We start from the raw sequence: 204,141 nt of genomic DNA, 5'->3' as shown, positions 1-204,141 counted from the left end.
CTTGGTTATAAGTTAAAGGAGATTGAACAAAAGCCTCATAGCTGGAAAAATTTAGTTCATCCAGAAGATATAGATAGTGCTTTAGAAAAGATGAAAAAACATTTAAAAGGGGATAAGGATATTTATATTAGCGAGCATCGTTTAAAAACTAAATCTGGGGACTATATTTGGATTAGAGATATTGGTAAAGTTGTTGAAACAGATGAAAATGGAAATATATTGAGGGCAACAGGTATCCACCTTAATATAGACCAATATAAAAAACGACAGCAGCAGATTGAATTTTTGTCTTTTCATGATGAATTAACTGGATTATATAACCGCCGTTATCTGCAGAATGAAATTAAACGCCTAAATGGTTCAAGAAGGTATCCAATTAGCATTATTGTAGGTGATTTGGATAATTTAAAAGAAGTAAATGATAGTTTTGGCCATGGTATTGGTGATCAATACCTTAAAAAAACTGCTGAATTATTAAAGGAAGTTCTGCGCAGTGAAGATATAATTGCACGAACTGGGGGAGATGAATTTGTAATTTTACTACTTGAAACAAATAAGTTTACTGTAAAAAAGATTTGCAATAGAATCAAAGAAAAATTTAAAAAGTATAATCAGCAAAAATGTTTCTTAAAAAATCTTTCAATTTCTTTAGGGAGCTGCACCACTGAAAGTTGTACAGATAATTTAAACAGAGCCTATGAAAAGGCAGATAAAAAAATGTATATCAATAAAAGAAGCAAATAGAGATTAAATAGTCGGTTATTCCGGCTATTTTTGGTTTTATACGACTAAATGATAAATTGTATGACTAAATCAAGTTTTAATTTTACAAATTTAGTTTAAAGTGATAAAATTACATCAATTTATAACTGATTGTGTTATATTAATAAAAAGTAGTGAACAGCTAGTAGTATTAACGATTAGTAGTAATCAGATTAAAATTAAAACCAATGAGAAGTAGAGAAAGGGAGGAATTTATGAATTTTATATTTTTATCACCTTATTTTCCAAATAATTTTTATAATTTTTGTGTGGGATTGAAAGAGGCAGGTATTAATGTTTTAGCAATTGGAGATTTAGCCTATGATGAATTGCGGGCTGAGCTTAAAGATTCTCTGACAGAATATTACCGAGTAGATAATATGGAGGATTATTCTCAAATGCAAAAAGCCTGCGGATATTTTACTTATAAATATGGTAAAATAGATCGTATTGAATCTAATAACGAATACTGGCTTGAAACAGACGCTAGATTAAGAAAAGATTTTAATGTTAAAGGCTTAAAAATTGATGATATAGAAGCTATGAAATATAAGTCTAAAATGAAAGAAGTTTTTAATCAAGCAGGTTTAAATACAGCTCGCGGTAAGGTTGTTGATCAGTTAGAAGAAGCAGAGAACTTTATTGAGGAGGTTGGTTATCCAGTAGTTGTTAAACCGGATAATGGAGTAGGCGCTGCTGATACTTATAAAATAAATAATTACGAAGAATTAGTTAATTTTTTTGAAAACAAATTAGATCTTGATTATATAATGGAAGAATATATTGATGGTAGAATTTACACTTTTGATGGTCTGACAGATCAAAATGGAAAGATAGTTTTTTCTTCTTCTATGGTATTTAATGACGGAATTATGGAAACTGTAAATAATGGACTGGATATGTTTTATTATATCCCAAGAGAGCTGCCTGCCGATATAGTCGAAGCTGGACGGAAAACAGTAGAAGCTTTTGGGCTAAAAGAAAGATTTTTTCATTTTGAATACTTTAAAATGGATGATGGCAGAATTGTTGCTTTAGAAGTTAATGTTCGACCTCCAGGTGGGCTAACTCTTGATATGTTTAATTATGCCAATGATATTGATGTTTATAGAGAATATGCTAGAGTAGTTCAGCATAATGTTTTTGAGGCTGATATCAGCAGAAAATACAATTGTTTCTATATTGGTAGAAAAAACTTTATAAACTATAAACACTCCGTAAATGACGTAATTAATAATTATGGAGAATATGTAATTAGACATGAAGAAATTTCGCCTATTTTAGCACCTGCAATTGGAGATTATGGTATTATTTTAAGAACAGAGAACCTTGAAAAAGGTAAAGAAATAGTCGAATATGCAATGAAGCATGTTTAGGAGGGAGTAGAGCTTAGATGAAAATTGAATATAGAAGTTTTTATAGTTCTATTTTAAATAGAGAAATGCCATTTAAGATTTATGGACATGCAGGTAAACCAATGCTTGTCTTTCCATCATCGGGAGGCAGTTTTCATGAATATGAAGATTTTGGTATGATTGATTCAATTTGGCCATATATAGAAAATGGCCAGATAACAGTTTATACTGTTAGCAGTGTTGATAATGAATCATGGTTAAACCATGAGATGCATCCACATGATAAAGCAGTAGTCCATAATAACTATGATAAATATATAATTGATGAGCTGCTGCCATTGATTAAATATCACTCCAACTGGCAGGGGGGTATAATTAGTTCGGGATGCAGTATGGGTGCCTATCATGCAGTTAACTTTTATTTCCGTCATCCAGACGCTATTGATACAGCTATAGCTTTAAGTGGTATTTATGATGGCCGATTTTTTACTGGAGGCTATATGGACCAAGAAATTTATTTGAATTCTCCAGTAGATTATTTAAAAGAACTGGAAGATGAATGGTATATTAATCATTATCGAAGTAATGACTTAATAATCTGTGCCGGTCAGGGAAGATGGGAAGAAGATACTTTAAGAGATACCAGACTTTTAGATACTATTCTTGCCGAAAAAAACATACCGGCCTGGTTTGATTACTGGGGTTATAATGTGGATCATGACTGGCCCTGGTGGAGAGAACAGATGCCCTATTTTTTAGAGCTTTTAAAAGAAAGAAATATTATCTGATAAATAATCAAAAAAATAAAGCCGGGAATCCCCCGGCTTTTCTTAATTGAAGATTAACAGATAGAAATTAATTAGACAAAATTATTTAGATAAAATTATTTAGATAAAATTATTTAGATTAACATTAATTATAATTACATAAGAATTACAATTACAGATGTTAAGCTAACTTTTTTATTATTTTTTCCAGATATCTAGATTTTAGCTGTTTGCTGGCCATTAATTGTTTGATAGGAGGTAATTTTAAAATAGCTGAAAATACAGCTGCCATTGCCCTGTGACTGCCAAAAGCCTGATTCTCAAAAATAAGATTTGCTAATTTACCTCTTTCAATTGCCATTAGAACTGTTCTGTGGACTGAATTAACTGGAGTTATAATTTCTTCTTCTCGTCTTTTAAGACTGAGCGAATGATTTGGACAGGACCTAACACAAACACCACAGCCAAGACAGATATCCTCATTGATTACTATTTTTTCATCATCTCTGGAGATTGCATCGATCGGACAGGCTTCAATACAATTACCGCAGTCAATACAGCTTTCATAATTAAGTTGTGGCAGATAATTAGTTGTCTGGACCGGATGTAAATTACCGAATTTTTTTGCTGCCAAAAGTGCTTCACAGCAGCAGCCACAGCAGTTGCAGATAAAGGTTGGACTTTCACGTACATTTTCCCCACACTGTACGAGACCGTGTTCATAAGCCTGATGAAGCAGTTCTAAACATTCTGAGCTATCAACTCTACGTGCATGATCATGTCTGATTAGAGAATCAGCTGTATTATTAAAGGTCATACAAATATCAAGTGGGGCATCACAGGCCTGATCAAGGTGATGCATTTTATGTCTGCAGTAACAGGTACTGATTCCTATATGTTCAGAACTTTCTATGATATGGCTTGCCTTTTCAAAATCTAAAATATGAACCATATTGTCTTTTGAAAGTACTTCTTCATTTACATAGACTCGTCCTAGTTTGGTTTCACTGGCTAAAAATAGATCTTTAATAAAATCTTCTTCAACATTTAAATATTGATAATATAATTCTGCCAGGAGTTTTTGATTAATATCACTACGGGTTCTCATCATCGAGAATTCGAAAAAACCCGCCATTGGTGGTGGTAATATATACTTTTTAACCCCCTGATCCCTAGAATCAAGTAGTATTGCTCTTTCTGCAAGTTCATCCAGAATGTTTTCTGTTTTAACTGGATCCATTTTTAAAATTTTAGCTGCTTTTTTTACTGTAAATGGTTTTATCGGCAGTTTAGCTACTATTTTTGCTTCTTTTTCACTAAAAAGTGTAGATAAAATTTTATAAAGGGTTTCAGAAGGTGGTGCACCCTGTGGAAATTGATTTAGTCTTTCTTCTAGATTTTTATATGCTGATTTAGCTGTTTTGTGTGACAAAATATACACCTGCTTTCATATATATAATTAGTTAATAATTAGCTATCTCCTTTATTTTTTCTAGTTTTAAATATTAATTTGATATAATACAATTTATTAACGAGGAGCTTTTTTAATGTTAAAAGATAAGATTAATATAAAAATTATTAAAAACTTTGAATCTAAAATTATGAACAACAAAAGAAATATTCGGATTTATCTGCCTCCTTCTTATTCGGCTCAACCTGATAAATATTATCCAGTTTTATATGTGCATGACGGACAAAATGTTTTTGATGCTTTAGAATCTTATTCGGGACAATCCTGGAATTTACATCATACAGCAGATTCTTTAATTAAAGAAAAAATGATAGAAGAAATAATAATAGTTGCTGTAGATAATATGGGTGAGGAAAGACTAAGTGAATATGCTCATCAGGATGGTTTTTTTCAGGGAAAAGAGATTAAGAGTAGAGGTATCAAATACGAAAGATTTTTCATTAAAGAATTGATGCCATTTATAGAAAGAAAGTATAGAGTGAAAAAAGGTTCTAAAAATACTGCTTTAATGGGGTCTTCGATGGGTGGTTTAGTTACTTTCAATATGGGTTTAAGAAGGCCAGATCTTTTCGGTAAATTGGGAGTAGTTTCTCCCTCTCTCTGGTGGGGAGATAATGATGCTGCGGCTAAATTAAAGTCATATGATTATCCGGGCTTGAAATCTAAAATTTGGCTTGATACAGGTGATGCTGAGGGAAGATTTATGTCTTTTACAGAAGATGTTATTGCCGAGATTAAAAATATAAAAAATAATTATGACTTAGACCTAGTTTATTATCAGGCTCCCGATGCTGTTCATAGTGAATCAGCCTGGGCTAAACGTGTTCATTCTCCCTTATTATACTTTTTTGGAGAAATTGGAGAAATTGAAACTGTTGAGCTTATTGGAAGAGAAGAAATATCACTTAATGGCCCTCAAATTAGACTTAATCCCGTCTTAACTTTCGACAGTTCTTTTAAGATTACTGCCTTAGAGGGTGAATATAAATCTCTAAAGCCAGAACTATTAAAAATAAATAATTATGGGACTTTAATTCCTAAACAAACTGGCATCGCCAAAATCGAATTTAATGTTTGGGGATACTCAGCTTTTAAAAATATAAAGATTGTTGAAAAATTAAGCAGCTGAAGATAAAACTTTAGATTTTGAAGTTAAAAAATTTGGCAATTTAATGTTTTTGACTAAAAAGTCGTATGCAGAAAAATAAGCTAAAGGATTTTTTTAAAAAATATTGAAATATAATAATAGGAACATTTGTTATAAGCTGGCGTATATACAGTCTTCAATTAATTCTATATTATTTTCAGCTGCAAAGTCTCTAATTTCCTGACTTCGTGTTCCCGGCTGCAGCCAGACATATTTAATTCCTAGCTTACTTATTTCTTCCATTACTTTAATTCCACTTTTTGGGTTGACAACCATATCAACAACATCAATATCGTTTTCGATAGAACTTAGGTCAGGATAGCATTTAAGATCAGCAACCTCTTCAAATTTAGGGTTAACTGGAAAGACATTATAGTCGTTTTGTTTTAGTTTTTTAACAATTTTATAGCCAAATCTATTTTTTTTAGTAGTGGCACCAACAACAGCCCAGTTTTTAAGTTTCATTGTTTCATTTTTTAAACTCATAATAACAACTCCTTATATGATATACTTAGTGAAAATTAAAAGTTAGTTAAAATTGAAAGATTTTATTATTGATTTTATTATTGATTATTTTAAATTGATTATCTTAGATAGATAAATAGTATTTATTGATTAATTTAATTTTATCAAAATTTGATTAAAAAGCAAAAAAAGAGGAGAGCTAGCTATGACAAAAAAATTAAAGGTCTCAATTGTCAGTGGTGCACTACTGGGAGTCATCTGTATTATTGGTGGTGGAATTAGAATGGGTTATGTTGGCAATGAACTTTATTTGTTTGCTCTATGGTATAACAGATTAATTATGGGTATTCTAATAGGCTTAACTAAAATGGATGCTGGAATTACAGCTTTATTTAAAGGTGGATTTTTAGGTTTAATTGTTTCTTTAGCTTTTTATCTTTCAACAGGGATGAATGATCATATCTCATTTTTAGCTGGTATTGCCTATGGTGTTATCATAGTTGCAGTAGCCAGAAAATACGAATAGTAAAAAAATAAACCGCAGTAGAAGTATATTCTAAATCTGCGGTTTGCTTATTTAACATTAAATTTTATTTAATTTAAGGAACTAATACTGTATCAATAACATGAATTACTCCATTGCTGGCTTCAATATCAGTAACTGTAACCTGTGCATCATTAATATAAACCATACCGTTTTTTATATTTATTACAATTTTTTCACCAAGGAGTGTATCAACCATGGCACCATCCATTCCTACAACATCTTTGGCCATTACTTTGCCAGATACTACATGATATAATAGTACATTTGCTAACTGATCTTTATTATTTAAGAGACTTTCTAAAACACCATCAGGTAATGCTGCAAAAGCCGCATCTGTAGGTGCAAAAACTGTAAATGGGCCATCGCCTTTTAGAGCCGCAACTAAATCAGCTTCAATAACTGCTGTAACTAATGTGTTAAAATCATCTGCTTCAAGAGCAACATCTAAAACATCTGGACCACCTTTGAGGTGTCCATCAGCTAGAATAACTGGAGATAAGGAAATAAGGAAAGCTAAAACCAATATCACTGAGATAACAATAGAAACTTTTGATTTGAAAATGCTTTTTTTCATTAAAATTTCCTCCTTCTTAATATTCATAATTAACTGTTAAATTAATTTTACCACATAATTCTTTATTATACAATAACAATGATAACTATTTTCAATATTGTATTTTTGGTTACATTATTAAATAAATTACATATTTATCTAAAAATTAATGATTCTGATTATCACTGCTGATGCTTAGAATCTTAAAAAACGCGGTATTTTTCTTTAACAGAAAATTTATGATATAATAATTTATGTGTATTAAAAAATCAGATAATTTAAATAAACTGGTTGAACAAACACTATTATCTTAATTTAGGGTGATGAAAATTCAAAAAATAGATTTTGAAAAATATTTAAAAGAATATGATCAGACAACTGGACTTTTTCCAGAAGAATTAATGAAAATAGGTGAGAAATATCACAGTAAAGGTTATTTAACTAAGGCTGAATTATATCAGCTGGCTCATTTAAACTCGACCCGCAGTTCTTATCATGTGAAAAGAAATCCTGAAGGCAGGATAGAAAAAGTAACTGAAGTAGCTTATAATATTGAAAATGATTTCTGTCGTTTAGCATTATATACAAGTTTAATGGGAATTGGAATTCCAACAGCCTCTGCTATTTTAACTTCTTTAGATTCTCAAAAACATTGTGTTATTGATACTAGAGTCTGGGCCACCCTCTACAACCTGAATTATTTCGAAAAAGAAAAAGAAAGTTTTAAAGCAGATGATTATCTAAAAATAGCAAAAATAGTTAGAAAAATGGCTGCTGAAACTGATTACAGTACTGCAGAAATTGCTTATGCACTATTTGCTTATGATGTAGTTCATCGGGATGGTAATTTACACTAGTTTTTAATTTAGCTTGTCTTTAATTTAACTTGTCTTAAATTTAGTTAATCTTTAATTTAGTTAATCTTTAATTTATATCAAAAATTAATAAGAATATTACAAATCTAATATGATTTAAAAAAATTAATTATTAAATAACTGAAATTTATAATAGGGGGATTTTATGAATAAAGCAATGCTCTGTACCTTAAATAAAGATAATGCAGAAACAAATATATTAATTATAAAAAACAAGATTGATCCAGCAGATTATAATTTAAATGTTGATTATCAATTAGAAGATACTGATCCTGATGTACAGCATCTTATAAATGCTCAGGTTGGTCAGGAAATAAAAGTTGATTTTCTAGAAGGAGAAAACAGCTGGAAATTAAGCAGCAAAAAGATGTTTATTTCTCATTTTGATTATGCTTATGACTTATCCAGTTTAAAAGATTTCACTGATTCATTAGTCACTTTTAAAGCTAATGATAGAGAAATTGATACTGAAATTATACAAATGTTAAAAAATGATATCTTTCCGGCAGCTGCTTTTTGGGAAAATGAAAATATAGATCAAGATTTAACTGCAGAGCTGATCTTAAAGTACTGGGATTTAGAGAGTGTTGACACTTACCCTGAAAATGATTTTTATAAAATACTGCTTAAGTTTGCAGATGACAAAATAAATATTATTAATCAAAAAATAGCTGATTATTGGTTTGAAATTCCTTTACAAATTAGAAAAAAAATTAACAACTTAATAGCTGCAGATGAAATAAAATTTGAAAATTATTTGGTTTATCTGCAGACAAGAGACAATATAATTTTAAATACCATCTTGCTTAACTTTTTAAAAGAAGCAGAAGGAGAGTCTCAGGAAAGTATAAATAATTTATTTGAAAAATTTCACTATCAGTTAATTGATGAGTTAACAAAATATTCTTTAGAAAAAGATAAAAAAAATAATTTAAATCCAATCATACCACATGGTGATTCTAAGCGAAAAGAATTAGAGCTGCAGCCTAAATTAAATATGATGGATTATTCTCTACTAGAAATATTTGATAATTATTCAATTGAAATAGATTTTGAGGCTTTAAACTTATTTTCAGAAAATGAGTTAAAAAGTTTATCTGATTACTTAAAAAGTTTAACTTCACATGTCGAATACTTAAATCAAATGAGAGAAAAACTTAAATGTGATAGCTGTGGCCAGATGATGGAATATGAACTTGACTATTCTCAAGAAATAGCCGCCTATAAAGTGGGTAATGCCCACTGTAATAATCTAGAATGTGATAATTTTGATCAAAAAATAAAATTTAATTAAACTGATAGGAGTGAATTATATGTTATTAGACTTATTTAAAAATTTGTTAGGAATTGGAGTCGAAAAGATTACTGTTGATGAACTTAAAAGAAAAAAGATTCCTAAAATTGATATCAGGGATGAAGAAAGATATCAAAAGGGCCATATATCAGGAGCAATTAATATTCCTTTTAAAAAATTTGATATTAATAATCCAAAATTAAAGGAAATAGATAAAAACAGAGAAATAGCAGTTTATTGTATTGGTGGTATCTCAAGTATAAAAATTACAAGAATTTTAAATGAAAATGGTTATGAAAAAGCAAAAAGTTTAAAAGGTGGCTATGCAGCCTGGAAATCATAATCTAAACTAATTGTCTAAAAGAGCAGTGACAATGGAGCAGTTAAATAAGAAGAATTATCTTAGATAAGAGGTGCTATAATTATCAATAAAAATAAAGCTAAAATAAAAATAATTAAAAATGGTCCTTATTGTGTTTTTGGTTCTATACCTTTATCAGAAAGGATAATCACACCAGTTGATAAGCATTATGAATATCAAGAAGGCAGAAAACTGGCTCAAAAAAATACTTATTCACTCTGCCGCTGTGGTCAGACTAAAACCCCTCCTTTTTGTGATGGCTATCATAGTGAAATAGATTTTGATGGAACTGAAACAGCAGCAAGAGAAGATTATAAAACCAGAGCAGAACTTTTGGAAGGAAAAGAAATTAATTTGCTGGATGATAATCGTTGTGCTTATCTCCGCTTTTGTCATACAGAAAAAGGTACTACCTGGGATTTAATAGATAAATCAGATAAAAATGAGGAAAAAAGCTTAGCTATAAAATCAGCTGAAGAATGCCTGGCTGGAAGATTAACTGCTGTTTCCAAAACTGGAGAAATATTAGAAAAAGAGTTTGAGCCAGCAGTAGAAATTTTGCAGGATTCAGAAAAGGATGTTAGTTCAGCTATTATTGTTAAAGGTAAGATAGAAATTGAAGCTGCTGATGGAGAAATTTATGAACCCAGAAATTCAGTAGCTCTTTGTAGATGTGGAGAATCAGAAAATAAACCATTTTGTGACTGTACTCATTATCATATTGGTTTTAAAGAAAATGAATAAAATATTATTATTTTAATTCTAATCAATGATTTTTTGGATATAATAATGTTAATTAGATATAATAATATTAATTAGAGATAATAATTTTAAGCAGATATTAAAGGAGGGAAAGGGATAATTAAAAATATAAAGATGACCAAGCAAATAAACAAAATTAATTTTTATCGCATAATTTTATTTGCAGGTGCTGCCAGTTATATAATCTTTGCTTTTGTCTATAGGATAAACAGTAATGTTTATGATCCTATGTCATTAGGAGAGAGAATTATATCAGCTTTAATGTTTTCCACAGCATTTTTTATGTCTTATAAAAATGAATTTGTTAAAAATAATATAGAAATAATTAGCTACTTTCTTTCTCTATCTGCGATCCTGCAGCTTTTTTATTATAATCATCTGTTTAATTTCAATTTAGGGTTATCTATACCCCTGATTATAATAATTGCAGTATTTAATCTAATTTTTGATCTTAATAAGCTTAAATTTTATACTAATCTTATTCTGATAATTTTAATTTCACTATCTTTATATATATGTAATTCACCGAATGTAGTAACTTCTTTTTATTTAACTTCATATATTATAATAGCTTCTTTGAGTTTTTACATCAGCTATTTTATTGAAAAATCCCAAAAACAACGCCAAATTAATTTAGAAAAATTAAAATCTCAATATGAATTTCAAAAAACTTTTGCAAAAATATCTTCAGAATTGGTAGATTTGGGACTTGAAAACATAAACTATAGAATTAATAGTTCTTTAAAAGAAATAGGAGAATATTTTAATATCGATCGCAGCTATATTTTTATGTTAAATGAAGCTGGAAAATTAATGTCCAATCAGTACGAATGGACTGCTCCAGGAATCAGTTCTCAAAAAGAAAAATTACAAAATCTAAAAACTAAAAATTATCAATGGTGGTTTAAAAATTTAAGAAATAAAGATGTAATAATTATAGAAGATGTAGATAGATTAGAAGCAGAAGCTGCAGCAGAAAAAGAATTATTAAAATCTCAAAATATAAAATCTTTAATTGTATTCCCAATCTACATTGAAGAGGAAATAACTGGATTTTTTGGTTTTGATTTAGTTGAAAATAAGATTGACATTAATGAAATAAAGATTGAACAGCTAAAAATTTTCACCGATGTTATTACAAATGCGATTTCAAAACATCAGGATAATTTAAAAATTAAAAAACTAAGTTATTATGACAGTTTAACCGATATCTACAACCGAAGATTTTTTGAAGAAGAATTAAAAAGACTCGATACAGCTCGTCAGCTTCCTATTTCTATTATCATGGCAGATTTAAATGGTTTAAAAATAATTAATGATAGTTATGGTCATAAAATGGGAGACTATGTACTTAAAAGGGCTGCTGAACTATTAAAAAAATCAATTAGAAAAGAAGATATTTTAGCTCGCCAGGGTGGAGATGAATTTGTGATTTTACTACCGCAAACCACCCCAGAAGAAGCAGCCAAAATTATAAAACGAATTAAAAATAAAACGGGAATGATCGAAGGAACTTCTATCCCGATTTCAATTGCACTTGGACAGGCTACAAAAACTGATAAAAATGAAGAAATAGAAGAAACATTAAAAGATGCTGATAATCAAATGTATAAAAATAAGCTTTCAGAAGGCAGAAGCAGTAAAAGCAATATTGTTGCAGGTTTAATTAATGCTTTAGAAGCTAAAAGTAATGAAACTAAAGAGCATGCTCTTAGAATGAAAAATATAGCTTTAAAGTTTGCTGAAAAACTTAAACTATCAGAATCTGAAAAAAATAGACTTTCACTTATAGCAGAACTTCATGATATAGGAAAAATTAATATTAGTGAGGAAATACTAAATAAACCTGATAGACTTAATCAGAAAGAATGGGAGATAATAAAAAAACATACAGAACAGGGTTATAAAATTGCCTCCTCATCAGAAGAATTTGCTGCTGTTGCTGATGACATTTATGCTCATCACGAAAGATGGGATGGAACAGGTTACCCCCGACAATTAGAGGGAGAAGAAATACCTTATTTAGCAAGAATAATTACTCTTGTCGATGCTTATGATGTAATGACAAATGACCGAGCATATAGTGATGCAGTCTCAAAAAGAGAAGCACTTGTTGAAATTGAAAGATGTTCAGGAACTCAATTTGATCCTGAATTAGCAGATAAATTTATTGATTTGCTGGAGGGAGAATAAATATGACTTTAAGAATTATGCATACAGGAGATGTACATTTGGGAATGAAGTTTAATCAATATCCACAGATTAGTACAAAACTTGAAAATGCAAGATATCAAGCTTTAGAAAATGTAATTAAAGAGGCTAACAAAAGGAATGCAAATTTATTAGCTGTAGCAGGAGATCTTTTTGATAAAGTAAATATTAAGCAGGTTAATATAAAAAGAACAGTTGAAATTCTGGATAAGTTTTCAGGTGATGCGGTTGTCATTTTACCTGGAAATCATGATTATAGTGATGGAATCAGCAAACTTTGGGATCAATTTAAAAAGGAAATCAAAGGTAGAATGCTGATTTTAGAGGCTGAAAAAATTTATAACCTTGCTGATTTTGCTGTACCTGCTGTTGTTTATTCTGCCCCATGTGACAGTAAACTTTCTGCTCAAAATAAAATTGGATGGATTAAAAATTTAAAAGATAGACCAGAAGCTAAATACCATATAGCTCTTGCTCATGGAGCACTTCAGGGGTTTTCTCCAGATTTAAATGATAATTATTTTCAGATGAATAAAGATGAGTTATTAGATATTAAAATGGATCTCTGGCTTTTAGGTCATTCTCATCTGCCTTATCCTGAACAAAAGCAGGTAACTAATCAAAAAATATTTAATAACGGTACTCCTGAACCAGATGGTATGGACTGCAGTCATCCTGGTTATGCCTGGTATATAGAATTAAGTGAAAATAAAGCTGGCGCTAAAGAAATAAAGGCAGAGAGAGTTAAAACAGGAAACTATCATTTTTCAGATTTAGAAAAAGAAATTTTAAGTGAATCTGATTTAGAAAAATTAGTTAATAAGATCCTTGAAAATAAGCCTGAAAATAAAATTTTGCGCTTAAAAATAACAGGAGAATTAACTAGAACAGAGTTTAATAATAAGGATGACTACCTAAGAGAATTAAGGGATAACTGTTTTTATGCTAAAATAGATCAAAGTAATTTAAATATGAAAATAGATAGAGAAATAATAGCAGAAGAATTTGCTGAAAGTTCTTTTCCTTATCAACTTTTAACTGAGTTAGAAGATAATAATCAGGCTCTGCATTTAGCCTATAAAATGCTGAAGGAGGTCCAGGAGTGAAAATAAAGAGTTTTGAAACTGAAATTTTTGCTGGAATCAATAATAGAAGTTATCAATTTGAAGATGGTTTAAATATTTTATTAGGAGCCAACGAAGCTGGCAAAAGTACTATAATCAATGCAATTTATGCCTCATTATTTATTAAGCCACAGATTAAATTAAATACAACAGAAGGTCGGGAATTTAAAGAAAAATTTTTACCCTATCCCGATGGAGATTTTGCAGAAGCAGAATTAAAAATTGAAGTTGATAATTTAGATTATAAATTTTATAAAAAATGGAGCAACAATAATTATGCAGGGTATCTAGAATTAGCTGATGGCAGAAGAATAGAAAACCCAAAAAAAATATTAGAATATAAAAAAGATATTTTACCTTATGCTAAAAGCACATATAATAATATTGTTTTCAGCAGTCAACAGGATATAAAATCTACTTTAGAAAGAATAAATTCTGAGCAAAACCCTGAATTGATTGACACCATTAATTCTTTTTTAAGAAAAGCAGTTATGGAGTTAGATGGTATTTCTATTGATAAATTTCGCAGCAAATTAGAAGCTGAAATTGAGCAGCTAAGTAAAAAGTGGGATTTGGATTCAGATTCTGTTACTAACAGTGATCGCGGAGTTAATAATCCTTATAAAGTTGGAACCGGTAAAATTTATGATAGCTATATTGCTAAAGAAAAACTAAGACAAAAACTTAAAGAAAGCAAAGTAAATGAAAAAAAGTTTGAAGAATTGGGAGCTGAAATTAAGAAATTAAAAACAGAAGAAAAAGCGTTAATTGAAAAAATTGAAGAACTTTCTAAAATAGAATCTGAAATTAATCAGCGGGCAGCTCTTGAACTGCAAATAAAAAATATCAAAGAAGAAAGCAGGCGCTTAACTGAAATTTCTAAAAAATGGCCTCAACTAAAAAATGACCTTTCAAATTTAGAAAGGGAAATGGAAAAATTAAATAAAAAGATCACTAATTTAGAATCAGAAAAAGTTAGAGCAGAAAAATTAGAAGAAAAAAAGAAACTAGAAAAAAGACTAAATAAAATTAAATTATTAAATAGTGAATTAAACGAATTAAATAAAAAGATTTCTAAAATAATTATAGATAAAGCTAAAGTTGAAAAATTGGAAAAATATAAAAATAAGATAACAGAAAGTAAAGCAAGTCTTAAGGCTTCAAAATTAAAAGCAAAAATTAATTTTTCTGCGGCAGAAGAAATAAATATTATAAGTGGAGTTGAATCCGAGAAAAGTGTTTCTGAAGGAGAAATAATTGAAGCAGAAGGATATATCAGAATTAAAACAGATCAAATTGATATTGAAATTGAATCTGCTGAAATAGATTTTCCAAATTTGAAGCAAGAATTTGAAGAAAATCAACAGGAATTTATAGATTTGAAGAATAAATTAGGGGTTAATAGTTTAACTGAGGCTAGAGAAAAGTTAACTGAATTAAATGATCTTAAGCGAAAGGTTAAAGAAAAAGGAAATAAAATTGAGGAAATTTTAGGAGCAGATAAGATTGAAGATTTAGAAGCTAAATTAATTAAATTAAAAAATCTGGACACTGCAAGAAAATTAGAAACTATTACTTATGAATTAAAAAAATTAAATGATGAAGCTGCAGAATTAAAAACAAAAATTAAAATTATGGAAAGCAAACTAGATGAATGGATAGAAGAATATCAAAGTTTAGATCAGCTTAACTTATCATTAACGCAGAAAAAGAAAAAACTAGTAACTCTAAAAAACAAATTAGACGAATTAGCATCTCTACCTGAAGTTTATGATAGTTCTCAAGCTTTTATAGCTGATTTAAAACAAAAAAGAGCAAAAAGAGAAAGTATAAATCAAGTGTTGAGAGAAAAAATAGAGCAGCATAAAGATTTAGAAAACATTTTGCCGGAAGCCAGCAGTAAAGAAATGGAAAGTGAGTTAAGAGAATTAAAAAATGAATTTAAAAACTTAAAGCAAAAAGCACATAGTTTAAATAAGATAAAAAAAGTTTTTGAAAAGAAACTTAAAGAGATGGATCAAGACTCTTTTGCGCCTTTAGTCAAAAGTTTTAGTAAAAATTTGCAGCAGTTAACAGTTGGTAAATATAAAAGAGCAATAATTGAAGATGATTTTTCTGTCAAGCTGCAGTCTGAGCAGAAGAGAGAACTGCCTGGTAATTTAGATTTGTTATCTTATGGAACTTATGATGCGGCAGCATTGGCATTAAGATTTGCTATTTTTGATAATTTATTCAGTGATTATGGAGGTTTTATAATTTTAGATGATTGTCTGGTCAATCTAGATCCTCAGCGCCGAAAAAATGCAGTTGATTTAATCAATCAATATCAGCAAAAATATCAAATAATATACACTACCTGTGATCCCGAGAGAGCAGATGAATTTGAGGCAAATATAATAAATATATAAGATAATTAATATCTAAAAAAAGCAAAAAAAAAATACCAATATAGCCCATAAAAAATAATTAGGCAAAAAAAAATCAAGGTTCTGACGAATCTTCCTCGATCTCCTGTTTACAGTTTGTCTTTTTACTTTTCTTATTTTTTCGTTTTATTTTAGATTTAGTCCTCCATTACTATCTTTGATTTGCTCAAAGTTATCATTAAAGAAAGCGATCCCTTAACAATTTCTTTTTACTTACCATTAATAGTAACTTCTTTGGAATTGATCATCATCAAACTTAATTAACACCTGATCAATTTTGATGTTCCTTTGAACTTCTTTCTAAATCTTAAATAAACTTACTTAAATAAGAATTTCAAAATACTACTTGTAAACATTTAATCTTAGGACTTCCTCAGAACCTTGTATATATATTATAGCTTTCTTATATATAAAACGCAAGGTCGAAAAATGTCGATTAGATAATAATAGATATAATTATCTTCTATTTTTAAACAAATACTATTTAATGCGCTAATTTTCAGAATATAAAAAGTATTTAAATTTAAATTTCTAAGTTAGATTGTTTACAGTAAATTTATTTAATGCTAAACTTAATATTAAGAGGGAGGAAAGCAAATGAAAACAATCGGTTTAATTGGTGGCATGAGTTGGGAATCTACAGCTGATTATTATAAAATATTAAATAGGGAAGTTAAAGCAAGATTGGGAGAACCACATTCTGCAAAAATAATTATGCATTCAGTTGATTTTGCAGAAATTGAAAAATTACAGTCAGCAGGTGACTGGGATAAATTAACTAAAAAAATGATAAATATTGCTCAAAAAATAGAATCAGCAAAAGCAGATATAATTTTGATCTGTGCAAATACAATGCATCAGATGGCAGCTGAAGTTCAGGCAAATATTAAGATTCCTCTGCTGCATATTGCAGATACTGCTGCCGAAAAAATAGAAGCTGAATCTTTGAAAAAAGTTGGACTGCTGGGGACTAAATATGTGATGGAAGGTTCTTTTTATAAAAATAAAATTGAAGATAATTATGATATTGAGGTAATCATTCCTGATTCAAAAAACAGAGAGGATGTTCATCGAATTATATATCAGGAACTTGTTTCTGGAATTTTTAAAAATGAATCTAGACTCAGATTTATAGAGATAATTGAATCTTTAAAAGAAAAAGGGGCTGAGGGAATTATTTTAGGTTGTACAGAAATTCCTTTATTAATTAAAGCTAAAGACAGCAGCTTACCTATCTTCAATACAACTGAATTACATGCTAAAAAAGCAGTTCAATTTGCCTTAGATTAATTTTTGCCATAAAATAATTTTTATTTTAAGTTAATAATAGTTAAATTTTATTGAATTCATTGGTTATATAATAGATTTTAAACTTTTAGAAAGAGGTGAGATATATGTTTTCTAATAGATTAATAGCTAAAGCAATGGAATATTCTGCTCTAAAACATCAAGGAGGAACCCGTAAAGGTGGTGATATACCTTATATTGTTCATCCATTTGAAGTGGCTATGATTTTAAAAGAAAATTCATTTGATGATAAAGTGGTAGCAGCTGGTCTACTGCATGATCTTTTAGAAGATACTAATGTTTCTAAAGCAGATTTAAAAGAAGAATTTGGAGCAGAAATACTTGATCTTGTTTTATCTGCTTCAGAAAAACTTAAGGGTAGAGAAGATAGAAGCTGGGAAATACGAAAAGAACAAACAATTAATTATCTCAAACAGGAAGCAAGTTTTATCAACAAAGTAATTGCTTGTGCAGATAAGCTTAGTAATGCGCGCAGTATTTTAAGAGATTTAGAGAAAGAACCAACTGATTTCTGGCAAAGATTTAGTGCTCCTAAAGAAAAGCAGAAGTGGTATTATCAGTCTTTAGTAGAGAGCTTAAAAGAACTTGAAGGCTTAAAAATGTATGGAGAATTTAAAAAAGTAGTAGCAGAGATTTTTGATTAAATTTTATAATAAATTCTAAAACTAAATTTTCAATTAAAAACCCGCTTCAGATGACTCTAAAAAAGAGTGATACTAAAGCGGGTTTATTATTAATATTTTTTACATATAAACAATATAGACCAATAAACCGTGCATGACAGCAAGAACAATTGTAATATAGGCAAATATTTTGTGGAGTTTCATGTTTAATCTGGGATTTAAATTAAATACTTTTCTGAAAAATTTAGTCCCCAGTAAAAAAGTTATTAAAAGTGAGCTAAGAGCACTTATGCCTAAAGGAATAATCCACTGCCCCATAGTGACCCCCTTTATTTAAATTAGAATCTCAATTTATTTAATAACTTAATCTAGAGTTATTTCAGTTTCTCTGCTGCCAAATTTATTGCATTCGGCATTTAAACTAATAGTATCTCCAGATTTTGCTCCAGGAATCATATAATGCAAATATTGAACATCATTATTAGTCTGCATAATAAAGTCCTGTTCAATATGACGATTACCATTTAAATATACCTTTACATTGTTTATAAAGTGATCACTATTATCACCTGAATTGTGTGGGACAGTTACTTCAAGCATCTTATTTTCCATATTAAAATTCATTTCGATATTTCCCGGAGGATGAGCATAAATACTGAGAGTTAAAACAAAGACCAGAATCATAGTAATAAATAATACTTTTTTCATAATTAATAACCCCTTTCTAAATTTTAGTGATAATTAATTGTCTAAAAAATTCTCCATACCAGTCAACAAGTCATCTCATATTTTGCTTATAAAATCTGTAACTATATTATTATAATTAAACATTATAATAGTAATTCCTGCATTACAAAATTTAATTTTTAAAAAGTATCTTATTTTACTTGACTGTAATTAAAAAAGGTATATAATGTGAATATGGTTAAAAACAACCTATAATATTATAAGTAAATAAGAAAGGATGATAATCATGAAAAATGTTATGAAAAAATCTGCAGGTGCAGGTGCAGCTGTGGGTGCTATTTCAGCCTATGGTGCTTTTTTAGTTCAAATGTGGACATAATTTATACAACTCTATAATTAAATAATTTATATCTTTAAGACCCAACATTAATTTGTTGGGTCTAATTTATTTTTAAGCACGGATTCCTTACTCTAAGCCTGATTTTTCTGTTTTTAAAAAGGAATTTTATAGAAGACGTTGAATTATTAATAAAGTACAAGTTTTAAAGGGGGATAAATAGATGTGGAATCGTAAAGAGCTCAAAGAAAAGGGTAAAATAAATTTAAAAGGGTTTTATTGGAACTCTTTTTTGGTAAGTCTTATTTTAATTATATCAGGGGGAAGCCATAATAAACTTGATTTAGGTGGCTCCAGCGGTAGTACTGGAACTACTAATGGTACTGATGATTTCACGTTAAAAATTGCTTTTTTTGCTTTGCTTGTCTTTTTGATTTTTTGGATTTTAAGAATATTTTTAGGTTATATCTTAGAAGTAGGAGGCAGAAAATATTTTATTGAGTTAAGTAGGGGTAATTCTAATCTTTCATATCTTTTAAAATATTTTAATAAAAAAAATTACCAAAACATAGTTACTACTCTATTATTTAGAGGCATTTATATTTTCTTATGGACTCTGTTATTAATTATTCCCGGGATTATTAAGATGTATGAATACCGATTTGTTCCCTATATTTTGGCTGAAAATCCGGAACTAAATCATAATAGAGTTCTTGACCTCAGCAGAGAAATGACTGCTGGAGAAAAAATGAATATATTTATACTCGATTTATCATTTTTAGGCTGGTTTATCTTAGGTGCACTGTTTTTTGGAATAGGGATATTATTTGTACAGCCTTATTACGACTCAGTTAATGCTGAACTTTATTATAAATTGAAAAAAAATGACTATTAAAATAATGTCTAAAAATCTATAATTAATCTTTAATATTAAATCAATACTGCATTTATTTGGGGGGAATTAATATGGCAAATAGAAAAAAAGTAAATGAAGCAGTTAAATGGTATGAAAAAGAGAGACATAAATATTTGAATTTAAAAGCAGAAGTAGAGGTTATTTTAAGAGAAGCTTTAAAAGAAAATGATATAACTTTTCACAGTATAGAAAGCAGAGTTAAATCTGTTAATAGCTTTAGAAATAAAGCCCTGCGTGAAAAATATGAAAATCCAGTTAAGGAGATAACTGATTTAGTTGGGATAAGAATTATTACATTATTTGAAAAGGAAATTCATCAAATAAGTGATATTATTAAAGATTTATTTAAAATTGATTATGAAAGAAGTGAAGATAAATCTGATTTACTTGATGCTGATAAGATGGGTTATAAATCAATTCACTACATAGCAGAATTAAGTAGTGATAAAATAGCTGCTACAGAACTTGAGGGCTTTGCAGGAGTAAAATTTGAAATACAAATTAGAAGCATTTTACAGCATGCCTGGGCAGAAATCGAACATGATCGCAATTATAAATTTAAGGGTAAACTTCCCAAATACCTACAGAGGCGATTTTATGCACTGGCCGGTATGCTGGAAATAGCAGATCGAGAATTCAACACACTTTCAGAAGAAGTAGAAAATTTTAGAAAGAATGAAGAAAAATAATAAGAAAGAAGAATAGTAAAGATAGTTTTTTTGCAAAGAAATTAATTTAGGAGGTCAATTGTGACTCAAAAAATAGTTTTAATAACTGGTGCTTCTAGTGGTATTGGTCGCTCTACTGCAAAAAAATTTTTAGAAAAAGATTATATAGTTTATGGTGCCGCCAGAACTGAAGCAAAACTACAATATTTAAATAATTATGAGAATGGTCATTATATTTTAATGGATATTACCGAAGCTGAGATGAGAGAAAATTGTATAAATGAAATTATAAGTCGAGAAGGAAGAATTGATATTCTAATAAATAATGCTGGTTATGGAGCCTATGGCGCTGTTGAAGAAGTCCCTTTAGAAGAAGTGAAAAGACAATTTGAAGTAAATTTATTTGGTTTATCAGAATTGACAAAATTAGTAATTCCAAAAATGAGAGAAAATAAGATGGGAAAAATTATCAATATATCTTCTATTGCGGGTAAAATATGGACTCCTCTTGGAGGTTGGTATCATGCCAGCAAATTTGCTCTTGAAGGTTTGAGTGATTGTCTTAGAAATGAATTAAAAGAATTTGGGATTGATGTTATTTTAATTGAACCAGGAGCAATTGAGACTAACTGGGCTAAAACAGCTGGTGAAAATTTAATGAAAACTTCAGGAAACGGTATTTATCAAAAACATGCTCAAAGAAAAGCTTCAAAATATAAAGAAATGTATGGTGATCATGGGATGGCAGCAGAACCAGCTGTTGTTGCTTCAGCAATTATAAGAGCAGCTGAAAGTTCTCATCCTAAAGCGAGATACGCAGTTCCAACTCATGCAAAACTTATTATATTTTTTCGCTGGCTGCTTCCTGATCGAGTCTATGATTTTTTTACCAATAAGTTTTTTTGATAATTCTTTCATTAATGATATAATAAGTAAGTGAGAGAATTTTAAGAAGGAGCTGTTTTTATGGACGAAGATAATATTCAAAGACTTGAGTATGCTGGTAAAGAGATAATTTTAATTCCAACTGCTCATATTTCCAAAAAGAGTGCGGAACAGGTTAAAGAAGTTATAGAAACGGAACAACCTGACAGTGTTTGTGTTGAACTAGATGCAGAAAGATACAGTTCGATTAACGATGAAGATAAATGGAGTGAAATGAATATTTTTCAGGTGATAAAACAAAAAAAATCTTTGTTATTACTTGTTAATTTAATTATTAGTTCTTTTCAGAGTCGAATGGCTGAAAAATTAGGTATTAGTGCTGGTGAAGAAATGAGACAGGGTATTGAATCTGCCAAGGAAATTGGGGCAGAATTGGTACTTGCTGATAGAAATATTCAAATTACTTTTAAAAGGGTCTGGCGAGGTTTAGGGCTTTGGGAAAAGTTAAAATTGATTGTTCAAATAATTTCTATGCTATTTGTAGACGAAGAAATAACTGAAGAAGAACTTGATGAATTAAAAAATGGTGATGCTTTAAATATGATGTTGGAAGAAATGGGAAAATCATTTCCTGGTATTAAAAAACATTTACTTGATGAAAGAGATCAATTTTTAGCAAATAAGATAAAAAATGCCTCGGGCGATAAAATTGTTGCAGTTTTAGGTGCAGCACATGTACCAGGAGTTAAAAAGGAAATTTACAAAGAACAAAATTTGTCAAAAATAACGGAATTACCGAAAAAACCTAAATGGGGGAAAATATTTTCCTGGGGAATCCCAGCAGTAATTTTAGTTATAATAATTTCAAGTTTTATTAATAATATTAGTACAGGAATTGAAGTTACTAAGGCCTGGATTATCTGGAATGGATCTTTATCAGCTTTAGGTGTACTTTTGGGTAGGGGCCATATTTTAACTATATTAACTGCTTTTGTAGTGGCACCTTTAAGTTCTTTAAATCCAGCGCTGGCAGCTGGTTGGTTTGCTGGATTAGCAGAAGCTTATCTGAAAAAACCGCAGGTTAAAGATTTTCAGAAACTTTCTCAAGGTATAAGTATTAAAGAAATTTATACGAATAAGGTAACACATATACTCTTAATTGTTATTTTAGCTAATTTAGGAAGTGTGATTGGGACAGCTGTTGGTGGAGCCAGTGTAATTCGAACCTTTCTGGAATTTTTCAACTTTTAATTTGATAGTAAAAAATAAAAATTATCATAAAAAAACTCTTCTCAATTACGAGAAGAGTTTTATGATTTAATAGCTTAAATAATTTATCTGAAATTGTTTAAGGTACTAAAACAGTATCGATAACATGAATAACACCATTGCTTGCTTCAATATCTGTTGTTGTAACCTGAGCATCATTTATATAAACCATACCATCTTTAATTGAAATTTCAATGTCTTCTCCAAGTACTGTTTCTACCATTGCTCCATCCATTTCTAAAACATCTTCTGCCATTACTTTGCCGGATACTACATGGTATAAAAGAACATCTGTTAGCTGTTCTTTATCAGCTAATAAGCCATCTAAAACTCCTTCTGGTAGTGCTGCAAAAGCTGCATCTGTTGGTGCAAAAACTGTAAATGGTCCGTCCCCTTTAAGAGTTGATATTAATTCAGCTTCAGTAAGTGCAGTTGCTAAAGTATTAAAATCATCTGCTTCTAAAGCTACATCTATTACATCAGGTCCCCCACCATGTCCATCAGCTAAAACCATTAGATTAAGAGAAAAAATTAATGCCAAAACCATCACTAAAGAAACCATCATCTTGGAATTAAATAAAACTTTTTTCATTTGAATTTCCTCCTTATTATTTGTCAATTATATTGTGCTAAACTTAATATAGCACAACTTAATATTTTTGTCAACAGTAATGATTATTATTTTCGATAATTGTATCTTTGACTACATTATATCAATTTTAACTATAATTTTTCTCGAAAGGTCGACAATTTAATAACTCCTTGATATAATGTTTAATAATAGAGAATATAGTAGAAAGAGATATAAGATCATAGGAGGGTATAAAATTGCTTAAATTAGGTATTTTAGGATTAGGAACAGTTGGTAGTGGAGTAGTGAAGATTTTAGAAAAAAATGCTGAAAATATTAAAAATAAGGTTGGAACTGAGGTTAAAATTATAAAAATATTGGTTAACAACCTTGATAAAGAAAGAGATATTGAAATTGATAAAAATTTATTAACTGACAATGCTGAAGACATTATTAATAATCCAGAGATTGATATTGTTGTAGAATTAATTGGTGGTGAACAGCCAGCATATGATTATATTATGCGGTCAATAGAAAATGGTAAAAGCATTGTAACAGCTAATAAACTTGTAATTGCAAAATATGGGAAAAGAATATTTAGAAAAGCTGATGAAAATGATGCACAGGTTTGTTACGAAGGAAGTGTGGCGGGAGGACTTCCAATTATAAGACCGCTTCAGAATTCCCTCGCTGCTAATAGAATAGAAAAAATTTATGGTATTTTAAATGGAACCACAAATTATATTTTAACAGATATGAGTAAAAACAAAAAAGACTTTGATGAATCATTAAAAAATGCTCAAGATCTTGGTTTTGCAGAAGCAGATCCCAGTTCAGATATAGATGGTCATGATGCAGCTTATAAAATAACTATTTTATCTTCGCTTGCTTTTGAAAGATTTGTAGATGTGAGAGATGTTTATGTTGAGGGTATTAGAGAGATTAAAAGTACTGATTTAGAGCTGGCACACGAAATGGGATATGTAATTAAACTTTTAGCAATTGCTAAAAATGGAAATGATGGTGTAGATATCAGGGTTCATCCAGCTTTTATCCCTGAAGATCATCCGATTGCTATGATTAATGGTACATATAACTGTGTTTATCTCCATGGTGATGCAGTTGGTCAGGTAATGTCTACAGCTAGAGGCGCAGGCCAGATGCCTACAGGAAGTGCTGTAACTGCTGATATTATTCAGGTTGCAAAAGATATTAATTATAATCAGCGCGAAGTTCAGAGAATGGATTCATTTTTAGAAAGTAATGTAACGAAGATTGATGAAATAGAAAATAGTTTTTATCTGCGTCTTGAAGTTGAGGATAAACCTGGAGTTATGGCTCATATTGCTAAAATTTTTGGTGACAATAATGTTAGTTTGGCTTCAGTTCTTCAGAAACAAAAAGATAATCCGGTTGTACCTTTAGTTTTTATTACTCATCATGTTAAGGAAAAAGATTTGGAAAAATCATTAAATGAAATTAAAGAGCTGGATGATGTAATTGAAATAAAAAGTGTTATCAGAGTAGAAAATGATATTTAACTTTTAGCTGAATTCTGGAGGCTCCTTTTATGAAAAAGATAGTTTTGGTATTTCTAATGATTTTAATAATTTGCAGCAGTTTAGTATCTGCAGTAGAATTTACAAAAGAAGAATGGCTGCAGGATCTCAATTATTTAGAAAAAGAGCTGCCTGCCCGTCATAAAAATTTATTTTTCAAGCTTAAAAAAGAAGAATTTAAAAGTGAATTAGAAAAAATCAAAGCTGATTTACCAAAACTTTCTAATCTTGACATTAGTTTAAGATTGGCAGAACTGTTTACTAAAATTGGAGATAGTCATACTGCTGTTGATAATACTCGGTTTTTTAAAAAATATTATCCAGTTTATTTTAAAAAGTTTGCTGATGGCTATCGAGTTAGAGCAGTAGATAAAAAATATAAGGAGATTTTAGGGGCAAAATTAATTTCAATTAACGGTTATAGTCCATCAGATTTAAAAAATAAATTTTCTTCACTAATCACAGCTGATAATCAATATGCGTTAGAATATAAACTCACTTCATTTCTAAATTTAAAAGAAGTTTTAAGTTATTTAGAGATTATTGATCAAAAAAATGAGTTTATTTTTAATGAAGGTGATAGTCAGCTTAAAATTTCATTTGCAGCAAAAAATATTGAAAATATTTATAAAAATGCTGATGATTTAATTTATCTAGATTATCAAAATAATATTGCCCTTTCAAATTCAAATAAATTATTTTGGTCTAAGTATCTAGAAACAGAAAAAATATTATATTTCCAATATAATAGCTGCTGGAGCAGAGAGTTGGCAAAAAAACATAAGCGGCCTAAGCCAGAATTACCATCTTTTTCTGAGCAAAAAAATAAAATCTTTCATTCTATTGAAAATAAAGAAATTGAAAAATTTGTAATTGACTTAAGACATAATTCTGGAGGAGACTCAAGGCAGGGGACTCAATTTGCAGCTGAATTAAATAAATACAAAGATCAATTTGATACTTATGTTATTATTGGCCCTAATACATTTTCATCAGCAATAATCAATGCTCTTGATTTTAAGAATCAACTTGATGCTTATTTAATTGGTACAGCTACTATGGGAAAACCTAATCATTTTGGAGAAGTAAGGGCTTTTAATCTTCCTAATACTGATCTAAAAGTTAGTTATTCCACTAAATATTTTAAATTACTCGAAAATATTGACCCCGATGCTCTTTATCCAGATATTACTGTAGAAACAGGATTTGAAGATTTTTTAAATGGTAGAGATACAGTTTTAAAACTAATTACTACTATAGATTAAATTGAGGAGTGAGAAAGTGGATACTAAAGATTGGTTAATCAGAGATTTAAAAGAAGATTGGCTTGAGGAGAGAGCAGTTAGAGTAGAAGAGGTTAACAAAATTGGTAAAAAATATTATAAACAATATGATATTAAGCAGGGGCTTAGAAATTCAGATGGGACTGGAGTAGTTGTTGGCTTTACTAAAATTGGTTCAGTTCACGGCTATACTTATTGTGATGGGGTTAAGACTTCCATTGAGGGGAAACTATTCTACAGAGATATAGAAATCGAGGAGTTAGTAAAAAATACAGGAGAGTTTGGTTTTGAGAGTATAGTTTATCTATTATTATTTGGGGAAATGCCTGATGAGGAAGAATTGAAGAAATTTAATGCGATTTTAGATGGTTTTAGAAAATTACCGACACATTTTACTGAAAATACAATTTTGAAAAGTCCTAGTAGAGACGTAATGAACAAACTTCAGCGAGCAATACTTGTTCTTTATTCTTATGATGAAAAGCCTGATTGTCTTGATATTGATAGAATTTTAATTCAAAGTTTAAAGTTAATTGCCAGATTTCCAACAATTATATCTTATGGTTTTCAGGCTAAAGCACATTACTTTGATGATCAGAGTTTATATCTACATAATCCGAAAAACGAACTGGGGACAGCTGCTAATATCTTACATATGATTAGAGCTAATAATGAATATACTCAGCTTGAAAAAGATACACTGGATTTATTGTTAATTTTACATGCTGAACATGGTGGAGGTAATAACTCTGCTTTTACAACCCATGTTGTTTCTTCAAGTGGTACTGATACATATTCTGCTGTTGGCGCAGCTGTGGGGAGTCTTAAAGGACCCAAACATGGTGGTGCTAATCTAAGAGTGAAAGCCATGGTAGATAACATTAAAGATAATCTTGATAATTATTCAGATAAAAAAGAGTTAAAAAAATATTTGAAAAAAATCTTAAAAGGCGAAGTTTTTGATCAAAAAGGTCTGATTTATGGGATGGGTCATGCTGTTTATACAAAAAGTGATCCCAGAGCTGTGATTTTGAAAAGAAAATCAAAAGAATTAGCTGCAGCCAAAGGCAGACTGCAGGAATTTGAACTCTATGATAATATTGAAAGTTTAACCAAAGAAATATTTAAAGAAGAACGGGGAGAAGATTGTGAAATATGTGCAAATGTAGATCTTTATTCTGGTTTTGTCTACCAATTATTAAATATTCCAGAAGAATTATTTACTCCTTTATTTGCTACAGCTAGAGTTGCCAGTTGGTGTGCTCATCGAATTGAGCAGTTAGTTAGTGACCATAAGATAATTCGTCCGGCATATAAGTCATTGAAAAATGAAGAAAAATGTACAATTAGATAAAAAGTATATTTCAGAGGTGAATTTGATGAATAAATACATAACAATCAAAGGGGATATTATTAAGTCCAAGAAGGTTGATAATTTTAGAGAAGTCTTTGCAGAAAAAGTTGATAGAATAAATTATCCTGAGGCTGTAATAAGTAAATTTGAAATAGTTAAGGGAGATGAAATTCAGGGAATATTTAATGAAAATTTAAATCTCATTGATTTTTTAAGAGAGTTAAGAGCAGTTTTATTACCATTGAAAATAAGGTTGGCAATTACTATTACTGAAGTTGAGCCTGGTAAATATCCTGAAAATAAAAAAGACCTATTTAATGAAACTGAAAAGATATTAGATTTCATTGGTCAAAATAGAAAATTCAAAAGTTATATTTCAACAGATAACGAATTAATAAATAAAAGTTTAAATAGTGCACTACTTTTAATAGATAAAATTAAATTCTCCTGGCATCAAAAAGAATGCTTAATATATAATAACTATGCTCAAAATAAAAATCTCGAATTTTTAGAAGAAAAATTTGATTGTGAGATACATAAATTAGAAAAATTGGCAGACAACTTAGCTTTTGACGAATTATATATAACCGAGCATAATTTAATGGAAATTTTAAGTGTTTTTATTAATAATTAAATATATGGAGGCATTAAAATGAATAGACAGAGAATTGATCAGAAAAATTTAGAAGATTTTTCGACTTATTTTAACAAGAGAGAAAACAGTGAAATTATTGCCAATGCTGTAATTAAAAATGGGATTAACGACACTGCTCTTAATAATGAATCTGTTAAAAAAATGCATTATGATTTTTCGGAAGAAATTGATGTTGGTAAGGTAACTAATCAGGAAAAAAGTGGTCGCTGCTGGATGTTTGCGGCTTTAAACAATATCCGTTATAGTATTTCCAAGGATTTAAATATCAAGGACCATGATTTTGAATTATCAGAAGCCTACACAATGTTTTGGGATAAACTTGAAAAAGCAAATTATTTTCTAGAAAATATTATTTCAACAGTAGATCTTGAACTTGACAGCCGCCGAGTAATGTGGCTTTTAAATGAACCAACAAATGATGGTGGTCAGTGGGATATGTTTACAGCATTAATCGAAAAATATGGAATCATACCTAAATATACAATGCCAGAAAGTTATCACAGCAGTAATTCTCGGTACATGAATAAAATTTTAAGTTTGAAATTAAGAGATCTGGCCAAAAGTTTAAGAAAAGATTTTAAACTAGGGGCAGATAAGGAAAGTTTAAGAGAAGAAAAAGAATCTATGCTGGCTGAAATATATTCTATACTTGCTTACTTTTTAGGTGAGCCTCCACAGGAGTTTGATTTTGAGTATAAAGATAAAGATGGGAAATTTTATCGTGATAGTGGATTAAGTCCGTTAGAGTTTTATAATAAGTATTCTAAAGTTAAGATGACTGACTATGTGAGTATTATTAACGCTCCCACAAATGATAAGCCCTTTGATCAAACTTATACAGTAGAATTTTTGGGTAACGTAAAAGAGGGACAGCAGATTCATTATTTAAACCTGCCGATTGAAAAACTAATTGATTACAGTACAGCCCAATTAAAAGATGGTGAACCAGTCTGGTTTGGCTGTGATGTTGGTCAGTGGTCTGATAGAGATTTAGGAATAATGGATACAGAGTTATTTAATTATCAAGATCTTTTAGACACTAAATTTTCATTAGATAAGGGTCAGCGACTGCAGTATGGAGAAAGTATTTTAACTCATGCGATGGTCTTTACAGGTGTAAATATTAATGATCAGAATCAGGCTGAACGCTGGAAAGTTCAAAACAGCTGGGGAGAAAAAGTTGGTGAAGATGGATTTTTCATTATGAGTAATGACTGGTTTAAAGAATTCAACTATGAAGTAGTTATTAATAAAAAATATTTATCTGAAGCTGATCTAAAATCATATCAAAAAGATCCTGTTGTCTTAAAACCATGGGATCCAATGGGATCATTAGCTAAAAAATAAATCAACTTTATATTTTCAATGACAATTTAAGCTGCTGTAATAATCTACAGCAGCTTAATTAATTTTCTGGAGTTATTATATTTCCGAATTATTATTCTGACTGAGCTATAATTTAATATTTTATAAAAGGGATGAGTTTAAATGAAAATTAAAGAATTTTCAAATAACTTTGATTTAAGTTATGATACTATTCGCTATTATATGAAATTAAACTTGATTAATCCTCAGAAAGTAGGTGGCCATTATGAATTCGATCTGGAAGATCAAAATGATATGGCTGAAATACTAAAATTAAAGGAGATGGAGTTTTCTTTAGATGAGATTAAAGAAATTTTAAGTTTTAAGCGAATAGGTAGGTTGAGCAACTATCAAAAAAACAGCTATTATCAAAATCTCTATCAGGAAAAAATTAAAAAGATAGAAAATAGAATTATTAATTTAAAAGATGCAAAAAAAGCACTAAATACTCATCTAAAAAGATTAAAAAAAGAAAATAATGAGAAACAAAATGATCTCAGTTTAAATTTAAATTCCCTCAATCTCTTTGCCTGTCCAGTTTGCGGTTCTGATTTAACTTTATCAGCAAAAGAAATTGAAAATAACAGAATTCACCAGGGGAGCCTTAACTGCAGCTGTGGAGAAAAGATTCTAATACGTGATGGAATATTATATACAAAAGAAATCTATGATTCGGAAAATAAGGAAGAAATATTTGAAGCAGATTCAATTCATCATATAACTGATTATATCAATGAAACTGATTCTGAATTTATGGATCAATCATATCAGAGTCTAGAGTGGTTGAAAAATAGAATTGATTATTCTAATTTAGAAAGCAAAACCATTTTAGAACCCGGTTCTGGTTATGGACTTTTAATCAGAAATATCTATGATCAGCTTCCTGAAAATGCTATTTATATTTGTGTTGAACATAAGCCAGAATTGAATAGATATCTTAAGTCATTATTAGAATTATCAGCTGCTGGACCGGAAATAATTTTCTTAACAGCAGAACTGCCTAACTTACCACTTAAAGAAAATTCACTTGATTATTTAATTGATTATTCAGGGATTTCGAATTATTCTTTTCATAATCAAGGATTTTTGCCGGAATTATTACTGAAATATTTTAAGGACCATTTTATGATGACAGCAATTTTTATAATTTATCATAAATTTGGAGAAAAAAATATTGTTGCCAGAAATTACAGGGATTATTTTATCTATTCAAATATTAGATCAAAATTAAAAGAAATGAAATTTGAATTTTTAGATGAATATAAATCGGAAATTAAAAAAATAGATACTTCAATAGGGAAATACGAAGAGTTTGCTCAAATTGGAGATCAAATTTATTCCTATCAACTGCACGCTAAAAAGTAGAGTTAACTCCAGTTTTAAATAAATTATTTCTAAAAAAAATTTTGTAAGCTATTGCACTTGTGTTACCTCCAGATTTTATAATTAACTTAGAAAAAAGAGGAGGTAAACAAAATGCTAAAATATCAAGCTAATAGTGACGAAAATAATCTAGAAATTAAAAGTGATAAGAGAGAAGATTTAAATTTAATACTCTTTTTATCTGGTAAAACAATTTCTTTATTTGGGTCTGCCATTTATGCTTTTGTAGTTGGTCTTTATTTATTAAGAACCACTTCTTCTGCTTTTTCATTTGCTCTCAACTTAGCTTTATATACCATTCCTGTTGTTTTATTTAATCCAATTGCTGGTGTAATAGCAGACAGATTTAATAAAAAGATTCTAGTTGTTGGCTCCGATTTGATTAATGGCATATTTCTTTCTCTAATCTATCTGGCTCTAACTAATTTTTCTTTTAATCTATATATTCTTTATTTCAGCACCTTTGTGATGACAAGTTTAACAGTATTTTTTGATATTGCTTTAGAATCAGCCAAGCCCAGTCTGGTTAGAGAATCTGCTCTGGTGAAAATTAATTCTCAAGCTCGGGTTATAGAATCTTTATCTCATATTTTAGGACCACTGCTGGGGGGAGTAATTTATAGTTTTATTAATTTGGAAGGTTTTATCTTAATTAATGCCCTATCTTTTTTGATTTCTGCTCTGATAGAATATTTTATCGACTATCATTATAATCGGCAGTCAGAGAAGGGGAGAGAAGATAATAAAAACTTAGGCACTTTTATTTTTAGATTAAAAGAAGGATTTTATTACATTTTTAGATCAAAAAAATTAAAATCCTTAGTTTATATCTTTGTCGCCTTAAATTTCTTTTTTAACTTTACTCTAATTGTCCCGCTGCCTTATTTAATGAATACAATCTGGAAAATTAATCCTGATAAATATGGTTTAATTCAGGCAGCATTTCCAGTTGGGATGATAACCGGGGCTTTATTAACTGAAAAAATAATGGACCAAATAGGCTACAATATTTTAATCAGAAATATTGCTCTGATTTCAGCAGTTGGAGTAACAGCATTTGCAGTGCCCATCATTCTTTTTCAAAATACTCCCGGTGAAAATTTAATTTTGATCTATTATAGTTTTTTGATGTTTCTTAGCGGTATTTCAGTGGCCTGGATAGATGTGCCGGCAAATGTAATTATTCAAAAAATAGTACCTCATAATATACTGGGCCGAGTTTTAAGTGTTAAAATGAGTATAATTAAGATAATTGTTCCAGCTGCACTACTGATTTCTTCCTTTATGATTAAAGTGCTTGAAGTTGAATATCTGATCATCACTGGTGCGGCAGTCTTTTTAAGCTTTAATCTTATATTTTTTAATTCTAAACTTGGAAAAGAATTCATTAAAAATAAATAAAAATCTTGACTTTATGAACATAATTCATTATAATTTATTTTAGTGAACATAATTCATAAAGTTTTTTTATAATATTATGAACGATATTCATATAATATCTTAGATTAATATAATTTATATAACATAGTTGGAGGTAATAAAATGTACAAAGATGAAAAAACAAGAAAACTTGCTGAAACACCGATACCTAAATTATTGACAGAAATGTCTATTCCTGCGATAATAGGAATGTTAGTCACAGCAGTTTACAATATTGTTGATACAATTTTTGTGGGAAGAATAGGAACTGAAGCGATTGGAGCTGTAACAATTGCTTTCCCCTTATTTATGGTAATATCAGCTATTGGTTTAAGCTTTGGTATTGGTTCAGCCTCATTTATTTCTCGATTATTAGGAGAAGATAATAAAGCAATGGCTAATCGAGTTTCTACAACTTCGATTATTACAACCTTTATTTTAGGTATTATAATGGCAGCAGGTGGTTTATATTATTTAAAACCACTGCTCAGACTCTTTGGTGCAACTGATGTAATTATGCCATATGCAGTAAACTACACTGCTATTATTATTTTGGGTTCGATTTTTACAATGAGTAATATGAACATGAATAATATGGTTCGAGCAGAAGGTAGTGCCAGAATGAGTATGATTGCTTTAAGTACAGGAGCTCTTTTAAATATAATTTTAGATCCAATTTTGATTTTTACTTTTAAGATGGGCATTGCAGGAGCTTCTACAGCAACAGTTATTGCACAGGCTGTATCAACCTTGATCTTAATTGCTTTTTATAAATCGGATAAAAGTGTGCTTGATTTTAAAATAAGAGAATTCAGTCCTTCACTTTCAATATATACTGAAATAATGAAAATAGGAGTTCCAACTTTAATTAGACAGCTTTTAAGTAGTGTTGCAATGACAGTATTAAATAATATGGCTGCTGTTTATGGTGCTGCAGTTGTTGCTTCTGTAGGAATTATTAACCGTGTATTTTCTTTTGGTTTTTTTGTAATTGCAGGATTCACTCAGGGATTTCAGCCGGTTGCAGGTTTTAATTTTGGTGCCAAAAAAATTGAGAGACTTAAGGATTCAATTAAAGTGACAATTAAGAGAACAACCCTTTTTGGTATTTTGTTATTTATTATTTTCTTTTTCTTTAACGGGCAGGTAATCAGTATTTTCAGTCAGGACCCTGAAGTTATAGAAATTGCTGCTGCAGGTTTAAAACTTTATGCTCTTGTTTTACCGCTGCTCGGATTTGCAATAACAATTAATACTTTATTTCAGGCTTTAGGTCATGGAGTTCCAGCAACTATTTTATCTCTATCAAGGCAGGGTTTTTTCTTTATTCCAGCAATCATATTACTTTCTAAATCTTTTGGAAGGCGAGGCTTATTTATGGCACAGCCAGTAGCTGATGGATTAACCTCAATTTTAACAGCAGTACTTTTTATTTATGTTTATCAAGAAATCAAAGAACTGGAAACAGCAGAAGCTAAAAAAACGGTAAAAAAAAGCCAATTAAAATATGATAAAGAAAGTGCTTAACTTACTAGATTATTATCTAAAACTAGATTATTAGCTAAAAAAAGTTTTGGTAAAGGAGAATAGAGGAATGCCTAAAATTATTGAAAACTTAGATGAGGAAATATCTAAAACTGCATTAGCATTATTTAGAGATAATTCATATCAAAATGTTAGTATGCGTAAAATTGCATCTGAAGTAGGAATAGCGGTAGGTACATTATATAACTATTACCCAAACAAATGGGAACTTTATATAGAAGTATTTGAAGAAAGTTGGCGTGAAACTTATGAAATTCTAATAAGCAACTGCAAAAAGTTAAATAATGATTATTTAATTAATTATCTAGAAATCATAAGTGAAGAGATGCAAAACAAAAAGCCAATTGTTAAAGAGCTTTTCAGATTCATTATTAATGACTTAGAACTAGACAAAACAGAACAGAAAGAAAAAATAAATAGAGTTCGTTTTCCAAAAGTATTGATCAATCAGATTTACGAACTATTTATTTCTATTTTAGAGAAAGAATTTAAAATAGAATTAGAAAAAGATGATCCAAACTTATACCGCCTTTTTACCATGATTCAAACTGATATTCCACTGCTGCAGCAAAATTTTGAAAAAGAGAGTGATAATCTTCAATTTTTATATGATGTAATAAACTCTTATGTAGTTAAAAAGTTTGATTCTTAAGTTAAACTGTTTTTGTCTTTGAATTAAAAATATAAAATTAGTATAAAATTTAATATAAAAAAAGAGGCTGAAACACTGTGTGATAGCAGTGAATCAGCCTTAATTTTTGTTAATTTATTTAAAATATAAATAATAAGTTTAAATAAAGTGCCCAAATAGAATAGATGCTTTAATTATTTAAATATCCTCTTAATTCTTTACTTCTAGTAGGATGTCTGAGCTTTCTTAAAGCCTTAGCCTGGATTTGTCTGATTCTTTCTCTAGTTACACCAAACTGACTTCCAACTTCTTTCAAGGTTCTTTGACGTCCATCTTCAAGCCCAAATCTTAGTTTAATAATTCTTTTTTCTCTATCTGTTAAAGTATCTAAAACTGTTTCTAATTGATCTTTTAAAAGTTCAGAAGAGGCTAGCATTTCCGGTGCAGGTGCATCCTGATCTTCAATGAAATCCTTTAAATGGCTGTCTTGTTCTTCACCAATAGGAGTGTCAAGAGAAGTAGGCTGCTGATTCATCGCCAGTTTTTGAATCTCTAATACCTTTTCTGGCTCCATATTCATTTCTTCACCAATTTCTTCTATGGTGGGCTCTCTTTCTAAATCCTTTTTAAGTCTTTTTTCAATTCTTCTTAATTTATTCATTGTTTCTACCATATGCACAGGTATTCTAATAGTTCTGGCCTGATCAGCAAGAGCTCTCGTAATTGATTGTCTAATCCACCAGGTAGCATAGGTACTGAACTTATAACCTTTGGTGTAGTCGAATTTTTCTACAGCTTTCATTAATCCTTTGTTTCCTTCCTGAATTAAATCCAGAAAAGACATACCCTGTCCTATATATTTTTTAGCAATACTAACTACAAGTCTTAAATTAGCTTCAGTCAGCTGTGCCCGGGCCTCTTGATCACCCTGTTCAATTCTTTTTGCAAGTTCAACTTCTTCTTCTTTGTCAAGCAGATCAACTTTACCCATTTCCTTTAAATAAACGCGAACGGAATCATCAATACCGGCTCCATCAGGTATGGAAAGATCTAAATCATTTTCTTCTTCTTCAGTACTGTCATTCTGGTTATCATTATTTTCGTTATTAGCTTTTTTAACCATTTAAATTCCTCCTCAATGCATAATGCCTGACACAATCATTAATTGTAACACAAAAGTCTTTAAAATGAAAGTCCTTAAGTAAATTAATTCAAAAATTACTTTAAAAAATCAACAAATTCAATTTCTTTAAAAGTATCTTTTTCTTCTTTTTTTAACTTTTTATATAGATTTTGCATTTCCACATCCTTAAATATTTTTTTTATTTCAAAATCTTCATTTAAAAAATTATTCTGATAAATATCCCATATAGACAAATTATTAGCTTCTGCCAATGGAATAAATTTTCCTGTTTTTGTTTCTGCAATAAAGTTGTTTTCTTTTAAATTTTCAAGTTCTTTTTCAATATCTTCAGCCGGAAGATTAATTTTATCCAATAAATCTGAAAAAGATAAAGCTTCTGTATTTGTCTTTTTAAAATTTTTAAATAAAACTAATAAAATAGCTGCAGGTATTAAATCTCTTAGTCGCTGATTGATTTTTGTTTGATTTATCATATATTTTAAACTTGATCGATGTTGAAAAACATAAGAAATAACAGCACCTAAAAGCACAATTAACCAGATTAAATAGAGCCAAATTAAGAAAATCGGAATTATTGACAAAGGACCATAAACTTGACTGTAAGTTATAATGTTAGAAGTATAGATTCCATATAATTTTTTAGAAAAAATAAATAAACAGCCGCTAAACAAACCAGCAAAAAGTGCAGCAGTAGATTTTACATCTGTATTTGGTACAAAATAATAGAAGATGATAAAAATTAGAAAATTAAAAGAAAATAATATATAACTAAAAATATTACTCTGACTTAATTGTTCACCACTTAACCACAGTCCTAAATACCTTTCAGCAAACAACAGACTTAAAGTTAAAAGCATAGTAATAGTAAATGTGCCAAGGGTAATGAAGGTCCAAAAAGAAACAAATCTTTTAAATAAATCACGATGTTGTTTTACATTCCAGATATTATTAAAAGTCATTTCTACTCTGGCAAGCATAAAGACAATAATAAAGATTAAAGAGACAAAACTAATAATTCCCAACTGCTCTATATCAACATTTAGTATATATATTTCTAAATAATTAATCAGACTTTCGCCTGTGCCAGCTGCCAGGTTATTTAAAATAAGTGTCTTTATTTCTTCAACTATTGTATCTATTTTCCCAAAAAAGTTGAAAATAGTCATAATATAAAAAGAAAAAATCAAGAAGGGGATAATAGATAAAATGGTGATATAAACCATTCCCATTGCATGTATAAAAATATCATTTTCTTTGGCTTTTTGATAAACTCTTTTTATAAATAATATAATCATTTCAGAAGAGATCAGCGTTTTAATGCTTTTTAATAAATTATCTATTAATTTCATTGGCGCCACCTCTTATATTTTTTTTGCTTCCTACATATTATATTCTTTAAATAAAAAAAATATCCTTCTCTGAATTAAAAATAAATATTTGCTAAAGCATAAATTTTTGTTATAATTGAACTATGTAATCTAATTTGGGGGTGAAAGCATGAATAAACTAAAATTAGGGATTTTGTTAATTACAATTGGAGTTTTTATGCTGCTCAACACTTTTAGTTTAGTCAGCGATAATATTTTTCTTTATCTTTTAAGTTTAGGTTTTTTAATAACTTATATTATGCTGGGAGCTAGAGAACATTTCAGAAATATAGGGTTTTTAATATCTGCTTCAATTTTAGCCTCTATCGCATTATCTTCAGATCTCCAGAGATTTGATTTTATCAATAACCTTGGTGGTGGCGTTTTTTTTATATTACTTGGATTAGCATTTTTAATTATTTTATTTCACAGCAGTGCTTTCGAAAATTGGGATTGGCCTCTTTATCCAGCAGGAGCCTTAATATTTTTTGGGACTCTTGTCATTTTTTTAGATAATAGTCAGTTTATGCAGAATTTAAATTATTTAAATTATATAATTCCAATCATTTTAATCATTCTTGGAGGTCTTTTTATATACTTTAGAGGAAATAATAGATAATTCTAAAGATTGAAAATATATATATTGATTAGATATTAATATTTAATTATGGTATAATAAAAAAGAATATAAGCAAATTACTAGGTTTTATACAGAACTTAGACAGTTTTTCTGTCGAAAATAATTTATTAATAATTTCTACCTTTTCATCATGGGGTAGAATTTTATTAAATATAAATACTTTATATTATTAAAGGATTAAAGAAGGGAGATTAAAGAATGCCGAAAAAATTTAAGAGAGTTTTAGTGGCGAATCGAGGAGAAATAGCAATTAGAGTAATTAGAGCCTGCAAGGAGTTGGGCATTAGAACTGTAGCAATTTATTCTGAGGAGGATAGAACAGCTCTCTTTAGAACAAAAGCAGATGAAGCATATCAAATTGGAAATAACAAAGGACCAATTGAGGCTTATCTGGCAATTGATGAAATTATTGATTTAGCACTTAAAAAAGATGTCGATGCAATACATCCTGGCTATGGATTTTTGTCTGAAAATCCTGAGTTTGTTCGTCAGTGTGAAGCGGCTGGAATTAAGTTTATTGGACCTAATGCTGAAGTAATGGAGAAGTTAGGTGATAAAATTAAGTCTAAAATTCTGGCACAGGAATTTGGAGTGCCAACAATTCCAGGTTTGGAAAAACCAATTAAAAAAGAAGACGAGATTAAAACGTTTGCTGATAAACATGGGTATCCTTTAATGCTCAAAGCTGCCGCTGGTGGTGGCGGTAGAGGTATGAGGATAGTTCGATCTGACGATGAATTGATTTCTCAGTTCAGAGATGCTAGAGAAGAGGCCCGTAAAGCTTTTGGTGTTGATGATATTTTTGTTGAAAGATATCTTGAAAACCCAAAACATATAGAAGTTCAGATTCTTGGAGATGAGCATGGTAATCTTGTCCATCTTTTTGAAAGGGATTGTTCTATTCAGAGGCGTCATCAAAAAATTGTTGAATTCACACCTGCTGTTGCCTTAAGTGATGAAAAACGCCAAGAAATTTTACAGGATGCTTTAAAGTTATGTGAAGGCGCTGGTTATAAAAATGCTGGTACGGTAGAATTTTTAGTGGATAAATATAATAATCATTATTTTATTGAAGTTAATCCAAGAATTCAGGTAGAACATACTGTTAGTGAAATGGTAACTGGAATTGATATTGTACAAAGTCAGGTTTTAGTTGCTGAAGGATACAAATTGGATTCTGAAGAGATTAATATACCTTCTCAGGAGTCTATTAAGGTAAATGGATATTCTATTCAGTGCAGAGTTACAACTGAAGATCCTGCTAATAACTTTATTCCTGATACAGGACGTTTGGATCATTATCGTACAGGTTCAGGTTATGGAATAAGACTTGATGGAGGTAATGGATACACTGGAGCTGTAATTAATCCATATTACGATAGTTTATTGGTTAAAACAATATCCTGGTCTAGAACTTTCCCAGACGCAATTCGTAAAGCAATGCGTTCAGTTGAAGAAATGAAAGTACGCGGTGTAAAAACTAATGCCTCATTTTTAATCAATGTTTTAAACCACGAAGACTTTAAAAAAGGAATATGTGATACCGGATTTATTGCTAATAACCCTGAATTACTTGATATTAAACCGGGTTCTGATCAAGAACAGAAGATCTTAAGCTATTTAGGAGAAAAAATTGTTAATGAAACTAGAGGTCATAAACCTGACTTTGATGTACCTAAAGTACCTGATTTTGAGAAAATAGATGGTCTAGAAGGTACAAAACAAATATTAGACGAGGGTGGTCCAGAAGCTGTTGTAGAGTGGATTAAAAATAAAGAGGAAATTCTTATAACTGATACAACATACAGGGATGCTCATCAGTCTCTAATGGCAACTCGAATGAGAACAGTTGATATGGAGAAAATTGCAGAAGCTACTTCTCATTTAGCTAAAAACTTATTCTCACTTGAAATGTGGGGAGGAGCAACCTTTGATGTTTCTTACAGATTTCTTAAAGAATCTCCCTGGGAAAGAATTGAGAGGTTAAGAGAAAGAATACCAAATATTTTATTTCAGATGCTGTTAAGAGGATCAAATGGTGTGGGATATAAAAACTATCCGGATAATGTAATCCGAAATCTAGTAGCAGAATCTGCAGAGGCAGGAATTGATGTTTTTAGAATTTTTGATTCTTTAAACTGGCTGCCTGGTATGGAAATTTCTGTAGACGAGGTAGTTAAACAGGGTAAAATTGCAGAAGTTTCAATGTGTTATACTGGAGATATACTAGATGATAAAAGAGAAAAATATGATTTAGATTATTATTTGGAATTAGCTAAAGGTATAGAAGAAATGGGTGCTCATATCTTGGGAATTAAAGATATGGCAGGTCTTTTAAAACCTTATGCTGCTTATGAATTAATTAAAGCTTTAAAAGCTGAAATTTCTATTCCAATCCATTTACACACACATGATACTAGTGGCAATGGTGGGGCAACACTTTTAATGGCTGCTGAAGCAGGAGTAGATATTGTGGATACTGCCTTTAATACAATGGCAGGTTTAACAAGTCAACCTCCAATGAACTCAATAGTAGCGGCTTTAACTAATACCTATCGTGATCCTGAGATGCATATTGAAGATATTCAAAAAATATCTAATTATTGGGGTGCTGTAAGACCAGTATATTCTCAGTTTGAATCAGAATTAAAGTCTGGTACTGCAGAAATATATAAATATGAAATACCTGGAGGTCAATATTCTAATCTGAAACCACAGGTAGAAAGTGTTGGTTTAGGTCACCGTTTTAAAGAATTTAAAGAAATGTTCCGTAAAGTCAATTTTATGTTAGGTGATATACCTAAGGTTACACCTTCTTCTAAAATGGTAGGAGATATGGCAATCTTTATGGTTAAAAATGATCTAACACCTGATAATATCTGTGAAAAAGCCAAAAATATGGCCTTTCCAGATTCTGTAGAAGCTTACTTTAAGGGAATGCTTGGTCAGCCTCCTGGAGGTTTCCCAGAAGATATTCAGCAGATTGTTCTTAAAGGTGAAGACCCAATAACAGTTAGGCCGGGTACTCTACTTGGAGAATATGATTTTGAAGCTGCAGAGGCTGAACTAAAAGAAAACTATGATTTTAAGCCAACTCAAAAAGATCTTTTAGCATATGCACTATATCCTAAAGTTTATCAGGATTATTTAGATTATCTTGAAGAATATGGTGATTTAAGTCATATGGGTAGTGATGTTTATTTCCATGCTCTGCGTGAAGGAGAAACTAGTGAAATCAAAGTTGAAGAAGGTAAAACTCTTGTTGTTAAACTTCTAGAAATTGGAAAAGTTGATGACCAGGGTTATCGTAGACTTGCTTTTGAAGTTAATGGTTTTAGAAGAGAAATCAAAATTTATGATGAAGCAAGTACAGCTAAAGCTGATTCTGCAATTAAACAGATGGCTGATCCTAAAAATGAAATGGAAATAGGGGCCAGTCTTCCCGGAAATATAGTAGAAATATTAGTAGAAGAAGGGGAAGAGGTTAAGGAAAATCAGAGTTTAGTTATTATGGAGGCTATGAAAATGGAAACCAATATAACTGCGCCTGCTGATGGTATTGTGGCAGCTATTCATTCTAAAGCAGGGCAACAACTTGAATCTGGAGAGCTCATTTTAGAATTAGAATAGCTAAAACTTTAGAATAACTAAAACTATAGAACTATAAAAATGTAAAAATATATACAATTTAATAAATAAATATAATAATTTAATTAAAAAGCCCGCTTGTATTCTACTATCTTTATCAGAATACAGGCGGGTTTTCCTTTTTTTAATTATGGTTAGTGCTTTTTAAAATCATTTTATTATGTTAAAATAATATTAGAAGAAGTTAAACAAAATTCAAAAAAATAAATACTAGAGAGAAAGGGGGAAGAGATATTATCTTAATTAGATAATTATCTCAAAATTATGTATCATAAAAAAACCAGTCTCGGTCTGGATGAAAATGTTGAGTCTATTATAGCTTATGCAGGTATCTGGGTAACGGGTTTGATTTTTTTATTTATAGAAAAGGAAAACAATCATGTTCGTTTTCATGCAATGCAGTCCTTGATCACCTTTTTTTCATTGTTTATAGCCTCTTCTTTAATTTTAGTAATTCCAGTGATCGGAATTATGATTTCTTCTTTGATAACATTTGTTGGAACAATTCTCTGGTTGCTGCTGATGTATAAAGCTTATAGTGGTGAAGTTTTTAAATTACCTTTTATTGGTGATGTAGCTGAAGAATTAATTTTCGGGGAAAGTTTTGAAAAAAAAGAATAAAATAAAATTTAAAGTGGAATATATTTATTATATTTTCAAAAGAAAAACCTGCAGTAATTACTGCAGGTTATTTTATGAAATTTAATTATTGTTTTTAATGCTGCGATTTACCAGGATATTCTCTTTGAGGATTAGCATTTTCTGCGTTATTATGACCTCCAGAATTTCCAGGTGCATCTTGGTCTCCATTACCAAAACCATTATTACCTTTTGTAGGTGGATCAGGCTCAGGTTCAGGACCAGGACCAGGCTCAGGACCAGGACCGGGTTCAGGACCAGGTTCGGGATCAACAGCTAATGCTAAGACAGAAAGAGAAACACTAAAAACCATTACCAAGACCAAAAAAACTGCCAACAAAATATTCAACTTTTTCATAAGATACCCCTCCCTTTAATAAAGTCTAGACTTTTAAAGAGGAGATCTGGCAGCCTGGCAGCCCAATTAGTGGGTCCATAGCTTTGCGTAACATTTTATTAAATGTTTTGCTTTTAAACTTTCTCCTATAATTAATTATATTCCTAATATTTTAAACTGTCAATCTTTATTTATATTTAAAATAAATTACAGGATTTAATTCTTTTATATAGAAATATTAATAACAAGTATAAAATTTAACGAAAAAGGGGAATGAAATGTTAAAACCATCTAAAAGATTTATCTATTTTACAATTCGTTTTATTCTTGTTCATGTACTAATTTATATTTTTATTGGTGTTATCTTTAAAAATTTCCAAAATTATTATGCTGTTTTTATTAATATAGGAGATTATTTTGATTTTCGATCTCCAAAGTCGACTATTTTCAGAATGGCATCATTTTGGCAGATTTTTAGAGGTGCTTTTTTTGCATTTATTTTATATCCTTTTTATAATGTAATTATTAAAAGTGATTATGCATGGTTAAAACTATTTTTTTTAATCTGGGGATTTTCTCTAATTGGTTCAGTTGCACCTATACCGGGTTCTATTGAAGGTTTAATTTATACTAAAAGTAGCTTAATAGAACATTTTGCTGTATTTATTAAATTCACAATAGAAATTTTTGTTTTTAGTTGGTTTTTTGTAAAATGGGAAAATAGAACTGAAAGAGATTACAGCTAAATTTGGAGGCTATAATGTCAAAATCAATTAAATTTATTCATACAGCAGACGTACATTTAGGTAAAAAGCTCAGCTGTAATAGTTCCAAAAATAGTAAAGTAAAAGATATTTTCATCAACGCGACTGAGCAGGCTTTTAAAAACTTGGTTGAATTAGCTGTGGCAGAGGAAATTGACTTTATTTTAATTGCTGGCGATCTTTATGATAGAGAAGCTAGATCAATTAAGTCTAGTCGATTCTTTTTAAAACAGTGTCAGTACCTTAATGAAAATGAAATAAAAATTTATATTATATCTGGTAATCATGATCCAGCGGGAATAGAAAATGAAGTTTTTGAGCTACCTGAAAATGTACATTATTTTTCTAGTGAAAAAGTCGAAACTATAAAATATAAAAAAGATAATAAACTGGCTGCTAGAATAATTGGTCAGTCTTACAGGCAGAAATTTGAAAATAGAACAATGTATAATTATTATACTGCGCCGGATAAATCTGTTTTTAATATTGCCTTACTACATACAGCCTTAAATAAGGATAATAACCGTTATGTACCAGTTAATAAAAGTGAATTATTAACTAAAAATGAAATTCATTATTGGGCTCTGGGACATCTACATCAATATCAAAAGCTCAGCCAAGACCCTTCTATTAATTTTCCAGGTGCTTTACAGTCTCATAATATTAGTGAACAGGGCAGCAAAGGAGCCATATTAGTAGAAGTAGATTCTAATTTGAAAATAAAAGAAAATTTTGTTCCCCTATCACCTATTATTTTTAAAGAGATCGTAGTAGATCTAGAAAGAGAAAATGAATTAGATAATATTACAAAATTACAGCAATTGATAAATGAGAAATTAGAAAAACAATTTAATAATATTAAGATTAATAACAAATCAAGAAAATATAAAATTAAAGCAGCTGTAATACGTTTAAATATTGTGGGCAGAACTCCTGTCCATCAATATGTAGCTGATAACAGAGAAGAATTAGAAGAAACTCTACTGGAAGATATGAGGATCAAATTTAGCCGGGAAAGTCCATCACTTTGGCTTCACTCTCTAATATTAAGAACAGCTAAACCATTAAAAAATTTAGAAGAACTTAAAAAAAGCAGTCAACTTTACCAAAATATTAATCAATTGATTAATGATCTTTTAACTGATAATGAGCTGAACCAGGAATTACTTGCCGAATGGGGTCAAATCTGGCAGGGAGATGAAAATGCAGAAGACAGGTCAAACTACAGATTTTATGCTGATTCAAAGCTGCAGAAAAATATTTTAGAAGAAGTTGAAAAAATTATTATATCTGAATTAATAGAAGGCGGAGATTAAATGTTTTACAAAAATATATATATTCGTGATTTTGGAATATTTAATAATCAGAATCTCAATGATATTTCAAAAAATCTAGTAGTTATTGGTGGTAAAAATAGAGCAGGTAAAAGTACTTTTTTAAAATTATTGCGTCATCTGCCCTATGGTTTACCTCAAAATAATTCTATTCCGCCAGCAAGCAATCAATATTATATTGAAACTGAAATTGAAAGAGAAAATAAAGATTATAAATTATTTTTAAATGGTTATGCTGCACCTGAGGTTATTGACCAAGATGAAAATAAAATTGAATCTGCTGAACTTTTCAATCATTTAGATCAGCTTAGTTATCAGCAGTTATTTACAATTAGTTTAAATGAACTTCAAAAATTATCTAAAATTGCAGATGGGAAAAAGAAAGAAAAACGTCTTTATTCTGTTCTAATGGGGGCAGGGCTTTCAGAATTGGTTAAAGTACCCGAACTTGCAGATAAATATTTTAATTCTGCTAAAAATATTGGAGGGATTTTGGGAGATCCTTCTGTTGCTTCATTTAAACCATATTATAATGAGATTAAAGAAGCAGAGGAAATAAGAGATCAAGCACTTTTAGAAATAAAAGAATTTAATAAAAAAAGAGAAGAGTTAAAAAAAGCTGAAGAAAAATCAAAAAAACTAAAAAATAATATTGGCCAACTTGAAGATAAAATTTTTATTTTGGATCTCTTAAAAAACAATTATTCTACTCTTAATAAAGTAGAGAATTTAAAACTAAAATTAGAACAGTCAACAGTAAAAAATAATAATATTAATTTTATAAATTTGGATAAAATATCTGATTATAAACAAAGACTTGATTTAAAGAAAGATGAACTGCAGACTTCTAAAAATGAGTTAATTAAATCAATTAAGAGTGATACCTTAGCAGACTTTTTGAATTTCATAAGATCAAAAAATATTGAAATTAATAATTATCACCAAAAAGTTGATTTATTAAATGAAAAAATTAAAAATTTTAGTACTCAAAATAATAAAATAAATACTGAATATCAAGCTTTAATTTTAGAGTGTAATAATTTAAATTCTAACTGGGAAAACCCTTTAACAAACTTAGATGAGATTAATTTAGATTTATTAAATCAGGAAACTTTAAATAATAATTTAAGAAAAAATGATGAACTGAAATCTAAAATTAAGAGTATCACAGCTGAAATTGATAGATTAGAGCTCGATATTGAAAAAACTGAAACAGAGCTGACTGATATTAATTATAAGCAACCAGCTTCTATCTTGAAAAAAACTTATTCTATTTTGGTTTTATCAATGATTATACTAACATCATCTATCTTTATCAACTACAGTCAAATTAAGTATTTTTCTCTAGTTATAGCTTTAACTGCTTTTATATATTATAATTCTAATTATAAGAGTTCTAAATTAGAAAAAGAAAGAGCAGATAACCTTAAAAATAATTTAATTCAAAAGGAAAATAACCTGAATTCTTTAAAGAAAAAATTAAGTGAGAAAAAAAATAGTTTAAAGCTAACTGAAAAAAAATTAACAAACATTGCTCAATCATTAAAAATTAAAAATACTGATGAAGATCAAAATTTTAATTATCTGAAATCTTATTTTTTAGAAATAAAAGATAAAAAAAGAAGATATAATAAATTAAAAACAGATGACAAAGAAAACGATAAACTTAAAGAGGAAATAATTACTGATTTAGAAAAAATATATAACTTAATTAAAAAAGCAGATGTATATTGTAATCGAAAATTCAATATTAAAACTATAAAAATTGAACAAACTGATCAATTAATTAAGCAAGCAGAGTATTTATTTAAAGATTTAGAACTGTTAACTAAATTAAAAAAAATGGCTGCTGATTTTTCTGATAAACAACAAGAGTTAAACCATTTAATTAATGATATTGAAGATTTTTTGAATGATTTTAAAAAAGGAGAAAATCTTGAAATTAGATTAGATGCTTATTATAAAATGGCAGAAAAATCTACTGAATACAAAAAGATTAAAGACGAGTATCAAAATAAAAAATCTCAATTAGAATATACTTTAAAAGCTTCAGATAAAATTAAAGAAACCCTAAATAAATTAGCTCCAGCAGCAGATTATTATCAGAGTTTTTTAAAGCTTTACAGAAATTTTTCATCATTAGCAGCTGTCGAAGAAGAAAAAATTAGCCTTACTGAAGATTTGAATTTTTCGCAAAAACAAAAAGATAAAGTAGAGCAAAGAATAACAACTTTGAAAAATGATATTAAAGCTCTTTCTAGTTCTACAAAAATAGAAAATACGCAAGCAAAAATTAATCAAGCTCAAAATAATTTAGAGAAAAAAGCTCAAAGATATGCTGTCAATAAAAGTGTTTATTTTATTTTAAAGAAATTAAGAGCAAGAATGGTTGAAAAAGCAGAAACTGAACTATTAAAGCCTGCTTCCGATATACTGGCTAAAATTAGTGATAAATATTATAAAAAATTAGAAACAGCTGATGACTTAGAAAGTTCAGAGTTTAAAACTATTACTGCTGATGGTAAGGAGTTTAATAGTGTAAATCAGCTAAGCCGCGGTAGTTTAGAACAGCTTTTTTTATCAGTTAGAATTAGTAGAATTAAAGAAATAAAACCTAAATTACCAATTGTTTTAGATGATTCGCTCGTTAATTTTGACAGCAATCATTTATATAATACAGCTAAAATAATTGTTAATTTAGCAAAGCAGCACCAGATATTTGTTTTAAGCTGTCATCCACATTTAGTTAAATATATTGGGGAGATAACTAAATCTGCTCAATATTGGAAGCTTGAATCAGGAAAATTTGAGCTGAGTCAACGACAAAAATTAATTGATTATCTAAAATATTAATTATATAACTTATAGATTGAAGTTTTATAATGGTTGTTCTGGCAAATAATTTAACTCTTCAATTTAGTTTTTCTGATAATTTCAAAAAAATGATTTTATGATAGAGGTGATCAGATGGAAAATAAAATTGATAATATTAAAGAGGAAATTAATAACTATTTAAATCAAGAAAAAAATGTTAAAGAAGATTGGATTGAAGATAATCATCCAATAGATATTGCTGAGGCATTATCAGAATTAGAAGCTTCAGAGATTAACAATTTTACTAAATTATTAGAAACAGAAGATCTTGCTGATATCTTTGAAGAATCAGAAAAAGACTTACAAATTGATATTTTGAAAAGCAAAAGTTCGCAAGAAATAATTGATATTTTTTCTCATATGGCAGCTGATGATATAACTGATATTTTAGGTTTGTTAACTATTCAAAAGCGCAAAGAATTGCTGCGTCACATGAAACAAGATGACGCATTAGTAGTAAAAAATCTGCTGGGATATGACAAAGAATCTGCTGGTGGTATAATGACCACCGAATATCTCTTATTAAATAAAAACTTAACAACAACAGAGGCTTTAAAAAAAATAAAAAATATAGCCCCTGATACAGAAATTATTGATACTATTTATGTTTCTGATGATAGAAAAAAATTAGTTGGTAGTGTTGATTTAAGAGATATTTTAAGTTCTGATGATGATAAAATATTAGAAGAATTGATGGATGACAATATTGTTAAAGTTACCGCTGATGTTGACCAGGAAATAGTTGCTCAGCAGGTAGCAAAATATGACTTAACTGTAATACCAGTTATAAATAAAAATGATATATTAATTGGAATTATCACTGTTGATGATATTATTGATGTAATAGAGGCAGAGAATACTGAGGATTTATATAAAATGCACGGGGTAGATGAAGAAGAAAGATCGGATACAACACTACTCCAATCTGTTAAAAGTAGATTACCCTGGATGTTCATTAATTTGGCAACTGCATTTTTAGCAACATTTACTGTAGCAATATTTGAGGATGTTATTTCTCAGGTTGTTGCTTTAGCTGCAGCAATGCCAATAGTTGCTGGTATGGGTGGAAATGCTGGTACTCAAACACTTTCGATTGTAATAAGAGGTATAGCTTTAGGAGAAATTGATTTTAAGGACAATTGGATGTTGCTATTTAAAGAAGCCATGGTTGGTATAATCAATGGTGCGGCCACAGGTTTAGTTACAGGTTTTATTCTTTATTTGATGTATGGAAATTATTATTTAGGAATTATAATTTTCTTTGCTATGATTCTAAATTTATTAATAGCAGGTATGTTTGGCTTTTTAATTCCACTATCACTGCAGTCGCTAGGGATTGATCCTGCTTTAGCTTCAGCAATATTTTTAACAACTGTGACAGATGTTTTTGGGTTCTTTGTTTTCTTAGGATTGGCAAGAACATTTTTGATTCATTTAATATAAGTTAATAATATAAGTTAATTGGTTTGCAATTGGAACAAAATGTCAATGTAAGAATATAAAAAATATATAAACTTTCTTTTATTTTGTAATATATAAAGGGATTTGTATTTAAATCTTGAAATTATATTAGTGGAAGAAAAATAATATACAAATGAGGTGCTATATTAAAAGTGGAAGACAAAACAATAACTAAGATACCATTTGGACAACTGGGGATTATTGTCCACGAAAGCTGTAAAGAGCTGGGGCAAAAAGTTGATGATTACATTGTTGAGCGAAGAAAAGAAGAGTTTGCTAACAGCTGCAGCGAATATCATTTAGAAGAGATCAAAGATACATATGTCATTGATAGTGAGATAGTTCGTTTTGCTAATGGAGAGGCTAAAGGATCTCTTAAAGAAACAATTAGAGGTAAAGATATTTATATTTTAGCAGATATAGGTAACTATAGTGTTACTTATAATATGTTTGGACACGAAAATAGAATGAGTCCTGATGACCATTTTCAGGATATCAAGCGTTTAATTTCGGCTATTGCTGGAAAAGCCAGAAGAATTCATATTATCATGCCGCTGCTATATGAAAGCCGTCAGGATAAAAGAAATAGCCGGGAATCTTTAGATTGTGCTATGGCTTTACAGGAGTTAGAAAATTTAGGTGTTGAAAATATTTTTACTTTTGATGCTCATGAAACAAGAGTTCAAAATGCTATTCCGCAAACTGGTTTTGAAAGTCTATATTCCACCTATCAAATTATTAAAGCAATGAATAAAGTAGATGCAGAAATTTGTTTTGATAAAGATGAAATGATGGTAATTTCTCCTGATACAGGTGCTATGGATAGAGCAATTTATTATGCAAGTGTTTTAGGACTTGATGTTGGTTTATTCTATAAGCGAAGAGATTACAAAAAGATTATCGATGGTAGAAACCCAATTATTCAGCATGAATATATGGGAGCAGAAGTAGAGGGCAAAGATATTTTAATTGTTGATGATATGATTGCTTCTGGTGGATCTGTTTTTGATATTGCTAAAGAATTAAAAAAGAAAAATGCAAGAAATATTTATGTTGCAGTTTCATTTACTTTCTTTACAAATGGAATTGAAAAAATGAATAAATACTATGAAGAAGGGTATATTAAAAAATTATTCTCTACTAATTTAACTTATGTACCTCAGAAATTTAAAGATGCTGAATGGTTTGAAGAAGTTGATATGTCTAAATTAATTTCACTACTTATTGATACTGTAAATTATGATGATTCAGTAAGTCCAATTTTAGACTCAACAAATAAAATTAAAAGTATTGTAGGTAAATAAAAGGTGAGTAAAGTGCATAAAAATTTTTCTGATAATAAAAAACTTATGAAAAAAATAGAAAAAGAAATAAAAAATAATGCATTTGGCGTTTTTTTTGGATTAATTATTGGAGATGCCTTAGGAGCTGCCGTTGAATTTAAAGCAAGAGATACTTTTGAAAAGTTAACTGATATGAGGGCAGGTGGGCCACATGGTTTAGATGCTGGTTATTGGACTGATGATAGTTCAATGGCACTCTGCCTTGCAGAAAGTTTGACTGAAAAAGATTTTAATTTAGAAGATCAGCTGCAGAGGTATATCAAATGGTATAAAGAAGGTTATTTAAGTTCAACTGGAAACTGTTTTGATATTGGGAATATTACAGCAAATTCTCTTGAACATTATGAGAAAAATGGGGAACTTCCACCGGCCAGAGAAAGAGCGGCTGGGAATGGATCTTTAATGAGATTAGCTCCAGTACCAATTTATTACAGAAATGATTTTAAAGAGGCTGTTAAATATTCTGGGAAAAGTTCTTTAACAACTCATAACAATCAAATGGCCATAGATAGTTGTAGATATTTAGGTGCTTTAATACAGCAATTTATTAATTCAAGATTTAAAGTTGAAGCTTTTAAAATTAAAGTTATCAAAGAAACAGCTTTAGATATAAATTTAAATGATGAAGTTCTTGGCGCAATAAATGGCTCTTTTGAAAAACATAGGGATGAAATTAAGTCCACCGGTTTTGTAATACATACTTTAGAAGCCAGTCTCTGGTCATTTTTAAATACTGATTCTTTTGATGAAGCAGTATTATTAGCTGCTAATCTTGGTGATGATGCAGACACTGTAGCAGCAGTTACTGGTCAGTTGGCTGGTTCATATTATGGTTTCAATTCAATACCAGAGAAATGGATTGACAAATTAGTTCATTATCCATTACTTAAAGATATTGCTGAAAAATTATATAAAATTAAGCAGCAGGGAAATAATTAGTTTTCTTTAGGAATGGGTTGGTAAAAGTTCTTGTAAATGTAAGGCTACTGGATATTCTCCAGTGGCCTTTTCTTCTGTTGGCAAATATTTATGTCAGGCATACTATAATTAATCGTACATTTAAAGTCTAAAATTTCAACTTAGGAATGATAATTAATTTTTTCTGCATATTTAGAACCAAAATATGGTATTAAAATAATTTGAGCTGAAATTAAACCGATATTTTCTTTCTGCTGATCAATAGCCAAAACTAACAAAAAGTGTTCGATAAAACCATATCCAATTAAACCAATTATAATACCTGCTAAATATACAAATATATTTAGAAAATACCATAAATATTGAGGCATTCTGTAACGATATTTTTTAAACCATTTAGCTAAATTATGAGCTCCCCAAAAAGATGAAAGAGCTATGTAAGAAAATATTAGAGCTGTAAATAAAATTGCTATTTTTGAAAGAGAAAGTGAAAATGCAAAAATAATTCCTATTACAAAACCAATAATTGAAATGAGAGTTGCTTTTCTGCCCAAATTTAGATAATAAAGATCCTGATTATAAAGCATTTATGTTTTTCACCTCATCTATAAATATTATGCTGGATACAATATTTTATGATTTATTTTTTCGTTTGATTTATTTTTGCGATTGATTTGTTCTTCGTTTGATTTGTTTTTCTTTTAATATTTGATTAACAAACTGTCTTGCGGAACGGCCTGAACGTCCATTATTCCACTTACTCCACTGTAAAGCCTTAGATTTAAGTTTTGCCTCTTTGATTTCTAAACCTTCACTGATTGCTAATTCTTTGACTATCTTTAAATATTCTGTTTGAGATGGATTGTTAAACATTAAAGTTAAACCAAATCTTTCAGAAAGTGACAATTTTTCATTTAATATGTCATTTTCATGGACTTCAGATTCTCTATCCTGCCATTTCTCCCTAACCAGATGACGGCGGTTACTAGTCGCATAGAAAAGAACATTTGCAGGTTTTGATTCTACTCCACCTTCCATAACTGCTTTTAAGTATTTATATTCAGTTTCAAATTCTTCAAAAGAAAGATCATCCATAAAAATAATAAAATAAAGTCCACGTCTATTTAAATAATCTAAAATAGCTGGTAGCTCTTTGATTTGAGAACTATTAATTTCAACTAAGCGTAAGCCTTCTTTATAATATTTATTTAAAAGTGCTTTAACTGAAGATGATTTACCAGTTCCACTATCTCCATATAAAAGTACATTATGTGCCTGATAACCATCTAAAAAACTTTCAGTATTTTCTATTAGTCTATTTTTTTCTTTTTGATAGGAGATTAATTGGTTAAAGCTAATTGAATCTGGATTATTAACTGTTTTTAAATTATTCTGCTGCCAATAAAACGCCCGGCTTTGATTTAAAATACCAGCGCCATGATTTTGATAAAATTTAATTAGATTATCTAAATTAGCTTGAGCAGTTCTATTTTTAAATAACTTAGAATATTTTTTTGAATTATAAGTATTTAATTCTGATTCAGTAAGTTTAAACTCTCTTAAATTTTTGATGCCATTGTGGTTTAAAGGTTGGATAATATCTTGAAAAGAGTAAGAAAATAACATATTAATAATTTTAACATCATTTAATGCAATTTGATAAAGACTACTTTTTTTATTCATTAAATTCCTTTCAGCATTTAAAGCAAAAATATTTTCAGCTGCAGCCAGCTTAATTTTAAGATAATTATGCCAGAGATCACCGCTTAAACCTTCTTTAATACTTAGTTCAATTAATTCATAAATGATTCCACTCAAATTTAAGCTAGAATTTTCATTTTCAAAATAATATTTTTTTAACTTTGAAATTAATTTATCTTCTTTAATCTTTTTGAACAATATAATTTTTTCACTATCTTGTAAAACTCTCTTTATATTATTATTCAAAACGTTTTCCTCCTTATTCGACTATTAACTATGATTATATCAGATTAAAAGTAAATATTACAAAAATATAAGCCATTCCAAAAACTTGAAAATCTAAAAATAGTGTATTAAGATGTGAATATATATTAAATATAAAATAAATTTTTAGATGGAGGCAATTTTTTGTTCAAAAAGTTTTATAGATACTTAAAACTTGAGGAGGAGATTTTTATGGATAATAGTGAAACTTTATTACAGGGTAAAAGCAGCAGAGATGACAGTATAGATTATCATAAATTAAGTGGAATTTTAAATTACAAAATTGAGGATAATCAAATCAGATTTAACTTTAAAAACGCCAGCTTAGTAATTCGATTTTTAACCGCTGATATTTTTAGAATTATTATGGCAAATTCAAAGCAGCAGTTTAATTACAAAAGTACAGAGGCAGTTATTGATCATAATTTAAGTTATAATGATTTTAAATTTGAAGAAAATAACAAAGAATTAATTATAAAAACAGAAAAATTAGTAATTAAGATTGAAAAAGAAAAATTTTTTCTCCAAGTTTTTAATAAAGAAGGAAAATTAATTCATCAAGATTACAGCAAATATTCTTTAGGTTGGAAAAAAAAGAAGCTTAGAGCCTGGAAGTCATTTAAAAATAACGAAAGGTTTTACGGACTTGGTGAAAAAACCGGTTGGCTTGATAAAAAAGGTAGACTTTATGAGATGTGGAATCACGATACATTTGTCCCCCATGTTAGTGATACTGATCCTTTGTACCAATCAATTCCATTTTTGATAAGTTTTAATCAAAACAATAGTTATGGGATATATTTTGATAACTCATATAGAACATACTTTGATCTTGGTAGTGAAGGTCAGCCCTATTATTCTTTCTGGGCTGAAGGTGGAGTTCTGGATTATTATTTCTTTAATGGCCCTTCATTAAAAGAAGTAATCAGCAAATATTCTAAAATTACAGGAACTATGCCTTTAGCTCCAAAATGGTCCCTGGGTTATCATCAATCACGCTACAGTTATTATCCACAGGCAAAAGTTGCTGAGCTTGTTAAAAAATTTAGAGATAAAGAAATACCCTGTGATGCTTTTCATTTTGATATTCATTACATGGACCAATATAAAATTTACACCTGGAATGAAGATCGTTTTCCTGATCCTGCCGCCATGATTTCCAAAATGGGCAAAGAGGGGATTAAAGCAGTTACAATTATAGATCCTGGTATTAAAAAAGATCCTGAATATAAACTTTATCAAGAGGGAATGGAAAATGATTATTTTTGCAAATATCTTGATGGTAAAGTATTTATAGATAAAGTCTGGCCTGGTAATTGTGCTTTTCCTGACTTTACTCAAGCAAAAGTAAGAAACTGGTGGTCAGGATTGCAGCAAGATTTTGTAGAGCTTGGAGTTAAAGGAATTTGGAATGATATGAATGAACCGGCTGTTTTTAACGAAGAGGACACTATGGATCTTGCTGTGATGCATCAAAATGATGGTGATTCCGGAACTCACCGCCGTTTTCATAATTTATATGGACTCCTAGAGGATCAAGCTACTTATAAAGGATTAAAAGAAAGTCTAGATAATGAAAGACCATTTGTTTTAACCAGAGCAGGTTTTGCTGGTATTCAACGTTATTCTGCAGTCTGGACGGGAGATAACCGAAGTTTTTGGGATAATCTTAAATTGGCAATGCCAATGCTGATGAATATGGGAATGTCAGGTATAAGTTTTTGTGGGACAGATGTTGGCGGTTTTACCGGTAATAGTAATGGTGAACTTTTATGCCGTTGGACTCAACTTGGAGCTTTTTCTCCTTTTTTTAGAAATCACTGTGAGGTTAGAGCAATTTCTCAAGAACCCTGGTCTTTTGGAAAAAAATACGAAAAAATAATAAAAAAATATATCGAATTAAGATATAAATTTATAACACATCTTTATAATCTTTTTTATCAGGCATCTAAAACAGGAATTCCTGTTATGAGACCTTTAATTATGGAATTTCCAGAAGATGAAGAATGTCAGAACCTATCAGATCAGTTTATGTTTGGAGATAGTATAATGATAGCACCAGTTTATCAGCCCGATAAAGATAAAAGAATGATCTACTTGCCTGAAGGTAAGTGGTTTGATTTTTGGACAAAAGAAATTTATCATGGTAAAAAACACATTATTATAGATGCACCTTTAGCTACTATGCCAATTTTAATTAAAGCAGGAAGTATTGTTCCCTTAAATGAAAAACTGAATTATATTGGTGAAAAAGAAATTGAATCTCTGGAATTAAATATATTTTTATCTGAAGTCAATAATTCCGGTAGTTATGAACTTTATGATGATGATGGTATTTCTTATGATTATCAAAATGGAATATATAATATCACTAAATTTGATTACAAATATACTGACAATCAAATAATATTTAAGATCAATAGCATCCAAGATAATTATCAACAGGAGTTTAAAGACTATAAACTAATTTTTAATAATTTAACAAAAGAACCTCTAAATATTGATGTTGATAACAGCAAATTAACTAAATTTAATTATTTTAATAACAGTTTGGAATTTAAAGTTCCAGTTACTGTGAATAAAATTACTATTAAATTAAGTTAAGTTAAAAAAATTAAGAGTTAATTAAAATAAATTCTATTTTTACATTTTTTCTCAAGTATAATATAATTGATATATAAGACTATTAAACTAAGAAAGGGAGGATTTTATGGCAGATAAAAATGAAAATTTTATAGAAAAATATTTTAATTTAAAAAATTCTCTCCTCTATTTTGGGCTTTTTATATTTATATCAGCAGTATCTTTATATTATATTAGGAAAATTTATTCTCAGGGAAGTAATTTAGATATATTCTTTACTTTTCCTAAAGCAATTATAATTTCGATTATTATGCTTTTGTTTTTTTATTTCATTTTGGATGGATCAAGGTTATATTTTGTTCTAAAAACTTTAAATGCAGATATCTCATTTTGGAATGTTTATAAGCTAGTTTTTATTAATATTTTTATTTCAAATATAACACCACTTGCAACCGGTGGGGGTTTTGCTCAGGTATATTTTTTGCAAAAAAAAGGAGTACCCTTAGGAAAATCATCAGCTGCAGTTTTAATTAGAACTTTATTATCTGCTACAATGCTATTTTTATCAGTTCCTTTTATTATTTTTAGAAATCAATCTATGCTTAACTTACTTCCTGGAAATTATGTTTTTATTTATCTAGCTATATTTTTAGCTCTTTATTTTTTTGTGTTCTACCTTTTGATTTTCAAACTCAGATTAATTATGAAATGTATTTATAAGTTTTTTTATTTTCTTAAATCTAAACACTTATTATCTAAAAAAAGATTTAGAAAAATAATCTTATATATTTTTAAGCACCTTGAACTTTTTTCAGAAGATCTGGCATTTTTCATTCAAGGGAAAAAGATTTTTGTCATTTTATCATTTTTATGTACAACTCTATTTTTATTAGCAGAATTTTCATTTTCATATTTAGTCCTGCAGGGACTCGGCTATGATATTAACTTTTTAAGGATTTTGACACTACAGATACTAGTTGTCTTTATTATGTATTTCGCTCCTACTCCTGGAGCTGCTGGGATTGCAGAAGGAGGCTATTCATTACTATTTGCTGGATTTGTTGAAAAACAAGACTTATTCCCCTTATTATTTTATTGGAGATTTTTTAGTAAATACGTCGGTATTTTTATTGGTGTTTTTGTTTTTTTCTATTTGATTATTAGGGGAGGCATAGATGATGAAAAGTAAAAGCAAAATTTATTTAACAATTTTTATCTTAATAATTCTAATTTTAATTACTTATAAAATTTATGCCCCTTATACAATTCAAGATTTTAATGCAGTAAATGTAAAAAATATGGATATTATCAAAAATAATGTTCAGGCAAACGAATATACATTTGCTGTAGTTGGTAATATTGAAAATTCTATTACAATATTTGATAATAGAATTCTAGAACAAATTAATAGTGGTAATGTAGATTTTATAATTTCTACAGGTAATAATCTTAGAGATGGAGATGAAAGTAAATATAGGGTTTTTTACAGAACCTTAGAAAAGATGAATCTTCCATTTTTAACTGCTATAGGCAGTAAAGAAATTAAAGATGATGGTAATGAAAATTTTTATAAATATTTTGGACCTTTTTATTATTCTTTCCAAATTAATGATTCATATTTTATATTTTTAGATACTACTGAAAATACTAATTTAAGCTGGCAGCAGCAGTGGCTGGAAAATGAATTGAAAGAAGCGGCTGCTTATGAAAAGAAATTTGTAATAATGAATAAAACACCTTTAAATATAGATACGGATTATTTAATAGATGACAGCATTAAATACATTGAAGAAAAAAAGTTGAGAAATTTTTATCAAAATATCTTTGCAGAATACAATGTTAATACTGTTTTTTCTTCAAATCTGGAAATCTATCATCAGGAAAATATTGATGGTGTTAACTATTATATTAGTGGTGGTGCTGGAGGAGAATTAATTTTTGAGAATGAAAACAGTTTCTATCACTACTTGTTGGTTAATGTAGATAAAAATGGAATTGAGGTAAATTTAGAACGTTTAGAAAATAATCCGGGTACATTTTCTAAATTATTAGTTAATGTTTGGGTAGCTCTGCAGTCTTTCTTTTACGCAAATTATATTAATATTTTATTAGTATTGTTTATTGGACTAACAATTCTCTATATTTTACATAGAGAAATCAATAAAGAGGTAGATTATTATCGTGATTTTGCTTATTCAGAAAATGAGCTTGAAGATAAAAAATTAAAAATAGCAATGTTTACAAATAATTATTTTCCAGTTATTGGAGGAGTACCGATTTCAATTCAGCGTCTTGCAAAAGCTTTAAGAAAAAGAGGACATGAGATTAAAATTTTTGCACCAGAGTATAAAGAAAAAACTGAAAACGAAGAAAATATTATACGCTGTAAATCAATTTATCATTATGAAGAATCAGGTCTAGAATTTCCTGTAACAAATATTTATTCACCTCAGATTAAAAAAGATTTTAAAGCTGGTAATTTTGATTTAGTCCATGCACACCATCCGTTCTGGCTTGGTAATAAGGGAAGAAAATTGGCAGAAAAGTTTAATTTACCACTTGCATTTACCTATCATACCCGTCTGGAAAAATATGCTCACTATGTTCCTAATATTTTATTTATGCGTAAATTTTTTGCTAATAGACTTTCACATTTTTTGATTAAAAGCTTTTCAAATAAGACTGATGCTGTTTTTGCACCAACTGAATCAACTAAAGAATATTTGCGTAATGTGGGAGTTAGTCGATACATTAAAGTTATGCCGACTGGAATTGATTTTGATTATTATAACTGCAGTCAGGAAAAAATTGATAGACTGAGAGAAAAGCTAATTGGTGATTCTAAGTATTTGTTAATTACTGTTTCTAGATTATCTAAAGAAAAAAACTTATATTTTCTGCTGAAAGGAATTAAAAGATTAAAAGAAAATAGTGATCTAAATTTTAAATTAATAATCATAGGTAGTGGTTCTGAAAAAGAAAATATTGAGCAGTATATTAAGAATAATAACTTAGAGAACTATATTGAATTAATAGGTGCAGTTGATTTTAGAGAGATGGCAAAATATTATCTAGCATCTGAGCTATTTGTCTTTGCTTCTACAACTGAAACACAAGGAATGGTCTTATTAGAGGCTATGGCAGGCAATAATCCTGTTGTTGCTCTTAAATCAAGTGGAATTGATGATGTAATTAATAATGGATATAACGGTTATAAAACAGAAGCAGATATTGATAAATGGAGCAGCAAAATTGAAGAATTATTAATTAATAGAGAAAAATATGAAGAAAGTGCTAAAAATGCACGAGAAATGGCTGAAAATTATTCTATTGATGAAATGGCTAAAAAAGCTGAGCAACTCTATTATAAAATTATGCAGCTAAAAAAATATAATTAACTTAGATGCACCGTGCACCTGATTTATATCGCTTTAAATCGAATTTATAATTTTATTAACTGGAGGGAACAAGATGTCTATTGATTTTTATGCAGACAGGAAAATCTTTCATTTACAAAATAATGAGATAAGTTATGTAATTAAAATATTAAAAAATGGTCAATTAGGCCATCTTTACTGGGGGAAAAAAATTAAAAATGCTGAAAGATTGGATCGTTATCCGGTTTCCCAGCATAAACCTTATGAGGCCTATGCAGTTAAAAATGATACTGGTTTTATTCTCGAAAATATTGCGCGCGAGTATCCCTCTTTTGGGCAATCTGATTTTAGGGAGCCTGCCTATCAGATAGAAAATGAAACTGGTTCAATTATCAGTGATTTAAAATATAAAGATCAAAAGATTTATCCAGGAAAGAAAAGTTTAGATACTTTACCTTCAGTTTATGTAGAAAAGCAAGAAGAGGCAGAAAGTCTAGATATCAAATTATATGACGATGTTTTAGATTTAGAAGTAACCTTAACTTATACAATTTTTAAGGATTATCCGGTTATTTGTCGATCAGTTAACTTTAAAAATAGAGGGAATCAAAAAATTAATCTTAAAAGAGCCCTGTCAGTAAGTGTTGGTTTTGAAAATAGAGACTTAGAACTGCTTCAGTTATCAGGTGCCTGGGGGAGGGAGCGCGATATTATTCGTCGCCCTCTGGAACAGGGAATAACTAGGATTGACAGTAAACGGGGTGGCAGCAGCCACCAGCAAAATCCATTTGCTGCTTTAGTAGAACCGGAAACTGATGAGTACCATGGAGAAGCATATGGCTTTAGTCTGGTTTATTCTGCTAATTTTATTGCTCAGGCTGAAAAAAATCATTATGGAAAAACAAGAATAACAATGGGAATTAACCCTTTCAATTTCAACTGGCTGCTTGAAAGTGGTACTGCTTTCCAGACGCCAGAGGTTGTAATGAACTATTCTGATCAGGGCTTAAATAAGATGTCCCAAAATTATCATAATTTATATAAAAGACGGTTGGTCAGGGGAGAACACAGGGAAAAAGAAAGACCGGTTTTAATTAATAATTGGGAAGGTACCTATTTTGATTTTGATACTGATAAAATTTTGGAAATGGCAGCAGCGGCTGCAGAAGTAGATATTGAATTATTTGTACTTGATGATGGCTGGTTTGGAAAGAGAAATGATGATACTTCATCACTTGGTGATTGGTATGTCAATGAAGAGAAGCTGCCTGGTGGATTAAAATATTTGGCTCAAGAGATTAATAAATTAGGAATGGATTTCGGTCTCTGGCTTGAGCCAGAAATGGTATCTCCAGACAGTGACTTATATCGCGAGCATCCAGAATGGGCAATCCAGGTTGAAAATCGTGAATCTTCGCTTTCCAGACAGCAGTTAATCTTAGATTTAAGCCGCAGAGATGTTCAGGATTATATTATCGAAAAAGTATCCAACATTTTAAATAAGGCGAATATCTCGTATGTTAAATGGGATATGAATAGACCAATGACTGAATATGGTTCTTTAAAACTAAATTCTGAAAGACAGAGGGAGTTAAATCACCGCTATATTTTGGGTCTTTATAGAGTTTTAGAAGAAATAACTTCTAGTTTTCCTGAAATATTATTTGAAAGCTGTGCTGGTGGTGGAGGTCGCTTTGATCCAGGAATGCTCTATTATATGCCTCAGACCTGGACCAGTGATAATACTGATGCAGTAGAAAGACTAAAAATTCAGTATGGAACTTCAATGGTATATCCACCATCTTCAATGGGAGCCCATGTTTCTGCAGTTCCAAATCACCAGGTAAAACGCAGTCCATCTCTTAAAATGAGATATGATACTGCCAGTTTTGGTAATTTAGGTTATGAGCTTGATCTAACTAAATTAGATGATGAAGCAATTAAGACGGTTAAAGATCAAGTAAATAATTATAAACAAATAAGAAAACTGGTGCAGTTTGGTGATTTTTATAGACTCAGAAGTCCATTTGCAGGTAATTTTACTGCCTGGTCTTATACTGATCAAGATAAAGAAGAAATACTGGTAGGTTTTTATCAGATTTTAGCTTCTCCCAATCCACGAGAAGAGAAGCTTAAATTAAAAAACTTGGATGCTAAAGCTGATTATAAAGATATTAATAGTAAAGAAATTTATGGTGGGGATGAATTGATGAATTATGGGCTTAAAGTGCCTCATTTAAAAGGAGATTTTTCTTCAAAAATCTGGAGATTCAAAAAGATTTAAACAAATCTGGCAATTTAAAAAAAATTAAACAAAAAAATGGTGCTGGAAGCTTTTATACTTCTGGCACCATTTTTATATTCAATCTGCTATAATTTTTATAAGAAACTCTATCAAGTTCTAATTTACTTAGATCTTGCAGCTTCGATGTTAACTTTAGTTCCTTTGATATAGTTATCCTTCATGATCTGTAATACTTCATGCCCTTTTTCTCTAGGAACTTCAACAAAGGTAAAGTTATCATAAATATCAATTGCTCCAATTAAGCCACCGGGCATTCCTGTTTCACCAGCAATAGCTCCTACAATATGGCGAGGAGAGACTCTATCTTTTTTACCGATATTGATAAATAATCTAACCATTCCTGGTTCAGCACCAGTATCACCAAAGCTCTGTCCTGCATTTTCAGGCTGATTATCATCACTATCTTCTCTTTCGATTGATTTTTTCATTAAAGCAGCTGCAATTTCTAGTGCAGAATACTGCTCATCAATTAAGTCTTCAATTAATTCAATATATTTTCCTAAATCAGCAGAATCCATATATTGACTCAGCTCATCATTAAATTGATCAAATTTAGCTGCTTCAATATCATTTTGAGAAGGAATTTCTGATCTTTTAATTTTTGATTTGGTATATTTTTGAATATCTCTCAGTTTATAAATATCTTTACCCACTACAAAACTGTGAGCTTCACCACTTTTTCCGGCTCTACCTGTACGTCCAATTCTGTGTACATAATAGTCGGTATCTTGAGGCAGGTCATAGTTAAATACTGCTTCAACATCTTCTACATCAATACCACGGGCTGCTACATCAGTAGCTACCAGTATTTCGATAATTCCGTTTCTAAATTTACCCATTACTCGGTCACGCTGATTTTGATTTAAACCACCATGAATAGCATCAGACAAATAACCGCGAGCCTGAAGTTTAATATTCAGTTCATCAACCATTTTTCTGGTATTACAGAAAACAATGGCCAACTCCGGATTGCTTAAATCAAGAATTCTTGTTAAAGCTTTAAGTTTATCGTGTCTTCTAATTTCATAATAATACTGTTCAATAGAAGGAACGGTTAATTTTTCGTGAGCAACTCTTAAAAACTCTGAGTTTTTCTGATACTTTTTGCTCAATCTTTTAATTGACTGAGGGATAGTTGCAGAAAAGAAAAGAGTCTGTCTGTCTTCTGGAATATCTCTTAATACAGTCTCAATATCATCAATAAAACCCATATCTAACATAACATCGGCTTCATCAAGTACAAAATAATCTATATTATCAAGTTTCAAAGTTCCACGTCTTATATGGTCCATTACTCTACCAGGAGTACCAATTACAATTTGAACTCCTTTATTTAAGGCTTTAATCTGTCTTCCGATTGACTGTCCACCATAAACAGGAAGAGTATAAATTCTCTTTTTATATTTTGCCAGTCGTTTTAATTCCTCTGATACCTGAATAGCAAGTTCTCTTGTAGGACAGAGTATGATTGCCTGAGGATCTTTATTATTAGCATCCATTTCCTCTAAAAGAGGGATACCGAAGGCAGCTGTTTTACCAGTACCTGTCTGTGCCTGTCCAACAATGTCTTTACCATTAAGTACTGCCGGAATAGCATTTGTCTGAATTGGAGTTGTTTCTTCAAAACCCATTTCTTCAACTGCTTTTAAAATTTCATCTGATACATTTAATTCATTAAATTTAATCTTTTGCAAATTAACTTCCACTTCCTTTTTTTATTATATTCTTATACTAAATCTACCAACCACACAATTTTCTTAACAAATAATACTGCAGCCGGTTGATAAATTTATACTTATACGTAAAAAGCCCCGACTACATTCATATAGTCAGGGCTTAGTTGCTATATTATCTATTAAGTTATTAAACATTAATTTTTTTAGTCAGCCCTCTTAGTATATCTTAGGCTCAGTTTAAAGTCAAATAAATATGCTAGTCCTGGGACCAATTTAAATATAGTACATCTATAATAAAGAGATAGCATTACATATAGAAGAATATAGTTGAATTAAAGAGCATATAAGAGATAATATCCTTTTAAAGCTTGACATAAGTTGCAGGATTACCTATACTGTTAATTGTGATTAATTAATAAAGCCAAAGGAGGAAAAAGATTAATGCTAAATCAAGAAATTATTGAATGGATGCAGCAAAAAGTTGAAGCGAGAAATGCAGAAGGAGCAGTTGTTGGTTTGAGTGGTGGAGTTGATTCCGCAGCAGTAGCTGGACTTATCAAAGAAGCTTTTGGAGATAACACTCTGGGATTATTACTCCCCTGTGAAGGAAATATTAGTGAAGATGAAAAATATGCTAAACAAACTGCTGAAACCTTTGATTTGCAGACAATGGAGCTTAATCTCGAAGAGGTTTATAATAGCTATGAAAAATTATTTTCTAAAGTAAATGAAGAAAATTTAGGAATTAAAGAATATGATAGAAAAGAATGGCCGCAGACTGGAGTAGAAGCTAAAAATGTTGATAATCATGCTTTACACAACATGAAACCCAGGTTAAGAATGATTGCTTTACATTTTGTAGCTGAAAAATTTAATTACATAGTAATGGGTACTTCAAATAAAAGTGAAATATTAACAGGATATTATACTAAATTCGGCGATAGCGCTACTGATTTACGACCACTGGGAGATTTATTCAAATCAGAGGTCTGGCAGTTAGCTGAAAATATTGGAGTTCCCGAAGAAATAATTGAACGCCCCCCAAGTGGTGGCTTAAGAGGCGGAGAAACTGATGAACAGGATATAGGATTAGCCTATAATGAATTAGAAAAAATATATAAAGCTTTAACAAATAATAAAAATCTTGATAATTTTGAAGAGGAAAAAATTGATTTAGTAAAATATTTAATTAATAATGCTGAGTCTAAATTAGAAATTCCCATATTTAATCATAATTAAAAGTGTGATAGAGTGAAAGTCTGCTCGCAAACCTCGTGGGCTTGTCCCGAGGAGGGTAAAAATAAATCATTTAAATTTAAATGTTAAAATCATTAAAATATAAATAGGAGGACTTATTTATATGAAAAAAACTATAATTTCATTATTACTTCTTGTTCTGGTATTAAGTTCAGCAGGTATTGCTGGAGCTCAATCTGAGAAACCAATTGTTTTAGGAGAAGGAGACTGGCCTGGTATAAGAGCTAAAAATGCAGTAGTCTCTGTTATTTTAAAATCAATGGGCCATGAAGTTGAAAGCATGTTAGCTCAAGATCCATTACTCCATCAGGGTTTAACTCAAGGAGATGTTGATGCATTTTTAGGCTCCTGGATGCCACAGATTACTGATATGCGTAAAAAATATAAAGGCCAATATGAATATGTTACTCAAAATATGACAGATGGTATATACACTATGGCTGTACCCAGTTATGTCTGGGAGGCTGGAGTAAAGAGTTATGCTGACTTAGAAAAATTTGCTGATAAATTTGATAAAAAATTATATGTAGGACCTGCCGGCTGGGCTTCAGAAAAAACAATGAAAAAAGCCATTGAAAATGATATTTATAATTTAGATGACTGGGAAACTGTTAACAGCAGTCAAAGTGCGATGATGGCTCAGGTGGAAAAATCTATTAATAATGAAGAATTTATAATATTTGTAGGTTGGAGACCTCACTGGATGAACACTAAATTTGATATAAAATATTTAAATGATCCAGAAAGATTATGGGAGAGTCCATATTCCTGGGTAGATACTTTAGTAAGAAAAGGATTTGAAGAGGATTACCCTCAAGCTTATAGATTTTTACAGCAGTTTAGAGTTGATGTGGAAGCTAATGATAAATGGATATATGAAATAGGATATAATGAAAGTGATCCTAATAAAGTTGCAAAAGAATGGATAAAAAGTAATATAACAGAAGTTAGAAGATGGTTAAGTCTGGTAAAAACAGTAGATGGTAAAAATGCTTATCAAAAACTAATTGATGATCTAAACATTTCAGGATAGATGATTAAGACCCCCATTAATTTATGTGTGGGGGTCATTTTAGTCTTTAAATTTGTGATAGAGTGAAAGTCTGCTCGCAAACCTCGTGTGCTTGCCCCGAGGAGGGTCAAATTATTGATAATATTATATAATTAAGCAGGATATTTTTAACTTAGAGATAATTAGTTATATATGAGTTAATATAAAATAATTAATAAAAAGAGGGAGCTAAAAATGGCATTTATACAGTGTGATTTTTTTTCAGATGTTTTAAAAATGTCCTCATCAATGAATGTAATAATACCAGAAAATAAAAAAAATAGAATAGGAATTAAAACAAAAGCTGAACAGGGGAAATATCCTGTTTTATATCTACTGCATGGTCTTTCTGATGATCATACTGCCTGGATGCGAAGAACTTCAATTGAGCGCTATGCAGATAAATACGGACTGGCAGTAATAATGCCCAATGTGCACCGCAGTTTTTACACTGACATGGAGTCTGGCAATGATTATTTTACATTTGTCAGTCAGGAGCTACCAGAGATTGCAGAAAAATTATTTCCACTTCGAACTGGACGGAATAACACTTTTGTGGCTGGACTATCGATGGGAGGATATGGTGCTTTTAAGCTTGCATTAAATAATCCTGAGAGTTTTGAAGCTGCCGCCAGTCTCTCAGGTGCCTTAAACCTTGCTGAAAATGCGGCGATGGCTGATCAAAAAGAAGATCTTTATCAGGAGTTAAAATGGATCTTTGGAGATTTGAATAAAGTTGAAAAGACAAAGAATGATTTATTTTATCTGCTAAAAAAATTAAAGAAAAATAAAACGAATATTCCAGCTCTTTATCAATGTTGTGGAAAAGATGACTTTTTATATCAAGATAATCTTAAATTTAAACATTTTTGCCGAAGAAATAAAATAAAATTAAAATATGAAGAAGAAGCTGCTGCTCATCAATGGGATTATTGGGATCAGAAGATTCTAGATGTGATTAGATGGCTGCCTTTTTAATAAAGTTATAATATAAAGACAATTTTTAATTCTATAGATCGTTTGACAGAGTGGACTTAGTTTGTTATTCTGTTTGTGGAGTTAAGCTAGTGGGATGAATTTATCCCGCATTATTATCAGAATTGAAACTTTGCTGATAATAGGGTGATTGTTTTGAAGCCTAATTTTAAATATATGGTTTAGGATTTGTTCTAATTGAACATTTTCTAAACCTTTTTTTGTGCCAGTAAAATTTTAAAAAATAAAATAAAGAGGTGACAATATTGAAAATAAAAGCAGATAATCTCTATAAGGTTTTCGATGGCAAAGGCCAGAAAGAAATCGAAATGCTAAAAAATGGAATGAGTAAAGATGATATTTTGGAAGAAACAGGGGCCACAGTTGGAATTAACAATGCCAGCTTTGAAGTAGAAGAAGGAGAAATTTTTGTAATCATGGGACTCTCTGGTAGTGGTAAATCCACACTACTCCGCTGTATAAATCGACTGGTTGAGCCAACTGCTGGATCAGTAAAAGTAGATGGAACAGATGTTATGGAGTTAAATAAAGAAAAATTAAGAGAATTTAGGAAAGAGAAATTCGGCATGGTTTTTCAGAATTTTGCTCTTTTCCCTTATCGAACTGTTTTAGAAAATGCTGAATTTGGTTTGGAAATTGAAGGTGTAGATCAAGAAGAAAGACGAAAAAAAGCTATGAAAGCTTTAAAACAGGTTGGTTTAGAGGGTTATGAAGATCAAAAACCTGATCAGCTTAGTGGTGGTATGCAGCAGCGAGTTGGTTTAGCAAGAGCACTTGCTGTAGATACAGACATATTATTAATGGATGAGCCCTTCAGTGCCTTAGATCCACTAATCAAAAAAGACATGCAGGATAAACTACTTGACCTGTATGAACATATAGATAAAACAATAGTTTTTATTACTCATGACCTCGATGAGGCACTAAAACTAGGTGATAGAATTGCTATTATGAAAGATGGAGAAATTGTTCAGGTAGGAAATCACGAAGAAATATTAACAAACGCTGAAAACGATTACGTAGCAGAATTTGTTCAGGATGTTAATCGTTCTCGTGTTTTAACTGCAAAAGATATTATGGATAAACCAAAAGCAGTATTATATAAACAGGATGGTTTACGCACTGCTCTCCATAAAATGCGCCATAATGAAATTGGGAGTATTTTTGTGCTTGGAGAAAAAATAAGTATAGAGGTATAGTAACTATCGAAGATGTTGTGGAAGCTATTAATAAAGATAAAAATGATTTAGATGACATCATTAAAGAGGTTCCAATTGCTGAACCTGAAGAATCAGTAAATGACTTATTTTCAAAAATTGCAGATATTAATACACCTCTGCCAGTATTAGATGATAAGCAGAAATTAAAAGGTGTTATTGTTAAAACAAATGTAGTTGCAAATTTAGCGGCAGAAAAAGTTTAAATATAACTATGGTAAAGTTTAAATATAATTATGCTTAGGTTAAAAAGATTATAGTTAATCAAAAAAGTACAACTAAACTATACTAATAATATCTCTGGAGGGATATAAATGAATAACAAAAAATTAGTTTCAACGTTATTAATTGTTCTTTTAGGATTCGGACTTTTTGCAGCAGTACCCCAGGTTGCAGCTCAAGATGACAGAATTGATTTTGGGTATGTTCAATGGCCTGGAGTTACAATAAAAACACATGTAGCTGCTAAAATTGCAGATTACCTAGGTTATGAGACCAAAATGACATCTGGTTCTCAGGCAATAGTTTTTAAGGGAATGGATACAGGTGATTTAGATGTATTTCTAGGTAACTGGCTTCCGACAATGAAAATGCACTTTGATAAGTATGAAGAAAAGGGATCAGTTCATAATGTTAGAGTAAATCTGTTTGATGTAGTTTATAGAACTGCTGTACCTGAATATGTTTATGAAGCTGGAGTTAAATCATTAGCTGATTTAAATGAATATGCTGATAAGTTTAACAGTAAAATTTATGGTATTGAACCTGGAAATGAAGGAAATATTATTATTCAAAATGCTATTAAAAATAACAATTATAATTTAGGAGATTGGACTTTACAGTCAAGCTCTACAGCTGGAATGCTTACCTCAGTTAAAAGGGCAGTAAATAATGAAGAATGGATTGCATTTAATGGTTGGAAGCCTCACTATATGAATGTAATGTTTGATCTTAGATATCTTGAAGATCCAGAAGGAATCTGGGGAGAAGGCGAAAGAGTATATACTGTAGCCAGAAATGGATATCAGGATGAAAATCCTAATTTTTATAAATTCTTAGAACAGTTTAAAGTTACAGCACCTATCCAGAATCAGTGGATAGATAGTTATAAAAGACAGGAAAAAGATCCAGAAGTAGTTGCAGAAGAATGGATAGCTAATAATTTAGATGTTGTAAATCAGTGGGTTTATGGAGTAGAAACTGCTGATGGAGAGATGGCTCGTAAAGCTATCAAAGAGATAGTAAATAACTAAACACTTAACATCATTATAACTAAAGTAGATTATAACTAAAAAATAAAGATTCAGAACTGGCGGTATCCAAAATGATGCCGCCAGTAAAAATTAAATAAGGATGGTGATTATTATTAACAATATAATTGAACTATTGACAACCAAAATTCCTCTGGGGAACTGGGTAGAAAATTTAGTAAATTTTTTAATAAATAATTTTAGTGGACCTTTAAATGGATTTTCTTCATTTATTGAGTCAATTGTAGGTGGAGTAGAGTCAGTTCTTGCTTTTTCCCACCCGCTGGTTTTTATTGCAATTTTTGCACTGATTGCCTGGAAACTTAAAGGTAAAAAAATGGCGGTATTTGTAGCCCTTGGTCTGGGTCTTGTTTTAAATTTAGAGATGTGGGATCCTCTGATCACAACTTTAGCATCGATAATTACTTCTGTTTTAGTTGCATTGGTCATTGGAATTCCAGTCGGTATTATTAAGGCACATAACAAATGGGTAGATTTAATTACTCGCCCAATACTGGACTTTATGCAGACAATACCACCTTTTGTTTATTTAATTCCGGCTCTAATGTTCTTTGGGCTTGGAAATGTATCAGGAGTTATTGCAACTGTTGTTTTTGCAATTGCACCTCCAATTAGATTAACCTACCTCGGAATACAGCAGGTAGATGAAGAATTAGAAGAGGCCGGACATGCATTTGGTGCTAACTGGTGGCAGATCTTATTTAAAATAGAACTGCCAGGAGCAATGCCATCAATTATGATGGGAATTAACCAGTGTATTATGCTTTCGCTATCCATGGTAGTTATTGCAGCTATGATTGGTGCAGGTGGACTTGGTAAACCAGTCTTAAGATCTTTAAATGTTGTGGACATTGGACTCGGTTTTGAAGCTGGTCTTGGTGTAGTAATTATTGCTATGGTTCTTGATAGAATGTTTGGAAGAGATTCTTAATTAGATTTAAAGCAAAACCCCGCTCAGGCTTTTTTAGCTTGAGCGGGGTTTAATAATTTGGCTTTATTATTTTATATTAATTTTAAAAATCAATTTCCTTCCCCTGATATATAGACTCGAATAATTTACTCATTTCCTGCTCATTAACTGGACGCGGATTAGTTGCTGTACAACCATCTACCAGAGCTCGAGCAATCATTAAATCTAATTCTTTCTGGAATCTTTTTTCAGAAATATTTAATTCTTTAATACTTGTTGGAATCTGTAATTCTTGATTTAAATTTTTAATTGCTGAGGCTAAATCCAGGACCTCCAATCTTTTAGCTAATAATTCATATTTCTTTTTTGCTTTATCTGATTTGTTATTATACTGAACTATGTAGGGCAGGATTAAGGCATTAGCCAGTCCGTGCGAAATTTTAAATATTCCTCCCAGCTGATGAGCCATACTGTGAACTATTCCTAAACCTACATTAGAAAAGGCCATTCCTGCTATATTTTGAAAGTTAAGTACTTTTTCTCGATATTTTAAGTTATCAGGTTTTTTATAAGCTAAGGGCAAAAATTCGAAAATACCTTCTAATGCTCCTTTAACTAATACATCACTAAAATCATTTGCTTTAGTTGAAACATAAGCTTCTAAAGCATGGGTAAAGGCATCCATTCCTGTAGCTGCAGTCAACCCGGGCGGCATTGTTGCTGTAAACTCAGGTTCTAAAATTGCCAGATCTGGAATCGCATATTCAGATCGAATACCTTTTTTCAATTTTTTCTTTTTATCTTTAATAACCATTGCTTTTGTAACTTCACTTGCAGTACCACTTGTTGTTGGCACAGCCACAAATTTAGCTTTGTTTCTGAGTGGAGGAATATCTACTAAGTCTAATGTATTAGCAAAATCCAACTCAGGACACTCATAGAAAATCCACATTGCTTTTGCAGCATCAATTGGTGAACCTCCGCCAATAGCTATGATATAGTCAGGTGCAAAATCTAGCATTGCTTCTGCACCTAACTTTACAGTTTCTATACTTGGATCGGGTTCTACTTTATCAAAGCATTTGATAGAAAAACCGGCTGCCTTTAGTTCAGCAAAGACGCGATCAAGATAACCCATTTTTTTAATGGTATTTCCACCGCTAACAACAAATGCTTTTTTACCTTTTAGTGTTCTTAATACTCTAATACTTCCTTCTCCAAAAAACACTTTATCTCCATGAAGTTTTATACTGTTCATATATACTTCTCCTTTAAACAAATTATTAAATTTTTTATATTGTTTCACTGCCTTCTAATACTGATTGATCAACAGTAGTTTCAACTGAATATAATTTATTAGATACAAAGAAAATAGCTCCAAGAACACTCCAGCCAATAATTATCATCCACTCATAGGGCCAGACTAAAGCTGCAGGTGCTGCTGGAAGATACAATAGGATCATACCTAAACTTAATGCTGAAGCTATATATCCAACAATTTTTCCATTTTTTATCTTATATGGTCTCGGCATCTCTGGTTCTCTATAACGCAGAACTAAAAATGAAAGAGCCACCATAAAGTAAGCTAAGACAATTGTTAAACCACCAGCATTAACCAGCCAGACTAACATTGGTCTTCCAAATAATGGGGCGAGCGAAGAGAGGATTCCAATTAATAAAACAGCGTTTGTAGGTGTTTTATATTTTGGATGTAGCTTAGCCAAAAAAGGAGGTAATTGACCTGATTCAGCTAGAGCATAAATTGCTCTACTGCCACCTACGAAAAATGAATTCCAGCTGGTTATGATTCCTCCAATTCCTGCAATTATCATCGCTTTTGAGGCCCAGGAACTATTAAAGAAAACTGCCCGCATTCCATCAGCTGCAGCAATAGAAGAAGTCTCTAAAGCTGATTTTGGTAGAGCAAGTCCAACTCCTACAATAATCATAATATACCAGACTATCGCCATTAAAACTGAAGTAATTAAGAGTTTTCCCAGCTGATCAAAAGGCATATCAATTTCTTCTGCTGCCTGTGGTATTACATCAAAACCGACAAACATAAACGGCGTCATAATAGCAACTGTTAAAATCCCTTTCATGCCATCAATGAAAAACGGTTCTATATGCTGCACACTTCCATTAGCAACTGCGCCACCAAAGAAAGATAATCCGATTAATCCGACCATGATCGTAACTGCTCCCTGCATCACTGCCAGTGGTTTGACACCATAATAATTAAAGACTGTAACAATAATAGAGGCAACTATTCCTACTAAAGCCCAGGTTAAATAAACATCATAACCGACTATTGTGTACATTTTAAACTTGAGATAGCTGGGAAAGAGGTATTCAACTACCGTCGGCAGAGCAACTGCTTCGAAGGCAACTACTGAAACATAACCTAAAATAATCGCCCAGGTACAGACAAAAGAGGCATTTTTCCCTAGCGCTCGCTTGCTAAAGACATGTTCACCTCCACACTTGGGCATTGCCGATGTTAATTCAGCATAAGTAAGACCAACAAATACAACCATAATCCCACCCAGTAAAAAGGCAATTATAGAACCTAAAGTTCCAGCACTCTTAATCCAATTTCCTGCTAAGACAACCCAACCCCATCCAATCATAGCCCCAAACGATAATGCCAGTGTATCTTTTTTAGATAAAACCCTATTAAAATTTTCTTTTTTCATTTTTAACTTCCCTCCTTAAATATGATTAAGCAAATTTAGCAAATGCTGCTTCTAAAATATCAAGACCTTCTTCCAGCTGTGCTTCAGTTATTGAGATTGGAGCTAAAAAGCGAATTACATTACTATGCAAACCTGCACCAACCAGGATCAGTCCGTTTTTAAAGCATTCATCTATAATTTCAGATTTGACTTCAACTGCAGGTTCTTTAGTTTCTGTATCTTTAACTAATTCTACAGCCAGCATAAATCCTTTACCTCTTAGATCTCCAATAATCGAATATTTTTCTTTCATTTCATCTAATCTAACTTTCATTTTCTTTCCTAATTTATTGGATCTTTCTACTAATTTGTCTTTTTCAATTATATCTAAAACAGCTAGAGCAGCTGCACAGCTGACTGGATTACCGCCATAAGTACCTCCAATTTCTCCAGGTTGAGGTGCATCCATAATTTCTTTTTTACCAATAACAGCACTTAAAGGCATTCCGCCTGCTATAGATTTAGCTGTAGTAATTATGTCTGGTTCTATCTCATAATCTTCTACCGCAAAGAAAGTTCCAGTTCTGGCAAAACCAGTCTGAACTTCATCTGCAATCAGTAAAATATCATTTTCTTCGCATACTTTTTTAACTCCCTGTATAAATTCTTTAGGAGGAGAGATAAAGCCACCTTCACCCTGAACAGGTTCTAAAATTACAGCAGCTACTTCTTCAGCTGGAATATCTCTTTTAAAGATTTCAGCAAAATTTTGCACACACTTTAGATTGCAGTCTGAATACTCAAGACCAAAAGGACAACGGTAGCAGTAAGCATAAGGAGCTTTATAAACTTCAGGTGCAAAAGGCCCAAAACCAAATTTATAAGGTTTTACCTTACTTGTTAAGGACATAGTCATTAGAGTCCGCCCGTGAAAAGCATAATCAAAAGCAATTATAGCTGATTTGCCAGTATATTTTTTAGCTATCTTAATTGCATTTTCAACTGCTTCTGCACCACTATTTGCAAACATTGTCTTTTTGGGAGTAGGACCGGGACTTAATTTAGATAATCTTTCTGCTAACTCAATATATGGTTTGTAAGCTGCCACATGAAAACAGCTATGGATTAATTCTTCTGCCTGCTTTTTAATTGCTTCCACTACTTTGGGTGCATTGTGGCCAACATTAAGAACTCCAATTCCACCCACAAAATCTAGATATTTGTTTCCATCAAGATCTTCTAATATTGCTCCCTCAGCTTTGCTGGCAACTAGTGGGGCTAAATTATATACTCCCTGTGGAATATATTCTTTTCTTTTTTGCATTGATTTTTGACCAATTGGGCCAGGAATTTCTGTTTTTAACTCAATTGATTTTTCTTTCATAATTATTTTCCTCCTTTTTGAAATTACCATCTGATGTTAGCTTTATGTTATCTATTTTTAATATACTCGTCATTATAGGTTAATTTATTCACTAGGTCAATATGTATCCAAGTATTTTAGATTATTAGCGAATTATTTAATAAAGCTGACATGAGAATTGTTTTTAGCCAGGGGAAAGCTTTAGGTGAGGAATTTTTTAAGAAGTGAGTATCTAAAAATATAGAGTTAAAAATAATTATAGTAAAATTTTACATAAAAAAACCCTTCTGATAAAACAGATTTTGGGTAATCTGTCTACCAGAAGGGGATGATTTAAGTATAGGATTTTATTTACTTTTAGAATTTAAAGTGTTTAGACTACACCCTGATCTAACATGGCATTGGCAACTTTTAGGAAACCGGCAATATTGGCACCTGCAACCAGGTCACCTTCCATACCGTATTCAGCTGCTACTGCACTTGCATCCTTATAGATATTAACCATAATTTTCTGCAGTTCCTGATCAACCTTATCAAAAGTCCACTCATCAAACATAGCATTTTGAGTCATTTCGATAGCAGAAGTTGCAACTCCACCAGCATTTGCAGCTTTACCAGGAATATAGAAGAGATCATTTTCTTTAACAAGTTTAACAGCTTCTGGAGTTAAAGGCATATTTGCACCTTCACCAATTGCAATAACCCCATTATCGATTAAAGTCTGCACGCCAGCTGCATCCATTTCGTTTTGAGTTGCACAGGGAAGAGCAATATCACATTCTATTGACCAGATATCAGTACAGTTATCACAGTATTCTGCATCTGGATATTCTGCTAAGTATTCTTTGATCCGACCGCGATTAACTTCCTTAATCTCTTTAATTAACTCAAGGTCAATACCATTTTCATCATATAAATAACCGGAAGAGTCACTCATTGCTATAACTTTAGCACCCAGCTGAGTTACTTTTTCGTTAGCATAAATTGCAACATTACCGGAACCAGAGATAATAACTTTTTTATCATTTAAAGAAATTTTGTGATCTTTAAGCATTTCTTCTAATATGTAAACCAGACCATAACCTGTAGCTTCAGTACGTACCAGACTTCCACCCCAGTCAAGACCTTTACCAGTTAAAACCCCAGCTTCATATCTATTTTTAATTCTTTTATACTGACCAAAAAGATAACCGATTTCTCTACCACCAACACCAATATCACCAGCAGGAACATCAGTTTTATCTCCAATATGACGGGCCAGCTCTGTCATAAAGCTCTGACAAAAACGCATAACTTCCTGATCAGATTTACCCTTAGGGTCAAAATCACTTCCACCTTTACCGCCACCAATTGGACGTCCGGTTAAAGCATTTTTAAAGACCTGTTCAAAACCTAAAAACTTAACTATACCTGTATACACTGAAGGGTGAAATCTGAGGCCACCTTTATAGGGACCAAGAGCAGAGTTGAATTCGATTCTAAAGCCGCGATTAACATGTGTTTGACCCTGATCATCAACCCAGGGAACACGGAAAATAATCTGTCTTTCCGGCTCAACAATTCTTTCTAAAATACCATTTGCCTCGTATTCAGGATGTTTATCAAAAACTGGAGCCAGTGATTCTAAAACTTCTTCCACCGCCTGATGAAATTCTGCCTCACCTGGATTTCTTGCCACTACTTTTTCCATAACATCATTAATATACTTGTTCAAACTTCTCACTCCTCAAAAAAATTTTATATCATTAAACTATCACAAATTAATCTTAATATATATTTCACTTAAAATCAATTAAAAATACCGATTATCGAATGTATACAAGGATACTTCGCAGAATATTTCTAAAAAAAGTGACGTCTTTATAGTGATTTTTAAGCTAAAATAATTTTTATAATTCAGACAAAATAAACACAAAAATTGCCATAATTCTTGACAAGTTTCCTTCTATTATATATACTTAAACAAAGTAAATTATAATAAATTTAATAGGAAAATGCCTCATCAATTAGATGGGGTAGAGGCGCGAATTTAGATTAGTATTTTTCAACTTTAGCTTAAACCGCTGTTGTTTAAAAAAAGCTGATTCGCCGAAGTTTTCAGTCAGGGTTTAATGGCTGTCTGCTGGGTCTGTATAAAAAATATGCAGAACTGTCATTAGTAGTTTTATCCAGGCTGCTGATGTTGAGCTATCTCAAAAGATGGAAGAGGTGATTTCTCTGATTAAGTATTTAACTCAGCGATTTCGCTGAGTTTTTGTTATATAAGTATATATTTTTCTTTTAGAGTCTAGTTATGATAAAATAATTTTAAGGAATAAAAAAATTAAAAATTGGAGTAGATTTATGAAAAAAATAACTATAGCAGAGAACAAAATAAGGGAAACAGTAAAAAAATATGGAACACCCTTCCATATTTATGATGAAAGAATAATTGTGGATCGTTTAAACAATTTAATTTCTTCTTTTAACTGGGTGGATTTTAAAGAATACTTTGCAATTAAGGCTAATCCTAATCCACATATTCTAAAAATAATGAAAGAAAATAGTTGTGGAGTTGATGCAGCAACTGTTACAGAAATACAGCTGGCAGAAGAAGTTGGTTTTAGTGGTGAAGATATAATGTTTACTTCTAATCTGACAACAGTTGATGCCTATCAATACGCTGTAGACAGAGGTTGTATCATCAATATTGATTGGGCCGCAGATATTTATGAGCTTTTTGAAAATGATATTATTCCTGAAAATATCTGTTTTAGATTAAATCCTGGCTCAATTGAAAATGAAATAATGGGTGATTCCAAAGAGTCAAAATTTGGCTCAACTGCTGAACAGATTAAAGATGCGGTAGCCTTTTTAAAAGAGCAGGGTATAAATTCAATTGGACTGCATACGATGGTTGTTTCCAATGAAAATAGCTCAGATATTTTTGGAGAATATACCGAGATGATCTTTGAATTTGCCAGAGAAATAATTTCAGAATTTAAAGTAGAAATTGATTTCATTAATATTGGTGGTGGAATTGGTATTCCCTATCAAGAGGACCAAGTTGTTGATGTGAAAGCAATAGCTGCAGAAGTAAAAGGTTCATATGATAAGGTTCTAAAAGCGAATGGGCTTCAACCAAAGATTTTTATGGAGTCAGGTCGTTATATAACAGGAGAATCAGGCTATTTAGTAACCGAGGTAATTAAAGAAAAAGAAACATATAAAAAATACCTTGGGGTAGATGCTTCAATGTCAGATTTAATGAGACCTGCAATGTATAGAAGTTATCACCACTTAACAAATATTGATGCAGAAGCTCGGGCAGAAAAAGAATTTGAAAATTATGATGTAGTTGGTTCACTCTGTGAAAATAATGATAAATTTGCGATTGACCGCAGACTACCTAAGAGTAAATTGGGTGATTTAATTGTGATTCACGATACAGGAGCTCACGGACATGCAATGGGCTTTAATTACAATGGAATGCTTAAAAATGGAGAATTTTTATATACAATTGATGGAGAAGTCAAACAGATTAGAAGAGATGAGAATTTTAAAGATTATACGAATACTATTATAGGGGGCTATTAATATGTTTAAGGGTGTAGGTACTGCTTTGATCACTCCTTTTAAGGAAAATGGAGAGGTTGATTATGAATTATTTGAAAAACTTTTAGATTATCAATTAGAAAATGACATTGATGCATTAGTTGTGCTGGGTACTACTGGAGAATCTCCAACTGTTCATTTAGAAGAAAGAGAAGAACTGACAAAAATGGCTGTTGCAAAGGCTGATGGAGATGTACCGGTAATTGTAGGTACTGGAACTAATGATACTATTAAAGTTATTGAAATGAATAAACTGGCTGAAAAAAATGGAGCGGATGGACTTCTAATTGTAACTCCATATTATAATAAAACTAGTCAGGCAGGTTTAATCGATCACTATACACATATTGCTAAAGAAACAGAACTGCCAATAATTGCTTATAATGTTCCTTCCAGAACCGGAGTTAATATTGAGCCAGAAACTTTCAAAAAAATGTCAGAGATGGAAGATAATATTGTTGCTATCAAAGAAGCAAGTGGAGATATGAGCCAGATTCTAAATGTAATTGAAATTGCAGGCAGTGATAAAACTGTTTTATCAGGTAATGATGACCAGGCTTTACCATTAATGATGTCTGGAGGTCAGGGAGTTATTTCTGTATTCTCTAATTTAATGCCGGGCGTAATGAAAAAAATTACTTCTGATATTCTAGCTGAAGATTATCAGGCTGCTAGAGACTTACATTATAAGTATCTTAATCTAATGCGCTTAATCTTTATTGATGTTAATCCGATTCCAATTAAATTTGCTATGCAGCAGATTGGATTTGCTAATAATAATTTACGTCGTCCTTTAGTTAACTTAAGTCAAGCAGATCAAGAATTACTTTTAAGTGAAATGAAGGAGCTTGATATTGTATGAAATATGGAATTATAGGTTATTCCGGCCGCATGGGCCAGGCAATAGAAGAATTATTTTCTGAAGCCGGCCATCAATTGGTCTATCAAAAAGATGAGGCTGGTGAAAAAGAATTAGAAAAACCAGAAGTAATAATTGATTTTTCTTTAAAAGAAGCCTTTGCAGAGACTGTAAAAGTAATTGAGCAAAAGCAGGTAGCTTTAGTAATTGGAACTACAGGCTTAGATCAAGACGATTTCGCTGAATTAAAAAGACTGGCAGAAGAGGTACCGGTTATTCAGAGTTTTAATTTCTCGATTGGAATTAATATTTTATCTGAACTAATAAATAAGGTTAATCAGTATGTAGATCAGGACTGGGATATTGAAATTTCTGAAACTCACCACCGCTTTAAAAAAGATAAACCTTCCGGAACTGCGATAATGCTCGGAGATTTAATTGATCGAGATGAGTTAGAAATGCATTCTAAAAGACTGGGTTCCGAATTTGGTGAACACGAAGTTGATTTTGCCAGCACTGGAGAAGTACTCACCTTAAAGCACAGAGCTTATTCTAGGGAAGCTTTTACCCGCGGTGTTTTAATAAGTGCTGAGGCAGCTTTAGATTTAGATGCAGGTTTTTATACTTTTAAAGATATATTAAACTAAGAATTAAAATTAAACTCCCAATCTCATTTTATTTTAATTCTTATTTTTGACGAATACTTTTATTGTAAATTTAAATCTTTATTCTAAGTGATAAAACTTAAATTAACATGAAAATGTTTATAAAATATATAATTGGAGGCAAAAATATGGATTCTTACGATTTAATAGACTATATTTCGAATTCAACCAAAAAGTCACCTGTTAAGTTTTATATAAAAGGTGAGGGATTAAAAGAGGCAGTAAGTACTTACGAATATTATGGAGATGATAGTTCTGGTGTTGTTTTCTGTGAGCTGAAAGATGCAGAAGCACTTAAAAAAGAGCTGGGAGATAAATTGACTCAGTCCAGAATTGAAATGGATAGATTAAATTCCGCAATACCTTTAGCTGACTACAGCCAGTACAATTGCCGCATTGAGCCTGGAGTACATATTAGAGATCAGGTTGAAATTGGAGATGGCTGTGTACTAATGATGGGTGCCGTTATTAATATTGGCGCTAAAATTGGTAAAAATACAATGATTGATATGAATACAGTACTCGGAGGTAGAGCTACAGTTGGTGATAACTGTCATATTGGTGCTGGAACTGTTTTAGCTGGCGTTATAGAACCACCTAGTGCTGATCCAGTTATTGTAGAAGATAATGTATTGATTGGAGCTAATGCTGTTGTTTTAGAAGGAGTTAAGATTGGTGAAGGTGCAGTTGTTGCAGCCGGATCAATTGTAATTGATGATGTTCCAGCTGGTGAAGTTTATGCTGGTGCTCCTGCTAAAAAGATTAAAGATGTAGATGATCAGACAAAGCAGAAAACTGAAGTAATGGCAAGTTTACGCCAACTTTAAATATTTATTTTTTGAAAATATAGTTAGTCTAAGCAGAAATAAAATTAGAGCTTATAATTAAAAATATTATTTTTAAGCTGGCTGGTTTTTATCTAGTCAGCTTTTAAAATAGGTAGGCAGATTTTAGTTAATTCCCAAATAATTTTACAGAGGGTGTATTAAATGCGTTATTTAAAACTTTATAATAATTTTGAATTTACAATCGAGAAGGCAGAAGGCGTTTATATCTATGACACTGAGGGAAATAAATATTTTGATACTTTTGCTGGGATTGGAGTGCTGGCCCTGGGCCACAGTCATCCTGAAGTAGTTAAAGCAATCTCTTCAAAATTGGAGCGTTATGCTCATACCTCTAACTATTTTTTAGATGAGGATACAGAAAAAGTGGCAGAATTGATTACTTCCAAGGGAGAAAAAGCATTTTTTGTTAATTCAGGGACTGAGTCTACAGAGCTGGCCCTAAAAATTATCAAAAAGAAAATTGGAGATGCAAAGATCCTATTTTTCAGTAATTCTTTTCACGGCAGAACTTTAGGAGCTTTATCAGTTAATGGTTTTCCAGGGATTAGAGATCAGTTTAAGCCGCTGCTTCCCGGTACAGTTGAGGCAGAATTTAATGATATTGAGAGTTTAAAGGAGACTGCAGCCGCTAATCCTGAGATTAAAGCTGTTTTCTTCGAAGGTCTGCTGGGTTCAGGTGGGGTTCAGCCGGCATCAGCAGAATTTATAGCTGAACTTAAAAATCAGATTGCAGCCAATGGCTGGATTTTAGCCTGTGATGAAGTACAGGCCGGTTTATATAGAACTGCTAAGCGATATTCTTTTGAGCATTTTGATCTAAAACCTGACTTGATTACTGTTGCTAAAGCACTTGGTGGCGGTTTACCTTTAGGTGCTGTAATAATGGCCGGTGAGATGAAAAATGTTTTAGAGCCAGGTGATCACGGCTCAACATTTGCTCCAAATCCTCTTGCTTTAAGGGGGGCTAAAGTTGTTTTAGAAGAACTAAAAGATATGGAAGCTTCAATCGCAGAAAGAGGAGAATATTTTTTAAATAAATTAAAAGAACTTAAATCCAAAAAGATTAAAGAAGTTAGAGGAATTGGTTTAATGCTGGGTATAGAATTAAAAGAAGAAATCCCTAATTTAAGAGATAAGGCTCAGCAAGAAGGAATATTACTTAATATTGTTAAAGGTAAAGTAATTCGCTTTTTACCTGCCCTTAATATTACTAAAGAAGAGATTGATGAGCTGATAGAAAAATTAAAAATAATATTAAACTAAAATTTATTTAATAACTTCTAAATTAAGAGAGGACATCTGGCTTCTAAGAAGCTGTGATGTCCTCTTTCTGTATTTAATTTGATTATTGATTAAAAATCTGGCATTTCATCAATAGCATTTTTCTTTTCTTCTGTATCTACATGAGTATATATCTGAGTTGTAGAAAGATTGGCATGACCCAAAAGGTCCTGCAGTACTTTAATATCTTTAGTCTGGCGATAAAGAGTTGAAGCAAAAGTATGGCGCAGCTTATGCGGCGTTATTTTATCAGCTCTTTTTAAACCTGCTTTTTTTGCATATTTTTTAACAAATAGCTGAATAGTTCTTGGATTGATTCTGCGGCCGTGACGGGAAATAAAAACTGCCTGTCGGGCATCACTATCTTTAATTTTAATAGAATTTCTTTCCCGCATATAACGTCTGATTGCTAACACCACATCATTATGCAGCGGTACATAACGCTCCTTTTTACCCTTACCATAAAATTTGATTGAACCATCTTCGAAATCAATATTATCAAAATCTAAATTAACCAGTTCCGAGATACGGAGGCCGGCATATAAAAATAATTTAACTATTGCCAGATCACGCAGACGGTTGATTCCACCATGCTCATCAATGGCCTGAATAAATTGCTGTGCTTCCTTTAATTTTAAATAAATTGGCTCCAGCCTGTTATCAGTTTTACTACTTTCTATAGCTTCAGCAGGATTTTTAGCAACTATTCCATAATGGAGCAAATATTTATAAAAAGAACGGACAGCAAAAAGCTTGCGATTTCTGGTAACAGCCTTGTTATCATTAATAATAACTGCATCAGCTAAAAACTCTGCAATATCAAGTCGGTCAACGTCATCAGCTTTAAAACCTTCCTCAAAATCAAGTTCTTCCCGCAGATATTTATGTAATTGATGCAGATCACTGTTATATTCCTTAATTGTCAGTTCCGAATATCCTTTTTCCACACCAAGATATTTTTTGAATTTATTTAAAGCTTGTAAAAAATCTAATTGAGAAATTTTAATCACATCCTTTGAGTTAGTGAATCATTTCTTTTTAACCAGGTACCAACAAGTGAAATAGACTCTATTTTATTTTATTCAATTAAAAACCTTAAAATCCTCTATTTTAGCTATTGACCTTCTCTGACCTTTGTATTATAATTATTATAGAATCTAAATTATAAAATATATAAAATCGAATATTTTGGACTAAAGGAGGAATAACAATGGATATGGAAAAGTTTACACGCAAAGCACAGCAGAGTCTGGTTGAAGCACAGAATTTAGCTAAAGACTATCAGCATCAGGAAATATTTCCTTCCCACTTATTTAAAGCATTATTGAATCAGGATGACGGAATAGTAATTCCACTGCTGCAGAAAGCTGAAGCAAATATAGCCGAACTTAAGGCTGAAAACGAAGATCTGCTGCAGAAGCTACCTCAGGTTTATTCGGAGCAGGGTGGCCAGGCCTATATGTCACATCAGTTAAATGAGATTATGCGAGAGGCAGAAAAACAGGCAGAAGGGCTTGGTGATCAATATGTTTCCACCGAGCATTTTTTACTTGCTATTTTAAAAAACAGAAAAACTGACTTAGGTAAGATGCTCTATCAGAAAAATTTAAACTATAATGATCTCAAACAAATTATCCAGGAAGTCCGCGGAGGCAGTAAAATTGATTCTCAGCAGGGAGAAGAAGGTTTTAATGTTTTAGAAAAATATACAATTGATATCACTGAGCTGGCCAAAAACGGTAAGCTGGATCCAGTTATCGGTCGTGATAATTTAATCAGACGAGTGATGCAGGTTCTGTCACGACGCCGCAAAAATAATCCAGTTTTAATTGGGGAACCCGGTGTAGGTAAAACTGCAATTGTAGAAGGACTGGCTCAGAGAATAATTAATGGTGATGTTCCAGAAGGTTTGAAAAACAAGAAGGTTATTTCACTGGATATGGGTTCTTTAGTTGCCGGCACTAAATTTCGCGGTGAGTTTGAAGAAAGATTAAAATCAGTTTTAAAAGAAATCAAAAAAGCTGAAGGACAGATTATTCTTTTCATTGATGAAATGCATACCTTAGTTGGAGCTGGCGCAACAGAAGGCTCAATGGATGCAGCAAATCTTTTGAAACCAGCCCTAGCCCGCGGTGAACTACACTGTGTAGGCGCAACAACTCTGGCTGAATACAAAAAGCATATAGAAAAAGATGCAGCTTTAGAGAGAAGATTCCAGCCAGTTCAGGTATCTGAACCAGATATTGAAGATACAGTTTCAATTTTGAGAGGTCTAAAAGAAAAATATGAAATTCATCACGGAATTAAAATTACAGATAATGCAATTGTAGCAGCAGCAAAACTTTCTGACCGCTACTTAACAGAAAGATTTCTGCCTGATAAAGCAATTGATTTAATTGATGAAGCAGCTTCTAAAATTAGAATTGAAATTGATTCGATGCCAATCGAGATTGATGAACTAGACCGTAAGGTAAGAAGGCTGGAAACTGAAAAAGAGGCCTTAAAAAATGAAGATACCGAAGAGGCGCAGGAGAGGCTAAAAGAAATTGAAGAAAAACTGCAGGAATTAAAGGACAGACGTGATCCACTGCGTTTAAAATGGAAAAATGAAAAAGATCAACTTGCTAAAATGCAGGAACTGAAAGAACAAATAGAACAAATTGAATATCGCGCCGAAGCTGCAGAAAGAGAAGCAAATTATGAAGAAGCTGCCAGATTACGTTATGGAAAGCTAAATGAACTGCGCAAGGAACTGGCCGAAACCAGTCAGAAAGTTGAGGAATCTCAGCAGGATGCCACTCATCTGGTGAAAGAAGAAGTAACTGAAGAAGATATTGCAGAAATTGTTTCTCTCTGGACAGATATTCCTCTGCAGAAGCTGATGGAGGAAGAAAAAGAAAAGCTGATTCATTTAGAAGACGAATTAGAAAAACGGGTTGTTGGTCAGCACGATGCAGTTAAAGCAGTAAGTAATGCAATTCGCCGCTCGCGCACAGGTCTGCAGGATGCAGATCAACCACTGGCTTCCTTTATGTTTATGGGACCAACCGGAGTTGGTAAAACTGAGCTTGCTAAAACTCTAGCTGAGTATCTTTTTGATGACGAAAAAGCACTGACCAGAATCGATATGTCTGAATATATGGAAAGACATGCAGTTTCTAAGCTAATTGGTTCACCACCCGGCTATGTAGGCTTTGAAGAAGGTGGACAGCTGACTGAAAAAGTAAGGCGCAATCCCTATTCTGTAATCCTCTTTGATGAGATCGAAAAAGCTCATCCGGATGTCTTTAACATTCTGCTGCAGATTCTTGATGACGGTGTTTTAACTGACAGTCAGGGTAAAGAAGTTGACTTTAGAAATACAGTAATTATCATGACTTCTAATGTTGGCTCTCAGTACATTCAGGATTTAGATGATGAAACAAAAATTAAGGAAGAAATTGACGAAGCTCTCAAGGGACAGTTTAGACCTGAGTTTTTAAATAGAATTGATGAAAAAATAATCTTCCATTCCTTAACTAAAGCAGATATCTTTAAAATTATTGATATTCAGATTTCTTATCTGCAGGATAACTTATCTGAACAGGATATAGAAATTGACTTAAGCAAAGCTGCCAAAGAAGAGCTCTTAGAACTCGGCTTTGATCCAGCATATGGAGCCCGTCCTTTAAGAAGAATTATTCAAAATCAGATCAAAGATGAACTGGCAATGCTGATCTTAGAGGAAAAAATTACAGAAGGTGATCAAATTAAGGTAGACTTTGAAAAAGGAGAGTTTAAATTCAATAAATAATATTTAGAAAATGTATTAAATAATAATGCTTTGAAATAAAACTCTAAAAAGATATTTTTGAATGCAGGCCGCTGAATTTTCTGGCCTGCTTTTTCTAGTTATGAAGGAAATATATTAATTATCTTGAAATATAATAATTATACATAATATCTTAATATCTTAATTACTTTTATAAATAGATTGACAAATATAGACCTGGTTATTAAAATTAAAGTAAAAATAGCCGGATAAGAACATAGATAATTAGCAAAAGTTAGGAAGATTAAAATGCTTAAAAATAAAATTATAAATCAGTTAAATAAAAATAGAGCTAAAAACATAAGTATGATAGGTATAATAGAGAACTACGGGCTTGAAAGCAATCTTGAATTTGGAGATTCACTTTTAATTACTGTTAGAACAGATCAGCTGTGGTGCTATATTAGCAGTAATAGCAGAAATGAATTAATTGAGCTTTTAAAAAAATTTGAGAATAGAACAGCTTACTTTGCTTCTATAGAAAGTTGGATGATCCCAGCTATTAGTCAAAATAGAAAAATCGAATGGGAATTAAAAACTGAAAGATTAATTCTGCCTGAAAAGCTTAAGCTAGCTAAGAAAGTTGAATTAATTTCATCAGCCAAAAAAGATACAGAAAACAAAAAAACAGAAATCAAAGAAAAAGATACAGAAAATATAGAAGAAATTAAAATTAGAAAACTAAAAGCAGATGATGCCGATTTTATATTTGATCACTCTCACTATCAGAAATTCACCTCTAAGCCATATATCAGAGAAAGAATTGATGCAGATTGCTCTGCTGGAATTTTCATTAAGGGAGAACTTGCAGCCTGGGGCTTAACTCATGATGATGGCGCAGTTGGTTTTATTCATGTCAGAAAGGCTTTCAGAAAAAGGGGCTTTGCTCGGCTGATTATAAAAAAATTGATCGAAGATAAAAGAAAAAACAATAATGATGTATTTTTAAATGTTGAACAAAATAATTTAAAGGCAAAAAAGTTATTTTATTCACTTGGATTTGAATTTGATAGAGTAATCAGCTGGATTAAAATTAAGAAATAAATAATTAGATAATAGGAGGAAAGAAAAGTGAAAGAAGAAAAATTGATAAAACAATCTAAAGAACCAATTACAAAAAAATCATTAATTAAGGACTTAAAACAGCTAAATCTAGAAGGAGAGGTAGTAATTGTTCACTCTGCACTCAGCAAACTAGGCTGGGTCTGTGGAGGAGCGGTTGCTTTAATTGAAGCTCTGCAGGAAGTTATAACAAAGGAAGGTACATTAATTATGCCAGCCCACAGTGGAGATTATTCAGAACCTAAATATTGGGAAAATCCCCCTGTGCCAGAATCATGGTATCAAATAATCAGAGAAGAAATGCCTGCTTACAGACCAGAAATAACCCCGACTCGAGGTTTAGGGGTTACTCCGGAAATTTTTCGCAAATTTCCTGATGTTATCAGAAGTGATCATCCCTGCCTTTCATTTTCTGCCTGGGGCAAAGAAGCTAAAGCTATTACCGCTGATCATAAGTTAGATTACGCTCTAGGAGACAACTCGCCTTTAGCCAAAATTTATGAAAGAAAAGGGAAAGCACTATTAATCGGAGTCGGTCATGACAGTAACACATCTCTTCATCTTGCAGAATATCGGGCTGACCACGATCTTAGAATAAAAATCTTTGGTTCCCCAATAATTAAAAATGGAAAAAAGATATGGGCAAAATATCAGGATATTGAATTTAATGATGATCTCTTTTCAGCAATTGGCAGCGAGTATGAATCAAAATACCAATACAGTACTGCCCGAACTGGTCTGACAGAAGCAAAGTTATTTGATCAAAAAGAAATGGTTGACTTTGCAGTAAGTTGGTTAGAAAAAAGAAAACAGTAGTTTGATGGCTTTTAAAAGGAGAAAAAAATGAGAGCATTAATTTTAAATGGAGAAGAGTTGGATGGTCTTTCTTTAAATCAAATTTCAAAAATTATAAAAGAAGAATTAAAAAACAATAATACTCAAGTCGAAGAAATATTGTTAAAAGAAAAAGAAATTGCTGACTGCCTTGGCTGTTTTAAGTGCTGGGTTAAAACCCCAGGTACCTGTATAATTGATGATTACGGCAGAGAGGCTGCAGCTAAAGTAATTAATTCAGATCTTCTAATTTTTCTGAGCCCAATTATATTTGGTAGCTATTCTTTTCAGCTTAAAAAAGCTCTGGACCGGATGATTCCTCTAATCTCTCCTTATTTTAAAAAAGTTAAAGGAGAAATCCACCATAAAAAACGTTATTCTAAATATCCCTCACTTTTAGTCATTGGTATCGGAAAAGAGATAAATGAAGAAAAAATCAAAACACAAAGTGATATTTTCAAAAAACTTGCGCTTAGAAACAGTATCAATTTTTATTCACCGCATTTCAAAACTGAAGTTTTTAATTTAACCGATGATTTTGATGGGACAGAACTTAAAAAATGTGTCAGCATGATCTCTAAAAAAGTAGGTGAGCAGCATGAATAGTATCAAAAAAGCAATTTTATTAATAGGAAGTCCTAAGAATAAAAATAGTTCATCAGCCAGTCTCGGGGGATATTTATTAAAAAAAATTGAAGAATATGAAATTGAAGTAGAAACAGTTCACATTCATTCTGAAATAAGCTCCGAAGTGAAAACAATCAAATTTTTTGAAAAGCTACAGGAATCCGACTATATTATTTTAGCAGCGCCTCTCTATGTTGATACTCTTCCAGCAAAAGTAATTAAAGCACTAAATTTAATAGTTAAAAATAAGGATAAAATTAATAATGATTTAAGTGGGTCTAAAAATGCTAAAAGCTTAACAGTGATAGTTAATTGCGGTTTTCCAGAAGCTGAACAAAATAAAATCGCCCTTAGAGTTTACGAAGAGTTTGCTAAAGAAGCAGACTTTAAATATTTAGGAGGAATTGCTGTTGGAATGGGAGGAGCAGTAAGTGGTAAATCTTTATCTGAAATGGGTGGAATGGTAAATGACATAATTCAAGGACTCGACCAGGCAGCTGAAGATATTTTAAAAAACAAAAAATTATCAACTTATGTCATTGAAAAAACTTCTAATCCAATGGTTTCTCAGAAATGGCTCTATACTTTGATTGGTGATTTTTCCTGGAAGTTTCAAGCCTTAAAAAATGGCGTTTATCTAAAAATGAATGATCGCCCTTATCTTAAAGATGATTAGTTAAAGAATCAAATTCACCCGCAATGGTTAATTTGACAACTTTTTATTGGCTACTTAAATTTAACTAATATTTTATTGAATAGTTATTTTTGGAATTTTAAAGGAAAAATTAATCATTTATAGAAATATAAGAATACGGAAACTATTAAGAGAATAGGAGATCTTATTAAATGAGGTTGAAAATGAGCTTGAAATTAAATAATAATGATTTAATTTGTGTTAAATTCAATTATAATCAGGAAATTATTAATAAAATCAGATTAATACCCGGCAGCCGTTGGAATCCTGCTCAAAAATATTGGACCTTTAATAATGACAAAGCTAAGCTGGCCCTTTTTATCGAAATGTTTAAAGATGAATATTTGATTTTTGAAAGTGAAATTAAAAATTTTGCCGCAGCAGATGCAATTACTGATTATTTAAATTATTATTATCTACCTCAATTTGAAAAAAAGCTAAAGCTAAAAGGTTATTCTCAGAGTACAATTAAAGTATATATTAACCATAATAAAAATTTTATTAGTTATCTTAAAAAAGATCTGTTTTCTATAACAATGAACGATTTGAATGATTATATTTTGTATCTGATAGATGAAAAAGAGAATACTCATTCATTTGCAAATCAATTTATTAGTGCCTTTAAGACGTTTAATAATTTAATTTTAGGCTTGGAGAACGTTAATAGAAAATTATTTCGTCCAAAAAAGAAGAAAAAGCTGCCTAAAGTTTTAAATAAAAGAGAAGTTAAAGATATTATTAACTCAGTTTATAATTTAAAACATCAATTAATTTTAATTATAACTTATTCTGCAGGCTTAAGAGTTAGCGAAGTTGTGAAACTTAAAATATCTGATATTGATTCAGAAAGAATGTTGATTTATATACGCAACAGCAAGGGGGACAAGGATAGGTATACATTATTATCTCAAAGTGCTTTAACTAAGCTTAAACTATATTTAAAAGCCTTTCAGGTGCAAAAATACGATAAACAGTGGCTTTTCCCAGGCCAGAATAAGGATAGGCATTTATCTAAAAGAAGTGCACAGAAAGTTTTTAAAAAAGCCTGCCATAAAGCTGGAATAAATAAAAAGGTTGGAATTCATTCTTTAAGACATTCTTTTGCTACTCATTTATTGGAGCAGGGAGTCGATTTAAGATATATACAAAATTTATTAGGCCACAAGAGTTCCACAACAACTGAAATATATACTCATGTTAGCAATAAAAGCTTAACCAGAATTATTAATCCTTTTGATAAATTATAGAGATATATATTGATCTTAATGAAATACAAGACACGAAGATTTATTTTTTTTGGCTTTTAAAGAAATTAAATTCACAAATATGTAAGTTATAGGAAATCAGGCTAAAATTTTTAAAATATTAATATAGGGAGGATTTTAATGAAAGATTTTATCCAATATCCAAAGGGTTCTGAATGGAGAAAATGGGATTTACATGTCCATACTCCTGCTTCTTTTCATTGGAATGGAATGAAATTTTCAAATTGTAACGATGATGAAAAAAATGAATTGCTAGAAAAAATGCTTAAAACTATTAATAATTGTGAAGTATCAGTTTTTACTTTTGTAGATTATTGGACATTTAATGGTTATTTAATGTTTAATAAATATATTGATGATAATAATTTAAAACTTAAAAAAACAGTTTTTCCAGGAATGGAGTTACGAATTGAAGCGCCAGTTGATTATAGATTAAATGTTCAAGTTATTCTTTCTGATAGCCTAACAAAACAAGAGTTATTAGATTTTAAATCACAACTTCATATAAGTTCAATTAATAGACCTTTATCTAAAGAAGCTATTATTAACTTTGCTAAAACACTTGATGATAGTAAAGCTGAACATCATGGTTATGCTTCACCAGATAAATTAAACAATGATGAATTGTTTGAGCTTGGTTGTAAAACAATTGAAATTACTCGTCAATCATTAAAAAAAGCTTTTAATACAATACCATCTAATATGGGTTTCATTATGATGCCTTATGACACTTCAGATGGGTTAGAAAAATTAGATTGGGCAAATCATCCCTCTGCTGATAACTATTTTATGCAATCCACACATATTTTTGAAACTCGAAAAGAATCTAATGTTGATCTTTTTCTAGGAAACAAAAACGATAATAACAAAGATTTTATAGATAATTTCCAAAAAACTTTAGGAAATAAACCCAAACCAGCTTGTTGTGGAACAGATGCACATAAGTTTTCAAAATATGGTCAATTTCCGAGTGACAAAATAACTTGGATTAAGGCTAATCCTAGTTTTGAAGGATTAAAGCAGATAATATTTGAACCTGAAACTAGAGTAAAAATTTCACAAATCAAACCTAAAAACAAATCTAATTATCAAGTAGTAGATAAAGTTAAATTTTTAGATGATTCTTGTGATAATCGTTTTCCAGATGATTGGATAGAATTAAACTCAAATCTTAATGTAATTATTGGAGGTAAATCTTCTGGAAAGTCATTGTTATTATATCATATTGCTAAAACTATTGATTCAGTACAAGTTATTAAAAAAATTAATACAACTGAAATAAAAGGTTATGATTTTGAAGATGAATCTGAATTTGATTTTGAAGTAAAATGGAAAGATGGAAGAATAGATAAATTATCAAATGAAAAAGAAAATATACGGTCAATAACTTATCTTCCACAAATGTATATAAATAATTTAGCTGAAGAAGATGGTGATGATGATTTAAATAGTTTAGTTTTAGATATTTTGAAACAAGATGATGATTTTAAAAACGAATATAATAATAAACAAGAGGAAATAAAAGAATTAAATAAAGATATTAATCTTTCGATTGTTAATCTTTTTGAGCTTAGAGAAGAAATTGAAGAGCAGTATAAAAATTTTAAAAAATTGGGAGACAAAGAAGCAATAGAAGCAGAGATTAAAAATATAAACTCAGAAATTGAAATTTTAAGAGAAAGTTCGAACTTTTCTGAAGAAGAGAATAAAAAATACAATCAAATAAAAGATGAACAGGAAAAAGTTGAAAAAGAAATTAATAATTTAGAAAAAATAATAAATAATTTAACAAAATTTAAATCTGATACAAATATTGCAATGAATAATTTTATAGAAAAAATAGAAAATAGTTATCAAGAATTATTAATTAATTTTGAGGATAATGAAAATATTTTAAAAAAAATATATAATGAGCTTTATAATGCTTTCAAAAATAATGTTGAAAAAATAACTGAAAAAAGTTTCAAGCCAATATTAGAATACGAAAATGAACTTAAAACATTAAAATCAAAGAATGAAGAATTAAAAAAGGATTTAAAACCGTATTTAGCTAAATTTAAAAATCAGAATCAATTAGAAAAATTACAAAAAAATTTAAATGAAAGGAAAAATGAGTTAAGTAATATTATAAAAGAAGAAAAGAAAATAAATAAAAATTTAGATAAAGAAGAAAAAATAAAAGAGGTAATTATTTCTTTATATCAAGAAAGATATGAGTCATATAAAGAAATTATAAATTATTTAGAAGAAGAAAATTATGTGTTTGAAAATATAGAATTACAAGCTTCATTAAAATTTAAGAAAGATGAATTTGATAATCATTTTACTGACGAGATTAATAAAAAATTAACTAACTTGAATGATTATGAGTTTTATGAAAATTATATTTATAATTATGATAAAAATAATCATTTAAAAAATATAAACGATCTATTTAGAAAATTACTTAATAAAGAAAACAATAATATTAAACTAAAGAAAAATTCAACTAAAAGAAATGCTTTAACAAATTTGTTAGAAGACTATTTCTACATAAATTATGATTTGATTCAAAATGGAGATCCCATATTTCATATGTCTCCTGGCAAAAGGGGATTAGTTTTATTACAACTATTTTTGCATTTGAGTAATTCAAAACACCCTATTCTTATTGATCAACCAGAAGACAATTTAGACAATCGAACAATATATAAAGAATTAAATGAATTTATTAAAAACAAAAAAATTGAAAGACAGATAATTATAGTAACTCATAATGCAAATTTAGTAGTTTCTACAGATGCAGAATCAGTAATTGTGGCAAATCAAGACGGACAAGAAATAGGTAGAGATAATAAAAAATATAAATTTGAATATATAACTGGAGCTTTAGAATGTACTTTTGAAAATAAAGAAAAAAATGGTGTTCTATATAAAAAAGGCATTAAACAGCATGTATGTGAAATATTAGAAGGAGGAAAAGATGCCTTCAAAAAAAGAGAAGAAAGATATGGTTTTGAATAATTCAAATTCATAGCCTGACTTCCTATAACATGGGATTGGCATCATGCCTTCTGTCATAAAGCTTGCAATTATTAAGCAGCAAGAAATATTACGGCAAGCTTTATGCCAGTTCCTGTGGAACCAGGCACGAGCGCAAATCCCAGTAACGTTATGTGACAGAGCCTTTGTAACTTAAAATCTTATTTTAAAAGAAAGGATGATTATTTTGCCTTTTGATTTAAACAAATATCTTGTTATTGGAATATCATCGAGAGCTTTATTTGACTTATCTTTAGAAAACAAGATATATGAAGAAAAGGGATTAAAAGAATATTCTAAATATCAAATTGAGCATGAAAATGATATTTTAAAACAAGGAGCAGGTTTTAACCTTATAAAAGGTTTTTTACATATTAATGAGATTGTATCTACCAAAAGAAAGTCTGAAGTAATAATTTTATCAAGAAATAATGCTGATACAAGTTTAAGAATTTTTAATTCAATAGAAAAATATAATCTAGATATTTCTAGAGCTGCACTAACTAGTGGTGAATCATTAACCCCTTATTTGAATGCCTTCGATGTAGATCTTTTCTTATCAGCTGATAAAGAAGATGTTCAAGAAGCAATTAATGCTGGCTTTGCTGCAGGATTAATATATGAGAATTACACCTATGCTGAAGATGATCTTGATCAAATTAGAATTGCATTTGATGGAGATGCTGTTTTATTTTCAGATGAATCAGAGAAAATATATCAAGAAAAGGGGTTAGAAGCATTTTTAGAACATGAAAAGGAGAATGCAAAAAAACCCTTACCAGAAGGTCCCTTTGCAAAACTATTAAAATCTTTATCTTTTATTCAGAAACAATTCAATGGTGAAAAATCACCAATTAGAACTGCTTTAGTAACTTCAAGAAATATGCCAGCACATGAAAGAGTAATTAGAACTTTGAGAGAATGGGGAATTCGAATTGATGAGGCTTTCTTTTTGGGAGGTGCACCTAAAGGAAAAGTTTTAGATGCATTTGGAGCTCATATATTCTTTGATGATCAAATAGTTCATTTAGACACTGCTGCTAAATTCGTACCAGTTGCTCAAGTACCATATAAAGAAGAACCAGGCTCCATCACATAACATGGGATTGGCGTCATACCTTCTGTCATAAAGCTTGCAGGCTAACCAATTACGGATACGAAAAAGCAAGCTTTACGCCAGTTCCTGCGGAACCAGTCACGAGCGCAAATCCCAGGGACGTTATCAGAAATAGCATTTTAAAGGAGGAACTTTTTATGAATTGGGGAGATATGGAAATTGAAAAAAATGATGGTTTTAAAGCACAAAGAAAACTAAAAATACCTAACCAATGGATACATTCACATTATTATGAAATATTTAATATATTATTTCGAATAGAAAATTCTTTGAGAATATTTGTATATATAATATTAAAAGAGCAATACCAAGATGGTTGGGATTCCATTCAAATTACTAGTGATGACAATGAAAAAGGAACTATTAGTTCAATTGCTAAAAGAAGAATGAGTCAAGATGAAGATTATGGTTATTTAGGTTATTCAGTAACTTGCCCTATGATGTACCTTACTAGTGGAGAATTAATTAGTATAATTGTTTCAGATTCTTATTGGAAATACTTTAATGATTATTTTAATTGCAAAAGAAAACTGGTTAAAACTAAATTAGATGAAATTAGTAATGTTAGAAATGCTTTAGCTCATTTTAGACCAATGAAAAAAGAGGATGTAGAATTAGTTAAGCAAAATGGAAATCATATTTTAAATTCAGTTGAAAAAGGTCTTTTAAATATAATTCAGATAACTGATATTGTTCCTACAAATACTCAAGAAAAGTGGTATGAATCTTTGAGTAACATAGAAAATGAATATTGTAATTTGTTCTTTTATCAAAGTTCAGATGAAAAATGGATAAAAATAGATATTAATTATCACTGCTCTAGAAATTTTTTCAGGGAAGTAATCAGATTCTACAGCAGATGAGAGAGCTGACTGAACTGCCAATTTTACGCAAAGAATTTATTATTGATCCATTACAGATTTATGAAAGCTTTTTTATCGGAGCTGATTTGGTGCTTTTAATTGCAGCTATTTTAGATAATGAGCAGTTGGAGAGCTTTTTGACTCTCTGCCGAGAACTTAAGCTGGAAGTGATCGTTGAGGTTCATAATCTGGATGAGTTGGAACGGGTCCTTAAAACAGAGGCCGAAATTATCGGAATTAACAATCGTGATTTGAATGATTTCAGTGTTGATCTAAAAACTACAACAGAGCTGACAAAAGAACTAAAAAGACTGGGCCAGCGGGATAATCATTATCTGATTGCAGAAAGCGGAATCAAGACAAGAGAAGATATAGATTTTTTAAAAGAAATTGGTGTTGATGGAGTTTTGATTGGTGAAACACTAATGAAAGCAGAATCTCCAGCAGCAAAAGTTAAAGAATTGGGTCTGCCTTAAAACTAGGTAATAAAAAATATAATTAATTAAATATTGTGAGGTGGATATTTTGTTAGTAAACAGAACTATGATCAAAATCTGTGGTATGACTCGCAGAGAAGATGTTGTTTTTGCAGTAAATATCGGAGTAGATGCTCTGGGCTTTATTCTGGCCAAAAGTCCGCGACAGATTAGCCTGGATCAGGTTAGAGAGCTGACACGTAATCTGCCGCCCTTTATTAATCGGGTAGCAGTTGTAGTCAATCCAAAGGCAGAAGAAGTCAAACAGATTGAAAGAAGTAAATTATTTGATTATATTCAGTTTCATGGCAGTGAGGAACCGGAAATGCTTAAAAATACAGTTCTAAAAAGTATTAAGGCTATTTCAATTGCAGGAGAAGAGGATCTGGCTGAGGTAAAAAAATATAAAGGGAGTGCAGATTATCTTTTATTTGATACTAAGATCGGCAGCCAGACTGGTGGTACAGGAGAGAGCTTTGATTGGAAGTTGATTAATGAGCTGAAACTGCCTTATATACTGGCCGGAGGGCTGGGAGTAGAAAATATAGAAGCGGCTCTTGAAAAATTAAATCCTCGGGCAGTTGATCTTAACAGTCAGGTCGAAAATAAACCAGGAAAGAAAAATCATCGTTTAGTGAGAAAAACAGTGGAAAAAATAAAAAAATTCTACGATTAAAATAAAGATAGGATTAATTACTTTTAAAAAATGAAAGGAGTAGAGGAAATGAGCAGAGGTTATTTTGAAGAATTTGGGGGACGTTTTGTTCCGGAAACATTAATGCCGGCTTTAGATGAGCTGGAAGAAACTTACTTAGAATTGAAAGATGATCCGGAATTTATTAATGAATTAAAGTCACTGCTTGCTGATTACAGCGGCAGACCGACTTCCTTATATTATGCGGAGCAGCTGACCAAATATTACGGGGGAGCAAAAATTTATTTAAAAAGAGAAGATTTAAATCACACCGGAGCACATAAAATAAATAATACTTTGGGCCAGATTCTGTTGGCCAGAAAAATGGGTAAAAAAAGAATTATTGCAGAAACAGGTGCCGGCCAGCATGGAGTGGCAACTGCAACTGTGGCAGCCCGTTTTAATTTAGACTGTGAGATTTATATGGGGGCGGAGGATATTGAACGGCAGGCACTTAATGTCTATAAGATGGAAATGCTGGGGGCAGAAGTTATTCCAGTTACCAGCGGCACTCAGACTTTAAAAGATGCAACAAATGAGGCAATTCGGGACTGGGTAACAAATGTTGAAGACACTCATTATATTATTGGTTCTGTAGTGGGTCCTCATCCCTATCCAGAGATGGTGCGAGATTTTCAGAGAATAATTGGGGATGAGACAAAAAAGCAGATTCAAAAGCAAGAAGGAAGACTACCTGATTATCTTTTAGCCTGTGTCGGTGGTGGCAGTAATGCGATGGGTCTTTTTTATCCCTTTGTTGATGATCAGGAAGTAAAAATGATAGGAATCGAAGCTTCCGGTAAGGGGATAGAGACAGGTCAGCATGCAGCTACTTTGTCTGCGGGCAGAGTTGGAGTTTTACACGGCAGTAAATCATATCTGCTGCAGGATGATGATGGTCAGATTATTCCTGCTTATTCTATTTCTGCCGGTCTTGACTATCCGGGAGTAGGACCAGAACATAGCTATTTAAAATCAATTGAGCGGGTCACTTATCAAGCAGCAACTGATATGGAGGCAGTGGCTGCCTTTAAGCTCTTAAGCGAAAAAGAAGGTATTATTCCGGCGCTGGAGACTTCACATGCCCTCTCTTATTTAGAAAAATTGGCTCCAGAACTGGAACAGGATCAGATAATTGTGGTTAATCTTTCCGGTCGGGGCGATAAAGACATCAATAATTTTAAGAAGGTCAAGGAGGTAGAAAAGGATGAATAAAATAACGGCACAATTTCAGGGTGAAAAGCCATTAATAACTTACATCAGTGGTGGTGATCCCAGCCTAGAGATGACCGAAAAATTGATTTATAAACTGCAGGCTGAAGGTGTAGATATTATTGAAATTGGGATTCCTTTTTCTGATCCCTTAGCTGATGGACCGGTGATTCAGGAGGCTTCTCAAAGAGCCTTAAAAGCTGGAACTACTTTAAAAAAGCTGATTGCAAAAATCAATGAAATTCAGGCTCAGGTTGAAGTACCGCTGGTGCTGATGGGTTATTATAATTCTATTTTAAATTATGGAGAAAAAGATTTTGCCCGCGATATCGCCGAAGCTGGTGTTTCAGGGGTGATTATTCCCGATTTACCTGTGGATGAAAAAGCTGAACTATCAAAGTATCTTGAAAATTATGGAGTTTCTCAGATTATGTTGGTAACCCCCAATACCTCAAAACAACGCTTAAAAGAAATTACAGCTAAAAGTTCAGGCTTTCTCTACTGTGTTGCTCACTTAGGTACTACAGGAGATGGGCAGCAGGGAGTTTATCCAAAGTTAGAAAACTATCTCAAGCGGGTTCGTAAAGCAGCAGGTGAACTGCCATTGGGACTTGGTTTTGGAATTGATGGCCCAGAAAAGGTTAGAAAAATAATTGATTATCCCGATGGAATCATTATTGGCAGTGCTCTGATTAAAGCCATTCAGGCTGGTGAAACTGAAGCAGAGATGCTTGAAAATGCTGGAAAATTTGCTAAAGAAATTAAAAATGCCATAAAAACCTAGCTATAATTTCAAAAAGCAGCTTATAATTTTAAAATATATAATTTTTCTCGATACATCTTCCTTCCAAAAGACCAGGTATTATTCCTGGTCTTTTCTCTTAAAAATTAATTTAAAATAATCACTTTTATTTTCTATCACTCCATATGCTTGTGCCCTGCAAATTGTTCTTTCTGCCCAGCTTCGGTGAGGTTTAATCTCGTTCATCTTATTACCACTGTAGCTTTTTATTACACCATCATCTTCAGAAACTATTTGTCTGGCATCCCTGTATTCTTCCCTAGTGACAGTTTGTAGAGCATTTACATATCTTATATGAGAAGGATGAATTATAGTTTTCCCTATAAATCCATTCAGCCTGTCCAAGATTATTTCTCTTAATAGACCATCAATCTCTTTGTTTATCAATTTTCCATGTTTTAACAACTTTGAATATAAATCTTTGTTTTTTGTCTGATCAATCTGATTTAAATTTAAGTTATCCGCTGAAGAAAAATATTCCCAGACAGGTCCAGAAATTACATAACCTTCTTCATCTCTACAAAAACAATTTATAATATCAGACAGGCATTCTTTAACAACAGTCAGATCATAAATCGAAAAATTTATCCCCCTTCTTAAAGAAAAAACGAGATGAAAAATCAGTTGCACCAACTCTGATATTTAGAATAAATTTTTTATAAGGTTGAATTATATCTTTTAGATTTACTAAATTATGAATTCTTTTTTCTTTATAGGCAAGTTCTTTACTTTCCAAGATTGGCATTCCATATAGTTTTTTATTATATTTATTATTTAAATTTTCAAGTTGATTCAGATATTCTTTGGCATTTCTTGTATCAAATTTTGGGAAATTAAACCCAGTTATAATTTCTAAATGCTGTTTAGAAAATTTTTTTGAAAACTGTTTAAAATGATCAATATTTCTTACTCTTATAAATAATAGGGGAAGATCAGATTTATCTAGTTTTCCTTTATCTAACATATTTGCTGTATATTCTAAAATACTAATTATATTTTCTTCGGCTTCATGTAAGTCAGACTCTGAAATTGAATCTTCACAATCTAGAACTAGAGATGTTAATCCAGCTAGTTTATTTTCATTAATTAACTTTTCTTTTAAATCTTTTGTACCTGGAGTATAAAGAGTGGCTCCCAGACAGAACTGAAGTAATTTTTTGCTGCTGTTTTTATCAAACTGAGCAGGTTCTTTAACAAACTTGAAATCAGGATTGTATAAGTGATGTCTCAAATCATTCCCCTCCAGTAAAATTATATTTTGTAAATTCAATTTATGTTTTTATTATATCATTTAAAAAAATACAGTTAAATTATTTTCAAGAAATATTAATTAAGTTTAATTTAAGCAGGAAAAATATAATTTTAAGTTAATTATAAAGATGAAAGCTTAATTAATAATTTTAATATTTAAGAAAAGAGGTTATACAAATGAGAACTCTAATTGTTTACTGGTCCAAAACTGGTTTTGTTAAAAAATATGCTGAGTGGATTGCTGAAGAACTTGAGGCCGATTTAATACCTGGTAGAAAAATTAAACCAGAAAAACTAAAAAACTACGATCAGCTTATTTTTGGCGGCAGTCTTTATGCAGTAGGAATTAAAGGAGCAGATTTCATCAAAAAGAATATAAAAATACTTGAAGCTAAGAAAACTGCTGTTTTTGCAACTGGAGCCTCACCAGCTAAAAATGAAATTATTGAAGAAGTGAAAAATAAAAATTTTACTGAAAAAGAGCAGAAATATTTTAAATTTTTCTATCTTCGTGGCGGATTCAATTATAGCAAATTAGGATTTAAAGATAAAGTATTAATGGGTATTATGAAATGGAAATTAAACAGTAAAAAGAACAAAGGGGAAAAACTGACGGAAGAAGAAAAAGGCATGCTTGCAGCATATGAGGAGCCGGTTGATTTTACAGAGCGTGAGAATATCAGGGAGATAGTGGAGTATTTTAAAGTTTAAAATCGCTGAGAACAGCAATAAATGAGGTGAGATTAGTTGAAAGTTAATTTAATAATTTGTATTCTGTTTTTTTCCTTAATTTTGTCTGGGACAGTTATGGCGGCTTCAGAAGTGGAAGTGTTGCAGGATATTTTTAGAGGGGAAAAAGAAAATCTGGAGTCTCTATTTGCAGATTCTTTTTTAGAACAGGTTTCCTTAAATCAGATTGAAGCAATTGTCAATCAGTATGGAAGTGCCTTAGGAGCTGTTCAATCAGCAAAACAAACTGAGGAAGGATATAGTCTGCAGTTTAAAAAGGGTAGTGCTCCAGCTCAGATAAGCTTAAATGAAGAAGATAAAATAATTGGGCTCTGGTTTGGAAATTATACCCTGGCAGAAGATAATCTAGATGCTATTTTAGCAGATTTGAAAGAACTTCCAGGTGAACTTTCAATTTCAGTAATCAAAAACAATCAGGAAAGAGTATTTAGCTATAATGATCAAAAAAAGTTAGCAGTAGGTTCTACTTTTAAATTACATGTTTTAAGGAGATTATATGAAGAAATTGAAGATAGTGATAAAAGCTGGAGTGATGTAATAGAATTAAAAGCTAAAAATAAATCACTGCCTTCCGGAATTTTACAGGATTGGACAGTCGGTACACCGCTGACTTTAAAAACGTTAAGCAGCTTAATGATTTCTCAGAGTGATAATACTGCAACAGATCATTTAATTGATTATTTAGGTAGAGAAAAACTGGAAAGCGGTCTAGATGATCTAAATCTTCCATTTTTAAAGACCAGAGAATTTTTTATGCTAAAATTTTCTGACGCTAATCAGCTCAAAGAACGTTATTTAAATGCAAATTTGGCAGAAAAACGAGATATTCTAACTGAGCTTTCAAAGAGTAAGCTTACTAACATTGAAGTTGACAATAAACCGATTTTAATTGATCAACTGGAATGGTATTTCAGCACTGAAGAGCTGGCAGAGTTGATTTATCAGTTAAGATATATGCCGGAGATTAAAATAAATTCTGGGCTGGTAAATAAAGATAATTATTTTCTGGCTGGATTTAAAGGTGGTTCAGAGCCGGGTGTTCTACAATTTACGCATCTGCTGCAGAAAAGAAAAGAATCAGATATTTATGCTGTTTCGGTAACAATTAACAACAGTGAACAGGAAGTTGAGCAGCAAAAAGCAGCACAACTGACATCCAGATTGATTTCGGCAGTGCTTGGAAAGTAAAACTATCATTGCTTAAGGAAGGGCGGCAGGTTAAAATGAAGAAAAAAGTTGTTTTAGTTCATGGCTATTTTAAAAATGAAAAGGATATGTTTGCTTTGAAGACTAAACTAGAAAAAGCAAATTTTGAAGTGCATACAGTTAATCTGCCCCTGACTTTTAAAAAGTTGAAATCGACTCTCCCGCACTTTAAAAAAGAAGTCGAAAAAATCATTGCAGAATCTAAAGCAGGAGAGAAGATTAATTTTGTAGGCCACAGCACCGGTGGACTTTTAATCAGAAAGTTTTTAGCAGTTACTGAAGATAAAGATAAAATTGGCAGAATAGTTTTAATAGCTGCCCCAAATCGCGGGAGTCGGCTTGCTTATTTTGCTAAAAAGTATTTTAGGCCTTTAACAGCTGTCTTTAAAACCCTGGCTTCAATTGGGGTTGAAAATGTTAAAAAATTAGAGATGGTAGCAGTCAGTGATTTTGAAATAGCAGCTATCGCAGGGAATAAAAGCAATTTATTTTTAGGCAGATTTCTAAACAAAGAAAATGACGGGAGGATTAGAGTAAAATCTGTTAGAATTCCTGGTTTAAAAGATTTTATAGTTTTACCTTATGGCCATAAAGATATTCACTTTCAGGAAGAAACTGCTGATCTTGTGGTTGAGTTTCTTGAATTTGGAAGCTTTAATGGGGTTGATAAAAATGAAAAGTGAGATTGCAAAACTGGAAAAAGGGAAAATAGAATATACTTTGCGGGGAGCTGGTCCGGTAATTTTAAATTTGCACGGCGGTCACTCTAACTCACAGGAAAACTTTGGCTATCAACCTCTTTTAGATGCCGGCTACAGCATTTTAACTCCTTCGCGTCCCGGTTATGGCAGAACAGATGTGGAAGTTGGTAAAACCGCAGCTGAAACCGCAAAAGTCTTGGTTGAATTTTTAGATTATCTAAAAATAGATAAAGTTTATTTAATCGGTGTTTCTGCAGGGGGATTAACTGCAATTTATCTGGCAGCTAATTATCCAGCTAGAGTTAAAAAGTTAGTTTTAGAGTCAGCAGCATCTAAAGCCTGGTTGAGCAAAAATGATTTAGATTATAATGTAGGAAAAATTATTTTTAACCCAAAAATACAAAAAATTACCTGGTTTATGCTGCGCAAGCTCGCTAATAACTTTCCTAAGTTTTTTGCAAAAATATTTTTATCTCAGTTTTCAACCCTCTCGATAAAAGAAGTTATGAATCAAATGGAGAGTTCTGATATAAAAGAATTAGTTGAAATGACAAACCGTTATGGTTCAGATAATGGTTTTATCTATGATCTTGAACACCAGACAGCAAAAGAAGTGCTGCAGAAAATAGAAATCCCTACTTTAATAATGCACAGTAAATATGATCAATCAGTTTCTTTTAAGCATGCAGAATATGCAGCAGTGAATATAAAAGAATCGGAAATCTATGCTGATGATTTTTGGGGTCACTTAATCTGGCTTGGAAAATCTAAAGTAAAACGGAATAATAAACTATTAGATTTTTTAGCGAAAAAATGAGATATATCAAAATAATTTTAAATAACCCTTGACAGAGTTATATCAGAATGCTATACTATGGGAGATGGAGAAAAAAACAAGAAACATTTCCATTGTTAAAAATTAGGAGGAATTTATTTAATGATTTACACAGGAACAGTTAAGTGGTTTGATGGGAAAAAAGGTTTTGGCTTTATTGAAAGAGAAGACGGAGACGACGTGTTCGCACACTTCTCAGCTATTGAAGAAGACGGTTTCAAAAACCTTGAAGAAGGTCAAGAAGTAGAATTCGAAATCGTAGAAGGCGATCGCGGCCCACAAGCTGCTAATATCGTTAAATTATAAAGCATAAAATAGTTTTATGAATTTAAGGCTCTGTTCATTTAATTGGACAGAGCTTTTCTAAAGCTGCTTTATAAGAATGTAAACTAGAACACAAAAAGAGTTTGGTCGGCTAAATGTCGATCTATAAAAGAGAAAATTAATGTTATAAAAATATAATTTTAAATAACAGTTGACAGAAGCATATAATAATGCTAAACTGTAAAAGATGGAAAACAAAAAACAAGTAACAATTCCATCGTTAATAATAGGAGGAATAATTTAATGATTTACACAGGAACAGTTAAGTGGTTTGATGGGAAAAAAGGTTTTGGCTTTATTGAAAGAGAAGACGGAGACGACGTGTTCGCACACTTCTCAGCTATTGAAGAAGAAGGTTTCAAAAACCTTGAAGAAGGTCAGGAAGTAGAATTTGAAATCGTAGAAGGCGATCGCGGCCCACAAGCTGCTAACATCGTTAAGTTATAAAGCAAATAATAGTTTTATAATAGAATTGAAAGCCCTGATTGCTTTTTTAAGTGGTCAGGGCTTTTTTGATTATAATAACTAAATGTAATATTTTAATTAAATTTAAAATAATTACAATTATATAGATAAAATTTTAAATATTTTTGCTGATATTAAGTGAATATAAATAAATAGATGATAAAAAAATAAGGAAGTTTAATTTAACTTTATAAGAGAAAGGGTTTTTAGAGTGGATAAAAGAGAAATAATAAATCTGGCGGTTATTGCACATGTTGATGCTGGTAAATCAACCTTAGTTGATGCTTTTTTAAATCAGAGTGGAGTTTTTAGAGAAAATGAAGATGTAGTTGATTGTATAATGGATAGTAATGACCTTGAGCGTGAGCGCGGGATCACAATTTATTCGAAAAATTGTGCTATCGAGCATAATGGAGTTAAAATAAATATAGTTGACACTCCCGGTCATGCTGACTTTTCTTCAGAGGTAGAACGAGTTATTAAGGCTGTAGATTCTGCAATTTTAATTGTAGATGCTTCCGAAGGACCAATGCCACAAACAAGATTTGTATTAAAAAAGTCTTTGGAAAAAGGAATTAAACCAATTGTTTTTATTAATAAAATAGATAAAAATAATCAACGAGCAGAAGAAGTGCATGATGAGATTATTGATCTTTTTATCGAGCTTTCTGCAGATGACGATCAATTGGAATTTCCTGTAATTTATGGAATTGCTGTTGAGGGAAAAGCATTTTTTGAACTTGATCATGAAAGTGAAAATTTAGAACCACTTTTTGAAACTATTATTGACACGGTGGATAGTTATCCAGATTTAGATGCTGAACCACTGCAGATGCAGGTTTATGATCTTGCTTATGATGATTATCTTGGTCGAATTGGTATTGGTCGTGTTTATAAGGGTACGCTCGAAGATGGCCAGCAAGTTGAAGTTTATAAGCGTGATGGTTCAACTAAAAAAGGTAAGATCACTAAATTATCTGTTTATGAAGGTTTAAAACAGAATGCAGTTGAAGAAACTCACAGTGGAGAAATTGTATCAATTGCTGGTATCCCGGATATTTCGATTGGGGAAACAGTATGTGAAGTAGGTAAGGTAGATCCGCTACCAATGATTGAAATTGCTGAGCCAACTCTGGCTATGTATTTTTTAGTCAATGATTCTCCTTTTGCAGGTTTAGAAGGCGATTATTTAACTACTCGCCACCTCAAAGCTCGCTTAGAGAGGGAGTTAGAAGTTAATGTTGGTTTGAGAGTCGAAAAAGCCGAAAATACTGAAGCTTTTAAAGTTTCTGGTCGGGGAGAACTTCATTTATCAATTTTACTAGAAAATATGCGCCGGGAAGGATATGAAGTTTCTGTTTCTAAGCCTGAAGTTTTAATGAAAGAAATTGATGGTAAAAAACATGAACCGATAGAGAAGGTTATGGTCGAGCTTCCGGAAAAATATTCTGGTACAGTTATTAATAAATTAAATCAACGTAAGGGAATTATGCATTCTATGATGCCCGAAGGTGATTATGTACATTTAGAATATTTAGTGCCAACTAGAGGATTAATTGGTTTTAGGAGTGAATTTATCAATGATACCAGTGGTGAGGGTACTTTGATCCGTTCTTTTGAAAAATATGAACCATTTAAAGGTGAAGTACCAAAACGGAAAAATGGTGTTTTGGTTTCCAATCAGCAGGGAACGGCTATGGGTTATGCACTTTCTAATTTAGAAGATAGAGGCGAAATGTTTATTGAGCCTGGAACTAAGGTCTATGAGGGAATGATTATTGGCTTACACAGTCGTGATAATGACCTAACAGTTAATGCTTGTAAAAATAAGAAACTGACAAATGTTAGAGCTTCTGGTTCTGATGATTCTATTAATTTGGCTCCTGCAAAGAAATTCACTTTAGAGCAGGCTTTAGAATTTATAGAAGATGATGAATTAGTAGAAATTACTCCAGAAGCGATTCGTCTGCGTAAAAAGATTTTAAAAGAAAAAACAAGACTCAGAAATAACAAATAATATAACTATCCGACTGGAGTGCATCCAGTCGTTTTTTTTTACTTAAGTTTAAAGAATAATCAAAAAAATAAAGATAACAGATTAAAACAAATTAAAAATTTAACTATATTTAATTAAAAAGCAGGAAATAAAACATTTAAATAGAAATAATATTATATAGAGGAACTATAAACGTTTTTTATACTCAATAACTAGTTATTCTTGACATAACATAATTAAGAATGCTATACTATTAACAGTAATAATTATTAATAAATGGAGGTATTTTTAAAATATGGTTAAAAATGATATGACAGCTCAAAATTTACGTTCTGCTTATGCTGGAGAAAGTATGGCTTATCAGAGATATAAGGTTTGGGGCCAAAAAGCAGACGAAGAAGGCTTTGAAAACGTAGCGCTTTTATTTGATGCTATTGCTTATGCTGAAGAAGTTCATGCAGGAAATCACTTTGCAGCTCATGATAATGTTGAAGGAGATTTTTTAGTTGCTGGTGGTGGAGAATTTGGTTTAGGCACAACATCTGAAAACCTTGTTGGAGCTATTGAAGGCGAAGAGGGAGAAGTGGAACAGATGTATCCTACATACAGTATTGTTGCCAAAGAACAGGGTGAGTCAGATGCAGTTCGTTCATTCCACTATGCTTTAGAAGCTGAGCAGATCCATGCTAAATTATTTAGAAATGCAAAAGAGCATGTAGATAATGGAGAAGATATTGAATTAGAATATGTAACTATCTGTGAAGTTTGTGGACACACTGTAGTAGATGGTTTACCAGATAAATGTCCTGTATGTGGAGAACCTAGCTCAGCATTTCGTAAGTTTACTAAGTAATTATTTTTTGATATAATTATTTATAGTAATCTAAACAGTGACTATAATTGATTTAAAGAGTTAGTTTGTTCGTTATAAAAAAATAAAATTTTCTAAATTGACCTAAAAGTTAATTTAGAATATTTAATAATTAATCACAAACTATAAGGAGGAATTTTAAAATGGGTTATTATGATCTTAAGAAGTTGGAAAACACTGGTGAAGACAAGACAGCCTTAGAGAAAAAACATGTTCCTTATATTCAATGTCCTGATGAAGTTAAAAAAGGTGAGTATTTTGAAGTGAAAGTTACTTTTGGTAAGGAAATCACTCATCCAATGGGTAAAGATCACTATATTCAGTATTTTGATCTATATGCTAATTATGCAAGCCTTGCTAGAGTAGAATTTACTCCTGATATGAAAGCAGAAGCTACCTTGAATGTTAAATTAGAAGAATCTTGTGATTTAAATGTATATGCTTTCTGTAACCTTCATGGTCACTGGGAAGGAAGAAAAGAAATTAAAGTTGTAGAATAATAATTTCAAATAAAATAAATACTTAACCGCCGCCCTTTTTGGGCGGCTTTTTTAATAGATATTAATAAGTACAGGAGGTAATAATGTTAGATAATTTCATATTTAGCCTAAGTGTTGCTTTGCCTATTTTTTTAATTATGTTAAGTGGATTTATTTTAAAAACTAAAAATATAATTAAAAAGGATTTTATTACTGCTGCCAATTTTATTGTTTTTTACATAGCCTTACCATTAAAATTATTTAATAATGTCTCCAGAAGTTCAGTTGTTGATAATTTTAATTTCGAATTAATTAGCTTTGCAATTATGGGAACAATAATTAGTGTAGCTTTAATTTATATATATTCAAAATTTGTTGTTGAAGAGAAAAACAAACTGGGAGCTTTTATCCATGGAACTTTTAGAGGTAATTTTGTATATGTTGGTTTTTCGCTTTTAGAAAATGTAACAGGGGCAGTTGGACCTTTAGCTTCTCTAGTAGTTGCTTTTGTAGTACCAATCTATAATGTTCTAGCAGTGCTGGTCCTCATATTGACTAATTCTAATAATAAAGCGAAAAATCAATTTAAAGATGCTTTAAAAAATATTATTAAAAATCCTTTTATAATCGCAATTGGGCTGGGAATAATAGCGTCTTTAATAAACTTTAAAATGACACCATTAATGCAGAACACAGCAAATTATTTTGATGTTTTAGCAACTCCCTTGGCTCTTTTAACAATTGGAGCCACTTTTAGGGTTGATAAATTATTTATAGATATTAAACCTGCAGCTGCCTCAGCAATTTTCAAATTAATTATTAATCCTCTTCTGGCCGTTATGGCAGCGCTTTTACTTGATTTTAGCAATAGTGAAATATTTTTAATCTATATTTTGTTTGGGGTACCAACCTCAATTTCATCTGCCATTATAACAGCAGCTATGGGTGGAGATGAAAATTTAGCAGCTTCTATAGTTATGCTGACAACATTGGGATCAGTTTTTTCTTTAACTTTATTTGTATTTGTTTTTAAATTAATAAAAATTATTTAAAAATTAAAAAATGATTTACAAAGGCAGCTAAATCTGTTATACTTTATTTAAACAATAATTTAAACAAGTAAATAAATATTTAAATTTGGAGGTGCTGGCAATAGAAAAATTAACTGAACGGGAAAAAGAAGTTCTTGTTTTAATTAAAAAGGATGCAACAATCAGTAGAGAAGAAATTGCAAATAAACTTGAAATTTCAGAGTCAGCTGTAGGCACATATATTCATCACTTAAGCACAAAAGGCTATCTTTTGGGTAGGGGATATATTATTGCTCCTGAAAAGAAAGTTGTAATTGCTGGAGGTGCTAATCTTGATATTAAAGGTTATAGCCCAAACTATATTAAAGGTAGCTCCAGTCCGGGATGGATCAAAGAGAGTCCGGGCGGAGTAGCGCGCAATATAGCAGAAGATCTTGCACTGTTGGAGCAAGAAGTTGTTTTGCTGACTGCAGTTAGCAGTGATCATTTTGGGGAACAGTTAAAAGAAGAAACTAAAGCAGTAGGTGTTGATATCTCGCATTTTAAAATTACTTCAGCTCAGGAAAATAAAACTGGAGTTTATCTGGCTCATCTAGACCAAAATGGAGATTTGATTGGGGCAGTAAATGATATGAGAATTTTAAAAAAGATTGATATTAATTATTTGAACGAAAAAAGAAAGATTATTGAAACATCCTCAATGCTTATTTTTGATACAAATTTAGAAGAAAGTTCAATTTCATTTTTATTAGAATTAGCTAGAGACAAAAAAATGATTAAAATAGCTGATGCTGTTTCAGTTGAAAAAGCTTTAAAATTAAAAAATAAGTTAATTTATCTAGATTATTTAAGAGCTAATCTTGATGAAATTGAAGTTTTGCTTGGTTTAGTTAAAATGGAAGCTTCTGGAACAACTCAAAAACTGAATATTAAAGATAGAATGCAGCGCTTAGAAAAATTTTATTCTGAAAATAAACATTTGCCTGAGATGATCATTAGTGCTGGCAAAAAAGGAGTTTATTATCTCAGTCGAAATAAAGAAAAAGTCAAGTTAGAGCATTTTAAAGCCCCTGAAATTAATAGTGAAGAAATTGTGGAGACAACTGGAGCGGGAGATGCATTAACAGCTGGATTTGTAGCTGGTATCATGAATAAAAAGTCTATTCAAGAGTCTATAGAATTGGGAATTAAAGCTTCAACTCTGACTATCAAATCTGAACTCACATGTAATCCGGATTTAAGTGAATTAGTATAATAAATAATATGGAGGTAATATAATGAAAAATTTAGAAAAATATTTAGTGGTCAAAGAGGAAGTAAAAGAGGCACTAAACACTGGTAAAGCTGTTGTAGCTTTGGAATCAACAATAATTGCTCATGGAATGCCATATCCTCAAAATATAGAAACAGCATTAGAGATTGAAGATATAATTAGAGCTAATGGTGCAGTGCCAGCGACTATTGGAATTATTGATGGCAAAATAAAAGTTGGCTTAACTAAAGAAGAGGTTGAATTTTTAGGCGAATCCAAAGAAGTAATTAAAGTTAGTCGGCGTGATCTACCAATTGTATTAGCAGAAAAAAAACATGGTGCAACAACAGTAGCTGGAACCATGATTGCAGCAGATTTAGCTGGAATTAAAATCTTTGTTACTGGTGGAGTTGGTGGAGTACACAGAGGAGCAGAAAAAACTTTTGATATTTCAGCTGATCTAGAAGAGTTAAAGAAAACTTCAGTTGCAGTAATTGCAGCTGGTGCTAAATCAATATTAGATTTGGGTTTAACTTTAGAAAAATTAGAAACTTTTGGGGTTCCTGTTCTTGGTTATCAAACAGAAGAACTACCAGCATTCTACAGCCGACACAGTGGATTTAATTGTGACTATAAATTAGAAAGCCCAGAACACACAGCCGATATTTTACGAGCAAAATGGGAACTTGGTTTAGACGGAGGAGTTTTAATCGCTAATCCAGTGCCAGAAGCTGATGAAATCGAATACTCAGTTATTAATGAAAAAATTGAACAGGCATTAGCTGAAGCTAAAGAGAAAAGAATTTCTGGCAAAGAGTTAACCCCATTTTTATTGGATAGAATTAAAGAAATAACTGATGGGAAAAGTTTAGAAACAAATATTGCTTTAGTAAGAAACAATGCAGTTGTAGGTGCTAAGATAGCAAAGGCTTTTGCTGCTAAAGCTTAATGAGCTACTAATTTTATTAAAAAAACCACCATCAATGGTGGTTTTTTTAATTTGAAGTGTATTTAAAAAGGTACTGCTATCTCAAAAATGTAAAATGTTAACTAGAATTCATTCAATAAATTAATTATAATTGGTCCAATCAGCAATCATTCTCGATTGATTAAGCGATATGGTTGTGATAAAATGAATTATAAGATATAAATGTTATTACACTCAGGAAGTGGAAAAATGAGAAATTATATAATAAAAAGAATATTACTATTAATTCCTATAATCTTTATTGTAGCTTTAATTGCTTTTTTTATAACAAATTTAATGCCCGGGGACCCTGTTAGAGTTATTCTGGGCAATATGGCGTCAGAAGCCGAGGTTGCTAGATTAGAAGCTGCTCTTGGTTTTGATCAGCCTTTAATTGTGAGATTTTTTAGATGGTTGGCTAATATAATGAGAGGGAATTTTGGAGAATCACTTTATTTAAATGCACCTGTCTCGCAAGTTTTGGCGGAAAGACTGAGGCCCACATTTTTAATTGCTATTTTGGCTGAAATTTTAGGAATTACAGCCGGAGTCCTTTTGGGGATTCTAGCCGCTGTTAAGCATCGACAGATTTTAGATCAATTTTCAATTACAGTATCACTTTTAGGGATTTCCATTCCCAGTTTTTGGCTTGCGTTGATTTTAATGTATTTTTTTTCAGTTAAACTGGGTTGGTTTCCGGTTAGCGGTTATGAACCATTTAATGAAGCAGGTTTTGGCACATTACGTTATATAATTCTACCGGCTGTGACACTTGCTTTTATGCAGGCGGGCTTAATAGCTCGAATGACTAGAAGTGCAATGCTTGATACTTTAAAACAGGACTATATTAGAACAGCAAAGAGTAAAGGCTTATCTGTTTATTCTATAGTTTTCAAACATGCTTTGAAAAATTCTATGCTGCCTGTAATTACTGTAATTGGGCATAATTTTGCAGTGCTTTTGGGGGGGACCTGGATAGTAGAAACAATATTTGTAATTCCTGGTACTGGTTTTATGGCAATTAATGCAATAATGCGTCGTGATATCCCAGTTATTCAAGCTTCCATAATTTTTGTTGCAGTTATTTATGTAATTTTAAATTTATTAGTGGATTTAAGTTATGCATTTTTAAACCCAAAAATCAGATATCAATAAAGGAGTAATAATTTGTTATTTTTAAAAAAATATCATAAATATCAGCATCCATATATAACAACTTCAATAATAATCTTATTAATTTTGGTTTTTTTGAGCCTTTTTGCACCGGTGCTTACAGATTACAATCCTGTAAGGAATGATGCCAGGAATAGATTGCAGCCGCCTTCTAGAGAACATCTTTTAGGGACAGATCAATTTGGTCGAGATATTTTTACCCGTATTCTCTATGGTCTTCGAGCTTCAATAGAGATTGGAATTTCAGTGGTTATTCTAACTATTATTTTTGGTGGAATTATAGGAATAGCTGCAGGCTATTATCCCTATCTTGATAAAATAATTATGAGAGTATTAGATGCAATGATGGCTTTTCCAGGTATAATTATAGCAATTTCGCTGGCAGCTATCTGGGGAGCTGGAAAATTAAATATAATTTTTGCTCTTTCTTTTGCCTATTTTCCCAAAATGGCAAGGATTGTTCGCAGTGCTGTGATTTCAATTAAAGATTTAGAGTATGTAGAATCAGCTCGAGCAGCAGGAGCTACTGATTTTAGAATTATTTTTAAATATATTCTTAAAAACTCGGCATCTCCGATTATGGTTCAGGCAACCTTTAATTTTGCCTTAGCAATTTTGGATGAAGCTGCACTCAGTTTTTTGGGGGTGGGCATTATGCCACCTGAACCAAGTTTGGGAGCTATGGTGACCGATGCCAGGACATATATGGTAGTTGCACCCTGGATGATACTTGCTCCAGGAATTATGATTATCCTTTCAGTTTTATCTTTAAATTTACTGGGGGATGGTTTGCGTGATTTATTAGATCCGCATTTAAAAAATACTTTAAAAAAATAATAAAGGGGTGTTTAAGAAATGAAAAAAGAAACAAAGTTGAGTTTGTTAGTTATGCTTATCATTTTTTCTTTGTTGTTTAGCTCGACGGTCTTAGCTCAAGAGGAAGAACGTTTTGGAGGTACATTGAATGCAGCTTTTCAGATGTCAGTAGCCCACTTAGATAGTGATAATTCTACAGACTCTTTAATTACAGCGATGATGAATCATGTTTATGAAGGCTTATTCGAATTTGATGAAAATCTTAATTTAACTCCCCACTTAGCAGAAAGCTATCAAATAAAAGAGAATGGTTTGGTTTATGAAGTTAAGTTGAGAGAAAATGTTAAGATGCATAATGGCCAGACAATGAATGCTGATGATGTAGTAGCTTCATTTAGAAGATGGCTTGAATTGAATAATGGTGGTGGCTTGATAGCTCCATATTTCGAAAAAGTAGAAAAGATAGATCAGTATAATATTCGTTTTAAATTTGAAGAAGTATATGCTCCATTTTTAAATATTTTGGCTTCTCCTGTTTCAAATCAAAAATTTGTGGTAAGGGCAGAAGAAGTAGTAGAAGAGTTTGGTAATGATGTTATTGATCGCCATGTAGGTACAGGACCTTACAAATATGAGGAATGGGTCCCAGATCAGAAGTTAGTATTAACTCGTTTTGAAGATTATACGCCAAGTCCACGTGAAGGTTCATTTTTTGCAGGTGAGCGAATCCCTTATTTAGATGAAATTGTGTTTAATTTTATTCCTGATGCTCAGGTTAGAGTTTCTGGAGTTCAAACCGGACAGTTTCATTTTGCCGAAGAAGTTCCAAGAGATCAATATCAAATCTTTGAAATGGATCAGAATATAGAAAATGTAATTATTTATCCTGATCGGATGTCGATGTTAATTTTCAATAACGCTGAAGCACCATTTAATAATAAGTATGCTCGTCAGGCAATAGTATATGCTTTAGACTTTGAAGAGTTAGGTTATGCAATGATTGGAGACTCTGAGTTCTGGCGTCTGGAATCAGCCTTACATGAGGAAGGCAACCCCTGGCATGTTCCTGATGCTGGCGAAGGTATTTATGGAGTTTATGACCCTGAAAAAGCAAAAGAACTTCTTGACAGAGCAGGCTATGATGGAGAACCACTTGTTATTTTAAGTGGTCAAGATAATCAAATGGAAAGACAGGGAGCAATTGCTATTCAAGATCAGCTAGAAAAAATAGGAATTGAGGTTGAACTTCAGCTTTTTGATCGTCCAACTGTTGTCGAAAGAAGAGCTAGAAAAGAAGGTTGGCATATGCACCTTTCTCCATTTATCAAAATAGTGCCTGATCCTCAAATTCATCAAGGCTGGACCGGTACAAATAAATGGATTAGTAACTGGGATAGTGAAGAATCTCGAGAGATGGACCAGATCTTTGCAGAAATGCTGAAAGAGGTTGACCAGGAAAAAAGATATGAAATTATGGAAAGAATGCAGGCTAAACTTTGGGATACAGTACCCTATTTTAATATATTAGATTACAGTAGGCTGCATATTAAAAGAACAGAGCTTAAGAATTTTCAGTCAGGTTGGCAGCCTTTCTTCTGGAACACTTACCTGGAATAAAATCTTGGTACCGGATACTTGTAACTTGTTGGAAATAAATAAAAGATCATAAAATAAGAACAGCAGCTTGAGGTCTAAAAGCACCTAAAAGCTGCTGTTTTTTAAATATTATATTTGGAAATATTTGGTCCAAAAAACGGAAGCTGCACCCTAATCTGCTTTAGGAATTTTATAATCGATCTTATTGAAGAAGTTACCTAAAATAATTGAACTGACAATCACTAGTGGTAATGAGACACCAATTCTGATAGCAGTAAATTTAACTCCTAATATTGAAGCCTCCATAATACTCATTGGAATCATCACCAGGGAAGCAGCTGTTACATAAGTGAATATCGACGAATAATTTGCTCCTTTATGATAGAGTGTGTTTGCTACCGGAAAAGCTACAAAAGTTCCTCCAACTGTAGTTGCTGCTAGCAAAATAGCATAAATATATTTTTTGAATCCAGAAGTATTACCAAAATTATTTTCAATGCTTTCGCGGCTGACCCAGACATCAAATAAACCGATTAGAATAAAAGCGGGCGGTAAGAGTAAGCCCATATCGCGGGCAAAGATCATAAAATTAGAACCAATTCTTTTACCAAGATCAAAATTCATAAAATATGATCCGGCAATAAAAGCTACAAAAACTGCAAATATATAGTAGTTCATATTATTATTTTTCTTAGTTTCTTTATTTTTAGCCATTATATTAACACCTCTCCGTATAATACTCCTGTTGCAACAGCGATCATAGCTGAAATTATAAAACCAGCAATATTACGCCAGATAGTTGCTTTGATTCCGAAATATTCTTTTTCAACTGGGTAGGTAGCTACTCCAACTAACATCAAAGTTGTGATAAAAGCAGCCACTACCATATAATTTACTCCTTTAGAAACTAATATTCCTGCCAGTGGATAAGCGATAAAACCAGGCATCATAGTAATCGACCCGATAATTAATCCCATAATCATACCAATAAATGGAGCCTGACCACCAAGATAATTTATTATAAACTGATCAGAAATTAATAAGATAAATGATAAAATAATTAATAACTTAAGATAAGTTCCTAAAATTTTAGAGAATTTCTTCCAGCCCACTTTTAACCCTTTAAATGTTTTTTCGCGGTCTGTAAAAAATGAAATTAGAACAGCAAATCCAGCAATATAGTAAAGTGTATACATTAAATTCCCTCCTTGTAAATACCCTTATGGGGTATCTTTATATTTATAATATGCCCTAAACTTAAGAAAAAAAGTTAAGCATTTTACAATATTGAAAATTATATCGCAAAAACATGATATTTGTGAAGAAAGTATGAACTTTCCCCAAATAAGTTGTTTTAGCAGACCAAGCTATACTATAATAAAAATAGTTAGAAAAAATTTATCTAGGAGGTCAAAAAAATGAAGAAAAAAATAAGTTTAGTTTTGATAGTACTGATGGTTCTTTTTACATTTGGTTCTGCTTTAACTCTAGCTCAGGACAGCACAGAAGAAACCCAAGAAACTGTTTTGGAAGAAACTGATGAGACAGTAAATGAAACGGGAGAAGATACTGAAGAGGGAGAAACTGATGAGACAGTAGATACAGAGGAAGAAGCTGCAGCAAGTGATGAAGATTCTGAAAATGGAGAAACTACAGATAGCGAAAATGAGACTGAAGTTAGTTATGAAAGTCTTGATGACTTGTTGACTGCTATTAGTGACAGTGAAGATTTAAGTGAGCTTGAAAAAGTTACTTTAGAAAGAAAATTAACATCTTATGAAGAAAGCTTAAGTGTTGAAGCAATGACTTCAGTTACAAATAAAATTATGGACGAAGAACTTGATTTAGGACAGGGATTTGTGATATTAAATAATTTAAATCAAAGTGTAAATAATGGTTTGGAAGAAGAAATGGCGCTAGAATTAATTAATAGCAATCAAAATGAAACTGATAATGGTCAATTTAGTTTTCAAACTGCGCTTGAACTGAGAAAGATAAGTCGTGTAGATAGCTCAGGAGAAAAGACAGAAGCCTTTGTAGAAGAAATAGAATCTATTATTGAGGGGAATGGAGAGATTGAAACTTCTCAATTAAAACAATTAGCTGCAGAATACAGAAAAGAAGCAAGAGAAGAAGCAAGAGCTGAAAAATTAAATAACAGACAGAATAATTCTAATTCAGCTTCTGAAAATGCTTTGGAAAATCGCCAGAATAAAAACAATTCTAAAAATTCTTTAAAGAATGAGAATCAAGGCAAAGGAAATTCTAATAATGAAAAGTCAAAGTCTAAAGGTAAATCATCAAATAAATCTCCAAATTCTAACGCAAATGGAAATGCAAAAAAATAGTAATGATATTAACCCTGCTGTAAAAGGCGGGGATTTTTTATTTTAGTATGATTATATTTTTACAAGGACATTGCCGAAATATAATTTAGAAATTATTGGTCCTGAGAACAGAAGCTGTACATAAATCTTGCAAAATAGTGCTGAAAAATATATACTTGTGATAGTATTATTAATTTAAGCAGCGACATAAGAATTTAAGGAGGAATTAGTATGTCTGTAAAGGAAGATTTAAGACTAAAACTGGATATTAACAATGTTTTTGCAGAAATGATTGGTGAAGAGCATGGTTTGACAGTCAAAGAGTTAGAAGATGCAAAAGAAGAAGCTCTTAGAGCACATCAAAATATTCTGGAAGCTGAAGCTGAAGGAAAGATGGGTTTTATGGAACTGCCATATAAACAGGAAGAAGTTGTAAAAGAACTTAAGGAAACTGCTGAAGAATTGAAAGACAAGTTTGATAATTTTGTAGTATTGGGTATTGGAGGATCCGCACTTGGAAACATTGCAGTCCAGACTGCAATTAATGATCCCCACTACAACCTATTTGAAGAAGCGCGTAATGGTTATCCTCGCCTTTTTGTTAGTGATAATGTTGATCCAGAAGGAACTAAAGCTCTGCTGGATAAGCTTGATCCTAAAAAGACTCTCTTTAATGTAATTTCTAAATCAGGAAGCACCGCTGAAACAATGAGTCAGTTTTTGTTGGCCCGTAAATTTATCGCCGATGCTGTAGGAGAAGAAAATGTTGGGGAACATTTTATTGCGACTACAAGTAAAGATTCTGGTTATTTGATTGAAATTGCTAAAAGAGAAGGAATGAAAAAATTCTTTATTCCTGATAATGTAGGAGGAAGATTCTCGGTTCTAACCCCGGTTGGACTCCTCTCGGCTGCTATGACTGGAGTCGATATTGAAGAATTACTCGATGGTGCAGCCTATATGGATAAGATCTGTCGTGAGGATGATTTTTGGAAAAACCCTGCTTTAGTTAATGGCTTAATCCAGTATCTAGCCTATAAAAAAGGTAAGATTATGAATGTGATGATGCCTTATTCTGATCGCCTGCGTGATGTAGCGGACTGGTACAGGCAGTTATGGGCGGAATCATTAGGTAAAGAAGTCGATAGACAGGGTAATCAGGTAAATGTTGGTCCAACTCCGATTAAAGCTTTAGGTGCAACTGATCAGCATTCACAGGCTCAACTATATATGGAAGGACCTTTTGATAAAATCATTACTTTCCTTGAAGTAGAAAATTTTGGAGAAGAATTAGAAATTCCTGGAGCTTATCAGGATTTAGCTGGTCTTGGTTATTTAGGAGGCCATAGCTTTGATGAATTAATTAATACAGAAAAATGGGCAACAGAACTTGCTTTAAATAAGCGCAAGAGAATGAATCAAACTCTTAAGGTTCCAGAAGTCAATGAATTTACTTTAGGTCAGTTATTCTATTTCTTTGAATTCCAGACAGCTGTAACCGGTGAATTATTAAATGTCAATGCCTTTAATCAGCCTGGAGTTGAACTGGGTAAGAATTATACTTACGGAATTTTTGGTCGTGATGGCTATCAGGAGAAAAAAGATGAATTTGAAAATTCTGCTTCACATAAAGATGACTTAATTCTGTAAGTTAAATTTGATCTGGATAATATAGATTTATCATTAAAAATTCATCTATTTTTAATGATTGTCCTTTATAATTATAATAAATATCAAAGTTTATCCACCTAAGAATTATTTGGGTGGATAACTTTGCTTATTCTAATTTAATTACTGCCGGGGGAATTGTTATGAGTAAAGACAAAGCAGAAAATAAAAATTTAAATAAAGAAAAACTTTTTAAAGATACTGTGCCACGTTCTAGGGTTCAGCTTGATGTTGTTAAAAGAGTAAGATCTGCTTTAGAAAATATGCCAGCAGAACTCCCAGCAAAGATTATATCTTATCAGGATATTATTAGAGAAAATGGTGAGTACTATTTACTTTATAAAGGTAGTAGTGATTTAAAACCGCTAGTTGAATATTTAAATAAAAATTCTATTAGTTTAAAAAAATTGCTGCAGGAATTTAAAGAAGTTTTAGAAATACTGGAACAGCTCGAACTAATAAAAAATATTTTTCCAGATGGTATAAATGCTGGTAATTTCTATATTGATGAGCAGGAGAATATTTATTTGATGCCAGAACAACTGCTCCGAAGTAAGAGGAATTACAATGAATTTAAATTTGAAGCCCCTGTTTCAGATTATTTTAGGCCACCTGAGATAATTGAGGGAGAATCCTGGCAGCAGCATTCATATATTTTTAATACAGCTGCAGTTTTTTATTATTTTTTAAGTTCTGAAACAATTTTTAGCGATAACGATCAGGCTAAGGTTTTAAATAAAATTCAGAGTGAGAATATTTTAGAACTGAAAACCCTGGTACCACAGATCAGTAATAGCTTAAATAATTTGTTTATGAAAATGCTGGACCGAGAAAAAAATAAGAGACCGAGCTTAGACTTTATTTTTGAAGAACTCGAAAATACAACTTTAGAAAAGCAATTTGAGCTGCAGCCTTTTTTTAAAAGGAAAAATATTATAGATAATAAAATAGTGAAAAAGAAGAGAAAAAAAGAAAATATTAAACTCTTTTTTAGACAGAGCTGGAAGCCACTACTTTTTTTTGTTATTCTATTTTCTTCTTTATTTTGGGGCTTGAGTTCAGGACCAGATGCGACTATTACAGCTGATAATTCGCCTGAGGAAGTAGTAAATTATTTTTACGGAGCAATAGCTGCAAAAAATATTAGACTGGCCGATGAAGCAGCAGAATTTGATTTAGGCAAAATGGAACGCTTAATATCCGAAAGTTACGTGATAGAAAAAATGCAGGCTGCCTATTCAGAGCCAAATTCAGATAGAGAAATTAAACAGGTTTACAGTCTGGAAAATTTCAGGTTGGAGAAGCTTTCAAGCTCAGAGAACAGTCATACTTTTAAAGCTTTTTATGAATTTAACTTTAGAAATAGCGAAGAACTTTATTCAATTGAATTAGAAGATCAAATTTTAGTTGAGAAATTTGATGAAGTATGGAAAATAAAGAAAATCAATGGAGATATGAAAGATATGATTGCTGGAGAATATCCCTGGGGGGAAGAATAATGGATAAAAAACTAATTGCAAACAATGATTATGAGAAAATTAAAGATAATTTAGTTTCCTGGCTGCAGAAAAAAGTGAAAAATTCTGGTCTAAAAGGAGCGGTAGTTGGTTTGAGTGGTGGAATTGATTCAGCAGTTACTGCAAGATTAGCACAGCTGGCTTTTGGAGAAGATCTGTTGACAGTTATTATGCCCTGTCATTCAAGCAGCAAGGATAAACAAGATGCACTTAAAATAGCTAATGAATTTAAAATGCCGGTAGTGGAAAATGACTTAAGTGAAGTTTATGATCACTTATTAGATAATTTAAGGGCAACTGGTATTAAAGGCGGAAAATTAGCTGAAGCTAATATTAAACCTCGTCTGCGGATGACCACCTTATATTATTATGCCCAATCTAAAGACTATCTGGTTGTAGGAACAGATAATTGGAGTGAATTGAAAATTGGTTATTTTACCAAACACGGTGATGGAGGTATTGATCTAGCACCACTTGGTTCATTAGTAAAGCATGAGGTTAAAGAGCTGGCAAGGGTGCTGGATATTCCGCTTGAAATTATAGAGAAAAAGCCTTCGGCTGGCCTTTGGGAAGGACAGACAGATGAGTCTGAAATGGGTTTTAGTTACGAAGAACTTGACCAATATATATTAACTGGTGAGGCTGAGCCAGAAGTTGAAACAAAGATTAAAGAATTGGCCTCTAAAAACAGCCATAAGGTAGCACCAATTCCCATTCCTAAAAGAGATAAAATACTATAATCACTAAAGTCTTTAAGCTGAGGTGGATCAAATGAGAAAAACAATTTTTATGCTGCTCATGATTTGTTTGATAATTTTTACAGCTTCGACATCAGTTTTAGCTGATTTTTTTCCAATTAAATATACCGATGATTTGGGAAGGGAGATTGTAATTGAAAAGGAAGTGCAGAGAATCATCTCTTTGGCGCCGGCAATTACAGAAATTATTTATGCTCTCGGCCTGGAAGATAAACTGGTAGCTGTTAGTTCGGCCTGCGATTATCCAGATGATGCATTGAATAAAGAAGATGTGGGTAGAATTGATGAGCCTAATCTAGAAAAGATAATTTCTTTAGAACCAGATCTTGTAATTGCTGAATCTGTAAGTAAAATTGCAGTTCTAAAACGGTTAACTGAATTGGGAATTAAAAATATTGGTTTTAAACCTGGCTCAATTAATGATACAATAGATATGATTGATGACATTTCTTATTTAATTTCTGCCCAGAGTGCTGGATCAGAGATAACTGCAGAGATGGAAAAAGAACATCAACGGTTGAAAAAAATTGTGGCTAAAAAGCTCGAAAATAATGAACGGCGAAGGGTTTTTTACGAAATTTGGTCAGACCCATTATATACAGCTGGCAGCGGAACTTTTATTGATAGTTTGATTTATGCTGCTGGGGGTTACAATGTCGGTCGTGAGGCTCAAGGGAGCTGGCCAACATATAGTATGGAAAGCTTAATTGCCGCTGACCCTGAGGTTTATATTAGCAGCCAGCACAGCAGTCTGCAGGATTTAACTATTGAGAAATTAAAACAGAAAAAAATCCTTAGAGAAATTTCTGCTTTTAAAAATGACCGTTTATATTTAGTCAATCAAGATTTAGTTAATAGACCTTCACCAAGAATCATTGAGGGTTATAAGGAGTTGATTAAAGCTATTTTTCCAGAACTAAAAGAGGAGATCGATTAGTTTTGTTGAATAGCAGACAGTGGTAGGGAAAGTTCAGGCATTTATAAACCTTTTTTAAAAGGAAATAACTAAGAAAATAAGACTAAGAGGTGATTTGATGAATTTATCAGATTTTACAATTGATGATTTTACGGAAATTGATGGTGGACAGTCTATAGGAAAGGTAGCTGTACTACTTTCAATGGTTAATGATGAATATGATGGCAAGATAATTGATGCTTATAAAAGTGAGGGTTATGAAGCTGTAATTACTAGAGCTGGAGGCAAGGGCTCCAAACTAAAGGACAAAGTTTTACGCAACTGTCTTGGAGCAGCAATTAAAGGTGATGTAATTACCGAATCTGTTCAGGATCAGAGAATATTAACTCGCTGTGTGGAACGAGCAATGGTTGACTTTGATAAACCGTTATCCGGTATTTCTGGAGCTGGTATTAAAATAGGTATTGTTAGTAAAGCACCACATTTAGCAGTAGCTCTTTATGGAAAGCTTGGTATCCCTGGTTTAGATGTTGATCACGAAATTTCAGGAATGGGGATTCATTACTATGGACTCAGCAAAAGGTAATAATGAATTTGAAATATTAAAAAGAGTATTTAAATATCTTTTACCATATAAAGGCAGGCTGGCAGGGGGAGTAATCTCCATGCTGGTTCATGCCTTTTTAACTGTTTTTTTTGTTAAGGTTTTTCAGGACCTTTTGGAAACAATTATCTCGGATATTGATATGGGAAGAGAGGGAATGATTCAGCTTTCTTTAGTTGCGGGAATGATGATTTTAGTCTATTTCCTTAAAGGTGTTTCTTATTACGGAAAGACCTATTTAGTTTCCTATGTTTCACAGAGGTCAATCAAAGACATGCGGGATGATCTTTATTCACATCTGCATAATTTATCTTTGAGTTTTTACAGTAAAAATAAGACAGGTGATATTTTATCAAGGGTTACAAATGATGTTCAGAATTTAGAAAGTTCAATGATTAAGACGACTGTGGGTAGTGTTGATAAGGTTTTTACTCTAATCGGAGGAATTATTTATCTGGTTTATCTAAATTATCGCCTGACAATCTTCTTAATTATAATTTTACCATTTATCACTTATGTTATTACTAAATTTAATTATAAATTGAAAAAAGTAAGCCGCAGAGTTCAGATTAAAATAGCTGATGTATCTGATGTACTGCAGGAAACATTATCTGCAGTTAGAGTAGTTAAATCTTTTGGTCGGGAAGAATATGAGTTTGAACGTTTCAGCAGTGAAAATCAGGCTAATTTCCGGGCAAAAATGAAAAAGACTCAATATGGTGCGATTTTAACTCCACTGGTAGAATTTTTAGCTGCTATTTCTTTTACAGCTATACTTTGGTATGGAGGTTATGAGGTCATGCAGGGCCGAATGACAGCATCTGAATTAATTGCCTTTTTCACTCTGCTTTTAACTATCAGTGAACCGCTAAGATCAATTACTAAATTATCTAAAAGACTGCAGCAGTTATTTGCTTCAGCCGAAAGAGTTTTTGAAATTATGGATACTGAAAGTGAACTGCGTGAAGATGATGAAAACAAAATAGAATTAAATGATCTTGAAGGTGAGGTAGTTTATGATAACGTTAGCTTTGCCTATAATGAAGATGAAATAGTGCTCCAAAATATCAATTTGACTGCTAAGCCAGGTGAAGTTGTAGCTCTTGTTGGTCACAGTGGAGCTGGCAAAACAACAATGGTTGATTTAATCCCACGGTTTTTTGATCCAATCGAAGGTAGAATGCGTGTTGATGGCCATGATCTTAGAGATCTAAAAATCGATAGTCTGCGTAACTTTATTGGGATAGTACCACAAGAGACTATTTTATTCAGTGGTTCTTTAAGAGATAATATAGCCTACGGTGATTTAAATGCTGACGAAAAAGCGATTCAGAAGGCAGCTAAAGCTGCCAATGCTCATCAATTTATTATGGGCTTTCCAGATGGTTATGATACTGTTGTGGGAGAGCGCGGAGTTGGACTTTCTGGTGGTCAGAAACAGAGAATTTCTATTGCCAGAGCAATTTTGAAAAATCCTAAGATATTAATTTTAGATGAGGCTACTTCTTCTCTTGATTCTGAATCTGAAGCCTTAGTACAGGAAGCTCTAGAGCATTTAATGAAAAATAGAACAACTTTTATTATTGCTCATAGATTATCTACTATTAGAAACGCCGATAAGATTGTAGTGGTAGAACAGGGTGAGATTATGGAAATGGGTAATCACCAGGAACTGATCAAGAAACAGGGTAAGTATGCTTCTTTATATCAAGGTCAATTTATTGAAGATCCCAATGCCTAAATATTAAAATTCAAAAAAGGAGGAATGATTAATGTCAGATCAAAAAAGAAAATTAGAAAAAGCAATAATTCCTCCTTTAGCTTATTATTTAATTAGAGCTACAAATTTTTCTTACAGATTAGAAGTCGAAGGTTGGCAGCAGGCTAAAGAAAAGTTGGATAAGCAGGAGTCACTTGTTTTTTCCTGCTGGCATGGTAAACTCTGGGTTCCTTCATATTTCCTAAAGGATTTAGGAATTTATGCTTTATCAAGTTTAAGTCGAGATGGCAGTTATATGGCTCAAGTTTTAAAAAAAATGGGTTGGAGAACAGTTCGTGGCTCAAGCAGCAGAGGTGCAAGCCGCTCTCTACTTGAATTATATAGGAAATTAAAAAAAGGAGAAAGTACAGCTATTACTCCTGATGGACCGACAGGTCCTCCGCATCAGGTTAAACCGGGTATTATTTTTCTACAGGAAAAGGCGGGGTCTTATCTGGTTCCGATAGGGGTTGAGGCTCGTTGGAAGAAAAACTTTAACAGCTGGGATAGTTTTTTGCTGCCTTTACCTTTTAGTAAAACAGCCTTAGTTTTTGCTGAGCCGTTTAAATTCAAAGCAGGGCTTGAGATGGAAGAAAAAGAGAAAATTTTAAAAGAAAAAATGACAGAAGTAAATAAAAGAGCTGCTGAATTAGTCAAAAAATAATGGTGGTATTAAATATATGAGTAGTTTGCGAAAATATTTAGAAAATATAATAGATGGATCTAAAGAGGGGATATTGGCAGGAGTAATTCGCTGTATCTTATTTTTGTTATCACTGTTTTATGCTCAACTAGCTAAAATTAGGTCCACTCTTTATCAAAATAATATTTTAAAGAAAAAAGAGGCAGGGGTGCCGGTAATCAGTATTGGTAATATTACAACTGGTGGTACTGGTAAAACACCTTTTACAGCATTTTTAGCTGAGGAATTAAAATCTCAATATAAGATAGCAATTATTAGTCGTGGTTATGGAGCGGCAAAAAATGTAGAAGAACCATATTTGATTAAAGATGGTTCAAAGCTTTATGCCGATGCTGCTCAGGCGGGAGATGAGCTTTTTATGCTGGCCCGCAATTATGATCAATTAATTTTTATTCGTTCAGCTAATAGATATCAGGGAACAAAAATGGCAGAAGCTCATGGGGCAGATTTGATATTATTAGATGATGGTTTTCAGCATTATCAATTAAAAAGAAATTCAGATATTGTTTTAATCGATGCTGAAAAACCCTTTTCTAATAATAAAGTTTTACCAGCAGGTTTGCTAAGAGAACCTTTTACTGCTTTAAAAAGAGCTGATATTTTTCTTTTAAATCGCAGTGAAAATGTTGATTTTAATAGAATTAAAGAGCTTGAAAATTCTCTTGAAACGCTTAGTCCTTCTAATGACGGAGTTTTTAAAGCAGAAACCAGTTTAGAAAGTTGTGTTTGCGTAGCCTCACAGCAGGAAGAGAAGCTTGACTTTTTAAAGGAGAAAAAGGTTTTCGCTTTTTCTGGCATTGGTAGCCCGGAAGCTTTCAAAAAAAGTATTGAAAGTGCAGGTGCTAAAATAGTTAGTTACAAAATATTTAAAGATCATTATAATTACCAAAAGGAAGATCTTTTAACTTTGCTTGATCAGTATTCTGCTTCTCAGGCTGATTTAATTTTAACTACAGAAAAAGATGCGGTTAAACTAAGTGATTTTGCAGAGATGATTGGTAATCTCCCTTTTTATTATCTTAAAATTTCTTTAAAAATTGAGGAAAAAGACAAATTACTAAAAATTATTAAATCGAAAATACGTAATGAAAATGCAAAATAAGGATTTGAGGTGTTTTGATGACTGCTCTTAAAACTGCGGCTGTGATTCCAGCACGTTATGATTCCAGTCGGTTTCCGGGGAAGGCCCTGGTAGATATTTTAGGGAAAGCGATGATTGTTAGGGTTTATCAGGCAGTAGAAAAATGTGAACAAATAGATGAAGTCTATGTGGCAACAGATGATAAAAGAATAAAAAAAGTTGTGGAAGCAGCTGGAGGCAGAGTTATTATGACCTCTAATCAGCATCAAAGTGGTACTGATAGAATTGCAGAGGCGGCGGCTCAAATTGAAGCTGATTTGATAGTCAATGTTCAGGGAGATGAACCCTTGATTGAAGCTCAAAGTATTACGCAAGCTTTAAAACCTTTTAGTCAGGAAAATAATTTGCAGATGAGTACTTTAAAGAGAAAGATAAATTCTGAAGCTGCTAAAAGTCCTGATCTAGTTAAAGTTATTACAGATTATGAAGATTATGCTTTATATTTTTCTCGTTCTCCCATTCCATATTATCGAGATACAAAAGTAAAAGATCAGCATTATTATCAGCATATAGGACTTTATGTTTATCGCCGTGATTTTTTATTAAAATATGCAGGAATGGAAAGGACTGCTTTAGAAAAGGCAGAATCTTTAGAGCAGCTGCGGGCACTTGAAAATGGTTATCAGATTAAGGTTTTGGAAACAAAAGCAAAATTAATTGGTGTTGATCGCAAAGAAGATGTTGAGCTGGTGGAAAAAGAACTTAAAGCCAGAAATAAAAAGATTTAGTTAATTAATCTATAATTAAAAGATTTTTTGACAATACGTGACATACAGATGGGGGTAAAAAATGATTAAGCAGGTTAAATTAAATGATGATATAATTTTTGGAGACCAGGAAAAACCATTTGTGCTTTTAGCAGGTCCCTGTGCGATTGAGGAAGAAGATAGGGTCTTGAGAATTGCCGAAGGAATTAAAAAAATTACTGATAAGTTGGGGATTCCCTATGTTTTTAAGGCTTCTTTTGATAAAGCAAACCGCTCTTCAATTGAATCATATCGCGGTCCTGGTTTAGAAGAAGGATTAAGGATTTTAGAGAGAGTAAAAAAAGAATTTGAACTACCTGTAATTTCAGATATTCATTTACCTGAGCAGGCAGCTGTGGCAGCTGAAGTTTTAGATATTATGCAGATCCCAGCCTTTTTATCCAGACAGACCGATATGTTGACTGCAGCTGGTAAAACCGGAAGTATTATTAATGTTAAAAAAGGACAGTTTCTGGCACCCTGGGATATAGATCAGGTTGTAGAAAAAATAGAAAGTACTGGCAATCAAAGAATACTTTTAACCGAAAGAGGAGTGTCTTTTGGTTATAATAATTTAGTAGTAGATATGCGCTCATTACCTAGAATGCGCAAAACTGGTTATCCGATTGTTTTTGATTCAACTCATGCAGTCCAACTTCCAGGTGGAGCAGGAGATAGCTCAGATGGTGAAAAAGAATATGTACCATATTTAATGAGAGCTGCTCTGGCTGTAGGAATCGATTCCTTATTCATGGAAGTTCATGATAATCCAGCAGTAGCAAAAAGTGATGGAGCAAATATGATTCCTTTAGCTAAGCTGGAAGAGATTTTAAAACAGGGACTGGCAATTGATAATGCTGTCAAAGATTGTGATGAAATAAATTATTAAGATTCGGGTGAATAAAATGACAAAAAAAAGCAGAGAAGATAAATTAAAAGCAGGACTTGAAGGAGCAAAAAATGTCCTGCAGATAGAAGCTGATGCAGTTTTAAAATTGAAAGAGGATCTTGACGGAAGTTTTAAAAAAGCTATGGAGCTGATTATTGATTCTGAGGGAAGAGTAGTTTTTACAGGAGTTGGCAAAACAGGTTTAGTAGCTAAAAAACTGGCTGCTACTTTTTCCAGTACTGGTACTTCAGCTTTTTTTGTGCATGCTGGTGAGGCTCTACATGGTGATTTAGGGATGATTAGAGCCGGTGATGTAGTAATTGCTGTTTCTAATAGTGGAGAAACAGATGAGGTTATCTCTTTATTACCTTCTTTAAGAAGGATTGGTGTTACTTTGATTGCACTGACTGGAAATAGTGAGTCAACATTAGCTGAACATGCTGATTTAATTTTGGAGGCAGATGTAATTACAGAAGCTTGTCCGCATAATTTAGCACCTACAGCAAGTACTACTGCTGCTTTAGCTCTGGGAGATGCGCTGGCCATTGCTCTCTCCTCTTATTATGGTTTTAGCCCTGAAGATTTTGCTCTCTATCATCCAGGGGGTTCTCTGGGCAGAAAACTTTTAACTAAAGTTAAGGATGTAATTAAGATTAGAGAACAGAATCCTGTTGTTAAAATAGAGACAACCGTCAGAGAAGCTTTATTTAAGATGACAAAAAGTCGGATGGGTTCAACTTCTATTGTTGATCAGGATGGTAAACTTAGAGGAATTATTACTGATGGAGATATCCGTAGACTTTTAGAGAAGTCTGCAGATTTTATTGATCGGCCTGTTAAAGATTATATGACAGTTGATCCAATTTCAATTGCTCCAGATAGACTGGCAGCCGAGGCACTGCAGATTATGGAAGCCAAAGAAATCAATGATCTGCCGGTTGTTGAAGCAGGAAAACCAGTTGCAATGCTTAATTTCCAGGACTTATTGAGAGCAAAAGTTTTTTAATGAAAATATTTGAGTTTGTGTAATAAAATTAATTTTTGAATTATAATTAATAGAAGATAAAAGAGGCTAAATATGAAAGATAAAATTAGTATATTTTTATATAATATTTTTAGGTTTTTACTGCAAAAACTGCCAGCTGCAGCTGGGCGTTATTTAGGGAAATTAATTGCCTATCTAGCCTATTTTATTACTCCTTCGAGAAGAGAACATTCTCGGTTGAATTTAAAAGGAGCTTTAAATTTAAATGATCAAGAATCAAAAGAGTTAATCAAAGAGGTTTATGAAAATTTGGGTTATAATTTTGCCGAATTTTTAATGGAAGATGCTTTCAGCCAGGAAGATATAGACAAAATGGTTGATTTTAATGGCTTAGAGCATTTAGATCAAGCTTTAAAAGAAGGAAATGGAGTTATTATTTATACAGGTCATTTTGGTAATTGGGAGCTGCTGGGAGCAGTTTTAGCGATTAAAGGTTATCCAATTAATTCTATTGCACGGAAGCAGAATAATTCTCTATTTGATAAAAAAATAAATGAGATTAGACGTGGAATTGGAATTGGAATAATTCCTAAAGGTCTAGCAGTAAGACAGGCTTTTAAAAAGTTAAAAAACAAGCAAATCGTAGCTATTTTAGGTGATCAGGATGCTCGTGATCATGGTTGGAAACTAAATTTTTTTGGTAGAGATGCTTCTACATATGCTGGAGCAGTACAGTTTGCCAAAAGGACTGGAGCCCCAATTGTACCTATGTTTTTTCATCGTCAGGCCTGGTTAAAACACAAATTAAAAGTTTATGAAGCCAGAAAAATAAATAAAAACGCTTCTGAATCAGAATTAAAAGAAGAGTTACAATCTTTATTAAATTTGACCGAAAAAGAAATAAGGGAAAATCCTGCTGATTGGATGTGGCTGCATAAACGTTGGAAAACTTATAGTTGATTTTACCGATAATCTTTTTACTAATTAAGGGGGAGAAATATGTACTTGATTTATAATTTGCTTTTGTCTGTTTTAACAGTTTTTTTACTTCCCTATTACTATTTTAAGAGCAAAAAGAGTGGAGAAAAACTAAATTTAAAAGAACGTTTTGCTTTTTATGATCAAAATTTAGATCTTTTATTTCCAGCAAATCAGGTAATCTGGATTCAGGCTGCTTCTGCAGGGGAGACTCTAGCAGCTCAAAAACTAACTTCTGAGATTAGAAAAAAATATCCAGAAGCTAGAATTATATTTTCTACAATGACAGCAAGTGGGAAAAGCCTTGCCAAAAAGAAAATAGAAGGTGCTGATTTGATTATTTATCTGCCCTTTGATTTAAATTGGGTTGTAAAAAAAGCAGTTAATAAATTTAAGCCTGATTTATTTATTATGATTGAAACTGAACTCTGGCCAAACTTAATTAAAGCTTTGGATCAACAGGGAACGCAAATAATGCTTGCTAGTGGTAGAATTAGTGATGATTCTTTTGGACAATATAAAATTTTAGGTTCTCTTTTAGAAGATATGTTAAATAGAATAGATATTTTCAGTATGCAGCATCGAGAAGCTGCTGAAAAAATTAATGAGTTAGGTGCTGCCGAAGATCATATTTGTATTAATGGAAATTTAAAGTATGATCTAGATCTTAAGCCACCTACAAAAGAGCAATATCTGGCGAAAAAAGAGATGCTAAAAATAAATGATAAGACAAAGGTTTTAGTAGCTGGTAGTACTCATCAAGGTGAGGAAGAGATAATTTTAAATCTTTATCAGCAGTTAAAAGCAGAGTTTAATCAGCTGAAAATTTTAATTGCGCCTCGTTATGTTGAGCGCAGAGAGGAACTCTTAAGTCTCTGTCAGGATAAGGAAATAGCAGCTGTTTTGTATTCTGAACTTAAAAGAAATGAAATTTTGCTGGCAGAAGATACGGATATTATAATTGTTGATACCATGGGCGAGTTGGCCCAGCTTTATTTTTATTCAGATTTAGTTTTTATTGGGGGTTCTTTGATAGATCGGGGAGGCCATAATGTTATTGAGGCTGCAGCCAGAGCCAAAGTTGTTTTATTTGGTCAAAGCATGTACAATTTTAAAGAGGAGAGAGATTTTCTGCTTGAAAATGAAGTGGGTTTTGAAGTTGAAAATAGTGATGATTTTTTTGAAAAGTGTTATCAACTTCTGGCAAATGATGAGTATAGGAAGCAGAGAGCAGAAAAAGCGGCTGAGCTAATTGATAAAAATAGAGGTTCAGTGCGAAAACAACTGCAGCTGATAGATGTTTTATTAAAGCAGGGAGAAGATTATAATGCAGGAGAATAAAGGAGAAAAGATTTTAATTACAAGGCTTAGTGCTATAGGAGATGTTATTCATGCATTACCTGTAGCTTATGCTTTAAGACAAAAATATCCTGAAGCTCAAATTGATTGGTTAGTTGAAGCTAAGGCTTATCCACTTGTTAAATTGAATCCCTATCTAGATAATGTTATTTTATTACCTCGTAAACAGTGGAGGGAAATGTTAAGCCGTGATTTTATAGGAGCAGTAAGATCCTTTTTTAAGTTTTTTAAAAAAATGAAAAAGGAAAATTATGATATCAATCTTGATCTCCATGGACTATTCAAGAGTGCTTTAAGTTCTTTTCTGATTAAACCTGGGCTCAGAATTGGTCCTGCTGATGGCAGAGAATTAAGCACCTTGTTTTATCAGGCAAAGATAGATATTCCAGATAAAAAAATGCATAAAATTGAAAGAAATCTACATTTAGCTTCTGCTTTAGATGCAGAAACTGATGAAGTCAACTATGGCTTGAAAATGACTCCAATTATTAAAAGTAGGGTCAGTCGTTTATTTGAAACAGAAAATGTTGATCAGAATAAAAAGCTAGTAGTAATTAATCCTTTTACAACCTGGGAGTCTAAAAACTGGTTTTTGGAGCGTTATTTTCAGCTGGCTAATGAATTTATTAAGTCGGGTTATTATGTTATTTTTACTGGTGCGCCTGGAGATAAAGAGGCTATTGATAGCTTTGAATCTCTTGATGAAGCTAGTTATTGCAATCTAGCAGCTAAGACTAATTTAGAGGAGTTAACAGAAGTTTACAATAGAGCTTCGTTATATATTGGTGGAGATACAGGACCAACTCATTTGGCAGCTGCAGTCGGCTTAAATGTTATTTCGCTGATGGGGCCAACTGATCCTGATACTCATGGGCCTTATGGTGAAGGCCATACCGTAATTCAAGATAACAGTTTAGAATGTATTCGCTGCTGGGATAAACACTGCAGCCGCAAAATGCAGTGTATGAAGTCTATAACAGTGGATCAGGTTTTAAGAATTTCAAAGAAAAAATTAGAGCTTTAAGATTTTAGATTACGAAGGACTGATAATAATGAAAGCTGTTAAGAGAATAATAGTTGTTGACCTCTTATATCTGGGAGATTTATTATTTGCACATCCGTTTTTTGAAGGTTTAAGAGAAATGTTTCCAGAGGCCAGAATTGACCTGGTTGCAAATAGTAATTTTTCTGAGATAATGAGAGCTAATGATAATATAGATCATGTCTATAGTTATAATAAAAATTGGACTGCTGCCCGCTCCTATAGTTTTGCTAAAAAGCTGAAGATGAACAATTATCATCTGGGGATTAATATTCACGGGAACTGGCGTACCGCTTTACTTTTAAAATTAATTTCTGCTGAGCAGAGCATTGGCTATGGAGGAAAAGGTAGAGGGGTTTTCTTAGATGAAGAAGTGGAAAAAGATATTTCATCACATATGATAGAATTTTATTTAGATTTTTTAGAGCAGATGCAGCAGAGTCAGCTTTTAGAGCAATATTTTGCAGAAAATAATGAACTTCAGAATAAGATCAAATTAGAAAATAGTGAGAATAAGTTTCCTGTTTTAGAATTTGATGATGTTTATCAGCAAAATGCTGATCTTAAGCTGAAAAATATTGGCTTAGAAGATGAGGAGTTTATTGTTTTAAATACTGGTGGCAGCTGGAAAACTAAACGCTGGCCGGAAGAATATTTTGCAGAAGTTGCTGATCATTTAGCTGTGAAGGGTTATAAGATTCTTTTTGTGGGGGGAGCTTCTGATACAGAAAGAGTTAACTATATTTGTAATAAAATCGACAATCAAAAAATGATATATAATTTAAGTGGTAAAACATCGTTATTAGAGCTGGCTGCAATTCTGAAAAAGACACAACTTATGATTAGTGGTGATACTGGCCCGGTTCATGTGGCAGCTGCTGTTGGCACAAATACTGCTGCTATTTTTGGACCTTCTGATGAAGAAATGTATGCACCCAGAGGTCAGGGGAAGAATATTTTATTTAAAAATGTTGATTTAAATTGCCGCCCCTGTGGAGAACATGAGTGCCCACTTGATCATTTTAAGTGTATGAGAGAGTTGAGTCCTAAAATGATAATTCAAAGATTAGAAGCTGAGGGAATGATATGATGAAAAAGCTGAGTGCTTTAGTCCTGACTTATAATGAGCAAGATCAGATTGCTGATTGTTTAGAAAGTATCAATTGGATCGAGCGGATTGTAGTTGTTGATTCTTTTAGTAATGATCAGACAAAAGCTATCTGTCAGCAGTATGACAATGTTGATTTTTATGAAAATGAATTCAAAGACTTTGCTGCTCAAAGAAACTTTGGTCTAAATAAAATCAAAACTGACTGGGTATTTGTTATTGATGCTGATGAAAGAGCTACTGAGGAATTAAAAGCAGAGATAATAGCAACCTTAAATGAAACTGAAGCTAAGGCTGAAGGATATGAAATAGCCCGTAAAAATTATTTTTTAGGTAAGTGGATTAAATACTGCGGCTGGTATCCTGATTATACTTTAAGACTATTTAAAAGCAAATATAGATATAGTGGTTTAGTCCATGAGTCTCCTCAAATAAGTGGTGAAATCAAAAAGCTAGAGAATGATTTTATTCATTATACCTATCAAGATTTAGAGAGTTATGCAGCTAAAATGAATCAATATACTACCCTTGATGCAGAAAAGAAATATAATGCTGGTAAATCAGTTAGTATTTCTTATATTTTAATCAGAACTTTTTTGGAATTTATAAAAAAATATTTATTCAAAAAAGGTTTTTTATTAGGTAGTCAGGGATTGATTTTATCTACTTTGTCATCTTATTATCAATTCTTAAAAGCAATTAAACTCTGGGAATTAAATAATTTTGGGGATGATAAATAATGAAAAACATAGTTTTTCTAAACAGCTGTCCTGTCTGGGGTGGTGGTGAAAAATGGACCTTCACCACAGCTAAAATATTAAATAATGATCCAGCGTTTAATATTTATATTGCAACTGGCAGAGATACAGAACTATTTAAGAGGGCAAAAGAAGCCGGGATTAAAACCAGTGAAGTTAAAGTAAAAAGCGGGATAACAGTTTTAAATCCTTTTAAAGTTAAAAATTTTGTCAGCTTTTTAAAAGATAAAAAAATTGATATAATGTTTTCAAATATGTCTCAGGACTTAAAATTTGGTGGAATCACCGGTAAATTAGCCGGCCTAGAGAGAATTATTTATCGGCGTGGTAGTGCTATACCAATTAAAAATAGATTTTATAATAAATATTTATTAACAGAATGTGTAACAGATATTATTGCTAATTCTAAATCAACAAAAGAAACTATTTTGCGCAACACTTCTCACTGGTTAAATGAAGGGAAAATTGAATTAATTTATAATGGGATAGATTTAGATAAAATAGATAAGGGTTTAGAAAATGCAGTAAATTTAAAGCAAGAATTTGGAATTGCTGATGACAATATAATAATTGGTAATATAGGTCGTTTAAGTTATCAAAAAGGGCATGAATTTTTGATCGAAGCCGTAGAATTACTAAAGCAGGAAAGAGAAGATTTTGTTGTTTTAATAATTGGAGATGGCGAAAGAGAAGAGGAAATAAAAAAACTGGTTAAAGAAAAAAAAATAGAAGACCATATAGTTTTTACAGGATTTAGAGATGATGTATATAGTCTTTTGCCTGGTTTAGATTTTTTAGTACATACAGCACGCTGGGAAGGCTTTGGTTTTGTAATTGCCGAAGCAATGGCAGCAGGACTGCCTGTTGTGAGTACTGATGTCAGTAATATTTCTGAAATCGTTGTTGAGGGTGAAACTGGTTATTTAGCTGAAGCTGGAAATAGTGAAGATATAGCTGCTAAGATGTTAAAAATGATAGAGCAAAAAAATAAAAATAATTTTGGGATAAGAGGTAGGGAAGTTATAGAAGAAAATTTTACACTGGAGATAATGATAGAAAGAATAAAGAGATTTTTGGAGGCTTAAATTTGGATATTAAAAAGGTTATTTCAAATAAAATAGATTATTGTATTATAGTATCAATTTATCTGACTTGTTTTTCGATTTTCATTTCTAATGCAGCAATAAATATTGGATCAATACTAACTATTTTGTTTTGGTTAATAAAAATTATATTAAAAGATAAAATAATTAGTAGTTATGATTTTAAAGGTTTTTTAATACCTATGTCTATATTTACCCTTTCTATCTTTATTTCGGGATTAAATAACTGGAATAATGAGATTTTAAGTAATAAGTTCATGTTTTCTTTTTTGTTTTTCTTTATTTTTATAAATGAAATCAAGAATAAAAAGGAAGTTAAAATTATTATCTCATTATTAATGGCTTCATCGATTATTGCCTCAATTTATGGTTTATATCAATATTATTTTCTTGATTATGCTAGAATAAAAGCATTTTCATTTTCTTTAACTTTTGGTAATTTAATTGCAGTAATGGTTACAACTATGATTATTTATATTTTTTGGAGTGATTTAAATAAAAGAACTAAAATAATTTTATTTTTAATTAATTTTATTTTTGTTTTGAATTTAATTTTTTCCAAATCTAGGGGAGCATGGTTAGCATTTATAGTTGGTATTTTTGTGCTTGGATTAATCAAGAGCAGAAAATTGATAGTATTATTTTTAGTATTTTTAACTATATTGTTTTTGGTTATGCCACCACAATATACTAACAGGTTCAAAAGTAGTTTTGATATTAGTTATGATTTTGAAGAAAACAGTTCAAACGCTTATAGAATTGCAATGTGGAAAACAGCAATAGATATAATTAAAGATAACCCTGTAATTGGTCTAGGATATGATAATTATAGAACGCCCCTTTCTGATAAATATAAAGTTGATGAAATCAAACCAAAAGGTTATATTCATGTTCATAATACTTTTTTACAATTTGGTTCTGAAATTGGTCTTTTTGGTCTTTTCAGTTTTTTATATTTAATGTATTTTACATTAAAAAAGGTTATTATTTTTTACAAAGAAGAATCTAAAATTAATGTTAAAATATTTCATTTATCAACTATAATTATGATTGTCATTTATTTGGTTCAAGGTTTGACTCAATATAATTTTGGTAAAACTGAACCTTTAAGTTTTTTTTGGGTTGTTATTGCTTTAAGTATTGTATTAAAAAATTCAGAATATGATGAGTTATCAAATTTAAGTTCAAAATCAGTTTAGGGATATTTCAAATTATTTATGTGGCTAGAAATTTATTTTATTTTTATTTTGCTATAATATGCTTAATAAATTGTTTAAATAATAATGATTGTATTTATAATAAAAAGGGGTAGAATAATACATGTATATTAAATATGTTTTTGGTAGAGAGTGGCCTAGTAGCAGCTGGAGTTAGCTTTACAACATTCACTAGTTATGGAATAGCAAAGGCTGATAAAAACAATGATGTTGAGTTAATAATGTCTGGAGAATCAAAAGATGTCGGATTGTCTCTAAAAAACTATTTTGGATTAAAAAAATTAGCAATTTCAATGTGAAATTTCTTGATAATAAAACTAGATTTAGTCAAACGACAAAGTTTTATTTTAAAGCTTATAGTATTTATCAAAACCAGCTAAAAACAGACAATTAGATGTCATTATAACAAGGAAAGTTGGATTTTTACCATATTTATTCTTCTTAAAAAAGAAATATAATCTAAAAGTTATTTATGAAGCCCATGATTATTATCTTGATCTAGACAAAAAAGAGAAAAGACACTATAAAAAGAAATTGTTTCAAAAAATTTTCTTGGGGAGATTAGATGGAATAATATGTCATCAAAATATCTTGAAGAACTTATATAAAAATCATTTCCGTAATCAAAATTATTTAATGGCTAGGACCGGAATTAATAAAATCTATCGCTATGATTTAGAAAAAATAATTTCAAAAAAAGATATTGCCTATATTGGGGCATTAGGAAACCGCAAAGATTTAGAAACTGTATTTAAATCTTTAAAATTAATAGATGAAAAATTTGGCAAATTAATAATTATTGGTGGTACAAATGATAAACAAATAAATTACTATAATAACTTAGCAGAAAAAATAGGTATAGAAGATAAGATTAGAATAACTGGTTGGGTTGAAAGAAAAGAAATTGATGAAATTCTAAAAAGTGTTAAAATTGGTTTAGTACCTTTAAAGGATAATTTTTTTAATCGTAATTTGACTTCTCCAATAAAAATATTTAATTATTTTTCTCATGGAATACCCTTTGTTGGTACAGATTTACTGTCAATTAAAGAAATTTTAAATCAAAAGTATGGTTTGCTTTATAAAACTAGAAATAGTAAAGATTTGGCAAATAAAATTGAAGTTTTGAATGAAGATAAGGATCTTTATCTAAAAATTGTTAATAATATTTATGATTTTAGTGAACAATTATTATGGCGTAAAAGAGGATCAAAAATTTTGAATTTTATTGATGAAATATAATCAAATTTATATTTAGTGGGAGTTTTTATTATGAAAAATATTTTATTTATTAATACAGGTATAATATGGGGTGGCGTAGAAGGTTGGAATTACAAAACTGCGAAAGCTTTAAATGAAATAGGGCATAATGTTTTTATTTTAGCTAAAGCAGGAACACCTTTTTTGAAAAAATGTAGGGAGGCTAATTTACAAGTTGAAACTATAGAGAAGATAGACAGTGGTACTTTTCTAAACATGCTTAGAGTACATAGATTAAAGAAATATTTAAAAAAAAATAAAATTGAAGTTATGTTTTTTTGTCAATCTTCTCATTTTAAATTTGCTTCTTTAGCTGGTTACCTTGCTGGGGTTGATAAAATTATATATAGAAGAGCTTTAGCCAAACCTATAAATAATCATTTTTATAATAGATTAGCACTCAAAAATTTTGTAACAGATTTTATGGCGATTTCTAAAACAACATTAGAAAAAAGTTTAGAAAAGTTACCTAAAGATTTAATATCAGGTGATAAAATTAAATTGATTTATAATGGTGTTAATTATGATAAATTTGTTAATTCCAATATAAAAAGTGATTTAAGAAAAGAATATAATATTGATGAAGAAGATACGGTAATAGCTAATATTGGAAGGCTAGGAAGGCAGAAAGCTCAACAGGATTTAATAAATGCTATTAGTGTACTAGAAAAAAAATATAAAAAATTTAAAGTTTTATTTATTGGAACTGGGGATCATCATAAAAAGTTTAAAAATTTAGTTGAGACCTTAAACTTAGAAGATAAAATAATATTTACTGGATTTAGAGATGATATTCCTTCTATCTTAAGTCAAGTTGATTTTGTAGCCCATTCTGCTATATATGAAGGATGCCCATGGATAATTTTAGAAACTATGGCAGCTGCAAAACCGATTGTTTCTGTTGATATTCCAAGTGTTAGAGAGTTAGTTATTGATGGGGAAACTGGATATTTAACTGCACGAAATAAAGAAAAATTTGCGGATGCATTATTTAAAATGATTCAGAATAAGGAAAGAGAAAAAATGGGTAATTATGCACATGAAATTTATAAAGAAAATTATACTTTTAATAATATGATAAAAAATATAGAAAAGGAATTTTTAAGTAAATAGATATTGATTTTTAGGAGGGAATTGCTATAAAAAAATAGCTTTTTTTATTCCGAATTTAGGTGGCGGTGGGGCTGAAAGGGTTGTTTCTAATTTTACTCTGAAACTTGACAGCAGCAAATATGAAAAACATCTAATTGTATATGATAAGAATAAGATATTTTATCCTTATAAGGCTAAACTAATAAATTTAGCAGATAGAAGAAAAAGTAATGCTTTAGCAAATATTTATAGTCATATAAAAAGAATAAAAGCTTTAAAGAAAGCTAAGGAGAAGTATAATTTTGATGTTGTCATAAGCTTTTTGCCTCAACCAAACTTCCAAAATATTATTACCAGAAAAAATGAGAAAATCATGATATCTTTTAGAAATTATATTTCTAAAAGGTATCATTTCTTTAATAAACTTAAAGCAAATTTTTTTATAAAAAGGCTTATTCAGTTGTCTCTGTCTCAAGAAAAATAAAAGAAGAATTAGCAGATAATTATAATGTGCCTAAAAACAAAATTGAAGTTATATATAACCCATACGATATTAATAAAATTACAGAAAAATCTAAAGTCACTGTTGGAAAAAAATATGAGCATATTTTTTTTAAAAAAACAATAATTACAATGGGAAGTCTGCATTATCAAAAAGGGCAATGGCATTTAATAAAAACTTTTTCAAGACTAATAAAAAAAGCTTTTGAAAGAGCAAAAGAATTTTTGAAAGAGCAAAAGAATTAGAGATAGATGCAATAATTAAAAAATGGGAATGTTTAATAGAGAATTTATAACTAATTTGGAGTGATATAATTGCAACACCTAATAACAGGAGCAGCAGGTTTTATTGGTTCTAATCTGGCCAAAGAACTATTAGAAAAGGGAGAAGAAGTTATTGGAATAGATTGTTTTACAGATTATTATTCTCGTGACTTAAAAGAAAAAAATATAGAAAATATATTAAATGATCCTAAATTTTCTTTTTTAGAAAAAGATCTTTTACAGGTTGATTTAAAAAAATTATTAAAAGATATAGATTATGTATATCATCAAGCGGCTCAAGCTGGTGTTCGATCTAGTTGGGGAGAAGATTTTGAAATATATAATCAGAATAATATTCTTTTAACGCAAAAATTATTGGAGGCGGCCAGAGAAGCTAAACAATTAAAGAAATTTGTTTATGCATCTTCATCTTCAGTCTATGGTGATACTGATCAGTTACCAATGCAGGAGAAAAATAGATTACAGCCAGTTTCTCCTTATGGAGTCTCTAAGCTTGCAGGTGAAAATCTAACTTATTTATATCATAAAAATTTTAAGGTGCCAACTGTATCATTACGATATTTTACTGTCTATGGGGAAGGACAGCGGCCAGATATGGCTTTTCATATTTTCACTAAAGCTTTTTTAACTGGGGGAGAAATTAATATCTTTGGCGATGGTAAACAAAGTCGTAATTTCACTTATGTTGGTGATATTGCTCGTGCCAACATCTTAGCTGCAGAGAAAGCTCCAGCAGGTGAGATTATTAATATTGGAGGCTCTGGTAAAGGTATAGTTTTAAATGATACCCTTGATCTAATCAAAGAACTGACAAATTGTGATACTAAAATTAATTATATAGAAAAGGTTAAAGGTGATGTAAAACATACATCTGCAGATACTTCTAAGGCGGAAAAATTATTAGGATATCAGCCACAGGTTTCTTTTAAAGAAGGATTGAAAAGAGAAGTAGAGTGGCTTCAGAAAATTTATTAATATAGGATGAGAATACAATGAATTTAAAAAACAATTCTTTTATAACTTACAAAAAAAATGAAATTACGATTACAGTTCGCAGTGATCTGGATTCAAATTGGGTTAATTCATTTTTAGATAAATTTTGTGATGATAAGGATATTGAAAATACAAAAGTTTTGTATGATAAAAGAAATACGATTACTAAAATTGCTGATCCAATACTCCAAAAAGAAATTGCAGTTAAAGAGTTTCATCTAAAGAAAACCTATGATCAACTTCGTTTCCGAATGCTGCCATCTAAAGCAGAGCGGTCACTAAAGATTGCAAGAGCTCTGCAGAAAATAGGGCTTAAAACGCCGGCGCCCTTAGCCGTTATCGAAAAACGAGGTAAAACAAAGGAACTTATTTTCAGCTATTATATAACTGATTATGTTGATTATGATTTTAATTTGCTTGATATTGCTAAAGATTTTAAACATCCTGAAAGATATAAAATTAAAGAAATAATGCCTCAGTTAGGTAAAGAAGTCAAGCGCATGCATCAGGCAAATATTGTTCATAATGACCTGCATGCAGGAAATATTTTAGTTAAAGATTTTGAAACTAAAGCTAAATTATATTATATAGATTTAAATCGAGGTCGGGTTAAGGACAATCTTTCTGAAAAAGAAAAAATAGATGATCTTAAAAGATTAAAATTTACTGATCAGGAAAAGAAAATTTTCTTTAAAAATTATTCGCCAGGAAAATGGAAGTATTATAAAAAGGAAGTTAGTGAAGCTCGTCAAAAAAGAAGAAGATTTGTTAATGCTAAAAATAAAATAAGAAAGTTTTTAGGTATAAAAAAAGACTAACTCAAATATAAAAGAGTTAGTCTTTTTGATCTTTTACAAATAAATCAGCCTGTAAATTTTTAGATTAATATTTTAAATCATATTCTTTTAAAGCTTCTTTATCGACCCTCATTCGAGCTGTTTTTTGAGGATCAACTACTTGACTGATCTGCAGATCGCAGATAATACTCATTAGCATTGAAATTTCATTATTATGTAAATCTAGTCTTTCTTTTAAAAATCTAAACATATTATTGCTGGCTTTTTTAACAGCAGCGTCAACATCAGTGCCAGATGCAATTGTATAAAAGGCAGCCTCAGTTTCCAGCAGTGGATCACTTAAATCTTTGTTTTTAACTAGATCAACTTTAACTGTTACTTCTCCAGCCGCTTCAACTCCAGTTACTCCAACTTCTCCATCGCCCATCGCTGCATGCAGATCTCCCATTGCCAGCATAGCTCCTGGAACTTTAACTGGCAGATAAAGAGTAGTTCCTGCCATTATAACCTTTGTATCCATATTACCTCCGTGAGAGGCTGGTGTACCACAAGAGACAGCTTTTTTATCTTCTCCCGGTGAAGTACCGATTACTCCAATCATTGGTTTTAAATCAAAATTTATTTTATCATTAAAAATAACTTTATTGTTTTTAATTGGTAGTATTTTAGTTTTTGATTCAGTGATAAATTCTTCCAGATAACTTTCTTCAGAAGTTGTAACCATTACCCCCTGATTATTTAATTCAATCTTTTTAATTTCTACTTTTAGAGTATCACCAATTTCAGCACCTTCCACTTTTAAGGGGCCAGTAGCTGGATTAATGGTATCCCAGTCAGTTGATTCAAAAAGAACTTCTTCACTTTGGATTTGATTACTAAAACAATCTTGAGTTTCAAAGATAACTGTCTCGCCCGGTTGACAGCTGGCAGCAGCCTGATTATGGGCAGACATTGAGTAAACAAAAATTTCTGATGATATTTTCATTCTAACCCTCCTGAAGTTTTTTTGATAAACAAATAGTATTTTAGAATAAGAAAAGTTAAATTTAAGAATATTTACAATGAATTATAACATAAATCCTATGATATGTCAGAAAATCTTAAGACATAAAAAAAAGACAGCCTATTGGCTGCCTTAATATCAAAAATGGTACCCTCAAGGGGATTCGAACCCCTGCCGCCAGGATGAAAACCTGGTGTCCTGGACCCCTAGACGATGAGGGCAAATTTTTATGCAGTTTTTGCGACTGCAATAAATATAATAGCACAAGATTAAGATTAGGTCAAGAAATTTTATAAAGAAATATAATTTAAAATTTTCGCTCTATTATCTTTGTCAACGTAGCAATGATAGCAAATAATAAAAGTTTAAAATTTTTATAAATTTTTAATTCATCACAATAATTAATTTTAAGACAAGGAAGTAAATAAGAAATCTAGAATATTATAGATAGGGCAAGATTTTTTGAGCTTATTGAATAGAGAATATGATGACTTTGTCACAAACTAAGGTTTTATGTGTTGGCATTTTTACTGTTTTTATAAAATAAAAAAGGTAAAATTAATGTGTTAGACTTCAGAAGTTACAGTTAATAGTAATTTTTTTGAATTAGTAAAAAAATAAAAGCTATTTTTAAAACTTTTAACAGGAGGAATTTAAAATGAAAATTGCAATTATCGGTGCTGTTGCAGCAGGGACAAGTGCAGCCGCTAAAGCTCGGAGAACGAACAAAGATGCAGAAATAGTAATTTTTGAAAAAGGTAGAGATATTTCTTATGCTGGCTGTGGCCTTCCTTATTATATTTCAGGAGTTACTCCTTCCCGCTATAATGTTGTGATGAATACCGCCCAGGATTTCAAAGAAAAATATAATGTTGAGGTTCTTTTAGAACATGAAGTCACAAAAATTAATAGTGAAGATAAGAATCTTACTTATAAGAACTTAAAAAATGGGGAAGAAGGGGAATATAAATTTGATAAATTAATTATTGCTACTGGCGCTTTACCAATCAAACCTCCATTTGAAGGTTTGGATTTAGAAAATATTTTCACTCTAAGGTCTGTCGAAAGTGCTGACAAAATTAAAGATGCTGTCAAGCGAGATGATGTTAATCAAGCAGTAATTATTGGGGCAGGTTTAATTGGTTTAGAAATGGCCGAATCCTTTAGAGAATTAGGAATGGAAGTTACAGTAATCGAGCTTCAGGATCAGGTATTACCACCATTTAGTAAAGAAATGGCTGCAATTGTTGAAGAACACTTAAAAGAAAAAGGTGTCAACTTGATTCTTGGAGATGGAGTAGATCACTTTGAAGGCCAAGAGGAAGTAGAAAAGGTTGTAACTGGCTCGGGTAAAGAAGTAGAAGCAGATTTAGCACTGCTGTCAATTGGAATTAAAGCTAACTCTAAACTGGCCGAAGAAGCTGGAGTTGAAATTGGTGAAACAGGGGCAATAAAAGTAAATGAAAAGTTGGAAACTAATCTTAAAGACGTCTATTCTGCTGGTGATTGTGCTGAAACAACTGATCTATTGAGAAATAAAGATATCTGGCTACCTCTTGGATCTACAGCTAATAAACAGGGAAGAACAGCAGGAGAAAATGCAGCTGGTGGAGATGCAAGTCATTATGGAATTTTAAAGACAGGAATTACTAAAGTTTTTGATTTAACTGTTGCCAGAACCGGTCTAACCCTAGAAGAAGCAGAAGCAGAAGGAACAGATGCTGCTGTAGTTAAAATAAAGGCTCATAATCATGCAAGTTATTACCCAGGAACAGATGACATTCATTTAAGAGGAATTTTTGATAAGGAAAATGGAGTTATTTTAGGGGCAGAGGTTGTTGGTGGAGATGGATCAGATAAGAGAATCGATGTTTTAGCAACAGCAATCTATAACCGGATGACAGCAGATGAGCTTTTCCAGGTAGATCTTGCTTATGCACCACCTTATTCAGGTCCTAAAGATGCAGTAGCTATTTTAGGTATGGTAGCTGAGAAAAAATTATAATTTTGTTCTTTGTTAACTAATCTGTTATAATGAATATAAAGTGTTTTACTATACTTTAATATTTGTAACAGGAGTGAAAACTATGGCCCGTCCAACAAAAGATAGAATTATAGAAAAATTACCTGAAATTAGATTATTTAAACCTGCAGGAGTTCCAGGACATCAGCTGGAAACAGTAGAGATGACTATGGAAGAGGTAGAAGCTCTGCGTCTAAAAGATGTTGAAGGTTTAACTCAAGCTGAAGCGGCAGAAATAATGAATGTGTCTCGCCCCACTTTTCAGCGGGTATTAACTTCAGCCAGAAAAAAGGCAGCAGAGGCTTTAACCTGCGGTAAAGCTATTAAATTTGAAGGTGGAGATTATAGATTGGTAAGACCTGGACACTGTCCTGAATGTGGGAAAAAGATGAGACGAGGTAGAGCCCACAGACATGGTGAAAGAAGGAGAACAGAACCTTGTTCAGACTGCGATGATAAAGAGTAAGTTAAAATTAATTAACTTTTATTATATTTGAATTTAAATTATTAGTTTGTTGTTCTTTTGAAAAGACAAAGGGGGAACATAATGAAAATTAATGTAGATTGGCAGGGAGATTTAGAATTTAATAACCATCTTCCATCAGGCCATGATCTAATAGCTGATGCAGCAGAAAAAAGTGGTGGTCACAATAACGGACCCCGGCCTATGGAATTACTGCTTAGTGGTTTAGCAGGTTGTACCGGTATTGATGTAGTTTTGATTTTAAAGAAAATGAAAACGGAACTAGAAGATTTCGAAATGGAAGTTGATGCAGAAAGAGCAGAAGAAGCTCCCAAACGTTTTACCAAAATTCATATTAAATATAAATTTAAAGGTAAAAAATTGGATGAGCGGAAAGTAGAAAGAGCAATTAATCTTTCGGAAGAAAAGTACTGCTCTGCCAGCAGTTCTCTTAACGCTGAAATCACTTCCAGTTATCAAATTGAGCACAGTGATTAAGGAAATTACTGATAAACTAAAAGCAGATAGATAGATTATCAAGCATCCGAGGAATCGGATGCTTTTTTTAACATTAGTTCAAGCAGGACTAATTTTAAATATCTTGAATATATAAAATAACAAATAAAAGTTATGACCGCAATTTATTTGCTAAAAAGTCAAACTGACTGTCAGCACTTTAGATAGGGGGTAGCTATGCTGAAAAAGAAATTATTAAAACAGGCCCGGGGAATTGAGAAGGCAGATAAAGTATTTAAAAATGCAATCTATGTTGACGTATTTAATGAGCGTCTTATGGAAAGCGACATAGCAGTTGCAGATGGTATTATTATTGGAGTTGGTGATTATCAGGCAGAAGAAGAAATTGACTTATCCGGTAAAATAGTAATTCCGGGCTTAATTGATGCCCATCTTCATCTTGAATCTTCAATGACAAATGTTGATCATTTTGCTCGAGCAGTTATTCCAAAAGGAACTACAACCATTGTTGCTGACCCCCATGAGATTGCTAATGTAGCAGGTTTGACAGGTATTAAATATTTGCTTCAGGCTGGAAAAGCACAGGCCTGGAATTTTAATTTGATGCTTCCTTCCTGTGTGCCAGCTTCAGAATTTGAGCATTCCGGTGCAGAACTTAAGGCGGCAGACTTAAAGACTTTAATTGGAGAAGAAGGTATTTTTGGTCTGGGCGAAGTAATGAATTATCCAGCTGTGATCAATGGTGAATCAGAAATCTGGAGTAAAATTGAAATGGCAGCAGAATTATTTAAAGATGGACATGCACCTGGTCTTTTAGGCAAGGATTTAAATGCTTATTTGCTGGCAGGTATTGCAGCTGATCATGAAGCAACAACAGCAGCTGAGGCTTTAGAAAAAATTTCTAAAGGAATGTATATTATGATTAGAGAAGGGTCAGTTACCAGAGATTTAGTCAGTTTGCTGCCTGCAGTTAACAGCAGTAATTCTTCACGCTTTTTATTTGCTACGGATGATAGGCATCCTGGTGATTTAATTGATGAGGGGCAGATAGATTTTGCTGTAAGGAAAGCAGTTCAATATGGACTTTCACCTTTGCGAGCTATTAAAATGGCAACTATTAATGCGGCTGAAGCTTTAGGTATTAAAAAACTGGGTGCTGTTGCTCCCGGTTATCGAGCAGATCTTTTGGTGCTTGACAATTTAAGGAACTTTGAAGTTGAAAAGGTATATAAGGATGGAAAACTTGTAGCTGAAAATGGAACTCTTTTAAAATCAATAGATGACCAGATTTCTTTAACCCAAGATAATTTTTCGAGTAAAGAAATTGAAGAGAAAATATTCAATTCAGTTAAAATAGGAAATATTTCTGAAAAAGACTTTAAACTACCGCCTGCTAAGAAATATAGAGTTATAGAATTAATAAAGGAGCAAGTAGTAACCGGAGAATCATTTTATCAGACAGAATCCGAATATAAGACTGAGCCACTTTCAATCGAGTTAATCGGTCATAACCTGGTTAAATTGGCTGTAGTAGAAAGACATTATAGGACAGGAAATGTTGGTCTTGGTCTACTTCGTAATTTTGGTTTGAGGCGTGGGGCTGTGGCAACTTCAATTGGCCATGATGCACATAATATTATAGTGGCTGGATTAGCTGCTAAAGATATGGAACTTGCTGTTAGAGAGATTGAAAAAATGCAGGGAGGATTGGCAATAGTTGTTGATGGTATAGTTGAAGAAACTTTAGCTCTACCAGTAGCGGGTTTAATGGCGCTTAAACCTGTCAAAGAAGTGGCCAGTCGTCTAAATAAAATGAGGGAACTTGCAAACAATCTGGGGGTTAATCGTGATGGGCCATTTATGACTCTTTCTTTTATGGCTTTAACTGTTATCCCAAAGTTAAAATTAACGGATAGCGGCCTCTTTGATGTTAATAAATTTGAAAATGTAGAGTTAGTTATTGAATAAAGCGCTTAAGTTAAGACAGCAGCCTGATATCAATTTTTGTCTTAAATAAATATTTATTTAAGCCAAGAAAAGTAATTCTGCTGTCTGACTTCTAAAACTTTATTGACAAGCGGCTTAACTTTATCTATAATAATATATGGAAATAAAGTTAGATCATTATTTTTAAAGATTTTATAAAAAAATTAAATAGACCTCATATAATTGTGATGATATGGTTCACAAGTCTCTAGTGTCAGCCGATAACTGACAACTATGAGGGAAGTAAATTAGCTGTTATACTAAATTATTCACAGCAAAACTTCATTAATTTTTATTTGTTGGATAATCTAAAGGAAGCTATAATTATTATACCTTCGATTTTTAAAGCTGATTTATACATGTAGTTCATGTTTTATCTTAACGGGCATATTAACCCGAGAAGATAGATTCCTCGTAGTTGGGGATAGTCTATTTTCTCGGGTTTTTCTATTTAGTCTAATAAAAAAATGATAAGCTTTTTGTTTTTTAAGTTATTTCATATAAAAATTAGGAGGGTATTAATTTAATGAGTAATAATGGAAGTTTAGAAAATTTATTTAAACTGCAGGAAAATAATACAGATGTGAAGACGGAGGTAATTGCTGGATTTACAACCTTTATGACAATGGCTTATATTATTTTTGTAAACCCTGCAATCTTAAGTGATGCCGGAATGCCTTTTGATGGAGTATTTATTGCTACTATCATGGGTGCAATATTAGGTACAATGGCGATGGCATTATTAAGTAATTATCCGTTTGCTCTTGCATCTGGAATGGGGCTTAATGCATTTTTTGCTTATTCAGTAGTTATTGGAATGGGAGTTAGCTGGCAGACAGCACTGGGAATTATATTTTTAGAAGGTATTGTATTTATTATTTTAAGTGTAACACCAGTTAGAGAAATGATAGTTAACAGTATTCCAATGGCTTTAAAAACAGGTATTAGTACAGGTATTGGTTTATTTATTGCTTTTATCGGTCTGCAAAATGCTGGGATAGTAGTAAATAATGATGCTACTTTAGTTGCTATGGGTAGTGTTTTAGAAGGACCGGGTCTGGTTGCTTTGGTTGGACTTATAATCACGGGTATTTTACATGCTAAAAAAGTAAAGGGTGCTCTGCTTTGGGGTATTTTAGCTTCTACAGCTTTTGGTTGGATTAATGGGGTTACACCTGCTTTTAATGGAATAGTTGCAATGCCAAGAATGTCAGATTGGTCAGGCGTATTATTTCAGCTTGATATTGGTTCAGCTTTAAATGTAGGAATGTTTGGAGTTATACTTTCTTTCCTTTTTGTAGATATGTTTGATACAGCTGGAACTCTGGTTGGAGTTAGTCAGCAGGCTGGATACATAGATGAGAATGGAGATCTTCCAAAAGCGAGTAAAGCTCTGCTTGCAGATGCTATTGGTACTACTGGTGGTGCTTTATTTGGTACAAGTACAGTAACTACTTATGTTGAATCAGCTTCTGGAGTAGCAGAAGGTGGTCGTACAGGATTGACAGGTGTGGTTGTTTCTATACTCTTTTTCTTATCATTATTCTTTAAACCTTTAATTGGGATAGTTCCAGGAGCAGCAACAGCACCTGCTTTAATAATTGTTGGGACAATGATGATGACAAATATTACAAAATTAGATTGGGATGATTTTACAGAGATCCTACCAGCCTTTGTAGCGATGATTGCTATGCCTTTAACTTATTCAATTTCTAATGGTATTGCGCTTGGGTTTATTGTTTATCCAATAGTTAAGCTTTTTACTGGTAAGGGTAAAGATGTTCACTGGTTAGTATATTTATTAGGAGTAGTATTCGTATTTTATTTTGTTGTTCATTAATAAGAAATTAATATTTTAAATAAAAAAAGCAGGTCCTCAGATTATTGAGAGCCTGCTTTTAAATTATTTATATTATTTTTTGCTTATCTTATTTTTAGTTATTTTTCTATTCCACCAAGATCAAGCATGCTCTGATAGCTTAAAGCTCCAAAAGTTTTTTCTATAATAATTCCATCTTTATCTAGAATATAAGTAGTTGGAATTGCTCTTACTAAATAATTCTGGGCAATACTTTTGTTAAGATCTAAAAGTACAGGTAAATTGAGTTTGTTCTGCATCATAAAATTAGCAACTGTAGACTTTGATTCACCAATATTAACTGCTAAAACAGCAATTTCATTTCCATATTCTTCGTGCAGTTTTTGCATATCAGGCATTTCTTCTCTGCAGGGAGGACACCAGCTGGCCCAGAAATTAAGAAAAACTTTTTTGCCGCGGTAATCACTTAAGCTAACTTCTTGATTGTTCATATTAACCAAGCTGAAACCAGGAGCCTGCATACCTATTTCTGTACCTACTTCAGCGGCAACCTTAGTTGCTGTATTCTGAAGATAGAAAAATGAAAGTCCACTAACAAGCAGGGCAGCTATTAAAAATATCGAAACTTTTTTCTTCATCGTTTTTCCCTCCATTTAAATTCAAATTATTTACTTAATATATATTATATAAGTAAAACACTCAAATTTCCAGTTTTTTAGATAAGATATATCTTAAAAAAATAAAATAAAAATTAATAAATTATTGAATCTGAACAGCAGCAATCGGTTATTTTATTATTTTTCATTTCTTTCAACAGCATTATCATGAGCTTTTTTGGTTGCTTCAAATAGTCTATCAGTTGAGAAATAAAGATTCTCTTTCTTAATTTTATTTAGAAGACCATAGTCTTTCAATCTCTCATAATTTTTAGAGTTTAAACCAGATAAAAACACAGTATTACCACCTGAATGTACTTTTTTAATAAAACTTTCAATCTCTCGAATTACTGTAATATCCATTCTTTCAATATCTCTTAAACGCAGTATATAATCTTTTTGATCGCGGTAGTAATTATCCAGTTTTTCTTTCAAGTTCTCAGATGAAATAAAATGAAGATCTCCACTGATATTGATAATTATATAGTTTTCATCTGTTTTTTTGTCTTTGATTGATTCAATATGATTCTCGTTAATCTGATTTTTATTTGGATCTTCATAATCTAAGATACTCAAATTAACTTCTTCATTTTTCTTTAAAACTACTACAAAAGATACAATTAACCCAATATAGATTGCTGATTCCAGGTTAGGCAGCATAATAGTGGCAAGAAAGGTGAGTAGAAAAATAACTGCATCGCCTCTGGTGGTTTTTAAATTCTGGTTTATTGACTGCAGATCAACAGATTTAATGGCAACAACAATCACAAGTCCGGCCAGGCCTGCAATAGGGATATATGAGATAAATCTTTTAAAGCTAAGCAGAATAATAATAACTGAGATAGCGGCAATAAATTGAGAAAATCTACTTTTAGCTCCTACCTGGATGTTGGTATATGATTTTGCGAAAGATGCTGAAACTGCAAAAGAATTGAAAAAGGAGCCGACAGTATTTATTAGCCCCTGCCCCATAAATTCTCTATTCATATCGATTTCTTCATCTGTTTCCAGAGAAATTGATTTTACAACCGCAAGAGTCTGGATCAGACCAATAATCGCTATTGAAAAAGCCTTTGATGATAGCTGATAAATTAATTTCCATTGAAAACTAATTATTTCAAAATTGATTATTCTTGTTGGTAATTGACCGACCACTGCAATTTGGTTTTTCAGCTTAAAGAAATAAACTATAAGGCCTGATAAAATTAATGCTATCAGATAAGCTGGAAGTTTGGAATTCAACTTCTGTAAAAAAAGGATTGTTAAAATAGTAATAGTTCCAGTCATCACCGTTAGCGGATTAATTAAATCAAGATTTGTGATTAACACATATAAGTTGCTAAAAATTGTAGCCCCGGTTTCTCCTTCAATTCCTACAAAGTTTTTAAACTGGCTAACGGCGATCATTACTACTGCGCCTGTGCTTAAGCCGACTATTAAAGAGTGAGAAATATAGTTAACAAATTTACCAAATTTCAAAAAAGAAAATATTAGTTGAAAAAAACCTACCATAAAAGTTAATAAAAATAATGCTGCCAGGTAATTTTCGTCACTAACATTATTTAAACTGACCACTAAAGACATTGCCATTATATTGGTGGGTCCAACAATCATAAAATTGGAAACCCCCACAAACGTGAATAATATCATTGATACAATTGTAGCATAAATACCATAAACAGGATCTACTCCGATAATTAAGGCATAAGCCATGTTCTGAGGAAGCGAAAGAGCAGCTACTGAGAGACCGGCAATTAAATCACTTTTTAATTTAGAAAAATTATAATTTTCTATTGTTTTATAAAAGGCTGAATCTTTAATATCTGCTATTTCAATCATAATTATTCACTTTCCTTTTTGTATAGGATAGCCAGAAAAAATTAAATATTTTATTTTAAGTTGATAATATTGGTTCTTATAAATACTCTGAAATCACTATTGAGATTTAATTCTATAAATCAGATTTCTTCCTATAGTTGCCAGGAATAACAAAACAGCTAGGGCGATAATTATTTTAAGGTCCCGATTCAGAAAGCGAATAAATAGTAAAATGGAAGAGATAGATGCTCCCAACCCTCCCAGAAAGGAGACCGTTTTATTTTCTTTAATTTCTTTAAAGGCAATAAAATTTACCACGGAAAAGGTAACTAAAAAGATAAAACTTGCAGCTTCAACCAGAGAAGCTAAATTACCGAATGCTGCCAGGAGAGCTCCTGTGCCACCGATAACATAAATTGAGCGATCTGGGAGGCCAGAATCATTTTTATGAGCCAGAAAAGAAGGTAACTCTCCATCATTTGCTACTTTAATTGCCAGTCTCGAAGTTGCAAATAGGGTAGAGTTAATTGCAGAACCGGTTGAAAATAAAGCAGCAATGGAAGCGATGATCAGACCGGCTGTTCCCAAAATGTTTTCTCCTGCAATTGCCAGCACAACTTCTTTTTCTTCGATAATTGTCTGATAGCTGACTAGATTAATAGTACCCAGAGTAACCAATATGTAGATAAATATTACAGAAATAACTGCCAGTATTTCTGCTTTTCGAATTGTGCTGTCAGCATCTTTAATATCTTCATAATCATAAGTTATCAGCTGAAAGCCTTCATAGGCCATAAAAATAGTTGAGGCACCGACAATTGCATTGGCAAATGTGCCTGCAGATTTCAAATGACCGCTGTTAAAGATCTGCAGATCAAACTGCCACAAGCCTAGGGAGGCGATGCCCACTAAAATAGCTAATTTTGCCCAGACTATAAACACTTCCAGCTGCGAGGCATCACTTACACCGCGAAGATTAAGGTACATAAAAATGAGAATGATTGAGATAGAAATCAAACGGGGAAACCAGGGGCCAAAATTTAATAACTTTTCTAAATATTGACCAAAAGTAAAAGCATAAACTGAAAGAGTTAAGATATAGCCAATTATCAAAAGCCAGGAAAGCCCACCTGCCAGGCCTTGATGGTTAATATCTTTAATATATGTGAATGCTCCTCCACCCTCTTCAAATTTATTTGTTAGATTTGAATAGCTAATACCTGTTGCTAGGGCAATTAAGCCGGCAATAAAAAAACTCAACCAGGCCATATTACCTGCGGTAGCAATAATAACTCCTAAGACTGAAAAAATACCTCCACCGACCATTCCTCCAACTGCCATACTCCAGGTTTCATTTAAACCCATTTTTTTCTTACTCATTTTTTATTACCCCCTCGTTAAATTAAAATCAGTTTCTGTTTTAAAATAATTTGGAGTCAATTTTACAAAATTATAATTTTAGTTCTGACATTTATCCTATTATTGACTTTTAATAATTATTAAAGATATAATTATTATAGTATATTAACAGATAATTTACAACATTCAGCTTATTTTAAATATAGCTTAGAATCCTATTGAAAAAGCTACTATCATGCAGCTTAAAATTAAGGGGGAGATTATATTTTTAACTTAATTGAAACATCCTTAACTTTTCTGGTGATTACACTTGGGACTTTAGTTCACGGAATAGCAGGATTTGGAGTGGCACAAGTTTCAATGGGCTTGATGCCATTATTTAGAAGTCCTACCTCGGCTTCAATTATTTTCAGTTTAATTGCTGTTGTTAGTAATTTTAGAGTCTGGTGGAGTGTACGCGATAACTTTGTGGTTAAGGATTGGCTGTTTCCGGTTATTGGTCTGGCTTTTGGAATGCCTCTCGGGATTTATGTTTTTAGTGCCTTCAGTAAATCGCAGTTTAGAATTGCAATTGGGATTACTTTACTATTAGCAGTAGTTTTAATTACACTTTTTAAAAGACTGGATTTTTTTCGAGATTGGTTAAAAAAACAGGATCTGAATCCAGGCTGGAAAAGTGCAGTGGCTGCAGGTTTTATAGCAGGTATATTTGGGGGAGCTGTAGCTATTCCTGGGCCACCAATGATTATTTATGGAACTTTTATGGTGGTTGCTGGTTTTTGGGAAAGTAAACATATGAAGTCGATTTTTACAGCTTTCTTTGGGACTCTGATGCTCTATCGCTTACTGGCTGTATTAGTTGCTGGTTCATTTACTATGCCTCTCTTTCTGGAGGCTCTGATAGTAATGCCGGCTCTGTTTTTAGGCTCCTGGCTGGGAATTAAAATTTATAATCACATTCCTGAAAAAATATTCAGCTGGTTTGTTTTAATAATGCTCAGCATTAATGCCTTAACTTTGCTTTTAACAGCATAATTATAATTCAAGGAGATTAGCATACAGATTTAAAGACCAGAAATAATGGACTGACAGTAATCATCTTAGATTAAAAAATTAAGAGGAGGTAATTATAATGGCTAAAGATTTTACTTTACTACAGATTAATGACACTCACTCTTATCTGGAAAACCATCAGGAATTATTCTGGGATGGTGATCGAGCAGAATATAGGAAGGCAGGAGGTTATGCGCGGATCCGTTCCTTGATTAAAGAGATCAAAGCAGAAACAAATGGGAGAACAATGGCCCTTGATAATGGAGATACAATCCACGGGACTTATCAGGCTGTCAAATCTAAGGGCCGATCCATGATTCCTATTTTAAATAAGATGGGATTTGAAGGAATGACTGCGCACTGGGAATTTGGCTATGGTTCGGAAAACTTTATGGAAATAACAGAAGAGCTAAATTATCCGATGCTGGCGATCAATCTCTATGATGAAGAAAGTAATAATTTAGTATTTGACCCCTATTTAATTAAAAAATATGGTGATTTAAAGGTCGGGGTAATTGGGGTTGCAGCCACGATTATTGATAAGGTGATGCCGGACTGGTTTAGTGAAGGAATATATTTAACTCTGGGAAATGAAGAACTACCTAATTATATAGCTGAATTAAAAGAAAAAGATGTTGATCTGATTGTTGTTTTATCACATCTTGGCTTTCCCCAGGAGATTAAACTAGCAGAAGAGGTAGATGGAATCGATGTGCTTTTAAGTGGGCACACACATAATCGAGTCCATAAACCAGCTGTTTTTAATGATACAATAATTATTCAATCAGGCTGCCATGGTTCATTTGTGGGTCGGCTAGATTTAAAGTTGGAAAATAAGAAGGTAGTAGACTTTAAACATCAGCTGATTACTGTTGAGGAGAGTATTAAGGAAGATCGAGAAGTTAAAGCAGAAGTAGAAAAAGTTATGAAACCCCACCGAAAAAAACTGGAAGAGGTTTTGGGCTTTACGGAGATTGCTCTCAACCGCAATATGGTGCTGGAATCAACAATGGATAATTTTTTGCTGGATTCACTGCTGGATTTAACCGGAGCAGAAATGGCTTTTTCAAATGGCTGGAGATACGGAGCTCCAATTATACCGGGACCGATCACCCGCAATGACCTCTGGAACATTATACCGGTTAATCCACCAGTTTCAACTGTTAAATTAAGTGGAAAAGAACTCTGGGAGATGATGGAAGTTAATTTAGAGAGAACATTTGCCGCTGATCCCTATCAGCAGATGGGAGGTTATGTTAAACGCTCAGCCGGTATCAATCTCTATTTTAAAATTGAAAATCCGGCCGGAGAAAGAATTCAAAAATTATTTGTACAGGGTAAAGAGGTAGAATTTGATCGAGTTTATGATGTTGCTTTTGTGACAAGCCAGGGAGTAAGAGCAGAATATGGAAAAGAGCGGGAAAAACTTGATATTAATGCTATAGAAAATCTGGAAAGATATTTAAAGAAAGTAAAGAAAGTTGAACCTAAATTAAGAAACACAATTGTGGCAGTTTAGAAGCTTAACCGTCCTCCGGGGCGGTTTTTTCAATAATTTCTTTACTCTTTTCTGCAATCAACTCGGGATAATCAAGGTGAATATAATGCTCAGCATCTAAAATAAATGACTTACCATTAGTAGCTTTTACATAATTATTTATACTATCCTGCCAGTATTCTTCTTCATTTTGACTGGAAATAAAAGCAGAAAAGGGGATTTCGGGTTTTCCCTGTTCAGAAACTGTTTTGGAATTAGCAGTTACCATATCCACTTCTTCCCACATGTTTTTGGTCTGAACACGACGGTAAAATATTGTCCTGGCAATTTCAGCTTCTTTTTCTGTTAAGAGATCTTTTTTGACTGCTTCAAAATTATTATCAAAAACATCAGGCTGATTTCGGACCAGGCCAGTTCGGGTCAGGACAGTAATTAATGGCGATAAAGATGGTTTTTCTTCTGTTTTCTCAATATAACCGGGAACAAGAGGATCCAGACCGATAATCGCTGTTATTTCTTCTGGATAAAGATTGGCCCAGTAGATAGCTTCCAGACCTGCTAAAGAGTGAGGAAATAAGACATAGGGTCCTTTTTCTCCTGCCATTTCTAGAGCTGTTCTGGTTTCTTTAAGTAAAGTTTTTAAATCTCTGTCAGCAGAAGTTATTTCACTCCAGCCATAGCCGGCCCTTTCGACAACCACAATTCGATAATCATCTGATAATTTTTCAAAAAGAACCTTGAAATCATAATAGGGAGAACTTGTTCCCAGACCGGACATCAAGACCAGTGTTTGATCTCCCTGACCTTCTGCATAGACATGAAGATTTGTTCCAGCTACTTCTACCATTTCACCTGGAGCTGGGTACTTTTCCTTTTCTTCAGCAATTAAATTTCTGTGTTCAAAATAACTGCTTAAAACTACAAATGAAACTAGGGCAATTAAGATTATGGGGATAATGATTAATATTCTTTTTAAAACTTTTTTCAATTTACTCTCTCCCTTTTATGTTTTCTTTTTTTGACTCTAAACTCTGATTAAAATTCTTATATTTCTGATTGCTAAAATAGGCGATAGATAAAGCCAGGACTTCTGTAATTAAAATAATATTGAAAACTGCCATCCATCCATATGCCTGATGAGTACCGAGCAGCATTAAGAGTAAAAATACTGACACTCCATCTGCAAGCATTACAGTCAGGTAGGTCAACCGTTTTGAAGATGTCTTATAGATTGTCCAGGAAACTGCAAGCTCACTCACAGTTCCAATTACAGCTCCAAAAACAAAATAAATTAAAATTGATTCAATTAGATTACTGTCTGGATTCAGAAATAGATGTTCAAAAAAGGCAATCACAACTCCAATTAACCCCGAAGGCAGCAGATTATAAATATATTCTTTAAATTTTTCCATTATTACCTCCTTATAAACCTAAAAAGTCTTTAAAATCACCGGCATAGCTGCGTGAAACTTCAACTTCCCTTTTATTATCAAGTTTAAGCAGCAGGCGGCCGTTAAACCAGGGCACAATTTCCTTGATATGCAGAATATTAACTATCTCCGATTTGTTTATCCTGACAAAACCTTCAGCAGCCAGTTCTTCTTCCAGCTGATATAATTTTTCTTTAACTCTGTATTTTTTATTATTTGCTCTGGCATAGATGATGCTGTTCTGGGCTTCAAAAAGTATAATATCCTTATAATTTACAATTTCATAGTTCTCATCCAGCTGCCCGATTAAATGATCCTGCATTGATTTTTCTTCTCGGGGTTTCTCATTTAATAGCTTATTTTCCAAAAAGGAAATCAGCTGATCAATTTTATGGGAGTTAAAGACAATACTTATTCCATCTTTGGGGATTTCCTCACCTTTTTCCACCAGAGAGAATTCTGCCTGCTCGGAAATTTGAAAATCTCTGGATTCCAGAAAATCTTTTAATAAAAGCTGGTATGTATTAGAACAGATCAATTTTACTTTCATATTATTTGCCTCCAGATTTTCTATTTACTCTAGATTTATATTCGAAAAATTTTCACATTAACTTAATTATATTAATAATTCTCCTCTAAAGCAAAGTAATTAATTAAAATAATTTTTGGCCGGGCTGGAAGCTGTATATGCCTGTTGTTGGTTGTTTTATCATTTGCTCTCACTCCTTTTTCGCTGTTAAAAATAGAATAGCATACTTTTTGATTTTAGAAAATAGATTTTAGCTAAGCCGCAGTTCTGACAGTTTAAGTCGTATTCTGTGAGGGGCAAAATGAATTAAGACAACTTATTCTACTCTATTCTAGTGATCAGTCAGGTTCCCAAAAATTCGGTCGTAAAAACTGATACTGCCAGAGTATTCTGGAAGAAAGCATAAATGAATATGTAGTTTAGATAATTTTTCTTTTCATTGTTTAAATCTATGATAAAATATAAATAAGAGGAAAATTCGGATAATTATTTTGATAGTAGCATTAGTTTATGGCATTGATTTTTTAAAAAATATTGCTATTAGATTATAAAATATAATAGGGAGGAAAAATTATGGTTACTAAATCAACACTTAGAAAGCCCGAACTAGCAGAAAAGGGATGGCAGAAAATTCAATGGGTAGCAGATAAGATGGATATTTTAAATGAGATTTTAAAAGAGCATCAGGCTGCACAGCCTTTAGCAGGTAAAAAAGTGGCAATTTGTCTTCATCTAGAAGCTAAAACTGCCTATATGGCTTATGTTATCAGTCAGCTGGGAGCAGATGTTGCTATTGCTGGCAGTAATCCGCTTTCAACTCAGGATGATGTAGCAGCAGGTTTAGCAGCTCATGGAGTGATGGTTCACAGCTGGTATGATTCAACACCTGAAGAATACAAAGAGCATTTAAATAAGGTTTTAAATATTGAACCAGATTTGATTATTGATGATGGAGGCGATATGGTTGAAACCCTTCATAAAGAAAGAAGAGATTTGCTGGAAAATATTATAGGTGGAGCCGAAGAAACAACAACTGGAATTCACCGTCTGGAAGCAATGGAAGGTGATGGGACTTTAGCCTTTCCAATGATGGCAGTTAATGATGCAAAATGTAAGTCTCTTTTTGATAACCGCTATGGTACCGGACAATCAGTCTGGGATGGAATAATGAGAACAACCAATCTTGTTGTTGCCGGTAAGACTGCAGTTGTGGCAGGTTATGGCTGGTGTGGTAAAGGTGTAGCCATGAGAGCAAAGGGACTGGGAGCAAGAGTAATAGTAACTGAAATTGATCCAGTTAAAGCAAGTGAAGCCTGGATGGATGGTTTTGAGGTTATGCCAATGCGGGAAGCAGCTCAAAAAGGGGATTTCTTTATTACAGTAACAGGCTGTAAGGATGTTATTGATGCAGAAGATTTAAAAGTGATGAAAGATGGAGCAATTATGGCTAATGCTGGTCATTTTGATGTAGAAGTGTCCAAGCCTGCTTTAAATAGACTGGCTATAGAGGTCAGTGAAGCTAGAGCCAACATTAGGAAATTTGAAATGGCAGATGGTCGCAAACTTTATCTTTTAGCGGATGGAAGACTGGTTAATCTGGCAGCGGGAGATGGCCATCCAGCAGAAATTATGGATATGACCTTCGCTTTACAATTAGCTTCACTGCTTTATTTAAATCATAATCAAAATTTAGATGCTCAGGTCTATAATATACCTGATGATATAGATAATATGGTAGCAGAATATAAATTAAAATCTTTAGATATAGAAATTGATCAGTTGACAGAAGAACAGGAAGCTTATATCAACAGCTGGACTGATTAAAATATATAGTACTTTTATATAGGTACCTGGTTATAAATAATTAATTCACAAAAAAGCAAGGAGTAGTCGAGTAGAAATGGAATTAAAATACGGAAGAAAAACCTTAGAGTTTAAGATAAATAGTAGTAGAGTCCTTAATGTATTAAAAGCAAATGAAAAAGAAGGTTTAAATGATCCTTTAAAAGCAGTAGAAAAGTCTCTGAGCGAGCCAACTGGGACAAAGCCTCTGTCAGAACTTTTAGCAGCAGAGGAAATCAATGATCTGGTAATTATAGTTAATGATGTAACTCGCTATACTCCATATAATTATATGCTGCCGCCACTGCTTAAAACTATTGCTGAGGCTGGGATTAAAAAAGAACAGGTCACTTTTATAGTTGCAACTGGAGTGCATAGTCCCCATTCAGCTGAGCAGAATAGAGAAATGTTTGGTCCGGAAATTGATGCTGAATATAATTTCATTCATCATGATTATGATCAGGATCTGCTTGATTTAGGTGAACTTAGTACAGGCAATCAGCTTAAAATAAATAAAAAAGCAGTAGAGGCTGATTTTTTAATTGCAACAGGAGTAATACTCCCTCATTATATGGCTGGATTTTCCGGGGGTAGAAAGTCTATTTTGCCCGGAATAGCTGGCAGAGATAGTATTGAAAATAACCATGCAATGATGGTTGAAGTGACTTCAGAAAAACCAGCACTTGAGAATAATCCAATCAGTCAGGAGATGTTTGAAGCAGCAGAAAAAGTTGGATTAGATTTTATTCTCAATGTAGTCACCAACAGCAGCAGAGAAATAGTTAAAGTTTGTGCAGGTGATTATCTGGAGGCCTGGGAAGCTGGGATTTCTGAATCAGCAGCGATGTATCAGCTGCCGCTTGCTAAAAAGGCTGAGGCAGCTATTGTTAGTTCAGGTGGTTTTCCCAGAGACATAAATATTTATCAGGCGCAAAAAGCTTTAGACCATGCTGATCATGCTGTCAAAAAGGGTGGTACAATCATCTGGGTAGCAGAATGCTCGGAAGGTTATGGCGAAGAACGTTTTAAAAAATGGATGGATGAGGCCCAAAAACCTGAGGCTAATATTGAGCGAATCAAAAAGAAATTTTTAATAGGTGGTCATAAAGCCTTTGCTATTTCTAAAGTAGCGGCCGAAAAAGAAATTATATTGATTTCCAGTTTGAGCCGTGAACAGACAGAAAACATTTTCGCTAAAAAAATGAATTCTATTCAAGAAGCAGTAGATTATCTGGAAGAAAAATATGGAGCTGATTATTCAACCTATATTCTGCCCCAAGGAAGTTTAACAGTGCCGGTGATAGAATAAAATTTTAAAATTGGATTAATCATGTGGGAACAGCCTATCATTTTTAATAATTGCTTTTTGCTTTAACAATTGTTAAAATAAAGACAGTAAAAACAAAGCAAAATGGGGGTATTGAAAATGAAGGGTAATATAATGGAGTTGAAAGATGAAGAACAGATTATTGATGTTTTAAAGGCTTTAGGTTCCGAATCTAGGATGAAGATTATAGAAGTATTACAGAATGAAGATATGAATTTAAATCAGATTTCTGAATTTATAAATATGCCGGCCTCTTCAGTGACTGTAAATATAAAAAAACTGGAAAATGCCGGCCTGATTGAAACTGAATATAAACCTGGTAATCATGGTTCGCAAAAGATATGTAGTTTAAATTATGATAAGATACTAATTAATCTGCCGGGAAATAGAGAGTTAAAAGATAAAAATCTAATTGAAACCTCAATGCCGATTGGTAATTATAAGGATTTTTCAGTGAATCCAACCTGCGGTTTGGCTTCAGAAAAAGCAGTTATTGGTGAACTAGATGATGTAAAATCATTTTTAAATCCTGAACATATACACGCCCAAATACTTTGGTTTGGCAGTGGTTATGTAAAATATGTGTTCCCTAATAATTTACCTAAGAATTCTCAGGCAACTAAATTGGAACTAAGTATGGAAATCTGCTCAGAAACTTCTGATTATAATGAGGACTGGCCTTCTGATATTTCGATCTGGATTAATGGAGTTGAAATTGGGGTCTGGACTTCTCCTGGTGATTTTGGTGAGAAAAGAGGTATTTTAAATCCTGACTGGTGGTATTTTGATCAGACTCAACATGGTTTACTAAAAATTTGGCAGGTTACAAATGAAGGTTCTTTTATTGATGGTAATCAGATTTCGGATATTACTTTAGCTGATCTCAATATTGAAAAAGAAGATTTTATCGATGTTAAAATTGGTGTAAAAGATGATGCCCGCAATGTTGGTGGAGTTAATCTATTTGGTCGTAAATTTGGTAATTATAGACAGGATATTATGCTTAGATACAGATATAAGTTTAATGATTAATAAAATAAATCAAAAAAATTTAAAATAAATGCAGGAATTTTAGAACAGGTGAAGAATATAGTTAATAGAGCCTATAAAAGTCAGTTTAATTTTTTATGTGCTTTAATTTAATAAATATTAAACTAAAGCAGTAATACATAAAATAAAGCGGGGTGATATTTTTTTAAAAATAAATATTCGCAATATTTTTAATTAAAGCAGTAATTGGGTAATTCAAAAATTTTAAAGGGGGATATAAAATGTCTAAGAAGTTTTTAGTTTTAGCATTAATTACAATTTTAGTTGGTTTTACGTCTAGCGCTATGGCTGAGGTAGTTACCGTTGATTATTGGAATCTTTTTGGTGGTGGAGATGCAGAGTTTATGGATGAGATAGTAGCAGAGTTTAATGCAGCTCACGAAAATATCGAAGTTGATGTTACAAGATTAGAATGGGAAGAATATTATACAAAGTTAAAAACTGCAACTGCCAGTGGAAATGGACCTGATATAGCAATCAGTCATGTTACCAGAGTTAAAGAATTAGCAGACGAAGGTTTAATTGTTGCTTTAGATGAATTAGGGGCAGATGTCGGCATTAATTGGGACGAATATAATTCAAATATTTTGAGTGGAGCAGAAATAAATGGTGAGATTTATGGAGTGCCATTAGATACTCACCCATTAGTTTTATATTATAATAAAGAATTACTAGCAGAAGCAGATCTGATTGCAGAAGATGGAAGCCCTAAGATGGAGGGCACATTTAAAGAATTTTTGGGTAAATTAAAGTCTGATTCTTCTGCCAAATATCCGATGACTAACTGGACAAAGTTAACTGCGGAGGGACACTATAGAGTCTGGTGGAGTCTATATAACCAGCTTGGTGGAAGCCCAGTGGTAACCGAAAAAGAACTGACAATTGACAAAGCAAAAGCTGTAGAAGCAATTAAATATATGCAGGACTTATATGATAAAGAATATTCACCACTGCATTCAGAGTATATGGAAAATGTAAACTTGTTTAGAAATGAAGAAGCAGCCACTTTATTAACAGGTGTCTGGATTACAGGTACTTTAGAAGCGACTGAAGGTTTAGATTTTGGGGTAATGCCAATGCCACAGATTTTTGACAATAGATCTGTCTGGGGAGATTCTCATACTTTAGTACTTCCCTATGCAAGAAGTATTGATCAAGAGAAAAGAAAAGCAGCTTTAACTTTTGCTAAGTGGGCTACAGATAATGGAGAGCTCTGGGCAAAAGCAGGTCACATACCAAGTAAAGAAACAGTTAAAGAAAAAGAAGAGTTTAGAAATATGCCTTATAGAATGGACTATGTTAATGCAGCAGATTATGTAACTTTTGATAGTGCAGGCTCCTATACCTGGAGTATTAGAACTGAAATGACAACAGCTTTAAGTAAGGTCTGGAATAAGCAGATAACAGCAGAAGAAGCAGTAGAAGAGGCGAGTCGAGGAATAGAAAGATTATTAAGCAGGTAAAAAGAAGTTGATTTTAAGGCACAGGTGTTTTTAAGCACCTGTGCTCTAAATAAAATTTTTAAAGGAGGTTTCGATTTGAAAAAATATAATCAATTATCTGACCGTTATCCGTTTTTAAAGGCTTTACCATTTCTTTTACCCTTTGCTGTAGTTTATGCGGTATTTTTGATCTATCCGATTTTTCGAGGCTTTTGGATGAGCCTGCACCGCTGGACTATGATCCGTAATATGGGTTTTGTTGGTTTAGATAATTATCTTTATATGATTAAAGATCCAGCTTTTTGGGGTTCTTTAGGCAATACTTTATTATTTGTACTTATTTCAACACCGACAATTGTTATTGGGGGTTTAGTTTTAGCATTACTGGCAAATCAAAAAATTAAAGGGCAATTATTTATTAAAATAGCATTTTTCCTTCCTTATGTTTTATCAGTAGCAGTTATTTCTTCGATCATGGTTTATTTTTTCCAACCCCACAGCGGACTATTAAATGGGATTTTACAGAGTTATTTTGGGGTAGAAGAAACTATTTTTTGGCTTGGAGAAACAAAACTGGCCTGGTTTGTTATAGTTTTTGCGACTTTATGGTGGACTGTTGGTTTTAATATGATCTTATATCTAGCAGCACTACAGGATATTCCACAGTCTTTTTACGAAGCAGCTGAAGTAGATGGGGCAACCAAATTCCAGCAGCTAATTTATATCACCTTACCGTCCTTAAAACCTATAACCTGGGTAGTAACTTTACTGCAGATAATTTTTTCTTTTAAGATTTTCTCACAGGTCTGGTTAATTACCGGTGGTGGCCCGGGTACAGATACCCGTCCAATAGTTCAGTATATTTATGAAACAAGTTTTAAACAAAACAGTATGGGGTATGGTGCAGCAATGGCCTTTTCCTTTTTCATTATTTTAGTCTTAGTTTCCATGGCACAAATATATTTGCGTAAAAGAGAGGAAGGATAATATGGAAAATAAAACTTCACCAACCACTAAAGTTTTGAAATATTCATTTTCTTATTTACTGGCAGTACTATTTATTTTTCCTATTTTATGGATGCTTTTTGCTTCACTTAAACCATCTGGTTATCATGTTTCACAGATTATAGAGTGGTTTTTACCACCTTATTCTTTTAGTAATTATTCTGCAGTTATTGAACAGGCGCCAGTATTAAAATGGATGTTAAACAGTTTTATTGTTTCGGCCAGTGTGACACTTGTTGTTATAATTTTTGATTCACTGGCAGCCTTTGCTTTATCTGTAATTGACTTTAAACATAAAAATTTAGTTTTTATATTATTTACAATCGGTTTAATGGTTCCCACAGAAGCGAATATAGTAGCCTTATTCGATATTGTACAAAAACTGGGTTTAGTTAATACTTACCCGGGCTTGATTTTGCCTAGGATTGCAATTCCTTTAGGCATCATAATTTTAAAAGAGTTCTTTGATGCTATACCAAGAGACTTAATTGACAGTGCCAGGATTGATGGCTGTGGGCTATTTAGAATCTACTTTTCTATCTTTATGCCTTTATCGAAAGCTGCCATTGCTTCTATTGGAATTTTCACCTTTATCCAGGCCTGGAATGCATTTCTCTGGCCTTTTATCGCAATTATGTCCAAAGAAATGTTTACTTTACCAGTCGGAGTACCAACATTTACCGATGCTTATACACCGGATTATTCAATACCAATGACTGTCAATATGATAGCTTCTTTACCAGCTATAGCAGCTTTCTTATTATTCCAGAAGCAGATTATTCAGGGAATTAAATTTACAGGAATTAAAGGTTAACTTTCTTGCAGAGTACTTATTAAAATTAAGAAAAGATAAATATTTTCGTAATCTAAGGTTGATTTTTTTAGGAGGTAGCATATGGGAAATAGAATACCGAGGCCGGAACATCCGAAACCCCAGTTTCAGAGACAGAATTGGCAAAATTTAAATGGAAGCTGGAATTTCGACTTTGATGATCAAAATCAGGGTGAAAAAAATAAGTGGTACCAGAATAAAGAACTGGGGCAGGAAATAACTGTGCCTTTTACTTTTGAAACTAAAGCCAGCGGCATTGCTGATCGAAGTGAACATAATTATATCTGGTATCAGAGAACTTTTGAAGTTAATGCTGAGCAAGCACAAAAAACAATTTTGAACTTCGCAGCTGTAGATTATTTAACTAAAGTCTGGATTAACGGCAGTTTTGCCGGCAGCCATCAGGGAGGCTATGATTCATTTTCATTTGATATAAGTGACTTTATTAATTATCAGGATAAAAATAATATTGTAGTTAAAGTTGAAGATTCACTTTCTAAAACTCAGCCCCGGGGTAAGCAGACTTATAAAAAAGATAATTTCCTCTGCTGGTATACCAGGACTACCGGTATCTGGCAGACAGTCTGGCTGGAATTTGTGGATCAGAATCTCTATCTTGAAAATCTTAAAATAACCCCTTATCTTGATCAAAAAGAAGTAGAACTGGATTATAATTTTGAGGGAGAAGGTTTTGAAGCTGAAAACTATAAATTAATAAGCAGAATAGAATTTGAAGGTCAGTTAATTAATCAATTTGAGCTGGAAGTTAAAAAAAATAATTATAATTTTAAAGTTAAGCTTGAAGATCAAGAGAATGAGATTAAAATCTGGCATCCCGAGAGTCCAAATTTATATGATCTAAAGCTTATCTTATATAAAAATGATGAAGTTGTAGATCAAATTGATTCCTATTTTGGCCTGAGAAAAATTTCTATAGAAGCTAATAAGATATTTTTAAATAATCAGCCTCTTTATCAGAAATTAATCCTTGATCAGGGATACTGGCCCGAGTCTTTAATTACCCCTCCCTCTGATCAGGCACTAAAAAAAGACCTGGAACTGACTAAAAAAATGGGTTTTAATGGAGTCCGTAAACATCAAAAAATTGAAGATGATCGCTTTTACTACTGGGCTGATAAGTTAGGGCTTTTAGTCTGGGCCGAGATAGGTTCTAGTTATCAGTATAATGATCAGGCTGTAGAAAATTTTAGTTCTCAGTGGCAGCGGGTAGTTAAAGAATTATATAATCATCCTTCAATTATTTGCTGGGTTCCTTTCAATGAATCCTGGGGGATTGAAGCTGTTAGTCATAATAAAAAACAGCAGCATTTTACTGAAAGTATTTACCATTTGACAAAGAGCATTGATCAAGAGAGGCCAGTGATTGCTAATGACGGCTGGGAGCATACTATTTCTGATATTATAAGCTTTCATGATTATGTAGAAAGTACTGCTCAGCTTCGAGAAACATATGTTGAAAACATGGAAAAATTGCTGCAGAATAAAAAAGTCTTTAATGATCAAGAATATATTACTGGTGGTAAATTTATTATGGCTGATAATTATCAGTATCAGGGTCAGCCGATAATTTTTAGTGAGTTTGGAGGTATTGCTTTTCAGGATAAAGAAGGCTGGGGCTATGGGGAACAGGTTCAAAATAAAGAAGAATTGAATCAGAGAATTAAGCAGCAGCTGGAAGTGATTAAAGATGTTGAAGAATTTGAAGGTTATTGTTATACCCAGCTGACTGATGTTGAACAGGAAAAAAATGGTCTGCTGGATGAAAATAGAGAATTTAAATTAGAGCTTGAAAAAATAATCAAATTAAATCAAATTGTTGATTAAGCTCTGAGGATTATATATTTAATAATTAAGCTTAGTTTGATCAAGGGCAATCGTGAAAATGGTTGCCCTGTTTGCATTCTTTAATAATCAAAATTTTGAGAAAATTATTGAAGATGATAATTATTTATGCTAAAATATCCATATAAGTTAAAAGATATTTTTAAATCATTTAAATCTTGCAGAGGGTTTAAATTAATATTTTTATTTTAAAACGTTTTAAAACGAAGATGAAAGGGGCTTTTAGAATGGAAAAAGATATAGATAAGATTTTAAAAAATTTAAGATTGAGCGAAAAAGCTTCTTTGCTTTCTGGAGGAGATTTTTGGCAGACTGAAGCAGTCGAGAGGCTTAATATACCGGCAATATTTTTAGTTGATGGCCCACATGGGGTGCGCTATGTTGCTGATCGAGACCATGATGATCCTGCAAAAAAAGCAACCTGTTTTCCAACAGCTGTTAATTTAGCAGCAAGTTGGGATTTGAATTTAATAAAAAAAGCTGCAGCAGCCCTTGCTGTAGAAGCAAAAGCACGAGGAGTTGATGTGCTTTTAGGACCGGGAATTAATATCAAGCGCTCACCGCTTGGAGGGCGAAATTTTGAATATTTTTCTGAAGATCCATTTTTAAGTGCTGAACTTGCGGTTGAATTTATTAAAACAGTTCAAAAAAATGGTGTTGGAACTTCACTTAAACATTATGTGGCTAATAATCAAGAATATAAGCGCTTTTCTATTGATGCTCAAATCGACGAAAGGCCGTTAAGAGAAATATATCTGGCAGCATTCGAAAAAGTAATTAAAGAGGCCAATCCCTGGACAGTAATGGCAGCCTATAATCAGATAAATGGTGATTTTGCAACTGAAAACGATTATCTGCTGCAGGATATATTGCGTGACCAGTGGGGTTATGACAATTTAGTTGTATCTGACTGGTGGGCTGTGCATAATCGGGTTAAAGCTTTAAAAGCCGGTCTTGATCTTGAAATGCCAGGTGCAGATCCGGTTAATGATCAAAAAGTTATAGATGCTGTTCAGGCAGGTGAACTAAAAGAAGAAGTAGTTGATCAGGCCGTTAGAAGAATTTTAGAATTAATTTTAAAAACACAAAAAAAAGCAAAAAAAGATTTTAAGCTGCCCGTCGAAGAACATCATCAGCTGGCAAAAGAAATTGCTGGAGAAACAATAGTTCTGCTTAAAAATCAGGGGCCACTACTGCCTTTAACAGCAGCAAAGCTGGCTGATAAAGAATCAATTTTAGTAGTGGGTGAGCTGGCTCAGAAACCTAGTTATCAGGGAATTGGAAGCTCACAGGTTAATCCAACCAGGCTGGATAATCATTATCAGGCTTTAGAAGACAAATTTGGGGAAGAGCTGGAATTACATTATACTCCAGGCTATAATTCTGAAGCTGAGCCTGGAGAAAATGAAAGTTTAAAAGAAAAAGCGCTGCGGGTTGCTGAAAATAAGGATTATGTAATTATTTATGCAGGTTTGCCTGAGCAAGCAGAAGCAGAAGGATATGACCGCCAGGATATGCAGCTTCCTAAAGAACAGAATCAGCTGATTAAAGAATTGGCAGCAGTTAACCCCAATATTATTGTTATTTTAAATAATGGCTCAGCCGTTGATCTGAGACAGTGGTTAGATAAGGTTTCTGCAGTTATAGAAGCAGGACTTCCCGGACAGGCTGGGGCCTCAGCTTTAGCAGATATTATTGCAGGGGAGATTAATCCTTCGGCAAAATTGGCAGAAAGCTATCCACTTAAATTAGAAGATAATCCTTCTTATCTTAATTTTCCCGGCAGCAGTGATAGTGTTCGCTATGGAGAAGGGATTTATATTGGCTATCGCTACTATGATAAAAGAAAAATGGAAGTTCTTTTCCCCTTTGGTTATGGATTATCTTATACAGAGTTTGCCTATAGAGCTCTGGAGGCTCCTGATTATTTAGCAGAAGGCGATAAATTAAAAATTAAGATTTTAATAGAAAACACTGGTCAGTTTAAAGGTAAAGAAATTATTCAGCTTTATCTATCTCAGCAGAACCCTAGCCTTGCGAGGCCGCCGAAGGAGCTTAAAGGATTTGGTAAAATCGAATTAGAGCCTGGAGAAAAAGAATGGCTGGAATTAGAATTAGATTATCAAGATTTAGCTTATTATCATCCGCAGGCAGGCTGGATTGTAGAATCCGACCGCTTTAAGATCATGATTGGTGCTTCATCCAGAGAGATTAAATTTACAGAAGATATTGAGGTTGAAAGTTCCTTTGTGCTTAAAGACTTAACAGCAAAAAGTCCCTTTGAGGATTGGCTTGCTGATCCTTTAGGTGAAAAAGCAGTAAAAGAAGTATTAACGGAAGCGGAGATTGAAGAAATTGGATTTTTGAAAGCCTGGCCGCTGTATAGAATGCATTTTTTTACCCCAGAACAGGTCAGTTTCGAGGAGATAGAAGAAATTTTAGATATATATGAAAATAATTAAATGAGGTGAGTTGAATGAGAGAATGGGAAGATCCAAAAACTTTTGCAGTTAATAAAAGGCTGCCCCATGCAAATCGTATTTTCTTTTTAGACCACAAAACACTAAATGATTATAACTATCAATCATTAAATGGAGAGTGGGATTTTAAATACCTGCCAAATCATAATACATATCAGCAGGAATTTTATCGGCAGAATTTTTCTAGCTCAGATTGGGACCAAATTACTGTTCCTTCTAACTGGCAGCTTGAGGGCTATGATAAACCACACTACACAAATGTTAACTATCCTTTTCCAGTTGACCCTCCTAAAGTTCCATCTGAAAACCCAGCTGGACTTTATAGAAGAAAATTTTATTTAAATTCAGAATTAGAAGCTGAGCAAAATCTGATTCGTTTTGAAGGGGTTGATTCGGCATTTTATCTCTGGTTAAATGGTGAATATGTTGGCTACAGTCAGGGGAGTAGACTGGCTGCAGAATTTGACTTAAGTGAGTATTTAAATTATGGCGGAGAAAATATATTAGCCGTTAAGGTAATTAAATGGTCAGATGGAAGTTATTTAGAAGATCAGGATATGTGGTGGTTGAGCGGCATTTTTCGAGATGTATATCTATATTCACAATCATTTTTCCAGATTGAAGATTTTAAAATTGAAAGTGAATTTAAAAGAAATGAGGAGTTAGGAGTCTTAAATTGTCAGTTTCAGGTGCTTTCTTATCAAGAATATATTCCCGAAGGTACTAAAATTGAGATTAATTTATATGACCTGGGACTTAAGCTGGTTGAAGAAAAAATTGAATTATCAGAGATAAAAAAGCAGAGACTAAATAACTTTAAAACTGATTTAGAAATTACAGAACCAAAGGCCTGGTCAGCAGAAAATCCATATCTATACCAGTTGGAAGTTAAGCTGCAGGATTCTCAGGGCGAAGAAATTCAGACTATAAGACAAAAAGTAGCTTTTAGAACAGTTGAAATTAAAGATGCTCAACTTTTGGTAAATGGGAAGCCAGTTATGATCAGAGGTGTCAATAGACATGATTTTGATCCGGAGCTAGGTCGGGCAGTTACTAAAGAGCAGATGGAAGAAGATGTTTTGCTGATGAAAAAGCATAATATTAATGCTGTGCGCACTGCTCATTATCCAAACCATCCCTATTTTTATGAGCTCTGTGATAAATATGGTCTTTATGTAATGGCTGAAACGGATATAGAATGTCACGGTTTAGAGCCGGTTGGGCGCTGGGATGAATTAGCTGACTCCGAAGACTGGAGAGCAGCTTTTCTAGATAGAATGGAAAGAATGGTTGAGCATTATAAAAATCATCCTTCGATAATTATCTGGTCTTTAGGAAATGAATCTGGTTTTGGTGATAATCACCGCAGCATGGCTCAGTTATGCCGCCGATTGGATCCGACAAGACCAATTCATTATGAGGGTGACCAAAAACAAGAAGTTGTAGATATTATAGGTCCAATGTATCCAACAATAGAAAAAACTGCAGAGCTTGCTCAAAGAAAAGAAAAACCTGTAATTTTGTGTGAGTATGCTCATGCAATGGGTAATGGTCCAGGAGAGCTTAAAGAATATTGGGATGTCTTTTACAAGTATCCTTCTGCCCAGGGAGGATTTATCTGGGACTGGTTAGATCAGGGAATTGCAGTTAAAAATTCAGCAGGTGAGACCTGTTATACCTATGGGGGCGACTTTGGAAATATCCCCAATGATAAAAACTTTAATATTAACGGATTGGTATTTCCCGACCGCAGTCCTTCACCGGGTTTAACTGAATATAAATATGTGATGGCTCCCTTTAAAATAACAGACTTTAATTTTAAAGATGCTAAAGTCAAAATTGAAAACCAGTTTGATTTTATTGACAGTTCTTATTTTAGACTGGAATGGGAAGTTAAAACAGCTGGTCTGGTGATTGAAAGCGGCAGTCAGAACTTTGAACTTAAAGCTGGAGCAGAAAAAGAATTTAAAGTTGAAGAACTTAATTTAAGTGATTTAGAACGGATAATTGAAGAAAAGGCGAGAGAAATTGAGGTTAATTTGCCGGCTGAAAGTTATCTAAATTTCCGTATTGTTTTAGCTTCAAATCAGAGTTGGGCAGCTGCCGGACACGAAATAACATTTAAGCAGTTTAAATTACCATTTATTTTTGATCGTCTCTATCATCCAGAACAAAGTCAGCTAGAAAATAAAGAATTATTTTTAAAAGAAAGTGATCAATATTTAAAAATTGCAGGCAGTAACTTCAGTATTTATTTTGATAAAGGGAATGGTCAAATTAGTGATTATTTCTATCGCGGTAAAAGTCTGCTGGAAAAAGGACCTAAGCTCAGCTTTTGGAGAGCCCCAATAGATAATGATAATACTGATATTACCTATAATTACACTAATGAATGGAAAGCAGTAGGTATCAATCAGCTTGTTCAGCGCTTAGATGAAATGAAAGTTGTTGAGTCTGAGCATAATTTTGTCTTGATAAAAATGTACTATACAATTGCGCCAGCAGCAAAAGATTTAATTATTAAGTCTGAAATGGAATATAGGATTTATAATAATGGTGAGATCAAGCTTACTACATCTGGAGAATTTGCTGATCAAAAAGCACATTCAATTCCCAGAATTTCACTAGAATTAGAATTGAATCAGCAGTTAGATAAAATCAGATGGTTTGGTAGAGGACCAGGGGAATCATATCCCGATACTAAAAGAGCAGCCTATATTGATCTTTTCACTAAAAAGATAGAAGAGCTGCATACACCCTATGTTTATCCCCAAGATAATGGAAATCGTTCTGATACAAAATGGTTAGAGTTAAAAAACAGAGTTGGGGCTGGACTTGAATTCTATAATTCTAAAGCATTTGACTTTACTGCTCATTATTACAGCAAAGATGATTTAGAGCTGGCAGAGCATGATTGTGAACTTCCTCAAAGAGATAAAATATATTTAGAATTAATTCATAAAAATCGAGGTGTGGGAAGTACTTCCTGTGGGCCTAAAAGACTAGATAAATATGAGCTAGAACTTAAGGATTTTAAATTTCAACTAAAATTTAAAGGAATAGACTATTAATATCTGATAGATAAATAGCTGGTACAGAACAAGATTTTGTACCAGCTAATAAAAAAAGAATAAATGAAAATAAATCTTGCAAATTGTTAGAAAATTTGGTATTCTAAGAATACAATATTTTAAACGTTTTAAATGAGGTGGATTAGATGGCTGTAACTTTAAATGATATTGCCAGTAAAGCAGGTGTTTCTTTAGCAACAGTCTCGCTTGCGCTTAATGGCAGCGATAAAGTAAACAAAGATACTAAAATTAGAATCAAAAATATCGCAGAAGAACTTAATTATATACCAAATGCAAGAGCAAGGGCTTTAGTAAAAAAATCAACCAATACTATTGGCCTTGTAATTCCAGAAGTAGTGAATCCTTTTTTTGCGGAGCTGGCCCAGTCAATTAAAGATTATGTACGCAGTCAGGATTTTAATGTTATTCTCTGCAGCACTGATTATCAGAGTGAAGAAGAGCTACGATATATTAATATGTTTCGTTCCGGTCAGGTTGATGGTGCTATTTTTGCCTGTGTTGGAGATGTAATGGAAAAGCATAATGAGCTGATTATTGAACTAGTTAAGCAAAATGTTCCGGTTGTATTTGTAGATCGAGATGGTGTAGATCATGATTTAATTCCTGTAGTTAAAAGTGATGTCTATCATGCTGCTTACCAGGCAGCTGATTATTTAATTTCTTTGGGGCATAAAAATTTGGCTTTTGCCGGCCAAAGTTTAGAAAGATTAAATGGTTTTAAAAGTGCTCTGATGAAACATCAACTGGAACTAAAAGAAGAAAATATCTATTATGATTATTTAAAAATGGAGGGTGGTTATGCAGTCGGCAAAAAAATAGCAGCCAGAAAGGAAAAGCCGACTGCTGTTGTCTGTTTAAATGATGAGATTGCAATTGGAGTAATCCAGGCTTTGATTGCTAAGAAAGTGGAAGTGCCAGCAGAAATATCAGTTATTGGAATCGATAATATTAAAATGGCTAATTTCTATAATCCATCATTAACCACTGTTAATATACCAGTAAGTCAAATGGGAAAAAAAGCAGCAGAAATTTTGCTAAAAAGAATAGCTGGAAAATCTTTAAGTGACAAAGAAAAGTTTTTTATCTTTCCTACAGAACTAATTATTAGAGATTCAAGTAGGAAATTTTAATGAAAATTAGTTTGATAAAACTGATCTGAAACTGGTTTTTATCAGTAAATATCAGCAAAAATAAAAAAAGGAGGGATAATTTAATCATAATTTAAAACGTTTAAATAGTGTTTTAAAAATCAAAAGGGGGTTATTTTTAATGAATTTTAAGAATTTTTCACTTATTGCAATTACTTTAGTTATGGTTTTAGCTTTGTCTTTCTCTGCAGCAGCACAGGACACTTTAGTTGTTAATACTTATACAAGTGACCCAGCTCCAAGAGCAGTTATGAAAGAGTTAGTGGCTCAGTATGAAGAAATGAATCCTGATGTTGATGTTGAATTGAACATTACAGCTCATGAAGATTTTAAACAGGCAATTAGAGTCTGGTTAACTTCCGATAATCCACCTGATGTATTCAGCTGGTTTGCTGGCAATAGAGCTGGATATTTTGTAGACAGAAATTTGGTTATGGATATTTCTGATGTCTGGGAAGAAGAAAACTTCTACGAAAAATTCCCAAAAGCTTTTCAGAGTATCAGTATCTATGATGGTAAAGCTTACTTTTTACCTCATAACTACTACTGGTGGTCTGTATTTTACAGAGAATCAATTTTTGAAGAGTATGGCTTAGAAGAGCCTCAAACCTGGGATGAATTCCTGGAAGTAGGAGAAACTCTTAAAGCCAATGGAATTACTCCATTTGCAATTGGTACTAAATTCCGCTGGACTGCAGCTGCTTTCTTTGATTATTTCAATATGAGAATCAATGGTGCAGAATTCCATAAAGAATTGATGGCTGGTAATATTCCATTTACAGATGAGAGAGTTGCAGATGTATTTGAAAAATGGAAGTACTTAATTGAAAATGACTATTTTGTAGAAAATGCAGCAGCCTACTCCTGGCAGGAAGGTTTACAGTTCCTTTCCCGAGGAGATGCAGCGATGTATTTAATGGGACAGTTTATTTTAGATGCAACATCTGAAGAGGTAAGTCAAGACTTAAACTTCTTCCGTTTCCCAATTATTGACGAAGATGTTCCGGTTGCCGAAGATCTACCTACAGATGGTTTTATGATTCCTGCAAAAGCGCCTAATCCAGAACTGGCAAAAGATTTTATAGCTTTCCTTGGTTCGGTCGAAGGACAGCGTCTCTTTGCTGAAGACTTAGGTCGTCTGGTAACCAATAAAGATATGCCTGCTGATATATATGATGGATTAACCAATAAAGGCAGAAAAATGATTGATGAAACTGATGAGTTAGCACAATTCTATGATCGTGATATGGATCCAGAATTAGCTGATAAAACAATGGATTCTTTAATGGAATTTTGGTATTCACCAGCTAATTATAGAGAGATCATGGAGAAAATGGAAGCACATCGTCAGAATTTTATCAATGACTAATTAAAACTAAAGTCACCTGTGGGATAATATCTCACAGGTGATAATTTTTAGGAGGTTTAGAATTTGAAGAGAAAGCATATTCCATGGTTATTTTTGTCAATACCTTTAAGCTTATATACTGTCTGGGTTATTGCACCAACAATTTATACCATGTATTTAAGCTTAACAAATTGGGACGGGATAACAGCACCTCAATTTCAGGGAATCGATAACTATCTGCAATTATTTAATGATCCTATTTTTTATACATCATTAGTTAATAATGTTAAATGGCTGATAATTTTTATGGCAATTCCGGTTACTGTCGGTCTATTTTTAGCAATGCTTTTGAGTCAGGAAATTAAATGGGCAAGAGGATATAAGGCGGCTATTTATTCGCCTATGATTTTAGCACCGGTTGTAATTGGCTTAATCTGGTCCTGGATTTATCAACCTCAGGGTGGACTTTTAAATAATACTTTAACTTATATTGGTTTAGAAAGATTAACCAGAGGCTGGCTGAGCAACCCAAATACTGCTTTATATGCTGTTATTGGAGCAGCAGTCTGGCGGCATACAGGTTATGTAATGCTTTTATTTTTATCTGGTTTAACAGCAATTTCGCCAACTGTAATTGAGGCTTCTCGTATTGATGGGGCCAGTCCCTGGCAGCGATTTAGATATATTATTCTACCACTTTTAAAGCCAACCACCGTAATTGTAATTGTAATAACCATGATTCAGTCCCTGAGAGCTTTTGACTTTGTCAGCATGATGACTAGAGGTGGGCCTTTTAATTCAACCAATGTTTTAGCACATTATATGTATACCGAAGCTTTCAAAAATTATAATATGGGTTATGGGGCTTCAATAGCTGTAGTTTTATTTGCAATTATGTTTATCTTTATAGTTATTTATTTACGCCAGATCAGGAAAGGGGAGCTTGAATAATGAATTTATCGCTACATCAAAAAAAGAGACTTAAACATGCAGCTATATTTATAGCTCTTTTACTATTTGTGCTAGTCTGGCTGCTGCCTGTATTTGGCGCTTTTTTAACTTCGATCAGGACAATGGATGATATCATGAATAATGGATTTTGGAGTCTGCCTGATCAGGTGACCTTTAGTAATTTTGCCACAGCCTGGTCAGAGGGGAATTTAAATACCTACTTAAAAAATAGTTTTATAATAACCATTCCGTCTTTAATTGGAACTCTGGCTTTATCTTCTTTGGTTGGTTTTGCGCTGGCGAAATATAAATTTAAAGGTAATATGATAATTTATTTAATGTTTGTGGGAGGAATGTTAATCCCATTTCAAATTTTATTAATTCCAGTCTTTCAGCTGAGTAATTTTCTGGGAATTTATAATAATTACTGGGGTTTAATAATGATTCATACTGTTTTTCAGATGGGTTTTTGCTCATTTTTCTTAAGAAATTACATGATAACTATTCCAGATGAATTATCTGAAGCAGCAAGAATAGATGGAGCTTCAGAATTTAAGATTTTTTATAAAATTTATTTACCACTTTCTCTGCCTGCTCTAGCAGCACTTGGAACTTTAGAATTTACCTGGATTTTTAACGATTATATCTGGGCCTTAGTTTTATTGCGCGATGATAAATTTAAACCTGTAACTGCTGGTCTGGCAACACTTAAAGGTAATTTTATAACCTCCTGGAGTGTTTTAGTAGCCGGAGCAATACTGGCTACTATTCCGACAATTATAGTTTTTGTTTTCTTACAAAAATACTTTATTCGAGGTTTGACAATGGGCTCAGGCAAGTAAAAATTTATATTTTTTAGCAAAAAAGACTCTACTTGCTTAGCTAATCTAGCTAAGCTGGTAGAGTTTTTCTTATTTTTCTGATAAAATAGCCATAAGCATTTCTTATCTGGATGTTGGTTGGTACCGGGTACAGAATAAATAATTCACAAATATAAAATTGGAGGCAAAAAAATGAAAATAGCAGCATTTAAAGTAGAAGAGTGGATGAATGAGTATGAGATGGATGCTGAATACAATATTGCAGAAACCTGTGTGGAATCACTGACAGTAGAGGAATTATTAAATTTTAGTGATAATCCAGCTGCCAGGCTGGAAGAAATAAAAAAGATGCAGCTTACCTATGGAGATATCAAGGGTTCAGCTGCTTTTAAAAAAGGAGTCAGCAGTCTTTATGACAGTGTTGATCCCAAAAATATTTTACCCTCACATGGAGCTATTGGGGCTAACTTTCTTTTGCTTTATTCTTTAGTAGAAGCTGATGATCAAGTAGTTTCAGTATTTCCAACCTATCAGCAGCTTTATTCTATTCCTGAGTCTTTTGGAGCGGAAGTTAAAAAGCTGGATTTAAAATATGAGGATGGATTTCTGCCAGATTTAGAAAAACTCAAAGAACTAGTTAATCCAAAAACAAAGCTGATTGCAATTAATAATCCCAACAACCCTTCGGGAGTAGTTATGAACAAAAAAATCTTAGCAGAAATTGTGGAAATAGCAAGAGCTGCTGATGCTTATATTTTAGCAGATGAAGTTTACCGTGGTTTTGATCTGGAGGAAGAGATACCTTCTATTGTTGATCTCTACGAAAAAGGAATAAGTGTGGGCAGTATGTCCAAAGTTTTCTCTTTAGCTGGACTGAGAATGGGCTGGATTGCTGCACCTGAAGCAGTGATAGAACTCTGTCAACTGCATCGTGATTACACAACTATCAGCAACAGCATGATTTCTGATTATCTTTCTGTAATTGCTCTGGAAAATAAGGAAAAGATTTTAAAAAGAAATCTGGCCAAGGTAAAAAAACAGCTTGAGCTATTAGATGATTGGGTGCAGAGTGAAGATTTAATTGAATATGTTAAACCAAATGGAGGTACAACAGCTTTTTTAAAATATAAGTTGGATCTTGACTCTGAAAGCTTTGCTAAAAAGTTATTTAAAGAAAAAGGTGTTTTAGTTGTACCGGGGATTGCCTTTGGTAGAGAAAAGTTTATTCGGATTGGTTTTGCTGGTAATCAAAGTGAGCTAAAAACAGGTTTAGCTCTGCTGAAAGAATTTCTGCATGAGTACAATTAGTTTTATCTAAATAATCTTTACTAAATAGCAAACAAAAGCAGCTGGAAGGTGATTTTTGTGAAACAAAATCAAATTTTTATTAATTATGGTGACCAGGCTAAGAAAATGGTTCAGGAACTGCTGCAAAAAACTAAAATTGAAGCTGAGCTGCAGTTAGATGATTTGATTGCTTTAAAACCAAATTTGATCAATGCTACTAAAGCAGAAGTTGGAGCGACCACTGATCCCAAAATTGTGCAGGGAGTTATTGAATATCTTCAGCAGCGAGGTTTTAATAATTTGATGATTATTGAAGGTTCCTGGGTGGGAGCAGATACTGATACCGCCTTTGAAGTCTGCGGTTATCAAAAGCTGGCCCAGGATTATGATCTTCCATTATATAATTTAAAAAATGATAATTTCATTAAAAAATCTTATCAGGGCTTAGAAATTGAAATAGCAGAAAAAGCTCTTGCAGCTGATTATTTGATCAATTTTCCCGTGCTTAAAGGCCACTGTCAGACTAATATCACCTGTGCTTTGAAAAATCTTAAGGGTTGTATTTCTGATTTTGAAAAAAGAAAATTTCACCGCCAAGGACTGCATCAGCCGATAGCTTATTTAAATAAGCTTTTAAAACAAGATTTAGTTATTGTAGATGGTATTTATGGAGATTTAGATTTTGAAGAAGGCGGTAATCCAGTTAAAATGAATAGAATTATTGCTGCTCAAGATCCGGTGCTGGTTGATAGTTATGCAGCTAGTTTGCTCGGCTATTCTACAGCCGAAGTTAAATATATAGAAATAGCTGCTCAAATAGGAGTTGGTTTTAAAGATTTATCCAGGGCAGAAATAGTTGAATTAAATAAAGATCAGGGAGTTGAAATTGAATATTCCTCCAAAAAAATTAAAAAGTTAGCAGAAAGAATAGAAGCTAATAATGCCTGTTCAGCCTGTTATGGCAGTTTAATTCATGCTTTAAAACGAATAGAAGAAAAAGGGAAGCTGGATAAAATAAATACTAAAATTAAAATTGGTCAAGGTTATCAGGGGGAAGAATTTTCTGGAGTTGGAATTGGCAGCTGCTGCAGTGGTGCTGATAGTTTTGTTAAGGGCTGCCCACCTTCTGCAAAAGATATATTAGATTTGATTGCGCACAATTTAATTTGAGGAATGTAAACAATAATACAGAAAGTTATTGTCTTAGATGATAATTTATAATTAGGAAATAAAAATTAATATTTAAATTAATGATTTGAAGGGGGAAAGGTTATGAAAAATGTTGGTCAAACAGATAAGCTGATCAGGATTATTCTTGGTATTGTTCTCCTGTCAATGTTCTTTTTTGTAGAAGGGAATGCAAAATATTTTGGTATTTTAGGTATTATTCCACTCTACACAGGTCTAACAGGAAAATGTGCCCTGTACAAACTTTTTGGAATTAACACCAAAAAGGATAATTAGTTAATTTATTATCCCTGTAGATCAGGGATAATTTATATAAATTTTTTTTGAGATTAATTCGTAGTATAAAACTCAGATTTCATTATAATATATAATTTAAAATAATTATTATGACAAATAAAATTAGCAGGAGGGATTCAGAAATGGCAAAATTGTTAGTCACATATTATAGTTCATATGGACACATCTATGAGATGGCAAAAGTTGCTAGAAATGCAGCAGAAGCAGAAAATCATGAGGTAAAATTAAGAAAAATACCGGAACTAGAAGCTGCTAAAAAAGCGATGTCAGGTCAAGATGCCTATTTAGTTGCTCAAGAAGCTCAGTCAGAAGAAAAAGAAGTTACTTTAGCTGATTTAGAATGGGCTGATGGTATTGTTTGGGGTATTCCAACCAGATTTGGAAATATGCCAGCTCAGGTCAAGCAATTTATTGATACCGCAGGTGGCTTATGGGCAGAAGGCAAATTGGAAGATAAGGCTACTGGAATTATTACTAGTACAAATACACTCCATGGGGGTCAAGAAAGTACAATTTTAAGTTCAATGCTTCCTCTAATTCATTTTGGAATGATTTTTGTTGGTTCAACTTATGGTCAAAACCCTGAATTAAGTGAAGACAAACTGCAAGGTGGTTCACCATATGGTCCATCTACAGTTGCAGGACCTGATGGAAGTAAAGTACCAACAGAAGGTGACTTAAATATGGCAGGTAGACTTGCCAAGAGAGTAGCCAGAGTTGCTGCCGGAATTCAGTCAACTAAATAGAAATTTTAAAGTTAGAACAGAAAAGTGATAGTGATCATTAAAATGCAATTAATCTTATTCCAATATATTCTAAAAGCCCTGGCTCCCACAGCTGGGGTTTTTACATAGAAATTTTAAAATATTAATTGGAGGTTTTAATAATGGCAAAAGATATTTATCAGGCAGTAAAAGAAAGAAGAAGCTATTATAATATAGATGATAAAAAGGTTGTTTCAGAGGAAAAAGTCGAAAAAGTTGTTGAACACGCTGTAAAATATACGCCAACTTCTTTTAACTCCCAGACCGGTAGAGTAATTTTATTATTTGATGATCAGCATAATAAGTTTTGGAATATAGTTGAATCTAATTTAAGAGAGGTAGTTCCTAACGAAGATTTTGATTCAACTAGAGATAAAATTGATGGTTTCCGTAGTGGTTATGGGACTGTTCTGTTTTATGAAGATATGGAAATTGTAGAAAATCTGCAGCAGCGTTTCCCACTTTATAGTGATAACTTTCCTAAGTGGTCACAACATTCAAGCGGGATGCTGCAGTATAATGTTTGGACAATCTTAGAAAGTGAAGGTTTAGGGGCATCACTTCAGCACTACACTGAGTTAATAGCAGAAGATGTAAAAGCAGAATGGGATGTACCAGAGGAATGGAGATTTGTAGCTCAAATGCCCTTTGGTAATCCTGTAGAAGAAGCTGATCAAAAAGAATTTGATCCTTTAGAACAGAGAGTAAAGGTTTATAAGTAAATTAAAATCATATAAACTTAACTTGATTGGCAGCTGCCCAAAAGATTTAATTGGGAGCTGTTTTTTTGCAAATTTACTAAATCAATTTCGCATTTTGTTTTAAATAAAAGATAAAATTAGACAGATGACTGTAAATTTAGTTAAATTGATGATAAAATAAAAATGAGATAAAAATAGGGGAAATAAATGTAACTAATATAAGGGAATGATCTGAATGTTGACAATTAAAGATATTGCCAAAAAGGCAGAAGTTTCTGTAGCAACTGTCTCTAAGGTAATGAATGGTTATGATGATATTGGAGAAATTACTAAGGCAAAGGTTTTAAAAATTATTAAAGAAAATAACTATCGGCCAAATGCCAATGCTCAGTCTTTAAGAACTAATAAATCTTTTTTAGTTGGACTCTTTTTTAAAGACCATCAAGATAGTGGTGTAAAACATCCTTTCTTCAGAGGAATTATATCTGGTCTTGAAGAAAGATTGCTGGAAAATAATTATGATATGATCTTATTTTCTGCTAATTGGGAAGATCAGTTTAGTTATTTAGAAAAATGTCAGTTCCGGAATGTGGATGGTGCTATTTTAATGGGGGTTCCCAAGGATGATCCTAAATTACCTGAACTTTTAAATGCTAAAATCCCATCAGTTTTTATTGATCTTGATATTTCTGATGACAAAGCTTCCTATATTATTTCTGATAATGAAAAAGGAGCCAGAGAAGCTGTAAGACATTTGGCAGAATTAGGGCATAAAAAGATTGCAGTTATTGAAGGTGAAGAAATTACTATTCCTACTCAAAAGCGTCTAGCTGGTTATAAAGCTGAGATGAAAGCACAGAATTTAGAAATTAAAGACGAATGGATTATTCAGGGTCGATTTAGTGTTGATGGCGGGGTTAAAGCAATGGAGAAAATTTTAAAATTAGAAGATCGGCCAACGGCAATTTTCTGTATGGGTGATGAAATAGCAGTTGGGGCCATGCAGACAATTAAGGAAGCAGGGTTAAATGTTCCTGATGATTTTTCTATTGTCGGTTTTGATGATATAGAAATCAGCCAGTACTTAAATCCAGCCTTAACTACAATTCGTCAGCAAAAAGATGAAATGGGAATTGAGGCCGCTAATATGGTTTTAGAAATGATTAATAACCCTGAAAAAAAAGTTGAAGCTGAAATAATTGATACTGAATTTGTATTAAGAAATTCAACTAAAAAACTATAGAATTTAAAAAAAACTATTTATAAAAGATAATAATTGATTTAAATTGCAGCTTTCTTAGTTGAGAGCTGTTTTTTATTTAGTTGCGCAATGGGTAAAAAATTAAAATAATTTTCAAATTACTTGACAAATAGAAATCAACTTTGTATAATATAATTGTGAAATAAGTTTTATATATATGAAAAAAGTTTCAAAGAGGTGATTATTATAGCTAATTCAACCAATAAAAGAGAAACTACTTTAGATCGAGCAATTAAAGTTCTTGAATATTTAGCCGATTCTCAAGTTGAAAAAAATATGTCAGATATCGCTAAAGATTTAAAAATACCTAATGGGACAGCCTATAATATTTTAAAAACTTTAGAAAGTAACCAGCTGATTGAAAGAGATCAGTCATCTAAAAGATACACCCTTGGCTTTAAATTATTTCAATTGGGCAATAAAGTTGACTATATCAGAGAATTAAGAAATATTTCGATGCCTTATATGAGAGAATTGACTGCTGAAACAGGAGAAACTTCACAATTAGGAATTATTTTTGAAGAAAACTTATATTTTTTAGAGATTATCGAGGCGCCTAAAAATACTAAGACTAGAGGAACTGTAGGTTTAAGCTTACCCTTACATGCACCAGCAGCTGGGAAAATTTTGCTAGCATTTCAGCCAGAAGAGAAAAGAAAAGAGTTGTTGGAGAAAATAGAATTAAAAGCTTTTAATATGAATACTATTACTGATTCTAAGCAATTAGAAAAAGAATTAGAAGAAATTAGAGAAAAAGGATATGCAGTTGATCGAGAAGAAGTTTTTAGGGGTACTACCTGTCTGGCAATGCCAATTTACAATGCAGACAAAGAGGTTATAGCTGCTCTTGGAATAACTGGAGATACAGAACGAGTTAAAAAAAATAAGGAGAAAAATTTAAATGCTATTCATCATGAATCATTAAACATTTCATTTAAATTAGGATACCAGCTAAGTTAAAAAAAATATTTTTTTTAGCAAATCCAATGAAACTTTATTCATATATATGAAATAATCTTTGTTTTAAATATTTTGAATATTGATTTTAAAAATAATCTTGAATTTATTTAAAATTTTTTGATTTATAATTTTTTGTCTAAGGAGGGATATATAATTTTGTTGGGTTGTTTTAATCAAAAAAGGGGGAAAAAATGAAAAAATGTCAAATTAGTTCTATTTTAGTGATGATTTTACTAGTTAGTCTTATTTTAAGTGGTAGTATTTTTGCAGCAGATTATGAAATGAAAATTGGACACAGTCAATCAGTTAAAACTCCTCGTCATAAAGCATGTGTATATTTTAAATTGATAGTTGAAAGAGAAACTGATGGCAGAGTAGAAGTGAAAATATATCCTTCAAATCAGTTAGGAACAGAAGCAGAAATGCTGGAAAGTGTTAAAATGGGAGCAATTCAGGCAACATTAGGTGGCCAATTTGAAGCAGCTTCGCCAAAACTTCTGATTTACACTATGCCATTTTTATTTGAAGATATCAGTGCAGTTCATGATATAATTCGGGGACCAATTGGTGATAAAATTGCTTCTGCAGCTGAAGCTAATGACATAAAGATTTTAGCAACCGGTGTTGCAGGTGGATTGAGAAACTTCAGCAACAACGAAAGAGCAATAGAGACTCCTGCCGATATGCAGGGATTGAAAATGAGAACTCCACCTATTGATAGTATTATTAAAACAATAGAAGCTATTGGTGGAAATCCTGTTTCAGTACCATATGCTGAATTATATATGGCTTTAAAAACAGGAGTTGCAGATGGACAAGAAAATCCATTTACAAATATGGTAGATAAAAAGTTATATGAAGTACAAAAATACTTAACAATAGTAAATTATCAGTTTCACCCAAGTCCATTATATACAAGTTTAGATTGGTATAATTCTTTAGATTCTGAGCTCCAGGTTACTTTAGAAAAATGTGCAGATAAGATGATGATTTATAATGATGAGCTAAATCGAGAAGGAACTGAAGATTCTTTAGCAGTACTTCAAAAAGAAATGGAAGTTAATTATTTAACTGATGAACAGCGACAAATGTTTATTGATGCATCACAATCAGTATATGATTATTATATTGAGCAGGGTTTCTTTAGTCAGGCAGAAATTGATGAAATTAGAGAAGCAGCATCTAACTAAAAATTAGGGGGGCTGGTTAAAAGCTGGCCCTTTCTCAAGAAGGTGACTAGATGGATAAAATTATTGATATTCTAGATCAAGTACTAATGAAATTATTGACTGCAGTTATAATCTTAATAGGGCTAATGGTTATTATGTCAGTTGCTTTGAGATATTTATTTGGAATTTCTTATGTTTGGTTTCAGGAATTAATAGTATTAATGTTTATATTCACCACTTTTTTTGGCTCAGTAGTTGCATTTAAGCGCGATGAACATCTGTCTATAGATATACTGTACAGCAGGTTCCCTCCTAAATTAAAAATTATATTTAATATTGTTTTTGATATATTAATTTTTTATCTTAACTGGCAAATTATTAATGTCAGCATCAGGTGGATTAAAAGAGTTGGAAATGTTGTTAATCCAGGAATGAGAATACCGATGAGTTACTTTTATGCAATTTTACCTGTTAGTTCATTTTTCTTATTAATCTATATATTTGGAGATATTATACAAAAAATAAAAGACATTAGACTTCAGGAGTGAATTAAATGGCAGTTACAGCATTGATTTTATCATTATTTATATTTATTTTACTTGGGCTTCCTATAAGTTTCTCACTTGGTCTCTCAAGTATGGCTTACTTTATTTTAAACCCAGATTTTTTAATTATGATGCCGCAAAGAATTTGGGCAGGGGCAAATAGTTCAGTTATGGTAGCCCTTCCCTTATTTTGTATGGCGGGAATGTTAATGAATTTAAGTGGTATAACCAGAAAAATTATAGATTTTTGTTCTTATCTTGTTAAACCATTTAAAGGTGGTCTTGGAGAAGTTAATGTAATTGCCAGCATGATTTTTGGTGGTATATCGGGATCGTCAGTCTCTGATACATCAGCTTTAGGCTCAGTATTGATACCAGAAATGGAAAATAGGGGCTACAGTAAAGCATTTGCAACTGGAGTTACTGTTGGATCTTCAACTGTAGGAATGATTATTCCGCCAAGTATTCCCATGATAATTTATTCAACTATATCTAATGAATCAGTTGGTGCTTTATTTTTAGCTGGTTTAATTCCAGGACTTTTAATTGGTACCACCCAGTTATTTTTAGTTCATATAATATCTCGTCGAAATAATTATCCAATTGAAGAAGGTAAATTTGAAATAAAAGAAATGCTGAAAAGATCAGTTGATGGAATATTATCTATTTCGATGCCGGTATTTATTGTGCTATCTGTTTCGTTAGGAGTAGCTACTGCAACTGAATCAGCAGGGGTGGCAGTATTATATGCAGTAATTATAGGTTTTTTGGTTTATAAAAAATTGAAGTTGAGTCAATTTGCTGAAGTTGCAAAAGAAACACTTTTAACTTCAAGTACTATTATGGTTATTATTGCATTTGCTTATATTTTTATTTGGATTTTGGCTTTTGAAAGAATACCAGATAATATTGGGAATTTTATTTTATCACTTAATATTAGTTATTTTTGGATTTTAGTTTTTTTAGATATTTTAATTTTGCTGGTAGGAATGTTTATCGATGTTAGTCCAGCTCTCTTATTATTAGGACCAATATTAGTACCAGTAATGGAGACCTTAGGCATGGACTTATTACAGCTGGGAGCAATTTTAATAGTTGGACTGGGAATTGGACTCGCTACTCCGCCGATTGGGATGTGCTTAAACGCGGCAGCCAAACTTTCTGATATGTCAATAATGGAAATTGCCAAGGAAACCTTACCTTTTTTAGCCTGTAATGTTTTAGTTTTAATTCTTGTTACGTTTTTCCCACAAGTTTCATTGTGGATACCATCTATGTTCTTTTAACTATTAAGTCAATAGTTAATAAAAATATCTTTAAGCTGAACAGATCAGATTATTACTTATCAATTAGAAAGGGATGAAATTTATTATGGAAATTAGAAATGGTGTACATCCAGAAGACGCAAAACATTATACAACTGAAAAAATGAGAAAAGAATTCTTAGTTCAAGGTCTTTTTCAAAAAGATGAGATAAAATTGGTTTACAGTCACATAGACCGAATTATTACCGGGGGAATAAAACCTGTTAGTAAAAAATTAAAGTTAGAAGCTGGCAAAGAAATTGGAGCAGAATATTTTCTGGCCAGAAGAGAAATGGGAGTAATTAATATTGGCGGAGCTGGAACTATTGAAGTTGATGGAGAAAAATATGATCTTAATTCAAGAGATGGAATTTATGTTGGAATGGGAAATAAAGAGATTGTTTTCAGCAGTGCAGATTCAAAAAAACCAGCTAAGTTTTATTTAAATAGTGCTCCTGCCCATAAAAAATATCCTAATAAAAAAATAAATATTAAAGATGCTAAGCCACAAGAAGCTGGTGCTGAAGAAAATTCAAATAAAAGAACTATTTATAAATACTTACATCCAGATGTGCTTGATACCTGTCAGCTATTAATGGGAATGACACTTTTAGAACCACAAAATGTTTGGAATACTATGCCCTGTCATACTCATGATCGCAGAATGGAAGTGTATTTTTACTTTGATATTGAAGACGATAATGTAGTCTGGCATTTAACAGGCGAACCAGATGAAACCAGACATTTAGTAGTCAGAAATGAAGAAGCTGTAATTAGTCCCAGTTATTCAATCCATTCTGGTGTAGGAACCGGTAATTATACATTTATTTGGGGTATGGTTGGAGAAAATCAGACTTTTTCTGATATGGATCATGTAGCAATGGCAGATTTAAAATAAAAACAAAAATTAATTCCAAAGAATTTTTAAAGTAAAGAAAGGTTTTTAAGGAGAGATATTATGGATTTATTTAATTTAGAAGGTAAAGTCGCTATTGTCACAGGTTGTTCAAGCCCTGTTGGGATTGGTTATGCAATTGCAGAAGGCTTAGCAGAAGCTGGAGCTGATATAGCGGGAGTAGCCCGCAGTGATTTAGATGAGGTAAAAGAAGCTATCGAAAGTAAAACAGGGCGAAAATTTTTAGCAATTCAGGCAGATTTAATGAAAGAAGATAATTTAGATAAAATAGTCGAAGAAACACTGGCTGAATATGGGAAAATAGATATACTTGTTAATAATGCAGGAATGATAAGACGCAATCCTATTTTAGATTTTACAGTCGAAGATTGGGATTCTGTAATGAAAGTTAATTTAAGAAGTTTATTTTTATTAACTCAAAAAGTTGCTAATTATTTTGTAGATAATAATGTTCAGGGGAAGGTTATAAATACTGCTTCAATGCTTTCTTATCAGGGAGGTAAGTTTGTCCCGTCTTATACAGCGAGTAAGCATGCTGTAGCTGGAATTACTAAATCTTTTTGTAATGAATTAGCTGCAAAAGGGATAAATGTTAATGCAATTGCACCTGGTTATATTGCTACAAATAACACTGCCCCACTTAGAAAGGATAAAGAAAGAAGTTCAGCCATTTTAAGCAGAATACCTGCTGGACGCTGGGGACAGAATGATGATTTAAAAGGTGCAGCTATTTTCTTAGCAGCTGAGGCTTCTGATTATATGCATGGGGCTTTGATTCCTGTTGATGGGGGCTGGCTGGCAAGTTAAGCAAAAAGAAAAGCTTAGAAATCTCTTTCAAAGAGAAATCTAAGCTTTTTGATATTTATTGATATTTATTTTAAGGCTATATGTATTTTAAAAATTTAAATTAAAGCATCTAATTTTTAAGTTCTTGCCAGTTACCCGCCCAATTTTGAGCTTCAGCCTCTCTAATTAACTTAATAGCTTCTTCATTTTGCTCATCTTCCTGCAGCATTTTAATCAATTGAGAATATATTTCAAAGCGCTCCTTTGGCTCTTTTGAAAGTTCTGCTGCTTTTTTAAGTAAACGTATTATTAGATCAGGATTATTATTAAATCTTGTAATAACATTTCCTGCAAGCAGATATAAGGTTCTGGCAGCTGTTTTGTCTGAATTTAAATTATTAAGTAAATTTGAGCTTTCAGAAATAATTCTCTTTTTTTCTCTGTCATTAAAGCTGTGATTCCACCAAGATTCCAGATTATTTTCCTCAAAAAATTTAATATTTTGATTCTCATTTCTCTTTAAAAAGTTAAAAATCCCCATATTTATCCCTCCTGTATAAGATGCTATCACTACTCTTGTTCTCACTTTGGCTTCTATACCTGAGGCAAATCTGACAGTCATAGATTAAATCCTTAGACTCAGATCTTTGCGTAATAATCTTTCAATTATTGTGCCTTTGTTTTCAGACTGAAAATAATATATGTAAATATTTATATTTATTTCTATATTTATATTTAAACATAAAAGTCCAGACTCCTGCTTTAAATTTAATATTTTATCAATAAAATAATTATATTACTTTTTAAATTATCCGGAGACTAAAAGAAGGAAGACCCTCTTCTAAATAGAATAATATTAATGAAAGTAATTTATTTACTAAAACCATCAGCATAAACTAAGAATATTTCTTATTTTGAAAAATATAAACTGGGGGAAAAATAAATGAAAATTGTAGTTTTAGATGGATATGCGCTAAATCCAGGCGATTTAAGTTGGGATCAGATAAAAAACTTAGGAGAGCTTGAAATCTATGATCGAACTCCTAAAGAAAAAATCTTAGAAAGATCTAAAGGAGCAGATATTTTATTAACAAATAAGACTCCGCTAAAAAGAAAAACAATAGAAAGCCTGCCAGGATTAAAATATATAGGAATTTTAGCAACAGGCTATAATGTTGTAGATATTAAAGCAGCTGCAGAAAATGATGTAATTGTAACAAATGCACCTGATTATAGTACAAATGCAGTAGCACAATTTACTTTAGCTTTGATTTTAGAGGCAGCTTTACATGTAGGTGAACATAATAGAGCAGTTAAAGCAAAGGAATGGACTCAGTCTGAAGATTTTTGTTTTTGGAACTATCCTTTAATTGAGTTAAAAAATAGGACTTTAGGAATAATTGGTTTTGGCAGCATAGGTCAGCGGACTGCTGAGTTGGCATTAGCATTTGGTATGAAGGTTATAGTCTATGATCGCAGTCCGCAAGAAAAAATTTCAGATCCAGATATATTGACCGAGGGTCTGGAATTTTTAAAGCTGAGAGAGCTTTATAAACAATCTGATATTATAAGTCTGCACTGTCCTTTAACTGAAGAAACTGCAGGAATGATAAATCAAAAGAGCATTGCTCAAATGAAAAAGAATGTAATTATTATTAATACAGCTCGGGGAGGTTTAATTATAGAAGATGATCTGGCAGCTTCCCTGGAGGCGGGCAAAATTCAAGCTGCTGCTCTTGATGTGTTGACAAATGAACCGCCGGCAGTATCAAATTTGCTTTTAAATTCTGAGAAAACAATTATTACTCCCCATATAGCTTGGGCCACTAAAGAATCAAGACAGTGTTTAATGGAAATAGTTTATGAAAATATAAAAAGTTTTCTCGAAGGAAATATAAAGAATCAGGTTAATTTAAATTAATCAATAAAGATAATTGATTTACTTTGGTATTGTTTTAGCTGGTATCTTAATATATAATTATACTTGGAAAATTTCTTAAAAATTTTATAGGGATGTGATATAGATTACTGATTATGGTGTCTTAGAGAATTTAAATGGTCTTCAGTATTGGATGATGCTTAATCATAAAAGTCATAGATTAATTTATTTGATTGGGCTTTTATTTTTAGCAGCTTTTATTGTAAAAACGATAACAGATAAATTTAGAATCCCCAGTGTAGTTGGTTATATTTTATTAGGGACCATATTTAGTCAAAGTGTGGTTGGTAATTTTTCTTTTTTATCAAAGGAATTTTTGGCCTGGTATAATTACTTATTGAACACCTTAAATTTCATAACTGTTTTAGCTGTGTCATTTATTTCATTTGGGATTGGTACTTCTTTGTACATAAAAATTCTAAAAAAATTAGAATTTGAGTTAACTTTAATAGTTTTATTCGAATCAATAGGGGCTTTTGTCTTAGTTTCAGGAATAATGCTTTTATTAGGAAAAGAGTTATTTGTAGCTATCTTATTTGGAACAATAGCTACCGCAACAGCTCCAGCTGCAACTGTTATGGTTTTAAAAGAATATGGTATTCCGGGAGAGTATTCAGCAACTTTGATGGTTGTCTTAGCTTTAGATGAATTTTTAGCACTGTTAATATTTTCATTTATGGAGCCTTTATCCTACATATTGGCGTCTCCAGAAGTGGAATTAACTTTTATGAATATGTTTTTAACACCATTTTTAAGAGTTACAGCTGCTATCTTACTTGGTTTAGTAATTGGATATATTTCTCAGCATTTAATGATAAAATGTAGTTCTGAAAGTAGAAAAATATTACTTATTCTGGCAACTATTATCGGTACAAGTGCTGCAGCAGTCTTCTTTCATATTTCACCGCTATTTGCCAATCTAACTTTAGGCTTTGTTTATCGGAATGTACCGAAAAGTAGGCTGGATGTTTCAGACAAAATTGATGTTTTGACTGTGCCGCTGCTGGCGACATTCTTTATTTTAGCTGGAACAAAACTTGATATAAGTAATTTGTTTGATCAGACTTTTTTAATAGTAGCTTTTGCTTATACATTTATGAGGATGCTTGGAAAAGTTGGCGGAGCCCACTTAGGGGCTAAACTATCTTCTGCTCCTAAACATGTAGAAGATTACATAGGTTTTGGTTTGATACCACAGATTGGAATTACAATTGATTTAGCTTTCATAATTCAGAAAGATTTTGTACATATTGGAGGAAATGTTTCAAATATTTCAATGTTAATCCTAAATGTTATTTTATTTACCTCAATCTTTACTGAAATCTTTGGTTCTTTAGCAACAGAATATGCGTTGATTAAATCAGACGAGATGAAGACAAAACGCTGTTAACTATTTTAAAAACTTTAAAATGGGGGATAAAAAATGAGGATACTGGTAGCTCCTGATTCTTTTAAAGGCTCATTGACTGCAATGGAAGCTGCAGAGAATATAAAAAATGGCATACATAATTATGATTCAAAAATAGATGTTGATTTATTGCCGATGGCTGATGGGGGAGAAGGTACAGTTCAGTCTTTAGTTGATGCAACTAAAGGAGAAATTATAAAAAAGAAGGTTACTGGCCCCTTGGGCAATAGGGTTGAAGCTTTTTATGGTCTGCTTGGAGATAAGAAAACTGCTGTAATTGAAATGGCTGCAGCTTCTGGACTGCCTTTAGTACCTGAAGAAAAAAAGAATCCCTCAAAAACTACTACTTATGGGACAGGTGAACTGATTGCTGCCGCTCTTGATGCGGGTGCTCAAAAAATTATTATTGGCATTGGTGGTAGTGCGACTAATGATGCTGGAGTTGGGATGGCCCAGGCTTTAGGAGCAGAGATCTTAGATGAAAAAGGAGAACAGATAGATTTTGGTGGAGGCAGCTTAAGTCAAATAGAGCAGATAAAACTTGATAAATTAGATTCCAGACTAAAAGATGTTGAAATTTTAGCTGCCTGTGATGTAGATAATCCTCTTTATGGTAAAGAGGGGGCTGCTTATGTTTATGCTCCTCAAAAGGGAGCAAATCCAGAAATGGTAGAAATACTTGATCAAAATCTTCGTCATTTTAATGATATCGTTATTAAAGAATTAAATAAAAACCCAAATGAAATTTCTGGAGCAGGAGCTGCAGGAGGCTTAGGTGCAGGTTTGGTTGCATTTTTAGATGCAGAATTAAAAGCTGGGGTCACTATAATTTTAGATTTGATTAATTTTGAAGAGAGGCTGAAAAATGTTGATCTGGTTATTACAGGTGAAGGAATGCTTGATGGGCAGAGTATTTATGGCAAGACCCCAGTTGGAGTATCCCGCAGTGCTGCTGAAAAAGATATACCAGTGATTGCTATCGCAGGTACTTTAGGTGAGGGTGTAGAAAAAGTTTTAGACCACGGAATTAACTCATATTTTTCTATTATAGACCGGCCAGCTGCATTAAAAGAAATAATAGAAGAAAGTCCAAAACTCTTAGCTAAGTTAAGTGAACAAATTATTAGGACAATACAAATTAAAAGATTGTAGAAAAAAGTCAATTAAATAATTTAAATATTATGGGCAGCTAAAGCTCTTTACTTTGAGTTTTAGCTGCTTTTTTAGATTATCTTAATATTAAGTTAGTTAAATTTGTTTCTAAACTATAATTAATTAAATTTATAATTATTATTCAATTTTTAAAGGTATTTCAATTATTCTCTAGTATTATATATATAGAAGTAACTTAATTTAAAAGATTAAATTATATTCAGGAAGGAGTTAATAGCAGCTTAAGTTATAAATTTTAAGTTAGCAGCTATTATCTACAATTTATGGTTAACAATTTAGTCAAAAAAGTAAAATCAAATAATTCATATAAAATAATAGCAGAATTTTCATTTCTGCAGTTTTTCTTTTGGAGCTCCTGGGCAGTTTATGGAGCTTATTTAGTTTATTATCTTAGTGATTTAGGTTACAGCAATATGAGAATTGGGACTTTAATGTCTCTGCGGACATTTATGGGGTTAATTGCACCCCCAATTGTTGGCTATATCTGTGATCGTTTGGAAAATAGAAAAATGGTATTTATTATATCCATGTCTTTAATGGGACTTGTAATTACTCCTCTAACTTTTTATGGAGATCTAATGCTGGCAGTTTCAATTGGAATTGTCGGTTTTTTATGGGAGCCCCAACAGTCAGTTTTGGACAGCTGGATTTTAGAGACCTCTGCTCATACAGCTCATAATTACGGTTTTATGAGGGCCTGGGGATCAATTGGTTTTGCAATTATAGTTACAGTTTTTGGTCAGGTGATTGATAAATTTGGCTGGCGGGTTCATTTTTTAAGTTATGGAGTAATAATATTTATTTTAGTAATCATAGCGCTAAATATTAAAGATAATAGTTATAGTGAACTTCAACAAAAAGAGTATGATTTAGAGGGAATAGAAGCTAAAGATATAAAGACAGAAGATTTAAAGTTGGCAGCAGTTGAAGAGATTGAATCTGAATTAGATGACAAAAATATAATGCGGCTTTTTAAAAATCCAGATTATATTTTTATACTTTTTATTACTCTGATGATATTTATCCCAAACCAGATGATTTTTGTTTATCTGGCGCCAATTATTAAATCAGTTGGCGGAGATTCTACTGATCTTGGTTATATGTTCTTTTTTAATGCTTTAAGTGAAGCACCTATATTTTTTGCAGCTAAATATTTTTTGGAAAAATATAAGACTAATTCTCTACTTTTGTTTTCTGCTTTCTTTTATCTAATCAGATTTATAGTTGCAGCTGTGGCAACTTCGCCTGTATATTTCTTATTTTTTGGAATGCTGCAGTCTCTATCATTTGGAGTTTTTTTAGTAACTGTCCGTTATTATGTTAAACTTGTTGCACCAGCAGCTTTAAAAACTACCGCTCAGAGCATAGCAATGATGTCAGCTTTTGGAGCTGCAGGTATTATTGGCAGTCTTTTAGGTGGCTATTTAATTGATAACTTTGGCATGGCAGTAATGTTTAAGGTTGTAATATTTTTTGCATCAGCCGCAGTTTTACTTTTAGCTTTTGTAGTTTTTAAAGATAGTGGGTTTTTAAAAAACAGAGCCTAATTATTTTAGAGTCGGGTGGTTTAAAATGAAGAAATTAAAACAAAAAAATAATTTAAATAACAGAGAAGCAATTTTAAATGATTCAATACCAAAGACCCTTTTTAAACTTTCCTGGCCGATTATGGTCGGTAATACGATGCAGGTTTTATATAATTTAGCTGACACATTTTGGGTTGGTAAACTTGGTGCTGATTCTGTTGCAGCAATTTCTGTTGGTTTTCCTTTAGTTTTTCTACTGATATCTATTGGGGGAGGAATGACAATTGCTGGCACCACATTAGTTGCTCAGTATACTGGTTCAGATAATAAAAAGATGGCCGACCATGTAGCAGGTCAAATCTTTAGCTTAGTTATTTTTCTTTCTCTAATCTTTGGTGCAGCTGGTTTTATTTTTGACAGGACAATTTTAGGCTGGATAGGTGCGCCAGCAAATATAATGGACGAGGCTGTTGCTTATCTAGATATTATTTTTGCTGGAGTAGCTTTTATGTTTATCTTTTTTGTGTTTACAGCTCTTTTAAGAGGGGTTGGAGACACTAAGACACCGATGAAGATGATGGTTTTTTCAACTCTTTTTAATATTATTCTTGATCCGTTTTTAATTTTAGGTTGGGGTTTTTTCCCACAAATGGGTGTTAGAGGAGCAGCAATTGCAACTGTTTTAGCAAGAGCTCTGGCTGGTTTATATGGAGTTTATTTATTATTTAAAGGTGAAAAAGGAATTAAACTATATGCTAAAAATTTAATTCCAGATTTTAAAGTTCAAAAAAGAATAATTAAATTAGGTACACCTTCGGCAGCAGAACAGTCAATTATTGCTCTGGGAATGACTTTTTTAATGGGCATAGTTTCTGAATTTGGAACCCTGGCAGTTGCTGCTTATGGAATTGGAAATAGGATCTTATCAGTAGTAATGATGCCGATGCGTGGGCTTTCGATGGCAACTACAACTATGGTTGGCCAGACTATGGGGGCAGATGATCCTGATCGGGCGGAAAAAATTGCCTGGACAGCTGTAGGTTTAACATTTAGTCTAATGATGTCTATGATTTTAGTTACTCAATTTTTCCCGGCTCAGATTATATCAGTCTTTAATGATAATCCAAAAGTAGTTGCAATTGGAGTCGACTTTCTTAAGATTGTTGGCTTATCTTTTGGCTTTTTAGGAGTTCGGATAGTAATTGGTGGGTCTTTTAGAGGAGCAGGAAATACGGTAGCTGCAATGGTGCTGGCAGTAGTTGCTCTTTGGGGGTTTAGAGTGCCGTTAGCTAGACTTTTATCAAATTACTTTCAGCTTGGAACTACCGGTATCTGGTGGGGAATGTTTATTTCCAACTTTTTAAGTGCAATTATTGGTGGTATCTGGTTTAAAAAGGGCAGCTGGAAAGAGAAAAAAGCGATTTAATGTTTTTAGCTCACAAAACAAAAAACTGGAGTTTTTAATGAAAAGGCTCCAGTTGATTAATAAAAAAGTATATTATGCAAATTATTAGAAAATTCACTTGACAAAATAAAGAGCATAACCTATACTTAAGGTAATTAAAAAGTGTTTTTTTATGTATTTACTAAATCCTTTTAGTAAAATAAATTCACACATAAATTTAAAGTTTATTATAAAAATTGAGATTTGACGTAACGAAATTCTAGAATGGAGGAAAAAGATGAATGAGCAGTATTTTTTAAATGAAAAAGGTCAGTTTATAATCAAAGATTACCAGCAGCAGAAAACATTTGCCAGTTTTTTGCCAGGAATAGCAGGTAAATTTGGGATTCCAATTTGGGCATTTTATGTTAATCGCGGTCAGGGTATTGCAAGTTTTGGTTCCAGTAATAAGGATAATGCAATTATGGAATTTTACCCAGCAAATAAATCTTATCAAAATGTATCAACTAAGGGTTTTCGTACTTTTATTAAATTAGTAGACGAGAAGGAAGTTTATGAGCCCTTTAGGAATCTTAATCAGAATATCAGTACTAAGATGATTATTGCCCCTGATTCTTTAAAAATTGAAGAAGAAAATCTTGAAATTGGTTTAAAAACAATAGTTAATTATTATATTCTTCCCAATGAAGATTATGGTGCTTTAGTAAGAGAAGTAGCGGTAGAAAATACAGCCGCTGAAGCTAGAGAGCTTGAAGTTTTAGATGGAATGCCGATTTTAGTTCCTTTCGGTATTGAAAATGAAGCGTTAAAAGAAGTAAGTCAAACTATTTCGGCCTGGGCTATGGTTGATTCCTTTGAATCTAAAACACCATTTTATCGCCTCCGTGCCTCAGCAGAAGATGAAGCAGAAGTTAAAGAAATGACAGCTGGTAATTTTTATCTTTCATTTGAAAAAGGAACTGAAAATAAGCTTTTAACTCCTTTAGTAGATCCAGATGTGATTTTTGCTGAAAAAACAAGCTTAGAAACAGCCCCGGGTTTTGCCAGAAAAGAATTGGCTGATTTTCAGGGAGAGCAGATTTTAGAAAATCGCTTTCCAGCTGCTATGGCAGCAGCAAAAAAGACTTTAAATCCAGATCAGAAATTAGAAATAGCTTCAGTTTTCGGTAATCTTTCAGATCAAGAGCGGTTAAGTGAAATTAAAGACCGCGTTTTGGAGCCGAATTATCTGCGGCAAAAAAGAGCTGAATCAGAAAATATCCATAACTATTATGCAGATCATATTTTTACAGTTAGCGGTCAAAAAGAGCTTGATGCATACAGCCGTCAAACTTTTATGGATAATCTGCTTCGGGGAGGTTTCCCGCTATCACTGGGGCAGGAAAATAAAAAGACATATCACATTTTTTCCCGCAAACATGGAGATTTAGAAAGAGATTATAATAACTTTCTATTAGAACCAACCTATTACTCTCAAGGTAATGGTAACTTTAGAGATGTCAACCAAAATAGACGCTGTGATCTGTACTTTAACCCCGAGATTGAAAGGGATAATCTTAAAATGTTTGCTGATTTAATTCAAGTAGATGGCTACAACCCCTTAGTTATTGAAGGCAGTAAATTCTATTTAGATAATGATCTTTCTTTGAAAAAGGTGATGAAGCAAGTTGAGGGAGAGGCAAAAGCTAAATTTTATCAGCGCTTAGGTCAAGAATTTACTCCAGGTGAAATAGCTGTCTTTATAGATAATCATAAGCTTGAACTAAAAACTTCGTTTACAGATTTTATTGATCTAATTGTTGAAGAAGCAGTAAGCTGGACCGAAGCTAAATTTGGCGAGGGCTACTGGATTGACCACTGGACCTACAATCTAGATTTGATCGAAAACTATCTGGCTCTTTATCCAGAAAAGAAAGAAGAACTGCTTTTTGAAAAAACTGATTATACTTTTTATGATTCCCATGTTAAAGTTCAGCCCCGCAGTCAGAAGTATCTCTTAACAGAAAATGGACCCAGACAGTACAATGCAGTTATTTCAGATCAAGCCAAGAAAAAAGAAATTGCTGCCCGAAATAAATTTCCATATTATCTAAGAACTGCAGCTGGCGAAATATATACCACCAGTCTTTTCAATAAGCTGCTGACTTTAGTTCTTAATAAAGCGGCCAGCCTTGATCCTTACGGAATGGGGATTGAGATGGAGGCAAATAAGCCGGGTTGGTATGATGCTTTAAATGGACTGCCGGGATTATTCGGATCCTCTATTGCTGAGAGTATGGAACTTTTAAGACTGACCAGATTTATGTCGGCAGCTATTGCAGAAACTAGTTCAAAAACAGAGATTAAGCTGGCAGTCGAACTTTCTGATTTCTTAGACAATCTGGATCATATTTTAACTGAAATAAAAACAGATCAGGATTTTCTTTACTGGCAGCAGGCTGGTCAGATTAAAGAAGAATATAGGGAGCAGGTTTTTGCTAACCTAAAAGGAGTAAAAAAGACAGTTTCTCTGCGAAAAATAAATAAATTTTTAAATAAGATTGAAGCAAAACTTGAACGGGCAGTTGAACTTGCAAAAGAGCAGGGTGGACTTTATACAATGTACTACAGCTATCAGGCAGAAGAATACGAAAAACTTGCTTCTACGTCAGAAAATGGACTGGGAAAGGTTACTGTTAAGAAGTTCAAACAACATAAACTGCCGCCGTTTCTGGAAGCACAGGTTAGAGGGATGAAAATTTTAAAAGATCAGAATCAAGCTCAAAGTCTAGCCGAGAGTGTTAAAAAAAGTGAACTATACGATTCAAAGTTAGGTATGTACAGAGTAAATGGAGATTTAAGCAAAGAAAGCTATGAAATCGGTAGGGCAAGAGCTTTTAGTCCTGGCTGGCTTGAAAATGGATCGATCTGGCTGCATATGGAGTATAAGTATTTACTTGAGCTGCTTAAAAATGGGCTCTACGAAGAGTATTATCAGGCAATAAATGATGCTTTAGTTCCATTTCAGGATCCGAAAATTTATGGACGCAGTATTTTAGAAAACTCTTCTTTTATTTTAAGCAGCTTAAATGGAGACAGCAAAAATCATGGACGCGGCTATATTGCAAGACTCAGTGGCTCTACGGCAGAATATATAAATATGTGGTCGCTGATGGCTTTTGGTAAAGAACCATTTAAATTTCAGTCGGGTGAACTTGTTTATGCTCCAGAGCCTAATTTAATAGCAGAACTCTTTACATCAGAAAAAAGATTGGAGAAACTTCAGCTCAGTCAAAAAAAATCAGTTGAAGTAGAAATACCTGCTGATTCATTTGCTTACAGATTTTTAGGCAGCACTCTAGTGATTTATCGTAATCCAAAAAGAGCAAATACCTTTGGTCAAAATGGAGTAAGCATCACTGAATTTAAACTGATTGCTCAGTCTGGAGAAAAATATCAGGTAAAAGGCAGTGCAGTTAAAGGCAAGTTGGCTCAAAAAATAAGAGCAGGTGAGTTTAAGGAAATTAATATTTTCTTAGATTAAGATAATTAAGTATAAAAAAAGGCTAAAGCCACTGATTTGGGCTTTAGCCTTTTTGCATTTTTTAAATTATTTTTTATAATTTGCTGCTTAACAGCTACCCAACAAACATTTGCCAAATTATTCAGCAGCTATTGCTTCAATAGCAGCTAGTTCTTCATTAGTAAAGCTTGTGTTATTGATTGCAGCAGCATTTTCAATTATTTGTTCAACTTTACTGGCGCCAACTAGAACTGAAGTAGCTCCCTGATCTAAGACCCAGGCTAAAGCCATTTGCGATAAGCTTTGACCTCTATCAGCAGCAATTTCGTTTAACTTTCTTACTGCTTCTAATTTTTCTTCTGTAATGCTGTCTTCTTTTAGAAAACCGCTTTCTTTGGCAGCCCGAGAATCTGCAGGAATTCCATCTAAATATTTATCAGTTAATAATCCCTGAGCGAGCGGAGAATAGATAATTGAGCCCATTCCAGCTTCTTTAAGTGTTCCTAAAAGATTTTCTTTTTCAGACCAGCGATCAAAAATAGAATAATTATACTGATTTAAGAGTAAGTCTACTCCCATTTTTTCAGCAACTTCTACAGCTTTTTTAGTCTGTTTTGCATTATAATTTGAAATACCTACATAAAGAGCTTTACCCTGATCCTGAATTTGTTTTAAAGCGCCAATTGTTTCTGCTAAAGGTGTATCAGGGTCTGGGCGGTGATGATAGAAGATATCTACATAATCAAGGCCCATTCTTTTTAAGCTTTGATCGAGACTTGAAATTAAGTATTTGCGGGAACCCCAGTTTCCATATGGTCCAGGCCACATATAATAGCCTGCCTTAGAAGAGATCACTAATTGATCACGATAGGGTTTAAAATCTTTTTCCATTAAAATTCCCATTGTTTCTTCTGCAGAACCAGCAGGAGGACCATAATTATTGGCAAGATCAAAATGATTAATTCCTAAATCAAAAGCCTTGCGCAGCATTTTGCGGGCGTTTTCTAAAGTGTCAACCCCGCCAAAGTTATGCCATAAACCCAGAGAAACTGCGGGTAATTTAAGCCCACTCTTACCAGTGTAATTATAATCCATTTTTTGATAACGGTCTTCATCAGCTAAATAAGGCATCAAAAAAACCTCCTATTTTAATTTGTGTTTAAATTTTTATTTCTAAATTTTATTATATCAGAATTATCTTATAAATTGAGCAAAGCGTTTTACAATTTTTTATTATTTTTAAAGAGCCAGGACTGTTAAGATTAAAATCATATTTAGAGAATTTGCTTTATGCCAATATTTCTTGTAGAATTAAAATAATAAACTATAATCTTAGGTGGTGGTTATAATTAGAGATAAAAGAAAGATATTTTTATTTATAGGAATAATAGTGGCTTTAGTTATCTGGAATTTAGAGATCCCTTCTCTTTCTTTAGCCGGGCGGAAAATGTTTTCCTTGACTTTGATGACTGTAATTTTTTGGTCAGCAAAGGTTGCTGACTCTGCCTATATTGCTTCTTTGTTTTTAATGTTGATTATAATTTTAGACATTGCCCCAGCAGCGGAAGTTTTATCACTCTGGGTGTCGCCGACAATTTATCTTGTGATTGGTGCCTATCTAATTGCAGCTGCTGTTGAACGATCTGGCCTGGGTGAAAGAATCGCCTATAAGTTCATTATTCGTTTTGTGGATTCTTATCGATCTATAATCTATGCTATTTTTGTTTTAACTTTTGTTTTGAGTTTGATTATACCTCATCCCTGGCCCCGCTGTTTTATAATTATGTCAGTAATGTCAGTAGTTATTAAAAATGCTGGGATTAACAGCAGAGATGCTTCAAAAATTGGTTTAACAGTTTTTGCTGCTGCCATTCCAGTCTCAATGATCTTTTTAACCGGACAGAGCTCACTTAATATTATGACTTTGGAGTTTGCAGGTGTTAACTTAAGCTGGGGTGGCTGGCTCTTATATATGGGGGCGCCGGCAGTATTAGCTTCGATTTTAACTTTATTTTTAATATTAACTTTGTTTAAAGCAGAAGCAGAGGTGAAAATTGATAAGCAGAAAATAGAAAATAAGATGCTTGATTTAGGAAAAATTTCTGCTGAAGAAAAGAGAACAATTTTTTGGCTGATTATAGCGGTCTTGTTATGGATGACAGATTCTATCCATGGAATTGAACTGGGTTGGGTGACTCTTACTATTGCGGTGATGATGAGCTTTCCGATTGGAGGAGATATCTTAAAGAAAGAAGATTGGAATCAGGTACCTGTTAAAGTTTTAATTTTTTTGAATGCCGCAGTAGCAATTAGCAATGTAGGTTCTTTAACTGGAATGAATAACTGGTTAGCTGCAGTTGTACTGCCGGCAGAGGCGCCAACTAACATGTTGTATTTTGCTTTAATGACAGCTTTAATTTCAATGTTTTTGCATATGTTTTTAGGCAGTGTAATGTCAGTGATGGGAATTGCAATCCCTGCTTTTATAATTTTTGCCGAGAAATTTGGGCTAAATCCTTTAGTTCCTGCACTTTTTGTTTATACTGCCATTGGAACTCATTATATTTTACCCTTTCATCATTTAAATATTTTAGTTGGGATGGGTAAGGAAAATGGTAATTATAGTGAAAAAAGTGTAATTAAACTTGGAATTCCAATGACAGCTGTATCATTGATTACAGTTATTTTCGAATATTTCTGGTGGCAGCTTACAGGTTTGATTTAAAAAGATTTAGCTGTTGATAAATAACTGTAGTAAATTACTTAAATTAATTATTATTTTCAGAAAATATATGCTATAATAAAAGACAAGTATTATAAATTTACAGATTTTTCGACAAAACACAGTTGGCTTGAGGCCCTGTGAATTAGGGAGGAGCAAAAGAATGGAATATGGAATTTTAAGTATTTTACCACCGTTAATCGCAATTTTACTTGCTTTAACTACTAAACAGGTTTTTATTTCACTAATTTTAGGTATTTTTTCAGGAACATTAATTATTACTGACTGGTCTTTTTTTGCTGCAGTAAATATGACTTTAGAAGAAATTGTGGCAATATTTTCTGAAGGCTGGATTACTAAGACTATTATATTTTCATTTATGGTTGGGGGTTTAATAACTGTGATATCTGCCTCTGGTGGAGTTCAGGGCTTTATTGAATACCTGACTAAAAAAAGAGATGTGGTTAAAGACAAAAAAGGTGCTTTACTTTTAGCGTACATAACTGGTTTGGTTATCTTTATCGAATCATCAATCACATCTTTAGTTGCCGGTACAGTAGCTAGACCATTGACAGATAAGTATAAAGTTTCTAGAGAAAAATTAGCCTATGTCTGTGATTCAACTTCAGCCCCGGTTTGTGGTTTAATACCACTCAATGGTTGGGGAGCAATGCTGATGGGAGTTATTGGTGTCCAGATTGCCAATGGAGTTGTTGAAGGAACTGCAGCTGAGCTGTTGGCTAAATCATTACCATTTCAGTTTTATTCAATTATCGCTATTATAGCAGTTGGTTATTATATAATGACTGGTAATGACTGGGGTCCAATGGCTAAGGCAGAAAAAAGAGCTACTGAAGAAGGCTTGCTTTTACGAAAAGGTGCGACTCCAATGGTTTCTGAGGAAGCTACTGCAACACCTCCGAAAGAGGGAGTTACTCCAAATATGTGGAATATGATCTTACCGCTTGTTGTTTTAATTTCGATGATGCCGCTCAGTCTTTATATCACAGGTGAGGGCAATATTCTGCAGGGTTCAGGTTCGACTTCGGTTTTTTGGGCTGTTATTACAGCAGTAACCTTTGCTGGTTTCCTATATGTTTTAACAGGAATTATGAATTTAAAAGAATATATTGATTATGTTTATCAGGGTATTGGAGCTATAGTGCCGGTTGCTATTCTTTTGATTACAGCCTTTGCAATCGGAAATGTAATTGGCTATTTAGAAACAGGAGAGTATATGGCTTCTTTAGTTGAAGGAAGAGTCAGTGGAGCTTTTGGACCGGCTATAGTCTTTATTATGGCTTCTTTAATGGCCTTTGCTACTGGAACCAGTTGGGGAACTTTTGGTATTATGATGCCGATTGGAATTCAGATGGCTGTTGCTATGGGAGCACCTCTATATCCAACAATTGGGGCTGTAGTCTCCGGTGGAATTATGGGAGATCACTGCTCACCAATTTCTGATACTACTATTATTTCTTCGATGGCTTCTGCTTCAGATCATATTGATCATGTAAATACACAGCTGCCTTATGCACTGGCCAATGGAGCTTTAGCCCTGGTACTTTATTTAGCAGCAGGTTTTATAATGTAATTGACTTTAACTTTTAACTTTCTAACTTCTGTTTACAGAATCAAATATTGCTTCTGTAAACGGAAGCTCATATAACTTTATATAATTTTTAAATAACGGGTGATAATGTTAATGATTAAAGCTGTAATTTTTGATATGGATGGAACTATTGTTGATTCAGAACCAATTTATGATCAAGTAAATGCTGAAATTTATGAAAAATATGGATTTGATTTAAGTCAGGAAGATTATGATCGTCATATGGGAGCAAATATGAGAGATATCTGGACTGATATTTTAGAACGTCATCCAGTTAAAGAAGAGTTTGCTCATTATAAGATTGAGGATTTTATGGAAGATCATATTCACAGTTCCTATCAGGGGCTGGCAGAAGCTGAAGAGCTAGAACTTATGCCGGGAGTTAAAGATTGGTTTGAGTTTTTAAAAGATCACGGTTATAAGATGATTATTGCTTCTTCTTCTTATGCGCCGATAATTGAACATGTTTATCAGCGTTTTGGTCTTGAGCAATATATGGAAGGTTATGTAGATGGGAATTCTATAGAAAATGGAAAACCTGCGCCTGATATTTTTCTAAAAGCGGCAGCGAAACTTGGAGTTAAGCCTGAAAACTGTCTAATTATTGAGGATTCGGAAAATGGTGTTAATGGAGCCCATCAGGCCGGGGCAAAGGTTATTGGTTTTAATAGAGCTCAGGCTGAGAGTCAGGATTTATCTAAGGCGGATTTAATTATTGAAGAATATAATCAAGAAAATCTGAATAAGGCTTTAGCTTGATTTTCACAAAGTAAGTTCTTATTTAAAATAAAAAAAGATGATTTATCTGAGGCAGTTCTTAATTGAACTGCCTTTTTTGAGTTTAATAGTTTATTATTTCCACATTGAAGTGGAAGTAATTATAAACTTTCTGCTATAGAATAGTAATCATAACAATGTTATACTTTTAACAGATGATAAAAATTATTTTTTCCTCATTACTTAATTAAGTTATTTTTTAAAAAGGAGAATTTAGCATGCTGGCACTTCCAAATAAAAGATGTGGAAAAATATTGTCCATCTTATTAAAAACTAATAATTCAATAACAATTAATGATTTAGCCTCACAATTTGATGTTTCTGCTCGAACAATAAGAAATGATTTAAAGCAATTAGAAATTTGGCTTCAAGAAAGATCTATAGAATTAGTTAAAAAGCCTGGAGTAGGAATCTGGTTGAACATTAAAGTTGAAAATAGAAAAACCTTACTTACAAAGATTTCGAAATTAGAAAAATATAAAGATTCTGTTTCACCTGAAAAAAGAAAAGAATTCATTTTAAAATATTTACTTTATCAGGATGAAAAATATACAATGCAGGATCTTGCAGATAAATTATTTGTAAGTCGTTCTACCATTTATAAAGATCTTGAACAAATTGAAAAATGGATAAAAAAATATAATCTTAGTTTAGAAAGAAGACAAAATTACGGGATTTATATTAAAGGAGCTGAAAAAAATTGGCGTAAAGCCGTGGCTGATTTATTAGTTAAATTGAAAAATAATCAAGAATTAAAAAATATGCTGGAAAATGAATTAGAGGATGAATCAAATAGCAAAAAAGATATTTATCATCAGCTAGAAGGATTATTTGGAGATGTTAATTTTGAAGAAGTTGAAAGAATTATTCAAGAAGTGGAAATAGAATCAGATTTTATATTTACAGATGAGGCTGTAACAGCATTAGTTGTTCATATTGCAATAGCTTTAGAAAGATTAGAAAAAAACAAAGATATAAATATGGAAGATGAACAATTAAGTGTTCTAGAAGGAAAAAAAGAGTTTGCTTTAGCCAGTAAAATAGCAGAGAAAATTAAATCTAAATTATCTTATCAACTTCCAAAAGCTGAGATAGGGTATATCTCTCTTCATATTTTAGGGTCTAAAATTCAGCAGCACTTAGATAGAAAAGATGTTAAAACTGTTATAGAAAATTCTGATTCTAAAACTGTAGAAATTGCTTTAAAAATAATCAAAATGACTTCTGAAATTTTAGCTTATAATTTTGAAGATGATGAAGAATTGCTTTTAGGTTTAATTTTGCATTTAAGAACATCTATCAATCGTTTGAAATATGGACTCAGCATTAGAAATCCAATTCTAAAACAAATTAAAGAAAATTATCCCAGCATTTTTGGAGCTGCTTGGAGCAGCAGTATCATTTTCCAAAAAGAACTTGGTTTAAAAGTAAATGAAGATGAAGTTGGTTTTCTCGCCCTACATCTGGGAGCAGCAGTAGAAAGAATCACTCAAAAGTGGAAGGTTATTATAGTTTGCAGCAGTGGAGTTGGGACTTCGCAACTTTTAGCAAGTAAGATAAATAAATACTTACCACAGTTGGAAATTGTAGATATACTTTCTACTCATGAATTATATAATAAAAAAACAGAAAATATTGATTTTATTATTTCTACTATTCCATTGTCTGGTATAAAAAAAGATGTAGTTAAGGTAAGTGCAATCTTAAATGAAGATGATCTAAAAAGAATTAAAAATAAAATTAATTATATAACTCAATTTGATAAAGATGAATTCAATAATATAATTTTTCCTGCAAGAGATCTTAAAAGTTTATTTGATCAAGACCTTGTTTTTGCCAATCTTGATTTAAAAACCCCTGAAGCAGTTATAAAATTCTTGGGTAGCAAATTAAAAGAAAGAGGCTATGCAGATCAAAAATTTATTGAAAAAGTCTTAAAAAGAGAAA

At 32.1% G+C, this 204,141-nt stretch carries 175 protein-coding genes, 1 tRNA gene, 2 pseudogenes and 4 riboswitches (1 of these 182 cut by a window edge); of the genes and pseudogenes, 148 read left to right on the top strand and 30 right to left on the bottom strand.

The genetic code is table 11. The annotated features are described in order from the left end of the window. From HSACCH_RS13475 to HSACCH_RS13465, 3 genes are all read left to right on the top strand, one after another. The coding region (locus tag HSACCH_RS13475) for a sensor domain-containing diguanylate cyclase (RefSeq protein WP_152416050.1) at nucleotides 1-744 on the top strand (744 nt) is incomplete at its 5' end. 233 nt (nucleotides 745-977) lie between these two features. Continuing rightward, nucleotides 978-2,138, top strand: coding sequence for an ATP-grasp domain-containing protein (locus HSACCH_RS13470; RefSeq protein ID WP_005490528.1), 1,161 nt, complete (start codon nucleotides 978-980; stop codon nucleotides 2,136-2,138). 17 nt (nucleotides 2,139-2,155) lie between these two features. Further along, nucleotides 2,156-2,905, top strand: coding sequence for an esterase family protein (locus HSACCH_RS13465; RefSeq protein ID WP_005490527.1), 750 nt, complete (start codon nucleotides 2,156-2,158; stop codon nucleotides 2,903-2,905). Between the two features lie 160 nt (nucleotides 2,906-3,065). Here the strand turns inward: HSACCH_RS13465 and HSACCH_RS13460 are convergent, their stop codons facing one another. Then, nucleotides 3,066-4,316, bottom strand: coding sequence for a 4Fe-4S dicluster domain-containing protein (locus HSACCH_RS13460; protein ID WP_005490525.1), 1,251 nt, complete (start codon nucleotides 4,314-4,316; stop codon nucleotides 3,066-3,068). 115 nt (nucleotides 4,317-4,431) lie between these two features. On the opposite strand from HSACCH_RS13460, the gene HSACCH_RS13455 reads away from it, so the two are divergent. Further along, nucleotides 4,432-5,484 carry an alpha/beta hydrolase gene (locus tag HSACCH_RS13455; RefSeq protein ID WP_005490524.1) on the top strand — a complete coding sequence of 351 codons (1,053 nt, stop codon included), beginning with the start codon at nucleotides 4,432-4,434 and terminating at the stop codon, nucleotides 5,482-5,484. A gap of 129 nt (nucleotides 5,485-5,613) precedes the next feature. On the opposite strand, the gene HSACCH_RS13450 is transcribed toward HSACCH_RS13455, so the two are convergent. Then, the gene (locus HSACCH_RS13450; protein WP_005490523.1) at nucleotides 5,614-5,988 is read right to left on the bottom strand and encodes a CoA-binding protein; all 375 of its coding nucleotides are present in this window, start codon (nucleotides 5,986-5,988) and stop codon (nucleotides 5,614-5,616) included. Nucleotides 5,989-6,172: 184 nt separating this feature from the next. Between HSACCH_RS13450 and HSACCH_RS13445 the strand changes: the two genes are divergently transcribed. After that, nucleotides 6,173-6,493, top strand: coding sequence for a hypothetical protein (locus HSACCH_RS13445; protein ID WP_005490521.1), 321 nt, complete (start codon nucleotides 6,173-6,175; stop codon nucleotides 6,491-6,493). A 73-nt stretch (nucleotides 6,494-6,566) separates the two neighbouring features. Here HSACCH_RS13445 and HSACCH_RS13440 read toward each other — a convergent pair whose 3' ends face one another. Then, the gene (locus HSACCH_RS13440) at nucleotides 6,567-7,088 is read right to left on the bottom strand and encodes a fasciclin domain-containing protein (protein ID WP_005490520.1); all 522 of its coding nucleotides are present in this window, start codon (nucleotides 7,086-7,088) and stop codon (nucleotides 6,567-6,569) included. 302 nt (nucleotides 7,089-7,390) lie between these two features. Between HSACCH_RS13440 and HSACCH_RS13435 the strand changes: the two genes are divergently transcribed. From HSACCH_RS13435 to HSACCH_RS13395, 10 genes and pseudogenes are all read left to right on the top strand, one after another. Beyond that, the gene (locus tag HSACCH_RS13435; protein ID WP_005490518.1) at nucleotides 7,391-7,924 is read left to right on the top strand and encodes a hypothetical protein; all 534 of its coding nucleotides are present in this window, start codon (nucleotides 7,391-7,393) and stop codon (nucleotides 7,922-7,924) included. Between the two features lie 163 nt (nucleotides 7,925-8,087). Then, nucleotides 8,088-9,236 (top strand): hypothetical protein, encoded by a 1,149-nt coding sequence (locus tag HSACCH_RS13430; RefSeq protein WP_005490517.1) that lies wholly within the window; start codon nucleotides 8,088-8,090, stop codon nucleotides 9,234-9,236. 19 nt (nucleotides 9,237-9,255) lie between these two features. Beyond that, nucleotides 9,256-9,579, top strand: coding sequence for a rhodanese-like domain-containing protein (locus HSACCH_RS13425; protein ID WP_005490516.1), 324 nt, complete (start codon nucleotides 9,256-9,258; stop codon nucleotides 9,577-9,579). A 63-nt stretch (nucleotides 9,580-9,642) separates the two neighbouring features. Next, nucleotides 9,643-9,855 (top strand): annotated as a pseudogene (locus HSACCH_RS14210) (CDGSH iron-sulfur domain-containing protein); the annotation flags it as partial. A 75-nt stretch (nucleotides 9,856-9,930) separates the two neighbouring features. Next, nucleotides 9,931-10,341, top strand: a complete 411-nt coding sequence (locus HSACCH_RS14155) for a CDGSH iron-sulfur domain-containing protein (RefSeq protein WP_005490514.1) — start codon at nucleotides 9,931-9,933, stop codon at nucleotides 10,339-10,341. A gap of 132 nt (nucleotides 10,342-10,473) precedes the next feature. Then, the gene (locus HSACCH_RS13655) at nucleotides 10,474-12,552 is read left to right on the top strand and encodes a bifunctional diguanylate cyclase/phosphohydrolase (protein WP_005490512.1); all 2,079 of its coding nucleotides are present in this window, start codon (nucleotides 10,474-10,476) and stop codon (nucleotides 12,550-12,552) included. A 2-nt stretch (nucleotides 12,553-12,554) separates the two neighbouring features. Continuing rightward, nucleotides 12,555-13,676, top strand: coding sequence for a metallophosphoesterase family protein (locus tag HSACCH_RS13410; protein WP_005490510.1), 1,122 nt, complete (start codon nucleotides 12,555-12,557; stop codon nucleotides 13,674-13,676). After that, nucleotides 13,673-16,102, top strand: a complete 2,430-nt coding sequence (locus HSACCH_RS13405; protein ID WP_005490507.1) for an AAA family ATPase — start codon at nucleotides 13,673-13,675, stop codon at nucleotides 16,100-16,102. Before HSACCH_RS13410 ends, HSACCH_RS13405 begins: the two co-directional genes overlap by 4 nt. A 615-nt stretch (nucleotides 16,103-16,717) precedes the next feature. Next, nucleotides 16,718-17,410 (top strand): aspartate/glutamate racemase family protein, encoded by a 693-nt coding sequence (locus HSACCH_RS13400; RefSeq protein ID WP_005490506.1) that lies wholly within the window; start codon nucleotides 16,718-16,720, stop codon nucleotides 17,408-17,410. A 104-nt stretch (nucleotides 17,411-17,514) separates the two neighbouring features. Further along, complete coding sequence (locus tag HSACCH_RS13395) at nucleotides 17,515-18,072, top strand: HD domain-containing protein (protein WP_005490505.1); 558 nt, start codon at nucleotides 17,515-17,517, stop codon at nucleotides 18,070-18,072. Nucleotides 18,073-18,414: 342 nt separating this feature from the next. Here HSACCH_RS13395 and HSACCH_RS13385 read toward each other — a convergent pair whose 3' ends face one another. Next, nucleotides 18,415-18,759 carry a hypothetical protein gene (locus HSACCH_RS13385; protein WP_005490502.1) on the bottom strand — a complete coding sequence of 115 codons (345 nt, stop codon included), beginning with the start codon at nucleotides 18,757-18,759 and terminating at the stop codon, nucleotides 18,415-18,417. Nucleotides 18,760-19,298: 539 nt separating this feature from the next. Between HSACCH_RS13385 and HSACCH_RS13380 the strand changes: the two genes are divergently transcribed. The 4 genes from HSACCH_RS13380 (at nucleotide 19,299) to HSACCH_RS13365 (ending at nucleotide 22,795) form a co-directional block, all read left to right on the top strand. Next, nucleotides 19,299-19,970: a DUF975 family protein gene (locus HSACCH_RS13380; protein WP_005490501.1), complete on the top strand. Its 672-nt coding sequence runs from the start codon at nucleotides 19,299-19,301 to the stop codon at nucleotides 19,968-19,970. A 71-nt stretch (nucleotides 19,971-20,041) separates the two neighbouring features. Continuing rightward, nucleotides 20,042-20,680 (top strand): GTP pyrophosphokinase, encoded by a 639-nt coding sequence (locus tag HSACCH_RS13375; RefSeq protein WP_005490500.1) that lies wholly within the window; start codon nucleotides 20,042-20,044, stop codon nucleotides 20,678-20,680. A 60-nt stretch (nucleotides 20,681-20,740) separates the two neighbouring features. Continuing rightward, the gene (locus HSACCH_RS13370) at nucleotides 20,741-21,565 is read left to right on the top strand and encodes an oxidoreductase (protein ID WP_005490499.1); all 825 of its coding nucleotides are present in this window, start codon (nucleotides 20,741-20,743) and stop codon (nucleotides 21,563-21,565) included. Nucleotides 21,566-21,625: 60 nt separating this feature from the next. After that, nucleotides 21,626-22,795, top strand: a complete 1,170-nt coding sequence (locus HSACCH_RS13365; protein WP_005490498.1) for a TraB/GumN family protein — start codon at nucleotides 21,626-21,628, stop codon at nucleotides 22,793-22,795. 97 nt (nucleotides 22,796-22,892) lie between these two features. Here HSACCH_RS13365 and HSACCH_RS13360 read toward each other — a convergent pair whose 3' ends face one another. Next, nucleotides 22,893-23,405 (bottom strand): fasciclin domain-containing protein, encoded by a 513-nt coding sequence (locus HSACCH_RS13360; protein ID WP_005490497.1) that lies wholly within the window; start codon nucleotides 23,403-23,405, stop codon nucleotides 22,893-22,895. Nucleotides 23,406-23,641: 236 nt separating this feature from the next. Here HSACCH_RS13360 and HSACCH_RS13355 point away from each other — a divergent pair, with 236 nt between their 5' ends. From HSACCH_RS13355 to HSACCH_RS13650, 9 genes are all read left to right on the top strand, one after another. Beyond that, a complete protein-coding gene (locus tag HSACCH_RS13355; RefSeq protein WP_005490496.1) occupies nucleotides 23,642-24,925 on the top strand; it encodes a homoserine dehydrogenase in 1,284 nt (427 codons plus the stop codon). Nucleotides 24,926-24,954: 29 nt separating this feature from the next. Beyond that, a complete protein-coding gene (locus HSACCH_RS13350; protein ID WP_005490495.1) occupies nucleotides 24,955-26,208 on the top strand; it encodes a S41 family peptidase in 1,254 nt (417 codons plus the stop codon). Nucleotides 26,209-26,224: 16 nt separating this feature from the next. Beyond that, entirely contained in the window at nucleotides 26,225-27,580 is a 1,356-nt protein-coding gene (locus tag HSACCH_RS13345) for a citrate synthase (protein WP_005490494.1), read from the top strand. A 25-nt stretch (nucleotides 27,581-27,605) separates the two neighbouring features. Further along, nucleotides 27,606-28,214: a SatD family protein gene (locus HSACCH_RS13340; RefSeq protein WP_005490493.1), complete on the top strand. Its 609-nt coding sequence runs from the start codon at nucleotides 27,606-27,608 to the stop codon at nucleotides 28,212-28,214. Between the two features lie 18 nt (nucleotides 28,215-28,232). Continuing rightward, nucleotides 28,233-29,582, top strand: a complete 1,350-nt coding sequence (locus HSACCH_RS13335) for a C1 family peptidase (RefSeq protein ID WP_005490492.1) — start codon at nucleotides 28,233-28,235, stop codon at nucleotides 29,580-29,582. 141 nt (nucleotides 29,583-29,723) lie between these two features. Further along, nucleotides 29,724-30,965, top strand: coding sequence for a MerR family transcriptional regulator (locus HSACCH_RS13330; RefSeq protein ID WP_005490491.1), 1,242 nt, complete (start codon nucleotides 29,724-29,726; stop codon nucleotides 30,963-30,965). A gap of 111 nt (nucleotides 30,966-31,076) precedes the next feature. Then, nucleotides 31,077-32,384, top strand: coding sequence for an MFS transporter (locus HSACCH_RS13325; RefSeq protein WP_005490490.1), 1,308 nt, complete (start codon nucleotides 31,077-31,079; stop codon nucleotides 32,382-32,384). Between the two features lie 141 nt (nucleotides 32,385-32,525). Continuing rightward, the gene (locus tag HSACCH_RS13320) at nucleotides 32,526-33,929 is read left to right on the top strand and encodes an MATE family efflux transporter (protein ID WP_005490489.1); all 1,404 of its coding nucleotides are present in this window, start codon (nucleotides 32,526-32,528) and stop codon (nucleotides 33,927-33,929) included. Between the two features lie 67 nt (nucleotides 33,930-33,996). Then, nucleotides 33,997-34,599, top strand: a complete 603-nt coding sequence (locus HSACCH_RS13650; protein ID WP_005490488.1) for a TetR/AcrR family transcriptional regulator — start codon at nucleotides 33,997-33,999, stop codon at nucleotides 34,597-34,599. 169 nt (nucleotides 34,600-34,768) lie between these two features. On the opposite strand, the gene rpoD is transcribed toward HSACCH_RS13650, so the two are convergent. Both rpoD and HSACCH_RS13305 read right to left on the bottom strand, forming a co-directional pair. Continuing rightward, nucleotides 34,769-35,701, bottom strand: coding sequence for an RNA polymerase sigma factor RpoD (gene rpoD, locus HSACCH_RS13310; protein ID WP_005490487.1), 933 nt, complete (start codon nucleotides 35,699-35,701; stop codon nucleotides 34,769-34,771). Nucleotides 35,702-35,796: 95 nt separating this feature from the next. Next, nucleotides 35,797-37,071 carry a YihY/virulence factor BrkB family protein gene (locus tag HSACCH_RS13305; protein ID WP_005490486.1) on the bottom strand — a complete coding sequence of 425 codons (1,275 nt, stop codon included), beginning with the start codon at nucleotides 37,069-37,071 and terminating at the stop codon, nucleotides 35,797-35,799. A 148-nt stretch (nucleotides 37,072-37,219) separates the two neighbouring features. Here HSACCH_RS13305 and HSACCH_RS13300 point away from each other — a divergent pair, with 148 nt between their 5' ends. From HSACCH_RS13300 to HSACCH_RS13290, 3 genes are all read left to right on the top strand, one after another. Further along, the gene (locus HSACCH_RS13300; protein WP_005490485.1) at nucleotides 37,220-37,708 is read left to right on the top strand and encodes a hypothetical protein; all 489 of its coding nucleotides are present in this window, start codon (nucleotides 37,220-37,222) and stop codon (nucleotides 37,706-37,708) included. Nucleotides 37,709-37,927: 219 nt separating this feature from the next. Further along, nucleotides 37,928-41,359, top strand: a complete 3,432-nt coding sequence (locus HSACCH_RS13295; RefSeq protein WP_005490484.1) for a pyruvate carboxylase — start codon at nucleotides 37,928-37,930, stop codon at nucleotides 41,357-41,359. A 282-nt stretch (nucleotides 41,360-41,641) separates the two neighbouring features. After that, nucleotides 41,642-41,998 carry a DUF4870 domain-containing protein gene (locus tag HSACCH_RS13290; protein WP_005490483.1) on the top strand — a complete coding sequence of 119 codons (357 nt, stop codon included), beginning with the start codon at nucleotides 41,642-41,644 and terminating at the stop codon, nucleotides 41,996-41,998. A 94-nt stretch (nucleotides 41,999-42,092) separates the two neighbouring features. On the opposite strand, the gene HSACCH_RS13965 is transcribed toward HSACCH_RS13290, so the two are convergent. After that, on the bottom strand, nucleotides 42,093-42,374 hold the full coding sequence (locus HSACCH_RS13965; RefSeq protein WP_005490481.1) for a hypothetical protein: 282 nt from the start codon (nucleotides 42,372-42,374) through the stop codon (nucleotides 42,093-42,095). 45 nt (nucleotides 42,375-42,419) lie between these two features. Continuing rightward, nucleotides 42,420-42,496: riboswitch (cyclic di-GMP riboswitch) on the bottom strand. 135 nt (nucleotides 42,497-42,631) lie between these two features. On the opposite strand from HSACCH_RS13965, the gene HSACCH_RS13280 reads away from it, so the two are divergent. The 6 genes from HSACCH_RS13280 (at nucleotide 42,632) to HSACCH_RS13255 (ending at nucleotide 51,068) form a co-directional block, all read left to right on the top strand. Continuing rightward, nucleotides 42,632-43,099, top strand: coding sequence for a hypothetical protein (locus HSACCH_RS13280; RefSeq protein ID WP_005490479.1), 468 nt, complete (start codon nucleotides 42,632-42,634; stop codon nucleotides 43,097-43,099). A 14-nt stretch (nucleotides 43,100-43,113) separates the two neighbouring features. Further along, on the top strand, nucleotides 43,114-44,433 hold the full coding sequence (locus HSACCH_RS13275) for a metallophosphoesterase family protein (RefSeq protein WP_005490477.1): 1,320 nt from the start codon (nucleotides 43,114-43,116) through the stop codon (nucleotides 44,431-44,433). Continuing rightward, nucleotides 44,434-47,304: an AAA family ATPase gene (locus HSACCH_RS13270; protein WP_005490475.1), complete on the top strand. Its 2,871-nt coding sequence runs from the start codon at nucleotides 44,434-44,436 to the stop codon at nucleotides 47,302-47,304. A gap of 114 nt (nucleotides 47,305-47,418) precedes the next feature. After that, nucleotides 47,419-48,768, top strand: a complete 1,350-nt coding sequence (gene mgtE / locus HSACCH_RS13265) for a magnesium transporter (RefSeq protein ID WP_005490473.1) — start codon at nucleotides 47,419-47,421, stop codon at nucleotides 48,766-48,768. A gap of 170 nt (nucleotides 48,769-48,938) precedes the next feature. Then, nucleotides 48,939-50,090, top strand: coding sequence for a ribose-phosphate pyrophosphokinase (locus tag HSACCH_RS13260; RefSeq protein WP_005490471.1), 1,152 nt, complete (start codon nucleotides 48,939-48,941; stop codon nucleotides 50,088-50,090). 45 nt (nucleotides 50,091-50,135) lie between these two features. Next, nucleotides 50,136-51,068 (top strand): ADP-ribosylglycohydrolase family protein, encoded by a 933-nt coding sequence (locus tag HSACCH_RS13255; RefSeq protein ID WP_235044024.1) that lies wholly within the window; start codon nucleotides 50,136-50,138, stop codon nucleotides 51,066-51,068. A gap of 140 nt (nucleotides 51,069-51,208) precedes the next feature. Here HSACCH_RS13255 and HSACCH_RS13250 read toward each other — a convergent pair whose 3' ends face one another. After that, on the bottom strand, nucleotides 51,209-51,634 hold the full coding sequence (locus HSACCH_RS13250) for a hypothetical protein (protein WP_005490468.1): 426 nt from the start codon (nucleotides 51,632-51,634) through the stop codon (nucleotides 51,209-51,211). A 70-nt stretch (nucleotides 51,635-51,704) separates the two neighbouring features. After that, nucleotides 51,705-52,994, bottom strand: a complete 1,290-nt coding sequence (locus HSACCH_RS13245; protein ID WP_005490467.1) for an ATP-binding protein — start codon at nucleotides 52,992-52,994, stop codon at nucleotides 51,705-51,707. Nucleotides 52,995-53,204: 210 nt separating this feature from the next. Here HSACCH_RS13245 and HSACCH_RS13240 point away from each other — a divergent pair, with 210 nt between their 5' ends. From HSACCH_RS13240 to HSACCH_RS13225, 4 genes are all read left to right on the top strand, one after another. Then, nucleotides 53,205-55,616, top strand: a complete 2,412-nt coding sequence (locus HSACCH_RS13240) for a glycoside hydrolase family 31 protein (protein ID WP_005490465.1) — start codon at nucleotides 53,205-53,207, stop codon at nucleotides 55,614-55,616. Nucleotides 55,617-55,722: 106 nt separating this feature from the next. Then, nucleotides 55,723-56,784, top strand: coding sequence for a lysylphosphatidylglycerol synthase transmembrane domain-containing protein (locus HSACCH_RS13235; protein WP_005490464.1), 1,062 nt, complete (start codon nucleotides 55,723-55,725; stop codon nucleotides 56,782-56,784). Then, a complete protein-coding gene (locus tag HSACCH_RS13230) occupies nucleotides 56,774-58,993 on the top strand; it encodes a glycosyltransferase (RefSeq protein WP_005490462.1) in 2,220 nt (739 codons plus the stop codon). The genes HSACCH_RS13235 and HSACCH_RS13230 overlap by 11 nt, the downstream gene beginning before the upstream one ends. A gap of 73 nt (nucleotides 58,994-59,066) precedes the next feature. Beyond that, nucleotides 59,067-61,256, top strand: a complete 2,190-nt coding sequence (locus tag HSACCH_RS13225) for an alpha-galactosidase (protein ID WP_005490458.1) — start codon at nucleotides 59,067-59,069, stop codon at nucleotides 61,254-61,256. Between the two features lie 122 nt (nucleotides 61,257-61,378). On the opposite strand, the gene HSACCH_RS13220 is transcribed toward HSACCH_RS13225, so the two are convergent. Next, on the bottom strand, nucleotides 61,379-62,971 hold the full coding sequence (locus HSACCH_RS13220; protein ID WP_005490457.1) for a DEAD/DEAH box helicase: 1,593 nt from the start codon (nucleotides 62,969-62,971) through the stop codon (nucleotides 61,379-61,381). A gap of 423 nt (nucleotides 62,972-63,394) precedes the next feature. Here HSACCH_RS13220 and nadE (HSACCH_RS13215) point away from each other — a divergent pair, with 423 nt between their 5' ends. The 7 genes from nadE (HSACCH_RS13215) to HSACCH_RS13190 all read left to right on the top strand — a co-directional run bounded on the left by nadE (HSACCH_RS13215) (nucleotide 63,395) and on the right by HSACCH_RS13190 (nucleotide 69,676). Then, nucleotides 63,395-64,192 (top strand): NAD(+) synthase, encoded by a 798-nt coding sequence (gene nadE / locus HSACCH_RS13215; protein WP_005490456.1) that lies wholly within the window; start codon nucleotides 63,395-63,397, stop codon nucleotides 64,190-64,192. Nucleotides 64,193-64,313: 121 nt separating this feature from the next. Then, a complete protein-coding gene (locus HSACCH_RS13210; protein WP_005490455.1) occupies nucleotides 64,314-65,243 on the top strand; it encodes a glycine betaine ABC transporter substrate-binding protein in 930 nt (309 codons plus the stop codon). Nucleotides 65,244-65,456: 213 nt separating this feature from the next. Beyond that, nucleotides 65,457-66,239: an alpha/beta hydrolase gene (locus tag HSACCH_RS13205; RefSeq protein WP_005490454.1), complete on the top strand. Its 783-nt coding sequence runs from the start codon at nucleotides 65,457-65,459 to the stop codon at nucleotides 66,237-66,239. 263 nt (nucleotides 66,240-66,502) lie between these two features. Further along, complete coding sequence (locus HSACCH_RS13200) at nucleotides 66,503-67,456, top strand: quaternary amine ABC transporter ATP-binding protein (RefSeq protein WP_005490453.1); 954 nt, start codon at nucleotides 66,503-66,505, stop codon at nucleotides 67,454-67,456. 17 nt (nucleotides 67,457-67,473) lie between these two features. Beyond that, nucleotides 67,474-67,680, top strand: a complete 207-nt coding sequence (locus HSACCH_RS14230) for a CBS domain-containing protein (protein WP_005490451.1) — start codon at nucleotides 67,474-67,476, stop codon at nucleotides 67,678-67,680. A 108-nt stretch (nucleotides 67,681-67,788) separates the two neighbouring features. Next, the gene (locus HSACCH_RS13195) at nucleotides 67,789-68,727 is read left to right on the top strand and encodes an ABC transporter substrate-binding protein (protein ID WP_005490450.1); all 939 of its coding nucleotides are present in this window, start codon (nucleotides 67,789-67,791) and stop codon (nucleotides 68,725-68,727) included. A gap of 100 nt (nucleotides 68,728-68,827) precedes the next feature. Then, nucleotides 68,828-69,676, top strand: a complete 849-nt coding sequence (locus tag HSACCH_RS13190) for an ABC transporter permease (protein WP_005490449.1) — start codon at nucleotides 68,828-68,830, stop codon at nucleotides 69,674-69,676. A gap of 82 nt (nucleotides 69,677-69,758) precedes the next feature. Here HSACCH_RS13190 and HSACCH_RS13185 read toward each other — a convergent pair whose 3' ends face one another. The 4 genes from HSACCH_RS13185 to gdhA form a co-directional block, all read right to left on the bottom strand. Then, on the bottom strand, nucleotides 69,759-70,913 hold the full coding sequence (locus HSACCH_RS13185) for an iron-containing alcohol dehydrogenase (RefSeq protein ID WP_005490448.1): 1,155 nt from the start codon (nucleotides 70,911-70,913) through the stop codon (nucleotides 69,759-69,761). Between the two features lie 34 nt (nucleotides 70,914-70,947). After that, complete coding sequence (locus HSACCH_RS13180; protein ID WP_005490447.1) at nucleotides 70,948-72,351, bottom strand: APC family permease; 1,404 nt, start codon at nucleotides 72,349-72,351, stop codon at nucleotides 70,948-70,950. Between the two features lie 25 nt (nucleotides 72,352-72,376). Continuing rightward, nucleotides 72,377-73,714, bottom strand: a complete 1,338-nt coding sequence (gene gabT / locus HSACCH_RS13175; protein ID WP_005490445.1) for a 4-aminobutyrate--2-oxoglutarate transaminase — start codon at nucleotides 73,712-73,714, stop codon at nucleotides 72,377-72,379. Nucleotides 73,715-74,066: 352 nt separating this feature from the next. Further along, nucleotides 74,067-75,407 carry an NADP-specific glutamate dehydrogenase gene (gene gdhA / locus HSACCH_RS13170; protein WP_005490444.1) on the bottom strand — a complete coding sequence of 447 codons (1,341 nt, stop codon included), beginning with the start codon at nucleotides 75,405-75,407 and terminating at the stop codon, nucleotides 74,067-74,069. 294 nt (nucleotides 75,408-75,701) lie between these two features. Continuing rightward, nucleotides 75,702-75,891, top strand: a riboswitch (Lysine riboswitch). A 145-nt stretch (nucleotides 75,892-76,036) separates the two neighbouring features. Between gdhA and HSACCH_RS13165 the strand changes: the two genes are divergently transcribed. The 5 genes from HSACCH_RS13165 (at nucleotide 76,037) to HSACCH_RS13145 (ending at nucleotide 80,922) form a co-directional block, all read left to right on the top strand. Further along, nucleotides 76,037-77,269: a diaminopimelate decarboxylase family protein gene (locus tag HSACCH_RS13165; RefSeq protein ID WP_005490443.1), complete on the top strand. Its 1,233-nt coding sequence runs from the start codon at nucleotides 76,037-76,039 to the stop codon at nucleotides 77,267-77,269. A 1-nt stretch (nucleotide 77,270) separates the two neighbouring features. Beyond that, nucleotides 77,271-78,149: a 4-hydroxy-tetrahydrodipicolinate synthase gene (gene dapA / locus HSACCH_RS13160; RefSeq protein ID WP_005490442.1), complete on the top strand. Its 879-nt coding sequence runs from the start codon at nucleotides 77,271-77,273 to the stop codon at nucleotides 78,147-78,149. After that, on the top strand, nucleotides 78,146-78,793 hold the full coding sequence (locus HSACCH_RS13155) for a 4-hydroxy-tetrahydrodipicolinate reductase (protein WP_005490441.1): 648 nt from the start codon (nucleotides 78,146-78,148) through the stop codon (nucleotides 78,791-78,793). The genes dapA and HSACCH_RS13155 overlap by 4 nt, the downstream gene beginning before the upstream one ends. 146 nt (nucleotides 78,794-78,939) lie before the next feature. After that, a complete protein-coding gene (gene dapD / locus HSACCH_RS13150; protein ID WP_005490440.1) occupies nucleotides 78,940-79,638 on the top strand; it encodes a 2,3,4,5-tetrahydropyridine-2,6-dicarboxylate N-acetyltransferase in 699 nt (232 codons plus the stop codon). Nucleotides 79,639-79,800: 162 nt separating this feature from the next. Beyond that, nucleotides 79,801-80,922, top strand: coding sequence for an aspartate aminotransferase family protein (locus tag HSACCH_RS13145; RefSeq protein WP_005490439.1), 1,122 nt, complete (start codon nucleotides 79,801-79,803; stop codon nucleotides 80,920-80,922). A gap of 89 nt (nucleotides 80,923-81,011) precedes the next feature. On the opposite strand, the gene xerA (HSACCH_RS13140) is transcribed toward HSACCH_RS13145, so the two are convergent. Next, nucleotides 81,012-81,950: a site-specific tyrosine recombinase/integron integrase gene (gene xerA / locus HSACCH_RS13140; RefSeq protein WP_005490438.1), complete on the bottom strand. Its 939-nt coding sequence runs from the start codon at nucleotides 81,948-81,950 to the stop codon at nucleotides 81,012-81,014. 200 nt (nucleotides 81,951-82,150) lie between these two features. Between xerA (HSACCH_RS13140) and clpB the strand changes: the two genes are divergently transcribed. The 13 genes from clpB (at nucleotide 82,151) to trpA (ending at nucleotide 97,400) form a co-directional block, all read left to right on the top strand. After that, nucleotides 82,151-84,733 (top strand): ATP-dependent chaperone ClpB, encoded by a 2,583-nt coding sequence (clpB, locus tag HSACCH_RS13135; RefSeq protein ID WP_005490437.1) that lies wholly within the window; start codon nucleotides 82,151-82,153, stop codon nucleotides 84,731-84,733. Between the two features lie 267 nt (nucleotides 84,734-85,000). Further along, the gene (locus HSACCH_RS13130; RefSeq protein WP_005490436.1) at nucleotides 85,001-85,795 is read left to right on the top strand and encodes a GNAT family N-acetyltransferase; all 795 of its coding nucleotides are present in this window, start codon (nucleotides 85,001-85,003) and stop codon (nucleotides 85,793-85,795) included. 27 nt (nucleotides 85,796-85,822) lie between these two features. Next, nucleotides 85,823-86,629 carry an aminoglycoside N(3)-acetyltransferase gene (locus HSACCH_RS13125; RefSeq protein ID WP_005490435.1) on the top strand — a complete coding sequence of 269 codons (807 nt, stop codon included), beginning with the start codon at nucleotides 85,823-85,825 and terminating at the stop codon, nucleotides 86,627-86,629. A gap of 27 nt (nucleotides 86,630-86,656) precedes the next feature. Further along, a complete protein-coding gene (locus HSACCH_RS13120) occupies nucleotides 86,657-87,253 on the top strand; it encodes a flavodoxin family protein (RefSeq protein ID WP_005490434.1) in 597 nt (198 codons plus the stop codon). Beyond that, the gene (locus HSACCH_RS13115; protein WP_005490433.1) at nucleotides 87,246-87,950 is read left to right on the top strand and encodes an NAD(P)H-dependent oxidoreductase; all 705 of its coding nucleotides are present in this window, start codon (nucleotides 87,246-87,248) and stop codon (nucleotides 87,948-87,950) included. Before HSACCH_RS13120 ends, HSACCH_RS13115 begins: the two co-directional genes overlap by 8 nt. A 170-nt stretch (nucleotides 87,951-88,120) precedes the next feature. Further along, a complete protein-coding gene (gene xerA, locus HSACCH_RS13110) occupies nucleotides 88,121-89,215 on the top strand; it encodes a site-specific tyrosine recombinase/integron integrase (protein WP_235044023.1) in 1,095 nt (364 codons plus the stop codon). A 138-nt stretch (nucleotides 89,216-89,353) separates the two neighbouring features. After that, nucleotides 89,354-92,236: a TrlF family AAA-like ATPase gene (locus HSACCH_RS13105; RefSeq protein ID WP_005490431.1), complete on the top strand. Its 2,883-nt coding sequence runs from the start codon at nucleotides 89,354-89,356 to the stop codon at nucleotides 92,234-92,236. A 205-nt stretch (nucleotides 92,237-92,441) separates the two neighbouring features. Next, nucleotides 92,442-93,353 carry a 5'-nucleotidase gene (locus HSACCH_RS13100; RefSeq protein WP_005490430.1) on the top strand — a complete coding sequence of 304 codons (912 nt, stop codon included), beginning with the start codon at nucleotides 92,442-92,444 and terminating at the stop codon, nucleotides 93,351-93,353. Nucleotides 93,354-93,508: 155 nt separating this feature from the next. Beyond that, nucleotides 93,509-94,234 carry a Swt1 family HEPN domain-containing protein gene (locus HSACCH_RS13095; protein WP_005490429.1) on the top strand — a complete coding sequence of 242 codons (726 nt, stop codon included), beginning with the start codon at nucleotides 93,509-93,511 and terminating at the stop codon, nucleotides 94,232-94,234. Next, nucleotides 94,231-94,710, top strand: a complete 480-nt coding sequence (locus HSACCH_RS13090) for an indole-3-glycerol phosphate synthase TrpC (protein WP_005490428.1) — start codon at nucleotides 94,231-94,233, stop codon at nucleotides 94,708-94,710. The genes HSACCH_RS13095 and HSACCH_RS13090 overlap by 4 nt, the downstream gene beginning before the upstream one ends. Nucleotides 94,711-94,777: 67 nt before the next feature. Beyond that, on the top strand, nucleotides 94,778-95,386 hold the full coding sequence (locus HSACCH_RS13085) for a phosphoribosylanthranilate isomerase (RefSeq protein WP_040477643.1): 609 nt from the start codon (nucleotides 94,778-94,780) through the stop codon (nucleotides 95,384-95,386). Between the two features lie 48 nt (nucleotides 95,387-95,434). Continuing rightward, complete coding sequence (trpB, locus tag HSACCH_RS13080; RefSeq protein ID WP_005490426.1) at nucleotides 95,435-96,619, top strand: tryptophan synthase subunit beta; 1,185 nt, start codon at nucleotides 95,435-95,437, stop codon at nucleotides 96,617-96,619. Next, nucleotides 96,612-97,400 (top strand): tryptophan synthase subunit alpha, encoded by a 789-nt coding sequence (trpA, locus tag HSACCH_RS13075; protein WP_005490425.1) that lies wholly within the window; start codon nucleotides 96,612-96,614, stop codon nucleotides 97,398-97,400. The genes trpB and trpA overlap by 8 nt, the downstream gene beginning before the upstream one ends. Nucleotides 97,401-97,478: 78 nt before the next feature. Here the strand turns inward: trpA and HSACCH_RS14070 are convergent, their stop codons facing one another. Together HSACCH_RS14070 and HSACCH_RS14065 are read right to left on the bottom strand one after the other, a co-directional pair. After that, nucleotides 97,479-98,048, bottom strand: coding sequence for an HpcH/HpaI aldolase/citrate lyase family protein (locus tag HSACCH_RS14070; RefSeq protein WP_200858900.1), 570 nt, complete (start codon nucleotides 98,046-98,048; stop codon nucleotides 97,479-97,481). Beyond that, nucleotides 97,987-98,649, bottom strand: a complete 663-nt coding sequence (locus HSACCH_RS14065) for an HpcH/HpaI aldolase/citrate lyase family protein (protein WP_005490423.1) — start codon at nucleotides 98,647-98,649, stop codon at nucleotides 97,987-97,989. Before HSACCH_RS14065 ends, HSACCH_RS14070 begins: the two co-directional genes overlap by 62 nt. 197 nt (nucleotides 98,650-98,846) lie before the next feature. Here HSACCH_RS14065 and HSACCH_RS13065 point away from each other — a divergent pair, with 197 nt between their 5' ends. From HSACCH_RS13065 to HSACCH_RS12995, 15 genes are all read left to right on the top strand, one after another. Then, a complete protein-coding gene (locus tag HSACCH_RS13065) occupies nucleotides 98,847-99,380 on the top strand; it encodes a flavodoxin domain-containing protein (protein ID WP_005490422.1) in 534 nt (177 codons plus the stop codon). A 111-nt stretch (nucleotides 99,381-99,491) separates the two neighbouring features. Further along, complete coding sequence (locus HSACCH_RS13060) at nucleotides 99,492-100,607, top strand: serine hydrolase (RefSeq protein WP_160162760.1); 1,116 nt, start codon at nucleotides 99,492-99,494, stop codon at nucleotides 100,605-100,607. 35 nt (nucleotides 100,608-100,642) lie between these two features. Beyond that, nucleotides 100,643-101,308 carry an alpha/beta fold hydrolase gene (locus tag HSACCH_RS13055; protein WP_005490419.1) on the top strand — a complete coding sequence of 222 codons (666 nt, stop codon included), beginning with the start codon at nucleotides 100,643-100,645 and terminating at the stop codon, nucleotides 101,306-101,308. Then, nucleotides 101,298-102,143, top strand: a complete 846-nt coding sequence (locus HSACCH_RS13050; protein WP_005490418.1) for an alpha/beta fold hydrolase — start codon at nucleotides 101,298-101,300, stop codon at nucleotides 102,141-102,143. The genes HSACCH_RS13055 and HSACCH_RS13050 overlap by 11 nt, the downstream gene beginning before the upstream one ends. 123 nt (nucleotides 102,144-102,266) lie before the next feature. Continuing rightward, entirely contained in the window at nucleotides 102,267-102,467 is a 201-nt protein-coding gene (locus HSACCH_RS13045) for a cold-shock protein (RefSeq protein ID WP_208107117.1), read from the top strand. Nucleotides 102,468-102,731: 264 nt separating this feature from the next. Then, a complete protein-coding gene (locus HSACCH_RS13040) occupies nucleotides 102,732-102,932 on the top strand; it encodes a cold-shock protein (RefSeq protein WP_208107116.1) in 201 nt (66 codons plus the stop codon). Between the two features lie 229 nt (nucleotides 102,933-103,161). After that, a complete protein-coding gene (gene typA / locus HSACCH_RS13035) occupies nucleotides 103,162-104,967 on the top strand; it encodes a translational GTPase TypA (protein ID WP_005490415.1) in 1,806 nt (601 codons plus the stop codon). A gap of 274 nt (nucleotides 104,968-105,241) precedes the next feature. Continuing rightward, nucleotides 105,242-105,799: a rubrerythrin family protein gene (locus HSACCH_RS13030; RefSeq protein WP_005490414.1), complete on the top strand. Its 558-nt coding sequence runs from the start codon at nucleotides 105,242-105,244 to the stop codon at nucleotides 105,797-105,799. A gap of 161 nt (nucleotides 105,800-105,960) precedes the next feature. Next, on the top strand, nucleotides 105,961-106,317 hold the full coding sequence (locus HSACCH_RS13025) for a class II SORL domain-containing protein (protein ID WP_005490413.1): 357 nt from the start codon (nucleotides 105,961-105,963) through the stop codon (nucleotides 106,315-106,317). 83 nt (nucleotides 106,318-106,400) lie between these two features. After that, nucleotides 106,401-107,348: an AEC family transporter gene (locus HSACCH_RS13020; protein WP_005490412.1), complete on the top strand. Its 948-nt coding sequence runs from the start codon at nucleotides 106,401-106,403 to the stop codon at nucleotides 107,346-107,348. A gap of 91 nt (nucleotides 107,349-107,439) precedes the next feature. Continuing rightward, nucleotides 107,440-108,582: a PfkB family carbohydrate kinase gene (locus tag HSACCH_RS13015; protein ID WP_040477639.1), complete on the top strand. Its 1,143-nt coding sequence runs from the start codon at nucleotides 107,440-107,442 to the stop codon at nucleotides 108,580-108,582. Nucleotides 108,583-108,604: 22 nt separating this feature from the next. Further along, nucleotides 108,605-109,528 carry a pseudouridine-5'-phosphate glycosidase gene (locus tag HSACCH_RS13010; protein WP_005490410.1) on the top strand — a complete coding sequence of 308 codons (924 nt, stop codon included), beginning with the start codon at nucleotides 108,605-108,607 and terminating at the stop codon, nucleotides 109,526-109,528. Nucleotides 109,529-109,756: 228 nt separating this feature from the next. Next, on the top strand, nucleotides 109,757-110,701 hold the full coding sequence (locus HSACCH_RS13005) for an ABC transporter permease (RefSeq protein WP_005490408.1): 945 nt from the start codon (nucleotides 109,757-109,759) through the stop codon (nucleotides 110,699-110,701). Nucleotides 110,702-110,713: 12 nt separating this feature from the next. Next, complete coding sequence (locus tag HSACCH_RS13000; protein ID WP_005490406.1) at nucleotides 110,714-111,556, top strand: ABC transporter permease; 843 nt, start codon at nucleotides 110,714-110,716, stop codon at nucleotides 111,554-111,556. A gap of 18 nt (nucleotides 111,557-111,574) precedes the next feature. Further along, a complete protein-coding gene (locus HSACCH_RS12995; RefSeq protein WP_040477517.1) occupies nucleotides 111,575-113,152 on the top strand; it encodes an ABC transporter substrate-binding protein in 1,578 nt (525 codons plus the stop codon). A gap of 150 nt (nucleotides 113,153-113,302) precedes the next feature. Here HSACCH_RS12995 and HSACCH_RS12990 read toward each other — a convergent pair whose 3' ends face one another. Together HSACCH_RS12990 and HSACCH_RS12985 are read right to left on the bottom strand one after the other, a co-directional pair. Then, nucleotides 113,303-113,845: a permease gene (locus HSACCH_RS12990; protein WP_005490404.1), complete on the bottom strand. Its 543-nt coding sequence runs from the start codon at nucleotides 113,843-113,845 to the stop codon at nucleotides 113,303-113,305. After that, complete coding sequence (locus HSACCH_RS12985; protein ID WP_005490403.1) at nucleotides 113,845-114,327, bottom strand: hypothetical protein; 483 nt, start codon at nucleotides 114,325-114,327, stop codon at nucleotides 113,845-113,847. The genes HSACCH_RS12990 and HSACCH_RS12985 overlap by 1 nt, the downstream gene beginning before the upstream one ends. Before the next feature lie 222 nt (nucleotides 114,328-114,549). Here HSACCH_RS12985 and HSACCH_RS12980 point away from each other — a divergent pair, with 222 nt between their 5' ends. From HSACCH_RS12980 to HSACCH_RS12860, 25 genes and pseudogenes are all read left to right on the top strand, one after another. Continuing rightward, nucleotides 114,550-115,479, top strand: coding sequence for a hypothetical protein (locus tag HSACCH_RS12980; protein ID WP_005490402.1), 930 nt, complete (start codon nucleotides 114,550-114,552; stop codon nucleotides 115,477-115,479). Between the two features lie 210 nt (nucleotides 115,480-115,689). Further along, complete coding sequence (locus tag HSACCH_RS12975) at nucleotides 115,690-117,108, top strand: glucose-6-phosphate isomerase (RefSeq protein WP_005490401.1); 1,419 nt, start codon at nucleotides 115,690-115,692, stop codon at nucleotides 117,106-117,108. Nucleotides 117,109-117,269: 161 nt separating this feature from the next. After that, a complete protein-coding gene (locus HSACCH_RS12970) occupies nucleotides 117,270-118,625 on the top strand; it encodes a protein kinase domain-containing protein (protein ID WP_040477514.1) in 1,356 nt (451 codons plus the stop codon). Continuing rightward, nucleotides 118,625-119,383, top strand: coding sequence for an NAD(+) synthase (gene nadE / locus HSACCH_RS12965; RefSeq protein ID WP_005490399.1), 759 nt, complete (start codon nucleotides 118,625-118,627; stop codon nucleotides 119,381-119,383). The genes HSACCH_RS12970 and nadE (HSACCH_RS12965) overlap by 1 nt, the downstream gene beginning before the upstream one ends. A gap of 31 nt (nucleotides 119,384-119,414) precedes the next feature. Beyond that, nucleotides 119,415-120,338, top strand: coding sequence for an ABC transporter substrate-binding protein (locus HSACCH_RS12960; RefSeq protein WP_005490398.1), 924 nt, complete (start codon nucleotides 119,415-119,417; stop codon nucleotides 120,336-120,338). Nucleotides 120,339-120,435: 97 nt separating this feature from the next. Continuing rightward, nucleotides 120,436-120,903, top strand: coding sequence for a HutP family protein (locus HSACCH_RS12955; RefSeq protein ID WP_005490397.1), 468 nt, complete (start codon nucleotides 120,436-120,438; stop codon nucleotides 120,901-120,903). Next, nucleotides 120,884-122,662, top strand: coding sequence for an ABC transporter ATP-binding protein (locus tag HSACCH_RS12950; RefSeq protein ID WP_005490396.1), 1,779 nt, complete (start codon nucleotides 120,884-120,886; stop codon nucleotides 122,660-122,662). Before HSACCH_RS12955 ends, HSACCH_RS12950 begins: the two co-directional genes overlap by 20 nt. 31 nt (nucleotides 122,663-122,693) lie before the next feature. Further along, complete coding sequence (locus HSACCH_RS12945) at nucleotides 122,694-123,344, top strand: lysophospholipid acyltransferase family protein (protein ID WP_005490394.1); 651 nt, start codon at nucleotides 122,694-122,696, stop codon at nucleotides 123,342-123,344. Between the two features lie 16 nt (nucleotides 123,345-123,360). Continuing rightward, nucleotides 123,361-124,485, top strand: a complete 1,125-nt coding sequence (lpxK, locus tag HSACCH_RS12940; RefSeq protein ID WP_005490393.1) for a tetraacyldisaccharide 4'-kinase — start codon at nucleotides 123,361-123,363, stop codon at nucleotides 124,483-124,485. 17 nt (nucleotides 124,486-124,502) lie between these two features. Further along, entirely contained in the window at nucleotides 124,503-125,252 is a 750-nt protein-coding gene (gene kdsB, locus HSACCH_RS12935) for a 3-deoxy-manno-octulosonate cytidylyltransferase (protein ID WP_005490391.1), read from the top strand. A gap of 61 nt (nucleotides 125,253-125,313) precedes the next feature. Further along, nucleotides 125,314-126,159, top strand: coding sequence for a 3-deoxy-8-phosphooctulonate synthase (kdsA, locus tag HSACCH_RS12930; RefSeq protein WP_005490390.1), 846 nt, complete (start codon nucleotides 125,314-125,316; stop codon nucleotides 126,157-126,159). A 16-nt stretch (nucleotides 126,160-126,175) separates the two neighbouring features. Continuing rightward, on the top strand, nucleotides 126,176-127,165 hold the full coding sequence (locus HSACCH_RS12925; protein WP_005490389.1) for a KpsF/GutQ family sugar-phosphate isomerase: 990 nt from the start codon (nucleotides 126,176-126,178) through the stop codon (nucleotides 127,163-127,165). Nucleotides 127,166-127,237: 72 nt separating this feature from the next. Beyond that, nucleotides 127,238-128,104 carry a lysophospholipid acyltransferase family protein gene (locus HSACCH_RS12920; protein WP_005490388.1) on the top strand — a complete coding sequence of 289 codons (867 nt, stop codon included), beginning with the start codon at nucleotides 127,238-127,240 and terminating at the stop codon, nucleotides 128,102-128,104. Nucleotides 128,105-128,143: 39 nt separating this feature from the next. Beyond that, nucleotides 128,144-129,463: a 3-deoxy-D-manno-octulosonic acid transferase gene (locus HSACCH_RS12915; RefSeq protein ID WP_005490387.1), complete on the top strand. Its 1,320-nt coding sequence runs from the start codon at nucleotides 128,144-128,146 to the stop codon at nucleotides 129,461-129,463. Beyond that, the gene (locus HSACCH_RS12910) at nucleotides 129,450-130,505 is read left to right on the top strand and encodes a glycosyltransferase family 9 protein (RefSeq protein ID WP_005490386.1); all 1,056 of its coding nucleotides are present in this window, start codon (nucleotides 129,450-129,452) and stop codon (nucleotides 130,503-130,505) included. The genes HSACCH_RS12915 and HSACCH_RS12910 overlap by 14 nt, the downstream gene beginning before the upstream one ends. Before the next feature lie 28 nt (nucleotides 130,506-130,533). After that, nucleotides 130,534-131,613, top strand: coding sequence for a lipopolysaccharide heptosyltransferase II (waaF, locus tag HSACCH_RS12905; protein ID WP_005490384.1), 1,080 nt, complete (start codon nucleotides 130,534-130,536; stop codon nucleotides 131,611-131,613). Further along, nucleotides 131,610-132,371: a glycosyltransferase family 2 protein gene (locus HSACCH_RS12900; RefSeq protein WP_005490381.1), complete on the top strand. Its 762-nt coding sequence runs from the start codon at nucleotides 131,610-131,612 to the stop codon at nucleotides 132,369-132,371. Before waaF ends, HSACCH_RS12900 begins: the two co-directional genes overlap by 4 nt. After that, a complete protein-coding gene (locus HSACCH_RS12895; RefSeq protein WP_005490379.1) occupies nucleotides 132,371-133,474 on the top strand; it encodes a glycosyltransferase in 1,104 nt (367 codons plus the stop codon). Before HSACCH_RS12900 ends, HSACCH_RS12895 begins: the two co-directional genes overlap by 1 nt. Before the next feature lie 2 nt (nucleotides 133,475-133,476). After that, on the top strand, nucleotides 133,477-134,691 hold the full coding sequence (locus HSACCH_RS12890) for an O-antigen ligase family protein (protein ID WP_005490377.1): 1,215 nt from the start codon (nucleotides 133,477-133,479) through the stop codon (nucleotides 134,689-134,691). Between the two features lie 134 nt (nucleotides 134,692-134,825). Further along, nucleotides 134,826-135,008: a hypothetical protein gene (locus tag HSACCH_RS12885; RefSeq protein ID WP_005490376.1), complete on the top strand. Its 183-nt coding sequence runs from the start codon at nucleotides 134,826-134,828 to the stop codon at nucleotides 135,006-135,008. 292 nt (nucleotides 135,009-135,300) lie between these two features. Beyond that, nucleotides 135,301-135,951, top strand: coding sequence for a glycosyltransferase family 4 protein (locus HSACCH_RS12880; protein ID WP_040477512.1), 651 nt, complete (start codon nucleotides 135,301-135,303; stop codon nucleotides 135,949-135,951). Between the two features lie 30 nt (nucleotides 135,952-135,981). Further along, nucleotides 135,982-137,082 (top strand): glycosyltransferase, encoded by a 1,101-nt coding sequence (locus HSACCH_RS12875; RefSeq protein WP_005490374.1) that lies wholly within the window; start codon nucleotides 135,982-135,984, stop codon nucleotides 137,080-137,082. Between the two features lie 423 nt (nucleotides 137,083-137,505). Beyond that, a pseudogene (locus HSACCH_RS13645) lies at nucleotides 137,506-137,808 on the top strand (glycosyltransferase); the annotation flags it as partial. Between the two features lie 69 nt (nucleotides 137,809-137,877). Beyond that, on the top strand, nucleotides 137,878-138,822 hold the full coding sequence (locus tag HSACCH_RS12865) for an NAD-dependent epimerase/dehydratase family protein (RefSeq protein WP_005490372.1): 945 nt from the start codon (nucleotides 137,878-137,880) through the stop codon (nucleotides 138,820-138,822). 17 nt (nucleotides 138,823-138,839) lie between these two features. Next, the gene (locus tag HSACCH_RS12860; protein ID WP_005490370.1) at nucleotides 138,840-139,658 is read left to right on the top strand and encodes a lipopolysaccharide kinase InaA family protein; all 819 of its coding nucleotides are present in this window, start codon (nucleotides 138,840-138,842) and stop codon (nucleotides 139,656-139,658) included. 64 nt (nucleotides 139,659-139,722) lie between these two features. Here the strand turns inward: HSACCH_RS12860 and HSACCH_RS12855 are convergent, their stop codons facing one another. Together HSACCH_RS12855 and HSACCH_RS12850 are read right to left on the bottom strand one after the other, a co-directional pair. Continuing rightward, complete coding sequence (locus HSACCH_RS12855) at nucleotides 139,723-140,622, bottom strand: acetamidase/formamidase family protein (RefSeq protein WP_005490369.1); 900 nt, start codon at nucleotides 140,620-140,622, stop codon at nucleotides 139,723-139,725. 163 nt (nucleotides 140,623-140,785) lie between these two features. After that, nucleotides 140,786-140,861, bottom strand: a tRNA-Glu gene (locus tag HSACCH_RS12850). Nucleotides 140,862-141,298: 437 nt separating this feature from the next. Here HSACCH_RS12850 and HSACCH_RS12845 point away from each other — a divergent pair. The 5 genes from HSACCH_RS12845 (at nucleotide 141,299) to HSACCH_RS12825 (ending at nucleotide 147,429) form a co-directional block, all read left to right on the top strand. Further along, nucleotides 141,299-142,645, top strand: a complete 1,347-nt coding sequence (locus HSACCH_RS12845) for an FAD-dependent oxidoreductase (protein WP_005490368.1) — start codon at nucleotides 141,299-141,301, stop codon at nucleotides 142,643-142,645. Nucleotides 142,646-142,727: 82 nt separating this feature from the next. Further along, a complete protein-coding gene (locus HSACCH_RS12840) occupies nucleotides 142,728-143,129 on the top strand; it encodes a DUF134 domain-containing protein (RefSeq protein WP_005490367.1) in 402 nt (133 codons plus the stop codon). Between the two features lie 81 nt (nucleotides 143,130-143,210). After that, nucleotides 143,211-143,624 (top strand): OsmC family protein, encoded by a 414-nt coding sequence (locus tag HSACCH_RS12835; RefSeq protein WP_005490366.1) that lies wholly within the window; start codon nucleotides 143,211-143,213, stop codon nucleotides 143,622-143,624. A 195-nt stretch (nucleotides 143,625-143,819) separates the two neighbouring features. After that, nucleotides 143,820-145,571, top strand: a complete 1,752-nt coding sequence (gene ade / locus HSACCH_RS12830; protein WP_005490365.1) for an adenine deaminase — start codon at nucleotides 143,820-143,822, stop codon at nucleotides 145,569-145,571. 173 nt (nucleotides 145,572-145,744) lie between these two features. Then, a riboswitch (purine riboswitch) is annotated at nucleotides 145,745-145,844 on the top strand. Nucleotides 145,845-146,115: 271 nt separating this feature from the next. Further along, a complete protein-coding gene (locus tag HSACCH_RS12825) occupies nucleotides 146,116-147,429 on the top strand; it encodes an NCS2 family permease (RefSeq protein WP_005490364.1) in 1,314 nt (437 codons plus the stop codon). A 98-nt stretch (nucleotides 147,430-147,527) separates the two neighbouring features. On the opposite strand, the gene HSACCH_RS12820 is transcribed toward HSACCH_RS12825, so the two are convergent. The 3 genes from HSACCH_RS12820 to HSACCH_RS12810 form a co-directional block, all read right to left on the bottom strand. Beyond that, the gene (locus HSACCH_RS12820) at nucleotides 147,528-148,046 is read right to left on the bottom strand and encodes a TlpA family protein disulfide reductase (RefSeq protein WP_005490363.1); all 519 of its coding nucleotides are present in this window, start codon (nucleotides 148,044-148,046) and stop codon (nucleotides 147,528-147,530) included. 156 nt (nucleotides 148,047-148,202) lie between these two features. After that, on the bottom strand, nucleotides 148,203-149,903 hold the full coding sequence (locus HSACCH_RS12815) for a SulP family inorganic anion transporter (protein ID WP_005490358.1): 1,701 nt from the start codon (nucleotides 149,901-149,903) through the stop codon (nucleotides 148,203-148,205). Between the two features lie 96 nt (nucleotides 149,904-149,999). Continuing rightward, on the bottom strand, nucleotides 150,000-151,262 hold the full coding sequence (locus tag HSACCH_RS12810) for an APC family permease (RefSeq protein WP_005490357.1): 1,263 nt from the start codon (nucleotides 151,260-151,262) through the stop codon (nucleotides 150,000-150,002). Nucleotides 151,263-151,541: 279 nt separating this feature from the next. Between HSACCH_RS12810 and HSACCH_RS12805 the strand changes: the two genes are divergently transcribed. Continuing rightward, a complete protein-coding gene (locus HSACCH_RS12805; protein WP_200858899.1) occupies nucleotides 151,542-152,276 on the top strand; it encodes a sulfite exporter TauE/SafE family protein in 735 nt (244 codons plus the stop codon). Between the two features lie 97 nt (nucleotides 152,277-152,373). Next, entirely contained in the window at nucleotides 152,374-153,813 is a 1,440-nt protein-coding gene (locus tag HSACCH_RS12800) for a bifunctional metallophosphatase/5'-nucleotidase (RefSeq protein ID WP_005490355.1), read from the top strand. 4 nt (nucleotides 153,814-153,817) lie between these two features. Here the strand turns inward: HSACCH_RS12800 and HSACCH_RS12795 are convergent, their stop codons facing one another. From HSACCH_RS12795 to HSACCH_RS13640, 3 genes are read right to left on the bottom strand one after another with little or no spacing between them, the layout of a single operon-like run. Beyond that, a complete protein-coding gene (locus tag HSACCH_RS12795) occupies nucleotides 153,818-154,780 on the bottom strand; it encodes an alpha/beta hydrolase (protein WP_005490354.1) in 963 nt (320 codons plus the stop codon). A gap of 1 nt (nucleotide 154,781) precedes the next feature. Then, the gene (locus HSACCH_RS12790; RefSeq protein ID WP_005490353.1) at nucleotides 154,782-155,204 is read right to left on the bottom strand and encodes a hypothetical protein; all 423 of its coding nucleotides are present in this window, start codon (nucleotides 155,202-155,204) and stop codon (nucleotides 154,782-154,784) included. A gap of 10 nt (nucleotides 155,205-155,214) precedes the next feature. Further along, a complete protein-coding gene (locus HSACCH_RS13640) occupies nucleotides 155,215-155,772 on the bottom strand; it encodes a LytTR family DNA-binding domain-containing protein (protein WP_005490352.1) in 558 nt (185 codons plus the stop codon). Between the two features lie 552 nt (nucleotides 155,773-156,324). Between HSACCH_RS13640 and HSACCH_RS12780 the strand changes: the two genes are divergently transcribed. The 25 genes from HSACCH_RS12780 (at nucleotide 156,325) to kduD (ending at nucleotide 186,151) form a co-directional block, all read left to right on the top strand. Beyond that, on the top strand, nucleotides 156,325-157,575 hold the full coding sequence (locus HSACCH_RS12780) for an adenosylhomocysteinase (RefSeq protein ID WP_005490351.1): 1,251 nt from the start codon (nucleotides 156,325-156,327) through the stop codon (nucleotides 157,573-157,575). A gap of 76 nt (nucleotides 157,576-157,651) precedes the next feature. Continuing rightward, nucleotides 157,652-158,902 (top strand): nickel-dependent lactate racemase family protein, encoded by a 1,251-nt coding sequence (locus HSACCH_RS12775; RefSeq protein WP_005490350.1) that lies wholly within the window; start codon nucleotides 157,652-157,654, stop codon nucleotides 158,900-158,902. Nucleotides 158,903-159,019: 117 nt separating this feature from the next. Then, on the top strand, nucleotides 159,020-159,952 hold the full coding sequence (locus HSACCH_RS12770; RefSeq protein WP_005490349.1) for an ArsR/SmtB family transcription factor: 933 nt from the start codon (nucleotides 159,020-159,022) through the stop codon (nucleotides 159,950-159,952). 239 nt (nucleotides 159,953-160,191) lie between these two features. Then, the gene (locus HSACCH_RS12765) at nucleotides 160,192-161,433 is read left to right on the top strand and encodes an ABC transporter substrate-binding protein (RefSeq protein ID WP_005490348.1); all 1,242 of its coding nucleotides are present in this window, start codon (nucleotides 160,192-160,194) and stop codon (nucleotides 161,431-161,433) included. A gap of 75 nt (nucleotides 161,434-161,508) precedes the next feature. Continuing rightward, a complete protein-coding gene (locus HSACCH_RS12760; protein WP_005490347.1) occupies nucleotides 161,509-162,399 on the top strand; it encodes a carbohydrate ABC transporter permease in 891 nt (296 codons plus the stop codon). A gap of 1 nt (nucleotide 162,400) precedes the next feature. Next, nucleotides 162,401-163,231 carry a carbohydrate ABC transporter permease gene (locus tag HSACCH_RS12755; RefSeq protein ID WP_005490346.1) on the top strand — a complete coding sequence of 277 codons (831 nt, stop codon included), beginning with the start codon at nucleotides 162,401-162,403 and terminating at the stop codon, nucleotides 163,229-163,231. 81 nt (nucleotides 163,232-163,312) lie between these two features. Then, nucleotides 163,313-165,094 carry a glycoside hydrolase family 2 protein gene (locus HSACCH_RS12750; RefSeq protein ID WP_005490345.1) on the top strand — a complete coding sequence of 594 codons (1,782 nt, stop codon included), beginning with the start codon at nucleotides 163,313-163,315 and terminating at the stop codon, nucleotides 165,092-165,094. A gap of 245 nt (nucleotides 165,095-165,339) precedes the next feature. Beyond that, nucleotides 165,340-167,574 carry a beta-glucosidase gene (locus HSACCH_RS12745; RefSeq protein WP_005490344.1) on the top strand — a complete coding sequence of 745 codons (2,235 nt, stop codon included), beginning with the start codon at nucleotides 165,340-165,342 and terminating at the stop codon, nucleotides 167,572-167,574. Between the two features lie 14 nt (nucleotides 167,575-167,588). Then, the gene (locus HSACCH_RS12740; protein WP_005490343.1) at nucleotides 167,589-170,663 is read left to right on the top strand and encodes a glycoside hydrolase family 2 TIM barrel-domain containing protein; all 3,075 of its coding nucleotides are present in this window, start codon (nucleotides 167,589-167,591) and stop codon (nucleotides 170,661-170,663) included. A gap of 146 nt (nucleotides 170,664-170,809) precedes the next feature. Further along, nucleotides 170,810-171,814 carry a LacI family DNA-binding transcriptional regulator gene (locus HSACCH_RS12735; protein ID WP_005490342.1) on the top strand — a complete coding sequence of 335 codons (1,005 nt, stop codon included), beginning with the start codon at nucleotides 170,810-170,812 and terminating at the stop codon, nucleotides 171,812-171,814. Nucleotides 171,815-171,953: 139 nt separating this feature from the next. Then, complete coding sequence (locus HSACCH_RS12730; RefSeq protein WP_005490341.1) at nucleotides 171,954-173,201, top strand: ABC transporter substrate-binding protein; 1,248 nt, start codon at nucleotides 171,954-171,956, stop codon at nucleotides 173,199-173,201. A 63-nt stretch (nucleotides 173,202-173,264) separates the two neighbouring features. Beyond that, on the top strand, nucleotides 173,265-174,131 hold the full coding sequence (locus tag HSACCH_RS12725; protein WP_005490340.1) for a carbohydrate ABC transporter permease: 867 nt from the start codon (nucleotides 173,265-173,267) through the stop codon (nucleotides 174,129-174,131). Further along, complete coding sequence (locus tag HSACCH_RS12720) at nucleotides 174,131-174,973, top strand: carbohydrate ABC transporter permease (protein ID WP_005490339.1); 843 nt, start codon at nucleotides 174,131-174,133, stop codon at nucleotides 174,971-174,973. Before HSACCH_RS12725 ends, HSACCH_RS12720 begins: the two co-directional genes overlap by 1 nt. Before the next feature lie 171 nt (nucleotides 174,974-175,144). Then, nucleotides 175,145-176,260, top strand: coding sequence for an aminotransferase (locus HSACCH_RS12715; protein ID WP_005490338.1), 1,116 nt, complete (start codon nucleotides 175,145-175,147; stop codon nucleotides 176,258-176,260). A 57-nt stretch (nucleotides 176,261-176,317) separates the two neighbouring features. Beyond that, the gene (locus tag HSACCH_RS12710; RefSeq protein ID WP_005490337.1) at nucleotides 176,318-177,409 is read left to right on the top strand and encodes a DUF362 domain-containing protein; all 1,092 of its coding nucleotides are present in this window, start codon (nucleotides 176,318-176,320) and stop codon (nucleotides 177,407-177,409) included. A gap of 102 nt (nucleotides 177,410-177,511) precedes the next feature. Continuing rightward, nucleotides 177,512-177,703 (top strand): YgaP family membrane protein, encoded by a 192-nt coding sequence (locus tag HSACCH_RS12705; RefSeq protein ID WP_005490336.1) that lies wholly within the window; start codon nucleotides 177,512-177,514, stop codon nucleotides 177,701-177,703. A gap of 143 nt (nucleotides 177,704-177,846) precedes the next feature. After that, nucleotides 177,847-178,470, top strand: a complete 624-nt coding sequence (gene wrbA / locus HSACCH_RS12700) for an NAD(P)H:quinone oxidoreductase (RefSeq protein ID WP_005490335.1) — start codon at nucleotides 177,847-177,849, stop codon at nucleotides 178,468-178,470. A 140-nt stretch (nucleotides 178,471-178,610) separates the two neighbouring features. Next, complete coding sequence (locus HSACCH_RS12695; protein ID WP_005490331.1) at nucleotides 178,611-179,210, top strand: nitroreductase family protein; 600 nt, start codon at nucleotides 178,611-178,613, stop codon at nucleotides 179,208-179,210. 214 nt (nucleotides 179,211-179,424) lie between these two features. After that, entirely contained in the window at nucleotides 179,425-180,432 is a 1,008-nt protein-coding gene (locus HSACCH_RS12690; RefSeq protein ID WP_005490330.1) for a LacI family DNA-binding transcriptional regulator, read from the top strand. 195 nt (nucleotides 180,433-180,627) lie between these two features. Then, complete coding sequence (locus tag HSACCH_RS12685) at nucleotides 180,628-181,410, top strand: IclR family transcriptional regulator (protein WP_005490329.1); 783 nt, start codon at nucleotides 180,628-180,630, stop codon at nucleotides 181,408-181,410. A gap of 191 nt (nucleotides 181,411-181,601) precedes the next feature. Next, a complete protein-coding gene (locus tag HSACCH_RS12680) occupies nucleotides 181,602-182,600 on the top strand; it encodes a TRAP transporter substrate-binding protein (protein WP_005490328.1) in 999 nt (332 codons plus the stop codon). Between the two features lie 50 nt (nucleotides 182,601-182,650). Then, nucleotides 182,651-183,127, top strand: a complete 477-nt coding sequence (locus HSACCH_RS12675; RefSeq protein WP_005490327.1) for a TRAP transporter small permease — start codon at nucleotides 182,651-182,653, stop codon at nucleotides 183,125-183,127. A 5-nt stretch (nucleotides 183,128-183,132) separates the two neighbouring features. Then, entirely contained in the window at nucleotides 183,133-184,410 is a 1,278-nt protein-coding gene (locus HSACCH_RS12670) for a TRAP transporter large permease (RefSeq protein WP_005490326.1), read from the top strand. 85 nt (nucleotides 184,411-184,495) lie between these two features. Further along, a complete protein-coding gene (gene kduI / locus HSACCH_RS12665; protein ID WP_005490325.1) occupies nucleotides 184,496-185,326 on the top strand; it encodes a 5-dehydro-4-deoxy-D-glucuronate isomerase in 831 nt (276 codons plus the stop codon). Nucleotides 185,327-185,386: 60 nt separating this feature from the next. Continuing rightward, complete coding sequence (gene kduD, locus HSACCH_RS12660; RefSeq protein ID WP_005490324.1) at nucleotides 185,387-186,151, top strand: 2-dehydro-3-deoxy-D-gluconate 5-dehydrogenase KduD; 765 nt, start codon at nucleotides 185,387-185,389, stop codon at nucleotides 186,149-186,151. A 109-nt stretch (nucleotides 186,152-186,260) separates the two neighbouring features. Here the strand turns inward: kduD and HSACCH_RS12655 are convergent, their stop codons facing one another. Beyond that, nucleotides 186,261-186,671, bottom strand: coding sequence for a hypothetical protein (locus HSACCH_RS12655; protein ID WP_005490323.1), 411 nt, complete (start codon nucleotides 186,669-186,671; stop codon nucleotides 186,261-186,263). Between the two features lie 60 nt (nucleotides 186,672-186,731). After that, nucleotides 186,732-186,816: riboswitch (cyclic di-GMP riboswitch) on the bottom strand. A gap of 257 nt (nucleotides 186,817-187,073) precedes the next feature. Here HSACCH_RS12655 and HSACCH_RS12650 point away from each other — a divergent pair. From HSACCH_RS12650 to HSACCH_RS12625, 6 genes are all read left to right on the top strand, one after another. Continuing rightward, a complete protein-coding gene (locus HSACCH_RS12650; RefSeq protein WP_005490322.1) occupies nucleotides 187,074-188,051 on the top strand; it encodes a D-2-hydroxyacid dehydrogenase in 978 nt (325 codons plus the stop codon). A 154-nt stretch (nucleotides 188,052-188,205) separates the two neighbouring features. Then, complete coding sequence (locus HSACCH_RS12645; protein WP_152416057.1) at nucleotides 188,206-189,459, top strand: cation:proton antiporter; 1,254 nt, start codon at nucleotides 188,206-188,208, stop codon at nucleotides 189,457-189,459. Between the two features lie 33 nt (nucleotides 189,460-189,492). After that, complete coding sequence (locus HSACCH_RS12640; protein WP_005490319.1) at nucleotides 189,493-190,629, top strand: glycerate kinase family protein; 1,137 nt, start codon at nucleotides 189,493-189,495, stop codon at nucleotides 190,627-190,629. Nucleotides 190,630-190,913: 284 nt separating this feature from the next. Continuing rightward, nucleotides 190,914-192,197 (top strand): MFS transporter, encoded by a 1,284-nt coding sequence (locus HSACCH_RS12635; RefSeq protein ID WP_005490318.1) that lies wholly within the window; start codon nucleotides 190,914-190,916, stop codon nucleotides 192,195-192,197. A gap of 25 nt (nucleotides 192,198-192,222) precedes the next feature. After that, nucleotides 192,223-193,602: an MATE family efflux transporter gene (locus tag HSACCH_RS12630; RefSeq protein WP_005490317.1), complete on the top strand. Its 1,380-nt coding sequence runs from the start codon at nucleotides 192,223-192,225 to the stop codon at nucleotides 193,600-193,602. Nucleotides 193,603-193,858: 256 nt separating this feature from the next. Beyond that, nucleotides 193,859-197,104, top strand: coding sequence for a hypothetical protein (locus HSACCH_RS12625; protein ID WP_005490316.1), 3,246 nt, complete (start codon nucleotides 193,859-193,861; stop codon nucleotides 197,102-197,104). 117 nt (nucleotides 197,105-197,221) lie between these two features. On the opposite strand, the gene mgrA is transcribed toward HSACCH_RS12625, so the two are convergent. Next, nucleotides 197,222-198,214: an L-glyceraldehyde 3-phosphate reductase gene (gene mgrA, locus HSACCH_RS12620; protein ID WP_005490315.1), complete on the bottom strand. Its 993-nt coding sequence runs from the start codon at nucleotides 198,212-198,214 to the stop codon at nucleotides 197,222-197,224. 205 nt (nucleotides 198,215-198,419) lie between these two features. On the opposite strand from mgrA, the gene HSACCH_RS12615 reads away from it, so the two are divergent. From HSACCH_RS12615 to HSACCH_RS12600, 4 genes are all read left to right on the top strand, one after another. Further along, nucleotides 198,420-199,808 (top strand): SLC13 family permease, encoded by a 1,389-nt coding sequence (locus HSACCH_RS12615; RefSeq protein ID WP_327049773.1) that lies wholly within the window; start codon nucleotides 198,420-198,422, stop codon nucleotides 199,806-199,808. 160 nt (nucleotides 199,809-199,968) lie between these two features. Continuing rightward, entirely contained in the window at nucleotides 199,969-201,399 is a 1,431-nt protein-coding gene (locus HSACCH_RS12610) for a Na+/H+ antiporter NhaC family protein (RefSeq protein ID WP_005490313.1), read from the top strand. 111 nt (nucleotides 201,400-201,510) lie between these two features. Next, on the top strand, nucleotides 201,511-202,176 hold the full coding sequence (locus tag HSACCH_RS12605) for an HAD family hydrolase (RefSeq protein ID WP_005490312.1): 666 nt from the start codon (nucleotides 201,511-201,513) through the stop codon (nucleotides 202,174-202,176). Between the two features lie 236 nt (nucleotides 202,177-202,412). After that, nucleotides 202,413-204,141: the 5' portion of a BglG family transcription antiterminator gene (locus HSACCH_RS12600; protein WP_005490310.1), read on the top strand. 281 nt of this gene lie beyond the right edge of the window; 1,729 of the gene's 2,010 nt are visible here — the first part of the coding sequence; the start codon lies at nucleotides 202,413-202,415; the stop codon falls past the right edge of the window.

The sequence above is a fragment of the Halanaerobium saccharolyticum subsp. saccharolyticum DSM 6643 genome (genome assembly GCF_000350165.1).
GTDB lineage: Bacteria > Bacillota > Halanaerobiia > Halanaerobiales > Halanaerobiaceae > Halanaerobium > Halanaerobium saccharolyticum.
Note: the sequence above shows the minus strand (reverse complement) of the source record. Positions and strands in the feature narration are given on the sequence as shown.

Bases quoted from the DNA above. Each gene is read 5' to 3' on its own strand.
- HSACCH_RS13470 (WP_005490528.1), top strand. From the start codon at position 978: ATGAATTTTATATTTTTATCACCTTATTTTCCAAATAATTTTTATAAT.
- HSACCH_RS13465 (WP_005490527.1), top strand. From the start codon at position 2,156: ATGAAAATTGAATATAGAAGTTTTTATAGTTCTATTTTAAATAGAGAA.
- HSACCH_RS13455 (WP_005490524.1), top strand. From the start codon at position 4,432: ATGTTAAAAGATAAGATTAATATAAAAATTATTAAAAACTTTGAATCT.
- HSACCH_RS13450 (WP_005490523.1), bottom strand. From the start codon at position 5,988: ATGAGTTTAAAAAATGAAACAATGAAACTTAAAAACTGGGCTGTTGTT.
- HSACCH_RS13445 (WP_005490521.1), top strand. From the start codon at position 6,173: ATGACAAAAAAATTAAAGGTCTCAATTGTCAGTGGTGCACTACTGGGA.
- HSACCH_RS13440 (WP_005490520.1), bottom strand. From the start codon at position 7,088: ATGAAAAAAAGCATTTTCAAATCAAAAGTTTCTATTGTTATCTCAGTG.
- HSACCH_RS13435 (WP_005490518.1), top strand. From the start codon at position 7,391: ATGAAAATTCAAAAAATAGATTTTGAAAAATATTTAAAAGAATATGAT.
- HSACCH_RS13430 (WP_005490517.1), top strand. From the start codon at position 8,088: ATGAATAAAGCAATGCTCTGTACCTTAAATAAAGATAATGCAGAAACA.
- HSACCH_RS13425 (WP_005490516.1), top strand. From the start codon at position 9,256: ATGTTATTAGACTTATTTAAAAATTTGTTAGGAATTGGAGTCGAAAAG.
- HSACCH_RS13655 (WP_005490512.1), top strand. From the start codon at position 10,474: ATGACCAAGCAAATAAACAAAATTAATTTTTATCGCATAATTTTATTT.
- HSACCH_RS13410 (WP_005490510.1), top strand. From the start codon at position 12,555: ATGACTTTAAGAATTATGCATACAGGAGATGTACATTTGGGAATGAAG.
- HSACCH_RS13400 (WP_005490506.1), top strand. From the start codon at position 16,718: ATGAAAACAATCGGTTTAATTGGTGGCATGAGTTGGGAATCTACAGCT.
- HSACCH_RS13395 (WP_005490505.1), top strand. From the start codon at position 17,515: ATGTTTTCTAATAGATTAATAGCTAAAGCAATGGAATATTCTGCTCTA.
- HSACCH_RS13385 (WP_005490502.1), bottom strand. From the start codon at position 18,759: ATGAAAAAAGTATTATTTATTACTATGATTCTGGTCTTTGTTTTAACT.
- HSACCH_RS13380 (WP_005490501.1), top strand. From the start codon at position 19,299: ATGTGGAATCGTAAAGAGCTCAAAGAAAAGGGTAAAATAAATTTAAAA.
- HSACCH_RS13375 (WP_005490500.1), top strand. From the start codon at position 20,042: ATGGCAAATAGAAAAAAAGTAAATGAAGCAGTTAAATGGTATGAAAAA.
- HSACCH_RS13365 (WP_005490498.1), top strand. From the start codon at position 21,626: ATGGACGAAGATAATATTCAAAGACTTGAGTATGCTGGTAAAGAGATA.
- HSACCH_RS13360 (WP_005490497.1), bottom strand. From the start codon at position 23,405: ATGAAAAAAGTTTTATTTAATTCCAAGATGATGGTTTCTTTAGTGATG.
- HSACCH_RS13350 (WP_005490495.1), top strand. From the start codon at position 24,955: ATGAAAAAGATAGTTTTGGTATTTCTAATGATTTTAATAATTTGCAGC.
- HSACCH_RS13340 (WP_005490493.1), top strand. From the start codon at position 27,606: ATGAATAAATACATAACAATCAAAGGGGATATTATTAAGTCCAAGAAG.
- HSACCH_RS13335 (WP_005490492.1), top strand. From the start codon at position 28,233: ATGAATAGACAGAGAATTGATCAGAAAAATTTAGAAGATTTTTCGACT.
- HSACCH_RS13330 (WP_005490491.1), top strand. From the start codon at position 29,724: ATGAAAATTAAAGAATTTTCAAATAACTTTGATTTAAGTTATGATACT.
- HSACCH_RS13325 (WP_005490490.1), top strand. From the start codon at position 31,077: ATGCTAAAATATCAAGCTAATAGTGACGAAAATAATCTAGAAATTAAA.
- HSACCH_RS13320 (WP_005490489.1), top strand. From the start codon at position 32,526: ATGTACAAAGATGAAAAAACAAGAAAACTTGCTGAAACACCGATACCT.
- HSACCH_RS13650 (WP_005490488.1), top strand. From the start codon at position 33,997: ATGCCTAAAATTATTGAAAACTTAGATGAGGAAATATCTAAAACTGCA.
- rpoD (WP_005490487.1), bottom strand. From the start codon at position 35,701: ATGGTTAAAAAAGCTAATAACGAAAATAATGATAACCAGAATGACAGT.
- HSACCH_RS13305 (WP_005490486.1), bottom strand. From the start codon at position 37,071: ATGAAATTAATAGATAATTTATTAAAAAGCATTAAAACGCTGATCTCT.
- HSACCH_RS13300 (WP_005490485.1), top strand. From the start codon at position 37,220: ATGAATAAACTAAAATTAGGGATTTTGTTAATTACAATTGGAGTTTTT.
- HSACCH_RS13295 (WP_005490484.1), top strand. From the start codon at position 37,928: ATGCCGAAAAAATTTAAGAGAGTTTTAGTGGCGAATCGAGGAGAAATA.
- HSACCH_RS13290 (WP_005490483.1), top strand. From the start codon at position 41,642: ATGTATCATAAAAAAACCAGTCTCGGTCTGGATGAAAATGTTGAGTCT.
- HSACCH_RS13965 (WP_005490481.1), bottom strand. From the start codon at position 42,374: ATGAAAAAGTTGAATATTTTGTTGGCAGTTTTTTTGGTCTTGGTAATG.
- HSACCH_RS13280 (WP_005490479.1), top strand. From the start codon at position 42,632: ATGTTAAAACCATCTAAAAGATTTATCTATTTTACAATTCGTTTTATT.
- HSACCH_RS13275 (WP_005490477.1), top strand. From the start codon at position 43,114: ATGTCAAAATCAATTAAATTTATTCATACAGCAGACGTACATTTAGGT.
- HSACCH_RS13270 (WP_005490475.1), top strand. From the start codon at position 44,434: ATGTTTTACAAAAATATATATATTCGTGATTTTGGAATATTTAATAAT.
- mgtE (WP_005490473.1), top strand. From the start codon at position 47,419: ATGGAAAATAAAATTGATAATATTAAAGAGGAAATTAATAACTATTTA.
- HSACCH_RS13255 (WP_235044024.1), top strand. From the start codon at position 50,136: ATGAAAAAAATAGAAAAAGAAATAAAAAATAATGCATTTGGCGTTTTT.
- HSACCH_RS13250 (WP_005490468.1), bottom strand. From the start codon at position 51,634: ATGCTTTATAATCAGGATCTTTATTATCTAAATTTGGGCAGAAAAGCA.
- HSACCH_RS13240 (WP_005490465.1), top strand. From the start codon at position 53,205: ATGGATAATAGTGAAACTTTATTACAGGGTAAAAGCAGCAGAGATGAC.
- HSACCH_RS13235 (WP_005490464.1), top strand. From the start codon at position 55,723: ATGGCAGATAAAAATGAAAATTTTATAGAAAAATATTTTAATTTAAAA.
- HSACCH_RS13230 (WP_005490462.1), top strand. From the start codon at position 56,774: ATGAAAAGTAAAAGCAAAATTTATTTAACAATTTTTATCTTAATAATT.
- HSACCH_RS13225 (WP_005490458.1), top strand. From the start codon at position 59,067: ATGTCTATTGATTTTTATGCAGACAGGAAAATCTTTCATTTACAAAAT.
- nadE (WP_005490456.1), top strand. From the start codon at position 63,395: ATGCTAAATCAAGAAATTATTGAATGGATGCAGCAAAAAGTTGAAGCG.
- HSACCH_RS13210 (WP_005490455.1), top strand. From the start codon at position 64,314: ATGAAAAAAACTATAATTTCATTATTACTTCTTGTTCTGGTATTAAGT.
- HSACCH_RS13205 (WP_005490454.1), top strand. From the start codon at position 65,457: ATGGCATTTATACAGTGTGATTTTTTTTCAGATGTTTTAAAAATGTCC.
- HSACCH_RS13195 (WP_005490450.1), top strand. From the start codon at position 67,789: ATGAATAACAAAAAATTAGTTTCAACGTTATTAATTGTTCTTTTAGGA.
- HSACCH_RS13190 (WP_005490449.1), top strand. From the start codon at position 68,828: ATGGTGATTATTATTAACAATATAATTGAACTATTGACAACCAAAATT.
- HSACCH_RS13185 (WP_005490448.1), bottom strand. From the start codon at position 70,913: ATGAACAGTATAAAACTTCATGGAGATAAAGTGTTTTTTGGAGAAGGA.
- HSACCH_RS13180 (WP_005490447.1), bottom strand. From the start codon at position 72,351: ATGAAAAAAGAAAATTTTAATAGGGTTTTATCTAAAAAAGATACACTG.
- gabT (WP_005490445.1), bottom strand. From the start codon at position 73,714: ATGAAAGAAAAATCAATTGAGTTAAAAACAGAAATTCCTGGCCCAATT.
- HSACCH_RS13165 (WP_005490443.1), top strand. From the start codon at position 76,037: ATGAAAAAAATAACTATAGCAGAGAACAAAATAAGGGAAACAGTAAAA.
- dapA (WP_005490442.1), top strand. From the start codon at position 77,271: ATGTTTAAGGGTGTAGGTACTGCTTTGATCACTCCTTTTAAGGAAAAT.
- HSACCH_RS13155 (WP_005490441.1), top strand. From the start codon at position 78,146: ATGAAATATGGAATTATAGGTTATTCCGGCCGCATGGGCCAGGCAATA.
- dapD (WP_005490440.1), top strand. From the start codon at position 78,940: ATGGATTCTTACGATTTAATAGACTATATTTCGAATTCAACCAAAAAG.
- HSACCH_RS13145 (WP_005490439.1), top strand. From the start codon at position 79,801: ATGCGTTATTTAAAACTTTATAATAATTTTGAATTTACAATCGAGAAG.
- clpB (WP_005490437.1), top strand. From the start codon at position 82,151: ATGGATATGGAAAAGTTTACACGCAAAGCACAGCAGAGTCTGGTTGAA.
- HSACCH_RS13130 (WP_005490436.1), top strand. From the start codon at position 85,001: ATGCTTAAAAATAAAATTATAAATCAGTTAAATAAAAATAGAGCTAAA.
- HSACCH_RS13120 (WP_005490434.1), top strand. From the start codon at position 86,657: ATGAGAGCATTAATTTTAAATGGAGAAGAGTTGGATGGTCTTTCTTTA.
- HSACCH_RS13115 (WP_005490433.1), top strand. From the start codon at position 87,246: ATGAATAGTATCAAAAAAGCAATTTTATTAATAGGAAGTCCTAAGAAT.
- xerA (WP_235044023.1), top strand. From the start codon at position 88,121: ATGAGGTTGAAAATGAGCTTGAAATTAAATAATAATGATTTAATTTGT.
- HSACCH_RS13105 (WP_005490431.1), top strand. From the start codon at position 89,354: ATGAAAGATTTTATCCAATATCCAAAGGGTTCTGAATGGAGAAAATGG.
- HSACCH_RS13095 (WP_005490429.1), top strand. From the start codon at position 93,509: ATGAATTGGGGAGATATGGAAATTGAAAAAAATGATGGTTTTAAAGCA.
- HSACCH_RS13090 (WP_005490428.1), top strand. From the start codon at position 94,231: ATGAGAGAGCTGACTGAACTGCCAATTTTACGCAAAGAATTTATTATT.
- HSACCH_RS13085 (WP_040477643.1), top strand. From the start codon at position 94,778: ATGATCAAAATCTGTGGTATGACTCGCAGAGAAGATGTTGTTTTTGCA.
- trpB (WP_005490426.1), top strand. From the start codon at position 95,435: ATGAGCAGAGGTTATTTTGAAGAATTTGGGGGACGTTTTGTTCCGGAA.
- trpA (WP_005490425.1), top strand. From the start codon at position 96,612: ATGAATAAAATAACGGCACAATTTCAGGGTGAAAAGCCATTAATAACT.
- HSACCH_RS13065 (WP_005490422.1), top strand. From the start codon at position 98,847: ATGAGAACTCTAATTGTTTACTGGTCCAAAACTGGTTTTGTTAAAAAA.
- HSACCH_RS13055 (WP_005490419.1), top strand. From the start codon at position 100,643: ATGAAGAAAAAAGTTGTTTTAGTTCATGGCTATTTTAAAAATGAAAAG.
- HSACCH_RS13050 (WP_005490418.1), top strand. From the start codon at position 101,298: ATGAAAAGTGAGATTGCAAAACTGGAAAAAGGGAAAATAGAATATACT.
- HSACCH_RS13030 (WP_005490414.1), top strand. From the start codon at position 105,242: ATGGTTAAAAATGATATGACAGCTCAAAATTTACGTTCTGCTTATGCT.
- HSACCH_RS13025 (WP_005490413.1), top strand. From the start codon at position 105,961: ATGGGTTATTATGATCTTAAGAAGTTGGAAAACACTGGTGAAGACAAG.
- HSACCH_RS13020 (WP_005490412.1), top strand. From the start codon at position 106,401: ATGTTAGATAATTTCATATTTAGCCTAAGTGTTGCTTTGCCTATTTTT.
- HSACCH_RS13010 (WP_005490410.1), top strand. From the start codon at position 108,605: ATGAAAAATTTAGAAAAATATTTAGTGGTCAAAGAGGAAGTAAAAGAG.
- HSACCH_RS13005 (WP_005490408.1), top strand. From the start codon at position 109,757: ATGAGAAATTATATAATAAAAAGAATATTACTATTAATTCCTATAATC.
- HSACCH_RS12995 (WP_040477517.1), top strand. From the start codon at position 111,575: ATGAAAAAAGAAACAAAGTTGAGTTTGTTAGTTATGCTTATCATTTTT.
- HSACCH_RS12990 (WP_005490404.1), bottom strand. From the start codon at position 113,845: ATGGCTAAAAATAAAGAAACTAAGAAAAATAATAATATGAACTACTAT.
- HSACCH_RS12985 (WP_005490403.1), bottom strand. From the start codon at position 114,327: ATGTATACACTTTACTATATTGCTGGATTTGCTGTTCTAATTTCATTT.
- HSACCH_RS12980 (WP_005490402.1), top strand. From the start codon at position 114,550: ATGAAGAAAAAAATAAGTTTAGTTTTGATAGTACTGATGGTTCTTTTT.
- HSACCH_RS12975 (WP_005490401.1), top strand. From the start codon at position 115,690: ATGTCTGTAAAGGAAGATTTAAGACTAAAACTGGATATTAACAATGTT.
- HSACCH_RS12970 (WP_040477514.1), top strand. From the start codon at position 117,270: ATGAGTAAAGACAAAGCAGAAAATAAAAATTTAAATAAAGAAAAACTT.
- nadE (WP_005490399.1), top strand. From the start codon at position 118,625: ATGGATAAAAAACTAATTGCAAACAATGATTATGAGAAAATTAAAGAT.
- HSACCH_RS12960 (WP_005490398.1), top strand. From the start codon at position 119,415: ATGAGAAAAACAATTTTTATGCTGCTCATGATTTGTTTGATAATTTTT.
- HSACCH_RS12955 (WP_005490397.1), top strand. From the start codon at position 120,436: ATGAATTTATCAGATTTTACAATTGATGATTTTACGGAAATTGATGGT.
- HSACCH_RS12950 (WP_005490396.1), top strand. From the start codon at position 120,884: ATGGACTCAGCAAAAGGTAATAATGAATTTGAAATATTAAAAAGAGTA.
- HSACCH_RS12945 (WP_005490394.1), top strand. From the start codon at position 122,694: ATGTCAGATCAAAAAAGAAAATTAGAAAAAGCAATAATTCCTCCTTTA.
- lpxK (WP_005490393.1), top strand. From the start codon at position 123,361: ATGAGTAGTTTGCGAAAATATTTAGAAAATATAATAGATGGATCTAAA.
- kdsB (WP_005490391.1), top strand. From the start codon at position 124,503: ATGACTGCTCTTAAAACTGCGGCTGTGATTCCAGCACGTTATGATTCC.
- kdsA (WP_005490390.1), top strand. From the start codon at position 125,314: ATGATTAAGCAGGTTAAATTAAATGATGATATAATTTTTGGAGACCAG.
- HSACCH_RS12925 (WP_005490389.1), top strand. From the start codon at position 126,176: ATGACAAAAAAAAGCAGAGAAGATAAATTAAAAGCAGGACTTGAAGGA.
- HSACCH_RS12920 (WP_005490388.1), top strand. From the start codon at position 127,238: ATGAAAGATAAAATTAGTATATTTTTATATAATATTTTTAGGTTTTTA.
- HSACCH_RS12915 (WP_005490387.1), top strand. From the start codon at position 128,144: ATGTACTTGATTTATAATTTGCTTTTGTCTGTTTTAACAGTTTTTTTA.
- HSACCH_RS12910 (WP_005490386.1), top strand. From the start codon at position 129,450: ATGCAGGAGAATAAAGGAGAAAAGATTTTAATTACAAGGCTTAGTGCT.
- waaF (WP_005490384.1), top strand. From the start codon at position 130,534: ATGAAAGCTGTTAAGAGAATAATAGTTGTTGACCTCTTATATCTGGGA.
- HSACCH_RS12900 (WP_005490381.1), top strand. From the start codon at position 131,610: ATGATGAAAAAGCTGAGTGCTTTAGTCCTGACTTATAATGAGCAAGAT.
- HSACCH_RS12895 (WP_005490379.1), top strand. From the start codon at position 132,371: ATGAAAAACATAGTTTTTCTAAACAGCTGTCCTGTCTGGGGTGGTGGT.
- HSACCH_RS12885 (WP_005490376.1), top strand. From the start codon at position 134,826: ATGTTTTTGGTAGAGAGTGGCCTAGTAGCAGCTGGAGTTAGCTTTACA.
- HSACCH_RS12875 (WP_005490374.1), top strand. From the start codon at position 135,982: ATGAAAAATATTTTATTTATTAATACAGGTATAATATGGGGTGGCGTA.
- HSACCH_RS12860 (WP_005490370.1), top strand. From the start codon at position 138,840: ATGAATTTAAAAAACAATTCTTTTATAACTTACAAAAAAAATGAAATT.
- HSACCH_RS12855 (WP_005490369.1), bottom strand. From the start codon at position 140,622: ATGAAAATATCATCAGAAATTTTTGTTTACTCAATGTCTGCCCATAAT.
- HSACCH_RS12845 (WP_005490368.1), top strand. From the start codon at position 141,299: ATGAAAATTGCAATTATCGGTGCTGTTGCAGCAGGGACAAGTGCAGCC.
- HSACCH_RS12840 (WP_005490367.1), top strand. From the start codon at position 142,728: ATGGCCCGTCCAACAAAAGATAGAATTATAGAAAAATTACCTGAAATT.
- HSACCH_RS12835 (WP_005490366.1), top strand. From the start codon at position 143,211: ATGAAAATTAATGTAGATTGGCAGGGAGATTTAGAATTTAATAACCAT.
- ade (WP_005490365.1), top strand. From the start codon at position 143,820: ATGCTGAAAAAGAAATTATTAAAACAGGCCCGGGGAATTGAGAAGGCA.
- HSACCH_RS12825 (WP_005490364.1), top strand. From the start codon at position 146,116: ATGAGTAATAATGGAAGTTTAGAAAATTTATTTAAACTGCAGGAAAAT.
- HSACCH_RS12820 (WP_005490363.1), bottom strand. From the start codon at position 148,046: ATGAAGAAAAAAGTTTCGATATTTTTAATAGCTGCCCTGCTTGTTAGT.
- HSACCH_RS12815 (WP_005490358.1), bottom strand. From the start codon at position 149,903: ATGATTGAAATAGCAGATATTAAAGATTCAGCCTTTTATAAAACAATA.
- HSACCH_RS12810 (WP_005490357.1), bottom strand. From the start codon at position 151,262: ATGAGTAAGAAAAAAATGGGTTTAAATGAAACCTGGAGTATGGCAGTT.
- HSACCH_RS12800 (WP_005490355.1), top strand. From the start codon at position 152,374: ATGGCTAAAGATTTTACTTTACTACAGATTAATGACACTCACTCTTAT.
- HSACCH_RS12790 (WP_005490353.1), bottom strand. From the start codon at position 155,204: ATGGAAAAATTTAAAGAATATATTTATAATCTGCTGCCTTCGGGGTTA.
- HSACCH_RS13640 (WP_005490352.1), bottom strand. From the start codon at position 155,772: ATGAAAGTAAAATTGATCTGTTCTAATACATACCAGCTTTTATTAAAA.
- HSACCH_RS12780 (WP_005490351.1), top strand. From the start codon at position 156,325: ATGGTTACTAAATCAACACTTAGAAAGCCCGAACTAGCAGAAAAGGGA.
- HSACCH_RS12775 (WP_005490350.1), top strand. From the start codon at position 157,652: ATGGAATTAAAATACGGAAGAAAAACCTTAGAGTTTAAGATAAATAGT.
- HSACCH_RS12770 (WP_005490349.1), top strand. From the start codon at position 159,020: ATGAAGGGTAATATAATGGAGTTGAAAGATGAAGAACAGATTATTGAT.
- HSACCH_RS12765 (WP_005490348.1), top strand. From the start codon at position 160,192: ATGTCTAAGAAGTTTTTAGTTTTAGCATTAATTACAATTTTAGTTGGT.
- HSACCH_RS12755 (WP_005490346.1), top strand. From the start codon at position 162,401: ATGGAAAATAAAACTTCACCAACCACTAAAGTTTTGAAATATTCATTT.
- HSACCH_RS12750 (WP_005490345.1), top strand. From the start codon at position 163,313: ATGGGAAATAGAATACCGAGGCCGGAACATCCGAAACCCCAGTTTCAG.
- HSACCH_RS12745 (WP_005490344.1), top strand. From the start codon at position 165,340: ATGGAAAAAGATATAGATAAGATTTTAAAAAATTTAAGATTGAGCGAA.
- HSACCH_RS12740 (WP_005490343.1), top strand. From the start codon at position 167,589: ATGAGAGAATGGGAAGATCCAAAAACTTTTGCAGTTAATAAAAGGCTG.
- HSACCH_RS12735 (WP_005490342.1), top strand. From the start codon at position 170,810: ATGGCTGTAACTTTAAATGATATTGCCAGTAAAGCAGGTGTTTCTTTA.
- HSACCH_RS12730 (WP_005490341.1), top strand. From the start codon at position 171,954: ATGAATTTTAAGAATTTTTCACTTATTGCAATTACTTTAGTTATGGTT.
- HSACCH_RS12720 (WP_005490339.1), top strand. From the start codon at position 174,131: ATGAATTTATCGCTACATCAAAAAAAGAGACTTAAACATGCAGCTATA.
- HSACCH_RS12715 (WP_005490338.1), top strand. From the start codon at position 175,145: ATGAAAATAGCAGCATTTAAAGTAGAAGAGTGGATGAATGAGTATGAG.
- HSACCH_RS12705 (WP_005490336.1), top strand. From the start codon at position 177,512: ATGAAAAATGTTGGTCAAACAGATAAGCTGATCAGGATTATTCTTGGT.
- wrbA (WP_005490335.1), top strand. From the start codon at position 177,847: ATGGCAAAATTGTTAGTCACATATTATAGTTCATATGGACACATCTAT.
- HSACCH_RS12695 (WP_005490331.1), top strand. From the start codon at position 178,611: ATGGCAAAAGATATTTATCAGGCAGTAAAAGAAAGAAGAAGCTATTAT.
- HSACCH_RS12690 (WP_005490330.1), top strand. From the start codon at position 179,425: ATGTTGACAATTAAAGATATTGCCAAAAAGGCAGAAGTTTCTGTAGCA.
- HSACCH_RS12680 (WP_005490328.1), top strand. From the start codon at position 181,602: ATGAAAAAATGTCAAATTAGTTCTATTTTAGTGATGATTTTACTAGTT.
- HSACCH_RS12675 (WP_005490327.1), top strand. From the start codon at position 182,651: ATGGATAAAATTATTGATATTCTAGATCAAGTACTAATGAAATTATTG.
- HSACCH_RS12670 (WP_005490326.1), top strand. From the start codon at position 183,133: ATGGCAGTTACAGCATTGATTTTATCATTATTTATATTTATTTTACTT.
- kduI (WP_005490325.1), top strand. From the start codon at position 184,496: ATGGAAATTAGAAATGGTGTACATCCAGAAGACGCAAAACATTATACA.
- kduD (WP_005490324.1), top strand. From the start codon at position 185,387: ATGGATTTATTTAATTTAGAAGGTAAAGTCGCTATTGTCACAGGTTGT.
- HSACCH_RS12655 (WP_005490323.1), bottom strand. From the start codon at position 186,671: ATGGGGATTTTTAACTTTTTAAAGAGAAATGAGAATCAAAATATTAAA.
- HSACCH_RS12650 (WP_005490322.1), top strand. From the start codon at position 187,074: ATGAAAATTGTAGTTTTAGATGGATATGCGCTAAATCCAGGCGATTTA.
- HSACCH_RS12645 (WP_152416057.1), top strand. From the start codon at position 188,206: ATGCTTAATCATAAAAGTCATAGATTAATTTATTTGATTGGGCTTTTA.
- HSACCH_RS12640 (WP_005490319.1), top strand. From the start codon at position 189,493: ATGAGGATACTGGTAGCTCCTGATTCTTTTAAAGGCTCATTGACTGCA.
- HSACCH_RS12635 (WP_005490318.1), top strand. From the start codon at position 190,914: ATGGTTAACAATTTAGTCAAAAAAGTAAAATCAAATAATTCATATAAA.
- HSACCH_RS12630 (WP_005490317.1), top strand. From the start codon at position 192,223: ATGAAGAAATTAAAACAAAAAAATAATTTAAATAACAGAGAAGCAATT.
- HSACCH_RS12625 (WP_005490316.1), top strand. From the start codon at position 193,859: ATGAATGAGCAGTATTTTTTAAATGAAAAAGGTCAGTTTATAATCAAA.
- mgrA (WP_005490315.1), bottom strand. From the start codon at position 198,214: ATGCCTTATTTAGCTGATGAAGACCGTTATCAAAAAATGGATTATAAT.
- HSACCH_RS12610 (WP_005490313.1), top strand. From the start codon at position 199,969: ATGGAATATGGAATTTTAAGTATTTTACCACCGTTAATCGCAATTTTA.
- HSACCH_RS12605 (WP_005490312.1), top strand. From the start codon at position 201,511: ATGATTAAAGCTGTAATTTTTGATATGGATGGAACTATTGTTGATTCA.